General features: G+C 34.2%; 197 protein-coding genes, 4 tRNA genes, 3 rRNA genes and 1 pseudogene (1 of these 205 only partly in view). 95 read left to right on the top strand and 110 right to left on the bottom strand.

Going from position 1 to position 230,686, the window contains the following annotated elements:
• Nucleotides 1–38 carry the 5' portion of a RadC family protein gene (gene radC, locus BKM63_RS03410; protein ID WP_071635244.1) on the bottom strand. Its footprint begins 652 nt before the window's first position, so only the first 38 of its 690 coding nucleotides appear in the window; the start codon lies at nt 36–38; its stop codon lies beyond the left edge, outside the window.
• Between the two features lie 167 nt (nt 39–205).
• Between radC and BKM63_RS03415 the strand changes: the two genes are divergently transcribed.
• Complete coding sequence (locus tag BKM63_RS03415) at nt 206–820, top strand: DUF1287 domain-containing protein (RefSeq protein WP_242661089.1); 615 nt, start codon at nt 206–208, stop codon at nt 818–820.
• Between the two features lie 67 nt (nt 821–887).
• Here the strand turns inward: BKM63_RS03415 and BKM63_RS03420 are convergent, their stop codons facing one another.
• Nucleotides 888–2,243, bottom strand: coding sequence for a UDP-N-acetylmuramate--L-alanine ligase (locus BKM63_RS03420; RefSeq protein ID WP_071635246.1), 1,356 nt, complete (start codon nt 2,241–2,243; stop codon nt 888–890).
• Between the two features lie 216 nt (nt 2,244–2,459).
• Between BKM63_RS03420 and BKM63_RS03425 the strand changes: the two genes are divergently transcribed.
• Nucleotides 2,460–8,957 (top strand): carboxypeptidase-like regulatory domain-containing protein, encoded by a 6,498-nt coding sequence (locus tag BKM63_RS03425; protein WP_071635247.1) that lies wholly within the window; start codon nt 2,460–2,462, stop codon nt 8,955–8,957.
• 63 nt (nt 8,958–9,020) lie between these two features.
• Here the strand turns inward: BKM63_RS03425 and BKM63_RS03430 are convergent, their stop codons facing one another.
• Complete coding sequence (locus BKM63_RS03430; protein WP_071635248.1) at nt 9,021–11,165, bottom strand: S46 family peptidase; 2,145 nt, start codon at nt 11,163–11,165, stop codon at nt 9,021–9,023.
• A gap of 313 nt (nt 11,166–11,478) precedes the next feature.
• Here BKM63_RS03430 and BKM63_RS03435 point away from each other — a divergent pair, with 313 nt between their 5' ends.
• Complete coding sequence (locus tag BKM63_RS03435; protein WP_071635249.1) at nt 11,479–12,009, top strand: outer membrane beta-barrel protein; 531 nt, start codon at nt 11,479–11,481, stop codon at nt 12,007–12,009.
• A 111-nt stretch (nt 12,010–12,120) separates the two neighbouring features.
• Here BKM63_RS03435 and obgE read toward each other — a convergent pair whose 3' ends face one another.
• The 4 genes from obgE to hpt form a co-directional block, all read right to left on the bottom strand.
• Complete coding sequence (gene obgE, locus BKM63_RS03440; protein WP_071635250.1) at nt 12,121–13,122, bottom strand: GTPase ObgE; 1,002 nt, start codon at nt 13,120–13,122, stop codon at nt 12,121–12,123.
• A 103-nt stretch (nt 13,123–13,225) separates the two neighbouring features.
• A complete protein-coding gene (locus BKM63_RS03445; protein ID WP_071635251.1) occupies nt 13,226–14,500 on the bottom strand; it encodes a hemolysin family protein in 1,275 nt (424 codons plus the stop codon).
• 228 nt (nt 14,501–14,728) lie between these two features.
• Nucleotides 14,729–15,301 carry an adenylate kinase gene (locus BKM63_RS23815; protein WP_071635252.1) on the bottom strand — a complete coding sequence of 191 codons (573 nt, stop codon included), beginning with the start codon at nt 15,299–15,301 and terminating at the stop codon, nt 14,729–14,731.
• Between the two features lie 75 nt (nt 15,302–15,376).
• Nucleotides 15,377–15,907 (bottom strand): hypoxanthine phosphoribosyltransferase, encoded by a 531-nt coding sequence (gene hpt, locus BKM63_RS23820; RefSeq protein ID WP_071635253.1) that lies wholly within the window; start codon nt 15,905–15,907, stop codon nt 15,377–15,379.
• A 186-nt stretch (nt 15,908–16,093) separates the two neighbouring features.
• Between hpt and BKM63_RS03460 the strand changes: the two genes are divergently transcribed.
• From BKM63_RS03460 to BKM63_RS03490, 7 genes are all read left to right on the top strand, one after another.
• Nucleotides 16,094–17,365: a PQQ-dependent sugar dehydrogenase gene (locus BKM63_RS03460; protein WP_071635254.1), complete on the top strand. Its 1,272-nt coding sequence runs from the start codon at nt 16,094–16,096 to the stop codon at nt 17,363–17,365.
• Between the two features lie 352 nt (nt 17,366–17,717).
• A complete protein-coding gene (locus BKM63_RS03465) occupies nt 17,718–19,631 on the top strand; it encodes a TonB-dependent receptor domain-containing protein (protein ID WP_242661097.1) in 1,914 nt (637 codons plus the stop codon).
• Nucleotides 19,632–19,661: 30 nt separating this feature from the next.
• Nucleotides 19,662–20,213: a hypothetical protein gene (locus BKM63_RS03470; RefSeq protein ID WP_071635570.1), complete on the top strand. Its 552-nt coding sequence runs from the start codon at nt 19,662–19,664 to the stop codon at nt 20,211–20,213.
• Between the two features lie 200 nt (nt 20,214–20,413).
• Nucleotides 20,414–21,571, top strand: a complete 1,158-nt coding sequence (locus BKM63_RS03475; RefSeq protein ID WP_071635255.1) for a 5-(carboxyamino)imidazole ribonucleotide synthase — start codon at nt 20,414–20,416, stop codon at nt 21,569–21,571.
• 117 nt (nt 21,572–21,688) lie between these two features.
• Nucleotides 21,689–22,171: a 5-(carboxyamino)imidazole ribonucleotide mutase gene (gene purE / locus BKM63_RS03480; protein ID WP_057114953.1), complete on the top strand. Its 483-nt coding sequence runs from the start codon at nt 21,689–21,691 to the stop codon at nt 22,169–22,171.
• A 125-nt stretch (nt 22,172–22,296) separates the two neighbouring features.
• The gene (locus BKM63_RS03485) at nt 22,297–24,324 is read left to right on the top strand and encodes a M3 family metallopeptidase (RefSeq protein WP_071635256.1); all 2,028 of its coding nucleotides are present in this window, start codon (nt 22,297–22,299) and stop codon (nt 24,322–24,324) included.
• A 151-nt stretch (nt 24,325–24,475) separates the two neighbouring features.
• Entirely contained in the window at nt 24,476–25,135 is a 660-nt protein-coding gene (locus BKM63_RS03490) for a SanA/YdcF family protein (RefSeq protein WP_071635257.1), read from the top strand.
• An 83-nt stretch (nt 25,136–25,218) separates the two neighbouring features.
• Here the strand turns inward: BKM63_RS03490 and BKM63_RS03495 are convergent, their stop codons facing one another.
• The 5 genes from BKM63_RS03495 to BKM63_RS03515 all read right to left on the bottom strand — a co-directional run bounded on the left by BKM63_RS03495 (nt 25,219) and on the right by BKM63_RS03515 (nt 32,275).
• Nucleotides 25,219–26,481 carry a cation:proton antiporter gene (locus tag BKM63_RS03495; RefSeq protein WP_071635258.1) on the bottom strand — a complete coding sequence of 421 codons (1,263 nt, stop codon included), beginning with the start codon at nt 26,479–26,481 and terminating at the stop codon, nt 25,219–25,221.
• A 172-nt stretch (nt 26,482–26,653) separates the two neighbouring features.
• The gene (locus tag BKM63_RS03500; RefSeq protein ID WP_071635259.1) at nt 26,654–28,141 is read right to left on the bottom strand and encodes a hypothetical protein; all 1,488 of its coding nucleotides are present in this window, start codon (nt 28,139–28,141) and stop codon (nt 26,654–26,656) included.
• Nucleotides 28,142–28,282: 141 nt separating this feature from the next.
• The gene (locus tag BKM63_RS03505) at nt 28,283–28,696 is read right to left on the bottom strand and encodes a DUF1842 domain-containing protein (protein WP_071635260.1); all 414 of its coding nucleotides are present in this window, start codon (nt 28,694–28,696) and stop codon (nt 28,283–28,285) included.
• A 327-nt stretch (nt 28,697–29,023) separates the two neighbouring features.
• The gene (locus BKM63_RS03510; RefSeq protein ID WP_071635261.1) at nt 29,024–30,574 is read right to left on the bottom strand and encodes a hypothetical protein; all 1,551 of its coding nucleotides are present in this window, start codon (nt 30,572–30,574) and stop codon (nt 29,024–29,026) included.
• A gap of 141 nt (nt 30,575–30,715) precedes the next feature.
• Entirely contained in the window at nt 30,716–32,275 is a 1,560-nt protein-coding gene (locus tag BKM63_RS03515) for a hypothetical protein (protein WP_071635262.1), read from the bottom strand.
• Nucleotides 32,276–32,587: 312 nt separating this feature from the next.
• Between BKM63_RS03515 and BKM63_RS03520 the strand changes: the two genes are divergently transcribed.
• The 8 genes from BKM63_RS03520 to BKM63_RS03555 all read left to right on the top strand — a co-directional run bounded on the left by BKM63_RS03520 (nt 32,588) and on the right by BKM63_RS03555 (nt 37,312).
• On the top strand, nt 32,588–33,091 hold the full coding sequence (locus tag BKM63_RS03520; RefSeq protein ID WP_071635263.1) for a GbsR/MarR family transcriptional regulator: 504 nt from the start codon (nt 32,588–32,590) through the stop codon (nt 33,089–33,091).
• 56 nt (nt 33,092–33,147) lie between these two features.
• Complete coding sequence (locus tag BKM63_RS03525; RefSeq protein ID WP_071635264.1) at nt 33,148–33,495, top strand: hypothetical protein; 348 nt, start codon at nt 33,148–33,150, stop codon at nt 33,493–33,495.
• Complete coding sequence (locus BKM63_RS03530; protein WP_071635265.1) at nt 33,492–34,229, top strand: YqjF family protein; 738 nt, start codon at nt 33,492–33,494, stop codon at nt 34,227–34,229. The genes BKM63_RS03525 and BKM63_RS03530 overlap by 4 nt, the downstream gene beginning before the upstream one ends.
• A gap of 34 nt (nt 34,230–34,263) precedes the next feature.
• Nucleotides 34,264–34,611: a hypothetical protein gene (locus BKM63_RS03535; protein ID WP_071635266.1), complete on the top strand. Its 348-nt coding sequence runs from the start codon at nt 34,264–34,266 to the stop codon at nt 34,609–34,611.
• A gap of 19 nt (nt 34,612–34,630) precedes the next feature.
• Nucleotides 34,631–35,017 carry a hypothetical protein gene (locus BKM63_RS03540; protein WP_071635267.1) on the top strand — a complete coding sequence of 129 codons (387 nt, stop codon included), beginning with the start codon at nt 34,631–34,633 and terminating at the stop codon, nt 35,015–35,017.
• Between the two features lie 97 nt (nt 35,018–35,114).
• The gene (locus BKM63_RS03545; protein ID WP_071635571.1) at nt 35,115–36,026 is read left to right on the top strand and encodes a TIGR01777 family oxidoreductase; all 912 of its coding nucleotides are present in this window, start codon (nt 35,115–35,117) and stop codon (nt 36,024–36,026) included.
• Nucleotides 36,027–36,408: 382 nt separating this feature from the next.
• Complete coding sequence (locus tag BKM63_RS03550) at nt 36,409–36,867, top strand: SRPBCC family protein (RefSeq protein ID WP_071635268.1); 459 nt, start codon at nt 36,409–36,411, stop codon at nt 36,865–36,867.
• A 46-nt stretch (nt 36,868–36,913) separates the two neighbouring features.
• Nucleotides 36,914–37,312 carry a DUF1090 family protein gene (locus BKM63_RS03555; RefSeq protein WP_083572175.1) on the top strand — a complete coding sequence of 133 codons (399 nt, stop codon included), beginning with the start codon at nt 36,914–36,916 and terminating at the stop codon, nt 37,310–37,312.
• Between the two features lie 482 nt (nt 37,313–37,794).
• Here BKM63_RS03555 and BKM63_RS03560 read toward each other — a convergent pair whose 3' ends face one another.
• On the bottom strand, nt 37,795–38,601 hold the full coding sequence (locus BKM63_RS03560) for a hypothetical protein (RefSeq protein WP_071635269.1): 807 nt from the start codon (nt 38,599–38,601) through the stop codon (nt 37,795–37,797).
• Between the two features lie 211 nt (nt 38,602–38,812).
• Between BKM63_RS03560 and gcvP the strand changes: the two genes are divergently transcribed.
• The 6 genes from gcvP to BKM63_RS03590 all read left to right on the top strand — a co-directional run bounded on the left by gcvP (nt 38,813) and on the right by BKM63_RS03590 (nt 46,333).
• Entirely contained in the window at nt 38,813–41,662 is a 2,850-nt protein-coding gene (gene gcvP / locus BKM63_RS03565) for an aminomethyl-transferring glycine dehydrogenase (protein ID WP_071635270.1), read from the top strand.
• 354 nt (nt 41,663–42,016) lie between these two features.
• A complete protein-coding gene (locus BKM63_RS03570) occupies nt 42,017–43,075 on the top strand; it encodes a 3-oxoacyl-ACP synthase III family protein (RefSeq protein WP_071635573.1) in 1,059 nt (352 codons plus the stop codon).
• A 166-nt stretch (nt 43,076–43,241) separates the two neighbouring features.
• Complete coding sequence (locus tag BKM63_RS03575; RefSeq protein WP_071635271.1) at nt 43,242–43,769, top strand: methyltransferase; 528 nt, start codon at nt 43,242–43,244, stop codon at nt 43,767–43,769.
• A gap of 127 nt (nt 43,770–43,896) precedes the next feature.
• Nucleotides 43,897–44,745, top strand: coding sequence for a glycosyltransferase (locus tag BKM63_RS03580; RefSeq protein ID WP_071635272.1), 849 nt, complete (start codon nt 43,897–43,899; stop codon nt 44,743–44,745).
• Nucleotides 44,746–44,825: 80 nt separating this feature from the next.
• On the top strand, nt 44,826–45,572 hold the full coding sequence (locus tag BKM63_RS03585; RefSeq protein ID WP_053470782.1) for an MlaE family ABC transporter permease: 747 nt from the start codon (nt 44,826–44,828) through the stop codon (nt 45,570–45,572).
• Nucleotides 45,572–46,333, top strand: coding sequence for an ABC transporter ATP-binding protein (locus tag BKM63_RS03590; RefSeq protein ID WP_071635273.1), 762 nt, complete (start codon nt 45,572–45,574; stop codon nt 46,331–46,333). Before BKM63_RS03585 ends, BKM63_RS03590 begins: the two co-directional genes overlap by 1 nt.
• Nucleotides 46,334–46,426: 93 nt before the next feature.
• Here the strand turns inward: BKM63_RS03590 and BKM63_RS03595 are convergent, their stop codons facing one another.
• The 4 genes from BKM63_RS03595 to BKM63_RS03610 form a co-directional block, all read right to left on the bottom strand.
• Nucleotides 46,427–47,023 carry a SprT-like domain-containing protein gene (locus BKM63_RS03595; RefSeq protein WP_071635274.1) on the bottom strand — a complete coding sequence of 199 codons (597 nt, stop codon included), beginning with the start codon at nt 47,021–47,023 and terminating at the stop codon, nt 46,427–46,429.
• Between the two features lie 82 nt (nt 47,024–47,105).
• Nucleotides 47,106–47,783, bottom strand: coding sequence for an SDR family NAD(P)-dependent oxidoreductase (locus tag BKM63_RS03600; protein WP_071635275.1), 678 nt, complete (start codon nt 47,781–47,783; stop codon nt 47,106–47,108).
• Between the two features lie 35 nt (nt 47,784–47,818).
• Nucleotides 47,819–48,796, bottom strand: coding sequence for a M20/M25/M40 family metallo-hydrolase (locus BKM63_RS03605; protein ID WP_071635276.1), 978 nt, complete (start codon nt 48,794–48,796; stop codon nt 47,819–47,821).
• A 140-nt stretch (nt 48,797–48,936) separates the two neighbouring features.
• Nucleotides 48,937–50,079: an acyl-CoA dehydrogenase gene (locus BKM63_RS03610; RefSeq protein WP_071635277.1), complete on the bottom strand. Its 1,143-nt coding sequence runs from the start codon at nt 50,077–50,079 to the stop codon at nt 48,937–48,939.
• Between the two features lie 485 nt (nt 50,080–50,564).
• Here BKM63_RS03610 and BKM63_RS03615 point away from each other — a divergent pair, with 485 nt between their 5' ends.
• The 3 genes from BKM63_RS03615 (at nt 50,565) to BKM63_RS03625 (ending at nt 53,776) form a co-directional block, all read left to right on the top strand.
• On the top strand, nt 50,565–51,140 hold the full coding sequence (locus tag BKM63_RS03615) for a chalcone isomerase family protein (RefSeq protein ID WP_071635278.1): 576 nt from the start codon (nt 50,565–50,567) through the stop codon (nt 51,138–51,140).
• Nucleotides 51,141–51,282: 142 nt separating this feature from the next.
• A complete protein-coding gene (locus tag BKM63_RS03620; protein ID WP_071635279.1) occupies nt 51,283–52,509 on the top strand; it encodes a Glu/Leu/Phe/Val dehydrogenase dimerization domain-containing protein in 1,227 nt (408 codons plus the stop codon).
• Nucleotides 52,510–52,873: 364 nt separating this feature from the next.
• Complete coding sequence (locus BKM63_RS03625; protein ID WP_071635280.1) at nt 52,874–53,776, top strand: energy transducer TonB; 903 nt, start codon at nt 52,874–52,876, stop codon at nt 53,774–53,776.
• Nucleotides 53,777–54,036: 260 nt separating this feature from the next.
• Here BKM63_RS03625 and BKM63_RS03630 read toward each other — a convergent pair whose 3' ends face one another.
• Both BKM63_RS03630 and BKM63_RS03635 read right to left on the bottom strand, forming a co-directional pair.
• Nucleotides 54,037–54,432 (bottom strand): ExbD/TolR family protein, encoded by a 396-nt coding sequence (locus tag BKM63_RS03630; RefSeq protein ID WP_071635281.1) that lies wholly within the window; start codon nt 54,430–54,432, stop codon nt 54,037–54,039.
• Nucleotides 54,433–54,435: 3 nt separating this feature from the next.
• Complete coding sequence (locus tag BKM63_RS03635; RefSeq protein ID WP_071635282.1) at nt 54,436–55,128, bottom strand: MotA/TolQ/ExbB proton channel family protein; 693 nt, start codon at nt 55,126–55,128, stop codon at nt 54,436–54,438.
• A 131-nt stretch (nt 55,129–55,259) separates the two neighbouring features.
• Between BKM63_RS03635 and BKM63_RS03640 the strand changes: the two genes are divergently transcribed.
• The 6 genes from BKM63_RS03640 (at nt 55,260) to lepB (ending at nt 62,394) form a co-directional block, all read left to right on the top strand.
• Nucleotides 55,260–56,486 carry a bifunctional folylpolyglutamate synthase/dihydrofolate synthase gene (locus BKM63_RS03640; protein ID WP_071635283.1) on the top strand — a complete coding sequence of 409 codons (1,227 nt, stop codon included), beginning with the start codon at nt 55,260–55,262 and terminating at the stop codon, nt 56,484–56,486.
• A gap of 178 nt (nt 56,487–56,664) precedes the next feature.
• Nucleotides 56,665–56,742: transfer RNA gene (locus BKM63_RS03645), tRNA-Val, on the top strand.
• Between the two features lie 275 nt (nt 56,743–57,017).
• On the top strand, nt 57,018–58,046 hold the full coding sequence (locus tag BKM63_RS03650; RefSeq protein WP_071635284.1) for a serine hydrolase domain-containing protein: 1,029 nt from the start codon (nt 57,018–57,020) through the stop codon (nt 58,044–58,046).
• A 127-nt stretch (nt 58,047–58,173) separates the two neighbouring features.
• Nucleotides 58,174–59,376 (top strand): PQQ-binding-like beta-propeller repeat protein, encoded by a 1,203-nt coding sequence (locus BKM63_RS03655; RefSeq protein ID WP_071635574.1) that lies wholly within the window; start codon nt 58,174–58,176, stop codon nt 59,374–59,376.
• Between the two features lie 24 nt (nt 59,377–59,400).
• Nucleotides 59,401–60,618: a TlpA family protein disulfide reductase gene (locus BKM63_RS03660; protein ID WP_071635285.1), complete on the top strand. Its 1,218-nt coding sequence runs from the start codon at nt 59,401–59,403 to the stop codon at nt 60,616–60,618.
• Nucleotides 60,619–60,801: 183 nt separating this feature from the next.
• Nucleotides 60,802–62,394: a signal peptidase I gene (lepB, locus tag BKM63_RS03665; RefSeq protein WP_071635286.1), complete on the top strand. Its 1,593-nt coding sequence runs from the start codon at nt 60,802–60,804 to the stop codon at nt 62,392–62,394.
• Between the two features lie 116 nt (nt 62,395–62,510).
• Here the strand turns inward: lepB and BKM63_RS03670 are convergent, their stop codons facing one another.
• The 4 genes from BKM63_RS03670 to BKM63_RS03685 all read right to left on the bottom strand — a co-directional run bounded on the left by BKM63_RS03670 (nt 62,511) and on the right by BKM63_RS03685 (nt 67,116).
• Nucleotides 62,511–63,881 carry a hypothetical protein gene (locus BKM63_RS03670; RefSeq protein ID WP_071635287.1) on the bottom strand — a complete coding sequence of 457 codons (1,371 nt, stop codon included), beginning with the start codon at nt 63,879–63,881 and terminating at the stop codon, nt 62,511–62,513.
• Between the two features lie 15 nt (nt 63,882–63,896).
• The gene (locus BKM63_RS03675; protein ID WP_071635288.1) at nt 63,897–64,322 is read right to left on the bottom strand and encodes a hypothetical protein; all 426 of its coding nucleotides are present in this window, start codon (nt 64,320–64,322) and stop codon (nt 63,897–63,899) included.
• Nucleotides 64,323–64,430: 108 nt separating this feature from the next.
• On the bottom strand, nt 64,431–65,765 hold the full coding sequence (locus BKM63_RS03680) for a sensor histidine kinase (protein ID WP_071635289.1): 1,335 nt from the start codon (nt 65,763–65,765) through the stop codon (nt 64,431–64,433).
• Between the two features lies 1 nt (nt 65,766).
• Nucleotides 65,767–67,116: a sigma-54-dependent transcriptional regulator gene (locus BKM63_RS03685; RefSeq protein ID WP_071635290.1), complete on the bottom strand. Its 1,350-nt coding sequence runs from the start codon at nt 67,114–67,116 to the stop codon at nt 65,767–65,769.
• A 277-nt stretch (nt 67,117–67,393) separates the two neighbouring features.
• On the opposite strand from BKM63_RS03685, the gene BKM63_RS03690 reads away from it, so the two are divergent.
• From BKM63_RS03690 to BKM63_RS03700, 3 genes are read left to right on the top strand one after another with little or no spacing between them, the layout of a single operon-like run.
• Nucleotides 67,394–68,104, top strand: coding sequence for an ABC transporter ATP-binding protein (locus BKM63_RS03690; RefSeq protein ID WP_083572176.1), 711 nt, complete (start codon nt 67,394–67,396; stop codon nt 68,102–68,104).
• 3 nt (nt 68,105–68,107) lie between these two features.
• Entirely contained in the window at nt 68,108–70,531 is a 2,424-nt protein-coding gene (locus tag BKM63_RS03695) for an ABC transporter permease (RefSeq protein ID WP_071635292.1), read from the top strand.
• A gap of 43 nt (nt 70,532–70,574) precedes the next feature.
• Nucleotides 70,575–72,992 carry an ABC transporter permease gene (locus BKM63_RS03700; RefSeq protein WP_071635293.1) on the top strand — a complete coding sequence of 806 codons (2,418 nt, stop codon included), beginning with the start codon at nt 70,575–70,577 and terminating at the stop codon, nt 72,990–72,992.
• Between the two features lie 97 nt (nt 72,993–73,089).
• On the opposite strand, the gene BKM63_RS03705 is transcribed toward BKM63_RS03700, so the two are convergent.
• The 14 genes from BKM63_RS03705 to BKM63_RS03765 form a co-directional block, all read right to left on the bottom strand.
• Nucleotides 73,090–73,827, bottom strand: a complete 738-nt coding sequence (locus BKM63_RS03705; protein WP_071635294.1) for an SDR family oxidoreductase — start codon at nt 73,825–73,827, stop codon at nt 73,090–73,092.
• A 77-nt stretch (nt 73,828–73,904) separates the two neighbouring features.
• The gene (locus BKM63_RS03710) at nt 73,905–74,474 is read right to left on the bottom strand and encodes a Crp/Fnr family transcriptional regulator (protein ID WP_071635295.1); all 570 of its coding nucleotides are present in this window, start codon (nt 74,472–74,474) and stop codon (nt 73,905–73,907) included.
• Nucleotides 74,475–74,579: 105 nt separating this feature from the next.
• Nucleotides 74,580–75,920, bottom strand: coding sequence for a hypothetical protein (locus tag BKM63_RS03715; RefSeq protein WP_071635296.1), 1,341 nt, complete (start codon nt 75,918–75,920; stop codon nt 74,580–74,582).
• A 7-nt stretch (nt 75,921–75,927) separates the two neighbouring features.
• Nucleotides 75,928–76,431, bottom strand: a complete 504-nt coding sequence (locus tag BKM63_RS03720) for an endonuclease V (protein WP_071635297.1) — start codon at nt 76,429–76,431, stop codon at nt 75,928–75,930.
• Nucleotides 76,432–76,449: 18 nt separating this feature from the next.
• Nucleotides 76,450–77,013, bottom strand: coding sequence for a DUF4256 domain-containing protein (locus BKM63_RS03725; protein ID WP_071635298.1), 564 nt, complete (start codon nt 77,011–77,013; stop codon nt 76,450–76,452).
• Between the two features lie 62 nt (nt 77,014–77,075).
• Nucleotides 77,076–77,669 (bottom strand): YdeI/OmpD-associated family protein, encoded by a 594-nt coding sequence (locus BKM63_RS03730; RefSeq protein ID WP_071635299.1) that lies wholly within the window; start codon nt 77,667–77,669, stop codon nt 77,076–77,078.
• A gap of 472 nt (nt 77,670–78,141) precedes the next feature.
• Nucleotides 78,142–78,251, bottom strand: a 5S ribosomal RNA gene (rrf, locus tag BKM63_RS03735).
• A 160-nt stretch (nt 78,252–78,411) separates the two neighbouring features.
• A 23S ribosomal RNA gene (locus BKM63_RS03740) occupies nt 78,412–81,296 on the bottom strand.
• A 157-nt stretch (nt 81,297–81,453) separates the two neighbouring features.
• Nucleotides 81,454–81,527: transfer RNA gene (locus BKM63_RS03745), tRNA-Ala, on the bottom strand.
• Between the two features lie 107 nt (nt 81,528–81,634).
• Nucleotides 81,635–81,708, bottom strand: a tRNA-Ile gene (locus tag BKM63_RS03750).
• Between the two features lie 121 nt (nt 81,709–81,829).
• A 16S ribosomal RNA gene (locus BKM63_RS03755) occupies nt 81,830–83,343 on the bottom strand.
• The 16S, 23S and 5S rRNA genes sit together here with 2 tRNA genes alongside, the layout of an rRNA operon.
• A 385-nt stretch (nt 83,344–83,728) precedes the next feature.
• Nucleotides 83,729–83,896 (bottom strand): hypothetical protein, encoded by a 168-nt coding sequence (locus tag BKM63_RS23565; protein ID WP_165608744.1) that lies wholly within the window; start codon nt 83,894–83,896, stop codon nt 83,729–83,731.
• A gap of 308 nt (nt 83,897–84,204) precedes the next feature.
• Complete coding sequence (locus BKM63_RS03760; protein WP_071635300.1) at nt 84,205–85,440, bottom strand: ABC transporter permease; 1,236 nt, start codon at nt 85,438–85,440, stop codon at nt 84,205–84,207.
• Nucleotides 85,441–85,539: 99 nt separating this feature from the next.
• Nucleotides 85,540–86,034, bottom strand: a complete 495-nt coding sequence (locus tag BKM63_RS03765) for a YkgJ family cysteine cluster protein (RefSeq protein ID WP_071635301.1) — start codon at nt 86,032–86,034, stop codon at nt 85,540–85,542.
• Nucleotides 86,035–86,108: 74 nt separating this feature from the next.
• Between BKM63_RS03765 and BKM63_RS03770 the strand changes: the two genes are divergently transcribed.
• Nucleotides 86,109–86,816, top strand: a complete 708-nt coding sequence (locus BKM63_RS03770) for a class I SAM-dependent methyltransferase (RefSeq protein WP_071635302.1) — start codon at nt 86,109–86,111, stop codon at nt 86,814–86,816.
• Between the two features lie 21 nt (nt 86,817–86,837).
• A complete protein-coding gene (locus BKM63_RS03775) occupies nt 86,838–87,383 on the top strand; it encodes a YfiT family bacillithiol transferase (protein WP_071635303.1) in 546 nt (181 codons plus the stop codon).
• Between the two features lie 80 nt (nt 87,384–87,463).
• Here the strand turns inward: BKM63_RS03775 and BKM63_RS03780 are convergent, their stop codons facing one another.
• The 8 genes from BKM63_RS03780 to BKM63_RS03815 form a co-directional block, all read right to left on the bottom strand.
• Nucleotides 87,464–88,096: a 7-carboxy-7-deazaguanine synthase QueE gene (locus tag BKM63_RS03780; protein ID WP_071635304.1), complete on the bottom strand. Its 633-nt coding sequence runs from the start codon at nt 88,094–88,096 to the stop codon at nt 87,464–87,466.
• A 102-nt stretch (nt 88,097–88,198) separates the two neighbouring features.
• Entirely contained in the window at nt 88,199–89,866 is a 1,668-nt protein-coding gene (locus BKM63_RS03785) for a tetratricopeptide repeat protein (protein ID WP_071635305.1), read from the bottom strand.
• 17 nt (nt 89,867–89,883) lie between these two features.
• Nucleotides 89,884–90,807 (bottom strand): PstS family phosphate ABC transporter substrate-binding protein, encoded by a 924-nt coding sequence (locus BKM63_RS03790; RefSeq protein WP_071635306.1) that lies wholly within the window; start codon nt 90,805–90,807, stop codon nt 89,884–89,886.
• Between the two features lie 2 nt (nt 90,808–90,809).
• Nucleotides 90,810–91,040 (bottom strand): hypothetical protein, encoded by a 231-nt coding sequence (locus BKM63_RS23825; protein WP_071635307.1) that lies wholly within the window; start codon nt 91,038–91,040, stop codon nt 90,810–90,812.
• On the bottom strand, nt 91,040–91,840 hold the full coding sequence (locus BKM63_RS03800) for an energy transducer TonB (protein WP_071635308.1): 801 nt from the start codon (nt 91,838–91,840) through the stop codon (nt 91,040–91,042). The genes BKM63_RS23825 and BKM63_RS03800 overlap by 1 nt, the downstream gene beginning before the upstream one ends.
• 37 nt (nt 91,841–91,877) lie before the next feature.
• Nucleotides 91,878–92,435 carry an ExbD/TolR family protein gene (locus BKM63_RS03805; protein ID WP_071635309.1) on the bottom strand — a complete coding sequence of 186 codons (558 nt, stop codon included), beginning with the start codon at nt 92,433–92,435 and terminating at the stop codon, nt 91,878–91,880.
• A 19-nt stretch (nt 92,436–92,454) separates the two neighbouring features.
• Nucleotides 92,455–93,081, bottom strand: coding sequence for an ExbD/TolR family protein (locus BKM63_RS03810; RefSeq protein ID WP_071635310.1), 627 nt, complete (start codon nt 93,079–93,081; stop codon nt 92,455–92,457).
• Nucleotides 93,082–93,139: 58 nt separating this feature from the next.
• Nucleotides 93,140–93,964, bottom strand: a complete 825-nt coding sequence (locus BKM63_RS03815) for a MotA/TolQ/ExbB proton channel family protein (protein ID WP_071635311.1) — start codon at nt 93,962–93,964, stop codon at nt 93,140–93,142.
• A gap of 379 nt (nt 93,965–94,343) precedes the next feature.
• Here BKM63_RS03815 and BKM63_RS03820 point away from each other — a divergent pair, with 379 nt between their 5' ends.
• A complete protein-coding gene (locus BKM63_RS03820) occupies nt 94,344–95,861 on the top strand; it encodes a helicase HerA-like domain-containing protein (RefSeq protein WP_071635312.1) in 1,518 nt (505 codons plus the stop codon).
• Between the two features lie 166 nt (nt 95,862–96,027).
• On the opposite strand, the gene BKM63_RS03825 is transcribed toward BKM63_RS03820, so the two are convergent.
• A complete protein-coding gene (locus tag BKM63_RS03825; RefSeq protein WP_071635313.1) occupies nt 96,028–97,371 on the bottom strand; it encodes an FAD-dependent oxidoreductase in 1,344 nt (447 codons plus the stop codon).
• A gap of 364 nt (nt 97,372–97,735) precedes the next feature.
• Here BKM63_RS03825 and BKM63_RS03830 point away from each other — a divergent pair, with 364 nt between their 5' ends.
• The 5 genes from BKM63_RS03830 (at nt 97,736) to BKM63_RS03850 (ending at nt 102,893) form a co-directional block, all read left to right on the top strand.
• Nucleotides 97,736–98,530 (top strand): helix-turn-helix domain-containing protein, encoded by a 795-nt coding sequence (locus BKM63_RS03830; RefSeq protein WP_071635314.1) that lies wholly within the window; start codon nt 97,736–97,738, stop codon nt 98,528–98,530.
• Between the two features lie 71 nt (nt 98,531–98,601).
• The gene (locus tag BKM63_RS03835) at nt 98,602–100,110 is read left to right on the top strand and encodes a serine hydrolase (RefSeq protein WP_071635315.1); all 1,509 of its coding nucleotides are present in this window, start codon (nt 98,602–98,604) and stop codon (nt 100,108–100,110) included.
• Nucleotides 100,111–100,152: 42 nt separating this feature from the next.
• Nucleotides 100,153–100,620 carry a nuclear transport factor 2 family protein gene (locus BKM63_RS03840; protein WP_242661091.1) on the top strand — a complete coding sequence of 156 codons (468 nt, stop codon included), beginning with the start codon at nt 100,153–100,155 and terminating at the stop codon, nt 100,618–100,620.
• A gap of 213 nt (nt 100,621–100,833) precedes the next feature.
• Nucleotides 100,834–102,294: a serine hydrolase domain-containing protein gene (locus BKM63_RS03845; protein ID WP_071635317.1), complete on the top strand. Its 1,461-nt coding sequence runs from the start codon at nt 100,834–100,836 to the stop codon at nt 102,292–102,294.
• A 149-nt stretch (nt 102,295–102,443) separates the two neighbouring features.
• Nucleotides 102,444–102,893, top strand: a complete 450-nt coding sequence (locus BKM63_RS03850) for a hypothetical protein (protein WP_071635318.1) — start codon at nt 102,444–102,446, stop codon at nt 102,891–102,893.
• Nucleotides 102,894–103,067: 174 nt separating this feature from the next.
• Here the strand turns inward: BKM63_RS03850 and BKM63_RS03855 are convergent, their stop codons facing one another.
• On the bottom strand, nt 103,068–105,455 hold the full coding sequence (locus tag BKM63_RS03855; protein ID WP_071635319.1) for a penicillin acylase family protein: 2,388 nt from the start codon (nt 105,453–105,455) through the stop codon (nt 103,068–103,070).
• 117 nt (nt 105,456–105,572) lie between these two features.
• Between BKM63_RS03855 and BKM63_RS03860 the strand changes: the two genes are divergently transcribed.
• Together BKM63_RS03860 and BKM63_RS03865 are read left to right on the top strand one after the other, a co-directional pair.
• A complete protein-coding gene (locus BKM63_RS03860; RefSeq protein WP_071635320.1) occupies nt 105,573–107,129 on the top strand; it encodes a hypothetical protein in 1,557 nt (518 codons plus the stop codon).
• Between the two features lie 182 nt (nt 107,130–107,311).
• Nucleotides 107,312–109,123, top strand: a pseudogene (locus BKM63_RS03865) (hypothetical protein).
• Between the two features lie 61 nt (nt 109,124–109,184).
• Here BKM63_RS03865 and BKM63_RS03870 read toward each other — a convergent pair.
• The 19 genes from BKM63_RS03870 to BKM63_RS03960 form a co-directional block, all read right to left on the bottom strand.
• Nucleotides 109,185–109,622 carry a YMGG-like glycine zipper-containing protein gene (locus tag BKM63_RS03870; protein WP_071635321.1) on the bottom strand — a complete coding sequence of 146 codons (438 nt, stop codon included), beginning with the start codon at nt 109,620–109,622 and terminating at the stop codon, nt 109,185–109,187.
• A 263-nt stretch (nt 109,623–109,885) separates the two neighbouring features.
• A complete protein-coding gene (gene kynU, locus BKM63_RS03875) occupies nt 109,886–111,163 on the bottom strand; it encodes a kynureninase (protein ID WP_071635322.1) in 1,278 nt (425 codons plus the stop codon).
• A 286-nt stretch (nt 111,164–111,449) separates the two neighbouring features.
• Entirely contained in the window at nt 111,450–112,499 is a 1,050-nt protein-coding gene (gene queA / locus BKM63_RS03880) for a tRNA preQ1(34) S-adenosylmethionine ribosyltransferase-isomerase QueA (protein ID WP_071635323.1), read from the bottom strand.
• Nucleotides 112,500–112,801: 302 nt separating this feature from the next.
• Nucleotides 112,802–114,031, bottom strand: coding sequence for a 3-phosphoshikimate 1-carboxyvinyltransferase (gene aroA, locus BKM63_RS03885; protein ID WP_071635324.1), 1,230 nt, complete (start codon nt 114,029–114,031; stop codon nt 112,802–112,804).
• Nucleotides 114,032–114,129: 98 nt separating this feature from the next.
• Nucleotides 114,130–114,456, bottom strand: coding sequence for a nucleotide pyrophosphohydrolase (locus BKM63_RS03890; RefSeq protein WP_012022600.1), 327 nt, complete (start codon nt 114,454–114,456; stop codon nt 114,130–114,132).
• Nucleotides 114,425–116,446, bottom strand: a complete 2,022-nt coding sequence (locus tag BKM63_RS03895; protein ID WP_071635325.1) for a DUF3857 domain-containing protein — start codon at nt 116,444–116,446, stop codon at nt 114,425–114,427. The genes BKM63_RS03890 and BKM63_RS03895 overlap by 32 nt, the downstream gene beginning before the upstream one ends.
• Before the next feature lie 4 nt (nt 116,447–116,450).
• Nucleotides 116,451–118,460, bottom strand: coding sequence for a DUF3857 domain-containing protein (locus tag BKM63_RS03900; protein WP_071635326.1), 2,010 nt, complete (start codon nt 118,458–118,460; stop codon nt 116,451–116,453).
• A 22-nt stretch (nt 118,461–118,482) separates the two neighbouring features.
• Nucleotides 118,483–120,390 carry a DUF3857 domain-containing protein gene (locus BKM63_RS03905; protein ID WP_071635327.1) on the bottom strand — a complete coding sequence of 636 codons (1,908 nt, stop codon included), beginning with the start codon at nt 120,388–120,390 and terminating at the stop codon, nt 118,483–118,485.
• 65 nt (nt 120,391–120,455) lie between these two features.
• Nucleotides 120,456–120,908: a D-aminoacyl-tRNA deacylase gene (dtd, locus tag BKM63_RS03910; RefSeq protein WP_071635328.1), complete on the bottom strand. Its 453-nt coding sequence runs from the start codon at nt 120,906–120,908 to the stop codon at nt 120,456–120,458.
• Between the two features lie 152 nt (nt 120,909–121,060).
• Complete coding sequence (gene rsgA, locus BKM63_RS03915; protein WP_071635329.1) at nt 121,061–122,038, bottom strand: ribosome small subunit-dependent GTPase A; 978 nt, start codon at nt 122,036–122,038, stop codon at nt 121,061–121,063.
• Between the two features lie 321 nt (nt 122,039–122,359).
• Nucleotides 122,360–123,442, bottom strand: a complete 1,083-nt coding sequence (locus tag BKM63_RS03920) for a bifunctional 3-deoxy-7-phosphoheptulonate synthase/chorismate mutase type II (RefSeq protein WP_071635330.1) — start codon at nt 123,440–123,442, stop codon at nt 122,360–122,362.
• Nucleotides 123,443–123,454: 12 nt separating this feature from the next.
• The gene (locus tag BKM63_RS03925) at nt 123,455–124,312 is read right to left on the bottom strand and encodes a prephenate dehydrogenase (RefSeq protein ID WP_071635575.1); all 858 of its coding nucleotides are present in this window, start codon (nt 124,310–124,312) and stop codon (nt 123,455–123,457) included.
• Between the two features lie 165 nt (nt 124,313–124,477).
• Nucleotides 124,478–125,623 (bottom strand): pyridoxal phosphate-dependent aminotransferase, encoded by a 1,146-nt coding sequence (locus BKM63_RS03930; RefSeq protein ID WP_071635331.1) that lies wholly within the window; start codon nt 125,621–125,623, stop codon nt 124,478–124,480.
• An 84-nt stretch (nt 125,624–125,707) separates the two neighbouring features.
• The gene (locus BKM63_RS03935; protein ID WP_071635332.1) at nt 125,708–126,547 is read right to left on the bottom strand and encodes a prephenate dehydratase; all 840 of its coding nucleotides are present in this window, start codon (nt 126,545–126,547) and stop codon (nt 125,708–125,710) included.
• Nucleotides 126,548–127,081: 534 nt separating this feature from the next.
• The gene (locus tag BKM63_RS03940) at nt 127,082–128,248 is read right to left on the bottom strand and encodes a DUF1501 domain-containing protein (RefSeq protein ID WP_071635333.1); all 1,167 of its coding nucleotides are present in this window, start codon (nt 128,246–128,248) and stop codon (nt 127,082–127,084) included.
• 12 nt (nt 128,249–128,260) lie between these two features.
• Entirely contained in the window at nt 128,261–129,658 is a 1,398-nt protein-coding gene (locus BKM63_RS03945; RefSeq protein WP_071635334.1) for a DUF1800 domain-containing protein, read from the bottom strand.
• Between the two features lie 277 nt (nt 129,659–129,935).
• A complete protein-coding gene (locus tag BKM63_RS03950) occupies nt 129,936–132,326 on the bottom strand; it encodes a ribonucleoside-diphosphate reductase subunit alpha (protein ID WP_071635335.1) in 2,391 nt (796 codons plus the stop codon).
• Nucleotides 132,327–132,592: 266 nt separating this feature from the next.
• A complete protein-coding gene (locus tag BKM63_RS03955) occupies nt 132,593–133,570 on the bottom strand; it encodes a ribonucleotide-diphosphate reductase subunit beta (RefSeq protein WP_071635336.1) in 978 nt (325 codons plus the stop codon).
• Nucleotides 133,571–133,908: 338 nt separating this feature from the next.
• Nucleotides 133,909–134,478, bottom strand: coding sequence for a DUF3109 family protein (locus BKM63_RS03960; RefSeq protein ID WP_071635337.1), 570 nt, complete (start codon nt 134,476–134,478; stop codon nt 133,909–133,911).
• 355 nt (nt 134,479–134,833) lie between these two features.
• Here BKM63_RS03960 and BKM63_RS03965 point away from each other — a divergent pair, with 355 nt between their 5' ends.
• The 3 genes from BKM63_RS03965 to BKM63_RS03975 all read left to right on the top strand — a co-directional run bounded on the left by BKM63_RS03965 (nt 134,834) and on the right by BKM63_RS03975 (nt 136,325).
• Nucleotides 134,834–135,412: a MarC family protein gene (locus tag BKM63_RS03965; protein WP_071635338.1), complete on the top strand. Its 579-nt coding sequence runs from the start codon at nt 134,834–134,836 to the stop codon at nt 135,410–135,412.
• A 103-nt stretch (nt 135,413–135,515) separates the two neighbouring features.
• Nucleotides 135,516–135,716: a hypothetical protein gene (locus tag BKM63_RS03970; RefSeq protein WP_012022616.1), complete on the top strand. Its 201-nt coding sequence runs from the start codon at nt 135,516–135,518 to the stop codon at nt 135,714–135,716.
• Between the two features lie 3 nt (nt 135,717–135,719).
• On the top strand, nt 135,720–136,325 hold the full coding sequence (locus tag BKM63_RS03975) for an FAD-dependent oxidoreductase (RefSeq protein ID WP_071635339.1): 606 nt from the start codon (nt 135,720–135,722) through the stop codon (nt 136,323–136,325).
• Between the two features lie 108 nt (nt 136,326–136,433).
• On the opposite strand, the gene BKM63_RS03980 is transcribed toward BKM63_RS03975, so the two are convergent.
• The 5 genes from BKM63_RS03980 to BKM63_RS04000 all read right to left on the bottom strand — a co-directional run bounded on the left by BKM63_RS03980 (nt 136,434) and on the right by BKM63_RS04000 (nt 139,820).
• Nucleotides 136,434–136,751, bottom strand: coding sequence for a hypothetical protein (locus BKM63_RS03980; protein WP_071635340.1), 318 nt, complete (start codon nt 136,749–136,751; stop codon nt 136,434–136,436).
• A 76-nt stretch (nt 136,752–136,827) separates the two neighbouring features.
• Nucleotides 136,828–137,193 carry a nuclear transport factor 2 family protein gene (locus BKM63_RS03985; protein ID WP_071635341.1) on the bottom strand — a complete coding sequence of 122 codons (366 nt, stop codon included), beginning with the start codon at nt 137,191–137,193 and terminating at the stop codon, nt 136,828–136,830.
• Nucleotides 137,194–137,212: 19 nt separating this feature from the next.
• Nucleotides 137,213–138,790 carry a S41 family peptidase gene (locus BKM63_RS03990; protein WP_071635342.1) on the bottom strand — a complete coding sequence of 526 codons (1,578 nt, stop codon included), beginning with the start codon at nt 138,788–138,790 and terminating at the stop codon, nt 137,213–137,215.
• Nucleotides 138,787–139,221 (bottom strand): deoxycytidylate deaminase, encoded by a 435-nt coding sequence (locus tag BKM63_RS03995; protein ID WP_071635343.1) that lies wholly within the window; start codon nt 139,219–139,221, stop codon nt 138,787–138,789. Before BKM63_RS03995 ends, BKM63_RS03990 begins: the two co-directional genes overlap by 4 nt.
• Nucleotides 139,222–139,226: 5 nt before the next feature.
• On the bottom strand, nt 139,227–139,820 hold the full coding sequence (locus tag BKM63_RS04000; RefSeq protein WP_071635344.1) for a HupE/UreJ family protein: 594 nt from the start codon (nt 139,818–139,820) through the stop codon (nt 139,227–139,229).
• Between the two features lie 170 nt (nt 139,821–139,990).
• On the opposite strand from BKM63_RS04000, the gene BKM63_RS04005 reads away from it, so the two are divergent.
• Nucleotides 139,991–140,422 carry a TerB family tellurite resistance protein gene (locus BKM63_RS04005; RefSeq protein ID WP_071635345.1) on the top strand — a complete coding sequence of 144 codons (432 nt, stop codon included), beginning with the start codon at nt 139,991–139,993 and terminating at the stop codon, nt 140,420–140,422.
• Between the two features lie 123 nt (nt 140,423–140,545).
• Here the strand turns inward: BKM63_RS04005 and fbp are convergent, their stop codons facing one another.
• On the bottom strand, nt 140,546–141,553 hold the full coding sequence (gene fbp / locus BKM63_RS04010; protein WP_071635346.1) for a class 1 fructose-bisphosphatase: 1,008 nt from the start codon (nt 141,551–141,553) through the stop codon (nt 140,546–140,548).
• A 171-nt stretch (nt 141,554–141,724) separates the two neighbouring features.
• Between fbp and BKM63_RS04015 the strand changes: the two genes are divergently transcribed.
• Both BKM63_RS04015 and BKM63_RS04020 read left to right on the top strand, forming a co-directional pair.
• Complete coding sequence (locus BKM63_RS04015; RefSeq protein ID WP_071635347.1) at nt 141,725–142,219, top strand: GNAT family N-acetyltransferase; 495 nt, start codon at nt 141,725–141,727, stop codon at nt 142,217–142,219.
• Nucleotides 142,220–142,344: 125 nt separating this feature from the next.
• Nucleotides 142,345–143,604 carry an aspartate kinase gene (locus BKM63_RS04020; RefSeq protein WP_071635348.1) on the top strand — a complete coding sequence of 420 codons (1,260 nt, stop codon included), beginning with the start codon at nt 142,345–142,347 and terminating at the stop codon, nt 143,602–143,604.
• A gap of 80 nt (nt 143,605–143,684) precedes the next feature.
• Here BKM63_RS04020 and BKM63_RS04025 read toward each other — a convergent pair whose 3' ends face one another.
• From BKM63_RS04025 to BKM63_RS04035, 3 genes are all read right to left on the bottom strand, one after another.
• Nucleotides 143,685–145,859: a TonB-dependent receptor domain-containing protein gene (locus tag BKM63_RS04025; protein WP_071635349.1), complete on the bottom strand. Its 2,175-nt coding sequence runs from the start codon at nt 145,857–145,859 to the stop codon at nt 143,685–143,687.
• A 304-nt stretch (nt 145,860–146,163) separates the two neighbouring features.
• Nucleotides 146,164–147,207: a helix-turn-helix domain-containing protein gene (locus BKM63_RS04030; RefSeq protein WP_071635350.1), complete on the bottom strand. Its 1,044-nt coding sequence runs from the start codon at nt 147,205–147,207 to the stop codon at nt 146,164–146,166.
• Between the two features lie 2 nt (nt 147,208–147,209).
• The gene (locus BKM63_RS04035) at nt 147,210–148,271 is read right to left on the bottom strand and encodes a helix-turn-helix domain-containing protein (RefSeq protein WP_071635351.1); all 1,062 of its coding nucleotides are present in this window, start codon (nt 148,269–148,271) and stop codon (nt 147,210–147,212) included.
• A 130-nt stretch (nt 148,272–148,401) separates the two neighbouring features.
• On the opposite strand from BKM63_RS04035, the gene BKM63_RS04040 reads away from it, so the two are divergent.
• From BKM63_RS04040 to BKM63_RS04055, 4 genes are all read left to right on the top strand, one after another.
• Complete coding sequence (locus tag BKM63_RS04040) at nt 148,402–148,629, top strand: DUF5808 domain-containing protein (RefSeq protein WP_071635352.1); 228 nt, start codon at nt 148,402–148,404, stop codon at nt 148,627–148,629.
• Nucleotides 148,630–148,732: 103 nt separating this feature from the next.
• Nucleotides 148,733–152,164: a hypothetical protein gene (locus BKM63_RS04045; protein WP_071635353.1), complete on the top strand. Its 3,432-nt coding sequence runs from the start codon at nt 148,733–148,735 to the stop codon at nt 152,162–152,164.
• Nucleotides 152,165–152,227: 63 nt separating this feature from the next.
• Nucleotides 152,228–152,773: a hypothetical protein gene (locus tag BKM63_RS04050; RefSeq protein WP_071635354.1), complete on the top strand. Its 546-nt coding sequence runs from the start codon at nt 152,228–152,230 to the stop codon at nt 152,771–152,773.
• A gap of 190 nt (nt 152,774–152,963) precedes the next feature.
• Entirely contained in the window at nt 152,964–154,040 is a 1,077-nt protein-coding gene (locus BKM63_RS04055) for a glycosyltransferase (RefSeq protein ID WP_071635355.1), read from the top strand.
• Here BKM63_RS04055 and BKM63_RS04060 read toward each other — a convergent pair.
• From BKM63_RS04060 to BKM63_RS04070, 3 genes are all read right to left on the bottom strand, one after another.
• Entirely contained in the window at nt 154,037–155,332 is a 1,296-nt protein-coding gene (locus tag BKM63_RS04060; RefSeq protein WP_071635356.1) for a porin, read from the bottom strand. The genes BKM63_RS04055 and BKM63_RS04060 overlap by 4 nt on opposite strands.
• 166 nt (nt 155,333–155,498) lie before the next feature.
• Complete coding sequence (locus tag BKM63_RS04065; protein WP_071635357.1) at nt 155,499–156,581, bottom strand: sensor histidine kinase; 1,083 nt, start codon at nt 156,579–156,581, stop codon at nt 155,499–155,501.
• Between the two features lie 214 nt (nt 156,582–156,795).
• Complete coding sequence (locus BKM63_RS04070) at nt 156,796–157,479, bottom strand: response regulator transcription factor (RefSeq protein WP_008465097.1); 684 nt, start codon at nt 157,477–157,479, stop codon at nt 156,796–156,798.
• 233 nt (nt 157,480–157,712) lie between these two features.
• Here BKM63_RS04070 and BKM63_RS04075 point away from each other — a divergent pair, with 233 nt between their 5' ends.
• From BKM63_RS04075 to BKM63_RS04090, 4 genes are all read left to right on the top strand, one after another.
• Complete coding sequence (locus BKM63_RS04075; protein WP_071635358.1) at nt 157,713–160,526, top strand: TonB-dependent receptor; 2,814 nt, start codon at nt 157,713–157,715, stop codon at nt 160,524–160,526.
• A gap of 132 nt (nt 160,527–160,658) precedes the next feature.
• Complete coding sequence (locus BKM63_RS04080) at nt 160,659–161,876, top strand: hypothetical protein (RefSeq protein ID WP_071635359.1); 1,218 nt, start codon at nt 160,659–160,661, stop codon at nt 161,874–161,876.
• A 107-nt stretch (nt 161,877–161,983) separates the two neighbouring features.
• The gene (locus BKM63_RS04085) at nt 161,984–162,322 is read left to right on the top strand and encodes a T9SS type A sorting domain-containing protein (RefSeq protein WP_071635360.1); all 339 of its coding nucleotides are present in this window, start codon (nt 161,984–161,986) and stop codon (nt 162,320–162,322) included.
• Nucleotides 162,323–162,457: 135 nt separating this feature from the next.
• Nucleotides 162,458–163,438 carry an acyl transferase gene (locus BKM63_RS04090; RefSeq protein ID WP_071635361.1) on the top strand — a complete coding sequence of 327 codons (981 nt, stop codon included), beginning with the start codon at nt 162,458–162,460 and terminating at the stop codon, nt 163,436–163,438.
• Between the two features lie 375 nt (nt 163,439–163,813).
• Here BKM63_RS04090 and tyrS read toward each other — a convergent pair whose 3' ends face one another.
• A complete protein-coding gene (gene tyrS / locus BKM63_RS04100) occupies nt 163,814–165,109 on the bottom strand; it encodes a tyrosine--tRNA ligase (RefSeq protein ID WP_071635363.1) in 1,296 nt (431 codons plus the stop codon).
• Between the two features lie 153 nt (nt 165,110–165,262).
• Between tyrS and BKM63_RS04105 the strand changes: the two genes are divergently transcribed.
• Nucleotides 165,263–166,264 carry an NAD-dependent epimerase/dehydratase family protein gene (locus tag BKM63_RS04105; RefSeq protein WP_071635364.1) on the top strand — a complete coding sequence of 334 codons (1,002 nt, stop codon included), beginning with the start codon at nt 165,263–165,265 and terminating at the stop codon, nt 166,262–166,264.
• A 2-nt stretch (nt 166,265–166,266) separates the two neighbouring features.
• Here BKM63_RS04105 and BKM63_RS04110 read toward each other — a convergent pair whose 3' ends face one another.
• The 3 genes from BKM63_RS04110 to BKM63_RS04120 are packed head-to-tail and all read right to left on the bottom strand — an operon-like array spanning nt 166,267 to nt 168,831.
• Nucleotides 166,267–166,746, bottom strand: a complete 480-nt coding sequence (locus BKM63_RS04110; protein WP_071635365.1) for a DUF4296 domain-containing protein — start codon at nt 166,744–166,746, stop codon at nt 166,267–166,269.
• A 9-nt stretch (nt 166,747–166,755) separates the two neighbouring features.
• Complete coding sequence (locus tag BKM63_RS04115) at nt 166,756–168,096, bottom strand: dihydroorotase (protein ID WP_071635366.1); 1,341 nt, start codon at nt 168,094–168,096, stop codon at nt 166,756–166,758.
• Between the two features lie 9 nt (nt 168,097–168,105).
• Complete coding sequence (locus tag BKM63_RS04120; protein ID WP_071635367.1) at nt 168,106–168,831, bottom strand: polyprenol monophosphomannose synthase; 726 nt, start codon at nt 168,829–168,831, stop codon at nt 168,106–168,108.
• A gap of 106 nt (nt 168,832–168,937) precedes the next feature.
• On the opposite strand from BKM63_RS04120, the gene BKM63_RS04125 reads away from it, so the two are divergent.
• The 3 genes from BKM63_RS04125 to BKM63_RS04135 all read left to right on the top strand — a co-directional run bounded on the left by BKM63_RS04125 (nt 168,938) and on the right by BKM63_RS04135 (nt 171,094).
• A complete protein-coding gene (locus BKM63_RS04125; RefSeq protein WP_071635368.1) occupies nt 168,938–169,606 on the top strand; it encodes a DUF4271 domain-containing protein in 669 nt (222 codons plus the stop codon).
• A 14-nt stretch (nt 169,607–169,620) separates the two neighbouring features.
• Nucleotides 169,621–170,370 carry a uroporphyrinogen-III synthase gene (locus BKM63_RS04130; RefSeq protein WP_071635369.1) on the top strand — a complete coding sequence of 250 codons (750 nt, stop codon included), beginning with the start codon at nt 169,621–169,623 and terminating at the stop codon, nt 170,368–170,370.
• Between the two features lie 253 nt (nt 170,371–170,623).
• Complete coding sequence (locus BKM63_RS04135) at nt 170,624–171,094, top strand: Lrp/AsnC family transcriptional regulator (protein ID WP_035681816.1); 471 nt, start codon at nt 170,624–170,626, stop codon at nt 171,092–171,094.
• A 145-nt stretch (nt 171,095–171,239) separates the two neighbouring features.
• Here BKM63_RS04135 and BKM63_RS04140 read toward each other — a convergent pair whose 3' ends face one another.
• The 3 genes from BKM63_RS04140 to BKM63_RS04150 form a co-directional block, all read right to left on the bottom strand.
• Nucleotides 171,240–171,926 (bottom strand): zinc metallopeptidase, encoded by a 687-nt coding sequence (locus BKM63_RS04140; RefSeq protein WP_071635370.1) that lies wholly within the window; start codon nt 171,924–171,926, stop codon nt 171,240–171,242.
• A 100-nt stretch (nt 171,927–172,026) separates the two neighbouring features.
• Entirely contained in the window at nt 172,027–172,662 is a 636-nt protein-coding gene (locus BKM63_RS04145; protein WP_071635371.1) for a response regulator, read from the bottom strand.
• A complete protein-coding gene (locus tag BKM63_RS04150) occupies nt 172,655–174,667 on the bottom strand; it encodes a tetratricopeptide repeat-containing sensor histidine kinase (protein ID WP_071635372.1) in 2,013 nt (670 codons plus the stop codon). The genes BKM63_RS04145 and BKM63_RS04150 overlap by 8 nt, the downstream gene beginning before the upstream one ends.
• 167 nt (nt 174,668–174,834) lie before the next feature.
• On the opposite strand from BKM63_RS04150, the gene BKM63_RS04155 reads away from it, so the two are divergent.
• Entirely contained in the window at nt 174,835–175,236 is a 402-nt protein-coding gene (locus tag BKM63_RS04155) for a hypothetical protein (RefSeq protein ID WP_071635373.1), read from the top strand.
• A gap of 69 nt (nt 175,237–175,305) precedes the next feature.
• Here the strand turns inward: BKM63_RS04155 and BKM63_RS04160 are convergent, their stop codons facing one another.
• The 4 genes from BKM63_RS04160 to BKM63_RS04175 form a co-directional block, all read right to left on the bottom strand.
• Nucleotides 175,306–175,902, bottom strand: a complete 597-nt coding sequence (locus BKM63_RS04160) for a hypothetical protein (RefSeq protein ID WP_071635374.1) — start codon at nt 175,900–175,902, stop codon at nt 175,306–175,308.
• The gene (locus BKM63_RS04165) at nt 175,889–176,362 is read right to left on the bottom strand and encodes an RNA polymerase sigma factor (protein ID WP_071635375.1); all 474 of its coding nucleotides are present in this window, start codon (nt 176,360–176,362) and stop codon (nt 175,889–175,891) included. The genes BKM63_RS04160 and BKM63_RS04165 overlap by 14 nt, the downstream gene beginning before the upstream one ends.
• Before the next feature lies 1 nt (nt 176,363).
• A complete protein-coding gene (locus BKM63_RS04170; protein ID WP_071635376.1) occupies nt 176,364–177,212 on the bottom strand; it encodes an alpha/beta fold hydrolase in 849 nt (282 codons plus the stop codon).
• Nucleotides 177,213–177,647: 435 nt separating this feature from the next.
• On the bottom strand, nt 177,648–180,764 hold the full coding sequence (locus tag BKM63_RS04175) for a leucine--tRNA ligase (protein ID WP_071635377.1): 3,117 nt from the start codon (nt 180,762–180,764) through the stop codon (nt 177,648–177,650).
• 271 nt (nt 180,765–181,035) lie between these two features.
• Here BKM63_RS04175 and BKM63_RS04180 point away from each other — a divergent pair, with 271 nt between their 5' ends.
• The 7 genes from BKM63_RS04180 (at nt 181,036) to truB (ending at nt 187,306) form a co-directional block, all read left to right on the top strand.
• Nucleotides 181,036–181,383, top strand: coding sequence for a winged helix-turn-helix domain-containing protein (locus tag BKM63_RS04180; protein ID WP_071635378.1), 348 nt, complete (start codon nt 181,036–181,038; stop codon nt 181,381–181,383).
• A gap of 213 nt (nt 181,384–181,596) precedes the next feature.
• A complete protein-coding gene (locus BKM63_RS04185) occupies nt 181,597–183,597 on the top strand; it encodes a TonB-dependent receptor plug domain-containing protein (RefSeq protein WP_071635379.1) in 2,001 nt (666 codons plus the stop codon).
• A 12-nt stretch (nt 183,598–183,609) separates the two neighbouring features.
• Nucleotides 183,610–184,206, top strand: coding sequence for a molybdopterin-dependent oxidoreductase (locus tag BKM63_RS04190; RefSeq protein WP_071635380.1), 597 nt, complete (start codon nt 183,610–183,612; stop codon nt 184,204–184,206).
• Nucleotides 184,207–184,471: 265 nt separating this feature from the next.
• Nucleotides 184,472–185,347, top strand: coding sequence for a cell division protein FtsX (locus tag BKM63_RS04195; RefSeq protein ID WP_071635381.1), 876 nt, complete (start codon nt 184,472–184,474; stop codon nt 185,345–185,347).
• Nucleotides 185,348–185,460: 113 nt separating this feature from the next.
• Nucleotides 185,461–185,715, top strand: coding sequence for a DUF3098 domain-containing protein (locus BKM63_RS04200; protein ID WP_071635382.1), 255 nt, complete (start codon nt 185,461–185,463; stop codon nt 185,713–185,715).
• Nucleotides 185,716–185,816: 101 nt separating this feature from the next.
• On the top strand, nt 185,817–186,614 hold the full coding sequence (locus tag BKM63_RS04205) for an undecaprenyl-diphosphate phosphatase (protein ID WP_071635383.1): 798 nt from the start codon (nt 185,817–185,819) through the stop codon (nt 186,612–186,614).
• Complete coding sequence (truB, locus tag BKM63_RS04210; RefSeq protein WP_071635384.1) at nt 186,614–187,306, top strand: tRNA pseudouridine(55) synthase TruB; 693 nt, start codon at nt 186,614–186,616, stop codon at nt 187,304–187,306. The genes BKM63_RS04205 and truB overlap by 1 nt, the downstream gene beginning before the upstream one ends.
• Nucleotides 187,307–187,668: 362 nt before the next feature.
• On the opposite strand, the gene BKM63_RS04215 is transcribed toward truB, so the two are convergent.
• Complete coding sequence (locus BKM63_RS04215) at nt 187,669–188,286, bottom strand: thioredoxin family protein (protein WP_071635385.1); 618 nt, start codon at nt 188,284–188,286, stop codon at nt 187,669–187,671.
• Between the two features lie 189 nt (nt 188,287–188,475).
• Here BKM63_RS04215 and pyrH point away from each other — a divergent pair, with 189 nt between their 5' ends.
• The 3 genes from pyrH to BKM63_RS04230 all read left to right on the top strand — a co-directional run bounded on the left by pyrH (nt 188,476) and on the right by BKM63_RS04230 (nt 192,428).
• Nucleotides 188,476–189,183 (top strand): UMP kinase, encoded by a 708-nt coding sequence (gene pyrH, locus BKM63_RS04220; RefSeq protein ID WP_053472459.1) that lies wholly within the window; start codon nt 188,476–188,478, stop codon nt 189,181–189,183.
• A gap of 68 nt (nt 189,184–189,251) precedes the next feature.
• On the top strand, nt 189,252–189,815 hold the full coding sequence (frr, locus tag BKM63_RS04225) for a ribosome recycling factor (RefSeq protein ID WP_071635386.1): 564 nt from the start codon (nt 189,252–189,254) through the stop codon (nt 189,813–189,815).
• 117 nt (nt 189,816–189,932) lie between these two features.
• Complete coding sequence (locus BKM63_RS04230) at nt 189,933–192,428, top strand: DUF5686 family protein (RefSeq protein ID WP_071635387.1); 2,496 nt, start codon at nt 189,933–189,935, stop codon at nt 192,426–192,428.
• 209 nt (nt 192,429–192,637) lie between these two features.
• On the opposite strand, the gene BKM63_RS04235 is transcribed toward BKM63_RS04230, so the two are convergent.
• The 4 genes from BKM63_RS04235 to BKM63_RS04250 all read right to left on the bottom strand — a co-directional run bounded on the left by BKM63_RS04235 (nt 192,638) and on the right by BKM63_RS04250 (nt 196,931).
• The gene (locus tag BKM63_RS04235; protein WP_071635388.1) at nt 192,638–194,908 is read right to left on the bottom strand and encodes a cation:proton antiporter; all 2,271 of its coding nucleotides are present in this window, start codon (nt 194,906–194,908) and stop codon (nt 192,638–192,640) included.
• A 113-nt stretch (nt 194,909–195,021) separates the two neighbouring features.
• Nucleotides 195,022–195,741, bottom strand: coding sequence for a LytR/AlgR family response regulator transcription factor (locus tag BKM63_RS04240; protein WP_071635389.1), 720 nt, complete (start codon nt 195,739–195,741; stop codon nt 195,022–195,024).
• Nucleotides 195,704–196,465, bottom strand: coding sequence for a sensor histidine kinase (locus BKM63_RS04245; protein ID WP_071635390.1), 762 nt, complete (start codon nt 196,463–196,465; stop codon nt 195,704–195,706). The genes BKM63_RS04240 and BKM63_RS04245 overlap by 38 nt, the downstream gene beginning before the upstream one ends.
• 136 nt (nt 196,466–196,601) lie before the next feature.
• Nucleotides 196,602–196,931 carry a DMT family transporter gene (locus BKM63_RS04250; RefSeq protein ID WP_071635391.1) on the bottom strand — a complete coding sequence of 110 codons (330 nt, stop codon included), beginning with the start codon at nt 196,929–196,931 and terminating at the stop codon, nt 196,602–196,604.
• A 177-nt stretch (nt 196,932–197,108) separates the two neighbouring features.
• Here BKM63_RS04250 and BKM63_RS04255 point away from each other — a divergent pair, with 177 nt between their 5' ends.
• The 3 genes from BKM63_RS04255 (at nt 197,109) to rpoN (ending at nt 202,847) form a co-directional block, all read left to right on the top strand.
• Nucleotides 197,109–199,475 (top strand): efflux RND transporter permease subunit, encoded by a 2,367-nt coding sequence (locus tag BKM63_RS04255; RefSeq protein ID WP_071635392.1) that lies wholly within the window; start codon nt 197,109–197,111, stop codon nt 199,473–199,475.
• 313 nt (nt 199,476–199,788) lie between these two features.
• A complete protein-coding gene (gene asnS, locus BKM63_RS04260; RefSeq protein WP_071635393.1) occupies nt 199,789–201,234 on the top strand; it encodes an asparagine--tRNA ligase in 1,446 nt (481 codons plus the stop codon).
• 152 nt (nt 201,235–201,386) lie between these two features.
• A complete protein-coding gene (gene rpoN / locus BKM63_RS04265; RefSeq protein ID WP_071635394.1) occupies nt 201,387–202,847 on the top strand; it encodes an RNA polymerase factor sigma-54 in 1,461 nt (486 codons plus the stop codon).
• 266 nt (nt 202,848–203,113) lie between these two features.
• On the opposite strand, the gene BKM63_RS04270 is transcribed toward rpoN, so the two are convergent.
• Together BKM63_RS04270 and BKM63_RS04275 are read right to left on the bottom strand one after the other, a co-directional pair.
• On the bottom strand, nt 203,114–203,551 hold the full coding sequence (locus tag BKM63_RS04270) for a hypothetical protein (protein WP_071635395.1): 438 nt from the start codon (nt 203,549–203,551) through the stop codon (nt 203,114–203,116).
• Nucleotides 203,552–203,581: 30 nt separating this feature from the next.
• A complete protein-coding gene (locus BKM63_RS04275; protein WP_071635396.1) occupies nt 203,582–204,172 on the bottom strand; it encodes a thymidine kinase in 591 nt (196 codons plus the stop codon).
• 235 nt (nt 204,173–204,407) lie between these two features.
• Here BKM63_RS04275 and BKM63_RS04280 point away from each other — a divergent pair, with 235 nt between their 5' ends.
• The 8 genes from BKM63_RS04280 to BKM63_RS04315 all read left to right on the top strand — a co-directional run bounded on the left by BKM63_RS04280 (nt 204,408) and on the right by BKM63_RS04315 (nt 212,622).
• Nucleotides 204,408–205,439 (top strand): hypothetical protein, encoded by a 1,032-nt coding sequence (locus tag BKM63_RS04280; RefSeq protein ID WP_071635397.1) that lies wholly within the window; start codon nt 204,408–204,410, stop codon nt 205,437–205,439.
• A 112-nt stretch (nt 205,440–205,551) separates the two neighbouring features.
• Nucleotides 205,552–206,265, top strand: coding sequence for a 16S rRNA (cytidine(1402)-2'-O)-methyltransferase (gene rsmI / locus BKM63_RS04285; RefSeq protein ID WP_071635398.1), 714 nt, complete (start codon nt 205,552–205,554; stop codon nt 206,263–206,265).
• 194 nt (nt 206,266–206,459) lie between these two features.
• The gene (locus BKM63_RS04290; protein WP_071635399.1) at nt 206,460–206,804 is read left to right on the top strand and encodes a HopJ type III effector protein; all 345 of its coding nucleotides are present in this window, start codon (nt 206,460–206,462) and stop codon (nt 206,802–206,804) included.
• Between the two features lie 190 nt (nt 206,805–206,994).
• Complete coding sequence (recJ, locus tag BKM63_RS04295; RefSeq protein ID WP_071635400.1) at nt 206,995–208,707, top strand: single-stranded-DNA-specific exonuclease RecJ; 1,713 nt, start codon at nt 206,995–206,997, stop codon at nt 208,705–208,707.
• Nucleotides 208,697–209,977, top strand: coding sequence for an MFS transporter (locus BKM63_RS04300; protein WP_071635401.1), 1,281 nt, complete (start codon nt 208,697–208,699; stop codon nt 209,975–209,977). The genes recJ and BKM63_RS04300 overlap by 11 nt, the downstream gene beginning before the upstream one ends.
• On the top strand, nt 209,978–210,892 hold the full coding sequence (locus tag BKM63_RS04305) for an alpha/beta fold hydrolase (RefSeq protein WP_071635402.1): 915 nt from the start codon (nt 209,978–209,980) through the stop codon (nt 210,890–210,892).
• A gap of 78 nt (nt 210,893–210,970) precedes the next feature.
• Nucleotides 210,971–211,327 (top strand): hypothetical protein, encoded by a 357-nt coding sequence (locus tag BKM63_RS04310; protein ID WP_071635403.1) that lies wholly within the window; start codon nt 210,971–210,973, stop codon nt 211,325–211,327.
• An 83-nt stretch (nt 211,328–211,410) separates the two neighbouring features.
• Complete coding sequence (locus tag BKM63_RS04315) at nt 211,411–212,622, top strand: cytochrome c3 family protein (RefSeq protein ID WP_071635404.1); 1,212 nt, start codon at nt 211,411–211,413, stop codon at nt 212,620–212,622.
• Here the strand turns inward: BKM63_RS04315 and BKM63_RS04320 are convergent, their stop codons facing one another.
• From BKM63_RS04320 to BKM63_RS04330, 4 genes are all read right to left on the bottom strand, one after another.
• Nucleotides 212,623–213,366, bottom strand: coding sequence for a UDP-2,3-diacylglucosamine diphosphatase (locus BKM63_RS04320; protein WP_071635405.1), 744 nt, complete (start codon nt 213,364–213,366; stop codon nt 212,623–212,625).
• A 98-nt stretch (nt 213,367–213,464) separates the two neighbouring features.
• Nucleotides 213,465–213,917 (bottom strand): 6-pyruvoyl trahydropterin synthase family protein, encoded by a 453-nt coding sequence (locus BKM63_RS04325; protein WP_071635406.1) that lies wholly within the window; start codon nt 213,915–213,917, stop codon nt 213,465–213,467.
• Between the two features lie 32 nt (nt 213,918–213,949).
• Nucleotides 213,950–214,126, bottom strand: coding sequence for a hypothetical protein (locus BKM63_RS23570; RefSeq protein WP_165608747.1), 177 nt, complete (start codon nt 214,124–214,126; stop codon nt 213,950–213,952).
• A gap of 86 nt (nt 214,127–214,212) precedes the next feature.
• Nucleotides 214,213–214,977: an enoyl-CoA hydratase/isomerase family protein gene (locus BKM63_RS04330; RefSeq protein WP_071635407.1), complete on the bottom strand. Its 765-nt coding sequence runs from the start codon at nt 214,975–214,977 to the stop codon at nt 214,213–214,215.
• Nucleotides 214,978–215,165: 188 nt separating this feature from the next.
• On the opposite strand from BKM63_RS04330, the gene BKM63_RS04335 reads away from it, so the two are divergent.
• Together BKM63_RS04335 and BKM63_RS04340 are read left to right on the top strand one after the other, a co-directional pair.
• Nucleotides 215,166–215,239, top strand: a tRNA-Ala gene (locus BKM63_RS04335).
• A gap of 50 nt (nt 215,240–215,289) precedes the next feature.
• A complete protein-coding gene (locus tag BKM63_RS04340) occupies nt 215,290–215,403 on the top strand; it encodes a GIY-YIG nuclease family protein (protein ID WP_083572177.1) in 114 nt (37 codons plus the stop codon).
• A gap of 39 nt (nt 215,404–215,442) precedes the next feature.
• Here the strand turns inward: BKM63_RS04340 and BKM63_RS23575 are convergent, their stop codons facing one another.
• Nucleotides 215,443–215,619: a hypothetical protein gene (locus BKM63_RS23575; protein WP_165608748.1), complete on the bottom strand. Its 177-nt coding sequence runs from the start codon at nt 215,617–215,619 to the stop codon at nt 215,443–215,445.
• Nucleotides 215,620–215,818: 199 nt separating this feature from the next.
• Here BKM63_RS23575 and BKM63_RS04345 point away from each other — a divergent pair, with 199 nt between their 5' ends.
• Genes BKM63_RS04345 through BKM63_RS04365 form a run of 5 tightly spaced genes read left to right on the top strand, consistent with a single transcriptional unit; the run spans nt 215,819 to nt 219,519 of the window.
• Nucleotides 215,819–216,262, top strand: a complete 444-nt coding sequence (locus BKM63_RS04345) for a hypothetical protein (protein WP_071635408.1) — start codon at nt 215,819–215,821, stop codon at nt 216,260–216,262.
• Nucleotides 216,259–217,188 carry a hypothetical protein gene (locus tag BKM63_RS23755; protein ID WP_071635409.1) on the top strand — a complete coding sequence of 310 codons (930 nt, stop codon included), beginning with the start codon at nt 216,259–216,261 and terminating at the stop codon, nt 217,186–217,188. The genes BKM63_RS04345 and BKM63_RS23755 overlap by 4 nt, the downstream gene beginning before the upstream one ends.
• Before the next feature lie 58 nt (nt 217,189–217,246).
• A complete protein-coding gene (locus BKM63_RS04355; RefSeq protein WP_071635410.1) occupies nt 217,247–218,275 on the top strand; it encodes an oxidoreductase in 1,029 nt (342 codons plus the stop codon).
• Nucleotides 218,276–218,309: 34 nt separating this feature from the next.
• On the top strand, nt 218,310–218,894 hold the full coding sequence (locus BKM63_RS04360) for an SMI1/KNR4 family protein (protein ID WP_071635411.1): 585 nt from the start codon (nt 218,310–218,312) through the stop codon (nt 218,892–218,894).
• A gap of 55 nt (nt 218,895–218,949) precedes the next feature.
• Nucleotides 218,950–219,519 carry a hypothetical protein gene (locus tag BKM63_RS04365; RefSeq protein WP_071635412.1) on the top strand — a complete coding sequence of 190 codons (570 nt, stop codon included), beginning with the start codon at nt 218,950–218,952 and terminating at the stop codon, nt 219,517–219,519.
• 115 nt (nt 219,520–219,634) lie between these two features.
• Here BKM63_RS04365 and BKM63_RS04370 read toward each other — a convergent pair whose 3' ends face one another.
• Genes BKM63_RS04370 through BKM63_RS04380 form a run of 3 tightly spaced genes read right to left on the bottom strand, consistent with a single transcriptional unit; the run spans nt 219,635 to nt 222,469 of the window.
• On the bottom strand, nt 219,635–220,591 hold the full coding sequence (locus BKM63_RS04370; RefSeq protein WP_071635413.1) for a lipid A deacylase LpxR family protein: 957 nt from the start codon (nt 220,589–220,591) through the stop codon (nt 219,635–219,637).
• Complete coding sequence (gene mtgA / locus BKM63_RS04375) at nt 220,581–221,357, bottom strand: monofunctional biosynthetic peptidoglycan transglycosylase (protein ID WP_071635414.1); 777 nt, start codon at nt 221,355–221,357, stop codon at nt 220,581–220,583. Before mtgA ends, BKM63_RS04370 begins: the two co-directional genes overlap by 11 nt.
• Nucleotides 221,357–222,469, bottom strand: coding sequence for an NAD(P)/FAD-dependent oxidoreductase (locus BKM63_RS04380; RefSeq protein WP_071635415.1), 1,113 nt, complete (start codon nt 222,467–222,469; stop codon nt 221,357–221,359). Before BKM63_RS04380 ends, mtgA begins: the two co-directional genes overlap by 1 nt.
• 269 nt (nt 222,470–222,738) lie before the next feature.
• Between BKM63_RS04380 and BKM63_RS04385 the strand changes: the two genes are divergently transcribed.
• Both BKM63_RS04385 and BKM63_RS04390 read left to right on the top strand, forming a co-directional pair.
• On the top strand, nt 222,739–224,640 hold the full coding sequence (locus BKM63_RS04385) for a S9 family peptidase (protein WP_071635416.1): 1,902 nt from the start codon (nt 222,739–222,741) through the stop codon (nt 224,638–224,640).
• A 174-nt stretch (nt 224,641–224,814) separates the two neighbouring features.
• Nucleotides 224,815–227,256: an ATP-binding response regulator gene (locus tag BKM63_RS04390; protein WP_071635417.1), complete on the top strand. Its 2,442-nt coding sequence runs from the start codon at nt 224,815–224,817 to the stop codon at nt 227,254–227,256.
• Here the strand turns inward: BKM63_RS04390 and BKM63_RS04395 are convergent.
• From BKM63_RS04395 to BKM63_RS04420, 6 genes are all read right to left on the bottom strand, one after another.
• The gene (locus BKM63_RS04395) at nt 227,253–228,608 is read right to left on the bottom strand and encodes a sigma-54-dependent transcriptional regulator (RefSeq protein ID WP_071635418.1); all 1,356 of its coding nucleotides are present in this window, start codon (nt 228,606–228,608) and stop codon (nt 227,253–227,255) included. The two genes, BKM63_RS04390 and BKM63_RS04395, sit on opposite strands and share 4 nt — an antisense overlap.
• Nucleotides 228,609–228,737: 129 nt before the next feature.
• On the bottom strand, nt 228,738–229,034 hold the full coding sequence (locus BKM63_RS04400; RefSeq protein WP_071635419.1) for a hypothetical protein: 297 nt from the start codon (nt 229,032–229,034) through the stop codon (nt 228,738–228,740).
• Between the two features lie 16 nt (nt 229,035–229,050).
• Nucleotides 229,051–229,347 carry a PepSY-like domain-containing protein gene (locus BKM63_RS04405; protein WP_071635420.1) on the bottom strand — a complete coding sequence of 99 codons (297 nt, stop codon included), beginning with the start codon at nt 229,345–229,347 and terminating at the stop codon, nt 229,051–229,053.
• A gap of 18 nt (nt 229,348–229,365) precedes the next feature.
• A complete protein-coding gene (locus BKM63_RS04410; protein WP_071635421.1) occupies nt 229,366–229,656 on the bottom strand; it encodes a hypothetical protein in 291 nt (96 codons plus the stop codon).
• 30 nt (nt 229,657–229,686) lie between these two features.
• Entirely contained in the window at nt 229,687–229,983 is a 297-nt protein-coding gene (locus BKM63_RS04415) for a hypothetical protein (RefSeq protein WP_071635422.1), read from the bottom strand.
• 103 nt (nt 229,984–230,086) lie between these two features.
• A complete protein-coding gene (locus BKM63_RS04420; protein ID WP_071635423.1) occupies nt 230,087–230,383 on the bottom strand; it encodes a hypothetical protein in 297 nt (98 codons plus the stop codon).
• Between the last annotated feature and the right edge of the window lie 303 nt (nt 230,384–230,686).

Here is a 230,686-nt window from a genome sequence, read left to right on the forward strand (position 1 = left end):
TCGGACCAATTGGTTATGGGAAAATGTGTTGCTTCCATTTAAAAATAATTATTTAGAAGAAATATTTAATCGTTTTCTTCAGGGCGAATATATCAAAAAATAAGAAAAATCGCTCATAAAAAGAATTCTATTATTTTTATCCCTAAATTTAATCGCATATCTCTCTTAACTAGTTTAAATAATGAAACTAACCGTCATAGTCTTAATGCTATTTGTATTTTTTTCTTGTAACCAAAAGCCAACGGATTCATTTAAAACTGAATTTTTACAAGAAACGCCAGAAACATTTGAACAAAGATTATCAAATGCAGCTTTATCTATCATTGATCCATCAATAGATTATGATCCGGCATACTTTTCTATTGAATATCCAAACGGAGATGTTCCGGCAGACAAAGGAGTTTGCACCGATGTTGTAATACGTTCTTACCGAAAACTAGGAATTGATCTTCAAAAAGAAGTTCATGAAGACATGGTGGAAAATTTTTCAGATTATCCGAATTTAAAAAGATGGGGAATGACCAAAACCGATACCAATATAGATCATAGGAGAGTGCCAAATCTGGAAGTTTTTTTTGAAAAAAAAGGAATAAAACTCCCTATCAGTCAAAACTCAAAAGATTACAGAACAGGCGAAATTGTAACCTGGATCATTAACGGCAAAATGCCGCACATTGGAATTATAACAAATAAAAAATCAAAAGACGGAAAACGAAATTTAATCGTTCACAACGTTGGCGGCGGACAAGTTCTCGAAGATTGTTTATTTGAATATAAAATTGTTGGGCATTATAAGTATAAAAAAGAAGTCTTGAACTAGAAAATTCTAAATCCAAAAAAAAAGCCAGCTGTAAAACAGCCGGCAAATTATCTAATTTTCAAATTGACTAATTAATCAAACCTTTAACATCGTCAAAATTTAAACCTCCGTAATTTCCGGAACTCATTAGTAAAAGTGCCGAATTATCTAGATTTAAGTTGAATAAATATTCTTTAAATTCTGTTGGGTTTGTATATATAATTAAATCTTCTCTATTAAATGAAGTTGCAATCTGCTCGTATGTCACCTCTTCTAGCTGCTTAATTTTTACAGCATCCGGCGAATAAAACACAACTGCTACATCAGCATATTCTAACGCTCCTTCATATTCTTTCAAGAATTCAGCATTTAAACTGCTGTAAGTATGCAATTCTAAACAAGCAACCAAAGTTCGATTTGGATATTGCTCTTTTACGGCTTTTGTTGTTGCGGCCACTTTACTTGGCGAATGCGCAAAATCTTTATAAGCTACTTTTCCTTTTCCTTCTGCAATTTTTTCCAAACGTTTTGATGCTCCTTTAAAACTTGCAATTGCTTCATAAAAATCGGCTTCGTCAACGCCCATGTTTTGGCAGATCCATTTTGCTCCGGCTAGATTATTTAGATTGTGTGCACCAAAAACTTCAATTGGCATATCGCCTTCCGGTGTTTTCAGCAACGTTACACCATCAGCAACAGTATATTCCGGAGTATGGTAAGGTAATTTACGAATTGGATTTGTCGCAGCCTCAGAAACACGTTTTACTTCAGGATCATTTTCGTTATAAACCAAAATACCACCGTTTGTAATTTTCGAAATAAAAATTTCAAACTGTTCTACATAATTTTCATACGTTGGAAAAACATTAATATGATCCCAGGCAATTCCGGAAATTAAAGCAATATTTGGCTGGTATAAATGAAATTTCGGACGGCGGTCTATTGGTGAAGACAGATATTCATCACCTTCTAAAACCATAAAATCATTTTCTTCAGTTAAATGCACCATGGTATCAAACCCCTCAAGCTGTGCTCCTACCATATAATCAACCTCAATATTATGATAATGCATTACGTGCAAAATCATCGAAGTGATTGTTGTTTTTCCGTGCGAACCTCCAATTACAACTCGTGTTTTATTTTTAGACTGCTCATATAAAAACTCCGGGTACGAATAAATTTTCAAACCTAATTCCTGCGCTTTTAACAACTCCGGATTGTCTGCTTTTGCGTGCATTCCTAAAATAATGGCATCAATATCAGACGTGATTTTTTCAGGAAACCAACCCATTTCTGCAGGAAGAATTCCTTTTTTTTCTAATCTTGATTTTGATGGTTCAAAAATAGCATCGTCGCTTCCAGTTACCTGATATCCTTTATTGTGTAATGCCAATGCTAAATTGTGCATCGCGCTTCCGCCAATGGCGATGAAATGTGTTTTCATTTAAAATATTTAATCGTTAAACTGTTTAATTGGTTAATCGAAATAGCAAATAACTAATAAACTCAGTAATTATTCTTCAAAAATAAGGAAATATCGAATGCTTCATTTGGTTTTAAAAATAAATTATTAATTTGTACGAATATTATTTTTAAAAAATAATCGAGCCTCTTCCCAACCTTTTCCAAAATTTGATCCTCTATAGATTAAAACTTTCATATGAAAAATATAGTATTTGCATTCTTATTAATTTCTACACTAATCTTTGGTCAACAAAATGATAAAAAGTGGGATAATGTTATTGCTCTTGAAAACGAAGGCAAAATAAAATCTGCTAACGAAATCGTCTCTAAAATCTACAAAAAAGCTATAAGTCAAAAAGACGAAGTTCAAATGATAAAATGCTTTTTTTATCAGTCTAAGTATATGCAAATACTGGAAGAAAATGCACAAACCAAAATTCTAAACAATTTAAAAACAAACATTGAAAGAGTTTCAATTCCTTCACAATCACTTTTAAATTTAGTTTATGCGAAGTGCTTAAACGATTATTTAAACCGAAACATTTACAAAATCAGAAACAGGACCAATATGACTTCGTTAAGCGACGATTTTTTGACATGGTCAGAAAATAATTTTAATGATCAAATTAATACCGCATTAAAAAAATCAATTGAAAACGAAGCTGTTCTAAAAAATATTTCACTCACAAAATACGAAGCTACTTTTGATTTTTCTACTTTAGAAAAATTCAAGAAAGAAAACTTATATGATTATATTATAAAAGAAAATATAATTCTTTATTCAACAAAAATTCGTGATTGGGAAATTAATAAGGAAGACTTTATTTCTTTCAAAGAAGATCTTTTAGGAAGTTCAAATGCTTTTATAAAATTGAATTTTGACTTCGTAACGAATGAAAACCTACGTTTGGTACTTTCCTTATACCAAAAACAGGAAACAATTAATCCAGAAACAAAAAATCAATGGGAGCGCATTCAGTTTTGTAAAACGTATTTAATTAATGCTGATGATAAATATTTTTCACTACTAAATCAACTTCAAAAAAACACAACTGATGAATCATTGATTCAGAAAATTCAATTGGAAAAAGCTGTTTTTTTAGTACAAAATGCTTCAAAAGAAACTCATCCGGATTACAACATAAAAGCAGTTGCAAGTTTAGACAGTATCCTAAAAATCAACAACAGGTCGAACACCTACAAATTAGCCCTGCAAAAAAAGGAAAACATTCTATACAAAAGCATACAGGCTCAACTTCAAAAATACAGTTATAACGACGAAAACACAAGGGCCTATATTCGATATAAAAATGTAGAAAAATTAAAAATTTCATTTTATAAGATCAATCAAAAGCAATTAAAAGAATTCAAAAAGTTTGGTTATAAAAAAGACAGCTTAAGTAACGCTATTATTCTTAAAAAACAACCCATTAAAAGCGAAATTCATACGCTTCTGAACAAAAAAGATTTCTTTGAATATACTACAGAAGTGCTTTTACCTAAATTAAAAACCGGCACCTATCTGGCTTACTTTGAAAGCGACTCTGATGTACAAGATAAAAAAACTGTTGCGTTTGAAACTATTTCCATTTCAAACTTATCAGTTTTGGCATCTCAGACAAAATCAAAAGAAACATTCCAGGTTCTTGATCGAAAAAGCGGGAAACCGGTAGAAAATGCAAGCATAGAATCTCCTTCATTTTCTATTAAAACCGATAAAAACGGAATAGCAATTAATGAGCAAAAACACAACAACTATAACTACGAAAATTTAATCGTATCGACACAAAATGACACTCTTTCAATAGATAAAAACTACATAAGTTATAACACTGAATATCTTGCAAAGAGTAATAAAAGCGATGAGGATTCAGACGGAAAAGTAGAGTTTTATCTGGACCGTGCTATTTATCGTCCGGGGCAAACGGTTTATTACAAAGGAATTGCGTTTTGTAAAAAAGACAATAAAAAAGTTATCGTCTCTAATACTTCTTTCAAAATTATTGTGAAAGATGTCAATGACAAAAACGTTAAAGAATTTGACGTCACAACAAATAATTTTGGTTCGTTCTCCGGTGAATTTGAATTACCAAAAAATGGATTGACAGGCAGTTTCAGAATCAAAGCCGAAGAGCCAATTGATTATGAAAAAGATATCATCTACGACAAAGCAGAAAAAGATCATCCGTTTTGGGATCATGTAAATTTTCAAAACTCAGAACTGTCATTTAATGTCGAAGAATACAAACGTCCAAAATTTGAAGTCACTTTTGATCCTAAAAAAGAAAACTTTCAGGTCAATCAATCTATAAAAATAAAAGGAACAGCCAAAGCTTTTGCCGGAAGCAATATTTCTGACGGTAAGGTAATTTATACGGTAACCCGATACACTAGTTATTATAGAAATTATTATACACAGGATCAAAATGAAATTGTAGCATCTGGCGAAACCAAGACCGATGCTTCAGGAAAATTTATTGTTGATTTTGTCGCTCTTCCATCTAAAAACAGTAAAAAAGAGCAATTGCCTATTTTTAATTACCGCATAAGAGCGAGTGTAACCGATATTAATGGTGAAACGCATGAAACTGAAACTACCGTAAAAGTGGGGTATCATGATCTAGCCCTTACTGTGGCAGTTCCAGATGTGATAGAGACTAAAAACAAAAATCAAATTAAACTATCAAGTACAAATTTAAATGGAGAATTTCTCGCTGCAAAAGGTGAAATCAAAATATTCTTTATAAAACCGTTTTCGAGTAAATTAAAACAAAGAGTATTTCCTCAACCGGAAATTGAAGGTATATCAGATCAGGAATTTGAGAAATTATTTCCATATGAAAAAAACCAAAAAATAAAAGACAGCGTAAAAGAAACTCTAGTTTACACTAAAACTATCGATACCCAAAAAGACAAAAATGTAGTTTTAGACTTTATCTCCAATTATAAATCCGGAAATTATAAAGTTGTCTTTTCGGCAAAAGACAGTTTTGAAAATCCTATAGAGAGTATTGCTGAATTCCAGCTTATTCAAAGCAAAGATCAATTTGATCCAAGTTCATTATTGAAAGTAAATCAAGTAAATACAGATCCTAAAAAAGATGGTTTTGTACTAGTAAAACTTACATCTGTTGTCCCTGAACTTTATGTGATTACAACAGGAAATTATGAAGGCAAAATATTTCATCAGGAAACGTATCACCTTCAAAATAAAGAATTAACAATTAAAATTCCGCTTAAAAAAGAATTTGAAAAAGAATTAAAAATAAGTTTCGAAAGCGTATTTGAAAATGAAACTTTCAATAATGAAATTGAAGTACTTCTAAAAACTTCACTCCCAAAACTGGACTTTAGTGTGGAAAGTTTCAGAAATAAAATACAGCCTGGAAGCAGCGAAAACTGGTCCTTTAAACTCAATGCGGCTAATGCGAAAAAAGAGGCAGAAGTTTTAGCGTCTATGTATGATAGTTCACTAGATCAATTCGCAACAAAAAGCTGGAATATCCTAGGTTTTAATGATTATATCAACAACGAAAGCAACAGAAAATCCCGCTTAGGTTTTGATAAAACATATGTCTCTATAAATAATTTAAACACTCCATACAGGCAAATAGAACTCAATAACGAAACGACTAAATTAATGTGGTTTGGATTTAATTTTAATAACGACCAAAGAGCTTTTTACATTCAAAAAGAATATCAAAAACAACTGAACAAAAAGTTTAAAAAACCAAAAAATGCAAAAGTAATCTACGGATCTGTTACGGATAAATCAAACCAGCCCCTTCCGGGAGTCACAATTACAGTAAAAGGAACTCAAAGAAGTACATCATCAGATTATGATGGTTATTTCGAAATTGAAGCGGCAGGAACAGAAGAACTTGTATTTAGCTACATTGCCTGCAAAAGCCAGACTATCTTAATAAATAATCAAAAGAATATTAATGTTGTTTTAGAGGAAGACTCAAATGGTTTAGAAGAAGTTGTTGTAGTAGGATATGGCAAAACAACAAAAAGAAATATGACGGCTGCCGCCGTAAAATTAAAATCAGTTATTTCAGAAGAGGTTCAGGAAGATAATAATGTTTATAATTCCGCTGCTGTGCCACAAGCTCTGGCCGGAAGCGCCGCAGGAATTATAATTAGAGGAAATTCAACAATTAACGCAGGAATTACTCTATATGTTATAGATGGAGAAATTGCTTCTGAAAATGAGGCTAACAAAATAAATCCTTCAGACATTCTTTCAATAGATGTTTTAAAAGGTGAAAAAGCAACAGCCCTTTACGGAAGCAGAGCTGTAAACGGAGCCATAATCATTACAACCAAAAAATCCTTAGAAGCTTTAAACCAGGTAAAAGCAAGAAAAAATCTCTCTGAAACTGCTTTCTTTTTACCTAATCTAAGAACGGATGCAAAAGGAAAAGTAAGTTTCACTTTTACATCTCCTGAAGCTTTGACTGCCTGGAAACTTCGTTTATTGGCACATAACAAAGATGCTGTTTCCGGTTATTTGGAGAAAAGCGTGATCACACAAAAAGAAATGATGGTTCTTCCAAATTTCCCTCGATTCTTTAGAGAAAAAGACACGATTGTAATTAGTGCCAAAATTTCGAATGTTACGAATGAAACAAAAACAGGAATTGCCATTTTACAGCTTTTTGATGCAGTAACCATGCAGCCAATCGACGCCAAAATGCTGAATGCAAAAAACATCAAAAACTTTACGGTTGGAGCTTTTGGGAATACAACGACTAGCTGGACAATTTCTATTCCTGAAGGTTTACAGGGTGTTCAGTATAAAATTCTGGCAAAATCGGGTAATTTTTCAGACGGAGAAGAAAACATTCTGCCTGTTTTAACAAACAATATGCTCGTTACCGAAAGTATTCCAATTTGGGTTCGTGAGAACTCCACAAAAGAATACACGTTTGAGAATTTAAAAAACAACAATTCATCAACCTTAAAAAATCATCAATTTACATTTGAATATACTTCAAACCCAACCTGGATTGCAATTCAGTCTCTGCCGTATTTAATGGAATACGAACACGAATGTGCCGAACAGACTTTTGCGCGTTTTTATGCCAATGCTCTGGCTTCAGAAATTATTTCTGATAATCCAAAAATTGCAGCTGTTTTTGAAAACTGGAGAAAGCACGGAAAACCCATTTCTAAATTAGAAGAAAACGAAGAACTAAAATCAATCATTATTGCCGAAACGCCTTGGCTAAATGATTCTCAAAGCGAAGATGAGAAGAAAAAGAATCTGGCACTTTTATTCGATCTGGAAAAAATGAAAACTTCACAGGAAACTGCTTTTGAAAAATTAAAACAAAAACAAAAAGCATCAGGCGGTTTTTCATGGTTTGAGGGCGGTTACGAAAGCGAATACATTACCAGACATATTCTGGCAGGTTTAGGGCATTTGCAGAAATTGAGCAAAAACGAAACATCAAAAATTGATGCCATCGCTAAAACCGGAATTCCATATTTAGATGGTAAGTTTTTAGATTATCATAAAAGCAGAACCAAAAACTTAAAAACAACTGATAAATTAATCTGGATCAATCCGTATTCTGATTTGCATTATTTGTATACCAGAAGTTTTTATTTAGAGAAATATCCGCTTTCTGACACTTTAAAGAAGGCAACTAAGCTGTATTTAGAAACTGCCAAAAAAGACTGGCTGAATTATTCGGTCTATGAAAAAGGATTAGCAGCTTTAACTTTGAATCGTTTTGGCGAAAAAGAAACAGCGAAAAAGATAATTGAAAGCCTAAAAGAAACTTCATCAACCAATGAAGATTTAGGAATGTACTGGATTGCCAATAAATCTGGATGGTATTGGTATCAGGCGCCAATAGAAACTCAGGCTTTATTAATTGAGGCTTTCGCCGAAGTAAATAATGACACCAAATCTGTTGATGCCATGAAAGTGTGGTTATTAAAAAACAAACAAACCAAAAACTGGCCAACTACAAAATCCACAACCGAAGCTATTTATGCTTTATTAATGCAGGGAACAGACTGGCTTTCTGTAAAAGATAATACTGTTATAAAATTAGGAGATGAAAAAATCATAACTAAAAAACTGTCTGCAACTGAAAAAGAAGCAGAAACTGGTTATATAAAACTAAACTGGAAAGCCGAAGAAGTAAAAAAAGAAATGGCTTCGATAAGTATCCAGAACAAATCGAAAGTTCCTGGATTTGGAGGTGTTTACTGGCAGTATTTTGAAGATTTGGATAAAATCAAAAATAATTCAGGATCAGTTTTATCTGTTTCGAAGGAATTATATCTAAAGAAGAATACATTAAAAGGAAATGAATTAGAAAAGATCACTTCTAAAAATGCTCTAAAAATCGGAGATTTGGTTACGGTTCGATTAATCATTACTTCTAAAGAAGATACAGAATATATCTACTTAAAAGATATGCGTGCTTCTTGTTTTGAACCTGTAAATGTTCTTTCAGAATATCAGTATAAAGATCGTTTGGGTTATTACATGAGTACAAAAGATGCTGCAACGCATTTTTTCTTCGACCAGATCAACAAAGGAACTTATGTTTTAGAATATGACATAAGAGTAAATAACAGCGGAGAATTCTCAAACGGAATTACAACAATTCAAAGTATGTACGCGCCAGAATTTGCAAGTCATACCAAAGGAATTCGAGTGAAAATTAATTAAAAAACAAAAAACCCGACAAATTTTTAAAAAATCTGTCGGGTTTACTTTTATAAGAAATTGAGATTATTTCACAATCGTTAATTCATCTACAATGTTTTTAGCTCCAGCGTATTTATCAATAATCCAAAGTACATAACGAATATCAACGTTGATAGTTCTTTGTAATTTAGAATCAAAAATAACGTCACCAGCCATTGCTTCAATGTTTCCGTCAAAAGCAATTCCAATTAATTCTCCTTTTCCGTTAAGAACCGGTGAACCAGAATTTCCTCCTGTAATATCATTATCAGTTAAGAAGTTAACCGGCATATAACCTGCTTTATCAGCATATTGTCCAAAATCTTTTGCTTTGTTTAATTCCAACAAACGTTTTGGCAAGTCAAATTCCTGATCTCCTGCTTTATACTTTTTCACCATGCTTTCCATAGTAGTATAATTATTGATTTTAGCATCGTTACGAGGATCTGCAGGTAAAGCACGAACTTTTCCGTAAGTTAATCTTAAAGTAGAGTTTGCATCAGGATATTGAATCGCGTTTAATTTTGATTCTCTTAAACCTTCAACTAATTCACGGTAAGCAGTTGCAAAACCATCATCAGCTTTTGCCTGATCATCTGTTTTAGAACGGTATTTTGTCAATAAGTCGTTAGAAATAATATATAACGGATCGTGTACAATTGCTAAAGGTTTAGGATCAGCCATAAAAGCCAATACTTTTTCTTTAGTTGTAAAATAACTTACATCTGTCGCTTTTGCCACATCTGCAGTAAAGTCACCATTGTTTTCTGATTTCATTTTAGCTACTTGCGTTGCTAAACCATATTCAGATGCTTTAGAAGCGTATAAGTTTAACTGCGCAGTTAAAACATCTTTTTCTAATGGTGCATAAAACTCTCCATAAATGTTTTCGATCATGGCATTAATCTTAGGAAGCATTTCTGCTTTCTTAGCGTCATTTTCATTATAATAAGCAATAAGTGCGTTTCCTAAATTTGCAGGACCTGTTGCATAACTAGATGTACGTAAAAGCTGCGTTAAGTAATTATCATGACGTGCTTTTAAGTTTGTTTCTCTGTAATAGTCATTAATAGTTGGAATAACATTTTCATATTTTTCCTTATTAGCCGGTTTACTCGCCCATTCGTAGAACTTATCTTCCTGTTGTGTTTTAGTTTCTACAGTTCCTGCTTTTGTTAAAGCATCGATCATTCCCTGACGGTTTTTCCAGTAGTTTGCTGTCGAAGCATATTTAGAAGCATACTGTAAACGAACAGTTGCATCTTTATCCATATACTTTTTCATTACGTCCATTCCGGTTTTAGCACCTTCAACCCACGCAGGATATGCATATTTAATGTTTTGCTCAATTCCACCTGCAGGCATCCAGCGGTTTGTTCTTCCCGGATAACCTAAGATCATAGCAAAATCATTTTCTTTAACACCTTTAATACTTACAGGTAAGTAATGTTTTGGTTTCAAAGGCACATTATCTTTAGAATATAGATCAGGATTTCCGTCTTTATCAGCATATACTCTAAACATAGAGAAATCTCCAGTTTGACGAGGCCACTCCCAGTTGTCTGTATCACCTCCAAATTTACCAACGCTTTCTGGTGGTGTTCCTACTAAACGAACATCTGTATAATCTTGATAAACGAAATAGTAATATTCATTTCCTTGAAAGAAAGGACGAACAGAAACGGTATATTTTCCGCCTTCATTATTTTCTTTTTCAATCAAAGCAATTTCTTGCTGAATAACTTTGTTTCTTTCAGTTTCTGTCATTTTATCATTTACTTTTGATAAAATTCTTTTAGAAACATCATCCATACGCACAAAGAAACGCACGTATAAAGATTTTGGTTTCATTTCGGCACTTTTTTGTTTTGCCCAAAAACCATCTTTTAAATAGTTTTGCTCAGCTGTAGAAAGTTCAGCAATTGCATTATATCCACAGTGGTGATTTGTTAAAACCAATCCTTCTTTAGAAACGATTTCTGCTGTACATCCTCCGTTAAATTGTACAATTGCATCTTTCAGACTATGGTGATTAATACTGTAAATTTCTTCGGCTGTTAATTGCAAGCCCATTTTCTCCATATCTCTATGGTTCAATCTTTCGATAAACATCAAAAACCACATACCTTCATCTGCTCTTACAGGAAAAGCCATAAGACACATGGTCAAGAATAAAACTATTTTTTTCATGTTATTTTGTTTAAGTCCTTCGAATATAACTCATTTTCGCAAAAAAAATAAACTTTAAAGGCAAAAACAAAACATATTAAACAAATCCAAAGATGATTTTGCGAAATTCATAATTTGTATAAGTCAACTCTTAACGTTAATTAAGCGAATAAAAAGTCACAAAAGAATCAAAAGATTAAAATTATTAAAGATATAAAACTAAAAAAACACGTTATTTATAATAATAAACTTTCAAAACAAAATAAATATAATAAAACATTTCTTACATTAATAAATATTATAAATTTGCTGTCTATTCAAAAAAAATAAAAGAATGAAAAAACTACTATTAGCAGTTGTATTTTTAACAACAACAATTGTAAGTGCCCAAAAGGGTTCAGTTTTATTAGGCGGTAACGTAGGTTATTCTTACGAAAAAATTGGAGAATCTAAATTAGAAAACTTCGAATTCTCTCCAAAAGTAGGTTATCAATTTGCAGATAAATGGACAGCTGGAGTTGAAGGATCTATTATGAATGTAAAAACTACAGGACTCGACAAAACCGAAAAATACAAAATTGGAGGTTTCGTGCGTTACTCGGTGCCGCTTTCTGAGATATTCTCTGTTTTCGCAGATTTAGGAGCTGGTTACCAAAGCACTTCATTAAATGATGCAAAAGGAATGTATGCAAACTTAACTCCTGCATTATTTATCAACATGAAAAGAGGATTTGGTTTAAACTTTTCTATTGGAGGTATAAACTATGATAACCTGGATGGAAAAAATGATCCAAGACAAGAACGTTTAGGTTTTGACTTTGGTAAAACTTTTAACATTGGAGTTTCTAAAAACTTTGCATTATAATTTAAAGGATTGAAGTTAAAAAGTAATCCTATACTTTTTGTTTTTTCGCACAAAAAGTAAAAAACCCGACAATGGAAATTGTCGGGTTTTTAATTTATAAATAACTTAATATTATTCATTAAGCATTTTCCAAAGCTTATCCTTTAAATCTGTCAGACCTTGTTGTGCAACAGACGAAATAAACATATACGGCACATCTTTAAAAGAAACATCCAGTTCCGCTTTCAGTTCTGCTTTCAGCTCGTCATCCAGCATATCACATTTCGATATAACTAAAAGACGTTCTTTGTCCAGCATCTCCGGATTATATTTCGTTAATTCATTAACCAAAATATCATATTCTGCTTTAATATCCGGGGTATCAACCGGAACCAAAAACAATAAAGTTGAGTTACGCTCAATATGACGCAGGAAATAATGCCCCAAGCCTTTTCCCTCTGCTGCTCCTTCAATAATCCCGGGAATATCGGCAATTACAAAAGACTGAAAATCTCTGTAAGCTACAATTCCTAAGTTTGGTTTTAAGGTAGTAAACGGGTAATCTGCAATTTTTGGTTTTGCCGAAGTTAATACAGACAATAAAGTAGATTTTCCTGCATTAGGAAAACCAACTAAACCAACATCTGCCAGAACTTTCAGTTCCAGAATAACATCCATCTCTAAACCTGGCAAACCAGGCTGTGCATAACGTGGTGTTTGGTTTGTCGAACTTCTAAAATGCCAGTTTCCTAAACCTCCTTTTCCTCCTTTTGCAAGAATTCTTTTTTCGCCGTCTTCTGTAATTTCAAAAAGTGTTTCCCCGGTTTCTTTGTCTTTTACAACAGTTCCCAGAGGTACTTCAATAAATTTATCATCTCCATCTGCTCCCGTGCTTCGGTCTCCTCCACCATCTCCACCGTGTCCGGCTTTAATGTGACGCGCAAACTTTAAATGAAATAATGTCCAGAGTCCTTTATTTCCCACTAAATATACATGTCCTCCGCGACCGCCATCTCCTCCGTCGGGACCACCTTTTTCAATAAATTTCTCTCTATGTAAATGCGTAGATCCTTTTCCTCCTTTTCCGGACGAAACATATATCTTAACGTAATCTACAAAATTTCCTTCTGTCATTTTTTCTTGTTTATGTGTAGTTTCAAAGTTTCAGGTTTCAAGTTCAAGTTAAGTGCGTAAGCTAACCTGAAACCTGAAACTTTAAACTTGAAACAAATTCTCTCTACTCTTTAAGCGCTTTTACAAGTACTTTATCAATTTTTACACCGTCCATATCGACTACTTCTAACACAAATTTTTGCCAAACTAGTTTTTCTCCTTCTTTTGGAATATGAGAAAGCTCGGTCATAATCATACCGCTTACGGTGTTAACTTCGTAATCATTTGTTAATTCGTCCAGTTCAAAATACGTTAAAAAATCGTGCAGTGAATAGTGACCGTCAACCAGCCAAGATCCATCTTCACGCTCTATAAGCTGGAATTCATCTTTATAAAATTCAGATGCATCACCTACTAAAGCTTCCAGAATATCATTTAGGGTAATCATTCCCTGAAAAACTCCATACTCATCTGAAACTAATGCATAATGTACTCCTGTTTTTTTGAAATTCTCCAAAGCTTTGTAAGCTGTTGTTTGTTCCATTAAATAAGGTGCATCAGTCATTATAGACGACAAATCGAAGTTATCGTTTTCGATACTGGCAAATATATTTTTAAGCGTTACAACGCCTACAATATCATCATAATTATCATTATAAACCGGATATACAGCGTGTAAATCCTGAACAACTAGTTCTTTGATTTTAATTCTGTCAGCCGTTAACGGAAGCATATCTACTGATTTTCGGTGCGTCATAAGCGAGCTTACTTTACGGTCTCCAATATGAAAAACACGCTCTACAATATCTTGCTCAATTTCCTGAACCTCACCTACCTCTGTTCCTTCTTTTATTATTGCTTTAATTTCTTCCTCGGTCACTTTTCCATCAGCAGTTGGTTTTATCTGCAAAACATTCAATAGAAAATCTGTCGAAGATGTCAGCAGCCAAATGAACGGCGCCGTGATAATCGAAACTACTTTCATGGGCATGGCTACCATTTTTGCAATCGATTCCGGATAGTTTAATCCAATTCGTTTTGGAAGTAATTCACCTAAAACTAAAGAGAAAAATGTTAAAACAACCACTACAATTCCAACCGCAATAGAATGCGCGTAAGGTTTTAAAGCAGCAAATCCTGCCACGAACAATTCTACGTCCATTGTAATTTTATCACCACTGTAAATACCCGTCAAAATTCCAATTAAGGTGATTCCGATTTGTACAGTTGATAAAAATTTGTTTGGAGAATTGGCTAGATCGAGCGCTGTTTTGGCACTTTTATTTCCTTTTTTTGCTGCTGTTTCCAGTCTATTTTTTCGTGCAGAAATCAATGCAATTTCTGACATCGAGAAAACTCCATTTAATAGTATTAGAAAAAATATTATTAGTATTTCCAATGTTTAGTAGATTCGTTATTTGTTTGGTTCGTTATTATATATTTAATTTTTGCTGTTTTTTTAGCCCGCCTCAACACATCGTGAGAAGTACTCCTCTAAAAAAACTAATTTTTCTTACCAGAAAACACTTCACTCCCAAGATCTTGAGAGATACTCATTTTATGGACAGAAAAATAGTTCTTTAGCGTCCCGACAGCTATCGGGATGTAACGTACAGCTGGAAAGCTTCTACAAATTATCTATAACTGACGTTAAGCGCTCTGTAATTTCTTCGATAGTTCCAATACCGTTTACAGCATGAAACTTATTTTGCTCTTTATAATATCCAATTAATGGAGCTGTTTTTTCATTATATTCCTGATATCTTACGCGAATTTTTTCTTCATCCTGATCATCAGCTCTTCCGCTTGTTTTTCCTCTTTCAAGTAAACGTGCTACCAAAATTTCATCATCAGCCTCTAACGCAATTGTAGCTGTTACGCTGGACCCAATTGTTGGTAAAAATTTATCTAAAGCCTCTGCCTGTTCTAAAGTTCTTGGATATCCGTCGAACAAAAATCCTGCAGTATCAGGGTGTTTTTTTACTTCATCTATTAACATTGCTGTGGTCACCTCGCAAGGAACTAATTCGCCGTTGTCCATAAAAACTCTGGCTTTTTTACCTAGTTCAGTATCATTTTTTAAATTAAAACGGAAAATATCTCCTGTTGAAAGGTGTGTTAAATTGTATTTTTCTTTTAAAAATTCTGCCTGAGTTCCTTTTCCTGCTCCTGGCTTTCCAAATAAAACAATGTTAATCATAATACGTTTGAGTTGTGTGACTTCTTATTTTTTGAAGAAGTTTAAAATGAATATATAGTTGTGTTTTGTTTAATGTTATTCTGCTAATTTATATACTTCTGTCAGGTTTCGTCCCAGGCCGTTATAGTCTAATCCGTAGCCCACAATAAATTTATTCGGAATTCTGATTCCGATATAATCAATCTTAATGTCTTTTTTATATGCTTCTGGTTTAAAGAACAAAGTCGCCACTTTAAAGTGTTTTACATTTTGTGCTTTAAACAAGTGCTTTAATTCTTCAAGTGTATTTCCTGTATCAATAATATCTTCAATTATGATAACGGTTCTGCCAGACAAATCCTGATTAATTCCAATTAATTCTTTAACAGAATTTGTTGTCTCAGTCCCCTCATAAGATGCCATTTTCACAAAGGAAACCTCACATTGGCTTTTATACTTTTTCAGAAAATCGGCAACAACCATAAATGCGCCATTCAAAACTCCAATAAAAATTGGAGTATCATCTCCAAAATCATCTTGTACTTGTGCAGCTAATTTGGTTAAAGCAAAATCAATTTCCTTAGCCGAAATAAACGGAACAAATTGTTTATCGTGAAGTTGTATCATTATTTTTAATTTTAAAATAATGGACAAAGATACAGAATTACAACCAATCTGCCCACATGAAAATATATTCAGAATGTGACTTTTTTACGAATGTTAAATATCAGTTAATAATTACAAATGCTTTCTTACAGGTATTTTTTAATTCACTAAATTGTTGTTGAATAACCATTTAACTCCAAAATACCAATGAAAAATTTCTTACCACTATTTTCTATATCGTTATTATTATTAATGACGGCCTGCAACGGACAAGTTAAAAAAGAAGAAAAAGAAGCGCTGGCAAAACAACCCGGAAATGTTGTAAAAACTGCTATTGGCGATATTACACTGCCTCCTCCTTATGCAACAGAATCTAAAACCAACAACAGTAAAGTTATCGGGTGGCCAAAAGACAAAACACCAAAAGCGTCGGAAGGCTTTATCGTTACCAAATTTGCAGATGGTTTTGAAAATCCACGCTGGACTTATATAGCACCAAACCAAGATATTTTTGTCGTAGAAAGCGGCACACGCGCCAGCAAAAACCAAATTACGGTTTTGCGTGATAAAGACAAAGACGGAAAATTTGAAACCCGTGAAGTTTTTATTAAAAACTTAAACAAACCTTTTGGAATGCTGGAGCTAAAAGATTTTTTCTACATTGCAAACACAGATGGTTTATACCGTTATCCTTATAAAAACAATCCGCTTAAATTAGAAACCAAAGGCGAAAAAATTCTTGAACTTCCTGCTGGAGGTTACAACAATCACTGGACAAGAAATTTATTAGCCAGCCCTGATGGTTCTAAAATTTATGTTTCTGTAGGTTCAGGAAGTAATGTGGGAGAAAACGGAATGGATAAAGAAGTGCGCCGTGCTGCTATTTTAGAAATTAACCCTGATGGAACGGGAGAAAAAATATTTGCATCAGGTCTTAGAAATCCTGTTGGAATGGATTGGAACCCTGTAAATAAAGAACTTTGGACCGCAGTAAATGAACGCGACGAATTGGGCGACGATTTAGTACCGGATTATATTACAAGTGTTAAAAAAGATGGTTTCTACGGATGGCCATATTCATACTTTGGAAGTATTCCTGATCCAAGGCTTAAAGGCCAGCGTAAAGATCTGGTTGAAAAAGCAATTGTTCCGGATGTTCCGGTTGGGCCTCATACAGCATCGTTAGGATTAGCTTTTTATACTAAAGATACTTTCCCTGCTAAATACAAAAATGGTGCTTTTGTTGGACAGCATGGTTCCTGGAATCGTTCTAAAATTTCTGGTTATAAAGTCCTTTTCGTTCCTTTTAAAGACGGAAAACCTTCAGGAAAACCAGAAGATTTTTTAACCGGATTTATTTCTGATGAGAATAAAGCTGAAGTTTATGGGCGTCCGGTTGCCGTTACGGTTATGAACGATGGATCGCTTTTGGTCAATGATGACAGCGGCAATACGATTTGGAAAGTTTCAGTTAAATAAAATTTCCATCTTCTACTAGTATTAAACACATAGAAACATAGATTTATTTTTGTTAAAGATTGAAAAGAAAACTCGTTTTCGCACATTACTAATTTGTTTAGAAAAGTGCAACGCCTTTTTTGCCTCCCTTAATCTTATGTTGCTATGTGTTTTAAAAAATCTGCCTTTTAACCCGACCTATTTATGGCCTTAAATAAATGTTATCTTTTTCTTTTTGTGTGTTGTATTTTTCAAAACATTTCTGCACAAAAAAAAGAGAGCACCAGTATTGATTCTCTAAAAACTGAAAGAAGTTGTTATCAGCTCACTTCACATCAATAATAATTTATTAAACACACCAGCCTCTATTGGTATTCTTTCAAAAAAAGATTTACTTCAAAACAATACCACAGACATTACAACGGTAATCAATACAATTCCTGGTGTTTTTATGCAGTCTTCTAATTTTACAACAACCCGAATTTCGATTCGTGGTATTGGCGCGCGAACGACCTACGGCACCAATAAAATCAGAGCTTTTTATGGCAGTATTCCACTGACTTCCGGAAACAGTGAAACGGTTATTGATGATATCGATTTGGAAAACATCAATCAAATAGAAATTATAAAAGGACCTCTTTCGAGTATTTACGGTGCAGGTTTGGGCGGTGCTATTTTAATTTCACCCCAGCTTTCTAAAAATAACGGTCAAAGTGCAGGAATAAGTTCCGTTTTTGGTTCTTATGGCTTATTGAAAAACAGCTTGAATTATAGTTTAGATGAAAAAGAAGGAAGCTTAAACATAAGTTATCATAATTTAAAAACCGATGGCTGGAGAGAAAACAATGCCTACAAAAGAGAGGGAATTACGCTTGCGGGAGAATTATTCAGAAAGAAAAACAGTAAACTGACTTATATTTCAAATTATACTCATCTCGAGGCTTTTATCCCAAGCTCGATAAATAAAACTGCATTTGAAAACGATCCGAAATCCGGAGCACCAACCTGGGTGGCTTCAAAAGGATATAAAGAATACAAATCGACCTTGGGCGGATTAGCTTATGATTTTAAAATTAATGATAAGCTGAGTAATTCAACTTCGGTTTTTATCAATTACAAAGACAGCAACGAGCCCAGACCTTTTGATATTTTGCGTCAGTATACTTTTGCGGCTGGGGCCAGAACTCAATTCTCAGGAAACTTTAAAATTGGAAAAACAGAAAATAATTTTATCGCCGGAATCGAATATTTTACAGACACTTATAAAGGCAATACTTTTGAAAATCTGTATCAGCAAAATAATGGTTTGGGAAGTCTGCAAGGCGATCAGCTTACAGAAACGGGACAAAAGCGGCATTTCTATAATATCTTTTCGCAATGGAGAACTTTACTTTCGAAACAATTTGAAATTCAGGCTGGCTTAAATTACAACAAGACTAGATTTAACCTCAGCAATTATACAGAAAACACCAATCAGGAATACCGTTATGACGGCATTTTTTCGCCGCAATTGTCTTTATTATTTAAGCCAAATTCACAACAAACCATTTACTTTTCGGCAAGCCGTGGATTTTCACTGCCGGCAACAGAAGAAACCCTTACCAGTGAAGGCACAATAAATACAGATATAAAACCTGAAAATGGTTATAATTTTGAGCTTGGCGGCAAATTCTACTTCTTCAATAAAAATCTGTACACTGAAATTGCCATTTACCGAATGGAAATTAAAGATTTATTAGTCGCAAAAAGAGTTGGAGAAGATCAATATGTGGGTTTAAATGCAGGGAAAACATTTCATGAAGGAATCGAAATTACTTTAAATCACAATTGGCAGATAAATAATTCATTATCTCTTAACTCTTATCTGGCGGGATCATTGGGCAATTATGAATTTAAAGAATTTATTGATAACGGAAACGATTATTCCGGAAACAAACTAACCGGAGTAGCAGCCAATAAAATCAATGCGGGAATAATTTTTAATACAAATCTTGGAATTTATTTGAATGCCGATTATCAATTTGTGGATGAAATTCCGATGAACGATGCTAATACCGCTTTTTCTGACTCTTATAATATCATCAACTTAAAAGCAGGTTATCGATTTGAGATTCTGCCTCGTTTAACTTCACATTTTGCTGCAGGAGTAAACAATGTAACCAACGAAAAATATGCTTCTTTAATTCTGCCAAATGCTGTTGCTGGCGGTAATGCATTGCCACGTTATTATTACCCCGGACTTCCTACAAATTATTACGGGACTATTTCATTAAATTATTTATTTTAGATGCCTCAAATCAAATCAAAACCAAAAAAAATGTCTTCTGAACTACAGGAAAAACTGGATTATGTAAGTGCATATCGGGAAAATCGATTAAAATGTGCACAGGAGGTTCTTGAAAATCCCGGCTTGTTTGAAGAATTAGTTTCTATTTGTTTTTCACCCGAAGATAAAAACAATCATAAAGCCTGCTGGATTTTAGAATTCGTATCGTATGAAGAACTAATATGGCTCCAGCCGCATCTTGATTTTTTCTGTTCTAATCTAAAGGTTTTAAAAGACGAAAGTTCGCTTAGGCCAATTGCAAAAGTCGTACAGCTTTTAGTGAAATCGCATTATAAGAAAAACGAAAACAGTATTTCTTTATCCGAAGAAAATCTTCAGGATTGTATCGAAGCGAGTTTCGATTGGCTTATCAGCGATGTAAAAGTAGCGACAAAAGCTTATTCCATAAGAACTCTATATATTTTGGGAAACCACTACGACTGGATTCATCCCGAACTTCAGATTATTCTAAACAAAGATTACGGAGATCATTCAGCTGCATATAAAGCCGTAGCACGCGAAGTCTTAAAGAAAATTGAGTAATGTTTTTGTTGGCCGCTAATGACGCCAATTCCCACAAATTATTTTCTTTGAAATTCAACAAAGAAAAATCCTTCTAATCTTTTTAATCAATGGTAAAACTTAAAAAAATAATTCGAGAAAATTCGTGTAATTCGTGGCGGAAAAACTAAATTTTGGCTAAAAAAAGATTAAAAGGTATCTTTGCAAAAACACAACACAAAATGAATTATTTTTCTTCTGATTTTAAATTAGGAATATTAGGCGGCGGGCAACTGGGTAAAATGCTTTTGTCTGACACCAGAAAATTTGACATACAAACTTATGTTTTAGATCCAAGTGACGAAGCGCCAAGTAAAATTGCCTGCAATAAATTCTTTCAAGGTGATTTAATGGATTATGAAACGGTTTATAATTTTGGGAAACAAGTAGATGTACTAACTTTTGAAATCGAATTGGTAAACCTTGAAGCTTTAACACAATTAGAAAACGAAGGCTTAAAAGTATATCCATCTCCAAAAACTTTAAAAGGAATTCAGAATAAAGGAACTCAAAAAGATTTTTATACCCAAAGTAATATCCCAACTGCATCTTATTTACGGTTTGAAAGTCCGGCACATTTACAAAAATCTGTTGGAAATAACGAAATCACAATTCCGTTTGTGTGGAAATGCACCGAATTTGGTTATGACGGAAATGGCGTAAAAGTGATTCGCCAGATTTCTGATATGGATGATTTGCCAAATGTAGAATGTATTGCAGAAACAATGGTTCCGTTTAAAAATGAATTGGCGGTAATCGTGGTAAGAAATCCATCGGGAGAAATAAAAACATATCCGGTTGTAGAAATGGAATTTCACCCGGAAGCTAACCAGGTTGAGTATGTAATATGTCCTGCCAGAATTGATGAAAAAGTAGCAGAAAAAGCCAGAGCAATCGCTTTGAATGTTTCAGAAAAATTTAATCATGTTGGACTTTTGGCAGTTGAAATGTTCCAAACCCACGAAGACGAAATTTTGGTAAACGAAGTAGCGCCGCGTCCTCATAATTCTGGACATTATTCAATTGAAGCCAGTTATACTTCACAATTCGAAAATCATTTACGCGCTATTTTAGATCTTCCTTTAGGAAATACCGATAGTAAAGTTGCGGGAATTATGGTAAATTTAGTAGGTGCCGAAGGATTTTCAGGAGATGTAGTTTACGAAAACATCGAAACGATCTTAGGCTGGAATGGTGTGACACCGCATATTTATGGTAAAAAACAAACACGTCCTTTCAGAAAAATGGGCCACGTTACCATTGTAAATGAAAACATGCAGGAAGCAAGACGAATTGCGGAGGATGTTAAGAATACTATTAGAGTAATTAGTGCGCAGTAATTAGTAATTAGTCACAGTTTTCAGTCGCAGTTTACAGTTTACAAACTAATAATATTTTAAGTCTCGGTAATAACTTGAAACTTTAAACCTGAAACAAAACACAACAAAAATAAAAACATGAGCAAAGTAGCCATTATAATGGGAAGCATCTCAGACATGCCAGTAATGCAGGATGCAATCGACATATTAAAACAATTCAATGTAGAAGTTGAAGTAGATATCGTTTCGGCGCACAGAACGCCGGAGAAATTATTCGATTTCAGTAAAAATGCACATACCCGCGGTATTTCGGTAATTATTGCCGGAGCGGGCGGCGCGGCACATTTACCTGGAATGGTGGCTTCGATGTCGCCGCTTCCTGTAATTGGAGTTCCTGTAAAATCTAGTAATTCTATTGATGGATGGGATTCGGTTTTATCTATTCTTCAAATGCCGGGCGGTGTTCCTGTTGCAACAGTGGCGCTAAACGGTGCAAAAAATGCCGGGATTCTAGCCGCACAAATCATCGGAAGCCACGATAAAAAAGTTTTAGATACTATTATTTCTTATAAAGAAGAATTAAAAGCGGCAGTTAATAAAGCTGCTGAAGGATTAAAATAGTATTCAGTCTCCGTTTTCAGTCTCAGTGAGCACTGAAAATTGAGATTGTGACTGAAAACTAAAAAAACAACTCTTTAGTCCCATTTCATACTGAAAACTGGGACGGAGACTGAAAACGAAAAAACATGAGCGTATTAACACAATATTTCAACACCAAACATAACACTGCACCTTTTTCGCAGATTAAAATCGAAGATTATGTTCCTGCATTTAATGAAGGAATAGCTTTGGCTAAAGCCGAAATTGATGCAATCGTAAATAATCCGGAAGCGCCAACTTTTGAAAATACAATCGTGGCAATGGATTTTTCAGGAGATATTTTAGATCGTCTTTCTAGTATTTTCTTCAATTTGAACTCGGCTGAAACGAATGATGAAATGCAAAAAATTGCTCAGGAAGTTTCGCCTTTGTTATCTGAATTTGGAAATGACATTCGTCTAAATGCTGATTTGTTTGCAAAAGTAAAAGCCGTTTATGATCAAAAAGAGAGTTTGAACCTCAACCCGGAACAAACGACTTTATTAGACAAAAAATACAAAAGCTTTTCGAGAAATGGAGCCAATTTACCTGAAGATAAAAAAAATCAGTTAAGAGAAATTGACAAAGAATTATCTAAACTGAGTTTACAGTTTGGTGAAAACGTTTTGGCAGAAACCAATAACTTCGAATTGCATTTAACCGATCAAAAAGATTTGTTCGGTTTGCCGGAAGGAACAATCGAAGCCGCTAGATTATTAGCCAAAAATCAGGATAAAGAAGGCTGGATTTTTACTTTAGATCATCCAAGTTACGTTCCGTTTTTAACTTATGCTGACAATCGTGAACTGCGTAAAAAAATGGCAATTGCATTTGGTGCAAAAGCATTTCAAAACAATGAATTCGACAATCAGGAAAATGTTCTGAAAATTGCGAAGTTACGTTTTGAAAGAGCCAATTTATTAGGTTACAAAACCCACGCACATTTTGTTTTGGAAGAGAGAATGGCCGAAAGTCCGGAAAAAGTTTTCTCTTTCTTAAATGATTTATTGGCAAAAGCAAAACCGGCAGCTCAAAAAGAGTTTGCAGAATTAACTGCTTTCGCGAAAGAACTGGACGGAATTGAACAATTAGAAAAATGGGACGGCGCTTATTATTCTGAAAAATTAAAACAACAGCTTTTTAATTTAGATGATGAAAAGCTAAAACCTTATTTTCAATTAGAAAAAGTTTTAGACGGTGCCTTTACGGTTGCCAAAAAATTATACGGTTTAACTTTTACCGAAGTTTTTGACATAGATAAATATCACGAAGAAGTTACCACTTATGAAGTAAGAGATGCCGAAAACAATTTGGTTTCAATTTTCTATGCTGATTTTTTCCCAAGAAAAGGAAAAAGAAACGGTGCCTGGATGACTTCATTCAAATCACAATATGTAAAAGACGGCGTAAACGAAAGGCCACACATTTCGAACGTTTGCAACTTTACAAAACCAACAGAAACAAAACCTTCATTACTGACTTTTAATGAAGTAACAACTTTATTCCACGAGTTTGGGCACGGTTTACACGGAATGCTGGCTGATACAACTTATCCAAGTTTATCCGGGACTTCTGTTTACTGGGATTTCGTAGAATTGCCAAGTCAGATTATGGAAAACTGGTGTTACGAACCGGAAGCTTTGGCTTTGTTTGCGAACCATTACGAAACAGGAGAAATTATTCCAATTGAATATGTTCAGAAAATTAAGGAAAGTGCTAGTTTCCAAGAAGGTTTGGCAACATTGCGTCAATTAAGTTTCGGACTTTTAGACATGGCTTGGCACGGACAAGACCCAACCAATATTACAGACTTAAAAGCATTTGAAACAGAACAATTTGCCAACACGCAATTGTATCCTGATGTAAAAGAAAATGCCATGAGTACGGCTTTCTCTCATATTTTTCAAGGTGGTTATTCTTCTGGATATTACAGCTACAAATGGGCAGAGGTTTTAGATGCCGATGCTTTTGAATATTTTCAGGAAAAAGGAATCTTCAATGAAGAGGTGGCAAAAAAATTCAAAGACAATGTACTTTCTAAAGGAGGAACAGAACATCCGATGACTTTATACAAACGTTTTAGAGGTCAGGAACCTAAACCGGAAGCTTTGTTGAAAAGAGCGGGTCTTTTATAGACTTTCTTTGATTTTTAGACTTCTTAGATATTAGACTTCTTTGATAAATACAAAACCGAAGCATTTCTGCTTCGGTTTTTTTATTTGATTTTGTCTACCGTTAAAATTAGTTATCTTCGTCTTTTTAAATCTAATCTTACAAAAAATAACTTTGAAAAAATATTTTAAAATCGTCCTTTACCTTGCAATTATTGGATTGGCCGCAATTGTATCTGTAAATTATTACGTAAAATCTTCGACCAAAAAGAACATTTATTATTCGATTAAAAGATTCCCTAAAAATGATGTCGGAATTATTTTTGGTGCCGGAATTAACGGAAACCAGCCGAGTAAATATTTGAAAGATCGACTGGATGCAGGAATTATGCTTTGGAAGGCAAAACGCATCAATAAAATTTTACTTTCCGGAGATAACGGCCGTGATGAATATGATGAATTAACGGTAATGAAAAACTACTGTTTTAATCACGGAGTTGATACAACCAAAATTTTTATTGATTATGCCGGCTTCGATACTTATTCTACAATGTACCGCGCCAAACATATTTTTAAAATTAAGAAAGCTACTTTGATTTCGCAGGAATATCATTTGAACCGAGCGATTTATATCGGACAAAAACTCGGAATTAAATCGGTTGGATATTCGGCTAACAAAGGAGAATATCTCGGATATAAATATGTAACGTTTAGAGAATATCTTTCAAGATTTAAATCTTTTCTGGATGTTTTAAGAAATCGTGAACCTCGTTTTTTAGGTCAAGAAATTAATATTAACGGAGAATCAAATTATTCAAAAGAAGATAAACGATAATAAAAAAAGCCTGCAAAAATATTCTGCAGGCTTTTTTTATCAAATTCTAAAAGCATAGATCTTTATTTTATTTTCGATATTCTTTACTCTTTCTCCAGAACCTTTTTCGCTAGTTTTCCAACAGTTAGTCCTTGTACCACAATTGAAAATAACACTACAATATAAGTTACTTCCAAAAGTAGGTTTTTATATTCGCCTTCTGGCATAGAAAGGACCAGCGCAATCGAAACTCCTCCTCGAATTCCTCCCCAGACCAGCACCATCAAAGAGCCTTTATTATAAGCCGATTTGATACCGAAAAACTTGAAGATATCGAAAAATTTCCATGGTAAAACGATAGAGGCAATTCGGGAAAACAATACGATAAAAATAGCAACAAAACCTGTTATTAATTGTTTGTTCAAATCTGGCAGCAATAGCAATTCAAAGCCGATAAATAAAAATAAAACAGCGTTTAATATCTCATCTATAAGTTCCCAAAACTTTCCTAAATAATCTTTAGTCATTTCGCTCATTGCCACTTTTTTACCGTAATTACCAATAATTAATCCGGCAACCACCATAGCTAACGGACTTGAAACGTGTAAACTTTGAGCTATTAAAAATCCTCCCATTACAATAGAAAGCGTAATCAGAACAGAGACTTTATAATCGTCAATTTTTTTCATGACCTTTGATGCCGTAAATCCAAAAACAGCTCCTAACAAAAGTCCGCCGATTCCTTCTTTTATAAACAACCAGGTAATGGAACCAAAAGTGACATCAAATGTTGGATCGGTTGCCATTTTTAAAACAACAGCAAACATCACTACTGCTACTCCATCATTAAACAATGATTCACCAACAATTTTGGTTTCTATTCTTTTAGGCACTTTTGCCTCTTTTAAAACTCCAAGAACTACAATTGGATCTGTTGGAGAGATTAATGTTCCGAAAACCAAACAAAATACATAAGGGATTTTTATCCCCAAAAGTGGTGCAATATAATACAACAGCATCGAAATAATTAATGCCGATAGCACGACGCTTACTGTAGAATAAATCATAATGGGAACTTTTTGTTCTTTTAGATCAGACATGTTTACATGCAGTGCTCCCGCAAATAAAAGAAAGTTCAACATTGCACCCATTAAGATTTCATTAAAGTCAAATTCCTTTATTAAATCAAAAAAATGTCTTGTTGTAGCAGGAAAATAAGAATCTCCCAATAGACGAATTCCTACCGAAACCAACATGGCAATAATCATGATTCCGATGGTTCCCGGAAGTTTTAAAAATCTTAAATTTAGATAGGCGAAGAAAGAGGCCAATACAATTAGTATTGAAAATGTGTAGTATAATTCCATAAAAGTGATTTTTACAAAAATATCTTTCCATTATCTAATACAAAATTTCAAGACCTGAATTAACATAACTTTATAATTCTGAAAACTGATAAATAAAAAAGCCGAAGTGGTACTTCGGCTTTTCATTTGGAGCAAAATTAAACAAGACACTTTGGTTCTTTTCAAAAATGAATTATTTATTTTGTGGAACAAACAGCTCTTCAAACTGTTTTAGTTTTAGCGCTTTTGTTTCATCAATACGTTTTGTTTTCAGATTTGCATTTTTACTTGTTTCAACTTTAGGTTTTGTTGTATACAAGTAAGATTCGAATACATGGCTCAAATACAAAGGTGATTTTCCAATACCACGTGTGGTATCAAAATTTTGCGATTGATGACAGGTAAAACAGTTTACTAAATTTGCTGCGGCAATATCATGTACATCACTCTTAAATGTCTGCGTGTAAGTTTCCATTGTAATATTAGCCAGGTTTGAAGAACCTCTGGCTAATGAATCTGGCAGAACGCTTGAAATTTTATTTTTTACAATTATGTTCGCCTGTTGTGCCGGAGACAATCCATCAGTATCTAACCAAATAGATCCATTGTAGAAATAATTCTTAAAAACATCTTTTAATTTAGAGGCTACACATTTGTTGATGTTATCAATATTATCAAAATTTACCGGTTCAGACTGACTTGTGGCCATATACGCATTCGTACCTAAAACTTTTGGAACACCATACTCATAAAGAACAAATGCTTTATTTGGTGTTAATGGCTTTTTGGTCGTTTTATCCCATTTGATACCTTGAAGTCCGGAAGTTTTTCCGCTTTCATAAAACAGCATTTCAGCTGCCGAATTCACAGCATTGTTTTTCCAGTCGTATACCGGCGCCATGTCTTTATGTTCAAAAGTTGCCCAAATAAATTCAGGATGATTTTTTACGACGCCTACAACGTGCATCCCTAATAAGGCAACTGATTTAGCAGTATATTGTCCGTTTTTATTTTGAACTGCTGCTTTGGTAACAAAATAATCAGCCAATTTTGCTTTCGGAATTGCATCTGCACTAATCCAGGAAACTTTTAATTCAAGCGAACCAACAGGAAATGTTTCTAAGTTAGAATAAGGAAGTTTTCCTCCATTAATTTCAGAAGCTGCTATAATAGCCTTATCCATCAATGTTTTGTTTACATGTATAGAATAAAATACGGTATCGCCGGCGGTTTTTCCGGGAATAACTTTTGGATTAGAAACCAAAACACCTTCGGGACCTGCCTGATTGATTGAACTCAAAACCAATTTTAACCCCAATTGCGGACTCACCGGTGCCATTTCAGGAGTTACGACATTTAAAGAATCGAGAAATAAAGGATTTCCACTCGCCAATGGTTTTGTAAGCCATAAAAACTTTTGCCAGGACCATTGGTGAAAAATACAATTTGTTGTACTTGATGTATCAAACGGACTTCCATCTCCTTCAGCCGGAGCCGGAGTCTGCTCATGCGGAAACCAGCTTGTTTCGCAGTTGCATGGTTCTGCTGGAGCTTCAGTGGCAGCATAGCCGGAAGTAGTTCCAAACTTTTCCATTACTTTTTCTTTATTCAGAAAAAATAGGGAAACAGCTGTTATCAAAAAGACAACTAATACGATTATAATAATAGGTTTTCTTTTCATTTTTTTGGGTTTTTATTTTTTTTTGTAATAAAAAAGGCCGTCTAAAAAAGACGACCCTTTAATCAAAACTGTAACCAAATCAAGAACTTATTAAATTCCTAATTGTTTCATGCTTCGAGTTGTAAAAATTTGGGGCCTTTTTTACGCCAACTCGGCTTGTAATGCTGCTGCAGCTTTTACTGGTACATTTTCAATATTATGTTGATAATATGAAAATCCTCCCGTTCCGTTCCATGCACCATCGATTGCTAAGTGAGCATCAAAATTGGCCAAAAAAGCACCAATTGCCGGAGGAGGGAAAGAATGAACGTATTGTCCTTGCAAACTAACTACTTGTGTAAACTGTCCAAATCCTGTTGCATATATTTTACCCGTAACAGGAATAACAATATGGCTATCAGGACCACTTATTGCCTGAGTAATTACTACTGTACCTGAAACAGAATTTTGTGATGGTACAACAACTAAACTAAATGCTGCGATTGGAGCACCTGGTGTTCCAACATTTCCAATTGTGCCTTTTGCTAAATAAGCACCTGCTAATAAATCTGACATAACTTTTTCGATTTAGGTTTTCCTACTCGTATGGCTTTTCGGTACCGCCTCGTTTTTTCTAGTGGGTTCTGCTCCACTCATTTGGTTTGTTTTCTTTTTATTATTTAAAATATTTGAGTAAACATTTTAAAACAATAGTTTGGGTTTATTTCTATATCAAAACTATATCAGATAAGTAGACATAAATAAAAAGATGACATGAAGTGGAGATTTTTTGACACGAATCAAACAAACATTGACATAAGAAAATTCGCTACCGTACAAATACTTATCTAAAAAAAGACAGATAGATTGTAAATTGAAATGAACAGTGATATTCCAAAAAAACTAAGCAAATGGATAAACAACTTCAACAGCTGTTATTTGACTTGAAGACTCTGTAATATCAGAAGTTGGCGGTATAAATCCCGGAGGTTTAGGTTTAATTACTACCGTAACAGAATTACTATTTTCATTTTTTACTTGATACGAGTAAGACAACGCCTCAGCTGGATTTCCTATTGATTGTCCGAGAAAGTTAAATCTTGATGATTTATTATTTTCAAAGTACTTTTTTACTTTCCCGACATTGCAGTCTGTAAAAGTTATGTACAATTCCAGAAATTGACTAAATACCATAGAGTTTATAAATCCGAAATCACCGCCTTCGCTAAAATTAAAATTAGGCTCACTATTAAAAACATATCCCGTAATATTGGTTGGAGGCGGATATTTGTTTTTAACTGCCTGCTTTATTGGTTCCGAAAGCATCCAGCCTGTATTGGTCATAATGTCAAAAGGAACTGGGCTTACCATCATTTGCGGATTAACCACCGGATTATTAACTATAGCTTCCACTACATAAGAAGTTCCTGAAAATGTTTCCTTAAAAACACTGTTGATAGTTCCTCCTGCTAAAGTATTAGACAAAAATTTTAATGGCGAAATAGTAATTTCTTTTGAATTTATTATGTTTATTTTTAAGAGTTCTGAGGATAATCTATCCACATTATTATGATTGGTATAAGAAACAACCGGAATCCTGCTTAACTGATTTACAATATCATCGGCGTCAGAAGGTTCAAACAACAATCCCGGAATTAACTGATCTGTACCTGTTACAGAAATCGCCTTGTTTGTATTACTGGGATAAATGAGATTATAAATTATAATGGCCAAAGTATGAACGGCATTGGCAATTTCTGCGGTAACAGCTCCGGCTGCACCTGACAATTCATATATGCTCTTCATTAATTCCTTCATCTTAATAGAAACCCCTTCCTCGGGAATTTCACTATAAATAATATAAAAATCATTAATATGTGTGTATGGATATGAGGGTTCTTCTTTCAACTTTAAAATATACTCCAGATTAATCCATACTGTATTCAATGCATCTGTCACCTGAATCAGGGCAATATCTGTATTGGTTTCATTTAGTTTGCTGATTTTTTCCGGCTGGTATTCCGTTACATAAGCATTCCAAAGCGGAATAAGTTCTGATACTGTAGACGAAACATTCTTACTTATGCGTTCTTGTTCTGCATTGTCTTTTGGAGATAACTGATATCTTAATTTCAGATAAACACTTAAATAGCTGTTTATAAAGGAGTCTGATGTTAGACTAACTTGTCTAACTCCATATTGAGATCCTTCTCCGGATATTCTTTGGTTCAAAAAATTATTATATAAGCTGGCATTCAGCTGGCCTGCATTATTCATAAAATAAAAAGAAGCTTGTCCGCTGGATGTTCCTGTCAAAAATTGCAGTTTCTCGGAATTAGGCAGCTGCAGAATAATATTAGACATATATTCGGCATAGGTCTGATTTTCTACAGAATCATCAGAAATGCATTTAGTAAATATTCTAGTAGCGGCATTCGATATTAAATTTTCCATTAGTATTCATTTAAATTCTAAAATTGGATAAACTTATTTTACTGTATTTTTATTGAAGAATAAAATCACCGTTGAATAACAAGAGGGTTATCAATCATCTTATTATGATTAACAACCCTCTTTTATTATTTAAATCAATAATTAAGCGAAAGGATATACTGCTCCTACGGCAACTAATTGAGATAATGACTGAGTAATATTATCCGTTCCAGGAACATAACCCGGAGCCTCAGGTTTTACGGTAACTTTAATTGAAGTTGCCGTTTCTTCGCTAAAAGAATAGCTGTAGCTTGCAGACTGACTTGCGCCTCCTAAACGAATTCCTAAGAAATAAACTCCCATATCGGTATGCTCTTCAAAGTATTTTCTAACTTGTTTGCTGTCACATTTATCAAAGCTGATTCCTATTTCAAGAAATTGGCTAAAAATCAATGAATTAATATATCCAAAATCTTTACCTTCTTTAAAATCAAAATTTGGGTTGCTGTTAAATACATAACCTGTAATTCCGGTTGGCGCAGGATATCCATTTTTAATGGCATCTTTTACAGGAGAAGTTGACATCCAGCCTTGTCTTGTAGAAATATTGTAAAGCATTGGACTACTGCTCATAAGCGGACTAACTGTAGCATTATTTACTACAACCTCTACATTAAAATTTGAACCTGAATAATCTCTTTCAAAAATACTTGTTTTAGCGCCTCCGCTTACTCCAACTGAAAAGAATGATAAAATTGGAATTGATATGCCGCCGCTCACAGAAGCCTGAACATTTAATGTTGTTTCAGTAGATTTAGTAACTCTTTTTGAAATTTTAAATACGGAAGAAGGCGGATTAGTTCTAAGCTGATCCACTATAGCATTTGGTCTGGCTGGTTCAAACACCAATCCGGGAATGGCTTTATCTGACCCTGTAATTGACATTCCGCCATTTCCATCATCTCCTGTTGTTGGTTTTTGAATATTATCGATAATCCCTGCCAAAGTTTGTGTCGCATTTGCAATATCTGCAGTAATAGCTCCGGCTGCACCAGATTTATTAAACACATCAATCATATAATCTCTCATTTGCTTAGAAACAGAAACGGGTATTTTACTGTAGATTGTATTAAAATCGTTTAAGTGGGTATAAGGATAAGCAGAATCTTTCTCTAAAATTTCTTTGAAAGCCGGGTTAAGCCAAACTGTATTCAAAGTATTTGTCATTTGGATTAAAGCAATATCAGTATTAGTAGGATTAAGTTTTTTAACATCTTTTGGTTCAATTGCTTCGAACCAGGCATTCCAAACCGGAATAAGAGCTCTTACTGTTGAAGCAACATCTGCATTTACTCTTTGTTGTGTTGCTTTGTCATTTGGAGATAATTGATATCTTAATTTTGTAAAAACACTTAAATAACTGTTCGTAAATGCATCTTGTGTTAGTCCAACCTGATCAATACCATTTACAGTTCCTTCTCCTTCAATTCTTTGATTTAGTAAATTATTGTATAAAGTAGCATTAACAGCACTAGTTGCGTCATCCAGAAAATAAAACGATGCCTGTGCACTTGAAGTATTCGTTAGCAGTTTCAACTTACCCGGATTTGGAAGCTGTTTAATAATGTTTGACATATACTCTGCATAAACATCATACTCTGCCGGCGTGCCAATAGTTTTCACCGTTGCATTCTCTTTTAAAATTTCTTGTAAAGTTTCCATGATAAATTTGTATTTGGGTTCCTACTCATAAGGCTTTTCAGATTCCGCCTCGTTTTTTATAGTGGGATCTGCTCCACATAGCAATCAAGTCGAAAATAGATTGGGCTAGCTTTTTTTATTTTCCCTACCAAAATTACTTTAGAAGCATTTCTTGAATCAAAAAAATGTCACAGAATATAAAATATTAGTAATGAAACACTTAAAAACACATCATAAAACTATTCTTACGACAAAATCAGTAAAACAGAAAAGAAACAAAACAAACTTTCAATTATTTTTGAAAGTTTAAAAACTTTTGCTTACATTTGATCCATGGAATTCAAAGAAGCAAAAAATAAGTTTGTACAAACCTGGGGAGCATTAGGCTCTCAATGGGGAATTAATAAAACGATGGCACAGATCCACGCTTTATTAATGGTCTCGAACGAACCTGTTTCTATGGAAGATATTATGGATGAATTACAAATTTCGCGCGGCAATGCCAGCATGAACCTAAGAGCTTTAATGGATTGGGGAATTGTGTATAAAGAATACAAAACCGGAGAAAGAAGAGAGTTTTTTACTGCCGAAAAAGATTTAGACGAGCTGGCTGTTAAAATTTCAAGAGAGAGAAGCAAGAGAGAAATCAAACCTGCACTTAAAATTTTAAAAGAAGTTTCAACAATCGAGGCAAAAGATTCTGCTGAAGAAAAACACTTTGTGGATCAAACCTCTAAACTATATGATTTTGTTTTGAAAGCAGATAATATGTTAGATAAAATGACAGAATTCAACGAAAACTGGTTAGGACGTTTGGTTCTAAAAATCATGAAGTAAAAAAAATTTAACCCAAACTTTCATTTTTTTCTGAAAGTTTAAAACAATCAATAACTATGAAAGCTATAAATTATCTTAATTACTTTTTTGTTGGCTTACCGCTATTATTAGTTGTATTAGGAATATTAACAAAGGAAAGCAACGGAAATCTTATCGGAACCGGACTTTTATTTACAATACTAACGGGTTTGTTTCAATTAGTTTTCGGAATAAAAATGCTAATAGATGAACCTCAGGATAAAAATCTAAAATATTATTTCAGAGGTGTTGTTCTGTTTTTCTCATTATGGCTTATTAACGGTCTGATATTCAATATTGAGATTGTTTATTTTATAATATTCATACTCCCGATTATACTTGCAATATTCTTTTCTACAATAACTTATAAAAAAGCACACCCATGAATTTCTTAAAAGCAGAATGGAAAAATCTGGCACTTTTCAATTATGAAGTTGATGCTAAAATCTTAGAAAAATATGTTCCTGCCGGAACTGAAATAGATCTTTGGAACAACAAATGTTATGTAAGCTTAGTCGGCTTCATGTTCAAAAACACCAAAGTTTTAGGATTAAAAGTACCGTTTCATGTAGACTTTGAAGAAGTCAATTTAAGATTCTATGTAAAACGTTTTGAAAACGGCGAATGGAAGCGAGGTGTTGTTTTCATAAAAGAAATTGTCCCTAAAAAAGCCATCACTTTTATCGCCAATACTTTGTATCAGGAACATTATGAAACGCAGAAAATGAGACATGAAAACATTGAAAACGAAAACACAAACACTTTTATTTATCAATGGAAAAATGATAAGAAATGGAATACTATTCAGGTAGAAACTAAAAATATTCCACAAGAAATTAAAGTTGATTCTGAAGCTGAATTTATTACCGAACATTACTTCGGCTATACTAAAATTGATGCAAGCAAAACTTTCGAATATGAAGTTCAACACCCAAGATGGGAACAATTTGAAGTTTTAAATCATAGCATTGATGTTGATTTCAAAAAAACATACGGGAACGATTTTGAATTTCTTCAAATTACAAAACCAACATCCGTTTTCTTAGCAAAAGGTTCAAAGATCACGGTGAAGAAAAAAAGAAAACTGCAGACCGATATTGTTTTAGAAGAAATGTACTAAAGCTCAATTTGATTAACCAATAAACCAACCCATCATGAATCTAAATATCCTTGGGTATTTTATTTACCTCAGCATCACGATTTTCATCATCCTAAAAGTTGGAAAAATCTGCTACAAGAACGGTAACATTTACGTCGCAGAACTGATTCCAAATCATGCAGATCTTTGCCAGAAAATCAATCAGGTATTGCTTTTAGGATATTACCTCTTAAATATTGGGTATTGTGCCATGACCCTAATTTCCTGGCAGAAGATTATTTCTTCTGCACAATTAATTGAAACGATTGGAACAAAAACAGCTATCATAGTTTTTATCATTTCGGTTTTGCATTACCTCAACATCATAATTTTAACCAAATACATTCATAAATTAATTAAATAACAACTAAAATTCAAATATCATGGAAACTACAAAAATCTTAATTGGTTACGGAATTTATTTACCTGTCGCTTTATTTCTTACTTATTACGTTTCTAAAACGCTTTTTAAAAATGGAAAAATCTTTATGCTCGATATATTTAAAGGTCGTGAAGAAATTGCTCAGGCAACCAACAAACTTTTTGAAACCGGGTTTTATCTTTTAAATATTGGTTTTGCATTAATGATTTTAGAAATGCAGTTAAGCCACGACAGTTATCAGGAATTAATTGAAAATTTAAGTTATAAAATTGGCGGATTTTCTATCTATCTTGGCATTATGTTATTCTTTAATTTGTATTTCTTTTTTAGAGGAAAAAGAAAAGCTAAAGAAGCTCAGCAAGAAGAACGATTGGTTTTTAAAGCTTAATATTAATTACTAAAAAAGGTTTGCCACAAATTGCACAAGTATTTAAATGCAGGAATTCGTGCAATTCGTGGCAGAAACCAACCTAAAATTTATACGCATGAAAAAACTCGTAATCGCAGCCGGAACAGGATTTTTAGGACAGGTCTTAGTCAATCATTTCAAAAGTAAATTTGAAGAAATTGTAATTCTGACCAGAGGAAAATCTCAGATAATTGACGGAATTAAATATGTAAACTGGAATGCGAAAACTTTTTCTGGCTGGGAAAAAGAACTTGAAAATGCGAGTGTTCTAATAAATCTAGCCGGAAAATCGGTTGATTGCCGTTATACCCAAGAAAATAAAAAACAGATTTTACTATCTCGAATAGAAAGCACAAAAGTTTTAAATAAGGCCGTTTTAAATTGCAAAAACCCGCCGAAGCATTGGCTGAATTCATCAACTTCAACAATCTACAGATTTTCTTTAGACAAACAAATGGATGAAGTTGATGGCGAAATTGGAAATGACTTTTCTATAAACGTGGCTTTATCTTGGGAAAAAGCATTTTTTAAAACCGAAACTCCAAATACCTTAAAAACTGCCCTGCGAACTTCAATTGTTTTAGGAAAAGATGGCGGGGCTTTTATTCCGCTGAAGACTTTGGCAAAAATTGGTTTTGGCGGAAAACAGGGAAAAGGAAATCAGTTTATAAGCTGGATTCACGAGGAAGATTTTGCGAATGCGGTTGATTTTGTAATTGAAAAAGAAATAACAGGCATTATTAATGTTGTTTCTCCAGAACCAATAAGAAATACTGATTTTATGCTGGAACTGAGAAAAGCAGCCGGTTTCCCTTTCGGAATTCCGATAAACAAATTTTTTCTCGAAATTGGCTCTTTCTTTATTCGCACAGAAACGGAATTGGTTTTGAAAAGCAGAAATGTGATTCCGAAACGACTTTTAGAAAATGGGTTTCAATTTAAGTTTGGAGATATTCATGAAGCTTTTGAAAATTTATTAAAAAAATGAACTATACCTACATAATACGCCATTGGATTCTAACCTTATTATCCGGTCCTATAATTTTTATTTTAATAAGTCAACTATCCAATCCTAGCTATCGAAATGTTTTAAGCTTTTTCGAAATATATCCAATTATGATCATTATGGGTTTTATGTTTTCAACACCAACCTTCTCCTTTTAATTTTCATTTTTATGTTTATCGAAGAAAAAAGTATAAAAAAACCTTTACAAAAAAATATTTTTCATCTTGACAGTCATAATTGGAATTTGGACAACAACAACCATTCTTGGCGGAACTCTTTCGGATAATATTGCAATATCTTATACAATAGGTGCCTGTATATTCGGATTAATTTTGAAATCAAATTTTAATTTGCCTTGCCAATCATGACAACTATAAACTTAATTACCAAAATAAATGCACCCAAACAAATCGTTTTTGATGCCTCAAGAAATATCGATGTTCATCAACAATCTGCCAGTCCATCAAATGAAAAAGCCATTGCCGGCGTAACATCTGGCTTAATCAATTTAAATGAAACAGTAACGTGGCGCGGGAAACATTTTGGTTTTTATCTCACACATAAAAGCCGAATTACAGCTATGAATTTGCATGATTATTTTGTGGATGAAATGGAACGGGGCAAATTCAAGTCTTTTAAACACGAACATTTTTTTGAAGAAGAAAATGGAATTACAATCATGAAAGATAAATTGCAATATGGAACTCCGTTTGGCATTTTTGGAAGTTTATTTGATTTTTTATTCCTGAAAAAGCACTTAAATAATTTTCTTTTAGAGAGAAATAAGATCCTGAAAGAAGTCTCTGAAAAGCTTTTTTTTTAAAATAAATTTCTTACTTTTAAGAAAAGTATAATTTAAAACCAGACTTATGAAATTAAAAACTAAAGTTTTATCGATAGCATTTTTCGCTTTTTCTATTGTTGGATTTTCTCAAAGTAATTGTACAACTTTAAAAGGATGCGAAAGAAAATTATGCGAGCTAAATACAAAATTAGCCACTGCTAAAAAGGCTGGAAATCAAAACCAGATTAAAGGTATTGAAGATGCGATTGCGCAAACCAAGAAAAACTGCACAACCAAAACAGTAAATAAAGATCTTGACAAAAAAGTAAAAGAGAAACAGCAAAAAGTAAACGAAAGAACTGCGGATTTGAACGAAGCTATTAAAAACAATGAAAGCAAAGAAAAAATCGACAAGAAAAGAAAGAAACTTAATGAAGCAAAAGCTGATTTGAATAAAGCGCTTGCTGAACAAAAGACCAAATAGATTGTTATTTTTTGCTCTCGCAGATTTTGCAGATTCCGCAGATTTATGAATTCTAAATTCTGAAATTAATTTAAATAGCTTCCAGCTTTAGCTGGATGAAAATTGTGATGGAATTTTCTCGGCTTTAGCCAAACTTAATACTGTGGCTAAAGCCCTGATGTAAATCTTCTTTTTACCTCCAGCTAAAGCTGGAGGCAATTCAAAAAACAAATTCAATTAAAATTTATTTTTCAAACTCTGCAATTCGCGGTTTCAGCCGTGGGAAACGTTATGTAAAGAAAGCCTCCCAATGGTTGAAACCATTGGCTATGTTACTAATATTTTATATTCTCTCAAGATATTTTAAAAATGAATTTTCTTATTTTACGGTTTGCGTGAGGGATAGAGGCGGTATCCTTTTATGAAGCGGAGCGGAATAAAAGATATAGCCGAAAGCCCGACCCGAAGGGACACGCCCAAATTATTTAGAATCTTAAATACTTTTATAAAAACGCAATCATTAACCACCAAAATATAGGTACGCTTTCCACCCAAAAGGAAGTATAATATTTCGAGCGGTTTGTATTGGCGAAGAGAATAAACAACATCAAGGTCACAACCATAATAAGGTTGATAACAAGGTCATGAAGTGTAAAACTCAAAATTCCTAAAACCCAAAACGGAACCAGAAGAGAAAACCCTAAAATCTTAGTTCGCTTTACACCAATGGTCTGCGGAACGGTTTGTAAATGCGGATCATCGTTGGCCAAATCTAAAATTTCAAAAACCAAAATCAGTACAAATACCAAAACAAAACGCTGAATGCATTTTATAAAAAAGTTGGCTGTAAAAGGAACTTCGGCGTTTATATAAGGCAGAACTAAAGTCGCACCTACCCAGCAAAGTGCCACAATATAAATTTTTACTCCCGCCCAGTTTCTGGCATTTTTTCTGTTTGGGAAAAAAGGCAGTGTATAAAGCGCGGTTATCGCAAAAATGACAACAGAAACGATTTGTGTAATTCGCTTTAAATGAAAAAAATAATAACCAACTAAAAGCAGCGAAACAAAACTTAAAACAGCAATGATTTTTAACTGATTTCCGATTGGTTTTTTCTTTACGCGAACTAAGGCATCGTATTTTACAAAATTATATCCTACAATTGTTCCGAAAAAAACGAACAGTGCCATAGATTCATCATACTGAATATGAAAGAAATAAAACGTAATTCGAACCAAAGCATAACACGATAAAGCCACGTGAATACTGCTGTTTAAATAAAAATCGAAAATTTGTTTTAGAAGTTTCATGCCTCAAATCTAATCAATTGGTAACAAATCAACTCTTTAGTTAGAAATTTGATAAAAATTGAAGTTAAAAATACCCATTAAATTATTAATAATACTTAATTTTGCGCCACAAAAAAACAACACATTTACTATAAATTGTAATAAACCTTGTGAAATCGAATAAAAACACTCGGCAAATTACTTTTGATCTTTAAAAAATACACTGCTACAAATGAAAACAGATGCTTTTGCTTTAAGACACATTGGTCCAAGAGAAACAGATCTTCAACACATGCTACAAACCATTGGTGTTGAATCGATTGAACAACTTGTTTATGAAACCCTTCCGGACGATATTCGTTTAAAAGCGCCTTTGAATTTGGACCCTGCGATGACAGAGTACGAATTTGCAAATCATATTCAGGAATTAGGAAAGAAAAATAAAGTATTCAAATCGTATATTGGTTTGGGTTATCATCCAACTATTGTTCCGGCTCCAATTCAAAGAAATATCTTTGAAAATCCAGGATGGTATACTGCTTATACACCTTATCAGGCAGAAATTGCTCAAGGTCGTCTAGAAGCAATTTTAAATTTCCAAACTACTGTTATTGAATTAACAGGAATGGAAATTGCCAATGCCTCTTTATTAGATGAGGGAACTGCTGCTGCCGAAGCAATGGCTCTATTATTTGACGTTCGTACACGTGATCAAAAGAAAAACAATACAAACAAATTCTTCGTTTCTGAAGAAATTTTACCTCAAACTTTATCTGTACTTCAAACACGTTCAACTCCAATCGGAATTGAATTAGTTGTTGGAAACCACGAAAACTTTGATTTTTCAAATGAGTTTTTTGGAGCTATTTTACAATACCCTGGAAAATACGGTCAGGTAAACGATTACAGCGCTTTTGTTGCCAAAGCAAAAGAAAATGAAATTAAAGTTGCCTTTGCTGCTGATATTTTATCATTAGCTGCGTTAACTTCTCCGGGAGAAATGGGAGCTGCAGTAGTGGTTGGAACTACACAACGTTTTGGTGTACCAATGGGTTACGGCGGTCCTCACGCTGCTTATTTTGCAACTAAAGACGAATACAAACGTTCTATGCCGGGTCGTATTATCGGAGTTTCTGTTGATGTAAATGGAAACCGTGCTTTACGTATGGCTTTAGGAACTCGTGAGCAGCACATTAAACGTGAAAAAGCAACTTCAAATATTTGTACGGCTCAGGTTTTATTAGCAGTTATGGCCGGAATGTACGCGGTTTATCACGGACCAAAAGGCTTAAAATATATTGCAAACAAAGTTCATGCATCTGCAGTAACTACTGCTGAGGCTTTAAATAAATTAGGAGTTTTCCAAACCAACACAGCTTACTTTGATACTATTTTAGTAAAAGCAGACGCTCAAAAAGTAAAAGCAGTTGCGGAGAAAAACGAAGTAAACTTCTTCTATCCTGATGCTGACACGATTTCAATTTCATTTAACGAAACGACTTCAATTGCCGACATCAACCAAATTATTGTGATTTTTGCTGAGGCTTTAGGTAAAGAAACTATTACTGTTTCTGAATTAACTGCAGCAAGTCAATTACCGGCTTCATTAGAAAGAACATCTTCTTTCTTAACGCATGATGTTTTCAATAATCATCATTCAGAAAGTCAGTTAATGCGTTACATCAAAAAATTAGAGCGTAAAGATTTATCATTGAATCATTCGATGATTTCATTAGGTTCTTGTACGATGAAACTAAACGCAGCTTCTGAAATGTTACCTTTATCAATGCCAAACTGGAACAGCATTCACCCATTTGCACCAGTAGAACAAGCAGAAGGTTATATCACGATGCTTAAAAAATTAGAGGAGCAATTAAACGTTATTACCGGATTTGCCGGAACAACATTGCAACCTAACTCTGGAGCTCAGGGAGAATATGCTGGTTTAATGGCTATTCGTGCTTACCACTTATCAAGAAATGAAGGTCACCGTAATGTATGTTTGATTCCTTCATCTGCTCACGGAACCAATCCTGCTTCTGCAGCAATGGCCGGAATGAAAATCATTGTTACGAAAACTACTCCGGAAGGAAATATTGATGTTGAAGATTTAAGAGAAAAAGCAATTGAACACAAAGATGATTTATCGTGTTTAATGGTAACGTACCCTTCTACTCACGGAGTTTACGAATCTTCAATTATCGAAATCACAAAATTAATCCACGAAAACGGCGGATTAGTATATATGGATGGTGCTAATATGAATGCTCAGGTTGGTTTAACAAACCCGGCTACAATTGGTGCCGACGTTTGTCACTTAAACTTACACAAAACATTCGCTATTCCTCACGGTGGCGGCGGACCTGGAGTTGGCCCTATCTGTGTGAACGAAAAATTAGTTCCGTTCTTGCCAACAAACCCAATCTTAAAAGTAGGTGGTGAACAAGCTATTACAGCTATTTCATCGGCACCTTACGGATCAGCTTTAGTATGTTTAATTTCTTACGGTTACATCACAATGATGGGTGCCGAAGGATTAAAAAGCGCTACAGAACACGCAATCTTGAATGCGAACTATATGAAAGCTCGTTTTGAAGGACACTACCCAATTCTTTATACTGGAGAATGCGGAAGAGCGGCTCACGAAATGATTTTAGATTGTCGTGCATTTAAAGAAAACGGAATTGAAGTTGGTGATATCGCGAAACGTTTAATGGATTATGGTTTCCACGCTCCAACGGTTTCTTTCCCTGTAGCAGGAACTTTAATGATCGAGCCTACAGAATCTGAAGATTTAGCTGAGTTAGATCGTTTTTGTGATGCTCTTATTTCAATCAGAAAAGAGATTGAAGCCACAACAGCCGATGATAAAAACAACGTATTGAAAAATGCACCTCATACATTGGCAATGTTAACTACTGATTCTTGGGACTTCCCTTATACTAGAGAAAAAGCAGCTTACCCATTAGAGTATATTGCAGAAAATAAATTCTGGCCATCTGTTCGTCGTGTAGATGACGCATACGGTGACAGAAACTTAGTTTGCAGCTGTGCTCCTATCGAAGCTTACATGGAAAACTAAGAAATAAGTTTTTGTTATTATATTCAAACCCGACAAGTTCAAAAACCTGTCGGGTTTGTTTTTTGTTCCAGGTTTCAGGTTTCAAGTTTCACGTTCTACAGAAACCTGAAACTTGAAACCTGAAACTTGAAACCTGAAACCTGAAACCTCAAACCAGAAACAAAAAACTTTTTTCTCCTCCTCCATCTCAAACGTTTGAAATCTTACAAAAATTAAAAAATCATTAGAAAATAACCATTATATCTCCTCAAAATTTGATATTTCACAATTATATGCATGCATAGTATTTTTTATGATGATTATCATGATTTTATTTATACTTTAGCAATATATTTATCGGATAATAAAGGGAAAATGAAAATAAAAATCATTGGTATTGGGAGTTATATTCCTAATTTAGAAGTAAAAAACACAGACTTTGACAAACATATTTTTTTAAACGAAGATGGAACTCCATTTGCTTATCCGAATGAAGTTGTAATAAAAAAATTTAAAGGCATTACCGGAATAGAAAATCGCCGTTATGCAGAACCTCAATATACAGCATCAGACTTAGCTTTTTTTGCAGCTGAAAAAGCAATCGCAAACGCAGCAATTGACGCTGAAACTTTAGACTACATTATTTTTGCCCATAACTTTGGTGATGTAAAAACAGGAACGCATCAAACGGATATTCTGCCAAGTTTAGCAACTCGTGTTAAAAACAAACTAGGGATCAAAAATCCTAAGTGTGTAGCGTATGATATTCTTTTTGGGTGTCCGGGCTGGATCGAAGGTGTTCTTCAAGCCAATGCCTTTATTAAATCCGGAATGGCAAAGAGAGTAATGGTAATTGGTGCCGAAACTTTATCCAGAGTTGTTGACGATCATGATCGTGATTCTATGATTTATTCGGATGGAGCAGGAGTTTCGATCCTAGAAGCATCAACTGACGAGGCCGGATTATTAGCTTATGAAAGCGCTACTTTTGCCAACGATGAAGCAAACTATCTATACTTTGGAAAATCATACAATCCTGATTTAGATCCGGATATTAAATATATCAAAATGTATGGTCGTAAAATTTACGAATTTGCTTTAAGCAATGTACCATGCGCCATGAAAAGCTGTTTAGACAAAAGCGGAATCGGAATTGATGAAGTGAAAAAAATCCTTATTCATCAGGCAAACGAAAAAATGGACGAAGCAATTATCGAACGTTTTTACAAATTATATGATAAAACGGCTCCTAAAGATATTATGCCAATGAGTATTCACGATTTAGGAAACAGCAGTGTTGCAACAGTACCAACTTTGTTTGATTTAATCCTTCAGGGAAAAATTGAAAACCACGAAATCAATAAAGGCGATGTCGTAATTTTTGCTTCGGTTGGAGCAGGAATGAATATTAATGCTTTTGTTTACAGATACTAGTATTCAGTCACAGTTTACAGTCGCAGTGATCAGTTCGACAAACTGTAAACTGCGACTGTAAACTGAAAACTTAAAAAAGTCCGCATCTTACAATGCGGACTTTTTTAGTATATTTGCGACCTAATTAAAATCAAGAACGAGAGATTGTTTCGTTCCTCGCATTACTATGTACGAAAAAACGTTTCCGAATAAAAGATTCAAACTTACCTTAGAGTTTTTACAAAAGCATGTAAACACATCAGAGACCATTTTTGATTTTGGCGTACCCAATCCGTTTTCTAAAATAATGGAAGAAAATGGGTATACAGTAAAAAATACAAAAGGCGAAGATTTAGACAACGATCAAACTGCTTTACAAACAGAAGACTATACCGTTTTTACAGCATTTGAAATTTTCGAACATTTATTAAATCCATACACCATTCTACAAAACGTAAAATGCGATAAATTGTTAATTTCAATTCCGTTACGTTTATGGTTTTCTCCCGCATATCGCTCTAAAACAGATATGTGGGACAGACATTACCATGAATTTGAAGACTGGCAGTTAGACTGGCTTTTAGAAAAAACAGGATGGAAAATAACAGATCGCCTGCAATTTACACATCCGGTCAAAAAGTTTGGATTCAGACCCTTACTAAGATATTTCACGCCTAGATATTATATCGTGGCTGCTGAAAAAATAAAAGCCTAAGTCAAATTCCAAAAAATAAAATTCCAAATTCCAATTGAAGCATATTTAATTGGAATTTGGGATTTAAAAAAGTTGGGATTTATTCTCAAGAGTTGAAATTTGGAATTTAAAAAAATTGGAATTTAAAATGAAATATTACATCGTCATTCCCGCACACAACGAGCAAGATTTAATTGGCCTGACTTTACAATCTTTGGTTTCTCAGACTGTTTTGCCATCCAAAATTGTGGTTGTAAATGATAATTCGACTGATAAAACAGAAGAAGTTGTATTGGGATTTGCAAAGGAAAATCCATATATTTCTGTTGTAAACAAAACTTCAGATGCAATTCATTTACCGGGAAGTAAAGTAATTCAGGCTTTTCAAAAAGGTTTTGAAACTTTAGATTCTGATTATGATATAATTGTAAAGATCGACGGCGATTTAATTTTTCCTCCCAATTATTTTGAAACCATCATCAGCCATTTCAAATCAGATTCAAAAATTGGAATGGCCGGCGGATTTTGCTATATTGATAAAAACGGCGAATGGGTTTTAGAAAACCTAACTGACAAAGATCACATTCGCGGAGCATTAAAAGCATATAGAAAAGAAACATTTCAGCAAATTGGAGGCTTAAGACCTGCAATGGGCTGGGATACAGTAGACGAATTGCTTTGTAAATATTACGGATGGAAAATAGTTACAGATGAATCATTGCATGTAAAACATTTAAAACCAACTGGTGCAAATTATAATAAAACTGCACGCTATAAACAAGGAGAAGCTTTCTTTACGCTGGGATACGGTTTCTGGATTACAGCAATCGCATCGGCCAAACTGGCGATGATGAAAAAAAAGCCTTTCCTCTTCTTTGATTATATTAGAGGCTTCTGGAAAGCCAAAAAAGCCAAAACCCCTTTATTAGTTACCCCGGAACAAGCTAAATTTATTAGAAATTATCGTTTTCAAAAAATGAAACAAAAGCTTTTTTAGTTTTTTAAAACTTAAAAAACTGCAAAGTGAAACGGTAAACTGTAAACTAATCCTTAATTTAGCCAATATTTGTAAAACTTATGATGCTAATTCGTTATTTATCCCAAATAGGAAGATATTTTTTAATGCTTAAAGAAATTTTTAATAAACAGACCAAATGGCCTGTTATGAAAAATTTAATTTTCAAAGAAATCGATGATTTAATAATTGACTCTCTTGGAATTGTTTGTTTTATATCTTTTTTTATCGGAGGAGTTGTAGCCATTCAAACGGCATTAAACTTGACTAATCCTTTAATTCCAAAATATTTAATTGGTTTTGCTACACGTCAATCTGTAATTTTGGAGTTCGCTCCTACTTTTATTTCGGTAATTATGGCCGGAAAAATGGGATCTTATATTACTTCAAGTATCGGAACAATGCGCGTTACGGAGCAAATTGATGCTTTAGAAGTAATGGGGGTTAATTCATTAAACTATCTTGTTTTTCCAAAAATAGTAGCTTTATTGATGTATCCTTTCGTAATTGGAATTAGTATGTTCCTTGGTATTTTTGGCGGATGGCTTGCGTGTGCATACGGAGGATTTTCGACCAGCCAGGATTTTATTCAAGGTGCTCAGATGGAATTTATTCCTTTTCATATTACCTATGCCTTTATTAAAACTTTAATCTTTGCAATGTTATTAGCTACCATTCCATCTTTTCACGGATACTACATGAAAGGTGGTGCATTAGAAGTTGGTAAAGCAAGTACCGTATCGTTTGTATGGACATCTGTTTGTATTATTCTTTTTAATTACATATTAACTCAATTATTATTAGGATAATGATAGAAGTAAAAAACATAGAAAAATCATTTGGGGACAGTAAAGTTTTAAAAGGTGTTTCCACCGTTTTTGAAACAGGAAAAACCAACCTGATTATTGGACAGAGTGGATCCGGAAAAACTGTTTTATTAAAAACTTTATTAGGAATTCATACGCCGGATTCAGGAACTATTGAATTTGACGGAAGAGTTTACTCTGAATTAAATCCGGATGAAAAAAGAGAACTAAGAACTGAAATTGGAATGGTTTTTCAGGGAAGTGCCTTGTTTGATTCGATGACTGTTGAAGAAAATGTAGCTTTCCCATTAAAAATGTTCACAAACGATAACAAAGCTAAAATTCAGGAACGCGTTGATTTTGTTTTAGAAAGAGTAAATCTGATTGATGCTCATAAAAAACTGCCTTCGGAGATTTCCGGCGGTATGCAAAAACGTGTGGCGATTGCCCGCGCAATTGTAAACAATCCAAAATATTTGTTTTGTGATGAACCAAACTCTGGCTTAGACCCAAACACCTCAACTTTGATTGATAATCTGATTAAAGAAATCACTGAAGAATACAACATTACAACTGTAATTAATACGCACGATATGAACTCGGTAATGGAAATTGGCGAGAATATTGTTTTCTTAAAAAAAGGGGTAAAAGCGTGGCAGGGAACCAAAGAAGAAATTTTTAGAACAGATAACAAAGATATTGTCAAATTTGTGTACTCTTCAAACCTATTTAAAAAAGTAAGAGAAGCATATTTGAAAGGATAAAAATTCCAAATTCCAACTCTGGAGTAACGCAATAAAAAAAATCCAAATTCCAATTTTATTAAGATTGGAATTTGGATTTTTTTATTGAAGTTTTTAATCCATTAGTTCGACTTCCGCATTTGGATTAAAAAGATATGTTTTTCCAGAGCTTATTTCGATGCATTCAAAACGTTTGGTCCTCACGGCTAATTTCTTGAATATTTTTCCATTTTTGATCCTAAAAACACTTCCAAAAGGGATTTCGAATACGTAACTCTTATCATTGTCCGCATCAAATTGTTTTAATGCTAAAGACAAAGTGGTATCTGTATCACTGCTGGCCGAAGGATTCTTAAAATGTCTTGCCAGTAATGGTAATATTTGACTAGGGAATATTTCCGGCCTAATGAAAGGCACCATTAAACGTTGAAAGGTATATTTCCATTCGTTTCCATGCGGTTTTATATGGCGTCCAAATTTTTCAAATGCAACCAAATGTGCAATCTCATGAATCAGCGTAATCATAAACCTGTATTTATTCAAACTAGCATTGACCGTAATTTCATGTTTACCGCTTGGTCCTCTTCTATAATCTCCATGACGTGTTTGACGCTCATTTACAATTTTCAAATGAACCTGATTGGCCACAATCAAATCAAAAACAGGTTTTACTGCATGTTCCGGTATATATTTAGCTAAAGTATCGCTCAATGTGTGTTAAAAGTTATTTGTTACAAGTTAAAAGCCTTTTCGCAAAAACATTGGAATTTGAATTTTTAACTTTGGGATTTAACTATGGATTAGTTGAAGAAACTTCAAGTACTTTTCCGTTAAAATATTTATTTCCGTTAAGCGTAAAATCATAGATATAAGCAGCCATTCCTTCTGCAGAAATTGGAGCCTGATAACCCGGAAAAGCTTCATTGAGCATTTCAGTCTGAACAGAGCCTAAAGCTAAAACGTTAAAAGAAATTCCTTTTTCTTTATACTCTTCCGCTAATAATTCGGTTAAAGTAATTACAGCGCCTTTACTTGAGCTGTAAGCGGCTAAGCCGGCAAATTTCAAACTTCCTCTAACGCCGCCAATAGAACTAATCGTTACAACATGGCTTCCTTTTTGCAAATACGGTAGACAGATTCTGGTAAGATTTGCCACGGCAAAAACATTAACTTTATAAATGCTTTCAAAATCTGCCTGAGTAGTTTCGGCAAAAGGCTTCAATAATAGAGCCCCTGCATTATGAACCAGTGCATCTACTTTTTTCCATGATGAAGAAAGAAAATTTTCAACTTCAGGCAAAGCTGTTTCATCAGCTAAATCAACTGATAAACATGTTACATTTTTGTGCTCTAAAAGTGATTGTGGAATTTTTCTTGAAATCGCTAAAACCTGATTTCCGGCATTTGCAAACTGCAAAGCCAATTCATAACCTATACCTCTACTCGTTCCGGTAACAATAATATTTTTCATGAAGCAAAAATAAGCAAAACCAAAATAATGACCTGTTATTTATTCATTACAATTTCCTCTGTCGGCGTTGAAGCAATTTTAGTTACAGCAGGAAGAAATTCCTGAATAAACGAGGTCATATGCGGAATATCCATTACTTTAAACTCATCCGAAACATGATGATAAAAATCAAAATTTTCAAAATCGAAAGTACTTATAGACTGGCATGGTTTCTTAAAAGCTTCGTAAAAAGAATAATTATCAGACCTGTAAAACAATTCATACTCTGCTTCTTTAGGTAAAAAACCAATGGTCTTTTTTCCTGTATATTCATTTATTTTTTGAGCCATGTTCGATTTATCAAAACCTGTAATATAAGCCAGGTAGTCGCGTTTCATGGGAACACCAATCATTTCGATATTCAGCTGGGTGTATAAATTAAAATTCTTTGCTTTTAGTTTTTCAACCATACTTTTAGAGCCTAAAAGACCTTTTTCTTCTCCGGCAAAAAAGACGAAAAGAATACTTCTTTTATTTGATTTGGTTTTGCTGAAATATTTAGCCATTTGGGCAACAGCTGTAACGCCCGAAGCATCATCATTAGCCCCATTATTAATAACATCAGGCTGTTGTTTTTTTTCAATTCCGATATGATCGTAATGCGCACTTAAAACTACATATTCGTTTTTAAGTACAGGATCTGTTCCTTCCAAAACGCCCACAATATTATAAGCCGGAGATGTAAAATTTGTTAAAGTATCGCGATAAGTTGCAAAATAAGGTTTAACATGATTCTTTTTGAAAAAATCTTCCAAAAAAACAGCTGCTTTTTCAATTCCTTTTGTTCCGGTTTCACGTCCTTCTAATTCATCTGAAGAGAGATATTTTAAAAAATCTGAAACCTCAGATTCTTCTACTTTATAACTGATTTCAAGAGATTTTGAATCAGATTTTGATGCTTTTTCGCTTACTGCAGAGGTATTTGATTTGCAGGCAAGCAAAACAAACGGAATAAGAAAGTAAAGTTTTTTCATAAAATGATCTTAGTATTAATAAACTGGTAATTGGTTTGAAAGAATAAACTGCCGAAAAGTAACAAAAAAATATCAAAAAACCCTTTCGAAGCTAAAAAAGCTGAAAGGGTTCTTATGCTGTTCTCTAAGAGAATCTATATTTATCCCGCAATTACGGCTCTTGAAATTACAATTTTTTGAATTTCTGAAGTTCCCTCATAAATTTGAGTAATTTTTGCGTCGCGCATTAAACGTTCAACGTGATATTCTTTTACATAACCATTTCCACCGTGAATTTGAACTGCTTCAACCGCTGTATCCATTGCAACCTGCGACGCAAATAACTTTGCCATTGCACCGCTTACATCATAGTTTTTATGCTGGTCCTTATCCCAAGCTGCTTTCATACATAAATGACGCGCTGCTTCTATGTTAACTGCCATATCGGCCAATTTAAAAGCAATTGCCTGATGATTGCAGATTTCTGTTCCAAATGCCTTACGCTCTTTTGAATATTTTAAAGCCAGTTCATAAGCTCCAGAAGCAATTCCTAAAGCCTGAGAAGCAATACCAATTCTGCCTCCGGCAAGGGTTTTCATTGCAAATTTAAATCCAAAACCGTCTTCACCAATTCTGTTTTCTTTAGGAACTTTTACATCGCTGAACATTAAAGAGTGCGTATCAGAACCACGGATTCCCATTTTTTGTTCTTTTGGACCAATAGAAAAACCAGGCATATCTTTTGTCATAATCAATGCATTGATTCCTTTATGTTTTTTCTCAGGATGCGTTTGTGCAATTACTAAATAAACAGAAGCAGTGTTACCGTTAGTAATCCAGTTTTTAGTTCCATTTACCAAATAGTGATCTCCCATATCAATCGCAGTTGTTTTTTGCGAAGTCGCGTCACTTCCTGCCTCCGGTTCACTTAAACAAAATGCCCCGTGAATTTGGCCGGAAGCCAAGCCTGGTAAATATTTTTGTTTTTGTTCTTCAGTTCCAAATTCCTGTAACCCCCAGCAAACTAAAGAATTGTTTACAGACATTACCACAGAAGCCGAAGCATCAACTTTAGAAATTTCTTCCATTGCAATAACATAAGAAACAGCATCAAGTCCGCTTCCGCCGTATTTTGGATCAACCATCATTCCCATGAATCCCAGTTCGCCCATTTTTTTAACTTGCTCAGTCGGAAAAATTTGTTTTTCATCACGTTCAATAACTCCTGGCAATAATTCATTTTGAGCAAAATCTCTTGCGGCTTGCTGAATCATTAAATGTTCTTCGGTAAGATTAAAATCCATAGTTTTTTATTTTATTGTTTTTTTCTAAACCGAATTACAAATTCAGTTCATGTGGTTTTTATTTTTTGTTTTTTGAAATGCCGATTTAAATAAAAAAGGCTTTCAAAGATAATTTTTAAAAGCGGATTTTACAATGCATGCATATAAATTTAATAGATCAGCAACAATAACGATAACGTTTTCGTAATTATTTATAATTTACAATCAAGAAGCAATAATCCTGCAGCGATTTTTCTAAAATTCAGTATCTAAAAAAGAACAAAAAACACACATTTAAAATGAAATTTAAGGTTAATTCCTGTCTTTAAAATATTAAACAATTCATAAAACGGACAAATCTACGTAAAACTAGTACTACTAATTTGATTATTAAAGTGATAGAATAAAAAAAATAGCAAAAGCCTGAAAAAAAAACTTCTAATAAATGGTTATAAAATTGATAAATTAACATTATTTTTGCTCAAAAAATAAATAATTGATAGAACATGAAAAAGATTTTACTAGTATTTACACTCCTATTAGCTTTACAATTTTCTACACTTTTTGCACAAACACATTTAGAAGTAAACGGTGTTACAGTTCCTCGAAAAATAGAATTCCAGAACAAAACTTTACAGCTTAACGGTGCTGGAGGAAGATCAAAAATGTGGTTAGAAGTTTATGTGCAGGCTTTGTATTTATCTCAATTAAGTCAGGATCCGCAGTTCATTATTGACAGTGATACCGAAATGGCAATTCGAATTGAAATTACATCTTCGATGGTTTCATCAAATAAATTAACAAAAGCTATGAATGCAGGTTTTGAAAAATCGGCAGGAAGCAATCTCGAACAGCTGCGCCCAAGAATTGAACAATTTAAAACTTACCTGAGCGATGCCATTACAGAAAAAGATGTATTTGTTTTAGCCTATAATCCGTTGGATCAAACCATCAATGTATACAAGAATGAAGTTTTGAAGGGAAAAATCCAGGGATTTGATTTCAAAAAAGCCTTGTTTGGAATCTGGCTTTCTGATAAGCCAGTTGACGAAACTTTGAAAAAACACTTATTAGGGATATAATTCTTAATTTTTTAAATATTCAAAAAGCCGAAAACCAAATAGTTTTCGGCTTTTCTTTTTTGTTTAATAAATTTGATGCAAAATACATTATTCGCATTATTCTATTTTATACATTTACGCAAAATAAACATATCACAACAAAATGAAAGATTTATTACAGCAATTTGAAAATAAAGCACCTGAAATTGTTTTTAATTGGAAAGATTCTGAAACAGAAGCCGAAGGATGGACGGTAATTAATTCACTTCGAGGCGGAGCTGCCGGAGGTGGAACAAGAATGAGAAAAGGCCTTGATATGAATGAAGTTTTATCACTGGCCAAAACAATGGAAGTAAAATTCTCCGTTTCTGGTCCTGCAATTGGCGGCGCTAAATCTGGAATTAATTTTGACCCGAACGATCCGCGTAAAAAAGGTGTTTTACAACGCTGGTATAAAGCCGTTTCTCCTTTATTGAAAAGTTACTACGGAACCGGAGGAGATTTAAATGTTGATGAAATTCACGAAGTAATCCCAATGACAGAAGAGTGCGGTGTTTGGCATCCGCAGGAAGGCGTTTTCAACGGACATTTTAAACCAACTGAAGCTGATAAAATTAATAGAATAGGACAATTGCGTCAAGGTGTTATTAAGGTGATTGAAAACCCAAAATTTTCACCAGACGTAACCAGAAAATATACTGTTGCTGATATGATTACCGGTTTTGGCGTTGCCGAAGCTGTTCGTCATTTCTACGCAACTTACGGCGGAGACATAAAAGGCAAAAAAGCAATCGTACAGGGTTTTGGAAACGTAGGTTCAGCCGCTGCTTTTTATTTAGCCGAAATGGGAGCAAAAGTTATCGGAATTATTGATCGCGACGGCGGATTGATTAAAGAGGATGGTTTCTCTTTTGAAGAAATCAAAACGTTGTTTTTAAATAAAGACGGAAACAAATTAGTTGCCAATAATATGATTCCGTTTGAGGAAATCAATTCTAAAATATGGACGATCGGTGCAGAAATTTTCACACCATGTGCCGCTTCAAGACTGGTAACTCAAAATCAAATCGACAGCTTAATTGCAAACGGATTAGAGGTTATTTCCTGTGGTGCAAATGTACCTTTTGCAGATAAAGAAATTTTCTTCGGATCTATTATGGAAGAAGTAGATCGTAAAGTTAGTTTGATTCCGGATTTTATTTCAAACTGCGGAATGGCAAGAGTTTTTGCTTATTTCATGGAGAAAAAAGTTCAAATGACAGATGAAGCTATTTTTAATGATACTTCAGAAATTATTAAAAATGCGATTGTTAAAGCACATGCTTTAAATTCGTCTAAAACAAATATCAGCGCAACGGCATTCGAAATTGCATTGAAACAATTAGTATAATTTTCTTTTATACTTTATTACAAACGAGCTAAACTTTTTTGGCTCGTTTTTTGTTTCTCGCAGATCTAGCAGATTGAGCAGATTTTTACTTTGCGCAATAAAGTTTTTGTTCATTTTATGTCATTTCGACGAAGGAGAAATCTCCGTAAGAAGCTCGACAAAGATTGGATTTTCGCTGCGGACTTACTTGCGAAGATTTCTCCTTCGTCGAAATGACAAACAGGGCGATTTTAAATTATTACTTTGCGAAACCTTAGCTCCCGACAGTTATCGGGATTGCGGTTAAATTCTCCCTTTCATTCTAAACAATTTTTAGTACTTTTAAACGTTTTTATTTAATACAATTACAAAATTCAGAATTACAATGAGTTTCACTATTTCTTCAGATAAAAAGAAATCATTACTACTCACTACTGCGATATATGCGGTAATTATTTTATTGCTGTTTTTCATCCGTTTTTGGCCTCCTTATAATCCGGAAAACAATGCGGCATTAGCAGAAGGCGGTGGCGGCGGTGGTGTAACCGTAAATTTTGGCGACAGCGATTTGGGCTCAGGGGCTAATTATAAAAGCGAAGTTCTGGATGTAAAAAACAATGTAAAACAAGCACCTGCAAAAGCAACTCCAGAGGAAGAAGCTATTATTACTCAGGAAAATTCAACGGCAGATAATGATGTCGTGATTCCAACAAAGGAAAAACCTAAAAAACCTGTTCCGGTTGAAAAACCTGTACAAAAACCTGTTCCTGAAAAACCAAAAGTTTCAAACTCTACAAACGACGCACTGGCCAGTATCATGAAAGGATCTAACAAAGGCGGAGACGGCGATGATAAAGCAGCAGGAAACAAAGGAAAAGCTAACGGAAGTTTAGGTTCCAGCGGTTACTATGGATCCGGAGGATCTGGCGGAGGAACTGGAGGCGGTCATGGAACCGGAAATGGAATTGGTACAGGAAGCGGTTATGGAGCCGGAAGCGGCGGTGGTTCTGGAGGCGGATCAGGTTATTCTTTGGGAACCAGAAAAGCACTTTCTAAACCTGCACCAAAATATACTTGTAATGAAGAAGGGAAAGTTGTGGTTGAAATTACGGTTGACCAAAACGGGAAAACAATCAGCGCAACTCCAGGAATAAAAGGAACTACAAATACAGCAAGATGTTTGCTTGATCAGGCAAAATTAGCAGCAATGAATACCAAATGGGAATCTGACAGTGATGCTCCTGCAAAACAAGTCGGAAAAATTATTTATAATTTTAGTTTGGATTAAAAAACCACGGATTTCACGGATTTACACTAATCTGTTTTATAAAAAAGGCTTTCTGAGAAAATTTCAGAAAGCCTTTTTTATATCATTCATCTCATAATTCACTTCAACCGAAATGACAAGATTGTTTTTTTTTGCGTGAGGGATAGAAGCTGGCTGCCGAAGCAGCGCGGATAGCCCGACCCCAATAAAGAAAATGGGCGAATCAACGTTATGCTGATTGGCCCATTTTCTTTATTGGGGTCACGCCCTGATAATAATTTTTATTTCGGACTTGTAGCGATAACAAACTTCAAATTGTTCTTCACTCCTATCTGCAATACATCTACTAAATCCTGTACTTGCAAATTAAACGGAATTCTAACTACGACAGTCTGCGTTTTATCGGCACCAATTTTATTCATTAAAGTGGTTTCTAATTCTTCAAACGCAACAGGCTGTTTGTCGATATAGAATTGCTTGTCTTCTGTAACGGATAAACTTATTAATTGTTTATTCGTTTTTTCATTTGATTTGGCTTTTGGAAGCGTCATCTTAATAACATTAGGATTTGCAAGTGTTGAGATAATAAGAAAAAACAACAACAGGAAAAACATAATGTCACTTAAAGATGAAGTGGCTACTTCGGCGTGAAATCTTCTTTTTCTCTTAATTGACATACCTTATGATCTTTGAATTATGTTTACAAATTCTAATATCTGTTTCTGAATTTTTAAAGCAAAATCATCAATTTTTCCGTTCAATAAATGGTAGGCGCTATAAGCGATAATTCCCACGATAAGTCCGGAACCGGAACTGATCATTTTCTCGTATAAACCTCCTGAGATATTTCCGATACTGATATTTTCTGTAACCGAAATGCTGTAGAAAATCTTAATTACCCCCGAAATAGTTCCGATGAAACCAAGAGTTGGCGCAATACCGGCAATAAGTCCTAAGTGACCTAAACGTCTTTCCATTTCGCCAATTTCAATATCAGCGGCACGGTCCATGTTTGATTCGATTTCGGCAATTGGCCTTCCAATAACCAAAACACCTTCTTTTAAAATATTTCCAACAGCTGTATCATTTCTTTCTACAATCGTTCTTGCTAATTCAATGTTTCCTGCATGTAATTTATCCCCTACATCCTGCATTAATCTAGAGTCGATTCTTGAAGCTTTTTGGATATATAAATAACGCTCAAAAATTACATAAATCGTATAAAACAATAAAAGTGCGATTGGTATTAGGAAAAAACCTCCCTTTAAGATAAAGCCTAAAACAGAGATTTCGGTTTCTGGTGCAATTTTTTCGATCACCACGTTTGAGGCGTTTGCGATAGTATCAGCTTGTAATTGAATGTAGCTAAACATATTTTAATTCTGGTTTTTAATAATTAATTCTAAAAAATATTTCAATTTTGCAATAAAGATAATTTTCATTGTAATATTAAACTAAAAAAAACGAAAATTATTTCAATTACCAACTATTTTATCCAAATACAATGAACTATCAGGAAACAACAAACTGGATGTTTAATCAATTACCAATGTATCAGCTTCAGGGTGCTTCGGCATACAAAGAAGACCTGACAAACATCAAGTTACTGGCAGAGCATCTTGGTAATCCGGAGAAAAATTTACAAACCATTCACGTTGCGGGAACAAACGGAAAAGGCTCAACTTCGCATATGCTGGCTTCGGTTTTGCAGGAAGCAGGTTACAAAGTGGGCTTATACACTTCGCCGCACTTAAAAGATTTCAGGGAAAGAATTAAAATAAACGGCCAGGAAATCTCAGAAGACTTTGTTTGTGAGTTTGTCTCAAAACACAAAGATTTCTTTGAAGCCAATGATATGAGTTTCTTCGAAATGTCGGTTGGTTTGGCTTTTGATTATTTTGCAGCAGAGAAAACAGATATCGCCATTATTGAAGTTGGTTTGGGCGGGCGCTTAGACGCAACGAATATTATTACACCTTTGGTTTCGGTAATTACTAATATTGGTTTAGACCACACGCAGTTTTTAGGAAATACGCTTGAAGCTATTGCGGGCGAAAAAGCCGGAATTATTAAACCAAATGTTCCGGTTGTAATTGGTGAATATACTCTGGAAACGCAGCCGGTTTTTTTGGCTAAAGCCGAAGTAAACAAAGCGCCTATTTATTTTGCCTCTGATTTAATTTCAGAAGTTTTTCCATCAGACTTAATTGGCGATTATCAGTTTCATAATAAAAAGACGGTGCAGCAGACTATTAAAATCGTAAACGAAACAACTGATTTCAAAATTTCTGAAGAAAGTCTGAAATCAGGATTATTGAATACGGTTAAAAATACCGGTTTACAAGGAAGATGGCAGCAACTGGGAGAAAACCCAAAGATTGTCTGCGACACGGCGCACAACAAACACGGATTATCGGTTGTGATGAAGCAGCTTCAAAATGAAAAATTCGAAAAACTGCATATTGTTTTAGGTGTTGTAAACGATAAAGATTTAGATTCTATTCTGCCGCTTTTTCCAAAGGAAGCGCAATATTATTTCTGCAGTCCAAATTCTTCACGTGGTTTACCGACTGAAACATTACAAAACGCAGCAAAAAACTTCGATTTAATTGGAGAAAAATACGATTCGGTTGAAAGCGCTTTCGCAGAAGCCAAACAAAATGCTTCAAAAAGTGATTTTATCTATGTTGGCGGAAGTACTTTTGTTGTTGCCGAATTGCCTTTGAACTAACGAAATTTTAAATTGTCTGAAAAAGACTAAAAAAAATTATACTATAATAAATTCAATTACAAGGATATAGAAAAAACTTTAAAAAAACTTTAAATTTTTAGGCTATTTTGTTTGCAGAACTGAAAAAGTGACTTATATTTGCACTCGCAATCACAAACGATAGCAACCTAATAAAATAGGGCGATTAGCTCAGCTGGTTCAGAGCACCTCGTTTACACCGAGGGGGTCGGGGGTTCGAACCCCTCATCGCCCACCAAGAAACTCCTTAAGAAATTAAGGAGTTTTTTTATGCCTTTATTTTTTTCCATAACTTCTTGTATTAATCTAATAAACAATCAGGTTCAATAAACGCAAAGTTTTTGTCATTTCGACCGAAGGGAGAAATCACAAAAGCATCTCTAAAATGATTGGCGAATATATATGCGTCTCGAAGCTTAAGGATAGTTTGTTTTCTCTCTTTAATTCAAATGGCAAGATTGCGCAACTATCTTTATCTAGATTAATTTTTCTATATTTATTAAAATTTAGAGGATGAATACAATCATTAAAAAACTTAAAATCATAGTTTTTACTATTACATTAACAATATGCACAAATTCTTATAGCCAGAAAGATCAAATAAAAGTAAACCTCGATACTTTATTTCAAAAAGCACTTCAGTCAAAATCCTTTAACGGAAGTGTTTTAATTGCTAAAAAGGGTAAAATAGTCTACACAAAAGCTTTTGGAAAAGCTGATGCAAGTAACACCATACCATTAAATACAGATTATCGTTTTCATATCGGTTCAATTGCTAAAGAATTAAATGCGGTTGGAATCATGATGTTGAAAGAGCAGGGAAAATTAAACCTTGATGATCCTGTTTCTAAATTCCTGCCTGAACTTCCTTCTTGGGCCAATAAAATTAAAATTATCAATCTGCTTCAATATACAAGCGGACTGCCACAAATAAAGTGGAATGAAATCAATCAGGATTCAGATAATCTGGCACATCTGCAAAACACTTTGGCTCTTGATTTCGAACCAGGAACTAAGTATGATTACAATAATAACAATGTGTTTTTACAGCGACGCATTATTGAAAAAATCAGCAATATGAGTTTCAATTCATTTGTATTAACGAAAATATTGAAGCCTATCGGAATAAAAAATGCGGTTGTCGATCCTGATGAAAAAGAGCCGCTTTTTGCAAAATCTTTTAATGACAAAGGAAAGCAGGATGTTTTAAAATACAATATTTCGGGCTGGACGGCTTTCAACTTAAAGGATTTTTACAAATGGTCTGAAGCTATTAATTCCTTTAAAATTATTAATCAAGAATCGACACGTGAACTTTTCGAGCCTTTTTCTAAAGACAATCAAACCGGTCTTGGTGAAGGGACTATTGAAAACGGAAAAGTAACCAGCCATATACACGATGGAGCAGCTTTTAATTATCAGGCTTTATTAATAAGCAGCCCCAACTCTACTATTATTTTAATGACTAATAACAAGCAGAATAATTTAGAAGAAATTAGTAATTCGATAGAATCGATACTAAGTAATAAATCATTACAGTAGATATTCTTGCGGCCGTAAAACTTCTAATACCCATAATAATTTTTAACTATATTTGACGCTGATATTGATTTTGTTTGGCAGTTTTTTTGCTGATAAAAAAACAAATCATCAAACCCAAATCTTAAAAATGAAAACAAAACTAATAACTCTTTTATTTGTATTTGCTGTTATAAATACGTTTGGACAAGCACCAGCTGTATTAAAACCTACTAACACTAATAATAAAGCTTTACCGCCCAGCGAAATGGTGACTAATAAAGCGATAAGCGCACTTAAAAAAGTACCGTTAGACGAAGCATCAATTTTAATTTATGACTACGATGGTGCTCTTTTTTCATACGATTTAGAATCTGAACAAATTGGCTGGACTGTAAAAGCCACAGATTCTCATACTGAAATGTGTGCCAATAAAGTAACGATCTCTAATGGTGTTGTCTATGTTCCGTTTATAAATGGAGAAATTTATGCCGTAGACAACCAAAGCGGTGATGTGTTTTGGAAATCAAGATTAGGTACTATTAAAGATCAAATTGTTCTGAAAGATCAGGTTCCGGTTGTTAGTAATGGAAAGTTGTATATAACCGCTCAAAATCAAGACGGAAGCAGTAATCTTTATGCTCTTGACACAAAAGATGGCAGCCTGGCATGGACTTACAAGCTGGATACTCCAAATAATGATATTCCGGTACTTTTATTTAATAACAAAGTTTTTGCTCCAAGCGCATCTAACTTGTATAGTTTTGATGCTAATACAGGAAAAGTGCTTAACCAAAAAAACTTTGAGGAAGGCATGCACAGTAAACCTGTAACAGATGGTGAAAATGTATTTATAGCAAATGAAAAAAACGTACTTTTTGCCTTAACTCCTGATAAACTTGATGTTTTATGGCAGTTTAAATTAGATGAAAATCAATATAACATTAAGGAACGTATTTTCAGCAAAGACAAAAAATTATATTTTGCCGCACAAGGCGAAACCGTTTCTTCTATATATGCTGTAGATTCTAAAACAGGAACTCAGATTTGGAAAAGAAATTTTAATGATGATAATGTCGAATACATAACGGAGGACAGTGATAATATTTGGGGATATACTAAAAAAGGAAAACTTTTTCAGCTGGATATAGCAAATGGTGAAATTGCATTTGAAATAAAATTAACAACACAGCCTATTTCAAATATTGAATTTCCGGTTGATGATACTATATTCTATTATTGTGATGCGGGTTTAATTAAATTTGATTTAAACACCAAAGACGAAGACTTATACTATATGAGAACTTCTCTTAAAGACAATGTTTACAGCGCATATTTAAAAATAATCCGATAACGAAAAAGAACCAACCCCCCATAAATGAAAACAAAAATTACCACTATTTTAGTTGTCTTATTTTTTCTTAACAAGTTACACAGTCAATCGCAAATAAGTTTTGGAAGCACTGCTCCTGCTATTGACGTTAGTAATTCTTTATCCAAACAACCTTTAAATTTAGAAAACAAGTTTATAGTTCTTGATTTCTGGAATCCTGAATGTCTAAGCTGTTTAGATGATATGCCGCATTTAAATGAATTAGCGTCAAAATATAAATCAAACAAAAACTTAATATTCTTATCTGTAACCTACCGAAAGATTGATGACCTTAAAAATATTCTAAAAGTAATTCCTTTTGAAACTAACATCATAATAGACGAAACAGCTAAATCTTTTAAAGATTTTGGAAGAGTTCTAAAAGGAGATTACGGTGCTTCGATTGATTATGAAACTATATTAATCGACAACAAAGGAGTTATAAAATGGATTGGTTCTTTAAAAAATTTAGATGGACAGGCTATTGACAATCTTTTAAATAATAAATCAATATCAGCTGAAAAAAGCAGTGAAAATAGTTATACAGCAACCGACAATACTGATACTCCGGATACTAATCAGTTTTTAGGATATATCAATAGTAAATATGAGAAAGTAGATTATTTATTCACCTTAACAGGCGTTCAAAGAGCAGAAAAGTCTGTAAAGAAAATAATTTACAGACCTGATGATGGAATTTACGTTTCTGTAAATCAAAACTTAAAAAAACATATTTCAAATTTAACAGAGGTTAGTGAGCTTAAAATAATTACGCCTCAAAGCAGATTAGAGAATTTTAATATAATTTACAAAAACAGGTTAGATAAATTAAATACCACCGAAGAGTTAATTAAAAATGATGTAAAATTTAATTTACTTAGAACGCTAAACTTAAAGGAAACGTTGGAAAATAAAACTGCCGAAGTGTATGTTTTAAGTGTAGCAGATAAAAATAAATTAGAAAATGCTATTGATAATGGATTACCGAATAAGGTGAACGAAAATAAAAATTACTTTTTCTTCAACAATAGCAACACGAAATATCTTGCCGGCAAACTATCTGAAAAGTTTAATTTAATTATTGAAGATGAATCTAATTTAACTACCAATTTCAATTTTATTCTAAACAAAAATAATATTGAAGAAACGGCAAAGAATTTAGGCGCTTATGGTCTTCAATTAAAAAAACAAAACAAAGAAATTCAGTTTCATGTTTACAAATAACAATTTGACGCAAATCGTCAGGATTGCAAAAATCACTCAAAAACTCCTTAAGCAATTAAGGAGTTTTTTTTTATCTAAATGTAACAATTTAAGTAAATACTATATCAAAACACAAATTCTGCTATATCAATTATTATAATTTATAAAAAATCTTATAAAACTCCTAAACATGAATTTAACAGAATGGCTTTTTTTATTTTAATACTGCTTATTGTTCACGGAATTTCTACTTGGAAACTTTATAAAAAAGCCGGAAGAAAACCTTTTGAATCATTTATCCCGGTTTATAACTTAGTTATTTTAATGAAAATTATAAATCGTCCTCGCTGGTGGGTGATTTTGCTTTTTATTCCTATTATTAACCTTTTAATGATTCCTGTGGTTTGGATAGAAACTATAAGAAGTTTTGGAAAAAACTCCACACAGGACACCGTATTGGTTTTACTCACAGTAGGCTTCTATATTACTTTTTTAAATTACAGATCAGAAAACCTAACTTATATTGAAAACAGAGATTTACAGCCAAAAACAAAAACAGAAGATACCGTAAGTTCTCTTTTATTTGCGGTTATTATCGCGACATTGGTTCATACTTATGTTATACAGCCTTTTACGATTCCGTCTTCATCATTAGAAAAAACCCTGTTAATTGGAGATTTTTTATTTGTAAGCAAGCTTAATTATGGTGCAAGAACTCCTATGACTTCGATTGCTTTGCCTATGGTTCACGACTCTATTCCTCTTACCGGCGTAAAATCATATTTATTTAATGATGATATTAAGAAGAAAAATACCTCATGGTTAAACAAGCTTCAATTGCCTTACTTTAGATTTCCTGCCATAGAGAAAATTGAGAGAAATGAAATTGTAGTTTTTAATCAGCCCGCAGATACTTTGCGTGATATGGATAATTTTCATCCGGATCGAAACTATTACAAGCCAATTGACAAAAAAACAAATCTGGTAAAACGATGTGTCGGGATGCCGGGAGATACTCTCGAGATTCGCGATGGAGATATTTATATTGATGGTAAAATATCTAAATTGCCCGGAAGTGCAAAAGCGCAATATAATTTCCTTATAGATACGCAAGGCCAGGCTATCAGTCAGGATGCTCTTGTAAATACCTATGGCGCCAGAGAAGGCTTAAAGTATAACGATGGAAATTTTGCATTGACAGATAAAGGACAATACTTTTTGACTTTAACAGATGAAGAAGCTAAATTAATGACTTATAATCCAGTCGTAAAAAGCGTTACAAAACATTTAGCACCAAAAGGACAAAATGAAGATGTTTTTCCTCATGTTCCTTCTTTGGGATGGAATATCGATAATTATGGCCCAATTTATATTCCGAAAAAAGGGCAGACTATAAAACTGGATTTAAAAACACTTCCGTTTTATAAACGGATTATAGAGGAATACGAACATAATACTCTTAAAGTTCATGGTAATGAGATTGTAATAAACGGAAAAATAAGCCCTGCGTATACTTTTAAACAAGATTATTACTGGATGATGGGAGACAATCGTCAAAATTCTTTGGATGCTAGATTTTGGGGATATGTTCCTTTTGATCACGTTATAGGTAAACCTGTATTTATTTGGTTTAGCTGGAATAAAGACGGCAAAGGCATTAACAAGGTAAGATGGAATCGTGTTTTTTCTGTGGTTAACGGAAATAGCGAGCCTAAATCTTATTTAGTACATTTTCTAATATTTATTGCTCTTTGCTATGCAGCAGATAAAATAATCAAGAAAAAGAAGAAAGCATAAGTATATTTATAGGATTTAAAAGCTCCAAAATCGCACGACTTTGGAGCTCTTGTTTTGTTATTTATTATTCTCTCAATTTTTTCTCAAAACGAATATAAGAGAATATTCCTTCTACCCTATTTTATTGATTTAATAAGCGTTTCAAGTGTTTCTTTTTTTTGATTTATTACAATCAATTGGCTTTTGTCGTCCAAAAGAATTTTGTATGCAAAATCCTTGTCGGCTTTAAACTGCCATTTGTTTAATTCTTTAAATTTACTTTTCAGCAATTTTAATTTTTGAGGATTATTTTTAGAAATGATGACCATTTTTGTTAATGGTGTTTCTTTCATCTTTTCAATACTGCCGTCCGTAATCTCAGAATCATATTGCGTTCTGGAACGATAACGAAACATTCTGCCTATTGCAGTAAAATCATTTTCATTTTCTGAGAGTACATATCTATACGTCATGATATTATCGAGCTCATTTATCCAATTCGGAAAATTCTCTTCATAAAGCCTGATGTAATTATCAATAAAATTTTTATCAATTGGTTTCTTCTGCTCAATGTATTCTTTAACCAAAGGATAAATTTGCTTAGCCATAAGATTTATGTATTTTCTATTGTACCAATCGTAAGTATCTGTTTTACCATCTAATTGTTCATAAACATAACCATTTCCCAGATCTGTTGCCAAAACTTCATTCATTAACTGATAAGCATAATTACTGGAATTCGATTTGTTTTCCTTAAAATAAGTGTCAATTGCTGTTTTTACTTCCAGCGATTGTTCATCATAAATAATGTGATAAATTTCGTGCATCATAACACTAAACAAGTCCTTGTATGATTTTAGATCTGTTTGTATGGCGCTTATCGCATTATTGCAAAATGCCTGCGCTGTAAACCCTTTGGAATTAGGCAGCGGATAAAAAGCAATTTCAAAAGGAATTGCATTATCCCAGCTGGAATTGTAAAACAGTAATCCGGTATTAAAGAAGTTTTCTATATGATGTTCATTAGAATACTTTGTAATTTCTTCCAGTTGCTTTTCAAATTTTTCTTTGTTCGGATTATAAATCAGTTCGTTGTAAATTGGCGTAAATTCTGAAATACTTTCGGCTAAATCAATCAACGTTTTACTTGGAATAATACCCACAGAACGATTTTTGAAACTTATTAAATCAGTCGTCTCAATTAGATTTTTTTTCAAAACATCTTCCGTCTGCATTGTTTTTTTTGAGCCATAAGGAAACTCATCAAATCTGCAGCTGTAGTCCAAAACTAATTTATCAAATTTTGAGATTACGATTTTGTATTTATCTGTATTATATTTTGACTTTTCAAATTCGGTTTTAAAAACATTATCGGGATAATTTTCAGAGAGATGCTGCAAAAAAATAAAAACAGCTAATTGTTCAGAATACTTAATTTTAAAAGTTGTTTTTTGTGCAAATGCAAAAACTGTCAAAAATAAAAATGCGAGTAAAAATCTATTTTTCATTATGGCTTGTTAAATTTATAGTTCAATAGTTTTCAATTTCCTTCTGCTTTCGTATATATTTTCAACTTCGATAAAAAGAACAGCATTTATGAAAATAAAAGCAATAGCGTACCAAAAATTATAATAAAAACTTAACCAAGAAGAGGCTCCAAAAGAATGAGCTATTAAAACAAAAAGAGAAAAAATCTTCAGTTTTTTATTTGATAAATAATACCCTATTATTCCAATTAACACAAGCCAAAGTGCACAAATTACAAATAATCCAGAAGTGTGATTGGCCATCATAAAAGCGCCAATAGGATTTCCTTCGTTTGCTTTACTTAAATTGCCTTTCCAATATTCATTAGATTGATTGATAATGGTAATCGTTTCATCAAACAGGCAGGCCCAATAGGCTGGAATTAACAAAATCAATTTAGAATTCAGAAATTTTTCTTTCATTAAAATGGTAGTTTTTGGCTGTTTTTCTACTTTTTTTATCTAATAATAAAAAGTATTTATTTTGCTAATATATAAGAAATATCTATACTAAAATTTAATGCAAAAAACTTATCCCTCAACCAAACAAATCTCAAAAGTAGTTTTGCCCTCTTCTGTTTTAAATGAAATATAGCCGCCATGCGCTTCGATTATGTTTTTAGAAAGTGTTAAACCAATTCCGGCACCTTCATTTCGGGTGGTAAAAAATGGCAGGAAAATTTTGTTTTCAATTTCTTTTTCAACTCCGTTTCCGGTGTCGGTGATTTTAATATAAGTCCTGTTTTCTTTGGCTTCCGCCGAAATTAAAATCTGTTTCTGGCCGCTATTTTTTAAGGCATTAATCGAGTTCGTCAAAAGGTTAATAATAACCTGCTCCGTTTGCTGCGGATCGACATTTATAGAACTTTTCAAAGAAACAGCGTTTATAACTTCGATTTCATCTTTTTTAAACAACGGATTCATAATTTGAAGACAATTTTCAACTAAATTCTTTAGGGCTGTTTTTTCTTTTTTAGGAGACGGAAGCATCGCCAGTTTTCGATAACCTTCTACAAATTTCTGCAAATGATCACTTCGTCTTAACATAGTTTCAACGCTGTTTTTAATGTCTTCCAAATCTTCCGAAGAAAGCGAATCCTGCTCAACTAAATCCTGGAGATTCTGGCAGATAGAACGAATTGGCGTTATCGAGTTTAAAAGCTCATGAGAAATCACTTTCATCAAATTTACCCAGGCATCTTTTTCTTTCTTTTCGACCACATTTTGAATAGAATCCAGTAAAACGATAAAATAATCGCGTTCAAAAATCTCGGTTCTTGATGCCTGCAGAACAAAAGTCTGTTTGTTTTGTTCGTTTATACTTATTTCTACAGCTGTTTTTATTTCGTGAAAATCATCGGCTTCGATAATTTCGCAAAGCGATGGCAGTTGATTTTTAAGGTATTTCCATTTCGAGACTTTGGGCACATTAAAATGATTCGAAAAATAATCGTTCATTAAAAAAATATCCCAATTTATATCTTGTTTTTGCAAAATGATAATTCCGGTTTCGATGTTATTTAAAATAGAACGGTAAATAATATCTTTTGAAATCTGTTCGTTTTGTCTGTTCTTTAAAGTATCATACAATTGAAACAAATCATCATAACTTTTATTGACTTTGTGTTTTGTAAAATCTGATGTAAAATCATTCTGCAAAATCGAAGCAATGGTTTTATCGTAAAGCAAAACAAAATTCCGAACATAAAAATACATTTCGCGAATGAGCAGAAAAACAATAAAAAGGCCAAATACACCCGTAAAAATCAGTCCGACTCTAAAAAAATAAATCGAAATTTCTATCGCCGCAACAATGGCAAGTAATCGAAAAAAAAGCAGTTTATAAGTTTGAAGTGATTTAAACATACTAATTCATGTTGATATTATATTTCTCTAAACGACGATACAAAGAACCTCTGGACAAGCCCAGTTCTTCGGCTGTTTTACTGATATTGTTATTGTGCTTAAGAAGCGCTTTTTCGATAGCCGCTTTTTCTACGGACGAAAGCTGAATATCATCCGGGTTTTCATCATAAGGCGTTATGGTTTGCAAATCCAGATCTGAAACCGTGATTTTATTATTTTCGCAAAGAATAACGGCGCGTTCAATTTTATTTTCCATTTCGCGGATGTTTCCGTTCCAGGCGTGTTTTTCAATTTGTTCCAATACTTTTTTGTCAAATGTAATTTCGCTTCTTCCGTATTTTTCCATCATTTTTTCCAGAAGATATTCGGCAAGCGGAATTTTATCTTCGTTTCGTTCGCGCAATGGAGGCAGCACAATTTCCATTGTATTAATACGATAATACAAATCTTCCCTGAAATTTTTATCGGCAACTTCCAGTTTTAAATTCAAATTGGTTGCCGTAATAATTCGCACATTTAAAGGTCTTGCTTTTGTTTCGCCCAATCTTGTTACGGTTTTGGTTTGAATGACCTGCAATAATTTAGATTGCAGATGCAGCGGAACGTTTCCTATTTCATCTAAAAAAATAGTTCCGTTCTGCGCCATTTCAAAACGTCCTGGCGTATCCATTTTAGCATCGGTAAAAGCGCCTTTTGCATAGCCAAACAATTCACTTTCGAAAATATTCGAATTCAAAGAACCTAAATCAACGGCAATAAACGGATTGTTTTTTCTTTCGGACTGCTTGTAAATATGATGTGCCAAAACAAATTTTCCGGTTCCGTTTTCTCCCAAAATCAAAACATTGGCATCGGTTTTTGCTACTTTATCCGCCAGCGAATAGGCCTTTTTTATAATTTCAGAAGTTCCGGCAAAAAAATCATTTTCGACTTCAATTTCTTTGTCCTTTTTTTGTTCCTTACGAGATTTGTCTACAGCTTGTTTTACAGATTCTAAAAGTTTCTTGTTTTCCCACGGTTTCAGGATATAATCAAAAGCCCCTGATTTCAGTCCTTCAACGGCAGTTTCTACTTTTCCAAAAGCCGTCATTAAAATCACAACCGTTTTTGGCGAAAGCGTTTTTATTTCTTTCAGTAAATACAAACCTTCTCTTCCGTCTTCAAAACCTATACGGTAATTCATGTCGAGCAAAACGACATCAATCTTTTTTCCCGACAATAATTCGACAATATTTTTGGGATTATTTAGGGTGTAAATCTCTTCAAAATACTTTTTTAAGTAGACTTTCGACGCAAAAAGAATGTCTTCCTGATCGTCGATGATTAATATCGAGGCGTTTGTTTTTTTCATTTTTGTTCAGTTTTGGACGAAAGCTGTCCACTTTTGGACACTTTCAATTGTATTCAAAAAATAAAAATGTAAAAATAAGGCAGTTACATGTTTTAAATTTTTGGCACGAAAATCACATTATGACTATCAAATCATCAAATATGAGAATCATTATTGCTCGTAAAAGTAACAAAAATTGATATCTAACAACTATATTGTCAAATATCTTAATTTCGATGCGTTTCTATTACTTCGGCAATAAAATTTATTAAAAACATCAATCTAAAAACAAACAATTATGATCAACATTAACAAGCTTTCCAAAATTTTTAGAACCGAAGAAGTCGAAACTAAAGCTTTAAGCGAAATTTCATTAACCATAAACGAAGGCGATTTTGTATCGATCATGGGGCCGTCAGGAAGTGGAAAATCAACTTTATTAAATATCATTGGATTATTAGACAGTGCTTCCGGTGGAAGTTATAAATTATTAGGACAAGAAATGGTTGGCCTGAAAGAGAAATTAAAATCAAAAGCCAGAAAAGAAAACATCGGATTCATTTTTCAGAATTTTAATCTAATTGATGAGTTGTCGGTTTATGATAATATAGAATTACCGTTGATTTACAATAATGTTCCGCTATCGCAAAGAAAGAAAAAAGTAGACGATATTGCCTCTATATTAGGCATTTCTCATCGTTTAAAGCATTTTCCGCAACAGCTTTCAGGAGGACAGCAGCAACGTGTAGCCGTTGCAAGAGCTTTAATTAATGATCCAAAAATTATCCTTGCCGATGAGCCTACAGGAAATCTGGACAGTAAAAATGGTAATGAAGTAATGGAATTATTGACGGATCTTCATGCCAGCGGTTCTACAATTTTAATGGTTACGCACTCTGATTATGACGCTTCATTTTCGCAGAAAACAATTTTAATGAAAGACGGAATTATTCTTTCAGAAAAATTAAATCACAAAAATGTAGACGTTTTAGTAACTGCAAAAAATTAAATCATGCTAAAAAACTGGATCAATATATTTATATACCACATCAAAAATAACAAGCTTTTTACGGCCTTGAATGTTTTGGGTTTGAGTATTGGAATCGCAGGTTTAATTTTTGCGATTCTATATTGGAATGAGGAACATAGTTACGACCAATGGAATCCTAATAAAGAAAATATCTTTTTGGTTGCTAACCAAATGGACGCAACTACTTATTGGGGTTCAAGTTCGGCACCAATAGGAGCTGCCATAAAAGAGGTAAGTCCTGAAGTAGAATCTTATTGTTATTTAAGTGGTGATTACGACAATGATATCATTCGTTTTAATAACAAAAAAGTGCAGTCAGATAAAATAATTTTGGCGCAAAAAAACTTCTTTGAGTATTTCCCTTATCCATTTATAGAGGGAAGTTCAAAAACCGCCTTACCAGATGTAAACAGTATTTGTTTATCTAAGGATTTAGCCATTCAGATTTTTGGAAACGAAACCGCTTTGGGCAAACAAATTGTACTGAAAGGTAAAAACCTAATCGTAAGAGGTGTTTATAAACTCGATAAAAAATCAGCTTATAATCCGTCATGTGTGGTTAATTTTATGGATGAGCAATTAAATCAAAACATCCAATCCTGGGGGAATTTTCAATTTGTTCTGCTATTAAAACTGAAAAATCCGGATGGACAAAAATCAGTAACTCAAAATCTTCAAAAAATGTATTTTGAGAATATGACCGCTCGTTATGCAAAACTTCAAGGTATTACAGCGAAAGAATTTATTAAGAAATACGGAGAAGTAAAACCCTGTTTAGAGTCATTATCGTCTATACGTTTGCATACAAAAACTGGTGGTCTGGCAGAATCAAAAGGTAATTTTCAATTTCTGGTAATCATGGTTGGATTATCTGTTTTAATTCTAATCTTATCAATTGTAAATTATGTTAACTCGGCTACGGCAAATGCTGTAAAAAGAGCCAAAGAAGTTGGAGTTCGCAAAATTATCGGCGCTTCAAAATCAGCTATAATTAAACAGTATATTTTCGAAACCGCTGTAATTTCATTACTTTCTATTTTAATATCGCTTGTTATTGTAGAACTTTCCCTTCCTTTTTATAATGCTTTTTTAGAAAAAACACTTGTATTGCAAAGCAGTCAGTTCTACTTACAACTTGCGGTTATATTTATTGCAACCGTAATATTAGCAGGCATATTTCCCGCAGTGTATGTTTCTAATTTTGAATCGCTAAAAGTATTGAAAGGAAATTTTGGAAGAAGCAAAAACGGTGTTTGGCTTAGAAACGGCATGCTGATTTTTCAATTTGCTGTGGCATCTTTCTTCATTATTGGATCGTATATTGTATATGAGCAAATCGATCTTATGAATTCTAAAGATTTGGGCTTTAGCGGCAAACAGATTCTTAATATTTCATATCGAAATACTTACGGTGAAGGAATAACCCATAAAGATCGTTTTGAACGATACACTATTATTAAAAACCAATTACAACATATACAAGGGGTGCAGCAAGTTGCTGGAGGAGGATTTGTTTTTGGAAGCGGAGCAAAATCTGTAATTTCCTATCATTATAAAGATCAAAATATTGACGGCAGTAATATGCCAATCGATTTTGGACTGCTGGAAATGATGAAAATAAAAATTACAAAAGGACGTTTTTTGAATCCTAAATTTGCCCAGGATACCATTTCTTCAATGTTAATTAATGAAACAGCTCTAAAATTGTTAAATGAAAAAGATCCAATAGGAAAAAAAATAAACTGGAACGGACAAGATGCTATTATCGTTGGAATAGTAAAAGATTTTAATGTAGGAAACCCAGGAGAACCAATACCTCCGATGTCTTTTTTCCATTTTAAAACGGTACCTTGGTTTACATCAAATTTGAACAATTTTTATGTCACAGCCGATCCTAAAACCATGCAGCAGACTATTGCTGGCATCGAAAACCTTTGGACCAAAAAAGTAGATCCGGATTATCCTTTTATATATGATTTTGTAGATAAAGAATATAAAAGATCGTACAGCAGCTATGTAAAACAAAAAAATCTCTTCTCTTTATTGAATATTGTAGTCATTGTAATTGCACTTTTCGGACTCTTTGCTTTGGCTTCTTATTCTATCGAAAGACGCATGAAAGAAATTGCAATTCGAAAAACCCTGGGAGCCGAGACGAACATTTTGTTGAAAGAACTTTGCAAACAATATATCGTATTCAGTGTAGTTGGATTTCTGACAGCCTTATTTCCCGCCTATTTTTTATTAGACAAATGGCTGGAGAATTTTGCTTATAGAATCACGATTTCTATCTATCCATTTTTAATTGGGTTTACTGCTTTACTAACCTTAACCCTATTAGTGGTGCTTACCAGAGCTTATCAGGCAACAAAAGTTGATGTTTTGAAATACCTAAAATATGAATAGACATACAAAATTTGATGTCCGTAACTAACCAACCACAAAAACCATGATACTAAACTATATTAATACCTTTATTTACCAGTTAAAGCACAATAAACTTTTTTCATCATTAAATATTTTAGGGTTATCAGTAGGAATTGCAGGGCTTATTTTTGCCCTGCTTTACTGGAACGACGAGCAAAATTATAATGTCTGGAATCCTGAAAAAGAAAAAGTATATCAGGTTTTGGTTCAGCTAACTGATATGCCGGCGTGGTCAGATTGTGCCTTATTCCTGAAACCGACTTTAGACGAAGATCCTAATATTGAAACCATAATGTATGCTGATTCCTGGTATCAAAAGGATAAAATTATCTACAAAGGAAAAAAGGAATTTGTAGATAAAATCGTCAATGTCGAACAAAATTTCTTTTCTTTTTTTCCTTTCGAAATTATTCAGGGTGATGCAATTTCAGCTATAAAAGATGATTCCAGCGTTGCGATTTCTGATGTTACGGCTGAAAGGTTTTTTGGAAATGAAAACCCCATTGGAAAACAAATAAAATGTTTTAACCAAATGTTTTCTGTACGTGCCGTATATCATATTCCCGGAAATTCTTCAATTGCTCCAAATGTGATTATCAATAAAATGGAGGAACTGACAACTTCAGGAAAGACAAATCCGTTTATTTTAAAATTATTGCTAAAGGTAAAAGACCCGTCAAAAATTGATGTGACAAGACAAAAACTCGAAAGAATTTACAACCACGATTTTATTACAAGACTTTCCAAAGAAGCCGGTTTTACACCCAAAGAAATGGCTAAAAAAGTAGGTTATTTTAGAGTTATTCTTGAACCTTTATCAAAAGCCAGATTACATTCCATAGCAGATGGTTATCCTGAAGCGCGGGGAAATTATCAGTTTTTAATGATCATGATGGGTTTGTCGCTTTTGATTCTCATTTTGTCGATTGTTAATTACATCAATCTCGCCACTGCTAGTGCCGTAAAGCGGGCGAAAGAAGTTGGAGTTCGTAAAATATCCGGTGCCTCAAAAGGCGATATTGTTAGTCAGTTTCTTTTTGAAACGGTTTTAACGACGAGTTTTTCTATTTTACTGGCTTTAGTAATTGTAGAACTGACTTTGCCGTATTACAACAATTTTTTAAACAAAAACATTGTACTTTTGGCCAGTCAGTTTTACATACAATTGATATTGATTTTTATAATTACAATTTTGACAGCAGGATTATTTCCGGCCATTTATATATCCAATTTCAAAACTTTTAAAGTTTTGAAAGGAAATTTCGACAGAAGCAAGAACGGAATTTGGCTTCGTAACGGAATGCTTATTTTTCAGTTTGCCATTGCAGCATTTTTTATAATTGGTTCTCATATGGTGTATCAGCAAATTAAATATCTGCAAAATAAAGATCTAGGTTTTAAAGGCGATCAGGTTCTTACAATTCCATTAAATATTCCTTTGACAGAATATACATCCGAAAATGCAGAACAAACTATTTATGCTAAATACAATACTTTAAAACAAGAATTGAGCAAAATTAAAGGTGTTGAACAAATTTCAACCGGACTTATTTCTTTTGATGGATCTGATAATTCTATTTCTCCAGTGCTGTATAATGATGAACTTTTTAAAGAAAGAACTATCGCTTTAGACTTTGGTTTACTTGAAATGCTGAACATTAAAATGAAAGAAGGCAGAAATTTCGATAGAAAATTAGCTTCGGATACTGTTAATTCGGTTATAATAAATGAAAGTGCTTTAAATTTAATGAAGCTTAAAAATCCTATTGGGAAAGAACTTCTGATACGCGAGCGAAAATTAAAAATCATTGGTATTGTTAAAGATTTCAATTTACTGAGCCCTGAATTAAAAGTGCCTCCAATTGCCTTCTATCATATTAAAACCTTTAGCATGGCGCACAACATCAACAAGGTTTACATAAAAGTAAAATCTGACAATCTGGAAACTACGATTAAAAGTATTGAAAAATTATGGTTAAAAGTGGATACCGAATATCCTTTTAAATACGATTTTGTAGACAAAGAATATGCGAGAACTTATGAATCTTATACTAAGCAAAAAAACTTATTTTCGCTGCTTAACATTGTAGTAATTCTAATCGCTTTGTTTGGTTTATTTGCGCTGGCATCATTTTCAATACAAAGACGTATGAAAGAGATTGCAATTAGAAAAACACTGGGTGCCGAAACGAATACTTTGCTGAAAGAATTATCGAAACAATATATTTTATATTGTATAATTGGGTTTCTAATTGCTTTGTTTCCGGTTTATTATCTATTAACAAAATGGCTTGAAAACTTTGCACTTAGAATTGAGATAAGTTTCTATCCATTTATTCTTGGGTTTGCAATTTTATTGTTTCTAACTTTAATAATTGTATTATCAAGAGCCTATACAGCCACTAAAACAGACGTTTTAAAATATTTAAAGTATGAGTAAAAACTCTTATAAAAATTTTAAATGGAAATATTAATTCAGCTGTAAACCTAAAAAAGACTCCAATATGGAGTCTTTTTTAATTTATTCAATTGAAATTTTACCACGGACTTATTCCTGTTTCATCCTCAATATCATTACTATAAAATTGTCCCGTTGGCGCACTATCATCTGTCAATGTATGTTTAATAATAAATGATGCAGCACTTTCTATAGTTCCGGGTCCGCTATGATGATTAAAATCTGTTGCCGTGTAGCCCGGATCAATTGCATTTACTTTAAATGAAAGGTCTTTTAGTTCGTAAGCTAAATTAATTGTATAAGCATTTAAAGCTGCTTTTGAAGTCCCGTAAGCAGCCGATTTAAAATTGTAATATTTCCAAGTGGGATCACTATGCAGAGTTAAAGACCCAAGTCCGGATGTGATATTACTAATTCTTGGACTTTCAGATTTTTTAAGCAATTCTAAAAATGCCTGCGTAACACTTATAACGCCAAAGAAATTGGTATCAAATACATTTTGAATTGCTTCAATATTTGTATCCGAAGCGTTTTGAGGAAATTCCCCGCTGATTCCGGCATTATTAATCAGGATATCTAGTTTACCTTGCTCGTTTTCTACAATTGCTTTTGCTGCTAAAATAGAAGCTTGGTTGGTAACATCAATTTGAATGGCTTTGATGTTTTCATATCCATCTTCATTTAATTGTTTTACAACTTTATTTCCTTTTTCAAGATCACGCGTTCCTAAATAAACAAATACTCCTTTTTTTGAAAGCTGTTTTGTTATTTCTAATCCAATGCTTCTATTTGCTCCTGTAATTAATACTGATTTCATTTTCTAGTGTTTTAAATTAACAAGGCAAAGATCTTTGGTTTAAAAATGAAATCATTTGTCATTTGGCAAAAAGCAATTTATCGGATGTTTTTTCTAATTCTGCTCAAAGAAGATTGAGTTATTCCTAAATAAGATGCAACATAAGATAACGGAATTCGATTGATAACATTAGGGTAGATTTTCAGAAACATCAAATAACGTGTAGTCGCATCTTCTGAAACCAAAGGACTTCTTCTTTCTACTTTTTGTCTTAATGCTTTCGAAATAATTTTATGTACAATAGCATCCCAGCCAATAATGGTATCCAAAAGTTCTTTCCAGTCTTTTTTAGAAAAAACCAGTAGTTTACAATCCGTAATAGCCTGTACATAAGAATTAGAACAGATATCGTTATCAAAACTTTCGATATCAACAACCAAGTTATTTTCATCGATAAAATATTTGGTAATTTCTTCTCCTTTATTATTGTAATAACAAACCCGGATAATTCCGTCTAAAACAAAACCCACTTGCTGTGCTATCTTTCCCGCTTCCGAAAAATATTCATCTTTCGAAAGTTCCAATTCATTTGCTTTACTCGAAATTAAATCCAATTGCTGTTGATTTAAACTGCCAAACTGCAAAATATATTCTATAAATTCTTTCATAAATGCAAGTTAATCAAAGTTGTGTACACAGAATTTGTCATTTGGCAAAAACCATTCAACTTTATTTAGCAGATTTTATTTGCTGGTTAAAAATTCTTCCTTTTTTCAATCACCTCCGCCACAGCCGCCACACGAACTTCCGCAAGAGCTGCCACAGCTTGAGGAATTGCTCGAGGACGAGCTATCATGATTATTTACCTGCACCGTTAGGGGTACAAAGGAAATAGCCAAACTTCCATATAGAAAATATCTCCACTGCCAGTCATTTTCTGCATCAGTATTTCGTTTCTCATTGTTAAAAACGGAATGCACCGTATTTAGAAACAAATAGTTTGTCATTTTTTTTAAATAATGATACGAGATCGCTGCTAAAATCATCATTACAATTACCAAATTTGTAATCGCTTTTCCTCGAGAAATACCTGTAATAATTCTGCTCAATCCTATACTTAACAAAAGTCCAAAGACAATAAGCACCACTTTTATAATCGATAGAAATTGTTTAGAATTTATAATTGTTTCTCTAATTTTTTCAACTCCATTTTTTAATTGCAGAAAAACAGGTTTACTTTTAATTAATAGATTTAGCTGAAAGTAGGGTATCAGATTGTAATCCTTCATGATCCCGATGACACAATTTTCGTATACATTGTCTGTCAAACTTTCGTCTATTAATTTTAATTTATTACCTGCAACCTGTATTTTTTTGTTTTCAATCAGATTATTTACAATACCATGAATCACAAAATCTATTTTGTTCTTTTGAAAAAAGACCAGTTCAAATGGTGAAAGATTATCTATAATTAATTTTGATTTAATTCTTCTTATTAACAAATTACAGGCTGCTTTTACAAACTGCATCAACAAAATTGTTACAATTGCAAATAAGAAAATATAAGAATAAACAAAATCGGGATTTTTGATCTGAATTAAAACTGGTTTGAGAAGAAGTGAAATTGGAAAAACCAAAACTAACAGAGCTCCAAGAAATATAATTTTCAGCTTCGTTAAATCTAAATTAGAGCTGTCTAATTCAAGAGAATGAACAGGATTATTATACTTCCAGATTTCCTCTGGCTGTTTTCCAAAATTTAATTCGTATAATCCTTTCGTTACTTCTTTTGCTTTTTGAAACTTTTCAAATTCTGATTTATTATGTGTTGAAGGAATGTGCTCAACTCTCTTGGACAAAACGGTGCACAACTCTGAGTAAGAATTAGTAAATATCAAATGCTGATGCCACACAATATCTACAATTTCTGAAGGTGAAACCATTTCATTTGAAGTTGCCGCCAGATACATGAATTTTTTATATTCTAAGATTGCCTTTTTTGTAAAATAAATAGTCCAATTATTCTCTACAGCTAATCTTGTTGAAAATCCATATTCATCGTTAGGATTATCTAATTCAAATTTTTTAATTTCTTCCCAAAAAGATTTATTCATAAATTTTTTAAGATTCTTTCGTTAAACGATCCAGCTCTTTTAATAAAGCGGGCATTCTAAATTCACCCGCCATACTTGCTACTTTTTGGAAAGCTTCTTCCAAATCTATTCCAATAGAAGTTATAAATAATGGTTTTATACTGTCGCCTCTCAATAAAGCTTTTTTATTTTTTTCAATACTTGAAAAATTGGTTTTGGCAACACCGATAATGGAAATTTGTTTATTTAATTTTTCATATAAATATCCGCCTAAACCGTACTTTTTATCGTCATCTAAATATACAAATCCATCTACAATAATGGCTTCAATATTTTTTAGATCAATCAGATTTAACAAACTGATAATACAAGGAAGCTCTCTCTTGTAGAATTCTCCCGGAATATATTCTTCAATGTTCTCAATAATTTCAGTATGAATTTTAAAATTTTTGTTTTCGTTCCATTTCTCAAATTCAAGACAAACTGTTTTCGCTTTATTATCAAAATAATAAGTATCAAAGGCTAATATCATTCTATTTATTTATTTTTTTCAAATTCTCAAAGAACCTCTAAAACCTCTTGCTGCATAGTAAGAATCGGCACCGTTATGATATACAAAAACGGTATCATAACGAAAATCTGAAAAAATTGCACCGCCAAGTTTCCTAATATTGGAAGGAGTTAAAATCCAGCTTGAAGTTTTGGTATCAAATTTCCCATATTTTTGAAGTTCGCGATATTCCGTTTCATTCAAAATCTGGATTCCCATTTCAGAAGCCATATTTACAGCGCTGTTTTTAGGTTTATTTTCTTTCCTTTTTTCTAAAGCTTCGTGATCATAACAAATGCTTCTTCGTCCTTTAGGGCTTTCTGCTGCACAATCGTAAAAAATATACTCTTTTGTTTCTTCATCATACCCCACAACATCAGGTTCACCTTCAGTTCTTTCCATTTCGTCAAGTGACCAAAGTTTCTCAAGATTAGCTTTTAGTTTTAACTGAACTTTTTCCCATTCAATGTTTTTATGCCGATGCATATTATTTTCAAAACGTATTTCTAAAACACTCAATAATGATTCCTGCTGTTCTGATGATAGTTTATTCTTTTGACTCATCCTTTGTTATTTTATGTTTGCTGACATTATTTTAAAACTTATTGAAGATGTTTAAAATTTAACTAATCATTAAGCCCCTTGCCCTCCAAAATATTGGGAATATTTTTTTCTACTCGCACTTCTCTGGTCTTTGACTGTTTGGGCTGGGAAAAATGAAGTAAATAAGCCCTTTGCCTTCCCGGAGTTAAAGCATCAAAAGCTTTTTGGAGATTTGGCATTTCGTCTAATTTCTTTTGAAATTCCTCAGAAACAGCAAAATCAGAAGTTTTTTTCAGCTCCACTTTCACACCCGCTTTTTCAATTTCTACAGCTTGATAAATGTATGTTTTCAAAACAGTTCTTAAATCAATTATTTCCTGAAGATTAGTAAATCGTATCTGACGAGCCGCCTGAACATTCTCAGATTGCCGGATCAAAATGCTGTCTGTATCTTTTAACAATGCTCCTTTAAAAAATAAGTAAGCACAATATTCTTTAAAAGCATGAATTAAAACGATATTATTTTCTTTAAAAGTATAACAGGGAACTCCCCATTTAAGTTCTTCGCTTAACTGACATTCGAGAGCAATTTTTCGCATTAAAATTAATTCTTCGTGCCATTTAGTAGCTTTATCAAAAAAGAAATCAACTTTTGGATTCTCTACATTTGCTGACATATCATCCGTATTTTAATTAATATATCTAAACTGCTATAGGAAATAAACAAAATCTAATACTTAATATAATTTCCATCCTACTTCAAATGTAACAAATCTTACAAAAGTGAATACGAAATTTGAGTTCTTTTTAATACTACAATTTAATTAATGCGATTCCAACTTGGATTCTTTTATAATTCCTCTTGTAGAATATTGTATAAAATTAAGGATTTTATCTCGTTCTGAAGTTTGATCAAATAAACTAAACAATAGCTTTTGATGCATTAAATTTAAAAAGATGGCTTATTGTGCCGAATTCGGAGAATAATAGAAAATAAAGAAGAAAAAATACGTAAAAACAAATCTAGAGTCAAATTCATCAGAATGAATAAATCATCATCGTTTGTTTCAATCATTTCAGAGTACGATTTTTTTTGCAAAACATCTATAAAACAAAAAACCCTATTCGCTGGAATAGGGTTTTTCAAAAGAAAGGCGACGACATACTCTCCCACATAACTGCAGTACCATCTGCGCAGGCGGGCTTAACTACTCTGTTCGGGATGGGAAGAGGTGAGCCCCGCCGCAATAACCACCTTAAGAAGTTATAATTGCTTTGGGCAATCTGTTTTAATTAACAATTGATAATTGACAATTCATAATTAAAACCAATATCTTAACATACTGAGATAAAGAAAAGTATTTTTATTTAGTATTTCTAGAAAGTTTCTCCCCCCGACTTGCATCGGGGGAAAAGGGTGTACATAAGCTTACGGATTATTAGTACTACTCGACTATGACATTACTGCCTTTACATCTATAGCCTATCAACGTGGTCATCTTCCACGATCCTTAAAAGAAATCTCATCTTGTGGTGGGTTTCGCGCTTATATGCTTTCAGCGCTTATCCCTTCCAAACGTAGCTACTCTGCGGTGCCCCTGGCGGGACAACAGATACACTAGAGGTTTGTCCAATTCGGTCCTCTCGTACTAGAATCAGATCCACTCAAATTTCTAACGCCCACAGTAGATAGAGACCGAACTGTCTCACGACGTTCTGAACCCAGCTCGCGTGCCACTTTAATGGGCGAACAGCCCAACCCTTGGGACCTTCTCCAGCCCCAGGATGTGACGAGCCGACATCGAGGTGCCAAACCCCCCCGTCGATATGAGCTCTTGGGGGAGATCAGCCTGTTATCCCCGGCGTACCTTTTATCCTTTGAGCGATGGCCCTTCCATGCGGAACCACCGGATCACTATGCTCTACTTTCGTACCTGATCGACCTGTATGTCTCTCAGTCAAGCTCCCTTATGCCATTGCACTCTACGCACGGTTACCAAGCGTACTGAGGGAACCTTTAGAAGCCTCCGTTACTCTTTTGGAGGCGACCACCCCAGTCAAACTACCCACCAAGCAATGTCCCCCGCCTTTGCGGGGTTAGGCCTCAGATAAACAAAGGGTTGTATTTCAACAATGACTCCACAACGCCTGGCGACGCCGCTTCATAGTCTCCAACCTATCCTACACATCATTTATCCAAGGTCAATACTAAGCTATAGTAAAGGTGCACAGGGTCTTTTCGTCCCACTGCGGGTAAACGGCATCTTCACCGTTACTACAATTTCACCGAGCTCATGGCTGAGACAGTGTCCAGATCGTTACACCATTCGTGCAGGTCGGAACTTACCCGACAAGGAATTTCGCTACCTTAGGACCGTTATAGTTACGGCCGCCGTTTACTGGGGCTTCAATTCAATGCTTCTCCGAAGATAACATCTCCTCTTAACCTTCCAGCACCGGGCAGGTGTCAGGCCCTATACTTCATCTTACGATTTTGCAGAGCCCTGTGTTTTTGATAAACAGTCGCCTGGACCTCTTCACTGCGGCCCTGATTGCTCAGGGCGACCTTTCTCCCGAAGTTACAGGTCTATTTTGCCTAATTCCTTAGCCATGAATCTCTCGAGCACCTTAGGATTCTCTCCTCAACTACCTGTGTCGGTTTACGGTACTGGTACTAATTACCTGAAGTTTAGAGGTTTTTCTTGGAAGCCCTTAGGCGCACTATCTCTTTGTCCGAAGACTCCGAGTACTATCGTATTTCACCAGTCTCTGCGGATTTGCCTGCAGAGCCTATAGCTAGGTACTTTAACGAACTATTCCGTCAGTTCGCGGCGCTTTCATCACTCCGTCACCCCATCACAGTAATTAGTAGTACGGGAATATTAACCCGTTAGCCATCGACTGTCCCTTTCGGGTTCGCCTTAGGACCAGACTAACCCACAGCTGATTAGCATAGCTGTGGAAACCTTAGTTTTTCGGTGTGCGGGTTTCTCGCCCGCATTATCGTTACTTATGCCTACATTTTCTTTTCTAACCAGTCCAGCCCTCCTTACGAAAAACCTTCAACCCTGTTAGAATGCTCCCCTACCACTTAGAGTAATCTCTAAATCCATAGCTTCGGTAATATGCTTATGCCCGATTATTATCCATGCTCGTCCGCTCGACTAGTGAGCTGTTACGCACTCTTTAAATGAATGGCTGCTTCCAAGCCAACATCCTAGCTGTCTGGGCAGACAAACCTCGTTCTTTCAACTTAGCATATATTTGGGGACCTTAGCTGATGGTCTGGGTTCTTTCCCTCTCGGACTTGGACCTTAGCACCCAAGCCCTCACTGTTAGTGAACATTATACAGCATTCGGAGTTTGTCAGGAATTGGTAGGCGGTGAAGCCCCCGCATCCAATCAGTAGCTCTACCTCTATATAACTTTATAACTAACGCTGCACCTAAATGCATTTCGGGGAGTACGAGCTATTTCCGAGTTTGATTGGCCTTTCACCCCTACCCACAGGTCATCCGAAGACTTTTCAACGTCAACCGGTTCGGTCCTCCACTGTGTGTTACCACAGCTTCAACCTGCCCATGGGTAGATCACACGGTTTCGCGTCTAACACTACTGACTAAAGCGCCCTATTCAGACTCGCTTTCGCTGCGGATCCATGGCTTAACCACTTATCCTTGCCAGCAACGTTAACTCGTAGGCTCATTATGCAAAAGGCACGCCGTCACCCCACGAAAGGGCTCCGACCGCTTGTAAGCGTATGGTTTCAGGATCTATTTCACTCCGTTATTCACGGTTCTTTTCACCTTTCCCTCACGGTACTGGTTCACTATCGGTCTCTCAGGAGTATTTAGCCTTAGCGGATGGTCCCGCCAAATTCAGACAGGGTTTCACGTGCCCCGCCCTACTCAGGATACCACTATCTATTACATTTATTACCCATACGGGGCTATCACCCTCTTTGGCGTCACTTTCCAGTAACTTCCGGTTCTGCATGCATAAAATCTCGTGGTCCTACAACCCCAGCAATGCCGTAACATCACTGGTTTGGGCTAATCCGCGTTCGCTCGCCACTACTTACGGAATCACTTTTGTTTTCTTCTCCTCCGCCTACTTAGATGTTTCAGTTCAGCGGGTTTGCCCACCTATCGGTGTACTATGTCTTCAACATAGTGGGTTGCCCCATTCAGGTATCTGCGGATCAATCGGTGTGTGCCCGTCCCCGCAGCTTTTCGCAGCTTATCACGCCTTTCATCGCCTCTGAGAGCCTAGGCATCCCCCATACGCCCTTATTTTGCTTATTGTACCAATCATAAAATCAATTATGACCGTTTTTTTTTGTTCTTTACAATAAATTATAAAAAACGCTTTCTACTTTTTATTATTTTCTTATCTCAATATGTCAATGAACTTTATATGCTTCGCGCTTTACGCACTAGGCCTCAGGCTTACAGCCTTTTGTGGAGAATAACGGAGTCGAACCGTTGACCTCCTGCGTGCAAGGCAGGCGCTCTAGCCAGCTGAGCTAATCCCCCATTTTAAATCTTAGATTTTAGAATTCAGATTTTAGATTTCTAATTCTTCTCTAATTTCCTTTGGTGAATCCCAGCTTCCAGAATTTCCTTTTTCTTAAGTAATTTAGTAGTCCCGGGCAGACTCGAACTGCCGACCCCTACATTATCAGTGTAGTACTCTAACCAGCTGAGCTACGAGACTCTGTTTTACTTAAAAATTTATTATTTGAACTAACAGCAAGAGTAATATTATCCCTAAATCCTAAAACCAATAGAGCATCTTTTTCCCCGGCGTGTGTTTCCACTAACACTCAGGGCTCTAGAAAGGAGGTGTTCCAGCCGCACCTTCCGGTACGGCTACCTTGTTACGACTTAGCCCTAGTTACCAGTTTTACCCTAGGCAGCTCCTTGCGGTCACCGACTTCAGGCACCCCCAGCTTCCATGGCTTGACGGGCGGTGTGTACAAGGCCCGGGAACGTATTCACCGGATCATGGCTGATATCCGATTACTAGCGATTCCAGCTTCACGGAGTCGAGTTGCAGACTCCGATCCGAACTGTGACCGGCTTTATAGATTCGCTCCTGGTCACCCAGTGGCTGCTCTCTGTACCGGCCATTGTAGCACGTGTGTAGCCCAAGGCGTAAGGGCCGTGATGATTTGACGTCATCCCCACCTTCCTCACAGTTTGCACTGGCAGTCTTGTTAGAGTTCCCGACTTGACTCGCTGGCAACTAACAACAGGGGTTGCGCTCGTTATAGGACTTAACCTGACACCTCACGGCACGAGCTGACGACAACCATGCAGCACCTTGTAAATTGTCTTGCGAAAGTTCTGTTTCCAAAACGGTCAATCTACATTTAAGCCTTGGTAAGGTTCCTCGCGTATCATCGAATTAAACCACATGCTCCACCGCTTGTGCGGGCCCCCGTCAATTCCTTTGAGTTTCATTCTTGCGAACGTACTCCCCAGGTGGGATACTTATCACTTTCGCTTAGCCACTGAGATTGCTCCCAACAGCTAGTATCCATCGTTTACGGCGTGGACTACCAGGGTATCTAATCCTGTTCGCTCCCCACGCTTTCGTCCATCAGCGTCAATCAATTAGTAGTAACCTGCCTTCGCAATTGGTATTCCATGTAATCTCTAAGCATTTCACCGCTACACTACATATTCTAGTTACTTCCTAATAATTCAAGTTCAGCAGTATCAATGGCCGTTCCACCGTTGAGCGATGGGCTTTCACCACTGACTTACTAAACCGCCTACGGACCCTTTAAACCCAATGATTCCGGATAACGCTTGGATCCTCCGTATTACCGCGGCTGCTGGCACGGAGTTAGCCGATCCTTATTCTTACGATACCGTCAAATTCCTTCACGAAGGAGTGTTTCTTCTCGTACAAAAGCAGTTTACAATCCATAGGACCGTCATCCTGCACGCGGCATGGCTGGATCAGGCTTGCGCCCATTGTCCAATATTCCTCACTGCTGCCTCCCGTAGGAGTCTGGTCCGTGTCTCAGTACCAGTGTGGGGGATCTCCCTCTCAGGACCCCTACCCATCGTAGCCTTGGTAAGCCGTTACCTTACCAACTAGCTAATGGGACGCATGCTCATCTTTCACCGTTGTGACTTTAATTATATCTCGATGCCGAGGCATAATACTATGAGGTATTAATCCAAATTTCTCTGGGCTATCCCTCTGTGAAAGGCAGATTGCATACGCGTTACGCACCCGTGCGCCGGTCTCTATATCCGAAGACATATACCCCTCGACTTGCATGTGTTAAGCCTGCCGCTAGCGTTCATCCTGAGCCAGGATCAAACTCTTCATCGTATATTTTTATATTATATTGCGATGCTTTATTCTAGTGGTCTTTTTTCGAATCAAACGATTCTATTACTCTTTATTATTTGTTTTGAGATCTCTCTCAAAACGGCTGTCAATTCAATATGTCTACGAACGTGTTTCTTTTTGTTTTCACTTGTGTTTCAAAGCGGGTGCAAAACTAAAACTTTCTTTTTAAATGTGCAAGAAAAATTTAAAAAAATTTGAAACTTTTTTTTCGCCTCTATTTCTTCTATTTTCTTATCACTATATCAAGGAACTTTCCGTGTTTTGCGGGGTGCAAATGTAACATCCGTTTTCCATTCTCACAAGCTTTTTTTAATCTTTTTTTGAAAAAATTTCTTCATCCAAATCTTATAAGCTTGTCAGTATTTCAGGGAACGTCTGTCGCTGTTGCGGGTGCAAAAGTACCACCTTTATTTACATTTACAAGCCTTTTTTTTATATTTTTTCCATCTTTTTTAACCTTTTTTCTTAACCGTCTGATAACAGCAGTTTTACAATTTGTTCTTTTTTGAAACATTGTCAGTTTTTCCTGCATTTTACTGTTATTTATATATTTCAACCCTATATCACACACTCAATTTTGAAGAGTTTATACGTTTTATAAGCGTTAATCTATAAAGAGCTAAACCGAAAAGGGCAGTTTTATGCGGTTTTTATAAATCTTTCAGAGTTCCCAATATGCTTTTCATTGTTTTCTTCCATACATGATATCTATTTCCAGAGATTTCTTCTAAAAACAACTTTTTATAATTCAAGCTGCAGTTTCCTCTTCTATATATGTATAAAGAACAAACCCGACAGGTTTTGAAAGCCTGTCGGGTTTGTGAAATGATTTATTTATAATTAATCGAAGCGGATTGCTTTTACTGGAGAAATTTTGGTTATTATATATGAAGGAATCAACAACACCAAGAAACATACAGTTATAGTCAGCAAATTCAACAATGCTATATATCCCCAATTTAAATATACTGGCGCCTGATTAACATAGTAGTTTTCGGGGTTCAGTTGGATAATCCCGAATTGCTGTTGAATTAACAATAAAGCAATTCCAATTAAGTTACCCCAAAACAGTCCACGAATTATTAGATAAAACGCATTGTATAGAAAAACTTTACGAACCATCCAGTTATTTGCCCCAACTGCTTTCAAAATGCCTATCATTTGTGTACGTTCTAAAATAAGAACCAGCAATGCTACAACCATATTAATTGTAGCAACCAGGATCATGATCGCAAGTATAACAATTATATTAAAATCAAAAAGCTGCAGCCAGTCGAAAATATAGCTGTATTTCTCGGTAATGGTTTTCGTATCGAGGTTTGAAGAGATTTGTTCGTAAATCTCATTTCCGGTTTGTTTAATCGCCGTGAAGTCTTTCACAAAAACCTCAAAGGCACCAACCTGATCCGGTGTCCATTTATTGATTCGCTGAATATGGCGAATATCCCCTATTATATACGTAGCATCAAAATCCTGAAATCCCGAACTAAAAATTCCGGCAATTTTAAATCGACGGCTGTTCGGCAGTTTACCTTGTTCTTCTTTTATAAAAAAGGTATTAAAACTATCTCCTAATTTTAAATTTAGCCTATCTGCCAAAAATCGCGATATGATAACTTCTTCGTTTAATGCTTTTGAAAAATCAGGTAATTTTCCCTCTACTAAATATTCTTTTATATTATTCCAGTTATAATCTGCTCCTACCCCTTTAAAAACAATTCCTTCAAAAGCATTTTCTGTCCTAATAATTCCGGCTTTACTTGCGATAGCCTGAATATGGCTTACTTCTGGAATCGATTTGAAATTGGGATAAAAATCTTGTTTCTTTGAAATTGGGGTTAAAGTAATCTCAGAATTATTATTGTCATAATTCGAAATAATGATCTGACCATTAAACGCTGAAACTTTTTCGCGTATTTTTTGCTGCAAACCTATTCCTGTTGCTACAGAAACAATCATCATAATTATACCAATTGCAATTGCCGAAATAGCAATTTTTATTATTGGCGCCGATATGCTGCTTTTGTAATCTTTGGCAGTGATAAGTCTTTTTGCTATAAAGTATTCTAAATTCAATTTCGGATTTCTTATTATGATTTATATTCTATTCAGATTATTCAAAAATACATTTAAAAAATGAATGCATAATCTTAAAGTGATAATGCAATCAAATGATTAAAGCGGCAGCTTCTTTTTCATTTCTTCCACTATATTATAAGCAGCAGGACAAATGGCAACATTTTTCAAAGTCAAATCGGCAATTTGATGGAATTTCTTGCGATCTGTGTGCGGAAATTCTCTACAAGCTTTTGGGCGCACATCATAAATCAAACAATAATTTTCACTATCCAGAAAAGTGCAAGGAACACTTTTTAAAACATAATCGTTATCCTCATCAATACGCAGATACTGATCAATGAACTGCTGGGGTTTTTGTCTGAAAGATTTCGAAATTCTCTCAATATCTGCTAAAGTAAATAGCGGACCTGTCGTTTTACAGCAATTGGCACATTTTAAACAATCCGTTTTTTTAAATTCAGCATCATGCAGATCTTGCATAACATAATCCAAATTTTTTGGCTGTTTCTTTTTCAGCTTATCAAAATACTTTTTGTTTTCGATATGCTTATCTTTGGCTAACTTATTTAAGTTATTTAAAATTTGTTTCAAGTTTAAAATTTAAAGTTGAGCTGCAAAATTAAACAACTTTGAACTTGAAACCTTAAACTTTGAATTAAAATACGATGAAAGATCTTTTTGGGAAAGCGATGTTCGATTTCCAGACCAATAATTCGCCCGAAGATATTGTTACCGAAACTTCAATTTCTGAAGAAGACGAAATGAGCGTTGCTTATTTATTTCGTTCTTATAATGAAATGCCAAAAATCGAACAAAAGGCTTTACAACTCGCAGCAGGAAAAACTTTAGATGTAGGATGCGGAGCAGGAAGCCACAGTCTTTCATTACAAAATGATCGCAACTTAGATGTTACCGCCATCGATATTTCTGAAAAAGCAATTGAAACCTGTAAACTTCGCGGTCTAAAAAATGCTTTAGTAAAAAATATATTAGATTTTGAAGACGAAAAATTCGACACAATAATTTTACTGATGAATGGTACCGGCATCTTTGGAAAATTAGAAAACTGCAACACCTACTTATCAAAGTTAAAATCGCTTTTAAATCCGGGCGGCCAAATTTTAATTGACAGTTCGGACATCATTTATATGTTTGATGAAGATGAAGACGGAGGAAAATGGATTCCTTCTGAAACAGAATATTACGGAGAACTTACTTTTACTATATCATATAAAGGAGAAAAAGAAGAAACTTTTGACTGGTTATACCTCGATTATAATACGCTTCAAAATGCAGCAATTGCAAACGGATTAAAATGCGAGTTAGTTATGGAAGGCGAACATTATGATTATTTAGCAAGACTTTCTATTTAGCACAAAGCAAAAATTAAAATCATGGAAAAATTAGATCTAGAAAAGTTAAAATATCCAATAGGCAAGTTTATTACTCCTGCTGAATATTCGTTTGAATACATTTCAAACAAAATTGAAGAAATCGCTGCTTTTCCAGAAAAATTAAAAAGCGAAGCAATCAGTTTAAGCGACGAACAATTAGACACCCCATACCGCCCTGATGGATGGACGGTTCGACAGGTAATTCATCATTGCGCCGAAAGCCACATGAATTGTTACATAAGATTGAAATGGGCTTTAACTGAAAACAATCCAATTATAAAACCTTATGACGAAAAATTATGGTCAGAACTCCCGGATAGTTTAAAAATGCCAATTGCTCCAACATTAAGTTTATTAGATGGATTGCATTTCAGATTATCTTACATCATGAAAAATTTATCTGAAGCTGATTTAGAAAAATCGTTTATTCATCCGGAAAACAATTCAGAATATAGAATCAAACAAATAATCGGAATGTATGCCTGGCACGGAAATCATCATTTAGCACATATTTCTAATTTAAAAAAAAATAAGAACTGGAAATGAACGACTGTTTCTTTTTTACACAATGTATATTTATTACATAAAAAAAACTCTCCAAGATTTGGAGAGTTTTTTTTTATGATCTAAGGAATATTTAAATACTTATGTGTTTGAAGTGAAACCCTCCATTTTGGATTATTCATTACATAATCGACTATCAGGGGAGTCATTTCTTCTTTTTTACTCCATTCTGGCTGTAAAAATAAAATTGCATTGTCATTTACCAATTCCGCTTGTTCTTCTGCAAAAATAAAATCATGTTTATTATATATAATCACTTTTAATTCATGTGCATTATCATAAACATCTTTTGTTGGCAGTTTGTTCTTTTTTGGCGAAAGACAAATCCAATCCCAAGTTCCAGATAATGGATAAGCTCCAGAAGTCTCAATATGAACTTTTAAGTTTTTATCCTTTAATTGTTTTGTCAATAGAGTCATATCCCAAGTGAGCGGTTCCCCGCCAGTAACCACAACTGTATTGGCATAACTTGAAGCATTGTTCACAATCACATCAATATTAGTCGGCGGATGTAATTCTGCATTCCAGCTCTCTTTCACATCACACCAGTGACACCCAACATCACAGCCTCCAATTCTAATGAAGTAAGCAGCAGTTCCTGTATGAAAACCTTCTCCCTGAATGGTATAAAATTCTTCCATCAAAGGCAGCATCGCTCCTTTATTTACTTCTAATTGTATTTCTTTTGATAACATTATTCTAATTTAATGTGCAAAGATAGTCAATTAAATACGGAACAAAAAAACCCGATAGTTCGGTTTGAACTATCGGGTTATATAAATTAGTTTAAAACTATATTATTTTAAAGCTTTTACTGATTGTGATGCATAAGCGTTTGTTGGATCTAAAACTAAAGTTTTATTGAAATACTCAACCGCTTTTGCTTTATCAGTATTCGCATAACTAGCACCAATACTATTGTAAGCTTCAATTACTTTTTTAGTAGTAGCCGGTTTTGCCAATTCTTCAGCACCTTTAGCTGTAGTTCTTGTAAGATACTCTTCGTAGTTTTTGATAATTAAATCATCTTTCTCTAACAAGTTGTTGATTCTTCCTTTGTATAGGTAAGCTTCATCATACGTTGGAGAAGCAACTAAGATTCTATCAAAAGCTTCTTCTGCTTTAGCTAATTGAGCTGCATCAGCTGCACCGTTAGATTTATTAGCATTTGCATAGTAAACTGAAATACCGTAGTAAACATTATCATCTAAATAATTTTTAGATTCTTTGTTTAAAGCTCCAAATTCGAAAATAGTAGCTGCCTGTGCAAATTGCTTTTTACCAAATAAAGCTTTTCCAACTTCATTAAGTTCTTCTACTACTAATGGCTCTAATTCAACTGCTTTTTTAATATCAGCAACACCAGAATCAAATGAAGCCTGATCTACAGCACCTTCAGCATTTGTTCCTTTTTTGATTTTCGCAAGTCCTAAATACATATAATCACTTCCAATTACTTTATTGGTTGGAACTTTTACAAAATCCTCAATAGATTTAATAGCTACATCAACGTTTCCGTTTTCATAAGCCGCATAACCTAAATATCTGAAAATTCTAGGGTTTACTTTATCCTCAGCAATCATTTTGTTCGCAACAGTTTCTAAACTCTTATAATCTTTTACCAAGATTAAGAAATCTGCATGACGCATTTTAGAATCTAAAGAGTAATCTGTTAAACTTAAGTATTTCTCGTAGTTTGTAATTGCATTTTGCAAATTAACTTTAGCAGTAGAAGGTTTGTTTCTTCCCCACTTGTAGTAAGTCTCTGCTAACTCTCTGTAAACTGGGCCATAATTAGGGTTCAAAGCGATAACTTCGTTAAAAGATTTAATAGCTTCATCATAAGATTTTGCTCCTTTTAATAAAACTCCTAACTGCATTTTAGCTCTCAAAAGAGTTGGATCTGCTGTAAAAGCATCACGATACGATTTGTAAGCTTCGTTTTGATTGTTTGCACCATAATAAGCATCTCCAATTGCCAAAAGGGCAGTTGCGTTTTGAGGCTCAATTAACAATGCTTTTTTCAAACTGGCAATTGCGTTATTATAATCAGGATTTACTGAATTTGTATAAGCTTTACCAATGTAGATAAATTCATCTACATCTTTACGTTTCACGTCTTTTGTAGCTAAGGCAAAATTTGCCTGAGCAGCAGCAGCATTTTTATTATCAAGATCTAATTGTCCCAAACCAATGTAGTTCAGGTTTTTCTTATCTGATGCCTGTAATCCATTTGTGTAATAGATTTTAGCAGAATCAGCAATTGCCTGATTTAAATATACGTTTCCTAAAACAAAATTAGCTTCTCCATCAGAAGGCTTAGCTTTAATTATTGATTTAAGTAGTGATTTTGCTTTTTGAAATTGTTCAGCATCGATTGCTTTTTTAGCTTCTTTGATATCCTGCGCTTGTGCAACTGTGGCCGAAGCAACTAAGGCAAGACTGAAAATTTTAAATTTATTCATCTTTTAGTGTAATTAATTTATTCGTTATCTTTTAAAAGTTTATTTCTAATTTGAAGTTTTCTTCCTGGAGTTCTCACAGGCAGTAAACCCGATTTCAAAACTATGCGCTGTCCGATCTCTCCGGCAATGAATGAACCAAAGCCCATTCCTAAGCCATTATATCCCTGACAGTTTATAATAAACAAATCGCGTGCCAAAGGGTATTTTACTTCAGCAAGGTCATTTTGAGTTGGACTATAATACTTATCACTGTTTAGTCCTTTTACGCTTAAAATATTTATTTTTTTCACAATATCCACCATTTCCGTTGATGGTTGTGACAACCAATTTACTCCAACTACACCAATCATTCCATCATTTTCAGAAACAAATTTAATTACTTCGTCATTTGTTTTGAAAGAATAAACATTTTGTGTTGGAACGTTTTTTACTTTGGCCAGTTCTTTCATATATCGAACTGTACTGGAGTTTGGATTATCGAACACAAGTCCTTTAATCCCCGTATCAGGTTTGCCCTGCATAAAATCAATTACACTTTTCAACGCAATTAATGTGTCATTATTGCTCTTGCTCGAAATAAAAGCAATCGCATCTTTTGCAAAAGGGGTTACACGAGGTTTTATTTTACTTTTTTCAAACCTGCTCAATTCTTCTTTCGTTAAATCTCTGGTTGCAATAACAACTTTAGTTTTCTGATTTAATAAATCATTTATTAATTCTGCTTCCGATTTTGGATTAACTGTAATTTTAGCACTATAATAAGTTCCTTCAAAAACAGCCACCTGATCATCCACAATTGGTTTTACAGTTTCATCAACCGTAATATCCAGCGAACCTTTTAAAATTGTTTCTTTGTCGGATTTATTCTTGCTTGTTTGGTTACACATGGCAAACAAAAAAACAAAAACAATCAAACCTAAAAACTTACTATATTTTAGCATAATTATTCTGCATTTGAATTAATCAATCTTAAGAAACGTATTGCCGAATAAACGATTAGCAATCCGCCAAAAGCATATCTATATTTAGGTTCCATATCTAAAGGGAGCTTTTCCCAAAACATAATCATTAAACCAAGCACAAGATATATTAAAAAAAACAGTATTCCTAAAACAAGAAGAAATCGCTCTTTGAGCGATTTCTTCTGAAAATTATTAAGCATATTTCTTAACATTACTCTGCAGATTGAATCGTAATAGGAAGAGAGTATAATACCCTAACTTTTTTACCATTTTGCTCGCCAGGAGTCCATTTTGGACATTTTTTAAGAACACGAATTGCTTCTGCTCCTGTACCGTAACCGATATCTCTTAAAACTTTAATATCAGTTAACGACCCGTCTTTTTCAACTACAAACGTAACGTAAACTTTACCTTTAAGACCTTCTTCTTCTGGAGTTTTATAATTATTTCCTACGAATTTGTAGAATTTGTCCATCCCTCCAGGGAAATCAGGTTTTACTTCGATACCAGCTGTGTTATATACACTGTTATCTTCTTCTACAACCTGAGAAACAGGTCCTTTACCTACCGGCTCATCAACAGTTAAAACTGCATCTGGATCTCCTTTGATTGTTTCAGAACCTACTTTTTTATCTTTAAGTTCTTCAATTTTTGGAGGATCTTCGGTAACTTCATTTGCCTTAGCAACAACCGGTTTCACGAACTTCACCTGATCCACTTTTGGTGGCGGCGGTGGTGGTGGCGGTTGGTTTGGCTTAATTTCCTCTTTTTTCGGAGGTAATTTTACTGTCGCAATCTTAATATCTTTATTTACCTCTTCTTCAGTAGAATCTGGTAAAAAGCTTGCAATAAGAGGAGCTGCTACAGCAAAGCTAAAGATGATCGAACCTATGATAAGTGCTTTTACCGTAGTTTTTCCGTTCGATTTTCTTAACTCATATGCACCATATATCTTATTACGTCCTTCGAATACGATATCAAGCCACTGATTTTTTATAATATCTAATTTCATTTTTCTTGATTATTAGGATGTTAAAACAAGATAATTCTTATTTTTTATCGATCAAATTTGTTTCCTCAGGACTAAACTCAGGAACAATTGCATAAGTATCTACTCCTGTAATAGCCATCTCATCCAACATATCAACTAAATTACGATAAGTTGATTTCTTTGTTGGCTTAATAATTACGATGATTCCATTTTTAGGCTTTCCTAATGAGGCAGAATATTCTAAAACTGTTTTCTTTCTCTTAAGCAGCTCTCTTCGAATTCCATCTTTACCATATGCAATATCTTTAGGTCCAGCAATAGGAGTAGCAAGTAATCCCATATAATAAACGATCTTATTATCTGCACCTAGCATCACAGTCATCGTACGATTCTCATCTACTTTAGTTGGATTCTCAGGTTTATCTTCATCAGACTTATCTGGCAATGACAAATCCATCGATTGAGGTTTTGACAACGATGTGGTTAACATAAAGAATGTGATCAATAAGAATGCCAAATCCACCATTGCCGTTAAATCGACCTTAGAACTTTGCTTTTTACTTCTTACTTTGCCACCTTTTCCGCCACCACCGTCGCCGGTATTTAATTCAGCCATTTTAGTGTATCTTTTTTAATTAAAAGTCTTTTCCTCTCATACCAGTAACTAAGTTAAAGGAATTGATTTTCTGATCTTGTAAAATATCCATAATCTTTTTGATTTGTGGATATTGTTCTTTAGCATCTCCTTTAATTGCAATTTGCAATTCTTTATCATCAAGGTCAATTGCAGCTCTTCTTGAAACCAACAACCATTCTTTCAATTGATTATCTGTAGAATCGATTGGAATTCCACCTTGATCTGCTTTCACTCTGTCAGACGCTTTCATACCAATGATACTTTTCAATTCTGCTACCGGAACACCGAAGTCATCCATCAAAGCGAATTTAGTTTTATCATCTTCTGAAAAAGTCACACCGAATTTTGCACCCATACCCTCAAGAGTTCTTTTACGAATCTCTCTTCCTTTGATATCGAAAAACACTTTGCTTTTCCCGTCTTTTCCTTTACCAATTGTAATAATTGCCAAATCTGAATCTGGTAATTTACTTTGAACAGTAGAAGAAGGCATATCTACAGGAAGCGCCTCAGGCACCTTAGCAGTAGCAGTCAAGATAAAGAACGTAAGCAAAAGGAACGCAACATCACACATGGCAGTCATATCTGTCGATGTTGACTTCTTTTTCATTTTTATTTTAGCCATTATCTTTTTATTTTTATTTTGATATAATTAATTCTAATTATTATATATCAAAAATTAATTATTGTCTTAAACTTCCTCTGAATCTTCTGTAAGTATTCACGATAGTAGTACCAGCCTCATCGATAGAGTAAGTTAAATCGTCAATTTTAGCAGTAAAGAAGTTATAAGAAATAATTGCTAATACTGAAGTAGAGATACCTGTTGCAGTGTTGATAAGTGCCTCAGAGATACCTGTTGCAAGAGCAGCCTGGTCTGGAGTTCCAGCAGAAGCTAACGCACCAAACGCTTTAATCATACCTGATACAGTTCCTAATAATCCTCCTAAAGTTCCTAAAGATACTAAAGTAGAGATAATAGTCATATTTTTTTCTAACATTGGCATTTCTAATGAAGTTGCCTCTTCGATTTCTTTGTGGATTACTTCTGAAGCTTCTTCACTGTTGAAACCTTCTTTTTTAACATCTTGATATTTAATCAAAGCAGATTTAATTGCGTTTGCAACTGAACCTTGTTGTTTGTCACATGAAGCGATAGCAGCCTCGATGTTTCCTTCTTTAATACTTCCTTGTACATTTTTCATAAATGCATCTAAGTTAGCTTTTCCAGCAGCTTTACCGATAACAATGAATCTTTCAATTGAAAAAACAACAACCATTAAAAACATACCTAATAATGCAGGTACAATGAACCCTCCTTTATATACCATACCTAAGGTATTGATTGGGTGACCTGTCTCAGGATTTCCTCCTTCGAAGTTAGCAGGAGAACCCATAACGAATTTCCAAATTAACACCCCAACTACGATACACGCTACAATAATGATTCCTGTAATCATTCCCCCTCCGTTTGAAGTGCTTTCTTTTTTAACTTTAACGTTTGCCATTTTTTTTAATTTTAATAGTTTTAAATAATTTTTATTTTTTAGTTATATTTAACTTGTAGAGGAGCAAATTTATACGTTTAGTTTAAATAAAAAAACTTTTTTTAATTTAATTGAACGAAATTTAACGTCAATTTAAAAAATATCTCATTAAATTGCCGGCATCATTTTTATGATAAAACAAAAATAAAGGCGAATAATAAAAAATTTACAACGTTTTAGTAAATATTCAAACAATCCATTGAAATGTTCTTAAAAAGCTGCGAAATTATTTTTTATGTATTTTTCAATCAAAAAAGGCATTTTCCTACTAAAAAAAAGAAGTGAAAAATGTTAAAAAAACAAGCAAAACTCTTATAATCATCTAAATTACAAATAAAACATGAATAAAAAGGACAATTTCATTCAAGACATAAATAATGGATATTCATCTAAAGGCGATTCGATAATACTTGGTGGTGCTATTTTAGATGGAGAAGCAGTTGCTGAGGCTCATTTAAAAATTCCTTTAAAAACATTAAACCGCCACGGACTTATAGCCGGTGCTACCGGAACAGGAAAAACAAAAACAATTCAGGTTTTTTCTGAGCAGTTATCAAATGCAGGGATTCCAGTTTTAATGATGGATATCAAGGGTGACTTTAGCGGTATTGCAAAAGAAGGTAAGGAAGAGGGTTTTATTACAGAGCGCCATGCTAAAATTAATGTACCTTATAATGTAGCCGCATTTCCTGTTGAACTAATGTCATTGTCTAAACAAAACGGGGTTAGGCTGCGTGCCACAGTTTCAGAATTTGGTCCTGTTTTATTTTCAAGAATTTTAGATTTAAATGATACCCAGGCTGGCGTTGTAGCAGTTATCTTTAAGTATTGCGATGACAAGCAAATGCCTCTGCTTGATTTAAAAGACATTAAAAAAGTTATTAATTATATTACTGAAGAGGGCAAAGATGAAATTTCGGCCAGTTATGGTAAAATTTCGACTGCTACAACCGGAACAATTCTCAGAAAAATTATCGAACTGGAACAGCAAGGCGGTGATTTATTCTTTGGTGAATTATCTTTTGAAACCGATGATTTAATGCGAATTGATGAAAACGGAAAAGGTTATGTAAACATCATCCGCTTGACGGATATTCAGGATAAACCAAAATTGTTCTCGACTTTTATGCTAAGTCTTTTAGCCGAAATTTATCAAAAAATGCCCGAAAAAGGTGATGCCGAACAACCTGAATTAGTAATTTTTATTGACGAAGCGCATTTAATTTTTAATGAAGCGAGCAAAGCCTTATTGGAACAAATTGAAACGATTGTAAAATTAATTCGTTCTAAAGGTGTCGGTGTTTATTTTGTAACCCAAAATCCAATGGATGTTCCGAGCGGGGTTTTAGCGCAATTAGGATTAAAAATCCAGCATGCGTTAAGAGCTTTTACGGCAAATGACAGACAGGCAATCAAAAAAACAGCCGATAATTACCCTACTTCTCAATATTATAAAACAGATGAACTGCTGACTAGTTTGGGAATTGGAGAAGCACTTGTGACAGCATTAAACGAAAAAGGTGTTCCAACACCGCTCGTAGCTACAATGATGCGAGCACCGCAAAGCCGAATGGATATATTAACAGCATCTGAAATTGATGAAATTAATAATAAATCAAAATTAGTTAAGAAGTATAGCGAAGAAATTGACCGTGAAAGTGCTTTCGAAATTTTAACTAAAAAAATAGCCGATGCAAATGAAGCTGCTGCTCAACAACAAGAGCAGGCACCGGCAAAAACTTCAAAATCAGAACCAAGTACTACAGAAGTAGTTACAAAATCTGTTTTAAAAGTGGTAACAAGTGCTACCTTTATAAGAGGCGTTTTTGGAGTTTTAACCAAAATTTTTAAAAAGTAAAAATCTTATTTAAACCATATAAGTGATATAAGTTCATTTAATTTAGATACCGAATTATATGGAACATTAAATGTTAAACCCGACAGGTTTCAAAAACCTGTCGGGTTTTATTATTATTATACGCAAAGCATTATATTAACTTATATAACTCATATGGTTTAAAAAACTATGCTTTTTCCAACAGCTCCAGAATTCTGTTTTCAACTTCTGGTGAGTTCCAGATATTCTCGATATTATCTAGTTTTAGAACTTCTTCCATAATTCCGTTTTGGAAATCCCCAATTGCCAGAGCCTCGGCATAAGGACGGTCACTAAAAGTAACGCGGCTGTAAAGCGGAATCCATTTATCAGGATGTTTATCTGAAAACACTTTTTCTATTTTCTTTTGAAGTAAGAATTTTTCATCTGCCGTTTTGGTACTCATTTCCATGAAATTTCGGTATGAAAGTTCGGCAATGGCATCTGCATTTGGTTTACGTGAAATTTGATATTCAGAGAAGATTTTTTTCCAGTCATCTCCAAACTTCTCAATCATTTCGTTCAGAACCGTAATATCTTCAAAACCGGCATTCATTCCTTGTCCGTAAAACGGGACAATTGCATGACAGGCATCCCCTATCAAAGCAATTTTATCTTCGTATGTCCACGGAAAACATTTCATGGTAACCAAAGTACTGGTTGGATTTTTAAAGAAATCTTCTGCCAGTTTGGGAATCACCTCAATTGAATCGGGGAAATTTTTCTCAAAGAAATCCTCCACCATTTTACGATCTGTAAGCGATGCAAAAGAGTTTTCTCCCTCAAAAGGCATAAACAAAGTACAAGTAAAACTTCCATCAAGATTAGGAAGCGCAATTAACATATATTCGCCTCTTGGCCAGATGTGAAATGAATTTTTATCTAATTTATGTGTAGCATCCGTATTTGCCGGAATATTCAACTCTTTATATCCCATATTTAAAAATTCCTGCGAATAATTAAACATGCTCTGGCGCTGCATCCTGTGGCGGATTCTGGAAAAAGCTCCATCAGCACCAAAAACCATATCGTATTTTCTCTCTTCCCACTCGCCTCTTTCGCTTTCGCCAATATGCAAAGTGGCATCACTCAGCGTTACATCCCAGATTTTTTGCTCAAAATAAAATTCAGCTCCGGCATTTTCGGCCAAATCAATCATTTTTCTGTTTAGCGTTCCTCTGGAAATAGAATAAATTGATTCGCCTTCCTGACCGTAATTCTGAAAATTCAGTTTATCGACCAAATGAATGGCGCGTTTATCCATTGGAATTGCGATTTCCCGCACTGCATCGCCTACTCCAACTCCGTCAAGTGCTTTCCAGCCTCGGTTTGACATTGCCAGATTAATAGAACGGCCTGAGAAATTTATTTTTCGAATATCAGGGCTGCGATCATAAACATGAACCGTGTGACCTGCTTTTTTAAGATAAATTGCCAACAGCGATCCTACAAGTCCAGAACCTACAACGGCAATTTTTAGTGAAGTTTGCATCGGGGAAAATCTAATATATAAGATCGTAAAAATAAGTAATAATTGTACATAAGCTTTAAAATACAACAAATATTTAACCTTAAACACCAATATTTACTTGGGCATGACCTCTGATCCCGAAGCCTTGGGATGCGGGTCGGGCTATACATTATATTCCAGATTAGCAAAAACTACGGCTGAAAAGTCTTGTTTTTCTAAATCGGGATATATCTTTCTATCCTTCATGTAACAGCATAGTTTTAGAAAAATGGCTAAATACTAAACGAGATTATTTTGGGGAGTTTATTTAAATATATGGTAATAGAAAAAATCTTATTTTAGTCTGGATTTAAAGATTACAAATACCACATAAACAAATCCTCAAATGAACCTATATTCAGAACATTACGTAAGTCAAAAAGCTGAAAGGTTTGTCAATAAAATTTGGTGTCTCGATAACAGCATCGGCGAAAGCCTGATCGAAAACAAACTCGTTCTTCCAAACGGCTGTTTTAATCTTGCTATTGTTTCTGGAAATGCGATAGAAGTTCATACCAGCAAAAAGAAATACGAAATGAACGAAGGCATTTACTTTTGTTCGCAAATGACCAATAAAGTTTTGGTTAACATGCAGCCTAAAACTAAGGTAAGTATTATCCAGCTTCATGCCTGGACACTTTCGATGTTTCCGCAATATGATTTGAGCAATTTTACTGATTCTATTATTAAAATTAATCCGTCAGAATTGCCATTTGAAGTTCAAAGCAGCTTTGAGATTGAAACTTTATTAGATACAATTACTATTTATTTTGAAGAATTAGCGACTTTACATTCAGATAAAAATGTCATTGAAAAGATTTGTGAAATCATTAAAATTCAGGAAGAAGAAATTTCGGTTTCGCGAATTAGTACTGATTTAAAATCGTCGCAGCGATTACTTCAAATCAAGTTTAAAATCGCAACCGGATTAACGATTAAAAAATACATTCAGATTTTGAAATTCAGGAAATCGGTCGACCAAATGGTAAATTCTGATTTAGAGAAACTAAAACTGACTGATGTTGCACTTTACAATAAATACTTCGATCAGTCGCATTTCATAAAAAAGTTCAAAGATGTGACCAAAACAACTCCCAAAATGTTTGATCCAAAATCGTATTTTCTTTCTCAAAAAAGATAAGTTTTCGCATTTGTACAATTTTTGAAGTTTTGATTACTGTATTATTGCAGAATCAATCATCATCAATCAAAATGAAAATCAATCACACTTTTTTCCAATTAAAAGTTCTTTTAGTTGGACTGTTACTCTTTCAAATCCAATTTGGGTTTTCTCAGGAAGAAAAGAATTCGGTTTTATACAAAACCATTATGTCAAAAGACAGTCTTCTTTTTAATATTGGCTTTAATACCTGCGACGTAAAACAATTTGAAAATCTTTATACCGGGGATTTTGAGTTTTATCATGACAAAGACAGTATTTCGGATAAAGCCCGGTTTTTAAAAACCTTTAAAAGCGGCATTTGTTCTCCAACAAGAAAATACAATTATCGTCGTGAACTAATTGACGGAAGTACCGAGATTTATCCGCTATATAAAAATGGTGTTGTATATGGTGCGATACAAATGGGAGTACATCGTTTTTATGAAAGCACAGCCAATACTGCAGAGCAAGCGGGAAGTTTTGCCAAATTTACACATCTTTGGCTGCTAAAAAACAAAGATTGGAAACTAGCCAGATCACTTAGCTACAACCATCAAATGACGAGTTCTACTGCGGGCAAAGGGAATCTTTTTGACAACGATCAGGAAACCGAAAAATGGCTCAAAGAAAACAAAATTCCGGCTTTAGGAATTGGTATTATTAACGATGGAAAGTTAAAACAGATTAAAGTTTTTGGTGAACTTAAAAAAGGCATTACAGCACCCTACAATACGATTTGGAATGTTGCTTCACTAACAAAACCTGTAACTGCTATAACGGTTTTGAAATTAGTGAGTTCCGGAAAATGGGATTTAGACGAACCGCTATATAAATACTGGACCGATCCTGATATTGCAAAAGACCCGAATTTAAAATCACTGACAACAAGAATTGTTTTAAGTCACCAAACGGGTTTCCCCAATTGGAGGTCCATGAACGAATCCGGAAAACTCGATTTTAAGTTTAAACCCGGAACTAAATACCAATATTCTGGCGAAGGTTTCGAATATCTGCGAAAAGCATTGGAGAAAAAATTCCACAAAACTTTAGATCAACTAACTGCTGAATTGGTTTTCGAACCTTTAAAAATGAGTAATTCTCAACTCATCTGGAACGATAAAACAGATCTTACGAGATATGCCATAAATTACGATAACAAAGGAAATTCTTATGAACCTGCAAAAAACAAAACCGCAAATGCCGCCGATGACCTGCTGACGACTGTTGAAGATTACAGCAATTTTTTATGCAGTGTAATGAATGGCGACAGCTTAAGCAAAAAAGTATTTGATGATATGAATTCGCATCAGGTAACCACTAAAAAAGACAAATACTTTGGTTTGGGTTTTGAAATCTATGACTTAGGAAATGGCAATTTTGCTTTATCACACGGTGGTGCTGACAAAGGCGTACAGACCATTTTTATTTTACTGCCAAAAACAAAACAAGGTTTAGTCATTTTTACCAATGTTGACGATGGTTATAAAATTTACGAAAATATAGTGGTGCATTATCTGGGAGAGAATGGACGAAAAATAGTTGAGATTGAAACCAAATAATGAGACGTAATAAAACCTTATAAAAATATAGTCATGCCAAAAATGATCAATATACTAGTTCTCTTTATGCTATTTTTAAAAAGAGAAACAATCGCACAAACAAATTCGGAAGTTTTAAAAATGGATCTTTTAAAATCCGAAATCATCAAAATGGACAGTTTACTTTTTGATGTTGCATTCAATCAATGTGACGCCGCTCTCTTTAAAAAAATAATTTCAGAAGATATTGAATTTTACGACGACCGCTCCGGATTGAACATATCGCAAGCCAATGAAATCAAATCGCTGATTTCAAAATGCGAGAGACAAGAAAAATTAACCCGAAAATTAAATTCCTGTACAATTGATAAATTAGGCGATTTTGGAGCTGTACAATTAGGAGAACATACCTTTTATGTTAATGATGTTCCAAAAGGAACAGGAAAATTTGTTCATATCTGGGAAAGAAAAGGTAATGAATGGAAGTTAAAACGAATTGTTAGTTACGAGCATAGACCTTATAAAAAGTAGCTTAGTTTATGCTCGGATTCGTTTTATTTTGAAAAAAAATGATAAATGTTGAAACCAAATTCCAAATCAATCGTCTTACATTTTATCAAGAGAGATCAATTCGGGGTGAAAAAATCGTAATTTTGATTCAAAATACTGAATATCTAATTGTTAGCAGTTTCAATCATCAATCAAAACGAATCATTTATTAATCTTCAACCATTATCATTAATCATGAAAAAATCAATCAAACTAATTGCAGTAAGTGCATTGCTGTTTCTTTTTACAGCAAATATTTTTGCACAGGATAAAGCAAAACAAATCGAAGAGCTTTTGACCAAATACAATGAATACGGACAATTTAATGGTTCGGCCTTAGTATCCGAAAATGGAAAAGTAATCTTCAAGAAAGGTTTCGGTTCTGCCAATATGGAATGGGATATCCCAAATCAACCTGATACAAAATTCAGATTAGGTTCTATCAGTAAACAATTCACCGCACTTTTAATTGTAAAACTGGCTGAAGATGGAAAAATAAAACTCGATGTTCCCATTACTACATATCTGCCTGATTATCCTAAAGAAAATGGCAGCAAAATCACAATTCATAATTTATTAACGCATACATCTGGAATTCCGAATTATACCTCTGCACCAAACTTTTTTAAAGACAAAGCCCGAAATCCTTATACTCCGGAAGTTTTTGTAAAAACGTTTTCAAGTCTTCCTCTTGAATTTACACCGGGAGAAAAATTTAGTTACAGCAATTCCGGTTATTTTTTATTGGGTTATATTATTGAAAAAATTTCAGGCAAAACATACGAACAAAATTTGCAGGAAATTATTTTTACGCCTTTAAAAATGACCAATTCCGGTTACGATCACAGCAATATTATTTTAAAAAACAGAGCTGCAGGTTATGAAAAACAGGGCAAAGTAATTACTAATGCCGCTTATTTAGACATGAGTATTCCGTATGCCGCGGGATCTTTATATTCTACTGTCGAAGATTTATACTTATGGGATCAGGCACTTTACACCAATAAACTGCTTTCAGAAAAATCAATGGAATCTTTGTTTAAACCCTACATAAAAGCATGGGAAGGATTTTATGGATACGGATGGTCAACTTATGAAGTTCCAAATGGGGAAAAAAGTAAATTAAATGTCGTAGAACATGGAGGCGGTATTAATGGTTTTAATACTATTATTTCACGTATTCCTGCAGATAAAAACCTGATCGTTTTGCTTAACAATACTGGAGGAACTGTTTTAGGCGAAATGAATGCTGCTATTCGTGCTATTTTATACAATCAGCCGTTCACTCAGCCTAAGAAATCACTGGCTCTTGATTTATTAGATGTTTTCTCTGCTAAAGGTACTGCTGCCGGGCTTGATACTTACAAAAAGCTAAAAAACGATCCCACTTATGGCATCAAAGAAAATGACATGAACCAAGTTGGATATCAATTATTGCAAAGCGGCAAAAAGAAAGAAGCAATCGAAATTTTTAAAATTAATGCTGAAGCTTTTCCAAAATCCGGAAATGTTTACGACAGTTTAGGAGAAGCTTATTTAGCCGATGGTGATAAAAAACTGGCCATTGCAAACTATACCAAATCAGTTGAACTGGATCCGAAAAACGAAAGTGGTAAAAAGGTTTTAGAAGAAATTTCAAAAAACAAGACAAAATAAATTAAACAAACTTCTTAAAATTTAACTCCGATAAAATAGATTTGAAGTCTATTCTATCGGAGTTTTTTGTTACAATTTCTAACATTCAAATTTTATGATTTAGGATTAAAAATATTATTTTAGCCCTGCCCAAAATAACAATTTAACCTATGAAAAATTTTAAGAAACACGGCTTTGCGGCTGTATTTTTATGCTTGTTTATTTCCTCCACCTGTTTATCTCAAACAAATACCCCGCCTCCGGCAATGCCTTCACAGCAAAACCGTATTATAATTGACAAAATTGTCGAAGCCACACATTACAAAAATTATGTAATTGATTTTTGCTTGTCTAAAATAAACGAAGCTTCTGCAAAAGAAGGCTGGAACGAGCAAAAGGCAATGGAAATTACAGAAAGTATCAATTACAAAAATTTCAGAGATGCGATTTACAATAGTTTTGTTGTATTTGATGAAGTCGAACTGGAAACTTTGCTTAAAGCATACGAAAAAGATACAGCCTATCAAACTATAAATGTGATGACCAATAATAAAGTCCTTATCAATAATCTGAGCATTTTTGCTAGTGATATTGTGAAGGGAAAGTATGTTTCTAAGTAATTAAGCTTTTGAGAAAGTTGCAAAGGGACAAAGTAACAGAGTAGCAAAGGTTTTCTTTTTAGTTCCTAATATCTTTGTCAAAGTTTAAAACTTTGACAAAGATCAACCTGACACCTGAAACCTGAAACTTGAAACCTGAAACTTGAAACTTGAAACTTGAAACTTGAAACAAAATTATCTCTTCGGTTTCAAAACCAGTTTAGTTGATGTTTTTATAATCTCGTCTTTATTTAATTTCATTTTTCTGAATTTCCCGGCGTTGTACATTTCGGCCTGATCGCTGTAATGTTTGCTGAACGGGTTTCCGGATTGTCCGGTTGGAAGAATACTCCAGCTGTTTTCAATATCAGAAAAATCAACAATTCTTCTGGTCGACGGACCACCTTTTACATAATACTTTCCGTCATTGGTTAAACCGAAAAATAAATTATTAATTACTTCATTTGATCCCGGAGAAGCAAAAGGCCCCACGTTAAATAAACCGCGAAGCGCCGCCACTTTTCCCAGCGGATGTTCGTGTTCAACAGTATGAACTTCTCCCCATTTCCAATCGGCGACTGCATTTCCTAATTGTTTTTGAAGCGATGTAACAGTTTCGTGAAATGATTTCGCAACGATATCTTTTCTGGTTTCTTTTACATTTTTGGTTTTGATATTATCCCACCAAACTGAATTTTCATTTTTAATTTGATTAGCGATTACTTGTTTCCCAACAGAAATTCCTAAGAACAAATTAAAATTGTCCTCGCCCATTTCGTCTTCAAAAGTATTTTTTAAATAGAGATAAACCCATTTGTTATAAATAGTTGGCGCTACATCTTCTAAATTTGTGGTTCCTTTCCAGGATTTTAAAATAGTTACGGCTTCCTTTTCTTCTTTTGAAATAGAATTAAGGTCAATATTCGAAATTAGATTCTGAACTGTTTCCACCGCAACATCAGAAGTATTATCATAAATCATTTTACTGATCGCTTCTTTATCCCAATCTGATTTTGCATCCATTAAACCTGAGATTCTTTTGGCGCGGTCTTCCGGAAGATAATATCCCGGATACAAGTAACCATCAATCGCTTCCGGCTGATTATTCGCTGAATATACATAACCCCATTCTGGATTTTCAGCTGATGGATTTTTGGAAAAATCCAGATATTCGACAATATCATCTTTTCCGCTTGATCCGTCTAAGATTAAATGCGTATTTACCCCTTGATTGTGTTTGTACAATTTTCCGGTTGCCCACCAAGCTACATTTCCTTTGGCATCTCCGTACATTACATTGAGCCCCGGAGCGGCCACCAACTGAACCGATTTTTTAAAATCATCCTTACTTTTGGCATGCGAAAGTCCGTAAACCGCATCTAAAATCTGAATAGGCTGCTGCGTATAGATCCAGGACATTGCAATTGGATTTTTGCGGTCTAAACGCTCCAGTAAATCGTTCATAATAGGTCCATGTCGAGTTGACTTAATTGTCAAAACAACATCTGAAGTATCTTTTACTTTAATAGTCTTTTTTCTGATCTCATACTTTGCAAAACCATCTGGCGTTTGATATTCGCTCGAATTATCAGCTTTATTTTTTTCCTGATAAAAATCGATGTCATCATTTTCAAACATCGTTAACCCATAAGCATAATCCCGATTGTGCGCCAGTAACGGAAACGGAGTTCCGGCCAGATAACAGCCATACAATTCATGTTCAGGAGTTACCAAATGCGCTTCGTACCAAGTTGCCGGCTGCGAAAATCCAATATGCGGATCATTGGCAAAAATCACTTTTCCGCTTTTGGTTTTGTGCGGTCCCGCAACCCAGCTGTTACTCCCAATAAAAGGCGGAATCGGTGATTTGTCTAACAATGCCGTAATCGATTTTGAAACAGTTGTATAATCTTCAATGTTTTCTTTTGAACTTTTAATCTGTGTGGTATTAAACTCCCCTTCAATTCCTAAATCTTTTAAATAAGCTGATCCGTATTTATTGCGAATATCAGTTAATAAAGGATCCGTTTTTTGAGCCATTGCAAAACTAAAAGACATATATCCAAAGATATTGTAAACGTCTTTTACTGTGAATTTCTCTTTTTTCACACCAACAAGCGTAAATTCAATTGGCGTTGTTCCTTCTTCTAAATATTGATTAATCCCGTCTAAGTAAGCTAATGTTAATTGGTAACTCGGACTGTTTTTATCTAACTTGGCAATGGCCTTTGCAGAAGCTTCTTCAATACCAATTCCGGCAAAAAACTTATCATTTTTAAGCGCAACCGATCCGAATATTTCTGACAATCTCCCCGGCGCAATTCTGCGGAGCAATTCCATCTGCCATAATCTTTCCTGAGCGTGAACATAACCAAGCGCCGTCATGGCATCTTTCTCAGAATTGGCATAAATATGAGGAACTCCAAATTCATCAAAATAAACGGTGGTTTCTTTTTGGAGATTTTTCAATTGCAATTCACCTTCATATTTTGGCTTCAAATGAAAAATATAGGCACATAAACCTATTCCAATTACAACTATAAGCACTAATAAAACCAGCAGAAATTTTTTAAATCTTCTCATATTTTGCAAAAAGTATAACAACAAAGGTTTGTAAAATGATGTAATCAAAAAGAAGAATAATGTAACAATCCTTCTTTTTAAAAGCCTAAATTTATGTATTTAAAATCAATCCTATAAATGTCAGTATATAAAAAAATAGCAATCGGTGTAATTTCCCTTTTCTTACTTGTGATTTTTGCCAATATTGGTCTTAATTACTGGATCAAAAAACAGCTTCCGATTATTATTAATGACAAAAACACAACTCCTTACAACATTAATTACGAAAAAATTGAGGTAGCTCTTTTTTCTCGAAATATCTACGCCCAAACCTTATTAGTAAGTCCTAAAAACCAGCCGAAAGACAGTAAAAATGGTCTTTTTTCCAAAATTGAATCTATTACAATTAAACATTTCAATATTTGGGATCTGGCTTTTCGCGACATTATTCAGGCCGAAAGTATCATCATCAATAAACCACGCGTAATTTTATACAAAAAAGGCGAAAAACTTTTAAATAACAGTAAAAGCATTAAAAATGAAATCATCGAGCCTTTTCGTAAAATTGTTGCCGTTTCGAATATTTATCTAAACGACGGATCTGTCGATGTGGTTTCATTAGACAGTAACAAACCTATTCTGAGCGTTAAAAAAATCATACTAAAACTCGAAGGTATTTTAATAACCGACACCACATTAAACGAAAAAATTCCGCTTCGTTATGAGAAATATGCATTAGTTTGTGACAGTCTTTTTTATCGTGCCAGTCCGTTTTACCACATTAATATTGGCAAAATAAGCACCGAAAAAAACTTTCTGAAAATCAATAATTTCTCTTATCTCCCGCAATTCAGCCGAAAAGATTTTATTTCTAAATTAGACAAAGAAAAAGATATTTACACCTTAAAATTAGATTCGGCCAGCATTGAAAAAATGGATTGGGGATTTAAAAATGACCGTTTTTTCTTTAAGGCAAATTCGGTTGTAATGAATCATTTTGATGCAAATATTTATCGCGGTAAAATGCCAAAAGACGATTTAAGCAAAAAATATCTTTACAATCATTTATTGCGAAACATTAAATTTCCACTTCAAATTGACACGCTGCAGGTTCTAAAATCGAAATTGGTTTATGAAGAAGAAATTGATTTCTCTAAAGGGCCGGGAGTTTTAAATTTTGATAAATTCAATTTGCGCGCTACAAATCTCCGCAGTGGTTTTGGCTTGAAAAAAACCGATGACGTAAAAATTAAAGTAAAATGTATTTTCATGAAAACTTCACCTCTTGATGTTGATTGGAGTTTTAATGTTCTGGATAAAAAAGACAGTTTTCACATTCAGGGTGTCATTTCAAATTTTGATGTAAGAGCCATGGGGCAGTTCAGCAAACCATATATGAACGCTTCGTTTACGGGAGTTTTCAATAAATACCGATTTAATTTCTACGGAAATGATAATATTTCAAAAGGAAATGCATCTTTGGACTATGACGATTTAAAAGTAAAATTATTCAAAAAGAAACATCCTGAAAAAGAAGCCAAACTAAAATCGGCAATTGTTAATTTACTCGTTAAAGACGATTCAAAAGACAAACCCAAAACTGCCGACGTAGAACTGGAAAGGATTCAGGAAAAATCATTCTACAACTTTTTATGGCGAAGCATTGCAGAATCTTTGAAGAAGATTTTGATATAGCTTTTTTGCCACGAATTACATCAATTTTCACGAATTCATTTTTTAATCTGTTAGAGAAAAAATTAGTGTAATTAGTGGCGAACATTCCCAATTAAATGCGTTGCCAATTTGAAAACTGACAATTATCAGGTTTTAAAAAAAGTTTTTTGTTTTCATTTGTCTCTATTTTAATTTGAAAACAAATGACAAAAAAACCTTTACACACTTTTCATATTCCTGTAATGGGTCTTGCGTATACGATTGACAGCCCAATACGAGTGGCGCAATATGGGATTTCGTCTGTTGTTTCTATCGCCGATGATGATTTAATTGAAAAGATGCGTAATTTTTACAGCACTAAATTCAATATTCCTTACGAAGAAATCACTCAAAAATTTCACGATTATCGCGCAGAAAGAATTACTTCTTACCTAAATTTAGTTGACAAGATTGTAAAAGAAAAATTTGAAAATTTTAAGACTGAATTAGCAGAAAGCAAAACGGCTCTGGAAAATTTTATGTCGATGCTTCCTAATACTTCTGATATAAAAAAAGGATTTCAAAATTTACTGGATGACGGAATTGCCGTTAAAGAAAACATTCAGAATTATATCGAAACACATCTTTTTCCAGGAGATATTGATGTAAATATCATGACCAAACTAGATAAAGATAATTTTATTAAAAACGAACAGCTTCCAATTGAATTTAACGATGCACACGCTGCTTTAAGAGGTTTTGCAAACAGTAATTTAGAATCGTCTGTTGTACTTTCTGCCGGAATGAACCCAAGATTGTACAGCTATTTTGAAAATTTTAAAGATTTTTTTCCAAACGAAAACAACGAACTGAAAAAGAAAATTATCTTAAAAGTTAGTGATTTTCGATCAGCTATGATTCAGGGAAATTTCCTTGCTAAAAAAGGGCTTTGGGTTTCTGAATACCGAATTGAATCCGGATTAAACTGCGGCGGTCACGCTTTTGCTACGGATGGACTCTTATTGGGCACGATTTTAGAAGAATTTAAGCAGAAAAAAGAACAACTGGTACAATCTGCCCACGACTTAATGATTAAAGCTTTACAGCTCAAGAATCAAGTTTATCCAGATAAGCCTTTAGAATTAAAAATTACAGTTCAGGGCGGTGTTGGAACTGCAGAAGAACATGAATTTTTATTAGACAAATACAATGTAGATTCTGTTGGCTGGGGATCGCCGTTTTTATTGGTTCCCGAAGCTACTTCTGTAGATCAGGAAACGAGAAAATTATTGATGAATGCTAAAGAAGAAGATTTGTATTTAAGCCATATTTCGCCTTTGGGAGTTCCGTTTAATACTTTGCGCGGCACAACAAACGAAATATTAAAGCAAAAACGAATTCAGGAAAACAAAGCCGGAAGCTCCTGCCCAAAGAAATTTTTAGCTTTAAGCAAAGAATACGATCCTCATGGAATTTGTACGGCTTCAAAAAAATATCAGGATATTAAACTGGCAGAGCTTGAAAACGCAAAAGATACTTTATCTGCCGAAGCATTTGAAAAAAGTAAAATTAAGATAACCGAAAAATCTTGTTTGTGCGTAGGTTTGGCAAATGCTTCATATCTTGAAAATGATATTAAAATAAAAGGCCAGGCTCAAGGTGTTGTAATTTGCCCGGGACCCAATATGGCTTATTTTGACCACGAAGTTTCCTTGAAAGAAATGGTACAGCATATTTATCAGGGAAAAACTGTTTTGAGAACCAATGAGCGTCCTAATTTATTTGTGAAAGAATTAAAAATGTATGTTGATTAGTTCAGAAATGAAATCGAATCCATTTCAGGAGAAATAACCGCTAACCAGCTTAAAAAATGGAATTCTTTTAAAGCTAATATTTTAGACGGAATTGATTATTATCAAAATCTTTTATCCTCAAGTTTTTATTTTAAAACTGAAGAAGAAAAGATTAAAAATCAATTTGAGTTTTATAAATCCGAATTAAATGCGATTCAGATTCCGGTTATCCAATTAGTATAAAACAAACGCCGATTTAGAAAATCTAAATCGGCGCTCTTTATTATAGAGGTTAAAATAAAATCTATTCTTTTTTCTTTTTGCTGTCAATAACAGCTCCTGTTCCAGTTCCTAGCGCGGCTCCTGCTAAACCACCAATAATTGCACCTTCGCCTTTTTTCTTACTGACGATTGCTCCGGTTGCAGCTCCAACTCCGGCACCAATTACAGCACCTTTAGCAGTTGCACTCCATCCTTTTTTCTTAGTAGTTGTGGTTGTTGTGGCAGTATTTCCGTTTGCCTGCTGGTGTACTACAACAACTTTTTCTTTTTGAGATTCAACTTTTTGTTCTTCTTTTATCTTTGCCATTTCAGTCTTCATCGAATCTATAACACGCTGTTTGTTAATTTCAACTTTCATTGAATCAATACTGGCTTGTTTGGCTTTGTTTATATCCTCTTTACTTTGATTTTGACAAGAAGTTAAAAGTATTGCCGCTAATAATATATATAAGCCTTTCATGATTGTAGTTTTTAAAAATTATACACTACAAAATACGGAATATCTGCTATAATGATTATTACAGAATTTTTGAGAAAGTTTATAAAATTAAAAGAAATTAGTTTGCCGATTTCCCGCTGATTTGTTTTTTATTCTCGCAAAGACCCAAAGTCGCTAAGGTTTATTTCGTAATGCATTCATTTCGACCTACGAGAAATCCCAAACAGCTATTTATCACTTAAAAACTTTACAACTCTGCAACTCTGCCCTCTGCAACTTATTACTTATTTCCCTAAAATTCCTTTTTTCAGAATTTGTCCAAAGTCGTACATATCTTCGTAAGAGCAATATAACGGAACTGGAGCTAAACGAATTACATTCGGTTCGCGCCAGTCTGTAATTACTCCATTTTTCATTAAATAATCAAACAAGCTTCTGCCTTCTCCATGAAGAAAAACAGATAATTGCGAAGCTCTTTCTTTAGGATTTGAAGGCGTAATAATTTCAAAATTACCTTTTACTTCTTTATCAATTTCATGCAGAATAAATTCTAAGTAGGATGTAATATGATCTCTTTTTGCAATTAAAGCATCCATACCAACTTCAGCAAACATTTCTACCGAAGCCAAATATGGTGCTAAAGAAAGAACCGGAAGATTACTAATCTGCCATCCTCCTGCTCCATGAACCGGATCAAAGTTAGGTTCCATTTTAAAACGGCGTTCTTTGTTGTGTCCCCACCAGCCGGCAAAACGCGGCAAGTCGGGATCATTATGATGTTTCTCGTGAACAAAAATACCAGAAGCATTTCCTGGTCCCGAATTCATATATTTATAACTGCACCACGCGGCGAAATCTACATTCCAATCGTGAAGTTCTAGTTTAATATTTCCCGCGGCATGTGCCAAATCCCAGCCCACTTTTGCACCTGCTTTTTGCCCCGCAGCGGTAATTGTTTTGATATCAAAAACTTGTCCTGTATAATAATTAACCCCTCCAATTAAAACCAAAGCCAGTTCATCACCTACTTCTTCAATTTTTGCTAAAACATCTTCAAGACGGATATTATGCTCTCCTTCTCTGCGTTTGATTTCTACGATTGCATCTTCTGGTTTATATCCGTGAAAATGAACCTGACTCTGAAACATATACTGATCTGACGGAAATGCTTTTTCTTCGCAGATAATTTTATAACGCTTGCCTTTTGGCTGATAAAAAGAAACCATCAATAAATGAAGATTTACCGTCAAAGTATTCATAACTGTAACTTCTGACGGAAGTGCTCCCACAATTTTACTCAACGGTTCTGCAAATCTTTCCTGATAATCCCACCAGGGTTTTTGTGCATAAAAATGACCTTCAACAGCCAATTCCGCCCAGTCGTTCATTACTTCGTCTACATAAGCTTTGGTGTTTTTTGGCTGTAATCCTAAAGAATTTCCCGTAAAATAAATAACTCGTTTGTCATTCACTTTTGGAAAAATAAATTCGTTTTGATAATGATTTAATGCATCTTGAGCATCAAGTTGTTTCGCGAATTCGCGTGTATTTTGAAAAGTCATTGTGTTTATTTTGAATCGTAAAAATAACAAAAATTTCGATTATTGTTTTTTTTGTTTCATGTTTCATGTTTCATGTTGACATGCTTTGTGTGTTTAACCGCAAAGTTCGCAAAGCTTTGCGTTCTTTAGCACTTGGCAAATACAAACTGAGCAAAAAATCCTTACGAACTTTGCGGTTAAACTGCAGAACTAACTTGAAACCTGAAATTTGAAACAAAACCATTAAAAATAGAAAACCCGACAGGTTTTAAAAACTTGTCGGGTCTCTTTATATGATAAACTCTAATTATAGAATTAACATCGCATCTCCGTAAGAATAGAATTTATATCCTTCTTTGATTGCTTCGTCATATGCTTTTTTCATTAAATCGTGACCACAGAAAGCAGAAATCATCATTAGTAATGTTGATTTTGGTGTGTGGAAATTAGTAATCATACAATTTGCAATACTAAAATCGTGTGGAGGAAAAATAAATTTATTTGTCCACCCTTCGTAAGGATTTAGTGTATTTGCAGAAGAAACAGAACTTTCGATTGCACGCATAGAAGTTGTTCCAACAGCACAAATACGTTTTTTCTTTCCTTTTGCTTCGTTAACAATATCACAAGCTTGTTGATTGATGATCAATTCTTCAGAATCCATTTTGTGCTTAGATAAGTCTTCAACCTCAACTGGATTGAAAGTTCCTAAACCAACGTGAAGTGTAACCTCAGCAAAATTTACTCCTTTGATTTCTAATTTTTTCAAAAGGTGTTTCGAAAAGTGCAAACCAGCAGTTGGTGCTGCTACAGCTCCTTCTTCTTTTGCGTAAATTGTCTGGTATCTTTCAGCATCTTCAGCAGTAACTTCCCTGTTGATGTATTTAGGAATTGGCGTTTCTCCAAGTTCTGTCAATTTGTTTCTGAATTCTTCATAAGAACCGTCGTATAAGAAACGTAAAGTTCTACCACGAGATGTTGTATTGTCAATTACCTCAGCAACTAACGAGTCGTCGTCACCAAAATAAAGTTTATTACCGATACGGATTTTTCTAGCCGGATCTACTAAAACGTCCCAAAGACGCTGCTCAGAATTTAATTCTCTTAATAAAAAAACTTCAATTCTTGCTCCAGTTTTTTCTTTGTTTCCATACAAACGAGCAGGAAAAACTTTTGTATTGTTAAGAATTAAAACGTCTCCGTCATCAAAATAGTTGATAACATCTTTAAACATTTTATGTTCTATAGTTTGTTTTTGACGGTCAATTACCATTAAACGAGATTCATCTCTATTTTCTGCCGGGAATTCAGCTAAAAGTTCTTTCGGTAAATTGAAATTGAAGTGTGATAATTTCATATTTGAAGTTAGATTTTAAAATATCAATCTTAGACTTTTTTATCTAAAATTTTAAATCGCCTGCAAATATACGATTGTGAGATAGGCGTTGTCAAGTGTTTTGACGTTTATTTTCAAAAGTCGTTGATTTACTGAGGTTTTAGCAACCATTAAAAATGTTTTTTTTAACATATAAGTTATATAAGTTCCTATTAACTGGATTTTTTATTAAAAAACAAAAACCTCCAGTTTTTAGCTGGAGGTTTTCAATTATGCTCATTTTTATTTAAATGAACTTATATAACTTATATGGTTTAAACCCTTTACAATTCTGAAACCTGGAAGTTTAAAGCTTTTAAATCGTTCCAGAAATCCGGATACGATTTGGAAACTACTTCGGCATCATCAATAATAATTGGAACTTTTATGGCAAGAGGTGCAAAAGCCATTGCCATACGGTGATCGTTGTAGGTTGCAATGTGTACATCGTGATTAATATTTCCAGAACGCTCTAAAGTTAAGCTGTCATTGGTTACCGAAATATTAGCACCTAACTTTGTAAGCTCAATTCGCAATGCTTCCAGCCTGTCAGTTTCTTTGATTTTTAAAGTATGAAGACCTGTTAAGTGGCACCCAATTCCTAAACCTAAACAAGTTACTACAATTGTCTGTGCAATATCCGGTGTATTGTTTAATTCAAAATTTACATCTTCATATTTAAAACCAACTTGTTTTTCCAAAGTCATTTTATTGTTTTGGAAAGTAGTTTTCACACCCATTTTTTCATAAAGAGAAACTAATTCGGAATCTCCCTGCAGACTATTTTCTTTATAACTGCTTAAGGTAATTTTTGCTGCATCGGCCAAAGCCACAAGACTAAAGAAATACGAAGCAGAACTCCAATCTGATTCTACGATCATTTCTTTTGTTTCTACTTCATCTTTAGGATAGACTTTAATTACATTTCCTTCAAAACTGGTTTGAATATCTAAATCATTCAGCAAAGCTAAAGTCATTTTGATATACGGAATTGAAGTAATTTCTCCTTCCAGAGTAAGTTCTAAACCATTTTCTAATTTTGAAGCTACTAATAATAGAGCCGAAATATACTGACTGCTTACATTTGCTGCCAAAGTTACTTTTGAAGCAGTAACTTTTTTTCCTTTAATTCTTATTGGCGGATAACCTTCTTCTTTTTCATAAGAGATTTCAACCCCTAATTGAGCTAAAGCTTCTACTAAAATTTTAATTGGTCGTTCCTGCATTCTGCTTGAACCTGTCATGACAACTTCTCTGCCTTCGTTTACAGCGAAATAAGCCGTCAGGAAACGCATTGCAGTTCCGGCATGGTGAATGTCTACGATTTCGTCATTGCCAATTAAGGCTTTCTGCATTACTTCGCTGTCGTCAGAGTTTGAAGTATTAGCCAATGTAATATTTGGAAATAAAGCTTTAAGTAATAATAAACGGTTCGTTTCGCTTTTAGAACCTGTGATATTTAGTTGCGAATCATCAATTGTGAATTGCGGATTCGTGCTTAATTTTAAATTCATGATATTAGTTATGAGTTGCGAATTATGAGTAACATAATCCAGGCACGCAATTTACCACTCCTCGCCCGTAAATCAAAATTCGGGCTGAAATTTCACAATTATTTCAATTTATCGTTGTTTTTGTGACGATCTTTATCTCTAACCGATTTTAAGTCCATTTTTTTATCAAAAGCAGCCTGCAAATCGATTCCTGTTTGGTTGGCCAAGCATAAAACCACAAAAACAACATCGGCTAGTTCTTCGCCTAAATCTTTGTTTTTATCGCTTTCTTTTTCTGATTGTTCTCCGTAACGGCGCGCAATAATTCTGGCAACTTCTCCTACTTCTTCTGTAAGCTGTGCCATATTAGTTAACTCGTTAAAGTAACGAACTCCATGTTCTTTTATCCAGGTATCAACGTCTAGTTGTGCATTTTTCAAATCCATGATTATATTTTTTAAGTACAATTTTTTCATTTTGACTGGCAATTACCTTCTGAAAAAGATCTTTCAGCCCGCCATATTGATCTGTTGCAAAAATACTACTGTTAATCTCTTTTGTGCTGCTAATTTGAATTTTGTTTCCTTCGGCAAAAAAATTAATTGTGTAAAGTATGGCTTTATCTTCCGAGGAAATTTTTACTGGTGTAGGCAGAGATTCTATCGCAAAGCCTTCTGGAACTTCAATATTGATGTTGTATTTCTCTTGATTTTTATATCCAAAATAGACAGGCATTAACCTTTGTTCCTGATTAAATGGGTTTTTACTTTTTGTAAAAAACAACAAAGGATTTATAAAAATTTTTCCGCCAATAATATCGGATTGATTATTTGATGTAAAAGAAAAGGTTTCTACTAAAGGATCTTTTAAGTTTGATTTTTGATTCTCGGTACGATAATTTGAAATATTTAAATTGCCTAACTGTCCTTCCAGCTTCTCCAGATAATTGTCTTGGCTTTTTTCGCTATTTTCTACTCTAAATTGATACGCATCATAATCTGTTCTCATGATTCTAACCTGGCCGTTCATTTTTCCTTCGCGATCTATTTTAACCATGATATTAAAGTTCTCTTTAGATGGATTTAAAGGATCTAAATCAATTTCTATTGAGGTTCCGTCATTTTTTATCAATCTGCCTTTCCAATTCAGGACATTTAGAGGCAGAATATTGGGAGTTGTATATTTATGAGTTGCGTCGAGCAAAATTTGCTTACCGTCTATTTCGGCTGCTGCAATTACATAATTAAATCCCGTTCTGGTTGGGTAAACAGCTTGTCCGTTTTCGATTGTACTTACTAAAACCGGATTTGCTTCAACCCCAGCCAATCGTAGCATATTGATTAAAATAAAATTAATTTCGGCAACATTTCCTGCTTGTTCTGAATAGGCTTTTATAATACCTTTATCCGTATAATAACTTCTGCTTCCATTCCAGTTCATTTTGTTTTGTACATAGGCAAAAACAAGATTCAATCTTTCGCTTAAAGAAGTGACATTCCCTATTAAACGCTTAACATCTTCTACTAAAAAACTCTTTTCATTAAGCTGTTTTCCAAAGCTGTCATCTTTGTAAATGGTTTTCGCAACTCCTTCCCAAGTCAAAGCATAATCTTTTACAGGCTGTTCCGGCATTCTTACTCTTTCGAGTTCGTGAATGATTCTTCCTCTGTAATTTTCAATATTATTTACATAAGGTTCCTCGATTAACGCGGGAATATTTTTTCCGGAGTAAAAGGCTTCAATTTGTCGATATGTAAATGAGGTGCTTTTACCGTGTTCATTATCGAAAGTTGTACTGCCCGTAGAGAATTTAGATTCTGTTTCCAGTGGAATACCTCCAGTTAAGATGGGTTTATAAATGTAGAATTCCGGTATTTCAGCTTTATAATAGAAATAGTTTACCGGTATTTCGTATTGAATATCAAAGTCAGGAAATTTTACAAGATTTTCAGATCTCAATATGTATTTATATTCGATAATAGAACCCACTTTTACATTAGGTAATGTAATGGCTTTTTCTTTCCAGTATTCATTGATTTTCTGTTTGAATGCCCCTTGATTTTCAAGCTTAGTTTTTACAATTGCTCCTTTTTCGAGATTGTATGTAATGGCATCCTGAAACTGTAGTCTGTCTTCGTTTAGGTTTTCATATCCAATATAAAACTGAACTTTTTGATTGGCCCATTTGAGCCCTTCTTTTTTGTAAATTTTGATTTTGATTTCGCAGACATGATTGGCAGAAAAACCAACGTCTCTGTTATAGCTAAAAAAGGTTCTCCCTTTTCTAAACAAGACAACAGCGGGTGCGCTGCTGTCTTTAGGATGTACTTTCTCTTCAAGTTCTGCAATAGTTACTTTTCCTAATTCGTAATTTTGGGATTGAACTTTTGCGATAAAAAGAAAAAACAGTATGAATACAGAACTTAAAATTTTCATTTGATTAGATTCTTTTTAAAACTATTTTCTCTGTTTCTTTCGCTACCATTGCCTTATAGTATTCTTTTAGCATTTCGTACTTTTCAGTGCTGACAATTGCATCATTAATCTGATGCAAAATAGCCAATTGCAAAACATTGCCACTTGCCGCAATATTGTATTTAAAAGTTCCCAGATTTTCTTCCATTACTAATGCTGCAGGAGCCGGTAATGTTTCAACCGCATAACCATCAGGAATTTGAATAGTGATGTTAAATTTATCTACATACGGATAACTAAAGTCTACAGGATATTCGCGAACTTCCTGTTTAAATGGATTTTTGTCGTTTGTAAAAAACAACATCGGATTTACGTATATTTTTTCTCCAATTACTTCGCACAAGTTTCCAGTAAACGAATACGATTCCAGCGTTGGCATTAAAATTTCCTTTTCGTTTGTTCTGGCATATTCGCTGATTTCTATTTTATTATAGTCATTTTCAAGTTTTTCCAGATACTCTTCTTCTTTTAAACTGCTCATATTCCCTCTGGTAATCATGGCATTATAATCCGTACATTGTCTTCTTGTTTTTCCAGAAACTTTTCCTTGCGGATCAATGCTATAATTCATAAAAACATTATCATTAGATGGTTTACTTGGCATCAAATCTATTTCTTGCGACGTCCCATCTTTGCGTATTAATCTTCCTGACCAGTTTAGAGCTCTTATAGGCAAAATATTTGGAGTTGAAAATTTATCACTTGCGTCAATTAAAATATTTCCTTCCGGTGTTTCAACGGCTGCGATTACATAATTAAATGCATTTCTGTTTGGAAACAAGGCTATTCCGTTTGAACGTGTACTTACCAATACCGGATTTGCTGTCAAACCAGCATAACGAAGCATTGCAGTAAGCATTAAATTGATATCGGCGATGTTTCCTGTTTTTTCCTTGTATGCTTTTTTAACCCCACTATCGCAGCTATAACCTGTATAACCGTTCCATTTTACATTTGATTTTACGTGGTTTAAAATAAGCCATATTTTTTCTTCCGGTTTTGTAATTCCTTTAAGCAAATTGTTTATATCGTCTTCAAAATATCCCGTTTTATTTAATTCAGATCCAAAATCATCATATTCATAAATTGTTTTTACAACAGAATTCCAATCTGTAGAGTATTCTTTCATTTGAGAATTTGGAAATTTTGTCAATGATAATTCATACGAAACTGATGCTGTATAATTGTCTATATTATTTACAAAAGCTTCATCTTTCATTGCCGGTAAATCTGTGGCAATAAAAGTGGTTTTGTTCTCTATATAATCATGTTTTTCTGTTGAAAAAGCAGTAGGTGTAGAGCCATAGCCACTGCTTCTTTCTTTAATATTAAAAATTATCGATTTTGGATTTTTAACCGTGGTTACTTTAGGAAAAAGATACCCTTTTTGTCTTGAATTAAAAACATAATATTCTGGAATATACGTTGAGAATTCAGAATAATTTACAGGAATACTGGTCTGAAAATCCCATTCTCTAATAACTCTGTCACTCGAACATCTTATGGTGTATCTAAATTCAATTACAGATCCTTCTTTTACATTTGGCATTGTCATTTTCTTCTGCCCTCTGTATTTACTAATCACTTCATCAAAAATTCCGTCACTTTTCAACTTTGTTTTCTCAATTTTACCATTCACTAAATTATAAGTAACCGCATCTGCAAAAAATACTTTTTCCTTTAGATTATTAGTATTATAATACCACACTTCCTGATTAGCCCAGTCGTACCCTTCTTTTTTATAAATTTTGATTCTCGTTTCAACATCGGTCAAAACAACGAATCCGTCATTTTGATCGTATTCAATTCTCGATTCACCTTTTCTATACAAGATAGCCGCTGCTGCAGATGAGTCTTTGGGATGCACTTTTTGCTCCAGTTCTGCAATTGATACTTTTCCTAATTTAAATTCTTGCGCCGTCATTTCTGAAACAACGAAGAGTAATAATAAGCTGAAAAAATTGATTAATTTCATTGGTTTTGATTTCTGGTTTTGGTTAGTTTTTATTTAATATAATTTTGGCGTTATCATTTCTGTTGATTTGTTCAATAAAGAGGCGGTATTCATCGTATTCTTTGTTTGAATATTTCCCTTTATTAACAAACATAGAGCGTTTATAAAGCAGTTTGTTATTGTCTTTTTTAATGATTTCTGTTTTATATTCTCCAAATTTCCCTTTCAATTCAAAATTTTGAGGAAGAAATTCAATTGAAAATCCTGCTGGCAGATTAATCTCAATTTCATCAGTATCTAAATACCCTCGCTGAATTTGAAATGGATTTTTGCGATTTCTAATTCGTCTTACATTTTCTGAAGATTGATTGAAAGCATCTACCGTAAAAATCATTTTTGCTCCCGTAACTGCTCCATAATCTACAGCGCTTAATTGAACATCTTCGGCAAAACGAATATTTTCTTTATCATTAGCAAAAGTTATTTTACCCAGTTTTAGATTATTGATGTTGTCCCAGTATTTTTTGTAATAAGCTTCTTTTTCTGTTGGCAGAAACTTCTCAACTCTTTGTTTATTTCCATACTGCGAACCTTCTGAAACAATATTTATTTTACCTGAAAAAGATCCATTTTCATCTATAGAGTAAGATCCCTTACTGAATTGGGTATTACTCTTTGGCTCATAAATTTTTGTTCTGATTATTTCTCCTCCTTCCGGTTTAATTACAATAACTTTTCTATTATCTGTAAAGTTGGCCTGATAACCAAAAGGATCGTCCTGACTGGTACATTCTAAAAAAACATATTTATCTTTATCCGGAACGCATAGAATGGCATGATTACCTTCTATGGAAAAAAAATCTTCATCAATATCAACCAAATCGCGATCGCCATATAATTCTGTATAATAGGATGGTACACCTACAACGTCTAAAAGTGCCCTTGTATAATTAGAAAGCGCTTTACAATCTCCATATCCTAAACGATCAACATCTGTCGCCAGCATAGGTTTAAATCCTCCTATTCCTAATTGAATACTCACATATCTGGATTTCTCCTGTACATATCGATAAACAATTTTTGCTTTTTTAATAGGATCCGTTTCCTTGCCTGCTAATTCTTTAATTTTAGTTTTAGTTTCTTCAGGAAGTATCGTAGTTTCGGTTAAAATTTTATTTGAGAACCATTTCCCATATTCTTTCCAGTCTTTTGCATTTCCGTCAACACCTTCAAGATTAAAGTATTCCAGACTCATTGCTACTTTTGGATACAACTCTTTAAATGCCGGACTGTAATCTTCTGCTTTCTGTGCTACAATATTTGATGCGGTATAAGAAAGCTGGGTATCTGTATCCTGAGTCTTTTTGATATCAAAAACAGAAAGCAGACTTTCTTTTTTTCTAAACCCAAGATTATTCGGGAATTTGACATTTAAAATAGTTTTTTCAACACTTAAAAAATAGTTTTCTACAGGATACCATCGTGGAATAAAAGCAGTATTTGAAGTTTCTGTTTCGCAGTTATACACGATTGTGTAAGGATAGGATATTGGAGTATAATCTAAATAAATATATCTGCCATCAGAAGCGAGTGTAGCACCATCTGCGGCACTTATATCTTTAAAATCTTTTCGTCTAATTTTTTTTATTTCATTACCGAAAGCATCATAAACAACTGCCTCAATATTTTTTACAGACTTTCTTTTAGTGTAACTTTCAACAGCTCCAACTGTTTTGTTTCCTTTTTCATTCAAAACCGTTACTACTCTCTGTGTTTTGATATTCATGCTTCGCTGAGAAGTAATAACAATATCCGTTTGGTCTAAACGAACAACGGCATTTGCATTTTCTTTAAGACTATCGGCAATGGTAAGAATGGAATATTCGCTTTTTTGAGCAGAAGAGAAAAGGGAAAATAGGAGAAAAAATAACGTAAAAACCTGGCTTTTCATTAGTAAGTAATTTCGCCAAATATATATTATTTTTAGAAAACGTTAACATTTGTAGAAGAGTTTTTTTACTCCCTGTTTTTGCTGTCCATGACAATAGTAACCGGTCCGTCATTTAAGAGATTGACTTTCATATCGGCACCAAAAATTCCGGTTTGTACTTTTTTATTAAACTCTTTTTCTAAAGTTTTTACAAAGTTCTCGTACATAGGAATTGCAAACTCTGGTTTTGAAGCTTTTATGTAAGAAGGACGGTTTCCTTTCTTAGTAGAAGCATGGAGTGTAAATTGAGAAACGACAATAATATCACCGTCAACATCTTGAAGCGAGCAGTTCATGACATCATTTTCATCACCAAAAATTCTCATTTTAATAATTTTTCCAGAAAGCCAGTCAATATCTTCCTGAGTATCCGCATCTTCAATTCCAACTAAAATCAATAAGCCTTTTTGAATTTCGGCAGTGATTTTTTCATCTACTGTTACAGAAGCTTGAGAAACTCTTTGGATAACTACTTTCATTTTGTTGGCATGTGGTTTTAAGCCACAGATTAAAGGATTATTTGGATTTTATTTATGAATGTTAGCTGCATGGCAATGCAGCTCTACAAGTGCAAATTGGCGATTATCTTGGATTTGAAATTTAAAGAATGGGATTTATTATTTCTTATTTCTTACTTTCTCGTTTCATCGCTCGCGGCCCTATCTTCTCCATAAATATCGGTGCGATAATGTTCGTCATCGCCTTCCAGGATTTTAAGATAGCTATTGTAACGCGACCAGGCGATCTCGTCTTTTTCTAAAGCTGCTTTTATAGCGCAATGTGGTTCTTCTTTATGTAAACAATTGTTAAACTTACATTGATCTTTCAGTTTGAAAAACTCTGGAAAATACCCGCTTATTTCTGTAGGTTCCATATCTACAATTCCGAAACCTTTTATTCCCGGCGTATCAATAATTCGGGCATCAAAAGACAAATCATACATTTCAGCAAAAGTGGTAGTATGCTGCCCTTGTTTGCTTTGTTCTGAAATGACAGAGGTTTTTAAATGTAAACTTGGCTCCATGGCATTTACCAAAGTTGATTTCCCAACTCCGGAATGTCCAGAAAACATACTTACTTTTCCCACCATCATTTCTTTTAATTTGTCAACACCTTTATTTTCTGTTGAAGAAATGCGAAGACATTTATATCCAATTTCGGTATAAATATGCTGTAAATAAAGCTGATCGTCTAAAGTCTGCTCGTTAAGTGTATCGATTTTGTTGAAAATCAAAACTGCTTCAATTCCGTATGCTTCTGCGGTAACCAGAAAACGATCTATAAAACTCGTAGTCGTTGGCGGATTATCAATCGTAATCAATAAAAAAACCTGATCGATATTAGAAGCAATAATGTGAATCTGTTTAGATAAGTTAACCGATTTACGAACGATGTAGTTTTTTCTTTCGTGAATTTTATGAATTGTTCCGGTTAAGGTATCCGAAGTTTCCTCTAATTCATAATCGACAATATCGCCTACAGCAATAGGATTGGTACTTTTAATACCTTTCATCCTAAATTTCCCCTTCATACGGCATTCTATAAAATCACCTTTTTCAGATTTTACAGTATACCAGCTTCCTGTAGATTTATATACGAGTCCTGTCATTCAATTCAAATTGTTGATTTAGATTTCTGATTTTAGTCCCGAAGCCTCGGGATAGATTCAAACTTTAATGTTTCGCAAAGATAAATGAATAATTTAAACCATATAAGGCATTGATGAAATATAAACACATGGTTATAAAACGAATTTTAACCTCTAATCTCATTTCAATCCGATTTTAAACTAAAACAAAATCCCTGCCACTTTTCTCAAAGCGACGGGGATTTTAAAAAAAACAATCTAAGTTTAATGTTGTGATATAAGAAAAGTCAAAGTGTATAAAAACTTCAATTATCTTATATTACTTATATCGTTCAGCAAAAATTATGCGTTGAAAATTTTCTCCTGGTGACCAATACTTTCCTGGTGGATTGCTTTGAACATTCTCAAAACAAACTCTTCAGTAAGACCTTTTTTCTCACCTTCCAAAATCATTTTTCCTAAGATTTCGTTCCAACGGTTGTTTTGAAGAATTGCAACGTTTGCATCTTTTTTCACCTGACCAATTTCGTCAGCTACTTTCATACGTTTTCCTAACAACTCTAACAAGTTAGCATCAAGAACGTCGATGTTAGCTCTTAATTTTGTCATTTTTGAACTGTACTCATCTGTAGTATCATCCGTTTTTCTGATAGTCAAATCTTTAATGATTTGTTTCAAAGAATCTGGTGTAACTTGCTGTGCAGCATCAGACCAAGCGTTATCCGGATCGTAGTGCGTTTCGATAATCATACCATCGTAGTTCAAATCTAAAGCCTCTTGCGTTACTTCAAAAATCATTTTACGATCTCCTGTTATGTGAGATGGGTCGATGATTAATGGTAAATCAGGGAATTTATTTTGTAGTTCGATAGCGATCTGCCATTCTGGAATATTTCTGTATTTTGTTTTTTCGTAAGTAGAGAAACCTCTGTGAATAACTCCTAATTTCTCGATTCCAGCCATGTGTAAACGCTCAACACCACCTAACCATAAAGCTAAATCCGGGTTTACAGGGTTTTTAACCAAAACGATTTTATCAGTTCCTTTTAAAGTATCAGCAATTTCCTGAACTGCGAAAGGGTTTGCAGTTGTACGGGCACCAACCCATAAAACGTCGATATCGTGTTCTAAAGCTAGTTTACAGTGCGCTGCAGTTGCCACTTCAGTACCCATTAATAAACCAGTTTCAGCTTTTGCTTTTTGTAACCATTTTAAACCAATTTCTCCAACACCTTCAAATCCTCCCGGACGCGTTCTTGGTTTCCAGATTCCTGCTCTGAATACACTAACTTTTGAATCTTTTAATTCGTGAGCAATTTTCAATACTTGATCTTCCGTTTCTGCACTACAAGGTCCAGCTATCACAAGTGGGTGATTTAAATTGAAATCTTCTAACCACTTTCTCATTTCTTTCTTATTTTCCATTTTTATTATAGTTTACTTTTTAATTGTTAATCCGTTTAATATTTCCTTAATCTTATTTGTGCTTTCCATTTCTTCAAAAATGGCATTGTAATTTTCATCTTTTAACAAATCTCTAAACCGACTGAGATTTGAAATGTATTCTTCTAATGTTTCCAGAACGTGTTCTTTGTTCTGCTTAAAAATCGGCGTCCACATTGCGGGAGAGCTTTTTGCTAAACGAACCGTGCTTTCAAATCCACTTCCCGCCATATCAAAAATATCCTGTTCGTCTTTTTCCTTATTCATTACCGTTTTCCCCAGCATAAACGAACTAATGTGCGAGAGATGCGAAACGTAAGCGATGTGCTTGTCGTGTGAAATCGGGTCCATATATCGAATTCTCATTCCGATTTCGCTAAAAAGCTTCAAAGCCTTTTCCTGCAATTTAAAAGTGGTTTTTTCCACTTCGCAAATAATGTTTGTCTTTCCTTTAAACAAACCTCTTATCGCCGCCGAAGGTCCTGAAAACTCCGTTCCTGCTATTGGATGGGTAGCGATAAAATTTCTTCTTTTTGGATGACTTGCTACTGCTTCACAAATTGGTTTTTTAGTCGACCCAACTTCAAAAACAATTGTTTTATCTCCAACCGAATCCAGAACTTTAGGCAAAACCGTCAGCGCCACATCTACCGGAACCGAAACAATTACAAAGTCGGCCTCTGCTAAATCTTCAACGCTTCCTGCCTGGTCGATAACACCTAAATCAATTGCTTCCTGCAAATGCTTTTCGTTATTATCTATCCCAAAAATAGTTGCGTCAGGATGTTGGTCTTTGATGTCCAGCACCATCGAACCGCCTATTAATCCTATTCCTATTACGTATACTTTCATAATTCTTTTTATTTGAAGCATAGCTTCTAAAAATTTCAACTTTTAAAATTCCAAATTCCAATCTTTGTCGAGTTTCTTACGGAGATTTCTCCTTCGTCGAAATGACAAACTGTGGCAAAAAATCTGAAATCTATCCCGAGGCTTCGGGACTAAAATCTAAAATTTTTAAAATCGATCTATCGCTTCTTGTACTTTTTCTTCTTTCACACACAACGAGAATCTAATATAACCTTCACCATTGCTTCCGAAGATTGTTCCCGGCGTGATGAAAATATGTTTCTCGTATAATATTTTGTCAATGAACTTTTCTGATGATTCAATTCCCTCCGGAAGTTTGGCCCAGACAAAAAGGCCAACTCCTTCTTTATAAACTTTACAGCCTAATTTTTCTGCTAATTTTTCCGTTAATTCTCTACGGCGTCTGTAAATTTTGTTTTGGTCTTCGAACCAGGATTTATCACAGTTTAACGCTGCAACTGCCCCTTTCTGGATTCCGTAAAACATTCCGCTGTCCATGTTGCTTTTTACTTTTAGAACCGCATCGATAATTTCAGGATTTCCTAAAACCATTCCCACTCTCCAGCCGGCCATATTGAACGTTTTACTTAAAGAGTTCAATTCTAAAGCAACATCTTTTGCGCCTTCAACCTGCAATAAACTCATCGGGTTATCATTCAAAACAAAACTATACGGATTGTCGTTGATCAATAATATGTTGTGTTTTTTAGCAAAAGCAACCAATTTTTCAAATAACGCTAAACTTCCTCTTGCTCCAGTCGGCATGTGCGGATAACCCAGCCACATAATTTTTACTTTCTCCAGCTCTAATTTTTCTAAAGCTTCAAAATCCGGTTCCCAGCCATTTTCTTCTTTCAAATCATAATAAACCGGAACTGCCTGAACCAAATTGGTTACCGAAGTATATGTTGGATAACCCGGATTGGGAATCAACACGTGATCGCCTTCATTTAAAAAGGCTAGCGAAATGTGCATAATTCCTTCTTTCGAACCCATCAAAGGCAAAATTTCATTATTCGGATTTAATTCAACACCAAACTGATTCTGATAAAAATCTGCCATCCCTTTTCTCAATTCCGGTAATCCCTGATAGCTTTGATAACCATGCCCGTTTTCATCTTGAATTGCTGCAGCGACTGCTTCAATTACTGCTTTCGACGGACTCAAATCTGGACTTCCAATTCCCATATTGATGATTGATTTTCCTTCAGACTGCAGTTGACGAACTTCTCTCAATTTAGATGAGAAGTAGTATTCTTCAACTGTATCTAATCTTTTTGCTGTTGTAATCATTTTTTTTGTGCTTTAGGCTTTAAGCTGTAAGCTTTAGGCTCTTTTTAACTTTCTATTTTGACTTTATAACTTTAAGACTAATATTTAAGACTGACTCAAAGGTTTCGTGTTTTTATATTCTCCCAACACTTTAAAATATTCTGCCATTATATTTAATAACGTTTTGGCTTTTGCAAAATCTTCATATTTCTCGAATGTTACATCTACGAAAAATGAATATTTCCAAGGTGTTTCAATTTTTGGAAGTGACTGAATTTTTGTCAAATTCAGTTTGCAGTCGCTCATTACGTTTAAAACTGCTGCTAAGCTTCCTCTTTTGTGATCTAATTCAAATTTGATTGAAGCTCTGTTGATTTCGTTTTCCGGCAAAAATGAATTTTGCTTTTTGATAATCACAAAACGGGTCATATTGTTTTTGATCGTTTGAATTTCCGGCGCAATGATTTCTAGATCATACATTTCTGAAGCTACCTTACTTCCTATTGCTGCAATTCCGGTTAATTGTTTTTCCTGAATTCTTCTTGCTGTTTCGGCCGTATCTTTATCCTCAACCAATTTGATATTTGGATATTGCTTTAGGAAATCCATACATTGCAAAAGCGCCATCGGGTGCGAATGAACTTCTTTTATGTCCTCAATTTTCTGACCTTTTAAAGTCATTAAATTTTGGTGAATGCTCAAATAATGCTCTCCAATAATGTGTAAATTATTCTTGTCAATCAAAGCATAATTTGGAATAATTGGCCCTGCAATCGAATTTTCAATCGCCATAACTGCCTGATCTGATTTTCCAGAAAGAAGGCTGTCGACTAATTCTTCAAAAGACAAACACTCATCAATAGCCACATTTTCAGAGAAATACTCTTTCACAACCTGATGATGAAAAGAACCTTTTATACCTTGTATTGCAATTTTCGTTGTCATATATTCAAAAAAAAATCCTGATTTGCATCAGGATTGTATATTAGTTTTATTTGTCTTAAAATATTTTTCAAATAACCATAGCACAATCCTGACTTCTACTAAAGAAGAAATAAAAATTGTTGCTAAAATAAAAACGGTTTGCTGCCATTTTGTTTGTGTTATTTTGTAAATTCTCTGCGAATGTATAAATTATTTTTACCGCACCAAAAAAAATATTGCATTTTGTGAAACAAAAAAGGATTTCTTAACAAATTTAGCAGGTTTTGTATGATAATATAAAAATATCAGCTTAAAATGAGATATTTACAATTGGTTTTTTTGAGGTGGTATCCCGAAACTTCGGGACTGAGGTGCTAAGGTTCTAAGGTTTTCTTTATTTAAATAGTATTTCGAAGATGATTTACCAGCAAAATTCGGTTTGTTTGTCATTTCGACGAAGGAGAAATCTCCGCAAGTAACTCCGTAATCAAAAGCGCCAATCTTTGTAGAGTTTCTAACGGAGATTTCTCCTTCGTCGAAATGACAAGATTGCGATTATGTAAACAATCCCGAGACCGGTATATTCTTAATCCCTATTTTAGAATAATCAAAATTCATTTTTTCTTTTAACAAAGAGGCATAAACACTTCTAAAATCAATTTCGTGTTTTAAATCACCATTGTCTAAGCTTGCTAAATTTGGGTTATTCCCTAAAATAGTTCCTTTATTATTTCCTCCAATGATAAACATTGGCGCTGCGGTTCCGTGATCTGTCCCGCTTCCGTTGTCTTTTACTCGTCGCCCAAATTCTGAAAAAACTACAACTGTAACATTCTGCAACAACTGCGCTTGTTTTAAATCAGAATAAAAGCTGAATAAGGCGTCGTTTAAGTCTGTCAATTTTCGCTCGTGAATTGACAACTGATTATCATGGGTATCAAATCCGTTAAGCGAAGTGTAATATACTTTCGAATTTAAGTTTCCTTTTATCAATCTCGCAATCCATTCCAGGTTTTTACATAATTCGGTTTTAGGATAACTGATTTCAGCTTTCGATTTTGCCAACGCTTTCTGGATTTCATCTGAACCTTCGGTAACCGAATTAGCTATTTTTCGAACAAAATCCAAATGCGGATTTTTAGACAAAGTCACATTTTCCTCTTTTGATTTTACTTTAAAACGATCCGGATCTTTTACTGTGATAAAATTGGGTTCTGTACCTTTTAAAGCCAAATTATCAATCGAATCTAAATTGATTCCCGCCGTTGCCTGATGCCCGTTACATTGCAAATCCAAATATCTGCCCAGCCAGCCTTCGTTTATATATTTATTAGAATCGGCTGCCGTCTGCCAGATTTCCTGACTTCTAAAATGCGAACGCACCGGTTCCGGATATCCCACATTCTGAATCACGGTTAAATCACCATTTTGCTGCATTTGAGCAAAATCTTTTAGCGACGGATGAAAAGCCATTCCGTTATTTTTTCCCACAACTGCATCTTTATTCAATGCAATTTTTGTTCGCAATTCATAATACAACGGATCTTCAAAGGGAATAAAAGTATTCAAACCGTCGTTTCCTCCATTCAACTGGACAAAAACTATACATTGCTCGCCAATTACTAAATTTGGCTGTGAACCAAAAGCGTGTAAAAAATCAGGCAGCACAAGCATCCCGCCTGTAAATGTTCCTGTTAACGTTAGAAAATCTCTTCTATTCATGATTCTTATTTTCTAGATTAATTGATATTCGGGCAGTTTTGCGATATAATTGAAAACTCTGACTACAGCAAAATCAGCGTGAGGATCTTTTGGGTCGAAATCATATTTCAAAAGATTTTCCATGTCTTTTTGAGCCGAATTGCTGACAGAAAATAACAATCTGTCTGACAATTCAGAGATAATGGTTTTGTTATTTCCATTTGAATCAAAAACGACTTTTACCGCAGTTTTTTCATATTCTGATTTTTCTTTTTCGACTCCGTTTACCATGGTTTTCAAAACCTTTCTGTTGAGGCTTTTACCGCTGCATAATAAATCGGATGTATTGTTTCTTTGGAGGTAAATCTGAGAAGTCAGCCATGAATTGCCCCCGTCCCATCCTTTTACATTAACCTGATTATACAAATCCATTCCCTGTTGTTTTATAAATGCCATAATTGCAGCATCCTCAACATTTTCAATCTGCAATTCATTACAAAGCTGTAAAATGTAAACCAGCGGATTTTTAATTTTATTTCCCGAATTCTCTTTTTTAAATTCTTCTGTAAAAATCTTTGTCAGCAAAGGCTCGATTTCAAATTTTTGCTTCCGAAAATAATCTCCGTAATAAACCACCAGATCTTCGGGCGGATTATCATAAACAAACCATTTCAGGATTTTTCTGGTAATGAGATACGGAATATTTTTCTGTTCGAAAATAATATCGACTAAGTCATCTGCTTTCCAGTTTCCGGTTTTTCCGAAATAGGTTTTATCACTATTATCTTCAATATTTTTTCTGTAAACAGCACCATCATCTCCAATACTCAAACCGGCCAAAGCTCTGGCTCCGTTTTTAATATCATCTTCGCTATAATTCCCAATTCCGATAGTGAATAATTCCAATAACTCGCGGCTTAAGTTTTCGTTGATTTTACCCTTTTTATTATCGCCATTATCAAGATAGCGCACCATTGCATTCGATTTTAGAATCTGCTTCGTTAATTCTTTAAAATTTCCAAAAGCATTTTCACGTAAAATCATATTATGCTGGTAAATCCAGTAATTGATTTTTACTTTTTGAGAAGTGGAAACGAAATGATTGTGCAAAAAACAAACCATATTCTCGCGGAGTGGAAATTCGTCATTACGCATTTTGGCAATCCACCATTTTTTGAGTTCTGCGGTTGCTTGATTTTCTTTTTTCTGAATTTCCTTTTTAGTTTCAGGATCTGAGGTTTTAACTAATTCGCGAACTTGCTTAAGCTCTAAAGCAGTTTTAGGCTGATCTTGCAGAAACGCTGGAATTTCTGTGTCAAATTTTGAATCATAGGAATGTTTTAGAAATTTTTCTAATCCGAGCTTTTCAATTTTATCAGCTTGTTTTCCAGAAAAACCTAATCGAAGGGACCAAAGACTGCTTTTTTTCATAATTCAGAAATTATTATAATAAGACTTGACTTTTCTTTAAAGGTTTAATTAAAAGAGGCTAAGTCGCTAAGATTCTGAGGTGCTAAGTTTTAAAAGTCTTTGGTATTAATTAAAACGAGGATTTTTTGAGGATATTGTTTTATTTTGTGTTGGGCAATCATAATCAGCATAGCCAATAAACAAAATAAAAAAGCAGCTATCATTACAATAACTGCTTTCTATAAATTAAGAATAAAATCTTTCTCCTTTATTCTATTTTCTTTCTTCTAAAAAAGAATTAAGACCCACACATTTCACAATCCTCAGGATCTGCTGCTTGAGCTTTTAAAAGCATAGCTTTATAATCCTCAACGCTGATTGCTTCTGTTTCTGCAACTAATGTTGGTGTTTCTTCTTTTTTATCGTTGTTTAATGTGAATTTAATCGCATCTACAGCCGCTTTTGTTCTTAAGTAATACATTCCTGTTTTTAAACCTGACTGCCAAGCGTAGAAGTGCATTGACGTTAGTTTAGAATAGTTTGCATCCTGCATGAACAAGTTTAACGATTGTGATTGGTCAATAAAATATCCTCTTTGACGAGACATATCGATAATGTCTTTCATCGACATTTCCCAAACTGTTTTGTAAAGGTCTTTTAAGTCTTGCGGAATCACGTTGATGTTTTGAACAGATCCGTTATGACGCATAATTTCTTGTTTCAAATCTTCGTTCCACAAACCTAATTTTACTAAATCTTCCAGTAAGTGTTTGTTTACTACGATAAATTCTCCAGATAATACACGACGTGTGTAAATGTTTGATGTATACGGTTCAAAAGCTTCGTTGTTTCCAAGAATTTGAGAAGTCGATGCAGTTGGCATTGGCGCAACCAATAATGAGTTACGAACTCCGTGTTCAACCACTTCTTTTCTTAATGAAGCCCAGTCCCAACGGCCTGATAATTCTTCATCTTTCATTCCCCACATATTGTATTGGAATTCTCCTTTAGACATTGGAGAACCTTCAAATGTAGAATATGGCCCTTCTTCTTTTGCCATTTCCATAGAAGCGGTTACAGCTGCGAAGTATAAAGTTTCGAAAATCTCCTGGTTTAATTGTTTAGCTTCATCACTTGTAAAAGGCATACGCAACATAATAAAAGCATCGGCTAAACCTTGCACTCCTAATCCTACCGGACGGTGACGCATGTTAGAGTTTTCTGCTTCTTGTACCGGATAATAGTTTCTGTCGATTACTTTGTTCAGGTTACGAGTTACACGTTTTGTAACATTGTAAAGTGCTTCGTGATCGAATTTTCCGTTTTCAATAAACATTGGTAACGAAATAGAAGCCAGGTTACAAACTGCAATTTCATCTTTAGAAGTAAACTCCATAATCTCTGTACACAAGTTTGAAGAACGAATTGTTCCTAAATTCTTGTGGTTCGATTTACGGTTTGCTGCATCTTTGTACAACATATATGGCGTTCCAGTCTCGATTTGAGATTCAAGGATTTTCTCCCATAACTCACGAGCACGGATTGTTTTTCTTCCTTTCCCTCTAAATTCATAATCCGTATACATTGCTTCGAATTCATCTCCGTAAACATCATATAGCCCCGGACATTCGTTAGGACACATTAAAGTCCAAGTTGAATCTTCCTGAACACGTTTCATGAACAAATCTGATGTCCACATAGCAAAGAATAAATCTCTTGCACGCATTTCTTCTTTTCCTGTATTCTTCTTTAAATCAAGGAATTCGAAGATATCAGCATGCCAGGTTTCAATATAAATTGCGAAACTTCCTTTACGTTTTCCACCACCTTGATCTACGTAACGAGCCGTATCGTTGAATACTCTCAACATCGGAACAATTCCGTTTGAAGTTCCGTTTGTACCGCGAATGTAAGATCCGGTTGCACGAACGTTGTGAATAGAAAGTCCGATTCCTCCCGCTGATTGCGAGATTTTTGCTGTTTGCTTTAGTGTATCATAAATACCATCAATACTATCATCCTGCATGGCCAAAAGGAAACAAGAAGACATTTGTGGTTTTGGAGTTCCGGCATTAAACAACGTTGGCGTTGCGTGCGTAAAGAACTTTTTAGACATTAAATCGTAAGTTTCAATTACCGATTTTAAATCGTCTAAGTGAATACCAACAGAAACACGCATCAACATATGTTGTGGTCTTTCTACGATTTTCCCGTTTATTTTTAGAAGATAAGAACGCTCTAAGGTTTTGAAACCAAAGTAATCGTAATTAAAATCTCTTGTGTAGATGATATGAGAATCTAAAAAAGCAGCATTTTCCTGAATCACTTTAAATACGTCATCAGCAATTAATGGTGCATCCTGACCATTTCTTGGATTTACGTAGTGATACATATCTTTCATCGTTTCCGAGAAAGATTTTTTTGTATTGGAATGTAAATTTGAAATTGCCACACGAGCTGCCAATTGTGCATAATCCGGATGAGCAATAGTCATAGATGCTGCAGTTTCTGCTGCAAGATTATCTAACTCAGAAGTCGAAACTCCGTCATACAATCCTTCGATAACTCTCATAGCTACCTTTACCGGATCTACAAGCTCATTCAAGCCGTAGCACAATTTTTTGATTCTTTCTGTAATCTTATCAAACATTACGGGCTCTCTGTGGCCATCTCTTTTTACTACATACATAAGCTTACCTTTTTAGTTATTGGAAAAAATGAAAGTAACTAGAAAACGAATTCCAGTACTTAAACATTGCGTGTTTTTAAATTATTTTTCGAGAATTACAGAATTCTCAATAGTTGTCCTTTCCCAGTTTGTAAATCAAACCGAAAAGCCGTTAAAATTGCTATTAAATCTCCGATTTGGGTGATAGAGATTTAACCTAATAAATGTTCTGTAAATATCAATTTAAGCTTTAGATAAAATAGGCTTAAATTAATTTTGCTGTTGTTCTAAAAATCTGCGTCAAATGAAATTTTTTGAGCATCGCTGTCTGTGTTCATTACACCAGATTTTTGATACTCGGCAACACGTTTTTCAAAGAAATTAGTTTTTCCCTGAAGAGAAATCATGTCCATGAAATCGAATGGATTCGCTGATCCGTACACACGCTCGCAACCTAACTCGACCAAAAGCCTATCAGCAACGAACTCTAAATATTGTGTCATCAGAGCAGCGTTCATACCAATTAAACTTACCGGAAGAGACTCAGTTACAAACTGTCTTTCGATATCCAGAGCATCGACAATAATTTCTTTGATTCTGTCTTTTGGCACTTTGTTTACCAAATGGTGATTGTGCAGGTGAACTGCAAAATCACAATGCACGCCTTCGTCACGAGAAATCAACTCATTAGAGAAAGTTAAACCTGGCATTAAACCACGTTTTTTCAACCAATAAATTGAACAGAAAGCACCAGAGAAGAAAATCCCTTCAACAGCTGCAAAAGCAATCAGTCTTTCAGCAAATGAATCAGATTCGATCCATTTTAAAGCCCATTCTGCTTTTTTAGCAATTGCAGGAAAAACTTCCAAAGCATTAAACAATTCTGCTTTTTCGCCTTCGTCTTTTACGTAAGTATCAATTAATAGTGAATAAGTTTCACTATGAATATTCTCCATCATAATTTGAAAACCGTAGAAGAATTTTGCCTCAGCATATTGAACTTCGTTTACAAAGTTCTCAGCAAGGTTTTCATTCACGATTCCGTCAGAAGCTGCAAAGAATGCTAAAATGTGTTTAATGAAATATCTTTCGTCGTCATTAAGTTTGTTATTCCAATCTGTCAAGTCTTGGTGCAAATCGATTTCTTCAGCTGTCCAAAAACTAGCTTCCATTTTTTTATACCATTCCCAGATATCATGATGTTTGATAGGAAAAATAACGAAACGATTTTTATTTTCTTGTAAGATTGGTTCTACTTGAGACATGGCAATTTTTATTTAATTTTTATATCGAATTTTTTGCTAATTCAATAGACTACAAAGATTGTCAATTAACGCCAAAAATAAAAGTCAAACTTATTCACAATCTGGCGTAGTTTTTAACAACGTTAAATTTTTGAAACATTTTTCATACAATAATTAATTTACTGTAAATGAATTGCTTAAAAACAACAATCACACCTTAAAGCCCCGTAAAATATAGACTTTTTAATATAAAAAGCAAGAAATTTTAAATTGTTTTAAAAAGTTTTTTTTGAGTTAAACCTTTATTTTTTTGAGTTAAAATGTGCCCTTGCAAAAAGGTATTTAGCACACTTTAAATTTTAAGAATTTTTAAGCTCTTCGGCCACTTTTTCAAGTTCCAAATACCAGTCTGCTCCAAAACGTCTAATTAGTGCTTCTTTTACAAATTTGTAAACAGGAACTTCTAATTCTTTTCCTAAAGAACAGGCATCATCGCAAATATCCCATTTGTCGTAGTTTACCGCAGCAAATTCCGTAAAGTCTTTTACGCGGATTGGATACAAATGACAAGAAACCGGTTTTTTCCAGTCTACAATTCCTTCGTTATACGCTTGTTCGATTCCGCAAAGCGCAGTTTTTCCATCAAAAATAACATAAGCGCAATCTTTATTATCGATTAACGGTGTTTCAAGATCACCATCGGTTCCGGTTACCCAGGTTCCCTGTGCTTCGATAGCAGCAATTCCTTCTTTTCTTAAAAAAGGTTTCACTTTTGGATAAATTTCTTCTAAGATTTTAGTTTCAGCCTCATTTAAAGGCGCGCCCGCATCTCCATCAACACAACAAGCCCCTTTACAAGCAGACAAGTTGCACACAAATTCTTTTTCCAGAATATCTTCTGAAATAATAGTTTTCCCTAACTGAAACATGATATAAAATACTCTAATTTATAAAGTGCAAAGATAGTTAAAGAAAACAGATAAAATACTCTAAAATATTAACCGCAAAGTTCACAAGGGTTTACGCAAGGTTCGCAAAGATTATTTTTCAAATTATACTAGTAGCAATTAAAACTTTGCGAACCTTGCAAATTAACTTTGCGTGCTTTGCGGTAAAACTCTTCATACTTTTTACTATATGTAAAAGAAAAGCGCAATTGTTATAAATATCACTTTTTAAACCATTAAAACGTGTTTTTATAACAAAAATACAATCTATCGAAAAAACACCTAACTTTATTAACTACTTTTGCAGCAGTTTTTAAATCCTTAAAATCAAAGCAGTATGTTAGAAATAGACTTTAAAGAGATCGTTACAGTAAGTATGGTGCTTTTTGCAGTAATTGATATTGTAGGTTCAATTCCTATTATTGTCAATCTAAGAGCAAAAGTTGGACATATTGAATCTGAAAAAGCTTCTATTGTGGCAGGAGCGATTATGATTCTTTTTCTTTTTGTTGGAGAAGGTTTTCTGAACCTTATTGGTATCGATGTACACTCATTTGCCGTTGCAGGTTCTTTTGTTTTATTCTTTCTGGCATTAGAAATGATTTTAGGAATCAGGATTTATCGTGATGAAGAACCGGGATCTGCTTCTATCGTGCCACTGGCTTTTCCGTTAATTGCCGGAGCCGGAACTATGACTACCTTATTATCGCTTCGATCTCAATTTCATACGATCAATATTGTCATAGCAATCTTACTTAATATTATATTGGTTTATATCGTTTTAAAATCATCAAAAAAGATTGAAACTCTGCTTGGTGAAAACGGACTTGGCGTAGTGCGCAAGACATTTGGAGTAATACTTTTAGCAATTGCTGTTAAATTATTCGCTGCTAATGTTAAAGGTTTGTTTGTCTAACATTTATTTTTATACTTTTACCCCCATTTAAACTTATAAATGCAACTTTAAGACATTTTTTATTAAAGTCTGCTTTGATTTTTAGACAAACAAAACAACCAATATGAAAATCTTCACTTCAATCTTAGTGCTTTTAGCATTAGCTTTAATTGTTTTTAATATTACGCTATTAGACTTTTCAAATCCTTTTCAAGGTGATAGTATGGTAGCTTTTATTGGAATCGCAGCTTCGTTTTGCGCCGTATTGATTCTTTTGATTTTTAGAATTTCTAAAAGAATTGAAGAAAAAACAAACGGTCGATAATATATGTTTGACGTTTTAATTATCGGCGGAGGCGTATCAGGCATGTCTTGTGCCTTAGTTTTGGGATCTGCCAAAAATAAAGCTTTTGTTACCGACAAAAAAATCGGGATTTTTACACATCAAAAGAATTCTTCTCTACAGGAAGCAATTTTCTACAATGCTTATGGCATAACGCCAGGAAAACTAGGCTCTGAATTATTAACAGAAAGCACGCAGGATTTAGCAGTGACTTATCCGCATATTGAGCAAATTGCAAATGAGAAAGTAATTAAAGTTGAAGGTGCTTATCCTAATTTTACTGTTACTACAAACAAAAACTCATACCAAACAAAAAATATCGTCGTAGGAATTGGTTCTGCGAATACTTTTGACATTGAAGGTTTAATGCAATATATCGAACCTCATAAAAAAGCATTACCCGAAAAACAACGCATTCAGCTTAAAAACGAAGATCATAAAGTTACTGATGGCATTTATGTTATTGGAACTTTAGCCGGCTGGAGAAGTCAATTGGCAATCGCTGCAGGAAGCGGCGCTGCCGTTGCAACAGATATTCTTACTTTATGGAATAACGGCACACAAACACACTCTCACGACAGCATTCGATAAAACATCTTAAAAAATAAACCATATAAGTTATATAAGGTCATTTTAGCTTTGCGCATAATTAAATGAACTTATATAACTTATATGGTTTTAAAATTTTATGTTTTTATTTTATTTAACCGAAACGATTTCTGTCACTTTAATATGATTTTCCTCCTCTGTTTTCCATTTTTCTCCTTTTACAGAAACTACGTCACCAATTTTTAATTGTTTGTAGTTTTGTGGTCCGCCCACGTTTACAATACTAATTACTGCAAAATATACTTCTTTTTTATCTGTAGTAATTTTTGCTGTGTAACCGTCTTTTCCAGATTCTATAGATTCTACTTTACCTGAAACCGCATCATTTGTATCATTTTTCATAGTTGTACAAGAGATTACAAAAGCCATTAGAAGCACAAGAAAACTTATTTTTTTTAGATTTTTCATATTTGAGTTTTAATCACAAAGTAAGTCAAGGTTACGAAGCTTTGTTTTATGTTATTATTAAATTTCTTTTCAAAATTTATGCCAGCTGAGTACAGCTTCCAGCAATAACTTTTAAATTGTTTTCGAATTTTTTCCAGACTCTGATGTACTTAAAAACACCGTTTACCGGTGTTCCTGCATAAGCTCCTTTTAATGAAATTGTTACAGCCACAACCGCCGTATCGCCGATTATATTGATAATTTGATCCGAGGCTTCGAGAGAATCTATTTTCATAATCCCGGAACGATAAGTATTCAAATCAAACTCTTTGGTAATGGTTTGGCCGTCTGGCAGATTAAAAAGCAAATCATCATGAAGAATTTTTTCTAAAACATCTATATCAGCGTTTTTAACAGCAGTTAAAAGTTCGATTTCGGCAGTTACAATTACATCTTCTTTCATAAAATGCGGGTTTTTAAAATTATTTCTTCGGATTCAAAACTGTTTTTATCATCGCGTCCTCTTTTAAAATAACGTCATAATAATACATTTCGCCATACAGCTGACGCGCAAATTCTGCAGTAATATATCGGTTTACTAATGCTTTGGTTTTATCTAATTTAAGATCTAAACCAGTCATTAAAATGTAGTTTTTAAACTTCTTAAAATAAGCATCAGAACTTTTCATTTGAGTCAAAAACTCATTAAACTTAAGTCCTGCAAAAGCATCCCTGTTTTTATCTAATTCTTCAAAAACAAAATGCCCTACGATCCCGGTTTGAAGCAAATAAGCCACATTTTCATTTCCGTGTTCTGCTTCCATCGGAACAAAAACATCCGGAACGATACCACCGCCACCGTAAACAATTTTACCTTTTGGTGTTTTAAATTTCAGCGAATCAGCTACTTTTATGCTGTCTTTTGCATACAATTCGCCGGTTGCAATTCGCGATTCTGATTCTTTAAAATATTCGTCGTTTCCTTTTTTATATGGTTTTTGAATCGACCTTCCGGTTGGCGTATAATATCTCGCGACAGTAAGACGAACTGCAGATCCGTCGTTAAAATCCATTTCGCGCTGTACTAAACCTTTACCAAAAGAACGACGGCCCACAATAGTACCACGATCGTTATCCTGAATAGCTCCAGCTAAAATTTCGCTGGCCGAAGCACTGTTTTCATTAATTAAAACATATACTTTTCCGGTTTCAAAACTTCCGGCTTTTGTAGCAAATGTTTTTTCGGTTGTTCCGTTTTTGTTTTTGGTAAAAACAATCAGTTGTTTGTCTTTTAAAAATTCATCAGCAATCGCAATAGCTTCTTCCATATAACCGCCACCATTGTCGCGAAGATCTACTACAAGAGACTGGATTCCTTTTTGTTTTAACCGCGTTAAACCTGTTTTAAACTCATTAAAAGTAGTTTCGGCAAAACGATTTATTTTGATATAACCAATGTTATTTCCAATCAATAAAGAAGCATCGACACTTTTTATCGGAATAATATCTCTTTTGATTTTAAACTTCAATTTCTTTTGTTCCGATTTTCTAAAAACAGTCAACTCGATTTCAGAGCCTTTGATCCCTTTTAATTTAGAGAACAAACTGTCTGAAGGCAGTCTTCTGCCGTATAATTTAGTCTTTCCTGCAAATAAAATTCTATCGCCGGACTTTAATCCCGCTTTCGCTGATGGTCCGTTTTCGACTGGTTTGATAATGGCAACAGAATCTTTATACATATAAAAATTGATCCCAATTCCCACGAAATCACCTTTCATGCTTTCGGCAACTTCGGCTTGTTCGCTTGGCGGAATGTAAACAGAATGCGGATCTAATTTTGAGAGTATATTGTCGACTGTAAGATTTACAATCGAATCTGTATTGACGCTGTCAACATATTCAGTATTGATAAAATCAATTAATTTATTCAGCTTGGTTTTGGAGTAATTTTTAGCCAAAAGCTGATCATCTGCGGAAGCGTTTGTCAAACTTCCTATCACGGTTCCGAGAGCAAAAGCTGCTCCGATAACGATTGGCAGATATTTGGGATTAAATTTCATTCTTCTTCTAAAACAGGAATATGTTCAACTTCGATACCTGCTTTTATTAAAAATTGAATTCCGGAATCATCGCGATATCCATCTTTATACACCACTCTTTTAATTCCGGATTGATGTATTAACTTACTGCATTCTTTGCAGGGCGAAAGTGTAATATACAATGTCGCTCCTTCGCAGGACTGCGTTGATCTTGCTACTTTTAGGATTGCATTTGCCTCGGCGTGCAAAACATCCCAGCGTGTTAGTCCGTCTTCGTCTTCACAACAATTTTCAAATCCTGATGGTGTTCCGTTGTAACCGTCAGAAATAATCATTCTGTCTTTTACGATAATTGCGCCAACCTGTTTGCGCTTGCAATACGATAAAAGGCTCCATTCTTTTGCGATTCGCAAATAAGCTTTATCGTATTTATTTAATTTTTTTACTTCCATTTATTTTATCTGTTCCAAATTGGACTTTCAATAATCATCGGAATTACAACTCCAATAATAAAAGCTGACATTACCAATGCCCAATCGCGTTTTGAAAAACGAAATACTGTCTGTACAATATAAGAGATTACCAAAACCACAAAAACAACTACTAATTGTGCTGCTTCGATTCCTAAAGCAAATTCCCCTAAAGGCAATAATTTTGAACTTGGCGAACCTCCCAAAATGGTTTTAAAATAATTCGAAAATCCAAGTCCGTGTATGATTCCAAAGAACAAAGTCACAAAAAATATTAAATTTATTCCGTCGTTTTTAGTTGCTTTTCCTGCTGTAAAAAGATGAAATAAAGCCGTAATCAAGATCGTAATCGGAATTAAAAATTCGACGATATTCACTTTTATTGCAATTATTCCGAAAACAGAAAGTATTAAAGCCAGGGTATGACCGATTGTAAAAACCGAAACCAAAAGCAAAATACGTTTCCAGTCTTTAAAAGAATACGGAACAGTTAATGCAATTAAAAAAAGAACGTGATCGTAAGCGTTAATATCTAAAACATGCTTTAATCCTATTTGAAAATAAATCCAAAATTGTGACATACGGGTAATACTATTAAATGATTAGGGGTTGTAAACTTACGATTTATTTTGAAGAAAAAGTGATGTCGAATCTTAAAACAACAAGTAAAAATAAGTTAAATTTATGAGAAATTTAAAATTGTTAAATTAAAATAAGATTTATCTTTGTTCAATAAAAACCCTATTTAATTATGCCATTTTCAGAATTATTTGATAACGAATTCAAACAAAGAAACAGAGGTCACTTCTCTGCAATTGTGCGTGTAGCATTTGCTGACGGTAAAATAAGTCCAGAGGAGCAGGATTTCTTGGATAAAATTGCTTCAACTTTACAAATATCAGAAGACGAATATAAAGAAATCCTTGCAGATCCGTGGAAACACCCAATAAACCCTCCTTATTTATATACGCAGCGTTTAGAGCGTTTGTATGATTTGGCAAGAATGGTACACGTAGACCACCATTTGGGAGATCAGCAGGAAGTTATGTTAACCCGTATGGGATTAGCTTTGGGCTTTACTCCAGGAAACGTAAATTATATCGTAAGAAAGGCATTGTCTCTAGTTGACAAAAAAGTAGATTTGGATACGTTCCTTTTCGAAATGGAGAATATGAACAAGTAAGAAAGTATTCCGTTTACAATCACAGTATACAGTTACTAACGTAAATAAATAAACCCGACAGATTTAAAAATCTGTCGGGTTTCTATTTATAGTTCAATCTGCGCTGAAGACTGTGACTGTAAACTAAAGCGCTTCTGCCATAAACTCCTCAGCTTTTTCTACCATATTGTAGCTTCCGCAGAAAAAGGGAACTCTTTGATGCAGTTCTGTTGGCTGGATTTCCATAATTCTTCCAAAACCATCGGTTGCTTTTCCTCCGGCTTGTTCTGCAATAAACGCCATTGGATTGCATTCATACAACAAACGTAATTTTCCTTTTGGCGCTTTTGAACTTGTTGGATAAATATATACACCGCCCTTAATCATATTTCGATGAAAATCGGCTACTAAACTTCCGATATATCTTGATGTGTAAGGTCTGTCCTCTTCTTCTCTTTGACAATATTTGATGTAGTTTTTTACACCTTGCGGAAAATGAACATAATTCCCCTCGTTTACTGAATAGATATGTCCGTCCTTCGGAAATTTCATATTCGGGTGCGAAAGGTAAAAAGTCCCAATCGCAGGATTGAGTGTGAATCCATTTACTCCATGACCGGTTGTATAAACTAACATGGTTGAAGTTCCATAAATTACATAACCTGCTGCAACTTGATTGATTCCCGGTTGTAAAAAATCCTCGCTTGTTACCGGAGTTCCTATTGGCGTTATTCTTCTAAAAACAGAAAAAATAGTTCCCACAGAAACATTTACATCAATGTTTGAAGATCCGTCAAGCGGATCCATTAAGATCACGTACTTATTATTATGACTGTTGTCGCTCCCCTGAACAGTTATAAAATCGTCGTTTTCTTCAGAAGCAATACCACAGACAATCTCACGGTTTATTAACGTCTGGATAAATACTTCGTTTGCATAAACATCTAATTTTTGCTGGTCTTCTCCCTGGATATTCTGCTCGCCTGCGGCACCGATAATATCCACTAAACCTGCTTTGTTTACTTTATAGTTTACGACTTTGGCCGCTAAACGTATAGAGTTGATAATTCGGGAAAGCTCCCCCGACGAATACTGAAATGCTTTTTGGTTCTCAATAATAAACTCTCCCAGTGTTTTATTGCGTTCTTCCATTGCTATATCGTTATAGTTTTAATTTTAAGTCACAAATATCGCTTATTTTGTGAGAATGATTTAAAAATTATTTTGTTAGTTTGCTACTATTGTATATTTGCTAATTAATGGCAAAAAGTACCATATAAATAAATGCTTTTTTAGCTAATAAGTGATTAATAATAGGAATATATGAATATTAGAAAAGGAAATCCCGAAGATATGAAATCGGTTTTGGGGTTAATACAGGAGCTGGCAATATTCGAAAAAGAACCTGATGCAGTTGTAATTACTGAAGAAGATTTAGTACGCGACGGATTTGGAGAAAAACCTCTTTTTCAGGTTTTTGTAGCAGAGATTGACTCAAACGAAAGTAAAAACGGAAAGGAAATAGTAGGAATAGCATTGTACTATTACCGCTATTCGACCTGGAAAGGAAAAACAATACACCTTGAAGATTTAATTGTAAAAGAAAAAATGCGCGGCACCGGTTTAGGTTCTGCCCTTTATTCTGAAATTATGAAACAAGGAAAAAGAGATAATGTGCGAAGAGTAGAATGGAATGTTTTAGCGTGGAATACACCAGCCGTAAACTTTTATAAAAACTCAGGAGCCAAAATTCTAGACGACTGGCAGGTTGTTCAAATGGATGAAACAGGAATTAACGCGTTCTTAGAAAAATTATAAAAAAATATTTAGCCGCAAATTTCACGAATTACACTAATCTAAATTCGTCTATTTCGTGGCAGACAAAAATAAAATACCAGATTTCGTTCAATCTGAAATCTAAAATTAAAAATCTAAAATCAACAATGAGAGTATTTAAATTTGGTGGTGCGTCAGTAAAAGATGCAGATGGAATTAAAAACGTATACGACGTTTTACAAAAAGTGGGTTATGAAGATGTGATTTTGGTTGTTTCGGCAATGGGAAAAACCACAAATGCTCTTGAAGTTGTAATCAAGAATTATTTTGATAAATCGGCAGAGTTAAACTCCTCTCTGCAGGAAATAAAAGATTATCATCATCAAATCGTATTAGATTTATTTAAAGACGAAAACCACGCAGTATTTGCTGCAGTAAATGCTCAATTCTCCGAATTAGAATATTTCCTGGCACATAATAAATCTCCTAATTACAATTTCGTTTATGATCAGATTGTAAGTTTTGGAGAATTAATTTCGACTACTATTTTAAGTCATTTCATGAATTTCATGGGAATCCAGACGCAATGGCTTGATGTTCGTAATTTTATCAAAACAAATGCAAATTACAGAGATGCCGAAGTAGACTGGGAAACTACAGAACAAAACATCAGCAAAAATGTTCCAAGAAAAATCCTGAATATTACGCAAGGTTTCCTTGGTGCTGATGAAAATAATTTCACTACAACTTTAGGCCGTGAAGGTTCTGATTATACTGCCGGAATTTTTGCTTATTGCTTAAATGCCGAAAGTGTAACGATCTGGAAAGACGTTCCGGGAGTTATGAATGCTGACCCGCGTTATTTTGAAAATGCAAGTCTGCTTAACCAGATTTCATATCGTGAAGCAATCGAGTTGGCCTTTTACGGTGCAACGGTGATTCACCCAAAAACGTTGCAGCCATTACAGAAAAAAGAAATTCCGTTATACGTTAAATCATTTATTAACCCTTTATTAAAAGGAACATGCGTTTCTAAAGGCGTTGACCTGGAGCCGCAATATCCATGTTTTATCGTAAAAAGAGAGCAGCTTTTAATTTCGCTTTCATCAATTGATTTCTCTTTTATTATGGAAGAAAACATCAGCGAGATTTTTGGTTTATTCCACGAATTCAAAATTAAAGTAAACTTAATCCAAAACTCTGCGATTAGTTTTTCTGTTTGCGTTGAAGATAAATTTGGAAATTTCAATGAATTGAATGCTATTCTTTCGAAAAAATTCAAAGTAGATTACAGCCAGAATGTAACCTTATATACAATTCGTCACTTTACAGAACAAGCTGCACAAACAGTTGAAGAAAACAAAGCTGTTTTATTAAAACAAGTCAGCCGCGAAACCATGCAGATTGTGACTAAAGAACTTAACTAATACTTTATAAAAGGTAATTATTTCAATTCAAATTATATTTTTAGAAAGGCTTCCCTTATTTGGTGAAGCCTTTTTTAGTTTTACTTTGCTCTGTTATTCTCACTCTGCTCAATTTCTGATTTCTTAAAGGCTGTTTTCTTTGAGTTCCCAAAACTATAGGTCGCAATCAATTTAAAATAATTGGTTGTGTACGTTCTATGATAATAAATCTGGGTTTGTCCCACATTATAATCTCCAGAAACCATAAACTTATGAAAAATATCATTTGCTGTGAAATTTAGTTTTAGCGCCTCTTTAAAAAAGTTTCTTTCGATTCCTAATGTTACTGTTGATCGGCTGTTATCACTTCCCAATCCATAGCCTCTATCTCCCAAATACCAGGCAAGAAGCTGAATTTTAAAAAGATCAGGAATTGTAAATGTATTATTAGAATAAAAGTAAAACTGAGGTTTTACCGGACTAAAAACATACGAGTAATAATGGTCTATTGATTTCGTTAAGTTAACACTTACTGTGTTTGTCGAGTTCCACCATTTGACATTAAAAGACCTTGAAAGCGAACTAAAAAACACATGTCCGGCTTCAAGATTTATGGCCTTTAAAACATAACTGTCGGGTGTATCTCCTCTCAAAGCGGCCCCTGAAATAGGGTCAACTTTATAAGTATACCCCAATTTAAAATCAAACTTCTTGTACATGGCCCCTATTTCAAAAGCATGTGTTTTCTCCGGAAGTAAATTCGGATTTCCTTCGATCGTGGTAAACGGATCCTGATAAATAACATACGGATTTAAAGCTTGATATCTAGGTCTTGTAATTCGGGAGACATACGAGAAATGCGCTTTCCAGTCTTCGGAAATATCCATATTTAAAAATACATTCGGAAACAAATTCCCATAACTTTTATCGAATTTCTGAATTCCGTTTGCATTTGTATATAAGCTATAATTCGTTTTTTCTGCTCTTGCACCAATTGAAAAATTGATTTTTTCACCAAGCCTGCTCCCATAACTAAAATAAGCTGCAGCAATTTTTTCAGTGTATTTAAAATCACTCGAAAGCTCGTCATTCAATTCAAAATCCATAACATCGGCATCAGCCGTTAAGAAATCAGTTCCTGATTTTATAGTGGCATAACTGAATTTTGCCCCCATTTCGAGCTTGGTTTTTTCATTAACTTTCTCGGAATAATCGGCTTGTGCAGCGGCAATATTTATTGTGTTTCCCACATTTTTTTTCAAATACCTTTTGACATTTCCTGCCTCAACAAAACTATTTTCTTCAATAAAATCATGTATCGTTCCGTTGTAATTCGAATATTGAGTTCCTATAAACAAGGAAGAGCCCTTGTTATCAGTTATTATATTGTAATTCAAATTCACAAACTGATTCAGTAAAACATCATTTTTAGCAATATCTGTCGCATAAAAACTATTCCCAAAATTATTATCTATCGAATTTCGGCTTTCTACAGTTCCTCCCAAATCTTCGATATTACCACTGTAAGCCAATGAAACATAACTTTTTTCGGAAAAAGAATACTGAACTCCAAACCCGAAATTCGAATAATTATTAAATTCTCTCAGCCAGTCTGTTGTCAGGGTAGATTTCATGAATTCATTAGGATTTGGACGCGTTCTTGTGGTGTATAACAATTCACGCCCCTTGCCCAATTGCAGTCCGTAATTACTTATAAACGAGAATTTTCCTTTGGTATAATTAAAATCAACAAGGGTATTGGTGCTGGTTCCGGCAAATTTTGAAACAGTAATATGCTGGCTTGCAGATCCCATAATACCATGCTCCTTATTTTGTTTCGTAATGATATTGACAACTGCTTTTCCTTCGGCATCGTATTTTGAGGACGGATTTGAAATTACTTCGATTTTTGCAATCTGCGAAACCGGAATTGTGGCAAAACGTTCGTAGTTAATCAAAATTCCGTTTAGATAAATAATAGCTTCGCCTTTTCCGAGAACGCTTATCTGGCCTTCGGCAACAATCACATTCGGGACTCTGCTTAATAATTCATTTACAGAACTACTTGTCGAAAGCACCGTATTAGCCACATTAACATCTATTGTTCCGTTTGAAGAATACTTCACTAATGCCGTTTGTTTTTTAATAACAACTTCGTTTAACTCATTATTACGGCTGACTTTCTCCGAAACAGTTTTTATAGATTGTGCATTTACTCTTATCGAATAAAAAAACAGACAATAAATGAAAAAGAATAATGAAGCAGGGAATTTCATAAATTTTAGTAATTATGGATTTGACTTTTATGAGACAAAAGTCAATTGAAAATCACTAAAAAAGGTCTCCAAAATAGAAATCAGGAGTACGGATTTATAAATCAATACTTAATTTCACTAGCAGACTGAGTATTTAACGACATGGATTTTTTGTAAAGAGCCGCAAAGTTTTTCTGAATTGGCTCCAGGTTTAGCTGGAGTTTATATAGGCAAGGCTTTAGCCAAATACGAGATTTGGATGACTCTGGTAATCTTTTCCCGAAATTATTTAGCTACATTTTTTGAGGAAAGCCTAGCTAATGAGTTATAAAAACTGTAATTGATAATTTAAAGGTGTTGTCCCAGTGTGTTTTTTAAAAGCTGCGAAAAATGTCGATTTCGAGTTAAAACCAACATCATAACCCACGGATTCTAAAGTCAGTTTATTATTTGAAGCAATAATTTCACAGGCATTATTTATTCTGAATTCATTAATATAACTGGTAAAATTCTTGCCCAGATTGGTATTTAAAAACTGAGATAATTGATGACTGGACATGTTTACTTCTTTGGATAAATCTCTTAAACTCAAATTCGGGTCTTTGTATAATTCTTTTTCAGTCATAATTTTTTCCAGCTTTTGAGACAGAATCAAAACTTCTTCCTTATTCCGTTTTTTATTTTTTTGAATGTTGAGAACGAACAAATCGTCGGTTCTGTTTCTGTATAAAAGAATTAAAATAATCAGGTACAAAATAAAAGTAAACGCAAGCGCTCCCGTAATACAAGAAACAAACGAAACTCCTGCAAATCCTAAAAAATAACTTATAAATATGAAAATATTTCCAACGAGAATCATTCCGAACCATTTTTCAGACGGAGTTGAACTGCTGTAGTTATTAAATAGTTTTTGAAGGAATATTCGATTTTCAAAACCGGAAAAAGCCAGATATAAAAACCATTGGAAGAAAATACAACTAACAAAATAATCATTCCATAAAACCGGATAGTTTTGATAGGGAAACAGAAAACCAAAAATAAAAACAGCTAAAAACCACAATCCTAAATGCCATTTCCATTTTCCTGAAATCGTATTCTGAATTCCTGACTGAAGTGCATAATACAGAAACGGCCCGATGAACAAACAGGCCGAGAGACCAATTTGAAGATACGTTTTAGCCAGATGATTATTAAAGTATACAAAAACTGTAACGGTAATTCTGGTGCTTAGTGCCAATAATGCTGCGCCGAGAAAAAGATTGGCAAGGTATTTTTTCCTGGTAAAAAATAAAAAATACAAGCCCAGAATAAATCCGTTAAACGCCCCCAGAGCTCCAAAAAAGAATAGTATTTCCTTGCCAATACTCATATTTACGTTTGTAATGCCTGAAGCTGATAATTTAAAGGCGTTGTTCCTGTATGTTTTTTAAAAGCCGCAAAAAAGGTTGATTTCGAGTTAAAACCAACATCATACCCTACAGACTCTAAGGTTAACTTATCGTTTGAAGTTATAATTTTGCAGGCTTCGTTTATTCTAAATTCATTTACAAAACTGGTAAAATTCTTTCCCAGGTTATTATTTAAGAACTGCGACAATTGATGGCTCGAAATATTAATTTCCCGAGACAAGTCCTGCAAGTTTAAATTGGGATTCTTAAACAGGCTTTTTTCACTCATTATATTCTCCAGCTTTTCGGAGATAATAACAGCTTCCGCCGAATCGATTTTTTTAACTGCAGCTTTCGGGCCATTCAAAAGAAACAAATCATCGGTTTTCTTTCGATATAAAAGGATAGAGATTATCAGGTATAAAATAAAAGAGAAAACAACAGCACCACTTATATAAGTTGCAGCCGAAGCCCCCATAATGGCCAAAAAGTAAAAAAGAAACAATAAAAAATTGCCAAGAAAAAGGGTTCCGAACCACATTTCTGACGGGTTAGATTTTTCTCTTGTAGTAAAGATTTTCTTTAAAACTCTCCTAATTGCAAATCCAGAAAAAACGATATAAACAAACCATTGAAAATAAATCCCAATAATAAAGTACGCTCTCCACAACTCTGGATTGTATTCATACGGATATAATATGCCGGCTCCCACAATAAGTGTTCCCCAAAACAAGAGAATGATTTTCCATAATTTGGGCATTACATTTATTTCGTCCACTGCAGATCTTAAAAAATAATACAAACATGGACCAATAAAAAAGCAAGCCGTAAGCCCCAATTGCAAATACATTTTGGGCAGTTCAGGATGAAAATAGACGAAGACCGACTTTCCAATTCGGATGCTTAAAGCAAACAGAAGCGCGCCAAGGAAATAATTAGTCAGGAATTTTTTCTTGGTAAAAAAGAAAAAATAAACTCCCAGAATTACTCCGTTAAAAGATCCCAAAGCACTAAAAAAGAAGAGTAGTTCCTTGCTGGTATCCATAGTTTAAGTTTCGTTATGTTGTTAACAAAGCTAAAAAAAATTGATTTCCGCAAGACTATTTTTAAAATATTTAATTAATTTTATTTGAACAAAGAAAACAAAACTCAAAGATTATCAGCGCTTTATAAAAATGAAAGATTATAACGACCCCTCCGAGGAACAAAAAAACCAATGGCAAAATGATCCGGATAACTGGATTTGGGGAATGTTCTATTATAATCCGGATGACAAGAGACTTTTTGCCCCAAAAAGAATAAAAGAATTTGGATGGACTGCAAATTTCGCAAATCCACATTCGGTTTTTATAATGAGTTTGTTGATTTTAGTACTTATTGTTTTTGCAAAATTTGCTAAATAACTTTCGTTTTAACTGCGGCATATTATCTCAATAAACTAAATAATCCTTCGCAGCTTTTCTTGATTATAAATACTACTTTTGGATTTTGAGAGTTAAAGTGTTTATGTTGAAAAAATTACTGTTTTTTGCGCTGCTATTTTGGTATTCCGGTCTTATGGCGCAGGAAACAGAATCGCTGTACAAAACAAAAAAAGTGATTGCGGTAAAAGACACTATTCATCTCGAAAAATTCAGCCTCAACTCCAGCTTTTTTGAACTTTTAGACACAAAGAACCAACCTGTTGATTCTAGCTTTTACAAAATCGACTTTCAAAAAGGAACGCTTATTTTAAACAAAAAATTCACTTCGGTTTCAGATACTTTAATTGTCAATTATCTTAATTATCCTGATTTCTTAACGAAAGAATACGGACTCTACAAAGAAAGCCAGGTTGTAAGCAACGATGTCAATTCTGAAAAATTATATAAAATTGACAACAGCAATGCTAAAAAAGTTACGCCCTTTGACGGCCTAAATACTTCCGGAAGTATTACCCGAGGCGTTACTATCGGAAATAATCAAAACACGGTTTTAAACTCTAATTTAGATTTACAAATTACAGGAAAAATTTCAGATAAAGTCAGTTTGCGGGCGTCTTTGCAGGATAATAATATTCCGCTTCAGGATGGGGGTTATTCTCAAAAGCTAGATCAGTTTGATAATATTTTCATGGAACTTTTTACTGATGATTGGAACATCCGTGCAGGTGATGTTTTTCTGGAAAACCGAAAAACGCAGTTCCTGAGTTTCAACAAAAAGGTTCAGGGACTTTCAGCCAGTTTTGATTTTGATACAGAAGAAAGAAAAACCAATGTTTTTGCTTCGGTTTCATTTGTTAAAGGTCAATATGCCAAAAGTACGTTTACAGGTCAGGAAGGAAATCAGGGTCCGTATAAATTAAAAGGGCAAAACGGAGAATTGTATGTATTGGTTATTTCGGGTTCTGAACGGGTTTACGTAAATGGGGTTTTATTAAAACGCGGCGAAAACAACGATTATGTTATTGATTACAATGCGGGAGAAATTGTTTTTACATCGCTTTTTACCATTACTTCTGAAATGAGAATTAATGTCGAATATCAATATTCTGAAAGAAACTACAATCGCTTAGTAACATACGCCGGCGCAACAACAGAAAGCAAAAACTGGAGTTTTGGCGGTTATATCTATTCAGAAAATGACATGAAAAATCAGCCTTTGCAGCAAAATCTTTCTACAGAGCAAGTCCAAATTCTGGCTCAGGCCGGAGACGACACCAATTTGATGAAAGCCCCATCGGCATTTGAAGATACCTATTCTGAAAATAAAATCTTGTATAAAAAGACAATGATAAACTCGGTTGAAGTTTATGAATATTCCAACAATTCTTCCGATGTTTTATACAATGTAAAATTTAGTCTTGTTGGAAATAACCTGGGCAATTACATCATTCAAAACAATACTTCTGTCGAAAGAATTTACGAATATGTTTCTCCTATTGGCGGTGTTCCGCAAGGAAACTACGAACCTATTGTACAACTGGTTGCACCTATGAAAATTCAGGTGGCTACTTTTTTAGGAAAATATAATCCTAACGAAAAAACATTGGTTGATTTTGAAATTGCAATGAGCAATAACGATAAAAACTTATTTTCCGGGATTGATGATTCTGACAACGAAGGAATTGCTTTTAAGACCAACATTAAAAAGCGACTCTTTACCCGAGGCTGGACTTTAGATGGTTTTGCCAATTATCAATTTGTTCAAAAAGATTTTAGATCTGTCGAACGTTTATATAATATTGAGTTTAACCGGGACTGGAATTTAAACGGAATGCTTTTAGGAAACCAAAGTTTACTGGTTACAGGCGTTAATTTTGATTTATTTGCCAAAAAGGAAACTTCAAATATTGGTTTGTTTACCTATCAGTTCGAGAAATTAGATTTTACCGAAAGTTATTCGGGAGCACGTCATACCACAACGGCTTTGTTCAAATTTAAAAAATGGACAATCGAAAATCAAGGCAGTTTTTTAAATTCTGATGCAACGGCGTCAACTTCAAAATTTATTCGAAACCAAACCAGAACGAAATATCATTTTGGTAAAAACTGGATTGGAGGCAGTTTACAAATTGAAGATAATCAGGAAAAAGATAAAGCTGCAAATCAGTTTTCGACTTTAAGCCAACGATTCTCAGAATATGGTGTTTTCGTGGGGCGTGGAGACAGTACCAAAGTTTTTGTAGAACTCGGCTATTTACAACGTCGCAACGATAGTTTGCAAAATGGTCTTTTGCAGCACGTAAACAATTCACAGACGTACTTTTTAAAATCAAAACTGATTCAGAATAAAACAACGGATTTAGCAGTTTATGCCAGTTATCGAAATCTGGATTTTACCGATTCGAGCAGAAAAAATGAACCTTCGTTAAACTCCAGAATCTTATATAATGATAAGTTTTTTAATCAGTTTATGCAGATTGGGACGGCTTATGAAACCAGTTCAGGAACCATTGCACAACAGGAATTCACGTATGTCGAAGTGCCGACCGGACAGGGCGTTTATACCTGGAACGATTATAATGGAAACGGAATTCAGGAATTGGAAGAGTTTGAAATTGCCGCTTTTCCCGATCAGGCAAAATACATCAGGATCTTTTTACCCAACCAGATTTACATCAAAACCAATCAAAACAAGTTTTCGCAGTCGGTTATTTTAAATCCGCTGCAGTGGCAGAACGAAAAAGGTTTTAAAAAACTGCTATCCTATTTTTACAATCAGACGTCGTTTATTATGGATCGCAAAGTGCGAAGCAATGGCGATCGTTTAGAATTAAATCCGTTTTATTCTTCAGATGAAAATATTCTTGGTTTGAATTCAAGTTTCAGGAATAGTTTGTTTTACAATCGAGGCAGGCAAAAGCATTCCGTTACGTATTCTTATCTTGTTAATAATGGTAAAAACCTGCTTTCGGTTGGTTCACAAAATGTCAAAAACAATTCGCACCAATTGCAATACACCCATTTGTATCAAAAAAGCTGGCTGTTTAACTTCTTTACCAAAACCATCAAAACAAATTTAATTTCGGAAGATTTTGTCGAAAAGAACTACGCCTTAAAAGGTTATCAGCTGGCGCCAAAAATCAGTTATTTATTTTCTAAAAACACCAGTCTGGATTTCTTTTATGAATTTCAGAACAAAGAAAATCAAATAGGAAACCTGGAAACTTTAGTTCAAAACAGACTGGGGACTTCGTTTTCATTTGCCGGAGAAAAGAAAGTCACTGTAAATGGGGAGTTCTCTTTTTATGAAAATAAATTCAATGGAAACGAGTTTTCATCCGTTGGTTTTCAAATGCTCGAAGGACTTCAGGAAGGACAAAATTTAGTTTGGAAATTGCTTTTGCAGAAAAACATTACGCAGTTCTTAGATGTTAATCTAAATTATCAGGGGCGTAAAAGCGAAACTGGGGCAACAGTTCATACCGGAAACGTTCAGCTTCGTGCTTATTTTTAACACTTTACGAAAAACATATGAATTAATTGCTTAATTTTAATTGGAATTTAAACTATAACCACCATGAAAAAATTATTATTACTTTGTTTTATAGTAGTTTTATCTACTAATTTCTACGCACAGGAAACTACTGCAAAAGCTGCTAAGAGCAAAACCGAAGCCTCTGCTAAAAAAGCAAAATCTGATGCTGACAAAGCAAAGGCTGATGCTAAAAAAGAAGCAGCGAAAGCAAAAAAAGAAGCAGTAAAAGCAACAGATGCATCAACAGCTGCGAAAAAAGAATCGGCTACTGCTGCCAAAAAAACCGCTGACAAAGCAAAATCTGATGCTGACAAAGCAAAAGCCGATGCTAAAAAAGAAGCAGCAAAAGCAAAAAAAGCTTCTGACAAAGCAGCAAGCGCAACAGATGATGCGGCCAAAGCAGTAAAAAAAGATGCTGCCACTACAAAAAAAACAGCAACAAAAACGTTGAAAGAAACCAATGAAAAAGCTCCAAAAGTAGCTGATAAAGTTACTGGAGAATATAATGGTAAAAAAGTATACACGGGTCCAAAAGGCGGAAGATACTATATTAACAAAAATGGTAATAAAACGTATATTCAGGACTAAGACTCTAAGTTTCTTAACATTCAGGAAAGAAAAAACCGGACTTGTGTTCGGTTTTTTTTATATAAAAACCTCAGAACCTGAGTGTCTTAGCACCTCAGAAGCTTAGAAAAGAGTTAATAATTTAGTAATATGTGCGAAATAACATAAAAAACATATTTCTTTATCTTCGTTTTCAAAAAGCGTTAAAAATATGAGCATTGACTATTCTGCTAACAAAACTATTTTAGTTGCTCCGTTAAACTGGGGACTAGGCCATGCCACAAGATGTATTCCGATAATTAAGGCGCTTCAAGAAAATAATTTTATTCCAATTATTGCTTCTGATGGTGTTGCGCTGGCTTTATTGCGAAAAGAATTTCCATACATACAAACTCTCGAACTTCCTTCTTATCATATTGAATATGCTAAAAACGGCAAGAATTTTAAATGGAAGCTTATTAAAAATCTTCCTAAAATGATTACGGCCATTTTAGATGAAAAGAAAATGGTGAACAGCTGGATTAAAAAACATGGTATTGACGGTATAATTTCAGATAACAGACTGGGTGTTTTTAGTAAAAAAGTTCCCTCTGTTTTTATGACGCATCAATTGAATGTGATGACCGGAAACACAACCTGGTTTACAAGTAAATGTCATCAGCACTTTATAAAAAAATATACTGAATGCTGGGTTCCTGATTCTGATGAAAAAGTAAATCTTACAGGTGATTTAGGCCATCTTAAAACGAATGAACTTAATCTAAAATATATTGGCCCCTTGAGCAGAATGAAGAAAAAGGAAACGCCAAAAATATATGATTTAATGATTATTTTATCCGGGCCGGAACCACAGCGCACTTTTCTGGATGAAAAACTTCAAAAAGAAGCAGCCAAATTTAATGGCAAAGTTGTTTTTGTACAGGGAATTGTAGAGAAAACACAGGAAAAATGGCAGGCCGGAAATGTGACGTATTATAACTTCATGAACTCTAAACAACTGGAACAGACTTTTAACGAAAGTGAATTTGTCCTTTGTCGTTCTGGTTATACTACTGTAATGGATTTGGCAAAACTAGGTAAAAAAGCTTTTTTTATACCAACTCCCGGACAATATGAGCAGGAATACCTGGCGATAAAACTTCAGGAAGAAAATCTTGTACCGTATGCAATGCAAGACGACTTTACAATTGAAGATTTATCAAAAGTAAAGTCGTTTCAGGGTTTGTCGCAATTTAAAAATGATATAGACTGGGACTTATTATTTAGTGTTTTTGAAGATCACCTTTAGAAGTTAAACTGCGCTTGCAATCGCAATAAATTTCCTTGTTGTCTGTTTATTGGAAGCGCGCTGTCTTCAAAAGTTCTGTCTGCGATTACATATTCTGCCGTTAATTCAAATGCTTTAATTGGCTGCCATTCTACTCCAATTTCGTAATCTCTTACAACATAACTTCTGGCATCTTTTTCATATTTTTTCCCTCCGTCATAATATTGAAATTTCGCAAAAGGGTAAATATGCTGTTTTTTAATATCCCATTTATAGTTTAGCAAAACGTAACCACCGTTTAAATCTGTTTCATCAACTGTATTCGTTAAGGTATTATAACGAGGCCCTGTACCAATGTTATATTCTGTCTGGATTCCGAATGGTTTTGGATATAAAACAAAAGTTGCGCCTATTCTCTGGTCTTTTACATATTGTGGATCATTTACGGTAACTCCTGAAGAAATTTCTCCGGTAAAAGCCCATTTTCCAGTATATGCCTGAATTCCCGGTTCTATAATCTGATCACCAATTACAAATGGATAAGTGACTCTGGCCACGACATTTAAATCTCTGTTCCCGTCCAGTTTATTAGCAATCTGCCCGTTGTAAACTCCAAAAGCAAATACTCCAAAATCGCCTGAACCTTTGTATCCGTCTTTAACCAGCATATCAAAACGTTTTCTGATTTCGGCTGGTGCCCAATAAAAGAATATTCCTAAATCACGCTCGTTTAGTATGGCACTGTTCATTGCATCATTTCGGTCTAAAGCCAGACGCTGTGAACTTGACTGCATGTTTTCGAAACCATACGGTATTTTACTCTGCCCCACACGAACGCGGTATTCTTTCTTTTTATCAAATGAAAGATCGAAATACAAGTCACGAATTTGAACAAAATTCTGAATTCCGGTACTTGGAGAACTGGCAAAATCTGGTTGAAAATAGAAAAACACATTTGGATGAACCTGCCCTGAAAATACTAAACGTGCACGACGAATAAAAAGGCCGTTATTTGATTTTGCATCCGGAGCTGTAGAAGTTGTTCCCCAGGATTTATCACATTGTTCGCAGGAAACTTTGTCGTTTGTAGAGAACAAACCATTGTATCGGATTTGTGCGTATCCTCTTAAAGAGATTCTATCGTACCAGTGTTCTTCAACTCCTCCACCAGATTTAGTATCCGGAAGTTTTGCTTTGTTAATGGAATCTAAAATACGAATTACTTCATTTTTTACATCCTGTTTGTTTAAATCTTGTGCATTTGCAGCGCAAGTAAGCAGCATTAAAACGGCTAATATTTTTCTTTTTATCATTAGTTCTCTAATTCCCTTAATTTCAGGATGCAAAGATGACTCACCTATGTTAAGAAATCATTAACCAGATGTTACTATAATAAAAATTTAATGTTATGGACAAAATCCGTATGTTGATTTATTGTTAAACACCTTTGTTTTAAGGCGTTTCACGAAAATCTGCTTACTATTTTTTAACGTCAGCTTTTTGACTTTTAAATGCTTTTTCGAGCGTAAAAGAGAATTCTGAACCAATTCCGAACTCACTTTCTACATAAACTTTCTCTTTATGTGCTTCAATAATATGCTTTACAATTGCGAGACCTAAACCAGAACCTCCTTCAGAACGGGTTCCGCTTTTGTCAACTCGGTAAAAACGTTCAAAAAGTCGAGGAATGTTTTGTTTTTCAACTCCTTCTCCGTTATCACTTATACGAATTAGGACTTTTTTCTTGGTAAGATTGACAACTCCCACTTCAGTGAGACCGCCTTCTTTTCCGTATTTAATTGAGTTAACAATCAGGTTTTCTAAAACCTGTTGAATTCTGTCCTGATCACCTCGAATAATAACCGATTGCACATTTTTGCTTTCAAAGGCAAGTTTGATTTTCTTTTTATCGGCTTTCATTTCCAATAAATCAAAAACATTCTGAATCAGCTCAACGATATCAAAATCAGTCATATTTAAATCCAGATCACCTGATTCTAATTTGGTAATCATGTCTAAATCTTCGACTATATAAATAAGACGTTCTACGCCTTTTTCGGCACGTTTTAAATATTTTTTCCGAATGTGTTTATCATCCATCGCTCCATCAAGCAAAGTCGAAACATAACCCTGAACTGTAAATAATGGTGTTTTTAATTCGTGTGAAACATTCCCAAGAAATTCTCTGCGGTATTGTTCGCGAATTTCGAGCATTTCTATTTCCAGTTTTTTATCAGTGGCAAACTTTTTCACTTCCCGCGAAAGTGTTTCCATATCAGTAGTGATAGGCTGATTGATAAGATTTGTTGATTCCAGCAGCGAAACCTCATCGTAAATTTTCTTTACTCTTCTGTAAATAAAACGTTCTACCCTATATTGTAAAACCAAAAAAGAGAATACATAAATAGCAATAATGAAAACTATTCCAAATGCAATTTGATGCTGCAGCTGGTTTTTATAAAATAAAGACATTAATATGAGTACAAATCCTGTTGAAAAAAGACTTATATATAATGCTGATTTTATGGCAAATTTGTACGTTTTTTTAAAATTTATTTTCATTGAAATATTTAAAATAATAAAACCTTTAAGAGTTTATTTTGACCATATAAGTGATATAAGTTCATTTAAAAATAACTCTTTTTTAGTAACAAATAATAATTTTTAAAAGCCCATCCTTATCAAAGTTCGCACTTTGACAAAAATGAGCTTTTTATTGTAAAAGTAAACACTATAAATTATATGAACTTATATGGTGTAAACTTCTATAGAATGCTTAAACTTCAAATTTATAACCAACTCCTTTTATGGTTTTAAAAAGGTCTTCGCCTATTTTTTCTCGCAGTTTTCTAATATGAACATCAATTGTTCTTCCGCCAACTACAACTTCATTTCCCCAGACTTTATCAAGTATTTCGTCTCTCTTGAAAACTTTACCTGGTTTTGAAGCTAGTAAATAAAATAATTCGAATTCTTTTCTTGGCAGCGCAATTTCTACATTGCCTTTTATGATTTTATACTCTTCACGGTTAATCTCAATTCCGCCAACATTTAGAGTATCTGTAACGACTTCTTGTTCTTTTAACCTTCTTAACAAAGCCTTTACTTTAGACACTAATAATTTAGGTTTAATTGGCTTTGTAATGTAGTCATCAGCACCTGCGTCAAAACCAGCCACTTGCGAATAATCTTCGCTTCTTGCAGTTAGGAATGTTATGATAACATTATTTAACTCAGGAATTTTTCTGATATGCTCGCAAGCTTCCATTCCATCCATTTCTGCCATCATCACGTCCATGATAATTAATTCCGGCAATTCTTTCTGAGCCTTTGCTATAGCATCTTTTCCGTTAGAAGCTGTAACAATTTGGTAGCCTTCCTGAGCGAGGTTATAGCCAACGATTTCTAAGATATCCGGTTCGTCGTCAACTAATAAAATCTTAGTTTGTGTTTTTTTCATAAATAGCAAAAATTGAGATTTTTACATCAAATATTCTTAATTATTTATCCGATGTTTTTTATTTCACAGGGTAAATATACTAACAAAAGGATCGTTAAAAATTAGTGTTAACGGTAATTTAATCTGGTAACAATTTGATAATCTATAGAACACAAAAACATAACAAGTGCGTAACATGAACTTTACAGCGCGGTTATTTCTTTGCACAAAAATAAATTAAACACAACACACTAATGAAATTCAATTTAAGATTTCTATTTATTGCATTATTTATCTGTACGATTTCGATCGCGCAAAACAAAGGTACAATTTCTGGAGTTCTAACCGACAAAGAAATGAACAATGATCCGCTGCCTTTTGCAAATGTTTTAATTAAAGGTACAAACATTAACGTAAATACTGATGTTGATGGAAAATATTCCTTAAACGTAAATCCTGGAAATTATACTCTTATTTTTAGTTTTTTAGGATACGAATCTAAAGAAGCTCCAGTTTCTGTAAAAGCAGATGAAACTGTAGTAGTCAATCAAGTACTTTCTTCTGGAAGTTTTACATTAAAAGATGTAGTGGTAAAATCAACAGCAAGTAAAGAAAAAGAAACTGCTCTTTTACTAGAACAAAAAAATGCTGTTGTAATCAAACAAAGTATTGGTGCACAGGAAATGTCGAGAAAAGGTGTAAGCGATGTCGAAGAAGGTTTAACTAAAATAACAGGAATCACTAAAGTAGACGGAAGAGGGTTATTTGTAAGAGGTTTGGAGGATCGTTACAACAGTCTTTTACTAAACGACCTGGCTATCCCATCAAACAATCCATTTAAAAAAATCATTCCTTTAGATATTTTTCCAACTGATATTGTAAGTGTTTTAGAAACATATAAAACTTTCAATACTAATTTATACGGTGATTTTGCAGGAGCTACTTTTAATATCATAACAGCTGCAACTGGAAAAAGTCAAACGAAAATTAATTTTGGAGCTGGTTACACTATCAATAATAACCTGAAAAAATTCCTTATTTCCCAAGACGCAACTTCAACAGGTGATTTTTTTGGGTTTTCTGGCAACGAAAGAGATTTACCATCTGCATTGACTAAAACTCCTAGTAACCAAACTTTGACTGCAGATCAGGCTGCGAACGGATTTGGTTCAGGGTTTGACGTTAAAAGTGATGTAGCTCCTTTAAACACAAGTTTTGGAATTACACATTCAGAAAAATTCAACTTAGGTAAAAAACAAAATGTATTTCAATATTTGGTATCCGTTAACTATGATAATAAATATCAAATTAGAAGTGGAGCCGATAGAATTTTCAATACTGCACAAGGTAACTACGACAATGATTTAGTTACAACACAATATAAGTTTATCACAAACTCATCTGTATTAGCAGGTTTAACTTATAAAACAAGCAGATTTTCTCTTACATCAAACACTATCTATCTAAAATCAACTGAAAATTTAATACAGGATCAGGTAGGTTATACGAATTCTAATGCTGCCCAAACAAATGGTTTCATTAGAATGAATCAATTGCAAGAGTCTACTTTTTTCAATACGCAATTGTTTGGTAATTATAAAATAACAGAAGATGAAAGACACACTTTAAAATCTGGTATCTCGTACTCTACAACACAATATGAGCTTCCTGACAGAAAATCTTTCAAGGGTATCAAAATGGACGACAATACAACGTCAATATCTTATACTGGTAACAGTATAACAAGACAATACCTTGATTTTAAAGGTGACGAACATGTTTCTGGTTTATTAGAATACAACTGGAAATTTGGAAATGAAGATCTAAGCAAATCTAACAAGTTTACAGCAGGATACAGTGGTTATATGAACAAAATGGGATCTGAATTTAGATTCCTGGTATCACAAAATCTAGACTCAAACAGTGCTACTTTCCCAACTAATACTCCTGATGCTACTTTAAAAGACCAAATTTTAAACAACGGTTTCACTTACAGAGAAGGGACAAACTCAACTTACAAAGCAATGTTAGAAGAGTTTATTAACGCTGGATATGTAGATTTAGCTTTAAAATTTTCTGATAAATTTGAATTAAATGTAGGTGCAAGAGCTGAACAAACCCATAGAGAAACAAAATACAAGTCAACAGGAAGTTTTGAAGATCCATATCAAAAAATAACTACTGACAAAACAGATATTTTACCCTCTATAAACACAAAATATATTATCAATGACAAATCAAACTTAAGATTTGCGGCTTCAAAAACCATTACAAGACCTGTAATTATGGAATCTTATCCTCTTGAGTTCGTAAACCCAGACGGTACTATCGAAAGAGGAAATGAATTCTTGAGTAATAGTGCGAATTATAACTTTGATTTGAAATACGAATTATTTCCAACGAGTAAGGAATTAATTTCTGCGACAGTTTTTACTAAAATGATAGATAATCCTATTGAAAGATTATTTACAAACTCAGCAGGAAGCGGCGGGCAAATCATAACATACGGTAATTCTAACAAAGCTGTACTATATGGTGCTGAATTAGAATTCTTATTCCAATTTGAAAGAATTTCAAAATCATTATCTAATTTCTCATTTGGTGCAAATGCTTCATTAATGGATACAAAAGTAACTATTGAAAAAGTTTTTGAAAACGGAGTTAACAATCCTGAAACCATTGCAGTTGATGCTAACCCATCAAGAAAACTACAGGGAGCCTCTCCTTGGATCTTAAATGCTGATCTTAGATACGATTCTGAGTTTAGTGAAAAATGGAAAAGCTCTATGACTATGGTTTACAATATCTACAGCAAAAGAATCTATGCCGTAGGTACAAATGGATTAGATAATTATTATGAAATGCCGTATGGTAAACTTGACTTCATCTGGCAAAACAAAATTTCAGACAAATTTGATGTTAAGCTTTCTGTAGATAACTTATTAAACCCGGCTTATAAAATACAAATGGGCGACAAGAGCAGAATCGAAATAACAGAAAGTGATTTAACTGTAAGAGAGTACAAAAAGGGAGTTGGTTTCTCTATGAATGTATCTTACACATTTTAAGAAACACTTAACAATTACAAAACACAAGCTTAAATAACGAGTAATGATTTGATAACATTCTCTTAAATAGATTGCAAGAGACTCAGATTAAATTTGTTGAAGATTGAAATAAATAAAACAAACACAAAACTTATGAAAAAATTAGTATTCTGCTTAGCAGTTTTAGGAAGTATCTTTACAGGATGCTCATCAAGTGACGACAATAACGATACACCGGTAAAACAACCAGTAACAGGAGAAATCTCTGCGAATATTACAGCAAATAAAACTTACGCTTACGGTAACTATACATTAAAAGGAATGATTAAAGTTAGCAGTGGTGTAACGCTTACTTTCGAGCCTGGTTGTACAATTACTTGCGATAAATCTACAGGAGAAAACGGTCTTATTATATTAAATGGAGGAAAACTAATTGCTAACGGTACAGCAGACTCTCCAATCGTTTTTACTGAAAAATCAAAAGTAGGAGGTTCTTGGGCTGGTATCATTATGTACGGCGATGCTCCAATTGTAAATTCAGCAACTGCTGCTACTCCGCAAACAGCAGTATCAGAAGATGGTTTAAACTTAACTTACGGAGGTTCAAATGCAGCTCACAATGGAGGTTCATTGAAATATGTAAGAGTTGAATACGCTGGACAAGTAATTACAAGTAACAGTAAAGAAAATAACGGATTCTCATTCTACTCTGTTGGATCAGGAACTGTATTAGATCACTTAGTTGCATACAAAGGTAACGATGATGGTTTTGAATTTTACGGAGGAACAGCAAGCTTAACAAACGCTATCTCTTACGGTAATAGTGATGATTCTTTCGACTGGCAAGATGGATGGAGAGGTCAAGAAAACACAAACTGGTATGCATACCAAACAGGTGTTGCTAACTACGGTATTGAAGTTGAATCTAAAAGTGTTGACAATGCATTCTGGCCAAAAGTTACTAACATCACTCTTAGAAGAGCTGCTGGTACAACTACAGAAGCACAAAGCGAAATTCAATTAGATGCTATCCAATTCAAAAAAGAAGGAAATGGTGACTACAGCAACATCGTAATTGATGGTTATGTTAGCCAAACTACTCCAAGTGCTTACAATGGTGGTGTGATTCAAATACAAGACAAAGCTACTTATGATCACCAAGTTGCTGCAGGAAAAATTAAATTAAACAACGTGAAAATCACTAACTCTCCTATTACATTCATTTCAGGAGTACCTGCCTCATTCACAGTAACAGCTGCTAGTTTTGTTCCTGCATCTAACTGGACAACTAGTACTACTGCTACAGGAGCTGCTTTAACTGCTGGTGCATGGGCTACAGTTGATGGCGTAAACCTATTAGCTAAACTATAAGTTCTTCACATATAAAATGTTAAAAACATCCTAATTTTTTAGGATGTTTTTTTTTGGTGTTATTTTTGTAATCTTTTTTTTGTATATTTACTTATCAAATAAACGCGATGGCAAAAAACTACTTTTATATTACATTCTTATTGGCTTTTTTCTTTACTGTAAGTGTCGCGGCACAAGACAGTAAGCAATTACCAAAAACTCAAGACGCTGCGGGTATTGAGGGACTAAGCTTGTACCCTAACCCTGTCCTTAATGGTAAAGTATATATTTCATCTAAAAATGATTTAGAGAAAGAAGTTATCGTTTTTGATATCTTAGGAAAAAAAGTATTACAAGCACATTTAACCACAAAGGAATTAAACGTTTCAGACTTAATTCCAGGTGTATACATCATAAGAATAAGTGAGCAGAATGCCTCGGCCACCCGAAAACTCATCATTCGATAAATATTTAAAGCTCCTTTGGAGCTTTTTTTAGTTTACAGTCTTAATCACGGTTCTCAGTTTTTGAGGAACTCTGAAAACTGCGACTGAAAACTGCGACTGAAAACCGAAAAACAATATCTTTGCATAAAAAAAGTTTTGATTACAACAGCCGATATATTTACGATTTCAAGCCATAAACAATTTGAAAAAACAGCACTAAAAGTGTTTCGTTTTCAACATGAAAACAATAAAGTATATCGTGATTTCTGTGATTTTCTAAAAACAGATGTGCAGCAAGTAAAATCACTGAAACAAATTCCGTTTCTACCTATTCAGTTTTTCAAAAGCCATGAAGTGATATCTAACTCAGATCCTGCCCAGGTAACTTTTACCAGCAGCGGTACAACCGGAATGGTTACAAGCCGACATTTGGTTACCGATGTTTCGCTATATGAAGAAAGCTACAGAAAAGGATTCTCCCAATTTTACGGCAATATCGAAGATTACGTTGTTTTAGCCCTTTTGCCGTCTTATTTAGAACGCGATGGATCTTCGCTTATCTATATGGTCGAAGACCTAATAAAACTATCCAATCAGCCTGAGAGCGGGTTTTATCTGCATAATCATGATGACTTAATTAAAAAGCTGACTGAATTAGATGAATCAGGGCAGAATGTAATATTAATTGGTGTTACTTACGCCTTATTAGATCTAATCGAAAAACACAAATTCAACCTTCAAAATACTATTATTATGGAAACCGGAGGAATGAAAGGAAAACGCAAGGAAATGATTCGCGAAGAACTTCATGAAATACTCTGCGAAGGTTTTGGCGTAAATGCCATTCATTCAGAATATGGAATGACTGAACTTTTGGCGCAGGCTTATTCTTTAGGCGAAGGTGTTTTCGAATGTCCGTCCTGGATGCATATTTTAGTCCGCGATCCGGAAGATGCTTTAACTTATATACAAGACGGAAAAACCGGAGGCATAAACGTTATCGATTTGGCCAATATCAATTCTTGTTCTTTTATCGCTACACAGGATTTGGGCAAAAAAAATCCCAACAACTCTTTCGAGGTATTGGGACGTTTTGATAATTCTGATATTCGCGGTTGTAACCTGATGGTACTTTAGTGTTTAATCGTTGATTTGTTTACTTTTTAATTGAGCATTCCAATTGTAATCATAATTACGAAATACAAAACTGGCAATAAACTAGTGAAACTCCAAATCAGCTTTTTTTTCCAACTATAATTTTCTTTTAAAATCAAAATTGAATTTATTATTCCATAAACAAAAGAAGATAGAACAAAAATATAATTAGATATCCAGAAAAATGATATAAAACTCCAAAATCATTAAATCTATATCTGTATTTTCCAGACATATAACCGAAAAATAATCCGATTATAAAAATTCCACATATAATTAAAGCTGTTTTTTCTAACTTATTTAATCTCATATTTTTCATAAGATTAGAAACGATTAAACAATTAACCGATTAAACAGTTAAACCACTCTTATCACAAAATAGTTTTTCTTTCCGCTTTGTAACAACACAAATTGATTGTTGATTAAATCATTTGATGTCAATACAAAATCTTCTTTGATTTTTTCTCTGTTTACAGAAATAGAATTTGCCGTTAGAGCTCTTCTTGCTTCTCCGTTTGATTTAAAGAAACCCGTTTTTTCATTTAAAACAGTAATAATATCCAATCCGTTTTCAAGATCTGCTTTTGCGATTTCTGCTTGCGGAACTCCGTCAAAAACTTCTAAAAAAGTTGCTTCATCTAATTTCTTTAAATCTTCTGCAGTAGAATTTCCAAACAAAATATTCGAAGCCTGAATTGCTTTTTCTAATTCTTCTTTGCTATGAACAAAAATCGTAATTTCTTCCGCTAATTTCTTTTGCAAAATTCTTAAATGCGGTGCCGTTTGGTGCTCAGCAATTAAAGCATCAATGGTATCTTTATCTAAAAAAGTAAAGATTTTGATATATTTTTCTGCATCAACATCAGTTGAATTAACCCAAAACTGGTAAAATTTGTAAACCGAAGTTTTATCAGCATCCAGCCAAACATTTCCACCTTCAGATTTTCCAAATTTAGATCCGTCTGCTTTTGTAATTAAAGGCGTTGTTAAAGCAAAAGCTTTTGCCCCTTCTCCACCCATTCTGCGAACTAATTCTGTACCTGTGGTGATATTCCCCCATTGGTCAGAACCTCCCATTTGCAGAACGCAATTGTTATTCTTATATAAATGGTAAAAATCGTATCCCTGAATTAACTGATATGTAAATTCTGTGAAAGACATTCCTTCACCTTCTCCGCTAAATCTTTTTTTAACAGAATCCTTCGCCATCATATAATTTACCGTAATACGTTTTCCAACTTCACGGGCAAAATCAATAAACGAGAATTCTTTCATCCAATCATAGTTATTTACCATAATTGGGGCATTTGCATCTTTTGAATTAAAGTCTAAGAAACGAGACAGAACACTTTTAATTCCGGCAACGTTTTTGGCCAAAGTTTCTTCGTTCAACAAATTTCTTTCGTCAGATTTCCCGGAAGGATCACCAATCATTCCGGTCGCACCACCCACAAGGGCAATTGGCTGATGACCAAAATTCTTTAAATGAACCAATAAAATAATCTGAACCATACTGCCTATATGCAGCGAATCTGCCGTTGGATCAAAACCAATATATGCCGCCGTTACCTCTTTTAGCAATTGCTCTTCCGTTCCTGGCATGCTATCATGGTATAAACCGCGCCACTTTAATTCTTCAACTAGATTCTTCATTTTTAAAATATTTTGCGCAAATATAATCAATGGCAATGGCAATCACAAAAAGTTATGCCACTAAGGCGCTAAGGCACAAATATTATTTAAAAACCAGGAAACTTTGCCCCTTTGTGACTTTGCGGCAAAAACTAAAAAAGTTATCTTTACAAAATGGTATTAGTAACTGGCGGAACAGGCTTAGTGGGCTCACATTTATTACTTCATTTAATTGAAAATGGAGAAAACGTTCGGGCTATTTATCGAAACGAAACCAATATTCAAAAAACAAAGCTGGTTTTTGAATTATATAAAAAAGCTGACTTATTCAATAAAATAGAATGGCTTGAAGCCGATATTTTAGATGTTCCTTCTTTAGAAATTGCCTTTACAAATATTGACTATGTATATCACTGCGCTGCCTTAATTTCGTTTGATCCTAAAGACGAAGAAAAACTCCGAAAAACAAACATTGAAGGCACGGCCAATATGGTCAATTTTTCGATTGCAAAAAACGTAAAGAAATTTTGTTTTGTAAGTTCTATTGCTGCTCTTGGAGATTTAGCCGCACATGAAACTTACATTACCGAAGAAACCGACTGGAATCCGGAAAAGCCGCACAGCGATTATGCTATTTCTAAATATGGTGCCGAAATGGAAGTCTGGCGCGCACACCAGGAAGGTCTAGATGTTATTATTGTAAATCCGGGTGTAATTTTAGGCCCGATCCCGAAAACAAAAAGCAAACAGCGAGGCAGTGCCGAATTATATACAAAAGTCGCCAACGGGCTTTCTTTTTACACGCTTGGAAGCACTGGTTTTATCGCCATTGATGATGTTGTAAAAACAACGTATCAATTAATGAAAAGCGAAATCAAAAACGAACGTTTTACCTTAATTGCTGCCAATATTGTTTTTAAAGATATTCTCGGGACTATTGCAGAAGCTTTAAACGTAAAAAAACCAAGCATTCACGCAAAACCGCTTTTAATGAATTTCCTTTGGATTGCCGATGGGATTTTCTCTACTTTATTTTTCCAAAAAAGAAGCCTTACCAAAGCAACCGCAAAAGCTTCTTATTCTAAAAATCTATATTCAAATGAAAAAATAAAAACCGCTCTGGGAACGGTTTTTCTTGATGTGCATAAATATGTAAAAGACATTTCGAAATTATAAATCTAGTTTACTTTCGGTCTTATCTTATTTTTTCCTTTTATCGAATCAACGTTAACCGGTTTTAAAGCCTTTTTAATCGAATCCTTTACAACTTCTTTTGGTTTATTTTTTGCCGCTTTCGCCGCTTTTTTCTCTTCGATTGTAACAATAGAATCTGTTGCTCTTTGAACCTTTCCTAATCGTTTTGCCACTTCATCAAACATATCCTTGTAGTTCTCGTAATCTGCCGCATAATACATATTGTTTTGTGCAAACTGCAGACTGTCTATTTTATATTTTTTCAAAATAAACTTTGTCGGGTTGGTTTCTGTAGAATCGATCAGCTCCGGATGTTGATATTTCATAGCATCAAGAAGAGACAAATCATACATAATATCAATCATTTTATCTTTCTCAATAAGTTTCGCAGGCTGCTTTACGACCTCTTTTTTACAACTTACAGAAAGAAACAAAACCAATAGTATTACAAAATAATTCTTCATTTCAGCTTTTTATCTATCAAACAATAATCGTTTTCCGGCACGGATATCTTTTACTTTAAAGTTATTGTAAACCATTTCTCCGTTTACAAAAGTGTGTGTAATTCTCGACTTAAAAGTGGTATTTTCAAATGGAGACCAGCCGCATTTATATAAAATATTATCTGAATTCACTCTCCAAGGCAGACTTGGGTTTACAATTACCAAATCAGCATAATACCCTTCTCTGATAAAACCTCTGTTTTCTATTTTAAAGATTTTAGCCGGATTGTGGCACATTTTCTCTACAATTTTCTCTACAGTTATTTTCCCTTGATGATGCGCCTCAAACATAGCTACAACAGCATGCTGTACAAGCGGTCCTCCTGAAGGTGCTTTTAAATACGATTGTAGTTTCTCTTCTTTAGTATGCGGTGCGTGGTCTGTTGCAATCACATCAATACGTCCGTCATTTAAAGCTTTCCATAGTTCGGCACGATCTTCAGCCGTTTTTACAGCCGGATTCCATTTAATGAAATTCCCTTTTGTTTTGTAATCCTCATCGGTAAACCAAAGATGATGTACACAAACCTCAGCCGTTATTTTTTTATCTTCCAGCGGAATTTTATTGGTAAACAATTCCATTTCTTTTGCAGTCGAAAGATGGAAAATATGCAGTCTCGCTCCTGTTTTCTTTGCCAGCGCCACCGCTTTTGAAGACGAAAGATAACAAGCCTCTGCACTTCTGATTAAATTATGTGCCGTTACCGGAACATCTTCACCGTATTTTTCTTTGAATTCTGCCAGATTGTTTTGAATTGTAGTTTCATCTTCGCAATGAACCGCAATTAACATCGGAGTGCTTGAAAAGATTTTTTCTAAAGTCGCTTCGTTATCAACCAGCATATTTCCTGTTGAAGAACCTAGAAAAATCTTGATTCCGGCAACATTCTTTGGATTTGTTTTTAAAACTTCTTCCAGATTATCATTGGTCGCCCCCATCATAAACGAATAATTCGCAAATGATTTTTCGGCTGCAATTTGATATTTATCTTCTAATATTTCCTGAGTAACAGCATTTGGAACCGTATTTGGCTGTTCGATGAAAGAAGTGATTCCACCTGCAACTGCCGCTCTCGATTCAGACTCGATATCGCCTTTATGCGTTAATCCCGGCTCTCTAAAATGTACCTGATCGTCAATTGCTCCCGGCATTAAATAACTTCCTTCAGCATCGATCACAATACAATTAGATGTTTTTAGACTGATGCTGTCCGCGACTTCAACAATTAAGTCGTTTTCAATCAAAACATCTCCTTCAAAAATAGATCCTTCGTTTACAATTTTTGCGTTTTTTATTAAAATCCTATTCATGTGCTGTCTTTATAATGAATTGACTAATTTTTTTAATCGAAGAGAAATAACGCCCAGAATAGCTTCTTTTATAATGGCATTACTCATTTTTGAAACTCCTTTTGTTCTGTCTGTAAAAATAATTGGGACTTCTGTTATTTCAAATTTAGCACAATAAGTTCTGTACTTCATTTCGATTTGAAACGCATATCCAACAAATTTTATTTTATTAAGATTAATTTTCTCCAAAACTTCTCTTTTATAACATACAAAACCTGCCGTTGCATCGTGAATTTTCATTCCGGTAATAAACTTAACATAAACCGATGCAAAATAAGACATTAAAACCCGGCTTAGCGGCCAGTTTACCACATTTACACCTTTAACATAACGAGATCCAATTGCCAAATCGGCACCGCCAAAATGACAAGCGTCATAGAGTTTTTCAAGATCATTTGGATTATGCGAAAAATCGGCATCCATCTCAAATATAAAATCATATTTACGTTCCAATGCCCATTTAAAACCATGAACATAAGCTGTTCCTAAACCCGATTTTTTGGCTCTTTTTTCAAGAAATAACCGATTAGGAAATTCTTCCTGTAAAGCGGCTACTTTATCAGCTGTATGATCGGGCGAATTATCGTCGATTATTAAAAGATCAAAAGGCTTATGCTGCGAAAGTACAGCTCTCACTATACTTTCTATGTTTTCAATTTCGTTATAAGTAGGAATTATGACAATACTATCATTCATTTTTTCTCGGTAATTTCACCGCAAAAGTAAACTTTTTATAGCATTCGCTTCATAATAAATACATAATAAAAGTATTGATACAAAAAATTACTAATTTTGTGACGCTATGATTGAACACCTTCATCCTCGAATTATTGAAAACAAAGACTGGGCAACTGCTTTATTTGTCCTGACCTTTGCAGTTGTTGCTATAACTAAATCTGCTTACGAAACTCGTTTTACCGAATTCAGCAAGCTTATTTTCTCAGATAAATATGCCAAGATTTATCGTGATAACAGCCACATGAAAAGCAGCTTTACAGTTGGGTTATTTTTTGTGCAGGTTATTTCGTTTGCATTTTTCATTCAGCTTACGATGAATACTTTTGGACATGCCTCAAAAACTGATTGGGTTTTGTTTATTCAGATCGCCACTTTTTTACTTTATTTTATTCTGGCAAAGTATTTAATAGAAAAAATTGTAGCAACCTCATTCAACATTGATGACTTTGTAGAGCTTTTTAATTTGCAAAAAGTTACTTACAGAACTTATATAGGCGTTTTAATCCTTCCAATTAACGCTATTTTGTTTTATTATGACAATATTCCAACGATTGTACCGCTTGCCATTATTGGTATTTCACTGTGTATCAGCCTATACTCTTATTTTATTTCAATAAAAACGTATCAAAACGTAATTATCGGTAAGTTATTTTATTTTATTTTATATCTTTGCGCTCTTGAAATAGCCCCTTATTATTTTCTTTATTATTGGATAACAAAAGGGAGTGCTTAGAAAATGTTTATAATATGAAAGTGAAAACAATTTTGGTGTCACAGCCTGAACCTAAAGTGGAGAATTCTCCTTACTTTGAGCTCCAACAAAAACACAAAATAAAAATTGATTTCAGACCATTTATTCATGTGGAAGGGGTTAGCGCAAAAGAGATTCGATTGCAAAAAATCGATCTTAATCATTACACTGCGATCATTTTAACAAGTCGAAATGCTGTAGATCATTTTTTTAGAGTGGCTGATGAAATGCGTTACAAAGTTCCAGAAGGATTGAAATATTTTTGTCAATCTGAAGCGGTAGCATTTTACCTGCAAAAGTATGTGGTATACAGAAAACGTAAAATTTACGTTGGAGCAAAAGATTTTGCAGACTTATCACCTCTTATCAAAAAGTACAAAGACGAGAAGTTCTTACTGCCAGCATCTGACCAGCTAAATGCAGATGCCCCTATTACATTAAATAGTCTAAAAGTAGATTGGGCGCAAGCTATTTTTTACAGAACCGTAATGAGCGACTTATCTGATCTTGCTGATGTTTATTATGATGTTTTAGCGTTTTTTAGTCCAACCGGAATTAAATCTTTATTTAAAAACTTCCCGGATTTCCAACAAAACAACACCAGAATTGCTGTATTTGGAAGCACAACTCAAAAAGAAGCTTTAGATCATGGTTTAAGAATTGACATTCTTGCTCCAACACCTGAAACTCCTTCTATGACAATGGCTCTGGAAAAATATATTGCAGAAGCAAACAAAGGAAAATAAACCTGACCGATAAAAAATATTTAAATTCCAAATTCCAAATTAATCACTTGGAATTTGGAATTTTTTGTTTTTAATCACATTCGTTTCTTATGGCTGAAACCACGGCTATATTTTGAATCTGATGCAAAGCTTCAATATCAAATATTAGAAATTGGGATTTTTAAAATTGGAATTTCCATTTCAATAGCATTTTAACTACATTTGATTTCTATTCTAAACCCAAATCACAATAAATAGTTTCAAATTATAAGTTATGAAAATCAACTCCCTCTTAATTGAAATTGATGGTATCGACAAAGAAATTCTTCGTTATCTGATGGATGATGCCAGAAAACCAATATTACAAATCGCCAATAAAATAGGCATCTCCGGAGCTGCAATTCATCAGAGATTAAAAAAACTGGAACAATCCGGCGTTATCTCGGGATCTAAATTTACCGTTAACCCAAAAGTTCTGGGCTATAATACCATGGCCTTTGTGGGCGTTTATCTAGACAAAGCTTCCCGAAACTCAGAAGCAGTAAAGGACCTAAAGAAAATCCCTGAAGTTCTGGAATGTCATTACACCACCGGAAACTGGTCGGTACTGATTAAAATCATCTGTCGTGATAACGAACATTTAATGCAGCTTTTAAATACTAAAATCCAAGCAATTGAAGGAGTTTCAAGAACCGAAACTTTTATTTCACTGGATCAGCAGATTGACAGGCAGATACAGCTTTAGATAATTAGATAATGTATCTATTGATAATTATTTTTAAAACAAGGGATTCGACTACACTGCTCTGACAACAAACAGCAAGATAATTACAAAACAAAACCCGACAGGTAAAATCTGTCGGGTTTGCTTAAATTCTCTAATTCTCAAATTAATTCCTTCTGCTTCCGGAATAAATTGAGATATAGTATAACAACGTTGCGATAGAGCCTAAAGCAGCGACTACATAAGTTCTTGCAGCCCATTTTAAGGCATCTTTTGCTCCAGCCTGCTCTTCTTGTGTTAACATGTGTTTATTTTCAAGCCAGGCCAATGCCCTGTTGCTTGCATCATATTCTACCGGCAGTGTTATGATCGAAAATAATGTTGTTACAGCAAAAATTATAATTCCCACTAATAACAACTGCGGAAAAGTTCTGATCATAAGAATTCCGGCCAGTAAAATCCACTGCATGAAATTTGAGGCTACGCTTACGATAGGAACTAATTTAGAACGCATCGTTAACCATTCGTACCCAATAGCATGCTGCACCGCATGTCCGCATTCGTGAGCTGCAACTGCCGCTGCTGCCGCATTTCGATGATTATAAACTGCTTCACTTAAATTAACTGTTTTATCTGACGGATTGTAATGATCTGTTAACTGACCCGGAGTCGAGATAACACGCACATCAGTAATTCCGTTATCAGCCAGCATTTTTTGAGCGATTTCTGCACCGCTCATTCCGTTTCGTAATTGCAGCTTAGAATATAATTCGAATTTACTTTTTAGTTTTGAGCTCACCATCCAGCTAAATAACATTATAGCTCCGGCAAGTATTAAATATCCACTTCCCATATTTTTACTTTTTTTGATTGAAATTTAAAGTTACGAAACAAACCGCAATTTCTGAACCAAATTCAAAAAATGTCATTTTGGCATTTTTCAGGACAACTTTTCAATCTAAAAGGTTATTTTTCAATAGCAGCGTAATTAATTCTGCGACATTTTTGGTTTTGTACTTTTGAAGAATATTTCTTCTGTGCGTTTGTACCGTCAAAAAGCTTAAAAAAAGTTCATCTGCAATTTCCTGAGTTTGTTTTCCTTTTGAAAGCAAAACAGCAATATCTTTTTCTCTTCTGCTTAAACTCGGAATAGTATCTAAATCTTCGGATAAAGGCTGGCTCACAATTGTTTTAACCTCATCACTAAAAACAATTTCTCCTTCAATCGCTTTATTAATGCAGTTTTTAAATTCCTCAAACGAAGCACTTTTTAATATATATCCACTTCCTCCATTCTGAATAAATTTCATTACTAAACTTCGTTCCGACTGACTGCTCATTCCAATAACAATTACCTGCGGATATTTCTGTTTAATAGCTTTACACAAGTCAATACCGGTTACAACAGGCAGAAAAATATCCATTAAAACCATATCTACTTCATTGCTTCCTATATAATCTAAAAGCTTTACACCAGATTGCATTTTCTCTATAATTTCAATATTTTCCAAATCAGACAGAAGTCCTGAAATACCCGAAATCACAATTGGATGGTCATCGACCACGACCATTTTATACTTTTTACTCATTTCCCTGGTTTTCGTTTATTACATTTAATTCGATATAAGCAGATGTTCCCTGATTTATTTTGCTTTCAATTTCTAATTTCCCACTCAAAAATTCTACACGGTTTTTAATATTTTTTAACCCCATTCCGTTTTTGTTTTTTGGGTCCAAAATATCAAAACCAATTCCATTATCTTCCACCGTAATAAAAAATACATCTTTGTTTTGAGAGCAGGAAACCAAAACCTGAGAGGCTTTTGCATATTTTAAAGCATTATTCAGCAACTCCTGAATAATTCTGTAAATCATGATTTCATAGTTTTTTGGCAGCCTGGATTTTTTTATCAAATATTGAAATTCGACTTTGGTAGCCGTATTTGAGTTTGCAGCGCATAAATCTCTTAAAGCGTGTTCTAAACTTAATTCCAATAAACTTTCAGGCATTAGATTCTGCGATATATTCCTAAGTTCCTTAATTGAATTATCGAGCAGCGTATCAACTCCGTTTACAGTTTCGGGATTTTCTTTTTTGGCCAGGTTTAAATGAATTTTCACACCCGAAAGCATACTTCCCAGACCGTCGTGAAGATCTCTGGCAATTCTCTTTCGCTCCATTTCCTCACCCTGAATCAATGCTTTAGAAACCGAAAGTTTATGACGATCTTCAAAAGCAGATAATTCCTGCTTAAGGTTAATTTCTTTTTGAATACTTAATTTCTTTTGGTTTTTATTAAAAATCCACAAAAACAAAACAATCAAAAACAGTATAAACGACAAACCTGCAAGAAGCACCGAATTCAAACGATTATTGTACACCAATAAAGCGGCTTTGTCATTTTGCGACTGCAGCATCGTAATTTTTTTCTCGCTCTCTGCTTTTTTATATTTTGCTTCCAGTTCTACAATTTCACTTTTAAACTTCGTGTTATTTAAACTGTCGTTTACTGCATTGTATTTATGAGAATAGTAGTAAGCCTTATCGTATTCTTTTGTGGCATTATATACTTTGGCCAACTCGTTATAATAATTCTTCCTATCTACGACAAAAGGAGTATTTTTTAAAAGATAATCTAAATTGCTTTTGGCTTTGCTGTAATTTTTCAGCTTAAAAAGCACTTCATATTCGGCAAATTTTAAACGGTTTAAAGCAATTGCATTTTGATGTTTTTCAGCAGATACAATTCCTTTTTCATAACTTTCTAAAGCGTTTGTATTTTTATTTTGTTTAGCATAATACAGCCCTTCAGAATAAAAATAAGAGTCGTTTAAGTTCGACTCGGGGAAGTTTTTTAATGTTGAAAAAGCTTTATCGAGAACTTTTTTAGCATCATAAAAATGCTGTAACTCCACTAAGTTTTCGGCATTAATAATATATGTTTCCATTTTTGACTCGGCAACTGTCGGCGATTTCTTAATTGCCCTTTCAACATATTTCTGTGCTTCACTTAAATATTCACTTGCTTTTTCACGTTCGTTATTATTCATAAAAATAATGGCGACTGCTTTATACAAACCGCTTATAAGTTCATAATCACGGCTTTTTTTTGCAGCCGGAATAGCCTCATTAATCAGCAGTTTCATGTATGCCTTTTCATTATTCTTCCGTTGCTGCATAATACCATAATTCTGTAAAATTATCGCTCGAAGCCTAAATGCTTCGGTATTATAATATTTTTTCAGCTTGTCATTTGCCTTAAGAAGTGTTTTTTCGAAACCATCTACATCGCCTTTTTCTAAAAAACTATAAGAATTATAAAAGATTCCCGCATCTTTTAAAAACGGAAATTGGTCTTTAAGTCTATTTGCCTGCTCTAAATATTCTTTTGATTTTTTAGCATCCTGAACCATCAGGTACATTTTCGATAATTTAAAACTATACAAACATTTTATACTGTCTGACTTTGTGTTTTTCGTGATTTTGGCGATACTGTCTATATAAACCGAATCATCGTCTAGAGAAAGAATAACCTGTGAATATGAAATGGCAGATAAAAATAGAGAGAGTGTTAATAAGTAGATTTTCTTCATAAAAGTGGTATTTATTCAAATTTATTAATTAAAAATCGTTTAAAAAGGAATTTTCTCGCTTTTACCTGAAATCAGGTAATACAAAATGCATTTTATCAGGTATTGCCGTCTGTTTAATAAGGGTCTAATTTTGTTATAAACGAATATTAATTATTAAAGAATTTATTATGAAATCAATTATGAAAACTCTAGCTATTGTACTGACTCTTGCTTTTACAGCGGTATCTTGCAGCAGCGACAACGACGATAATAACTCAGGAAATGCTTCAAGAGACGTAAAATATGAAGTGTCAGGAAATTACACAGGAAATCTGGATGTAACTTACACTGAAGCTGGTGGTGGTGTACTTAATGAAGACATTACTTCTCTTCCTTGGACTAAAGAATTTACAGCAGGACCAAATACTAATGGAGTAACATTGTCTATTGGAGGTCATGGCGGAAGTAAAGATCAAACGGTAACAATAAAAATCTTCGTAGGAGGTAAAGAAGTTCGAAACCTGCCTGCAACTGCAAATAGTGAGGGAATTATTGTAGCTGTTCCACAACCTTATGTTTTTGGAATGTAAGTTTTAAAATTAAATTTTAGTTTTTGGTAAAAGTAAAGCTTCGTAACATCACGAGGCTTTACTTTTTTTTTATGATTCAAACTGATGGTTGATTTCTTCAAACTTCCCGATCAGGCTGTTTATTTTTGACTGCTGCTTTTTGATTTGTTTCGGGCGAAGATAAAACCAGTTAAAAATTATCCAAAACAAAGTTATTCCATACGTGAACGCTGCGCCTAAAAGCGTCATTCTACTCGCATATTCATACATATATAAGCAAATTCCAACTGTAAGCGCAAGAAAGTAAAAAGTCATCATTTTGGTCTGTAGAAATTGTTGTTTCTTTTTAATTACAATCAAATTTTGAAGATATTCCTGATTGGTCTGTGTTGTTTCGATGTTTTTATACTGACTCAATAATTTGTTATGAGCAAACAAATAAATCATCATTGCCAAAATCGTAAAAATAATTCCAAGTTTAGTCGAAACAAATTGCGGCTGATAATATATCCAGATAAAAACAATAAATGCGCTTGTTGCAAAAAGCAAAATATTGATTATCCACAAGTTTCTTAAACCAGCTTTTTTAAACTTAGTTAATCTCGCCAGCAAGTCCTGCATATCCGGTTGACTTACGGATTGTTTTTTCCATAAATCTTTAAAATCTATATTGTTATCGTTGTCCATTTTCTTTAAATTTTTGAGTCAGTTTTTCTTTTATCCTGTGAATTTTAACCCGTACATTTGCTTCAGAAAGTCCTACAATCTTGGCGATTTCAGCTTGTTTTATATCCTCTAATTCTAATGAAATAATGATACGTTCCGTTTCCGGCAGTTCTGCAATACATTTATACAAAAACTGAATTTGCGGCTCTATTGAAGTTTGTTTTTCTTCAGAAAGATGAACTGGCAATTCTGATTTTGGAAAACGCTGTTGTTTTTCAATCTGTCTTAGGCAGTTATTAGAAGCAATCCTGAAAATCCAGGTCCCAATAGCCGATTCATTTCTAAAAGTTTCCAGTTTCTGCCACACAATTATAAAAGTTTCCTGAGCCAAATCCTGCGCAGCATCATAATCATTCATGAAACCCATGCAAAGCCTGAAAATTCTATCCCAATATGTTTTATAGATCTCTTCGAATTCCATTTTAAGATTTTATAAAAGAGTTTAACTGCGCCATATACCATTCTGTATCATCATACATTATAAAATGTAATCCTTTAGCAGCATACTGAAAATTGGCTGTTTTCAGGTTTTTATACTGGCCTTCGATTGCAGGTTTTAAATTTATAAAATAGGATTCTAATAAAATTAAGGACGAACATTTTATTGTCGAGATTTTATCTCTCAAATCTACATTAAAGAAGTCACAATACATTTCTGCAAAAGTTTTTCGGTCTGATTTCACACTCCAGCTCACTACCGTTTCCAGCTTTGAAGCATCCTGCAAAAGTCTTGGCATGGTTTGTTTCTGCATATCATAAAACTGCGTTTCGGTCATTGCGGTCATTTGCGTAACCATTGGCGAGCAGTCAATATTTTCTTTTGATTTAAAAGAAGGATCACTCAAAGCGGCCAAACAAGGCAACGCATCAACCACCACAATTTTTCCAATCAATTCCGGATAATCAGCTGCGATGGCAAGCGTCAGTCCGCCACCCATACTATGACCCACCAGTATTGGTTTTTCTATTTTATTGTCTTTAATATAATTGGCAATTTCCGTTTTCCAGTTTTCAAATGAGGGATTTGGCTGTGGTTTCACCCCGGCAAATCCGGCCATTGTAAGTGTATAGCAAGTGAAATCTTTTTCGAAAGCCGTTCTGGTTTCGTTCCAGACTTCACCTGAAGAAGCAAATCCGGGAATGAATATAATAGCTTGTTTTCCTTTTCCGGTTTTAAGAACTTCGAAAGGATATGATTTTGTTTGTGCAAAAACATTTAAACATAATGCAGAGAATAAGAATGCGATAATTAAGATGATATACTTTTTCATTTTTAATAGTTTTAAGTTGTTACTTTAATCGGATCCATGCTTTTGATACGACAACTATTAAAATGTTACAAAAGTTTTTAAACTTTTAATGATAAAATTCCAAATTCCAATGTTGGTGCGGTTTTTAACCGCAAAGTACGCGAAGGCTTACGCAAAGAGCGCTAGGTTTTTTTGCTTACAAAGGCGTTAAGGCGCAAAGTTTTTTTGCCACGAATTGCACCAATTTCCACTAATTTTTATTTCGCAAAATGCATAGTTTGTCAACCTGAGCGAAATCGAAGACCACGCAAGAAGCTCCGTAAAGAAATCGCCAATCTTTGTAGAGTCACTATGTGGTCTTCGACTTCGTTCAGACTGACAAAAAGAGACAAAAAAAATCCCAAACCCCAATCGTAAAATTGGAATTTGGGATTTTTATATTAAAATTTTAAATAATTAACCCACAAGGTTGATAATTTTTCCAGGAACGATTATCACTTTATTTGGAGTTCTTCCGTCTAATTGTTTTTGTGTTCTTTCGTCTTTCATGACGATTTCTTCGATTTGTTCTTTGGTTAAATCCAAAGGCAATTCGATAGTGAAACGCATTTTTCCGTTGAAAGAAACCGGATATTCTTTGTTTGTTTCAATTAAATGTTTCTCATCAAAAGCTGGAAAAGCAACTTCAGAAATAGAAGTTGTATGTCCTAACTGCGACCATAATTCTTCTGCGATATGCGGTGCATAAGGTGAAACCAAAATGGCTAATGGTTCTAAAATCGCTCTTGAATGACAGTTTTGAGAAGACAATTCGTTTACACAAATCATAAATTGAGAAACCGAAGTATTGAAAGAGAAATTCTCAATATCATCAGCCACTTTTTTGATTGTTTTATGCAACGATTTTAAGTTGTCTTTTGTTGGTTCGTCATTGTTTACGATTAAACCGTTATCATCAAAATACAATCTCCATAATTTTTTCAAGAAACCAAAAACTCCAGAAATACCAGCCGTATTCCAAGGTTTTGCCTGTTCTAACGGACCTAAAAACATTTCATACAAACGCAATGTATCAGCGCCGTATTCAGCACAAATATCATCCGGAGTTACCACATTGTAATATGATTTCGACATTTTTTCGACTTCACGTCCTACAATGTATTTTCCATTTTCATCAAAAATAAATTCTGCTGTATTAAAATCTTCTCTCCAAGCTTTGAACTTTTCGATATTTAATTCATCTGATGAGTTTACGAAATTAACGTCAACTCGAATATCCTGAAAAGAGTCTTCATATAAAGTTATTCCATGCGTATTTGGGCTAGCTTTCTCAAACAACATATAGTTCAACTTATGAAACGGAGAAGATTGACTTTCCTCTATGCTAATTCTTTTTAAATCAACCCAAAAAGCTGTTGCCCCGTTAGTTTTTTCATATTCTTTCCATTTATCTGTACTTTTAGTTTCTTTGATTAATTTATGGAACTCTTGTACAAAGTCACGACTTACAAATAAGTTTTCTAAACCTGATCCAACATTATCAACACCGGACTCATCTCTAGTTCCCTGTGTATTTCTAGATCCTAATCTATAAACAAAAGCACTAGTCCCCAAAATCATTCCCTGATTAATCAGTTTTTTGAATGGTTCTTCAGTTGGAGCAAAACCTTTGTCTTTTAAGAATTTATTCCAGAAACGAGAATACAATAAGTGACCTGTTGCGTGTTCGCTTCCGCCAATGTATAAATCTACACTTTCCCAGTAAGCCAAAGCTTCTTTGCTTGCAAATTCGTTTTCATTGTGCGCATCCATGTAACGCATCCAGTACCATGAACTTCCAGCCCAACCCGGCATGGTGTTCAATTCAAGAGGAAAAATCGAAACATTATCAACCAAATCTGTAGTGACAACTTTATTTTGTTTTGTATCCCAAGCCCAAACTGCTGCGTTTCCTAATGGCGGCAATCCGTCTTCTGTTGGTAAATATTTTTCTACTTCCGGCAAAATAATTGGCAAATGCTGTGCATCAATCATTTTTGGCAGTCCGTTTACGTAATAAACCGGGAAAGGCTCTCCCCAATAACGCTGACGAGAGAAAACAGCGTCACGCAAGCGATAATTTGTTTTTCCTGTTCCCTGCCCTATTTCTTCTAATTTAGCAATTACCTTTTTAGTCGCGTCTTTATAATTTAATCCGTTTAAGAAATCAGAATTAGCGATTTCCACATTGTCTTTTGATCCGTAAGCCGCTTCAGAAATATCAACATTAGCGAAAATATTTTTGATTTCCTGCATTCCGTTTTGACCTTTAAAGAAATTAGCAAAAGCATAATCTCTTTCGTCTCCGCAAGGAACCGCCATTACAGCACCAGTTCCGTAACCTGCCAAAACATAATCACCAATCCAAACCGGAATTGGTTCTTTCGTAAAAGGATGTTCTGCATAAGCTCCGGTAAATACTCCAGAAATGGTTTTTACATCGGCCATACGCTCACGTTCAGAACGTTTTGCTGTTTTTTCGATATAAGCCTCAACTGCTTCTTTTTGTTCCGGAGTTGTAATTTTAGCCACCAAATCATGTTCTGGCGCCAAAGTCATAAAAGTCACTCCAAAAATAGTATCAGGTCTTGTTGTAAAAACTTCTATAACTTCGTTATGATCTTTTACATTAAAAGTCACCAAAGCCCCTACCGATTTCCCGATCCAGTTTCTTTGAGATTCTTTTATAGACTCGCTCCAGTCGATATCATTTAAACCTTGAAGCAAACGTTCGGCATAAGCAGAAATTCGCATGCTCCATTGTGTCATTTTTTTTCTTATAACAGGAAAACCTCCACGCTCTGAAACTCCGTTTACAATTTCATCATTTGCCAAAACAGTTCCTAAACCAGGACACCAGTTTACTTCGGTTTCCGCCAAATAGGTCATTCTGTACTGCAATAAGATTTTTTCTTTTTGATCTTCAGAATATGACTTCCATTCGTCAGAGGTAAAAATTGCCACATTGTCATCGCAGACTGCTTCAACCAATGCATTTCCGCTTTCTTCAAAAACAGTTACCAATTCTGAAATATCAAAAGCCTGTCCTTGTTTTCTGCAATACCAAGAATTGAACAATTGGATAAAAATCCACTGTGTATGTTTGTAATAATCAGGATTTGAAGTTCGTACTTCACGACTCCAATCGAACGAAAAACCAATTTTATCTAATTGCTTTCTGTATCCTGCAATTTGCTTTCCTTCTTTATCTACACCTCCGTCTATATTTACGCGCGTGGTATCTTCCGGACGCTGTCCTGTCTGAATCGCATATTGTTCTGCAGGTAATCCGAAACTGTCGTACCCCATCGGATGCAAAACATTGAAACCCTGATGTCTTTTGAAACGAGAATAAACATCTGAAGCAATATAACCCAGCGGATGTCCAACGTGTAATCCTGCTCCTGATGGATAAGGAAACATATCGAGAACATAATGTTTAGGTTTTTCAGAGTTGTTTTTTGCTGCAAAAGTTTGATTTTCTGCCCAATATTTTTGCCATTTGGCGTCAATTTCGTTTGGATTGTATTTCATTTCTAAGTGACTAAGGTTCTAAGTGACTAAGGTTCTAAGGCTTTTCACTAATTAATTAGCCGCAAATTTACATTTATTGTAGATTGTACCAAAGCTATTTCGCTGACAAACAAATAAAATAACAAAATACCTATTTTTAATTACGTAAAAATACTTATATTAGCTTTTTTAATACGTAGTTCAAATTCTTTTACTGCCTTTTTATTCCTATAAAACGAAAGAATAGATTTACAGAAAAAACAATTACTTTTACAAGTAAGTAAAAAATCAAATGAGTACCGATAAAAAATATTCGATTGAAGTCCGTCTTTGGATTGAAGAAGCAGAAGGTCCCTTTTTAGGAATTGGTAAAATCTGGCTTTTAGAAAACATTCAAAAAACAGGTTCTATTACAAATGCTGCAAAAGAGATGAAAATGGCGTATAGACAGGCCTGGCAACTGGTTGAAGAAATGAATCAGCGTGCCGAAAGTCCGCTGGTAGAAAAATTATTGGGAGGAAAAGGCGGTGGCGGGGCACGATTGACAGATGCCGGAGAAAAGGCAATCACTGTTTTTTATGAAGTAGAAAAACGTATTAAGGATTTCGCCCAGAAAGAAACACAAAATTTAAAATTTTAGCAAAAATAGAATTTCGATATTTTTTGTTCTAATTTATAAAGTATGATTTTAATCACATTTTATATTTTTAAAAAGCCGTTGTTTTGTAACGCAAAGCAGTGTTCTTTAAAAAACACACTGTGTTTTGAGTATTTTTAGAAAGCAAACTACCAAAAATCCTTTTTTTTAACCAGCAGTATTCATTTAAAAACATACTGAAAAACATCATCAAATATGAAAATAAAATTTCTCACATTTTTACTCTTTCCGTTAATTGGATTTTCACAACAAAACAATTCAAAGTATGCTGATTCTTTAAAAACATCCAATATTTTTATGCTTGGAGAAGTCATCATCACCAATCATAAAAACAAAGACACTTTAAACAGAGTTACCACAAAAGCGATGGAAGCCCAAAATAAAATGGATGTTTCTAAAGCTTTAAATATGCTTCCCGGAATAAACTTAACCGCTTCGGGACCCCGAAACGAATCGATGGTCTCTGTTCGTGGTTTTGACCTAAGACAAGTTCCGGTTTATATGGACGGAATACCGGTTTATGTTCCGTATGACGGCTATGTAGATTTGGCCAGATTTACCACCTTTGATTTGGCCGCAATTGATGTTTCAAAAGGATTTTCATCTATACTTTATGGGCCAAACTCACTCGGAGGTGCTATCAATCTTGTTTCCCGAAAACCTTCAAAAAAATTAGAATACGACGGATCTTTAGGAATGATTAATGAAAACGGATACAAAGGAAACATCAACATTGGTTCTAATTTAGGAAAATTCTATTTTCAGGGCGGGTTTTCTTATTTAGACCGAGATTCATTTAGAATGTCTTCTAATTTTATTCCAACCGCAAATGAAAATGGCGGACAAAGAGACAATTCGTATAGAACAGATCAAAAAATTAGTTTTAAAATTGGCTGGACTCCTACTGAAAAAAGCGAATATGCGATAGGTTACATTAATCAGCAGGGTGAAAAAGGAAATCCGGTTTATACAGGAAACGATCCTTTAAACTCTCTTTTGCTGAAACCACGTTTTTGGCAGTGGCCAAATTGGGATAAAGAAAGTATTTATTTTATTTCAAATTCTTCTTTCGATGACAAAAACAGCATTAAAACCAGATTGTATTTTGATCGTTTCAAAAATACGCTGGACAGTTATGACGACGCCGCTTATTCGACACAAACCAAAGCGTATGCTTTTGAAAGCATTTACAATGATTATACGTATGGCGGAAACCTGGAATACAACACAAAATTTATCCCAAAAAACGATTTAAAAATTGCTTTTCATTTTAAAGAAGATGTGCACCGCGAGAACAATCTTGGAGAACCTGTCCGTCATTTTATAGACAATACTGTTTTAGTAGGGATTGAAGATGTTTATAAAGTAAATTCAAAATTTACTGTAATTCCGGGTGTGAGTTACAACATCAGAAAAAACATTGAGGCCGAAGATTACAACAGTACCACAAAAGTAATTTCAGATTATCCTGCAGCTGATGCCAGCGACGCTTTTAATGCACAGATTGGTTTATTTTATCAACTAAATGAAACACAAAAATTGGGCGCAACTGTTTCTCAAAAAACAAGATTTGCCACAATTAAAGATCGTTATTCATACAGAATGGGAACTGCAATCCCAAATCCGGATTTAAAACCGGAAAAAGCAACCAACTATGAGCTGAATTATACAGCCAACTTATTCCATAAAATCACTTTTCAGACGGCACTTTTCTACAGTTCGCTTTCTGACGCTATTTTAAGCGTGAGCAATGTGGAACCTGGAAAATCTCAAATGCAGAATTTTGGCAAAGCCGAATATATGGGCATTGAAGCACAAGTAAATTATGCTGTTTTAGAGAATCTTTCGCTTAACTTGAATTATACTTACCTAGAAAGAAATAACCTCACCAACCCGAATATTCATTTTACGGATGTCCCAAATACTAAAGTCATGGGAACTTTAGAATATCAGCCCATTAAAATATTACGATTTATTGCTAATTCTGAATTTAATTCTTCTCGTTTCAGTACAAGTTATGGTGCCAGAGTTCCAGATTATACACTTTTAAATTTTTATGGTTCGGGTAAAATTTCTAAAAACTTCAGTATCGATGCAGGAGTCAATAATATATTCGACAAAAACTATTGCCTTGTAGAAGGTTACCCGGAAGAAGGGCGTAATTTTTTCGTAACACTTCGCTTTTTTAATAACTAAATCAAAAAATAAATGAAAACTCAAAATTACATTCTCGTTCTCTTAATTGCATTTTCATGCGCCATGTGTAATTCTTCTAAAAAAGAAAAAGAAGATAAAGCCGTAACCCAAAAGATTTCTAAAACAGATAATGACAAACATATTCCTCTTACACCGGAAGACAGTTTAAAAATGGTAAATCACACCATTGAAGTAAAAGGCGATGTTGAATTTCCGCTTCAGCTAAGTGTTGATTCTTTAAAAAAGATGAAAGTTGTTACCATCGATGATTTTAAAGTAGTCTGCCAAAGCGGCCAAGTTAAAAAAGACAATAAGATTTGTAAAGGCGTACTTTTAAAAGACATTCTGGAGAAAGCCAAAATAAAGCAAGATGGTCACAAAGACCGCAATTTTTATATCGTAGGAAGAGCTTCAGATGATTATAAAGCCACTTTTTCATGGGCAGAAATTTTTAATAATCCAACTGGAGAGAATACTTATGTTTTATTTGAAGAAAACGGAAAACCGGTTAAAAGCGGGGAAATGATTTTAATTTGTAAAAACGACATTAAAACCGGCCCGCGACACGTTTACTGGCTGAAAAGCATTGAAATCTACAAAGTGAAATAAGAGTTTTAGAGTTTAACCACAAAGTGCGCAAAGATTTTTTACTTAGCAGTTCTCAGACAAATCGCAAAGTGCGTAAAGCTTTACCAACACAAAGCTTTTCGCACTTTGCGTTATTATAAAACACACATTAAAAAATCTTTGCGCACTTTGCGGTTAAATCAACATTTTATTTAATAGCAAATTGTATATTTATAGTATAAAAGTTCGTTAATAACTTTAAATAAAGAAATTCTTTATTATTTTTACCACATAATTTTAGCATACTATGAGTTCTAACTTTGATAAATTTCAAAAACGCAGGTTAATTTCCTCTTATTTTTCGGTAGTATTAAGTGTTTTCTTGGTTTTATTCCTTTTGGGAGTACTGGGATTGTTCATTATTAATTCTAAAAAACTGGCAGATGATTTTAAAGAAAAAATCGCAATGACAGTTTTCTTTAAAAATGAAGCAAATGACAGCATTATCAAAGCATTTGATACAGAATTAAAAAGAGCTCCTTATGCTTTATCTTATGCTTATGTAACCAAAGAAAAAGCGGCAAAAGAGCATACTGATATCATTGGCGAGGATTTCCTAACGTTTTTGGGCGAAAACCCATTATTGAATTCATACGACATTCACTTAAAAGCTGATTATGTAGAGCGTGACAGCATCCTTAAAATAGAAAGTTCCTTACGTAAAAATACTATGATTGAAGATATTGTTTACGACAAACAATTGGTAAATCTGGTAAATGACAATATTAAAAAAGTAAGTATGTGGATTTTGATTATCAGCGGTTTCTTAACCATTATAGCTGTTTTATTAATCAATAGTTCACTTCGTTTATCTATCCACTCGAACCGTTTCATCATTAAGACCATGCAAATGGTGGGCGCTACAAAATCGTTTATTCGTAAACCTTTTGTAACCCGAAGCGTAAAATTAGGAATGCTTGGCGCTTTATTAGCCATTATTGCTTTAATTGGACTTTTATTCTATGTAGAAACCAATTTCCCTGGCTTAGGAATTTTAGAAGACAAAGCTTTAATTGGATTGGTGCTGCTGGCTGTATTTGGTTTAGGAGTTTTAATTACATGGGTAAGCACACATTTTGCGACACAGCGCTTCCTCAACTTAAGAACTGACGATCTTTATTAGTATTCAGCAGCAGTTTTAATTTTTCAGCAATAATAAATTCCTTGACTTGCTCAGGTTCACAAATAAAAAACAAAAATACCTTGGGTTTTACTTAAGGTGATAAAAAAGATACAATGAAAAACAACAATAATAAAGAAGAACTACAACAAAAACAGGAATTCCTTTTTGACACTGTCAATTACAAAATCTTATTGATTGGAATTGCAGTTATTGCATTAGGATTTATTTTAATGTCTGGCGGCGGAAGTCATGATCCAAATGTTTTTAATGAAGATGTTTTTAATTTTAGACGTATTCGTCTGGCTCCTACAACTGTTTTAATTGGTTTTGGAATCACGATTTATTCTATTTTCAAAAAATCTAAATAGACTTTCTTAGACTGCTTAGAGTACTTAGATCTTTAGATTACTAGATTAATCTCAAAAAATCTGATATCTAAAAAGTCTGATAATCTGATAATCTAAATTAAATGAATACATTACAAGCTATCGTTCTTGCCATTATTGAAGGAATTACAGAATTTTTACCTGTTTCTTCAACTGGACATATGATTATTGCCTCTTCTTTTTTTGGAATCGCACAAGAAGATTTCACTAAACTTTTTACCATTGTTATTCAGCTTGGCGCTATTCTTTCAGTAGTTGTTTTATATTTTAAGCGCTTTTTTCAAACACTTGACTTTTATTTCAAACTTTTAGTTGCATTTATTCCAGCGGTGGTTTTAGGATTATTGTTAAGCGATTTTATCGATGGCCTATTAGAAAACCCAATTACAGTTGCGGTTTCACTTTTAATAGGAGGTTTGATTTTATTAAAAGTAGACGAGTGGTTCAATAACCCAAATACCGCAGAAAGCTCACAAGAAATTACTTATCTACAGGCTTTCAAAATTGGGTTATTCCAATGTATTGCCATGATTCCGGGAGTTTCCAGAAGCGGTGCCAGTATCGTGGGCGGAATGTCTCAAAAATTATCCAGAACAACAGCTGCCGAATTTTCATTTTTTCTTGCAGTTCCTACTATGCTGGGAGCAACGGCAAAAAAATGCTACGATTACTATAAAGCCGGATTCGATTTATCTCACGATCAAATCAATATTTTAATTATTGGAAACATCGTTGCCTTTATTGTAGCTCTTTTGGCAATCAAAACCTTTATTGGATTTTTAACTAAAAACGGTTTCAAGGTTTTTGGTTATTATAGAATTATTGCAGGAATCATTTTATTATTGATTCACTTTTTCATTCACCCGCTTACCATCATATAATGACACCTGAAGAATATTTAAACGGACAAGTTTTACTGATAGACAAACCTTTAAAATGGAGTTCGTTTCAAGCTGTCAATAAATTAAAATACCTTTTGATTAATAAAGTCGGGCTTCCCAAAAAATTTAAAATTGGTCATGCCGGGACTTTAGATCCCTTAGCATCTGGCCTTTTATTAATCTGCACCGGAAAATTCACCAAAAGAATTTCTGAACTTCAGGGTCAGGCAAAAGAATATACGGGAACATTTTATATTGGTGCTACTACCCCATCGTATGATTTAGAAACCGAAATCGATCAGACTTTTCCAACTGAACATATCGACGAGGCTTTAATTCACGAAACGGTAAAACAATTTTTAGGCGAAATCGATCAAAAACCGCCTATCTTTTCAGCTATTAAAAAAGACGGTGTTCGCTTATACGAGCATGCGCGCGCCGGAGAAACGGTAGAAATTGCCAGCAGAAAAACGACCATTCACGAATTTGAAATTACAAGAATCGCTCTGCCGGAAATTGATTTTAGAGTGGTTTGCAGTAAAGGAACCTACATTCGTTCTCTCGCGTATGATTTTGGAAAAGCAATGCATTCAGGGTCGCATTTAACTGTTTTACGCCGAACAAAGATTGGTGACTATGATGTAAAAGATGCAATTGACATCACTTTGTTTGAAGAAAGCTTAACTTCTTAAAAAACAAGAAGCACATTACATATTATAGATTGTAATGTGCCTACTCCTAAAAATAATGTTACACCATACTTGTCTGCCAATTAATAGTGAGGAACATTTTTTCCTCCAAACAAGAATGTTGAAAAAAAATCATAAAACCTTTCGAATAACTTTTTCATAATAGTGCATTTTTTAATTGTTAATATTAAATAGACACCAATAAAAAGAGTAAATCAAAAAATAAATAATAGAAGTGGGATCTTAACAGCAAGATACAAAAATTCTGTTTTAAAAAATACATTTTAATAAAACATTATCATATTTGTTATCAACACATTAACCACATTCCTCTTCAGACTATTATTACAAAACAAACTATAGATTTATAGTCGGTTATATTTAATATTTTCCATAATCTCAACCAATTCCTGCTGAACAGACATTCCTTTATCTGCCAAATACCACAATTGTAAATCGGTTTTAATTTTTTCATCAATTGCTCCAACTTCTCGTTTGTGCTTTGCCATTAATTCAGCAGCTCCTTTTGGTCTTGGCCCCCAATCGGTTCTCACGATCCCGGCTTCTTTGCAAATTACAATAACTTTAGGGATTGCTTTTCCGCCATTTGTCAAATATTGATTCATTAATTCTTCATTTTCATCGCGAAGTACAATTCTCAAATCAATTTTTTTATCAGATTCGTGAGCCATTTTATTTAAAATAGGAAGAATCTGCGCTGCATCGCCACACCAGCCTTCAGAAATTACAAGCCAGATGTAGTGATTGTCTAAATGCTGCAGTTTTGAAATCACATCTTCAGAAATGGTTATTGTTTTTTCCAGCCTGTTCATTCTGGCTTCGTTCAGTTTAGAATAATTGGTCAGACTTTCAGACTGCTCATTCCCTGTTGATTTTCCTTCAGATAATAAATCGGTAACCAATTTTCGATATTCAACATAAGAATGACTATTGAATAATGCTTTTGCTACAGTACTTTTCATAGAGGTTTATTTTGCTTAGCATAAAATTAATGATTTTAAGAAGACGCCCGAATGACTTTTATCACATTCGAATGAAAAAATCATAAAAGTCTTTATAATATTAAATTCAGACTGCAATTAATTTTTTGTAAACATTATTTCTAAAAATAAGAATATGTCTATATTTGCACAAATTAACGCAACACAAACATGAAATATAAAAGAATTCTTCTAAAACTTAGCGGCGAGGCCTTAATGGGTGATTTACAATACGGAATTGACCCTAAAAGATTGGCCGAATATGCAGATGAAATTAAGCAGATTCACGCAAAAGGAGTAGAAATTGCTATCGTTATTGGAGGAGGAAATATTTTTAGAGGCGTTGCCGGTGCCAGCGCAGGAATGGACAGAGTGCAGGGAGATTATATGGGAATGCTTGCTACTGTTATTAATGGAATGGCTTTGCAGGGCGCACTTGAAGACAAAGGAATGAAAACGCGTTTGCAGACTGCTTTAAAAATGGAATCTATTGCAGAACCTTATATTAAAAGAAGAGCAGACCGCCACCTTGAAAAAGGAAGAATTGTAATTTTTGGAGCCGGAACCGGAAATCCATATTTTACAACAGATACCGCAGCTGTTTTAAGAGGAATCGAAATTAATGCTGATGTGATCTTAAAAGGAACCCGTGTTGATGGTGTTTACGATTCTGATCCTGAAAAAAATGCTTCGGCTGTAAAATTCGATTTTATCTCGTTTGATGATGTCCTTAAAAAAGGATTGAATGTAATGGATACAACTGCTTTTACTTTAAGCCAGGAAAATAAATTACCAATTGTTGTTTTTGATATGAACAAAATTGGAAACCTTTTGAAAATCTGCGAAGGAGAAAACATCGGAACTGTAGTAAATATATAGTCTCAGTAACAGTTTACAGTCACCTGTAAGACTTAGCTGAGAATGAAAACTGAAAACTTTAAAAAAAAATGACTGAAGAAATCGATTTTATATTAGAAAGTACTGAAGAATCTATGAACGGTTCGATTGCACACTTAGAAAAAGAATTTCTAAACATTCGTGCCGGAAAAGCTTCTCCAGCAATGCTTGGAGGCGTTTTTGTTGATTATTACGGATCAGCAACACCACTTTCTCAAGTGTCAAAAATCAGTGTTCCTGATGCAAGAACAATTACTTTACAGCCTTTTGAGAAAAACATGCTGAAAGAAATTGAAAAAGCGATCCTTGTAGCCAACATTGGTTTTAACCCAATGAATAACGGAGACGTTATCATTATCAGTGTACCGCCTTTAACAGAAGAACGTCGTCGTGATCTGGCTAAACAGGCAAAATCTGAGGCTGAAGATGCAAAAATTGGTATTCGTAATGTTCGTAAAGACGCAAATACTGATATTAAAAAATTAGAAAAAGAAGGAACTTCAGAAGATATTTGTAAATCTGCAGAAGAAGAAGTTCAAAACTTAACCAATGCTTTTATCAAAAAAATCGATGAATTGTTAGCTGCGAAAGAAGCTGAAATCATGAAGGTATAAGTATTTGGAAATGAATTTTAAAAATCCGTCTGGTAAAATTATCAGACGGATTTTTTTATTCTTATTTTTGCATACCAAAATCAAATACTTTTCGTTTTTGAATCTATATAATTCTCTATGAGGCTATTTTGTTTATTGACTTTATTTTTTACGCTTACTATTCAGGCGCAATTTCAAATAAGCGGAATTGTAACCGACTCAAACAACAAACCTCTTCCTTTTGCTACTATTACAACTTTAGACAACAGCAGCACCATAACAGATGTTGACGGAAAATTCACTTTTAAAGCCTTAACAAAAACAGGAAATTTTACAGTCTCTTATATTGGTTTTCAAAGTAAAATTATTGCTTTAGCCGAAAATAAAAAGTTTTATTCCGTTTCATTATCTCAAAAAACAGATGATTTAAAAGAAGTTATTGTTTCTAATGAAAATCCGGCTTTAACCATTATCAAAAAAGTTATTGCCAATAAAAACAATAACAATCCACAGAAGAGACTAAAAAGTTTTGACTACAAAACCTACAATAAACTAATTGTTACTGCCAATCCTGATTCTATAGACGGAAGAATCGATTCATCTGCAGTTTATAAAGATTTGAACAAAAAGAAAATCAATATAGACTCATCTGATTATAAATTCAAAGAAATTATAAGCAAGCAGCATTTGTTTCAGACTGAAAAAGTATCTCAGTATCAGTTTGGAAACAATAAACTGAAAGAAACAGTTCTGGGCACCAAAATCGCGGGTTTCAAAAATCCTATTTACGAAGTTATTGCTTTCAACCTGCAGTCGATCTCGATATACGACAACAAATACGAGCTTTTTGAAACCAAATACGAAAACCCAATTTCAAATACCGCTCCTGCCACTTATAATTATAAATTATTAGATACCGTAAACATAAAAGGACGCGAAACTTTCATGATTTACTTTAAAAACAAACACAAAAGAAAAACTTCAGGTTTAGAAGGTGTATTGTATATCGATTCCCAAAATTTTGCAATTGCCAAAGCTGTAATGCGCATAAAAGGTGTTTTGGATATTAGCGGTATTCATGAGTTTGATTATGTATCCGGTGAAAAAATATGGTTTCAAAGCAATACCACTTTTAAAATCGTAAAAGGGAAAAATGATGATGATATTAAGATTTTAGGCGGTACAATTCAGTTCGACGGCGATGTCGAAGACAATTTTGAACAGAGAAAAAAATCGGCTTCAGACTTTACTTATTTACTTTCTGAAAGCAACAACTTTGATATTCATTACAACCCGGATACACCCATAAAAAACCCATCACTTTATATTGAAATTAAGGATGATGCAAGCAAAAAACCGGAGGAATTCTGGAATAAGTACCGAAAAGAAATTCTGGATCAAAAAAGCCAGAAAACCTATCAATTACTAGACAGTCTTTCCGTAAGCCGAAGAATCGAAAAACGTTTGGGATTTGGCCGAAAAATCATCAATGGCTACATTCCTATCGGGCCGGTTGATTTAGATTTGAAGAAAATAATCAGTTATAACAATTATGAAGGTTTTCGCTTAGGTCTTGGAGGTGTTACCAATGATAAGTTTTCTAAAGATTTCAGAATTGAAGGATATACCGCATATGGCACTAAAGACGGGGTTGTTAAATATAATCTGGGAGCCGGAGTTTTATTAGACAGAAATACCAACACGTGGGTAAACGGTTCTTATACTGATGATGTGCGAGAGATTGCAAGTACACTTTTTGCGGTTGACAAACGCGTTTTTAAAATCTATGATCCCCGCCCTATTAACATTAGTACATTTTACCATTACAACAGCTGGAAAGCCAATGTACAAACCAAAATAATTCCGAAAACCGAAGCTGTTCTGGAATTGGCCAGAACATACGTTGAACCAAAATTTGATTATCTTTTTAATTACAACGGGCAATTGTATTCGAACTATATCATGACAACTGCAATGCTTTCGATTGTCTGGGCGCCTTTTAGCGATTTCATGCAGACTCCAACAGGAAGAACAGAATCTGATAAAAGATTTCCAAGATTTACTTTTCAATATACGCAATCGCTGCCAGATGTTTTAGATAATGATTTTAATTTCGGGAAAATAGATTTCAAAACCGAATATGAAAAGAAATACCTCAACGGTCAGAAAACAAGTCTGCTTTTGCAGGGAGGTTATGCTTTTGGCGATGTGCCGCTTACGCATTTGTATAACACAATGCCTAATAACCTTACCAAAGAAACCGTTATTCAGCGTATTACTTTTGCCGGAAGAAACAGTTTTGAAACCATGTTTTTTAATGAATTTTTCTCCAGTCAATATATATTTTTCCAGATTAAACATGGTTTTAACCGACTTAGAATCCTGAAAAAAGTTCGTCCAACAGTAGTTTTAGTAAGCAGAATGGCGTGGGGAAATATGGAAAAACCCGAACAACATGTTGGGCCGACCTATAAAACGCTGGACAAAGGTTTCTTCGAATCGGGAATTGAATTAAATAAAATCTACAAAGGTTTTGGTCTCGGCGGATTCTATCGTTATGGCCCAAATCAGTTATTCAAATTCGAGGATAATATTGCCGTTAAGATTTCTTATGTTCTGGATTTGGGGCTTTAAGAATTAAATTCCATTTTTTTATTCCGAGGCTTCGGGACCAAATTCCAATTTTCCTCGCAATGACTTTGTTTGCGCTTAGACCTTTGTAAAAGTTTGAAACTTTGACAAAGGTTCTACCAAAAAGTAAAACAAAAAAAATCCCAAACCCCAATCATAAAATTGGAATTTGGTCCCGAAGCCTCGGGATAAAAAATTGATATTTAAAAAAATTATGGTTTCAAAATCAAGACTGATGGTGTGTTATTCAGCCAAGGACTTTGGGATTCGATTAATTTTTTCCAGCTGTCTAAACTTATAATCATTAAGTTTTGACCGTCTAAGAACTCTTTTTTAATTGTTCTGTCATGCATAATCATAATATGATTTGGGGCAATCTGTTCGATAGATCGAATGGTTTCCTGAATATCACGGGTATTTTTTACATCACCGCTGGCATCCAGAACCGTAATCTGAGAACCATTATTGTTGATTAGTTTTTTGGCATAATCAATTAAAAAAGCATCTTCTTTACTAAAAATAGGTATAAAAACCTGATCTACTTCTTCCAGATCCTTATCGATAAAAATACCAACCGGCATTTTGGTTTTTGCAATAATATGACGTGTTCTTTCGTCAAAAGGGTTGTTTTCGAACAAACCTTCTTTCCCTGTAAACTTATCAATTAAACGATCCGGATTTACAATTCGGGTAGTGAATCCAAGAATTTTTCCCAGTAATGTCCCATCAAAAATTGATTGTCCTAAACCAACCAGTAACAAATCATATTCTCCCTGGTTTGCCGAGTCAATAATATCAGTATCAATATCATTCGATACTTTAAATAAACTCACCATATTTTGATTCAAACGCTGCGATTCTTCAATAACCGGAACCAGCATTTTACGTTCGTGATCCTTAATATCAAATGAATGTATTTCTGTACTTAGAGACAAATGCATTGCAGTTACAATCGAATTATCTCCTTGTTTCTTAACTAAGCTGTTTGCAATTCTCAAAAGCTTTTTACCTCTTTCAGGCGTTGCAAAAGAAAGCAGTATTTTATATTTGCTTTTGTTTCCAATTTCCTGCGGAATAGCGGTTATTTTATCTTTAAAAATAAATCCAATGAAATCTAAAGCCGGACCTGTCATAAAAGTTGTAACCAAAGCCATAATTACCATCATGGTAAAAATTTCTGTTGATAAAACACCCAGGTCATAACCAATGTTCAATACAACAAGCTCCATTAAACCTCTTGTATTCATTAGGGCTCCAATCGCAAGGCTGTCTTTCCAGTTCTGGCCTACAAATTTTGCTGCCAAAGCACTTCCAAAGAATTTCCCTGCAACGGCAACCGCAATAATTAATCCGGTAATTTTCCATAATTCAGGATCATTCAGTAAACCAATTTGTGTACGTAAACCTGTAAATACGAAGAATAACGGCAGTAATACAATTATAGCGACATCTTCAACTTTTTCAATAAATATATTTCTGAATTTATTGTTTTCCGGCATAATTGCTCCGGCTAAGAAAGCTCCAAACAAAGCATGGATCCCAATTAATTCAGCAGCATAAGCTGAAATTAAAAGTGTAATAAAGAAAATAGCAACAACAGGTTTGTTTAAACTTTCTCTTGTTGAATTTAAATCCCCAACACGTTTAAGGAAAGGACGAACGATTTTTAACATTACAATTACATACAGTATCGCTAAACCGATAACATACAATGCACTCGTAAACGAGCCTGCTTTTACAATTGCGATTACAACTGCCAAAATACACCAAGCCGTAATATCATCAGCCGCCGCACAAGTTATGGCAATAGTACCCAATTTGGTTTTCTGCATCCCGCGTTCCTGAACAATTCTGGCCAGAACCGGAAATGCCGTAATACTCATGGCAATACCCATGAACAATCCGAAAGAAGCAAATTCTACCCCTACTGGTGCAAAAGTATGATAAATGAAATAAGCCAATGTTAACCCTAAAGCAAACGGAATAACGATACTGGCGTGACTGATAACAACGGCATCATGTGCTTTGTTTTTTAGTACTTTTAAATCCAGTTCCATCCCAATAACGAACATGAAAAGTATTAAACCAATCTGACTTAAAAATTGTAAGTTTCCTAAAGATTCTTTTGGAAATAAAGCAGCGGAAAACTCCGGAAAATACATTCCCACCAAAGAGGGTCCTAAAACAATTCCGGCAATCATTTCTCCAATTACCGAGGGCTGTCCTATTTTTCTAAAAAACCATCCGAACAAACGTGCAACCAAAATAATAGTTACGATCTGCGCCAATAAAATTGCTAACGGATGCTGTAAGTTTTCAACCATCGAATGCAAAAAATCATTCCAATGATTACTTTCTATTTTTTTCTTAATGATATTGCGCCCCACTTCAAGTGCTGCACCTTTTGAAATCACCCAATATATCAGAGCGGTAAAACCTCCAATAATTGTTACGTAGAATAAAGAGTTTTTAATGTTATTCATAACTCGTTCTTTTAATTTATTGCCGCAAATATCAGAAGTGAGCTTTAAGTAGAAAAGCAATTTTCGAGCTAATTTTAAATGTATGTAACAAGTCGGAAAAACTTTGTAATAAGTTATAATTTCACTTTTTTCAAAAAATCAGAACGGTAGGTTTCGCTTAAAATTAAAGTTGTATTCTTGTGGTTTTCTTCTACGTGGTGCAGTACAATTTCATTATGATTAAAGAATTTAATTGCTTTTACGGCAATGATTTCTTTTTTGTTGATTCGGCAGAAATCAGGTTCAGGAAGTTCGTTTAAAAGCGTGTCGAATTTTACGTTTTTTAAATTCAGAAAACTCCCATCGGCAAGCAGAACCGTTTTATCACGGCTGTCACTTACTGCTGTTTTTATGTATTGAATTTGATTGAAATACAATAACGTTTTTCCTTTATCTGTATTTAACTGAATGAATTTTTTAGCGGTATCCGGTTTTTCAAAACGTTCCAGTGCTTTTGAAATTGCTTTTTGCAGGCGTTCCAGTTTTACCGGTTTGGTGATATAATCTACAGCATCGATATTAAAAGCATCGGCAGCATAATCTTTATATGCGGTACAGAAAATAACCATCTTATTGCTGAGCATTTCGGCCAAATGCAAACCGTCCATTCCAGGCATTTCGATATCTGAAATTAATAAATCAAATTCGAGATCCGGAATATCAGTCAAAAGTTTCTGCGGATTATTAAACGTTTTTACGATTTCTACTTCGGGAATTTGTTCGCAAAGCATTTTCAGGTACGTTAATCCCGGAAGCTCATCGTCCAGAAGCAAGCATTTCAGTTTTGTATTCAAGTAAATTTATTTTTAGATGGGCAATATAAACATCGTTTTCTATAAACTTGTCTAATTTGAAATTATTCTTGTAAATAATACGTAATCGATGTTCTAAAGTAGCGTGTCCAAAACCGCTTCGTTCCTTTTTCAGTACTTTTTTATCTGATATTTTATTCGAAACCGTCATAAAAAAAGCATTATCACGAAACTCAAAAACAACAGAGATAAAAGCATCTGCACTTTGCAGGTCGGCATGCTTAAAAGCATTTTCAATTAAATCAATCGAGATTAAAGGCGCAAGCAAAGGCTGATCGTACAATTTATCATCTTCGTTGATATTTGTTTTAATCTTAAGCTCAAAAAGCGGACTAATTTTGATTTTGTTGATTTCGATTAAATTCAGCGCAAAATTAATTTCTTCTTTTGCCGTCACGAATTTCTTTTTGCTTTCGTATAAAATATAGTCCAGCACATTTGCGAGTTTATCCAGCGCAAAATAAGTTTGATATGCGTGTGACTGAATCGAATTTAAAATATTCTTAAATAAATGCGGATTCAGTTTTGACTCCAGATTTTCTAACTGCAAGTCGTTTACTTTAACTTCGAGTGCATAAAAACTCTTTTCGGCATCGTCTTTTGCTTTTTTTGCCTGCATCAATTGATACACCATAAAGCAAATGATGACAATCAGCAGCAAAAGAATGGCTAAAAAAATTAAAGTTGTTGTATTGTTTTCCTGCATTGTTTAAGATTGTAAAGTTAAATGTTTTGTGCCTGCGGATTTTACGGATTAAACCGCCTATCGCAAACTTTCTTTTTATAATTTTTATAATCAGCCTAAATCTATTTTATCCGTAAAACCCGCGTCCCACTATTTTTTAATGACTGGAAACAAATTTTAATCCAATAATCGATGCGATTAATGTAGTCAGGAAAAATATCCTCCAGAAAGCTGCCGGTTCTTTAAAAATAAAAATCCCCACCAATACTGTTCCCACTGCTCCAATTCCTGTCCAAACAGCATAAGCGGTTCCAATTGGCAAAACCTGCGTTGCTTTATACAACAAAATCATACTGATCGAAAGACACACAAAAAAACCAACCATCCAATACGTTGATACAATTCCTGTTGTCTCTTTTGCTTTTCCCAGACAAGAGGCAAATCCTACTTCAAACAGTCCGGCAATAATCAATAAAATCCAATTCATTACTTTTCATTTAAATTAATTGCAAATATGAGAAAAGCTAACGATTAAACAGCTAAAAGAAAGAAATTTATCACAAACAGTAAACTGGAAAATTTGTGTTAACATTAAGTAAAATACAATCGATTGTTTATGATTTTGAGCACTTTTCATTACATTTGCATCCATTTTAAAGATTTTATGAAAAACGCAATTCAAGTTGGATTTTGGGAAAAATTAGCCCGAATCATACTTAAGAACAGAATCACAATTCTAGTTATCCTATCTATTTTAACAATTTTCCTTGCTTTGCAGTGGAGAAACCTTTCTATGACTTATACCGAAGCTAATTTACTTCCTAAAGATCATATTGCGAATAAAGAGTATCAAAAATTTCTGGATAAGTTTGGTGAAGAAGGAAATCTTATAGTTATTGGCTTTAAAGACCCTAAGTTTTTTACTCCAAAAAATTATGCTGCGTGGAATGAATTAATGACGGGTTTAAAAAAATCAAAAGAAGTTGATTTAGTTGTTTCTTTAAATGATTTGAAAAAACTGGAAAAAGATACGGTTAATGAAAAATTTGTTTTAAGTCCGTTTATCGACCAAAGTAAAACACTTGATCCGGCTTATTTAAAAAGTGTTCAATACGATTTATTTCATAATTTACCTTTTTACGAAGGACTTTTGTTTAATAAAGAAAGCGGCAGTGTTCGTTCTGCGATTTACATCAACAAAGCCTTGGTAAATACTGCAGAAAGAAAAACTTTTATCCTTGAAAATTTAGTTCCGAAAATCGATAAATTCGAGAAAACAACCGGAATCGACCTTAAAGTTTCGGGAATGCCCTACATCAGAACGATCAATGCCGACAATATGAAAGGCGAAATCGGGCTTTTTATCGGCGCGGCTTTATTTACCGTTTCATTGATTTTCTTTTTCTTTTTCCGTTCGTTCAGAGCTACTTTTATCTCCATTTGTATTTTAATTGTTGGCGTAATCTGGTCGTTTGGAACACTTGGATTATTTGGTTACAAAATCACAATTTTAACGGCTATTATTCCGCCATTAATCATCGTAATTGGTATTACAAACTGTATTTTCCTGATTAATAAATATCAGCAGGAAATTAAACTGCATAACAATCAGGCAAAAGCATTGCAGCGTGTTATTTCAAAAATCGGAGTGTCGACTTTAATGACGAATTTAACCACCGCGATTGGTTTTGCAACCTTCATGATTACCGGAAACGATCTGCTTTTTGAATTTGGTCTGGTAACTTCAATCAACGTTATTTCTGTTTATTTATTGACACTTTTTATTGTGCCGATTGTTTACAGTTTCATGGCATTGCCAAAAGAAAAACATTTATATCACTTAACAAAAACTTACATTTCGACTTTATTGAATGTGGTTGAAAATCTGGTAAAAACAAAACGCAAATATGTTTATATCATTTATGGTTTGCTTTTGGTTTTTAGTGTAATCGGAGTTTCTCAAATGAAAGTTTCGGGAAGTTTAATTGGTGAAATGCCAAAAAGCGCTTCTTTCTTTAAAGATATTTTATTTTACGAAAAGGAATTTAACGGAGTTATGCCGTTAGAAATCATGATTGACACCAAAAAGAAAAAAGGTGTTATGAAGGCGTCAACAATTCGTAAAATGGATGAACTGCAAAATACAATTTCTGAAATTCCGGAACTTGCAAAACCAGTTTCGATTGTAAATTTGGTTAAATATTCTAAACAGGCTTTCTACAATGGAAATCCGGAATATTATCAACTGCCAACTTCTCAGGAGCAGACTTTTATTTTGAGTTATGCCAAAAACGCAACTAAAAACAGCAAAGAGAATTTAATGAAAGCTTACGTTGATTCGACTGGACAATATGCCCGAATCACAACTTTCATGAAGGATATCGGAACGGATGAAATGGCCAAAGTAGAGAAAAAACTACATTCTAAAATTGATGAAATTTTCCCTAAAGATCGTTATGAAGTTACCGTTACCGGAAAAGCATTGGTTTTCCAAAAAGGAACTTCGTATTTGGTTGACAATTTAATTGAATCGTTAATCTTTGCGATTTTAACGATTGCAGTTCTAATTTTATATTTATTCCGTTCTTTCAAAATGGTGATGGCATCTGTTATTACAAATGTTTTACCACTTTGTATTACATCAGGATTAATGGGTTATTTTGGAATTCCGTTAAAACCGTCTACAATTTTAGTATTCAGTATCGCCTTCGGAATCTCGGTTGATAATGCAATTCAGTTTATGGCCAAGTATCGTCATGACTTGCTTCAAAGTAATGGAAAAGTAAAAAAATCGGTTTTCAGTGCTTTAAGAGAAACCGGAATCAGTACGTTCTACACATCTGTGGTTTTGATTTTAGGTTTTGCAACTTTTACTTTATCAAGCTTTAGCGGAACCATTGCACTTGGAGGTTTGATTTCTTGTACACTGGCTTTTGCGATGTTTGCGAACTTGGTTGTATTACCTTCGCTTGTTTTGACTTTCGAGAAGAAGAAAACTAAGAAAGAGGAATTGGAGAATTTGGAGAAGTAAGATTTTCTTTTGCCACGAATTTCACGAATTAAAATTAAAAACCTTTGTCAAAGTTCAAAACTTTGACAAAGGTTATGCAAAGTTTGTTATTTCTGCCAAAAACGAGATAATAAAAAGTTTCTCATGAAACCGACTGCCCTAGCCCTGATAGGAGCGGTATCCTTTTTCTTGCTCCTTTAGCAAGAAAAAGATATAGTGGATAGCAGGAAACAGCTTCAAAAATTAATTATTATCGTTTATATTTGCAATTCGATATAAAAAACACTGGTTTTATTTTAATGTAAAATCAGCAATCTATAAATCTAAAATTAAAATGAAACACACAAAGGTTAAAGACTTATTAAACAGTACTACGACGCTACAGGAAGTGAATGCAAAAGGATGGGTGAGAACTTTTAGAAATAATCAGTTCATCGCGCTTAATGACGGTTCTACCATTAATAATATACAATGTGTTGTTGATTTTGAAAATACACCGGAAGAAACCCTAAAAAGAATCACTACCGGAGCTGCAGTTTCTGTAATTGGAACTTTGGTTGAAAGTAAAGGTGCTGGTCAGAAATACGAGATTCAGGTAAACAAACTGGAAATTTTAGGAGATTCTGATGCGGAGAAATTCCCAATGCAGCCTAAAAAACACTCTTTGGAATTCTTGAGAGAAAATGCACATTTACGCGTACGTACTAATGCTTTTGGAGCGATTATGCGTGTGCGTTCTGTATTATCTTATGCTGTTCACAAGTATTTTCAGGATAAAGGTTTTGTGTATGTAAACACACCAATTATTACCGGAGCTGATGCTGAAGGTGCAGGAGAAATGTTTCAGGTAACATCGTTGCCATTGGATAATTTGCCAAAAACGGAAGAGGGAGAAATTGATTTCAAAAAAGATTTCTTCGGAAAACATACAAACTTAACGGTTTCAGGACAATTAGAAGGTGAAACTTTTGCAATGGCTTTGGGTCAGATCTATACGTTTGGACCAACTTTTAGAGCAGAAAACTCAAACACTTCTCGTCACTTGGCAGAATTCTGGATGATCGAGCCTGAAGTTGCTTTCAACGACCTTGACGACAACATGGATTTGGCTGAAGATTTTATCCAGTACGTAATTAAATATGCTTTAGACAATTGTGGAGATGATTTGAAATTCTTAGAAGGAAGACTTCTGGAAGAAGAAAAATCAAAACCACAGGCAGAAAGAAGCGAAATGGCTTTGCTAGAGAAATTAAACTTCGTTTTGGAGAACAACTTCAAACGTGTTTCTTATACAGAAGCAATTGATATTTTAAGAGATTCAACTCCAAATAAGAAAAAGAAATTCCAATATTTAATTAACGAATGGGGAGCTGATTTACAATCAGAACACGAACGTTACCTGGTTGAAAAACACTTTAAATGTCCGGTAATTTTATACGATTACCCAGCAAACATCAAAGCGTTTTACATGCGTTTGAATGACAACACAGAACCAGGAAGAGAAACTGTTCGCGCCATGGATATCCTTTTCCCAGGAATTGGAGAAATCGTTGGTGGTTCTGAAAGAGAAGAGCGTTACGATGTTTTAGTTCAGAAAATGGAAGCTTTAGGAATCGACAAAGAAGAATTATATTGGTATTTAGACACCAGAAGATTTGGTTCTGCAACTCACGCAGGTTTCGGTTTAGGATTTGAACGTTTGGTATTGTTTGTAACAGGAATGACAAACATTAGAGACGTAATTCCTTTTCCAAGAACTCCTGGAAGTGCAGAGTTTTAATAAATTTAGTTTAAAAAGTTTCAAGTTTCAGGTTTCAAGTTATTGGAACTTGAACTAAAATTATAAAATTTGTTTTCAAGTTTCAGGTTTTAGGTTTATCCGTTCAGTTGGAAAACCTGAAACTTGAAACTTGAAACTTTTAACAAAAACAAATGCTAAAGCAATTTTTAAATTTAAAATTATCCCAAAAATTATCTCCGCAGCAAATTCAGCTGATGAAGTTAATTCAATTGCCTACGCAAGCTTTTGAGCAACGTTTATTAGAAGAAATGAACGAAAATCCGGCTCTTGAAGCTGGAAAAGAAGATGAATACGAAGCAGATGAATTTGCAAATGAAGACTACGACGATTATGATGATGCAGAATCGGACAGAATCGAAGCAGACGATATTAATATAGACGAATATCTGAGCGACGATGATACCCCAGATTACAAAACTCAGGTTAACAATTACAGCGAAGACGAAGAACGCGAAACGCCTTTTGCTTCGCCGATAAGTTTTCATCAGGATTTGATCAATCAGCTGAATACTTTTATTTTGAATGATGAAGAACGCGAAATCGCTGAATTCCTTGTGGGAAGTATTGATGATATGGGTTACATCCGAAGAAGTGTTCCGGATATTGTAGACGATATGGCTTTTACTCAGGGAATTTATACTGACGAAGCAATGGTCGAAAAAATGATGACCGTGATTCACGAATTAGAACCTTCGGGAGTTGGAGCGCGTGATTTACAGGAATGTTTATTATTGCAGTTAAAGCATAAAACCCCAACAGAATACGTTGATTTGGCGATTGATATTATCGAAAACCAGTTTGATGCTTTCACAAAGAAACATTACGACAAACTATTACAGAAATACAGCGTTTCGAACGAACAGCTTAAAAAAGCCATTCACGAAATCGAAAGGTTAAACCCAAAACCGGGCGGTTCATTCACAGGAAATAATAAAGTCACCGAAAATGTCGTTCCGGATTTCGCCATAAGAATTGTCGACGGCGAACTGGAATTGACCTTAAACGGCCGAAATGCTCCTTCCCTGCACGTTTCTAAAGATTATCAGGAAATGATGCAGACGTATAAAGATTCACGCGATAAATCGGCTGCACAGAAAGATGCAGTTCAGTTTATTAAACAAAAACTGGATTCGGCTAAATGGTTTATTGACGCGATCAGACAACGCCAGGAAACGCTTTTTGTTACTATGAATGCCATTATGCATTATCAGGAAGAATATTTCCTAGACGGCGACGAAACCAAACTAAAACCAATGATCTTAAAAGACATTGCAGATATGGTTGGCTTGGATATTTCGACTATTTCGCGTGTTGCCAACAGCAAATATGTTGAAACACCATACGGAACAAAACTGATTAAAGAATTTTTCTCTGAGGCAATGAAAAATGATCAGGGAGAAGATGTTTCGACTTTAGAAATTAAAAAGATTCTTCAAAACACAATTGAGGAAGAAGATAAAAAGAAACCGCTTCCGGACGATCAATTGGCAGAAATCTTAAAAGAAAAAGGGTATCCAATTGCAAGAAGAACAATTGCAAAATACCGCGAACAATTAGATATTCCGGTTGCAAGAATGAGAAAAAAGATTTAAAATTTCTTTAACCATATAAGAAATATAAGTTCATCTAAAAATATCAAAGCCCAATAGATTTTAAATCTATTGGGCTTTGTTTTTCCCACATAATCATTGCACATCAAATCGGATTAAATCCCCCACAATATAGCTCGAGCCGAAGCTTCTTTTGTAGTTCCGAAAGAACTAATCATATTGTAGAGCTGGACTTCAGTCCAGTTTAATATATGCATATAAAAACAAACCCGACAGGCTTTTGAAGCCTGTCGGGTTTACCAACAGAATTATTTATACTGATCCGGTAATATTTTTACTTGAAACAAAAATACTTTCTTTTTGTCGCTGTAACTGTAAACTAATGTATAATCATTATCTCTAAAAACACGAAGCCCGGGGTTTCCTTTCGCAGTACTTAAAAGGCTTTTATGAATTTCCTCCTTAATTACATCAACCTCCGCAGTTTCTTTCACTACATTACTTAATGTTAAATTATATTGAACCAGTCTCTCCTCTGGTAAAGTAACACTGTCTAAACGAATACCTTCCTGAATAGGAACAGGACAGCTTTTATTGTATTTTTCGACTAATTCTGTGATTTCAGTATTTACTTCATCTGCTTTTTCAGAAAGAAAAAACTGAAAGAAAACAGCCAGTCCTATGGCAATTACAATTATAACTAATAATAAAATATTCTGTCTTTTTTTACTTTGTTTTTCTGTCATTGCTTTTAAAACTTAAATGTAATTTACAATCTATTTTTCCTGGTTTTTCTTCATTGCTTTAAAGTACGCTGCACGGCTAAGCGGCTCGTATTCTTCGGTTTCACCAAGCATCACCAATTTATCATTGTCTGTTTTTCTAAAACTGTAATTTGCCAGATTTCCGGTTCTGTTGCAGACAGCGTGTACTTTGGTAACATATTCTGCCGTTGCCATTAGTGCCGGCATGGGTCCAAAAGGGTTTCCTTTAAAATCCATATCAAGCCCTGCCACTACCACACGAATTCCCTGATTAGCAAGATCATTACAAACAGTAACAATTTCATCATCAAAAAACTGAGCTTCATCGATCCCAATAACATCGCAGCCTTGTGCCAAAATAGCAATATTAGCTGCTGCAGGGACCGGCGTTGAACGAATCTCATTGGCATCATGCGACACCACCATTTCGTCATGATAACGGGTATCTATAGAAGGTTTAAAAATTTCGACTCTTTGTTTGGCAAATTGAGCGCGTTTTAATCTGCGGATTAATTCCTCGGTTTTACCCGAAAACATTGATCCACAAATAACTTCAATCCAACCAAATTGTTCTTTGTGATTTACTGTATTTTCGAGAAACATTTTGTATTTTTCTGCCTTTAAAAATGAATAGTTTTTATTACTTTGTACTGGTAATAAATCGACGTAAAAATGTGCTGTTTTACATTTTTTCAAAAGTAGAAAATTTTTATCAAATCGGAGATTGGCTGACGCTTATTAACAGAAATAAAAAAATATCTATTAGATTTCCTTAAGAATAAAGACATTCAGACATCAAATACACTAAAATACCTTATTCACTATAATTTCAACAGTTATGAAAAAAAAATTGGAAGCCGATTTAATCAGCATTGCACATCGAATTTTAAAGCTTAAAAATAAATCCGATATCAATCAATTATATCTTGAAACACAGAAATTATATGAGAAACTAGCGATTTTAAAATTTGTTGATGAAAATTTCGACGAAGTAAAACCAACTATCAGCCACAGCGAAATAAGTTCTAAAATCGAAACGATCTTTGAAAAAGAAGAAACTAAGGCCGAAACCAAAATTGAAACTCCAGTTCCAGTTGAAGAAATTAAAGCTGAAGAAACTCCTGAACCAGTAATTATTGAAGAAGTAAAGGCAGAAATTCCGGAAGAAATCGTTGCTGAAGCAATTATCCCGGAAGAAACTCCGGAAGAAACTCCTGAACCTGTTGAAGAAACGGTCGAAGAACCAATTACAGAACCCGAAGTTGAAGCGATTGAGGAAACTGAAAAGACAGCTGAACCAAAAAATAATACGGAAGAATTTTCGTTTACAACTGTAAATGAGTTAAAACCAATTCCGGATTTTAAACCTGCTTTCGAATTAGATCTGGAAGAAGTAAAAAACGAAGTTACCGAAGAAATTAAAGAAGAGCCTAAAGCAGCAGCACCGAAGCCAGGACCAATTCCTATTGCATTTGAAGATTTCGGAATAAATTATGCCGATGCCCAATTTGTAAAAGTAGACAGTTTTGAAGCCGTTCCTCCCGCTTCAACTCCTGATTTAAAAGAGCAAAAAGTGATTGAAACAGCCGTTTTAGAAACTTCAAAAGAACCTAAATCAGTTTCTTTAAACGAGAAATTGGCAAAAGGTTTTCATATTGATTTAAACGACCGAATTGCTTTTACTAAAAACCTTTTCGGAAACAGCACCGAAGATTACAGCCGCGTCTTAAATCAGTTATTAACTTTTGATTCTTATGCAGAAGCAAAGGATTTCATTGAAAACATGGTAAAACCGGATTATAATAATTGGGAAGGAAAAGACGATTATGCAGAACGTTTTCTTGGAATTATTGAGAAGAAATTCGCCTAAAAAAATAAAACACAGATTTCACGAATTAACACGAATTTTTTCTTTGTGAAATTTTTAAAAGAACTTGTAATCTGCGTCAATTCGTAAAATTCGTGTTATAATATCAAAAAATATGTCAAAATTATATATCGTTCCAACGCCAATTGGCAATCTTGAAGACATGACTTTTAGAGCCATTCGGGTTTTAAAAGAAGTCGATTTAATTTTGGCTGAAGACACTAGAACAAGCGGTAAACTCCTGAAGCATTTTGAAATTGGCACGCACATGCACAGCCATCACATGCACAACGAGCACAAAACAACCGAGAATTTAATTGCCCGTTTGAAAGCCGGCGAAACCATCGCTTTGATTTCAGACGCAGGAACTCCGGCAATTTCAGATCCCGGCTTTTTATTGACTCGCGCTTGTGTCGAAAATAAAATTGAAGTAGAATGTTTGCCTGGTGCAACGGCTTTTGTTCCGGCACTTGTAAACAGCGGATTACCAAATGATAAATTTGTTTTCGAAGGTTTTCTGCCTGATAAAAAAGGACGTCAGACTCGATTTTTGGCTTTAGCCGAAGAAACCAGAACGATGATTTTGTACGTTTCTCCGCATAAACTTGTTAAGACTTTAGCCGAATTTATTCAGTATTTCGGAGAAGACAGACAAGTTTGCGTTTCAAGAGAATTATCAAAATTGCACGAAGAAAATGTACGCGGAACCGCTAAGGAAGTTCTGGCGCATTTTGAAAAAACAGCACCGCGCGGCGAAATCGTAGTGGTTGTTGCCGGAAAAACAATAACAAAAGAAGCTAAGAAAAGTAAATTTTCGAAGGACGAATAATAATAATTATTTATGCCACAGATTAAAAGGATTAACACAGATTAACATAAGGTTGCCACTCATTACACTAATTTCCACTAATTAAATTCGTGCTGATTCGTGATTCGAGCGATAGCGAACAGACGAAGTAAATTCGTGGCAAAAAAATCCTTTTAATCTTTTAATCTGTGGCGAAAAAAACAATACATAACAACATGAGCATACAAGCCTTTTTAGAAAAAGTAAAACAAACTCCAACACAAATCACATTTCCTGAAACTATTGCCGTAATCGAGGAAAACTACAATTTTACCCCAACAGCATTCCAAAACGGAACCCAACATAATGCTGCCGGAGAAAATTCAGGTTCTTGTAAATTATTTTCTTTCGCAAAACTGCAAAACTTAAGCAAAGATGAAACTTTGGCGTGTTTTGGAGCTTTCTATTTTGAAGAAGTTTTAGGAGATCCAAACGGAACCAATCATCAGAATATTAGAAATTTCATCAACTTAGGCTGGGACGGAATTAAGTTTGAAGGAAATGCTTTAGAAGTGAAATAACAGTTGTCAGGCTGAGCGAAGTCGAAGCCCTATTACATACAAAATATTTTTGCCACAGATTTCACAGATTAACACAGATTAAAAAATACTTTTAAATCATATAATCTGTGGCAAAAAAAAATTACAATCAGATTAAACGATTTTAGAAATCTACAATCTAAAATCAATAATCTAAAATCTAAAATCAACAATGCGTTGGACCTTAAAACCAAAACCTTCTGAAGAAAAAGTCAAACATTTGGCGCAAGCCTTAAATGTAGAAGATTTTGTAGCCACACTTTTAATTCAGCGCGGCATTGAAACTTTCGAAGATGCGAAGAATTTCTTTCGTCCGTCTTTAGAACATCTTCACGATCCATATTTGATGAAAGATATGGACAAAGCCGTTACCCGAATAGAACAGGCAATTGAAAATCACGAAAATATCTTAGTTTTTGGAGATTATGATGTCGACGGAACAACAGCCGTTTCATTGGTTTCGGCTTATTTAAAATCGCATTACCCAAATATTGCCACTTATATTCCGGATCGTTATGACGAAGGTTACGGAATTTCTTTTAAAGGAATTGACTTTGCCGATGACAATGGGTTTTCATTAATTATCGCACTGGATTGCGGCATTAAATCAATCGACCATATCGCTTACGCAAAAGCAAAAAACATCGACTTTATCATCTGCGATCACCACCGTCCCGGAGAATTTCTTCCGGATGCAGTTGCGATTTTAGATCCAAAACGAGAAGACTGCTCCTATCCTTATGACGAATTATGTGGCTGCGGTATTGGTTTTAAATTGATTCAGGCATTGGGTCAAAACCGAAATGAAACCATCCACGATTTGGTTCCGTATCTCGATTTAGTAGCTACGGCAATTGCAGCTGATATTGTCCCGATCACGGGAGAAAATCGGGTTCTGGCTTATTTTGGACTGCAAGTAATTAATAGCGATCCAAGACCCGGAATTAAAGCTTTGGTACATCAGGTAAAAAAGAAAGTTCTCGATATAACTGACGTTGTTTTTATTATTTCTCCCCGAATTAATGCGGCAGGAAGAATCAAGCACGGAAATCATGCGGTTGAATTACTGACTGAATTCGACTTTGAACAAGCACAGCAATTCGCTTCAGAAATTGAACAATACAATGCTGACCGAAAAGATTTAGACAAAAAAATTACCAAAGAAGCCTTTCAGCAGATTCTGGAAAATCAGGAACAAGAGCGTTTTTCTACCGTTGTTTTTCAGGAAGACTGGCATAAAGGCGTTATCGGTATTGTGGCTTCAAGATTAATTGAAACCTATTATCGACCAACGCTGGTTTTTACAAAAAGCGGTGACAAATACGCAGCTTCTGCCCGATCTGTAAAAGGATTTGATGTTTACAACGCATTAGATGCGTGTGCAGAACATTTAGAGCAATTTGGAGGGCATATGTACGCCGCCGGAATGACCTTAAAAGCCGAAAACTATCAGACTTTTAAAGAAGCTTTCGAAAAGCAGGTTTCAGCTACTATTTTACCGGAAATGCGAACTCCAGAAATTGAAATCGACGCCGAAATAAATTTCTCAGACATTACACCAAAACTCATCCGGATTTTAAAACAATTTGAACCGTTTGGCCCGCAGAATATGACTCCGGTTTTTATGACTTCGGATATAAAAGATACGGGTTACGCTAAAACTCTGGGAGCCGAAGAAGAACATTTAAGACTTTTTGTAAAACAAATCTCCCGAAGCATCGGGACCGATGGAATTGCCGCAATTGGCTTTGGACTCGGAAAAAAACTCCACATAGCACAAAATCAAAATCTGTTTCAACTCGCTTATTCAATTGCCGAAAACGAATGGAACGGAACTGTTTCAACACAGCTTATGCTGAAAGACATTAGAACAAATGACAACTAAATCAAACAAACCAGATCCGTATCAGGCACTGCGTTACAGAGAATTCAACGTTTTTTTAATATTGCGTTTTGCTATGGTTTTTGCCTGGTCGATGCAGTTTATTGTAATCGAATGGGAAGTTTACAGTTTAACAAAAAATCCTCTTTCGCTGGGGATTATAGGTTTAATGGAAGTAATTCCTGCTGTTGGAATGGCTTTATTTGCCGGGCATATTGTAGACCAAAGAGAAAAGAAAGGATTATTGGTAAAATGTATTTTAGGATTCTCGATAATCAGTTTCGGATTATTTTTATTGACTTGGCCAAAAGTTGTTGGCGGCTGGTCTTCAAATGTAATTCTGTATTCGATTTACGCTTTAGTATTTTTTGGCGGATTGGTTCGTGCTTTTATGGGACCAACTATCTTCTCGCTTCTATCCTTAATAATTCCTAAAAAAGCATACCCTAATGCGGCAACCTGGAGCAGTTCGGTTTGGCAGATTGGAGCGGTTATGGGACCGGCGCTTGCAGGATTTTCTATCAACTGGATTGGCGTTCACTGGTCGATGTGTCTCGTCTTCGGATTCTCGATTCTTTCCTTAATTGCCTTATCCCAAATTAGTACAAAACCAATCATAAATCCTAAAATTGGAGAATCAATAAAAGACAGTCTTACAGAAGGTTTGACTTTTGTATTTAAAAATAAAATCGTTTTGGGCGCATTATCACTTGATATGATTGCGGTACTTTTTGGAGGAGCTGTTGCTTTATTGCCTGTTTTTGCTCAAGACATCTTGAAAGTAGGTTCTGAAGGCTTCGGAATTTTAAGGGCTGCTCCTGCTGTGGGCGCTTTTATCACGATGATTGTTTCAGCTTATGTACCATTATATAAAAATGCAGGTAAGAAGCTTTTAATCGCCATATTTGTTTTTGGATTATCTATCATTTTATTTGGACTTTCTACTTATTTCTGGCTTTCTGTTTTTGCTTTATTTTTAAGCGGACTTGCCGATGGAATTTCGGTAGTAATCCGCCAGACTATTTTACAGCTTAAAACTCCTGATCATATGCGCGGGCGTGTTGGTGCTGTAAATTCTATTTTTGTTGGATCTTCTAATGAATTGGGAGCGTTTGAAAGCGGCGCAACTGCTAAATTAATGGGAGCTGTGACATCAGTTGTTTTTGGAGGAAGCGTTACACTTTTGACTGTTGTTGTTACTGCTTTAAAATCGCCGACATTTAGAAATCTAGATTTACATAGAGATATGGAAGATCATCAAAAATTGGAGTAAATGAAGTCCCTTATTCTTTCTCTGATTCTTGTATTTCCATTTTTAGCGAAAGGGCAAAATCTCTACATTAAAACCTACGGAAACGAAAAAAACAAACCTTTAATTTTTATTCACGGAGGTCCAAGCGGCAACGCAACTTTGTTTGAAGGAACAACAGCTCAAAATCTGGCCGCCCAGGGTTTTTATGTTATTGCTTATGACCGAAGAGGAGAAGGAAGATCAGCAGATCCTGATGCAAAGTTTACTTATGAAGAAGCTTTTCAGGATTTAAATTCTATTTACAAAAAATATGATTTAAAGAAAGCTATTTTACTTGGTCATAGTTTTGGAGGTTTGGTTGCGACACTTTATACCAATAAATATCCACAGAAGGTAAACGCATTGGTTTTAGCGGGTGCTTTGTTTGCCCAACAGGAAACTTACGACCATATCTTAAATTCGATAAAGAAAATACATAACGGTGATTCTAAAACACTAAATAAAATAGCTTATGTAGAGAAATTGGATAAAAATTCTGCAGAATATAGAAAACGTTGTTTTGATCTGGCAAGTGATGAAAATTATTTTAAAATGCCAAACCCAACTACAGCATCCAAAAAACTATATGCCGATTACGAAGCCGGTGAATTTTACAAAAACAACATCAGAAACAAAAATGCGCCTTTGCTTTTTTATCAAAATGAAAAACAAAATAACATTGATACCCGAACAATTTTAAAGAAAATAAAAACTGCCGGCGTACCTATTTTTGCAATTTATGGAAAAGAGGATCGTATTTTTTCATCGGAACAAATTACTTCAATTAAAAAACTGGCCGGCGAAAATCACTTTGCTTTTCTGGATAATTGCTCTCATTATTTATTTGTAGATCAGCAAGATGAATTTCTGAAACAAATAAAAAGATGGGTTAAATAATTTTTCAAATTTTTATGATTTTTTTATTTAGAATTAATATAAATAATATTTATATTTGTTGGAATAAAAGGATTTACGATGAGAGAAATAGAACAGATATATCATAATAATTTTGGAATTGCCTTTTACTGGAAACGAAATAACCAAACCATTCTTGATAAAGTACAATTGGTTTTTAAGGAAACAGGCTTTTATTTCAGCGTATCAGAGCTGAATCACTTTTGCAATTTAATCGAAGACAGTATCATCGAAAATACTTGTTGTGAAGCTTGTGAAATGAAATATTCCTGCCATAAATTTTTATTGAAAACCCCATGTAACTCAATAGATCTTGCCGTTTCCATGACCGAATTAAAATCGATTAAAGATTTGGTTGAAGGTTCTTTGTTCAAAATTGAGCTTGACGAATATGTTTACGGAGTAGGCTTAAATTAAGAATTATTATAAATAAATTAACATCATTTTTTCATTATTGAAATATATTTTGATTGTATTCAAAAAAAAGTATATTTACAACAATGAAAAAAACAGGCATTCTTATTACCCTTTTTGTTTTATCAGTTTTATTAACGAACTGCAGCAACAAATCTGACGAATATATTGATCCGCGCGGTACCGATTACGCTGGTTCCGAAAGCTGCATACAATGTCATCAGGTTCAATATAATATGGCTTTGCAGAGTTCTCACTTTAAAGCTACTGCTCCCGCAATTTCAGGAAATGTTTTAGGCGATTTTGATAAAGGAAATCACACCTTTATCTACGACAAAAACACTAAACTAGTCATGGAAAAACGCAATGACAGTCTTTATCAGGTTTTATATAAAAATGGTAAAGAAGTTGAGGCACATCGTTTTGAAATTGTTTTTGGCGCCAAACATGCGCAGACTTCTGTTTACTGGCGCGATAACAATACTTACGAACTACCTGTTTCTTACTACAACTCTATCAATAATTGGGCGACAAGTCCGGGATTTCCGGCAGATAAACCTTATTTTGACCGAATGGTGCTTAAAGATTGTTATTCTTGCCACGCTTCCAATGCAAGCAGCAGAAACGTCAATCAAAATTCAGCTGAGAAAAACTTCATGTCAATGGACGTTGAAGATATTATAGACAAAAAAACAATTGTTTACGGAATTGACTGCGAACGCTGTCACGGTCCGGCAAAGAAACATGTTGACTTTCATTTAAAAAATCCAAATGTAAAAACAGCAAACAGCATTACAAGCATTAAAACTTTAAACAGACAACAAAAGTTAGATGCCTGCGCTTTATGTCACGCCGGAAATGACGGAATGAAAATAAAATCCCGTTTTGATTTTAAACCGGGAAATAGTTTATCTGAATTTTACAGAGAAACACGAAGTATAAATGACACCGCTCAATTTGATGTGCATGGGAACCAATTTCGTTTAATGGCGCAAAGTAAATGCTTTGTAAACAGCGATAAAATGGATTGTATAACATGTCATAACCCGCATGAAAATGCTTCTAAGAATATGGCTTCTTATTCTAAAATCTGTATGAGCTGTCATCAGGGTTTAAAACACGATGAGAAAACCTTAAAAATAATGCCGGAAAAACTAATGGCAGATAATTGTGTAGAATGCCACATGCCGAAAAAATTATCGGGTGCAATTAAATTCCAGTTATCTAATAGCAAACAGCTTTCTAATTATATTTTAAGAACACACAGAATTGGGATTTATCCGCAAGATAAAAAGTAATTATTTTTCGAATTTCTTAAGTTCAAAAGTTTCACCATCAAAAACGCCATAAGTAAAATACCCAATCCAGTCACCCAGATTTACGTATTTAGCATCTTGTCCAACCTCTATAATCATAGGCAGGTGACGATGCCCAAAAACAAAGTAATTATAATGTTTGGTTTCCAGTTTGCGTTTGGCATATAACACCAGCCATTCGTTTTCTTCTCCCAAAAATTTGACATCTTCATCACCGGAAATCAGTTTATTTTTAACCGATAAATATTGAGCCAGGCTTACCCCAACATCTGGATGAAGCCAGCGGAAAAGCCATTTTGAAAACGGATTTGTGAATACCTTTTTCATTCTTTTATAACCTTTATCGCCAGGACCTTTTCCGTCGCCATGACCAATTAAAAAAGTTTTTCCGTTAAAAGTAAATTCCTTGTTATCGTGATAAACCGGAATACCTAATTCGGTTTCAAAATAATCATTCATCCAAAGATCATGATTTCCCACAAAAAAATAAATAGGAATGCCGCTGTCACGTATTTCGGCCAGTTTGCCTAAAATACGAACGAAACCTTTTGGTACAACGGTTTTATATTCAAACCAAAAATCAAATAAATCTCCCAGCAGAAAAATTGCTTCGGCATCTTCTTTTACCTCATCTAACCAGGCAACAAATTTCTTTTCGCGAGGCAGGCTCAATTCTGGAGTCGGCGCACCAAAATGCTGGTCTGAAGCAAAATATACTTTTTTCATGTAGATTATTAGATTGTTAGACTACTTAGATTTTAGACTTTTGTCTCTCTGAGTGAAGTCGAGGAGTTTTGGAATTTAGAATTTAAATAATTAGCATTTTACAAATTATCACTTGCATACCATTCTGCAAACGAAGATTCTGTTTCCTGAAGTTTAAGCGAAAAAAGAGAAATTCCGTGAGGAAGTCTTGCCACAATCCTTTCGGCAAAATCAACAACCATGTTTTCACTTGTAGGCTGATAATCTACCAAGATAACATGATGACCGCGATTTTTTAATTCATTTGCCAATTCAATATGCGGTGTTGTCTGATTGAAAACAGTTGCATGATCAAATTGATCGACGATCTCTTCTTTTACAATTTTCTTTAGATCCGAAAAGTCAATTACCATTCCGAACTTTACATTCGATCGGTCTGTAATTGGCGAACCAATAACTGTTACCGATAATTTATAACTATGTCCGTGAACGTTTTTGCATTTTCCGTCGTAACCGTACAGTGCATGGCCGGTTTCGAAACTAAATTGTTTTGTAATTCTGATATTACTCATCGATTTTTAATTTAAGGTTGCAAATTTACAAATTAATAACCGTTTTTGTCTCTTTTTTTGGCTCTGTTATACATCCAATACGCAATTCCTATTAAAACTATAAACGGAATGAAAGATCCAATCACAACTCCAATCTGATAACCGCTGTCTGGAGCGTTCTTAATTTTCTCTGCTACATCGACATTCTGAAATAATGAAATAATTTTCATGGTAATTTATTTATAAGCATTTAGCGATATACAAACTTGTCAAGTTTAAAACTTTGACAAAGCTGCTAAAAACAGAGTATCTATTTTTATTTTTTAAACTGCAGTAAAGCATTTCGGCTGAAATCAGACAAAACCAGTTTACCCGTAATGGATGCACGTTCTAAAAGAAGTGATTCCCAGTGTTCTGTTCCTTCCCAGATAATCTTTTTCATTTCTTTTAAAGCTTCCGGATTATAGGAACTCAATTTTTGCGCAAAATTTTCAACATCTTTATCCAGATTAACCGCCTCGCTTAAAACCGAATACAGTCCTTTTTGAAAACCCCAGCCTGCTGATTTCCATTCGTGAGGCGCCAATGTCATTTCGGTCATGGCTGTTTTACCTATTTTACGTGAAACAGCAGGTTCAATAACAAAAGGCCCGATTCCTATTGCAAGTTCAGATAATTTTATATCACTTTCCGGGGTTGCAAAAACATAATCGCAGGCCGAAATAATTCCTACTCCGCCACCGACAGCTTTTCCCTGTACGCGTCCAATAATTAGTTTATTGCAATTACGCATTGCATTTAACAAATGTGCAAAACCAGAGAAAAATTCAGTTCCTTGTTCTTCATTTTGAACTTGTAAAAGTTCATCAAACGAAGCCCCGGAACAAAAAGCTTTCGCTCCTTCGCTTTTTAATACAATTACCGAAACGTTTTTATTTTGACTTAATTCATTGATTTCAGCGGTTAAACGATCTAATAATTGACGTGGAAAAGAATTACTTGCCGGATGCCCAAACTGCACGGTTGCAATAGTATTTCGAAAAGAAGTTTCTAAAGTCCCCTTTGTATTTTCTAAGCTCATAAATATAGATTTAATTGTAAAGTTACGGTTTTGAAAAATATTTCTATCAGATCCCTTTTGAAATTTGTTTTTTGAAAATTAAATGACTTTATTTGCTATCACTTTGGGGGATTAGCTCATTTGGCTAGAACGTCCCGACTACAATCGGGAAGCTGACAAGTTTGATTCGAATTCTAAAGTTTAAATACGGGGGATTAGCTCATTTGGCTAGAGCGCTTGCCTGGCAGGCAAGAGGTGACCGGTTCGAATCCGGTATTCTCCACAAAAAAAATACCCAAACATCTGTTTGGGTATTTTTGTTTATACAAAGATATGTTTTACACTTATATTATATATTCTAAAGTCCTTAACAAATATTATATTGGTTCTTGCCAAAATATTGAGCAGCGTCTTGAAGATCATTTGAATGGCAGAAGTAAATTGTAGAAATACTTATAACTTACAAACCGTCTTTCAATTTTTCAATTATTTTTCATTCGCCGAATCCTCAACATCCACGTCATCCTTTTCAGTTTTTTTAAAATCATTATTAAGCAAATCGGTCAGTTTCTTTTTCTCTTTTTGATTTTTTCTGATCGTCAATACAACCAAAAGAATAACCAGTACAGCCACAACTCCTATTACAATCCAATTAATTTCCATAGTTTTAGTTTTAAATAAAAGTAAAGATTAAAACTATCCCCCATATTATCAAAAGGTTAAACATTACATTCAGGCACTAAAAGCTTAGCTTAATATAATTATAACTTTTGAAAGATCTCTCTTTAAAACTGTTTCTTATTTTTGTGTACCACAAAACATTCAGAAGAGAATATTTACAAAACTGTCCAAACCTTTTAAAATGAATCAAGTCTTAAAAACCAAAATATTCTCATTCTTAAAAAAACTCATCTCAATTGCGATCTTAATTTTTGCTTTTACTTTCTCAGAAATTTATTGGTCAATGGGAAGCCTTTCTGAAAGAGTTTCTAGTGGAAATCCAGACAGCAGTTTTTTTGATGACGCTTATTTATTGTCCTTGTTTACCACTTTTATCCTAACTATTATTTTTTTGTTTCTTACTTTAATAAAAAACATATATTTAAAAATCACAATTGAATTAATATTTCTAATTTCAGTTTGGTTTTTCTGGAATTACAGCATTTTTGTTGATCGTGAATCTTCATGGAGCACTTATCTTTTTAAGGAAGAAATAATTCACACACTTGCATTGTCATTTATTCCTATTTCCGTTTTATCAATTGTTGTGGTATTTGCTTTAAATTTTATCTCAAAAAAATTATGAGTACAAATAAAAAAATAATCTTGCGGGTGTATTTGATTCTCAGTTTTCTCTTTGTGCTAACCGGTTTCTTATATTATTTTAAACAAATAAGCTTACGCGGTTATTACAGCGATGTTTTTCTTTTCTGGCTCTGGCTTTTTATGAGTTTTGTGGTAATTGTAGTTTTCTGGAAAAAAATTACGGCTAAGCTTCTTTTAGCAGCTTTACTGTTGACTTTGGCATTTAGTATTATTCCCATGATGATTCCTTTTTATGCTTTACTACTCTCAACTACATCATTGGGATTAATAAAAGATAAAAACCTGAACGAAAAATATCGGGCGCAAATTGTGGGTTACGGAGTGATGACATCTCCGTGGCTTGAAGTAATTGAAAAGAATGGATTAATTGAAAAAAGGATTATAAAATGCACTGATTCGCAGCTTATGGATGAAAATCCGGATATCAAAATCAGAACTGCAAAAGATATTCTTTTTAATAAAGAAACTGACAGCACCATTACACTCACACTTTTTTATGGCGGGCCTAACAAAACCTTTACATTCAATAAAAAAACAGGAGATATTGCAGCGCAAACGCCTGATCTAAAAAACCTGGTCAAGAAATATGACGGAACATGGTTCAACGAAAGCGAAAAATCTTTTCTCACTTTCTATTTCGAACAAGGATCTGATTATGCTGTAGTAAACACCTGGACTGGAAGCATAGATAAAAAAGAAAATATTGATGCTTATAAAGCTTTTATAAAAGAACGTAAATTAATCCTGCCTGCAGAAAACAGCGATCACCACGCGCCGTACTGCGAAATAGATATAGAAAACAATTTACTTGTTTACAAATGCAATCAGGGACTTAATTTCTCTGACAATTCCCTTACTACAAAAAAACCAATAGCTATAACAAAATACAAACGCATAGCAGATTAATCCTAACACAAATTGTAAATTTTATATCTTGTACAATCTATTTAATCCCCCATTATTTATGAAAATAAAACTATACGCCGTGTCTACATTTCTTGTACTGTTACTTTTTTCTTGTAAAAAAGAAAACACCAAAACCGCCCAACCCAATTTGGTTGAAAAAACAGAAACTAAAACCGACACTTTACAAGAAGTCGAAGACGGTCCGAGAAAAGAAAGTATCAATTTATTTACCCTTACTCCAAAAGACAGCAGTGATGTTGCTTTTGTTTCTCTTTCTGACATTTATCCTGTAAGCGACGAAAAAGACACCCTTACTTTACCCAATATTGAAAAAATAGGAAAATACAATGCAGAGTATTTTTCTTTTGAGAAGAACTACAGAAAAAGATTTTTATCGAAAACCAATATAGCCGAAACTGATTCTGTTTTTGTCTATGATTATGCTAAAAACAAACTGGCTTCTTTTGCCGTAAAAAACCTAAAAACAGCCGCGATGCTAAACGGATATTCATCCGGAGAAGATTGGCCGTATCAAAATTACGATTTCATGATTGGTTTCGAAATCAGTAAAAAATATTTAAACGGATTTAGCGAATATTATAGAGATGCACTAGTATATGTTGGTAAAGAAAATCCATTTTCGAAAGAACGTTTAAAGCCAATTGCCTGGAAAAAAATTGCCGTAAAAGACTATCCTTCTAAAGCAATGAAAAATAAAGATCGTACTTTGTTAAAAGGCAAAACTACTGGTAATACCTACTCTTTTAAAACTGACAGCTATCAATATTTTTTACAGGATTATTTAGACAGCAATAAAACAATTTATGGCAGACGTCTTTTAGTTGTCGATTCTAAAACGAAAGACATTATACTTGAGAAACTGTACAGCCAAAGCGAAGGCACCTCGCCTGCTCCTTTAAATTATGAAGAAGGAGACGATGCGATTAACCAATGGACAGGAAAGCTCTTTAAAGACAAACCTGCAGTTGTTTTTGGTTTCGAATATCATTCATTTGGATGTCCGGAAATTTCAATTATAGATAAATCAAACGAAGAAATTTATCTGCAATGCGATAATCGTCATTAAGAAAATATTGACCAACAATAGTAATTCTAACAACATGGAACAAATAAAAACACGCATCGCCGAATGTGAACTGGAATATGATGAAATAAAGGAATCTTCTCCTGCTTCAGATGAAGAAATACAACAATTAGCTTCTTATTTTTCTCTGCCTTTGCCCGAAGAATTGATCCGCTTTTATAAAACTATCGGCGGCATAGAATCTGATGATATTTTCTGTATTTCGTCTGCTGAAAATCTAATCCGATACATCGAACAAAGAGCCGATTTTGCTCATAATTCGACAGGTATTATTGATACGATTATTGCTTATTGGGGAAATGACAGACCAGAATTACAAAAATATCAGCTGCTAACCCAGGAAGAAACCGCAAAAATTAATGCGTCCTTCCAATGCATCGGCTGGATGACGTCAGAAGAAGATGTTGAGGAAAGCAGCGAATATGTTATTTTTGATCAAAACGGAAACTTTACCAACGTTTACTGCCACCAAGATGATATTAAAGCGGCCACAGATCAATTATTGAAATTTTTAGAATCTGGACTTCCAAAAAGAACTCTTAAAAATGTACTTGACGAATTGTTTAAAAGAGCCGAAGGAACTTTAAGTCGTTGGGATTAAGTATTGAATTCTAAATCTCTGTAATCAAACCAATAACAAGCTAAAATCTTACATCATGTCTGAATTAAGTTCTTTATTCTGTAAAGTAAAAATTGCGAAACCGCAGCTGGAAAAGTTTTTAAGCAGTCCGCCTGAAGAACCTGACTTAAATAAAAACTGGATCGATTGGTGGGACAGCCGCAAAATGTATTCGAAAATGGAACTGACTCCAGAATTACTGCGCACTTATAGCGATAACACCAATCAGGAAGTTATTGACGGCTGGATCGATTATCCGCAAGCAATGGCTTTTTCAGATTATGATGAAACTACCGAAGAATGGAATTGGGGAATGATGTTTTTTAGCGAAAACTTTACGGAAATGCTGCCTATGTTTGCTTTTATTATAAGCTTGGAAAAATACGTTAGCGAAAGCGTCGAAAATATGGCAATCGTTTTTCCTTTCTTTTGGGGAGATGATGCTGTTCATGCTTATATTAATTTTGAAGATGGAGATGCCATATTAAGTCCGAAAGTTCAAACTTTAAAAGACGTAAATCCGGAGACTGTGGAAAAGACAAAAGATTACCTCAACAAAAAATGGGATCAAATTGCCAAAGAAATGGATTTGGATAATTTGGATTAATCTTTGAAATATGGTGCGAAGTCTACCAACTTCGCACTACTCCAATGTTCCTTTTTATGATTTAAATTCTTTGCAGAATTTCTTCCAAAGAGCCTTCGAGACTTAGCAGCAAAACCTATCGCAGTAAAAACCCCATTCTTATAGACCCATAGAAATATCCCGTATTCGTATTAATTCCCGGATCGTTTAATTCCCTGCCCCGGTAAAGAAAAGAATAGGAAATATTGAAATTGTTGTGACGGTATTTCAAACCGGCCTCGGCATTGAAACGAAGCGGTTCTAAATCGAAAGTTAATGGACTTGTATCGTTAAACATACTGCCTTCGATTGTGGCATCATAAAACTGATAATTAACACTTGGGGCCGCGTAGAAATAAAATTCCCTGATATTTGGCTGCGCATTTGCACTCACCGAAGCATCATGCATATTGGAATCGTAAATAGGCAATAATTTTTTAAAACCAATTCTGGCCATAAAACCTGTTGAAACGCCTGTAAAAATAGTTCCTAAATTCGCTTCAGACTGCCAATGAAGATCGATAAAATCATTGTGTTTCGATGGAAATAATTTCTTCGAATACATCACATGTGCCTGTACGGCAAAGGCATTATGAAGCTGGTTTTCCCAGCCGTATACTTTTTTATATCCAATAATTTTATGAAAGCCAACCTGTGTTTGTTCTCCAAAAGCATTTGGCCCCATAAAACCTACTTGAAAATCAGTTTTTAAAACTGATTCACTTTGATAGAAAAAGCTTCGGCCTGCTTCGGCAAAAAGATAAGCTGTAAAAGGGCGATCATTTTCATGAATTGCCTCTTTGTTAATAAATCTCGGATTGTAGATATATTGGCCAATTCTAAAATCGGTAATTTTTTTATTGATTTTCTCATTATCATTTTTAGATAAAAACCGATAAAAAATTTCCAAACCATTGGTATAATACATATCATTTTTTGATGATGTGTATAAATCATTATCGCTTATAAAACCTATTTCGGTAGTTTTTCCTTGTCCAAAAGTTAACGTTGCTGTCAAAATCAGAAAAGCAAAAAGTGCTTTTTTACTTCCCATCTCCTTTGTAATTGATTTTCCCAACGTAACGCATTTCGCGCACAATTCTTTCTTTTCTTCTGTTAATATAACTTGATGAACCTGTAGCTTTAAATTTTCTCGGATTTGGTAATATCGCCGCAATTCCCGCCGCCTGCATTGGCGTTAAGCTCGAAGCATCACGTCGGTACCAATGTTCTGTTGCGGCATAGGCTCCGTAAACACCATCGCCCATTTCGATACTGTTTAAGTACACTTCCATAATACGTTCTTTGCCCCAGATAATTTCAATTAAAACGGTAAAATAAGCTTCAAGGCCTTTACGGAAATAACTTTTTCCCTGCCATAAAAAGACATTTTTTGCCGTTTGCTGCGAGATTGTGCTTCCGCCGCGAATTCGTCGTCCTCGTTCGTTGCTTTTATATGCTTTTTGAAGCGCTTTAAAATCGAAACCATTATGCGTTAAAAAAGTTCCGTCTTCACTGGCGATAACGGCTTTTTGTAAATTCATTGAGATTTTTTCTATTGGTTCCCAGTCGTGGTCAAAGTAAACTTCTTTTCCGCCTAGTTTATTCTCGATAGCGCGAATAATCATTAAAGGTGTAAAAGGCACGGGAACATATTTAAAAAATATAACTGATCCTATCGATAATCCAAAAAACCACAACATCAATTTAATGAAAAACCATTTTACTTTTTCTCCAAAAGAACGACTGGATTTCTTTGGTGACGCTTTTGGTTTTGGTTTGTTTGCGGTTGTTTTTGGTGCTGGTTTTTTAACTGCCATTATATTAAATCTGCTAATTCGGTTCCTATTAAACTGCCAATTGCTACTCCCATTCCGCCTAAACGCACTCCACAAAACACGTTTTCAGACAGTTGAGAAACAACAGGACTTTTACTATTTCCAACTCCCATAATCCCGCTCCATCGGTGTGCGATCTGGAAATCCTGATTTGGTAAAATTACATTTTTCAGTAAATCTTCCAATCTATTTTGAATAATTTTCGTCTGTCCAAATTCAGTTGTTGTTTCGGTTTCAAAATCCAAGTTTCTTCCTCCGCCAAGAAGAATTCGGTTGTCGATATTTCTAAAATAATAATAACCGCGATCCAGATGAAAAGTACCTTTTATATCTAAGTCCGGAATGGGTTCTGTAATTAAAACCTGCGCTCTTGCAGGCTTTACAGCACCTTTGGTTAAAGTATTCGCAAAACCGTTTGTAGCAAAAAATAATTTACCTGATTTAAAACTAAAATTGGACAAAACCACTTCAACATGGTTTCCAGCATCGGCATAAGAAGTTACCGTCTGCTGATTTAAAATTAAAATATTGGCCGAAACTGCCTGCTTCAACAATTCCTGCATCATATATCCTGTATCAATCTGGGCTTCAAACGGATTAAAAATGAGATAATCCTGAATATTTCCAAATCCAAATCGGTCTGTTTCTTTGGCAAAAACATCGGCTTTAAAAAGTGGTTTTAGAATTTCGTTTATAAAAGACATTTTCGAAATGCATTCATTAAATCCAAATTCATCTTCTTTCAAAAATAATTCGTAACCACCGTGAGGTTTAAAATCAATTGCTTCATCTCCTAATCTTTTTCTTAGCAATTGCAATCCCTTCCAGCGCTTTTCGATTAAATTCACAACTTCTTCTTCTGAATGTGTTTTTAAATCCTCCATAATTTCAGAGAGACTTCCAAAACAGGCAAAACCGGCATTTTTTGTACTGGCTCCCTGTGGTAACATTCCTCTTTCAAGAACCAATATTTTTGCCGCCGGAAATCTTTCACGTAAGCGCAAAGCCGCATGGAGGCCAACGATTCCGCTGCCCACAATTGTGTAATCAATATTTGTAAACCAATTTTTTAGTTCCCAGTAACTTAATTCCATCCTCAGACTTTTTTATAAAAATAATATTTTTATTTAAATCCCAATTTTTAAAATTCCAAAGGTTTTAAAACGTTGTCAGGCTGAGCGTAGTCGAAATCTCTAACCGACATACCCTTCTCCCGAAGCCTCGGGACGCTCAGGGGTATTAACGCAGGTAAAAAGTGAAATTAGATTTTTTATCTAAGTTTTAACAAATTTGAAATTTGGAATTTAAAAGATTGGTATTTTATTGTTGTATTTTTAGCGCACAAAAAAATAGAATTTTTATTATGAAAAAAGTATTATTAACAACCTTAATAATGATGAGTTTAAACGCTATCGGGCAGAATGTTATGTCTCCGGAATTGTTATGGAAACTAGGAAGAGTAACACCCCTTGGAATTTCTAAAGATGCAAAAAATGTGGTTTTTAAGGTTTCGACGCCTTCTGTAGAAGAAAACAAATCGAATTCTAAATTCTACACCATTCCTGTAAACGGAGGAAATGCTGTTGAAATTAAAGATACAAAAGACATCCTGGCAGATAAAAATGTTTCTCCTGACGGGAAATATGTGGTGTACAATGAAGAAGTGAAAATCGATAAAGTTTTAGGTAAAGATTTCTACCCAAAATTAGACAAATCTGATGCTCAAATTTATGACGGTTTAGATTATCGTCATTGGGATACCTGGAATGAAGGGAAATTTAATCACGTTTTTTATAAAGAAAACAAAGACGGAGCAAAAGGAATTGACATTCTGAAAGGTGAAAATTTTGATTCTCCGCAAAAACCTTTTGGCGGTGACGAAGATTATATCTGGTCGCCAGACAGCAAAAGTATTTTTTATGTGTGCAAGAAAAAAGCAGGAACTGCTTACGCAATTTCTACAAACACAGATATTTATGAGTACAATTTAGAAACTCAAAAAACAACAAACAAAACCGAAGGAAATTTAGGTTACGATACGGCACCGCAGTTTTCTCCAACAGGAAATTTGTCATGGTTGCAAATGAAACGTGACGGTTACGAGTCTGACAAAAACGATATTATTGTTGAGTTTAAAGGAATTAAAACAAACCTGACTGCAAACTGGGACGGAACAGTAGATAATTTTATCTGGAGTAAAGACGGAAAAAATGTATTTTTCGTTGCTCCGGTTGATGGTACAAAACAACTTTTTACAGTTAATTTTCCAGGATTAACAAGAATTGCAATTACAGTTCGCCAATTAACTAATGGTGACTTTGATGTAAATGATTTAGTTGGTTTTTCTGGAGATGATATCATCGTTACAAGAACAGATATGAATCATGCCGGAGAAATTTTTTCTTATAATTTAAAGAAAAACTCCTGGAAACAATTATCAAATGTAAATACTGATACTTATAAATCTTTAGCATTAAGCAAAACCGAAAAACGTTACGTTACTACAACTGACGGTAAAAAAATGCTGGTTTGGGTAATTTTACCTCCAAACTTTGATGCTTCTAAAAAATATCCAACTTTATTATTTTGTCAGGGCGGACCTCAAAGTCCATTAACACAATCGTATTCTTTCCGTTGGAATTTTTCATTAATGGCCGCTAAAGGTTATGTTGTTGTGGCGCCAAACCGCCGCGGAATGCCTGGACATGGTGTTGAGTGGAACGAACAAATTAGTAAAGACTGGGGCGGACAAGTTATGGATGATTACCTTTCTGCAATTGATGATGTTTCCAAAGAAAACTACGTTGACAAAAACCGTTTAGGATGCGTTGGTGCAAGCTACGGTGGATACTCTGTATTTTATTTAGCTGGAATTCACAAAAACCGTTTTAAAACTTTCATCGCTCACGATGGTGTTTTCAACACAGTTAGTATGTTAGGAACTACCGAGGAAGTTTTCTTCAATAACTGGGATTTTGGCGGGCCTTACTGGGAAAAAGATAATGCTGTGGCTCAAAAAGCGTATACTACATTTAACCCGGCCACTTTAGTTCAAAACTGGAACAGACCAATTTTGATTTTCCAGGGCGGAAAAGATTTCCGTGTGCCAATTGGACAAGGTCAGGAAGCTTTCCAAGCTGCTCAATTAAGAGGAATCAAAAGTAGATTTGTGTATTTCCCGGATGAAAACCACTGGGTTTTAAAACCACAAAATGCTCAGGTTTGGCAGGGAGAATTTTTTAAATGGTTAAACGAAACGCTATAACATTCAAAGTCTCAAAAACGAACCGCAGATTTACACAATCTGCGGTTCGTTTATTTTTAAAACATTGGAATTATATAAATATTCGGTTTGTTTTTACTTTTCTTAAATAGAAATTTTAAATAAATTGCAGGGAATTCCCAATATTAAAAAACTTCCCAACCCCCGATAAATATTATGGAGAGCAAAAAAAGTTATACAGCACTCAAAGTTCTATTCAGTTATGTTGCATTACTTGCTTTGGTTGTTACTGTGGGATGGTTTTTATACTCTGAAAATGTCGTTTATAAAAAATTAGAAGATAAAATTGCTTTCGAAAAAACCAAGATTCTTAGGGTGAGTAAATTATTTTCGAATGTATATAAAACCGAAAGTTTAGCCCGAAAAACAATTCAAACCAATTCTGAAAGTGATTTTAAAAGCTACCTTGTTGAAACAGACTCTTTAAAATCCAGAATTGATACTCTAAAACAAATCGTTACTACTCAATATCAAAAAACACTTTTGGACAGCGTTACGTACCTGCTGTCTGAAAAAACTAAAAATATCAGGCAGTTAAAAACAATAAAAAATAAAGCCGAAGACGAAGTTTCGGTTAATACTGCTATTGATGAAATTACAAAAATGGAGTTTAAACTTCGAAAACTGGAACTTCAGGATTTCAATAAAAACCCCAATCAATTAGGAAGTTATCAGCGAAATGTGTTGCAAAAATATGTTGATTACCTCAATCAGAATATTCCGGATGACAGCACTAATACTTTGAGCAAAAAAGCCTCAGATTCTATTTTGGCCAATTCTAAAAAACTGCTCAGCAATGTAAAACTCAAAGCCGAAAAGAAAAAAGAATCACTGAATTTTGAGGAGAATAAATTGCTTAAAAATGAAATTGCCATTTCGGACCAGCTTCGAAAAGTGCTTCGAATTATCGAAAGAGAAATTATCATTAACTCCATAAAGAACAATTCCTTAAAAGAAAAATCACTTAAAAAAGTCAATGAAATCGTAACGGCTTCGGCCATTATTGGTCTGATATTGACGATCTTTTTTTCTATTCTTATTGTAAGTGATTACTCAAAATCGCAGTTGTATAAAAAACAGCTTGAAATTGCCAATTTCAAAACCAAGAACTTACTAAAAAGCCGCGAACAATTAATTTCGACAGTAAGTCATGATTTAAAAACACCTTTAAGTACAATTGTAGGTTATTCTGAGCTTTTGGGCAATTCAGACATCAATACCAAACAATCTTACTTCGTTAAAAACATTAAAAATTCATCCGAATACATTACGCAGCTGGTTCAGGATTTATTGGATTTTTCCCGAATTGAAGCCGGAAAAATCACGATTGAAAAAGTTCCGTTTTTTCTTCCTGAAGTTATAGAAGATACAGCAAAAAATATCCAGACAGTTTACAAACAAAAAAATATTGATTTGATTATTAATGTCGATGAAAAACTGAATACGAGAATTGTGGGCGATCCGTTTCGATTAAAACAGATTCTGACGAATATTATTGGAAACGCTTATAAATTTACTGAAGAAGGTCATATAAAAATCAGTTCGTATGCTACAGAAAACGAAAACTTTTTTATTATTCGAATCGAAGATACCGGAATTGGCATCGAAAAAGGAAATCAAAAATTAGTTTTTGAAGAGTTTGCGCAGGCCAACGAAAACATTGAGAAAAAATACGGAGGAACAGGCTTAGGGCTGGCTATTTGTCAAAAAATAATTTCGTTTTTAGGCGGAAGATTAACACTGGAAAGTACTTTCGGAAAAGGAAGCACATTTGAAATTAAAATCCCACTGGTTTTTGATCACAGCGAAATTACGGTTGAAGAAATAAAAAGAAATATCGCAAGAAACACAAAAAAGCAGACTTTTATTGTAATCGATGACGATATTAATCTGCTGAATTTAACTAGTGGCGTTTTGAGACAGGACAAGCATGAAGTACTCTCTTTCAGCAGCGCTGTAAAAGCCTTAGAAGCGATTCAGACCGCTAATTTTGATTTTGTGATTACGGATATCCAAATGCCGGAAATGGACGGTTTTATGTTCTTAGAAAAACTTCGTAATTCTAAAAACGGCATTTATCAAAATCAACCCGTAATTGCCTTAACCGGAAGAACAGATTTGGATTCCTCTATTTACACCAAAGCTGGTTTTACAACCGTGGTAAAAAAACCATATTCGCCTAAAATTCTATTGGAAACGATTCAGCACATTTTAGATAATGAAACACTGCCGGAAGTTGAAATACAGGATAAAGAAGAAACAACTTCAACACAACTTTATTCATTAGAAACCCTGAAAGAGTTTTTAGGCAATGATACCGATGCTTTAAAAGATGTACTGAAAGCTTTTATAATAAGCAGCAACGAGAATTTACATTTGCTCGAAAATGCCATCATAGACGAAAACATACCCGAAATTAATTCTATTGCACATAGAATAGCACCAATGTTCAGGCAAATTGAAGCACGTGATATCGGTACTATATTAAAAACACTGGAACAGAATAATCTCGAAATTTCGGATTTGAAAGATATTTTTGCTGCCCTAAAAGCGAAAACAACTAAACTTTTTATCGCTTTAGAACAAGAAATAGTTTAATCGATATTGTATTGCTTCAGTTTATTGTAAAGTGTTTTTCTGGTAATTTTCAGCAATTTTGCTGCTTCAGATTTATTATTCTGTGTTCTGTTTAGCGCATGAATAATGGCTTCTTTTTCATTTTCAGATAATGAAAAATTCCCGCTGAAACCTTGCTGCTGTTTCTGAACCTGAAAAAATTCAACCGGCAATACATCACTTTCTATGAAATCTCCCTGAGTTAAAAGCGTAGCACGTTTAACACAATTTTGCAACTCACGTAAATTTCCCGGCCAGTTGTAATTTTGAAAAATTGAAACCACTTCCGGCGAAAATCCAATAATATCTTTATTTAGCTGCTGATTGGCTTTCTCCAGAAAATAATCGGCAAAAACCATTAAATCTTCATCACGATCTTTTAATGATGGAGACTGAATAGAGAATTCGTTGATTCTATGGTATAAATCTTCCCTAAAATCGCCGTTTTTTACTGCTTCGCGTAAATCTTCATTGGTAGCCGTTATAATGCGGATATCGACGTTTATTTCTTTATTGCTTCCAACGGGTTTAATTTTTCTTTCCTGAAGTGCGCGCAGTAACTGAATTTGGTTTTCATACGAAAGATTTCCAATTTCATCCAGAAAAAGAGTTCCTCCGTTTGCAGCTTCAAAATATCCCATTTTATCGCTGATAGCCCCGGTGAAGGATCCTTTTAAATGTCCGAAAAATTCACTTGCTGCCAATTCTTTTGGAATAGCGCCGCAGTCAACCGCAATAAAATTATTGTTTTTTCTATGACTTTGCTGATGAATACTTTTGGCAATAATTTCTTTTCCGGTTCCGCTTTCTCCGATAATTAAAACCGACATATCAGTTGGGCTTACCAATTGTATATGATCTAAAAGTTTTTTAGAAGCTACAGAAATACCTTTTACAAATTCGTTTTCTGTTGAAGCTGCTTTTTTTGCAGGCTTTTTTTGTTTAACCGGAGTTTCGCTTTCCTCTTCTTCAACCTGATTTTGCAGTGCATTTGTAATTACAAGCAAAACTTCATCAGGATTAAATGGTTTCGAGATATAATCGGCTGCGCCATTTTTTATTGCTTTTACGGCCGTATTAACGTCGGAGTATCCCGTCATTAAAATAACCGGAATTTCGGGATGCGAATTTTTAAATTCAGACATAAGCAGAATACCGTCAGAATCAGGCAGACGAAGATCTGTCAAAATCAAATCGAAAGATTCATTTTTGATTGCTGATCTGGCTTCTGAAGCGGAAAAAGCGACGGATACTTCATATTTGTTTTTTATTAGAAATTTCTCTAATAATTTGCAAAACGAAATATCATCTTCTATTACTAATATCTTTGGCATTTGTTTTTAGGGACTTTTTTGCTAAAATAATACTATTAAAGTTATAATTTCTTAAAATTATGCGAAAAAAAAAGAGATTGCACGACGCAATCTCTTTTTCACCAAAAACATAAATCTAATTTCACCTAATTATATCTTCAACCAGTTGCCATTGACATCTGAATACACAGTAGCCTTTTGGTCACCAACTGATATTTCTAGTTTGTATTCTTTTTTATCATTAATATATGCTTTCACCAATTTTGCATTTGGGTAAGCAGTTTGCAGAGCAGTTTTTACAGCCGCCGGAACAGCATCTGTTGTAACTTCGGTATATTCTGATTGAACAGAAATAGATGTTTCTGCTTTATTGGGAGTTATTTCTGCTATGGCAGGTATTGACAAACTTCCTAAAATAATAGCAGCTGAGATGGCTAACTTTTTCATAATGCTCTGTGTTTACTTATTTTTTAATGATATTTCCTGAAGCATCTGCAAAGACAGTATATTTTTTGTCTCCGCTTGATATTTCAAGTTTATACTCGTTCTTGTCGTTTTTGTACGCTTTTTCAAGTTTTGTACCTGGAAACGATTTTTCTATTGTTGATTTTACAGCTGCTGGTACAGCATCTGCAGTAACTTCAGTGTATCCGTCCTGGATATTAACTGATGCAATTATTGGAGTTGATTCTGATGGTACAGCTGCCTGAATAGACAAACCTCCCAAAATAATTGCTGCTGACAAGATTAACTTTTTCATAATACTTAGTTTTTATAATTATTTTTTAAGGATGTTACCTGTGGCATCAGTATAAACAACTGATTTTTCTCCTCTAACTGTGACTTCAATTTTGTATTCTTTTTTTGAATTCACGAATGCTTTTTCAAGTTTTACACCTGGATAAGCTTCATCTAGAGATTTTTTAATCGCTGCCGGAACAGCATCAACTTCTTTATAATCATCTTGATATTTTACTGAAGTTACTGCTGAGTTGGTTAGAACAGCATTTTCTGCTTGCATTGACAGCCCTCCTAAAAGGATTGCTGCCGTTAATATTAGCTTTTTCATAATAATAGTTTTTTTTAAGGTTAGTTTAAATTATTTCTTAACCCAAGATCCGTCTGCATTAGCATAAAGAGAACCTACTTTGTCTCCAACTGTTACTTCTAATTTATATTGAGAAGCACTGTTTTTGTATGCTTTATTAAGAACTGCGTCTGGATATGCTTTTTTAAGTGCATCTGTTACTGCAGCAGGAACTTCTGTTACATTAATTTCTGCATAATCATCTTGAAATGATACTGTTTTTACGATTGTATTTGAAATTGGAGAAGTTGAAGCAAATGATGTTAAACCTCCCAAAACGATTGCGGCTGATAAAAATAAATTTTTCATGATAGTGATATTTTAATATAGTTAATTTAATTTTAGTATTCTTAATTTGAATTTTCATAAGAACCTAAGTAAGTTAGTTTGTTAGATTACCTTTAATCTTAGATTATTTTTTAATCCAGGTTCCGTCAGCGTTAGCAAAAAGATTTCCTACTTTGTCACCAACTGTAACGTCTAGTTTATACTCTGATTTTTCGTTTTTATAAGCTTTAGTAATTACTGCATCCGGATAAGCTTTTTTCAAAGACTCAACAATTGGCGCAGGTAATTCTTCTAATTTGATTTCAGTATATTCGTCTGAAACTGAAACAACTTTTACTATAGAGTTTGTAATTGGAGAAGTTGAAGCAAATGATGTTAAACCTCCTAAAACAATCGCGGCTGATAAGAATAAATTTTTCATAATGTATATAATTTAAATAGTTAATAGTTTGTTTTACACTTTAGATAAAGAAACTATTGTGCCGAAAACCAAACATTTCAAAGCAAAACCCTGCAAACACTTATAAATAAAGGGTTTCAACCTATTGTGCCAAAAAATCACACCCAGCCGAAAATGCGTAAAAGTGTATAAATCCGTAAAAGAGTGTGTAAAAAGTATACACAAATTGTGTTTACTGCTTTTATTTTGGTCTGTTCCCTGCTGCAGTTTTCAGTCCTAAGTTTATAAAGAATACTTAAATCTTATTTAATTGTAAAGCACAAA

This window comes from Flavobacterium johnsoniae (genome assembly GCF_001879205.1).
Lineage (GTDB): Bacteria > Bacteroidota > Bacteroidia > Flavobacteriales > Flavobacteriaceae > Flavobacterium > Flavobacterium johnsoniae_A.

What these genes read in the sequence shown, in the direction of transcription:
- BKM63_RS03415 (WP_242661089.1), top strand. Translation starts at nt 206, where the DNA reads ATGCTATTTGTATTTTTTTCTTGTAACCAAAAGCCAACGGATTCATTT.
- BKM63_RS03420 (WP_071635246.1), bottom strand. Translation starts at nt 2,243, where the DNA reads ATGAAAACACATTTCATCGCCATTGGCGGAAGCGCGATGCACAATTTA.
- BKM63_RS03425 (WP_071635247.1), top strand. Translation starts at nt 2,460, where the DNA reads ATGAAAAATATAGTATTTGCATTCTTATTAATTTCTACACTAATCTTT.
- BKM63_RS03430 (WP_071635248.1), bottom strand. Translation starts at nt 11,165, where the DNA reads ATGAAAAAAATAGTTTTATTCTTGACCATGTGTCTTATGGCTTTTCCT.
- BKM63_RS03435 (WP_071635249.1), top strand. Translation starts at nt 11,479, where the DNA reads ATGAAAAAACTACTATTAGCAGTTGTATTTTTAACAACAACAATTGTA.
- obgE (WP_071635250.1), bottom strand. Translation starts at nt 13,122, where the DNA reads ATGACAGAAGGAAATTTTGTAGATTACGTTAAGATATATGTTTCGTCC.
- BKM63_RS23815 (WP_071635252.1), bottom strand. Translation starts at nt 15,301, where the DNA reads ATGATTAACATTGTTTTATTTGGAAAGCCAGGAGCAGGAAAAGGAACT.
- hpt (WP_071635253.1), bottom strand. Translation starts at nt 15,907, where the DNA reads ATGATACAACTTCACGATAAACAATTTGTTCCGTTTATTTCGGCTAAG.
- BKM63_RS03460 (WP_071635254.1), top strand. Translation starts at nt 16,094, where the DNA reads ATGAAAAATTTCTTACCACTATTTTCTATATCGTTATTATTATTAATG.
- BKM63_RS03470 (WP_071635570.1), top strand. Translation starts at nt 19,662, where the DNA reads ATGTCTTCTGAACTACAGGAAAAACTGGATTATGTAAGTGCATATCGG.
- BKM63_RS03475 (WP_071635255.1), top strand. Translation starts at nt 20,414, where the DNA reads ATGAATTATTTTTCTTCTGATTTTAAATTAGGAATATTAGGCGGCGGG.
- purE (WP_057114953.1), top strand. Translation starts at nt 21,689, where the DNA reads ATGAGCAAAGTAGCCATTATAATGGGAAGCATCTCAGACATGCCAGTA.
- BKM63_RS03485 (WP_071635256.1), top strand. Translation starts at nt 22,297, where the DNA reads ATGAGCGTATTAACACAATATTTCAACACCAAACATAACACTGCACCT.
- BKM63_RS03495 (WP_071635258.1), bottom strand. Translation starts at nt 26,481, where the DNA reads ATGGAATTATACTACACATTTTCAATACTAATTGTATTGGCCTCTTTC.
- BKM63_RS03500 (WP_071635259.1), bottom strand. Translation starts at nt 28,141, where the DNA reads ATGAAAAGAAAACCTATTATTATAATCGTATTAGTTGTCTTTTTGATA.
- BKM63_RS03505 (WP_071635260.1), bottom strand. Translation starts at nt 28,696, where the DNA reads ATGTCAGATTTATTAGCAGGTGCTTATTTAGCAAAAGGCACAATTGGA.
- BKM63_RS03510 (WP_071635261.1), bottom strand. Translation starts at nt 30,574, where the DNA reads ATGGAAAATTTAATATCGAATGCCGCTACTAGAATATTTACTAAATGC.
- BKM63_RS03515 (WP_071635262.1), bottom strand. Translation starts at nt 32,275, where the DNA reads ATGGAAACTTTACAAGAAATTTTAAAAGAGAATGCAACGGTGAAAACT.
- BKM63_RS03520 (WP_071635263.1), top strand. Translation starts at nt 32,588, where the DNA reads ATGGAATTCAAAGAAGCAAAAAATAAGTTTGTACAAACCTGGGGAGCA.
- BKM63_RS03525 (WP_071635264.1), top strand. Translation starts at nt 33,148, where the DNA reads ATGAAAGCTATAAATTATCTTAATTACTTTTTTGTTGGCTTACCGCTA.
- BKM63_RS03530 (WP_071635265.1), top strand. Translation starts at nt 33,492, where the DNA reads ATGAATTTCTTAAAAGCAGAATGGAAAAATCTGGCACTTTTCAATTAT.
- BKM63_RS03535 (WP_071635266.1), top strand. Translation starts at nt 34,264, where the DNA reads ATGAATCTAAATATCCTTGGGTATTTTATTTACCTCAGCATCACGATT.
- BKM63_RS03540 (WP_071635267.1), top strand. Translation starts at nt 34,631, where the DNA reads ATGGAAACTACAAAAATCTTAATTGGTTACGGAATTTATTTACCTGTC.
- BKM63_RS03545 (WP_071635571.1), top strand. Translation starts at nt 35,115, where the DNA reads ATGAAAAAACTCGTAATCGCAGCCGGAACAGGATTTTTAGGACAGGTC.
- BKM63_RS03550 (WP_071635268.1), top strand. Translation starts at nt 36,409, where the DNA reads ATGACAACTATAAACTTAATTACCAAAATAAATGCACCCAAACAAATC.
- BKM63_RS03555 (WP_083572175.1), top strand. Translation starts at nt 36,914, where the DNA reads ATGAAATTAAAAACTAAAGTTTTATCGATAGCATTTTTCGCTTTTTCT.
- BKM63_RS03560 (WP_071635269.1), bottom strand. Translation starts at nt 38,601, where the DNA reads ATGAAACTTCTAAAACAAATTTTCGATTTTTATTTAAACAGCAGTATT.
- gcvP (WP_071635270.1), top strand. Translation starts at nt 38,813, where the DNA reads ATGAAAACAGATGCTTTTGCTTTAAGACACATTGGTCCAAGAGAAACA.
- BKM63_RS03570 (WP_071635573.1), top strand. Translation starts at nt 42,017, where the DNA reads ATGAAAATAAAAATCATTGGTATTGGGAGTTATATTCCTAATTTAGAA.
- BKM63_RS03575 (WP_071635271.1), top strand. Translation starts at nt 43,242, where the DNA reads ATGTACGAAAAAACGTTTCCGAATAAAAGATTCAAACTTACCTTAGAG.
- BKM63_RS03580 (WP_071635272.1), top strand. Translation starts at nt 43,897, where the DNA reads ATGAAATATTACATCGTCATTCCCGCACACAACGAGCAAGATTTAATT.
- BKM63_RS03585 (WP_053470782.1), top strand. Translation starts at nt 44,826, where the DNA reads ATGATGCTAATTCGTTATTTATCCCAAATAGGAAGATATTTTTTAATG.
- BKM63_RS03590 (WP_071635273.1), top strand. Translation starts at nt 45,572, where the DNA reads ATGATAGAAGTAAAAAACATAGAAAAATCATTTGGGGACAGTAAAGTT.
- BKM63_RS03600 (WP_071635275.1), bottom strand. Translation starts at nt 47,783, where the DNA reads ATGAAAAATATTATTGTTACCGGAACGAGTAGAGGTATAGGTTATGAA.
- BKM63_RS03605 (WP_071635276.1), bottom strand. Translation starts at nt 48,796, where the DNA reads ATGAAAAAACTTTACTTTCTTATTCCGTTTGTTTTGCTTGCCTGCAAA.
- BKM63_RS03610 (WP_071635277.1), bottom strand. Translation starts at nt 50,079, where the DNA reads ATGGATTTTAATCTTACCGAAGAACATTTAATGATTCAGCAAGCCGCA.
- BKM63_RS03615 (WP_071635278.1), top strand. Translation starts at nt 50,565, where the DNA reads ATGAAAAAGATTTTACTAGTATTTACACTCCTATTAGCTTTACAATTT.
- BKM63_RS03620 (WP_071635279.1), top strand. Translation starts at nt 51,283, where the DNA reads ATGAAAGATTTATTACAGCAATTTGAAAATAAAGCACCTGAAATTGTT.
- BKM63_RS03625 (WP_071635280.1), top strand. Translation starts at nt 52,874, where the DNA reads ATGAGTTTCACTATTTCTTCAGATAAAAAGAAATCATTACTACTCACT.
- BKM63_RS03630 (WP_071635281.1), bottom strand. Translation starts at nt 54,432, where the DNA reads ATGTCAATTAAGAGAAAAAGAAGATTTCACGCCGAAGTAGCCACTTCA.
- BKM63_RS03635 (WP_071635282.1), bottom strand. Translation starts at nt 55,128, where the DNA reads ATGTTTAGCTACATTCAATTACAAGCTGATACTATCGCAAACGCCTCA.
- BKM63_RS03640 (WP_071635283.1), top strand. Translation starts at nt 55,260, where the DNA reads ATGAACTATCAGGAAACAACAAACTGGATGTTTAATCAATTACCAATG.
- BKM63_RS03650 (WP_071635284.1), top strand. Translation starts at nt 57,018, where the DNA reads ATGAATACAATCATTAAAAAACTTAAAATCATAGTTTTTACTATTACA.
- BKM63_RS03655 (WP_071635574.1), top strand. Translation starts at nt 58,174, where the DNA reads ATGAAAACAAAACTAATAACTCTTTTATTTGTATTTGCTGTTATAAAT.
- BKM63_RS03660 (WP_071635285.1), top strand. Translation starts at nt 59,401, where the DNA reads ATGAAAACAAAAATTACCACTATTTTAGTTGTCTTATTTTTTCTTAAC.
- lepB (WP_071635286.1), top strand. Translation starts at nt 60,802, where the DNA reads ATGGCTTTTTTTATTTTAATACTGCTTATTGTTCACGGAATTTCTACT.
- BKM63_RS03670 (WP_071635287.1), bottom strand. Translation starts at nt 63,881, where the DNA reads ATGAAAAATAGATTTTTACTCGCATTTTTATTTTTGACAGTTTTTGCA.
- BKM63_RS03675 (WP_071635288.1), bottom strand. Translation starts at nt 64,322, where the DNA reads ATGAAAGAAAAATTTCTGAATTCTAAATTGATTTTGTTAATTCCAGCC.
- BKM63_RS03680 (WP_071635289.1), bottom strand. Translation starts at nt 65,765, where the DNA reads ATGTTTAAATCACTTCAAACTTATAAACTGCTTTTTTTTCGATTACTT.
- BKM63_RS03685 (WP_071635290.1), bottom strand. Translation starts at nt 67,116, where the DNA reads ATGAAAAAAACAAACGCCTCGATATTAATCATCGACGATCAGGAAGAC.
- BKM63_RS03690 (WP_083572176.1), top strand. Translation starts at nt 67,394, where the DNA reads ATGATCAACATTAACAAGCTTTCCAAAATTTTTAGAACCGAAGAAGTC.
- BKM63_RS03695 (WP_071635292.1), top strand. Translation starts at nt 68,108, where the DNA reads ATGCTAAAAAACTGGATCAATATATTTATATACCACATCAAAAATAAC.
- BKM63_RS03700 (WP_071635293.1), top strand. Translation starts at nt 70,575, where the DNA reads ATGATACTAAACTATATTAATACCTTTATTTACCAGTTAAAGCACAAT.
- BKM63_RS03705 (WP_071635294.1), bottom strand. Translation starts at nt 73,827, where the DNA reads ATGAAATCAGTATTAATTACAGGAGCAAATAGAAGCATTGGATTAGAA.
- BKM63_RS03710 (WP_071635295.1), bottom strand. Translation starts at nt 74,474, where the DNA reads ATGAAAGAATTTATAGAATATATTTTGCAGTTTGGCAGTTTAAATCAA.
- BKM63_RS03715 (WP_071635296.1), bottom strand. Translation starts at nt 75,920, where the DNA reads ATGAATAAATCTTTTTGGGAAGAAATTAAAAAATTTGAATTAGATAAT.
- BKM63_RS03720 (WP_071635297.1), bottom strand. Translation starts at nt 76,431, where the DNA reads ATGATATTAGCCTTTGATACTTATTATTTTGATAATAAAGCGAAAACA.
- BKM63_RS03725 (WP_071635298.1), bottom strand. Translation starts at nt 77,013, where the DNA reads ATGAGTCAAAAGAATAAACTATCATCAGAACAGCAGGAATCATTATTG.
- BKM63_RS03730 (WP_071635299.1), bottom strand. Translation starts at nt 77,669, where the DNA reads ATGTCAGCAAATGTAGAGAATCCAAAAGTTGATTTCTTTTTTGATAAA.
- BKM63_RS23565 (WP_165608744.1), bottom strand. Translation starts at nt 83,896, where the DNA reads ATGCAGGAAAAACTGACAATGTTTCAAAAAAGAACAAATTGTAAAACT.
- BKM63_RS03770 (WP_071635302.1), top strand. Translation starts at nt 86,109, where the DNA reads ATGAAAGATCTTTTTGGGAAAGCGATGTTCGATTTCCAGACCAATAAT.
- BKM63_RS03775 (WP_071635303.1), top strand. Translation starts at nt 86,838, where the DNA reads ATGGAAAAATTAGATCTAGAAAAGTTAAAATATCCAATAGGCAAGTTT.
- BKM63_RS03780 (WP_071635304.1), bottom strand. Translation starts at nt 88,096, where the DNA reads ATGTTATCAAAAGAAATACAATTAGAAGTAAATAAAGGAGCGATGCTG.
- BKM63_RS03785 (WP_071635305.1), bottom strand. Translation starts at nt 89,866, where the DNA reads ATGAATAAATTTAAAATTTTCAGTCTTGCCTTAGTTGCTTCGGCCACA.
- BKM63_RS03790 (WP_071635306.1), bottom strand. Translation starts at nt 90,807, where the DNA reads ATGCTAAAATATAGTAAGTTTTTAGGTTTGATTGTTTTTGTTTTTTTG.
- BKM63_RS23825 (WP_071635307.1), bottom strand. Translation starts at nt 91,040, where the DNA reads ATGTTAAGAAATATGCTTAATAATTTTCAGAAGAAATCGCTCAAAGAG.
- BKM63_RS03800 (WP_071635308.1), bottom strand. Translation starts at nt 91,840, where the DNA reads ATGAAATTAGATATTATAAAAAATCAGTGGCTTGATATCGTATTCGAA.
- BKM63_RS03805 (WP_071635309.1), bottom strand. Translation starts at nt 92,435, where the DNA reads ATGGCTGAATTAAATACCGGCGACGGTGGTGGCGGAAAAGGTGGCAAA.
- BKM63_RS03810 (WP_071635310.1), bottom strand. Translation starts at nt 93,081, where the DNA reads ATGGCTAAAATAAAAATGAAAAAGAAGTCAACATCGACAGATATGACT.
- BKM63_RS03815 (WP_071635311.1), bottom strand. Translation starts at nt 93,964, where the DNA reads ATGGCAAACGTTAAAGTTAAAAAAGAAAGCACTTCAAACGGAGGGGGA.
- BKM63_RS03820 (WP_071635312.1), top strand. Translation starts at nt 94,344, where the DNA reads ATGAATAAAAAGGACAATTTCATTCAAGACATAAATAATGGATATTCA.
- BKM63_RS03825 (WP_071635313.1), bottom strand. Translation starts at nt 97,371, where the DNA reads ATGCAAACTTCACTAAAAATTGCCGTTGTAGGTTCTGGACTTGTAGGA.
- BKM63_RS03830 (WP_071635314.1), top strand. Translation starts at nt 97,736, where the DNA reads ATGAACCTATATTCAGAACATTACGTAAGTCAAAAAGCTGAAAGGTTT.
- BKM63_RS03835 (WP_071635315.1), top strand. Translation starts at nt 98,602, where the DNA reads ATGAAAATCAATCACACTTTTTTCCAATTAAAAGTTCTTTTAGTTGGA.
- BKM63_RS03840 (WP_242661091.1), top strand. Translation starts at nt 100,153, where the DNA reads ATGATCAATATACTAGTTCTCTTTATGCTATTTTTAAAAAGAGAAACA.
- BKM63_RS03845 (WP_071635317.1), top strand. Translation starts at nt 100,834, where the DNA reads ATGAAAAAATCAATCAAACTAATTGCAGTAAGTGCATTGCTGTTTCTT.
- BKM63_RS03850 (WP_071635318.1), top strand. Translation starts at nt 102,444, where the DNA reads ATGAAAAATTTTAAGAAACACGGCTTTGCGGCTGTATTTTTATGCTTG.
- BKM63_RS03855 (WP_071635319.1), bottom strand. Translation starts at nt 105,455, where the DNA reads ATGAGAAGATTTAAAAAATTTCTGCTGGTTTTATTAGTGCTTATAGTT.
- BKM63_RS03860 (WP_071635320.1), top strand. Translation starts at nt 105,573, where the DNA reads ATGTCAGTATATAAAAAAATAGCAATCGGTGTAATTTCCCTTTTCTTA.
- BKM63_RS03870 (WP_071635321.1), bottom strand. Translation starts at nt 109,622, where the DNA reads ATGAAAGGCTTATATATATTATTAGCGGCAATACTTTTAACTTCTTGT.
- kynU (WP_071635322.1), bottom strand. Translation starts at nt 111,163, where the DNA reads ATGACTTTTCAAAATACACGCGAATTCGCGAAACAACTTGATGCTCAA.
- queA (WP_071635323.1), bottom strand. Translation starts at nt 112,499, where the DNA reads ATGAAATTATCACACTTCAATTTCAATTTACCGAAAGAACTTTTAGCT.
- aroA (WP_071635324.1), bottom strand. Translation starts at nt 114,031, where the DNA reads ATGAATTTAAAATTAAGCACGAATCCGCAATTCACAATTGATGATTCG.
- BKM63_RS03890 (WP_012022600.1), bottom strand. Translation starts at nt 114,456, where the DNA reads ATGGATTTGAAAAATGCACAACTAGACGTTGATACCTGGATAAAAGAA.
- BKM63_RS03895 (WP_071635325.1), bottom strand. Translation starts at nt 116,446, where the DNA reads ATGAAAATTTTAAGTTCTGTATTCATACTGTTTTTTCTTTTTATCGCA.
- BKM63_RS03900 (WP_071635326.1), bottom strand. Translation starts at nt 118,460, where the DNA reads ATGAAATTAATCAATTTTTTCAGCTTATTATTACTCTTCGTTGTTTCA.
- BKM63_RS03905 (WP_071635327.1), bottom strand. Translation starts at nt 120,390, where the DNA reads ATGAAAAGCCAGGTTTTTACGTTATTTTTTCTCCTATTTTCCCTTTTC.
- dtd (WP_071635328.1), bottom strand. Translation starts at nt 120,908, where the DNA reads ATGAAAGTAGTTATCCAAAGAGTTTCTCAAGCTTCTGTAACAGTAGAT.
- rsgA (WP_071635329.1), bottom strand. Translation starts at nt 122,038, where the DNA reads ATGACAGGACTCGTATATAAATCTACAGGAAGCTGGTATACTGTAAAA.
- BKM63_RS03920 (WP_071635330.1), bottom strand. Translation starts at nt 123,442, where the DNA reads ATGGAAAATAAGAAAGAAATGAGAAAGTGGTTAGAAGATTTCAATTTA.
- BKM63_RS03925 (WP_071635575.1), bottom strand. Translation starts at nt 124,312, where the DNA reads ATGAAAGTATACGTAATAGGAATAGGATTAATAGGCGGTTCGATGGTG.
- BKM63_RS03930 (WP_071635331.1), bottom strand. Translation starts at nt 125,623, where the DNA reads ATGATTACAACAGCAAAAAGATTAGATACAGTTGAAGAATACTACTTC.
- BKM63_RS03935 (WP_071635332.1), bottom strand. Translation starts at nt 126,547, where the DNA reads ATGACAACGAAAATTGCAATACAAGGTATAAAAGGTTCTTTTCATCAT.
- BKM63_RS03940 (WP_071635333.1), bottom strand. Translation starts at nt 128,248, where the DNA reads ATGAATAGAAGAGATTTTCTAACGTTAACAGGAACATTTACAGGCGGG.
- BKM63_RS03945 (WP_071635334.1), bottom strand. Translation starts at nt 129,658, where the DNA reads ATGAAAAAAAGCAGTCTTTGGTCCCTTCGATTAGGTTTTTCTGGAAAA.
- BKM63_RS03950 (WP_071635335.1), bottom strand. Translation starts at nt 132,326, where the DNA reads ATGTATGTAGTAAAAAGAGATGGCCACAGAGAGCCCGTAATGTTTGAT.
- BKM63_RS03955 (WP_071635336.1), bottom strand. Translation starts at nt 133,570, where the DNA reads ATGTCTCAAGTAGAACCAATCTTACAAGAAAATAAAAATCGTTTCGTT.
- BKM63_RS03960 (WP_071635337.1), bottom strand. Translation starts at nt 134,478, where the DNA reads ATGTTTCAGTTAGGGAAAACTATTATTTCAGAAGATATTCTGGAAAAA.
- BKM63_RS03965 (WP_071635338.1), top strand. Translation starts at nt 134,834, where the DNA reads ATGTTAGAAATAGACTTTAAAGAGATCGTTACAGTAAGTATGGTGCTT.
- BKM63_RS03970 (WP_012022616.1), top strand. Translation starts at nt 135,516, where the DNA reads ATGAAAATCTTCACTTCAATCTTAGTGCTTTTAGCATTAGCTTTAATT.
- BKM63_RS03975 (WP_071635339.1), top strand. Translation starts at nt 135,720, where the DNA reads ATGTTTGACGTTTTAATTATCGGCGGAGGCGTATCAGGCATGTCTTGT.
- BKM63_RS03980 (WP_071635340.1), bottom strand. Translation starts at nt 136,751, where the DNA reads ATGAAAAATCTAAAAAAAATAAGTTTTCTTGTGCTTCTAATGGCTTTT.
- BKM63_RS03985 (WP_071635341.1), bottom strand. Translation starts at nt 137,193, where the DNA reads ATGAAAGAAGATGTAATTGTAACTGCCGAAATCGAACTTTTAACTGCT.
- BKM63_RS03990 (WP_071635342.1), bottom strand. Translation starts at nt 138,790, where the DNA reads ATGAAATTTAATCCCAAATATCTGCCAATCGTTATCGGAGCAGCTTTT.
- BKM63_RS03995 (WP_071635343.1), bottom strand. Translation starts at nt 139,221, where the DNA reads ATGGAAGTAAAAAAATTAAATAAATACGATAAAGCTTATTTGCGAATC.
- BKM63_RS04000 (WP_071635344.1), bottom strand. Translation starts at nt 139,820, where the DNA reads ATGTCACAATTTTGGATTTATTTTCAAATAGGATTAAAGCATGTTTTA.
- BKM63_RS04005 (WP_071635345.1), top strand. Translation starts at nt 139,991, where the DNA reads ATGCCATTTTCAGAATTATTTGATAACGAATTCAAACAAAGAAACAGA.
- fbp (WP_071635346.1), bottom strand. Translation starts at nt 141,553, where the DNA reads ATGGAAGAACGCAATAAAACACTGGGAGAGTTTATTATTGAGAACCAA.
- BKM63_RS04015 (WP_071635347.1), top strand. Translation starts at nt 141,725, where the DNA reads ATGAATATTAGAAAAGGAAATCCCGAAGATATGAAATCGGTTTTGGGG.
- BKM63_RS04020 (WP_071635348.1), top strand. Translation starts at nt 142,345, where the DNA reads ATGAGAGTATTTAAATTTGGTGGTGCGTCAGTAAAAGATGCAGATGGA.
- BKM63_RS04025 (WP_071635349.1), bottom strand. Translation starts at nt 145,859, where the DNA reads ATGAAATTCCCTGCTTCATTATTCTTTTTCATTTATTGTCTGTTTTTT.
- BKM63_RS04030 (WP_071635350.1), bottom strand. Translation starts at nt 147,207, where the DNA reads ATGAGTATTGGCAAGGAAATACTATTCTTTTTTGGAGCTCTGGGGGCG.
- BKM63_RS04035 (WP_071635351.1), bottom strand. Translation starts at nt 148,271, where the DNA reads ATGGATACCAGCAAGGAACTACTCTTCTTTTTTAGTGCTTTGGGATCT.
- BKM63_RS04040 (WP_071635352.1), top strand. Translation starts at nt 148,402, where the DNA reads ATGAAAGATTATAACGACCCCTCCGAGGAACAAAAAAACCAATGGCAA.
- BKM63_RS04045 (WP_071635353.1), top strand. Translation starts at nt 148,733, where the DNA reads ATGTTGAAAAAATTACTGTTTTTTGCGCTGCTATTTTGGTATTCCGGT.
- BKM63_RS04050 (WP_071635354.1), top strand. Translation starts at nt 152,228, where the DNA reads ATGAAAAAATTATTATTACTTTGTTTTATAGTAGTTTTATCTACTAAT.
- BKM63_RS04055 (WP_071635355.1), top strand. Translation starts at nt 152,964, where the DNA reads ATGAGCATTGACTATTCTGCTAACAAAACTATTTTAGTTGCTCCGTTA.
- BKM63_RS04060 (WP_071635356.1), bottom strand. Translation starts at nt 155,332, where the DNA reads ATGATAAAAAGAAAAATATTAGCCGTTTTAATGCTGCTTACTTGCGCT.
- BKM63_RS04065 (WP_071635357.1), bottom strand. Translation starts at nt 156,581, where the DNA reads ATGAAAATAAATTTTAAAAAAACGTACAAATTTGCCATAAAATCAGCA.
- BKM63_RS04070 (WP_008465097.1), bottom strand. Translation starts at nt 157,479, where the DNA reads ATGAAAAAAACACAAACTAAGATTTTATTAGTTGACGACGAACCGGAT.
- BKM63_RS04075 (WP_071635358.1), top strand. Translation starts at nt 157,713, where the DNA reads ATGAAATTCAATTTAAGATTTCTATTTATTGCATTATTTATCTGTACG.
- BKM63_RS04080 (WP_071635359.1), top strand. Translation starts at nt 160,659, where the DNA reads ATGAAAAAATTAGTATTCTGCTTAGCAGTTTTAGGAAGTATCTTTACA.
- BKM63_RS04085 (WP_071635360.1), top strand. Translation starts at nt 161,984, where the DNA reads ATGGCAAAAAACTACTTTTATATTACATTCTTATTGGCTTTTTTCTTT.
- tyrS (WP_071635363.1), bottom strand. Translation starts at nt 165,109, where the DNA reads ATGAAGAATCTAGTTGAAGAATTAAAGTGGCGCGGTTTATACCATGAT.
- BKM63_RS04105 (WP_071635364.1), top strand. Translation starts at nt 165,263, where the DNA reads ATGGTATTAGTAACTGGCGGAACAGGCTTAGTGGGCTCACATTTATTA.
- BKM63_RS04110 (WP_071635365.1), bottom strand. Translation starts at nt 166,746, where the DNA reads ATGAAGAATTATTTTGTAATACTATTGGTTTTGTTTCTTTCTGTAAGT.
- BKM63_RS04115 (WP_071635366.1), bottom strand. Translation starts at nt 168,096, where the DNA reads ATGAATAGGATTTTAATAAAAAACGCAAAAATTGTAAACGAAGGATCT.
- BKM63_RS04120 (WP_071635367.1), bottom strand. Translation starts at nt 168,831, where the DNA reads ATGAATGATAGTATTGTCATAATTCCTACTTATAACGAAATTGAAAAC.
- BKM63_RS04125 (WP_071635368.1), top strand. Translation starts at nt 168,938, where the DNA reads ATGATTGAACACCTTCATCCTCGAATTATTGAAAACAAAGACTGGGCA.
- BKM63_RS04130 (WP_071635369.1), top strand. Translation starts at nt 169,621, where the DNA reads ATGAAAGTGAAAACAATTTTGGTGTCACAGCCTGAACCTAAAGTGGAG.
- BKM63_RS04135 (WP_035681816.1), top strand. Translation starts at nt 170,624, where the DNA reads ATGAAAATCAACTCCCTCTTAATTGAAATTGATGGTATCGACAAAGAA.
- BKM63_RS04140 (WP_071635370.1), bottom strand. Translation starts at nt 171,926, where the DNA reads ATGGGAAGTGGATATTTAATACTTGCCGGAGCTATAATGTTATTTAGC.
- BKM63_RS04145 (WP_071635371.1), bottom strand. Translation starts at nt 172,662, where the DNA reads ATGAGTAAAAAGTATAAAATGGTCGTGGTCGATGACCATCCAATTGTG.
- BKM63_RS04150 (WP_071635372.1), bottom strand. Translation starts at nt 174,667, where the DNA reads ATGAAGAAAATCTACTTATTAACACTCTCTCTATTTTTATCTGCCATT.
- BKM63_RS04155 (WP_071635373.1), top strand. Translation starts at nt 174,835, where the DNA reads ATGAAATCAATTATGAAAACTCTAGCTATTGTACTGACTCTTGCTTTT.
- BKM63_RS04160 (WP_071635374.1), bottom strand. Translation starts at nt 175,902, where the DNA reads ATGGACAACGATAACAATATAGATTTTAAAGATTTATGGAAAAAACAA.
- BKM63_RS04165 (WP_071635375.1), bottom strand. Translation starts at nt 176,362, where the DNA reads ATGGAATTCGAAGAGATCTATAAAACATATTGGGATAGAATTTTCAGG.
- BKM63_RS04170 (WP_071635376.1), bottom strand. Translation starts at nt 177,212, where the DNA reads ATGAAAAAGTATATCATCTTAATTATCGCATTCTTATTCTCTGCATTA.
- BKM63_RS04175 (WP_071635377.1), bottom strand. Translation starts at nt 180,764, where the DNA reads ATGAAATACAATCCAAACGAAATTGACGCCAAATGGCAAAAATATTGG.
- BKM63_RS04180 (WP_071635378.1), top strand. Translation starts at nt 181,036, where the DNA reads ATGAGTACCGATAAAAAATATTCGATTGAAGTCCGTCTTTGGATTGAA.
- BKM63_RS04185 (WP_071635379.1), top strand. Translation starts at nt 181,597, where the DNA reads ATGAAAATAAAATTTCTCACATTTTTACTCTTTCCGTTAATTGGATTT.
- BKM63_RS04190 (WP_071635380.1), top strand. Translation starts at nt 183,610, where the DNA reads ATGAAAACTCAAAATTACATTCTCGTTCTCTTAATTGCATTTTCATGC.
- BKM63_RS04195 (WP_071635381.1), top strand. Translation starts at nt 184,472, where the DNA reads ATGAGTTCTAACTTTGATAAATTTCAAAAACGCAGGTTAATTTCCTCT.
- BKM63_RS04200 (WP_071635382.1), top strand. Translation starts at nt 185,461, where the DNA reads ATGAAAAACAACAATAATAAAGAAGAACTACAACAAAAACAGGAATTC.
- BKM63_RS04205 (WP_071635383.1), top strand. Translation starts at nt 185,817, where the DNA reads ATGAATACATTACAAGCTATCGTTCTTGCCATTATTGAAGGAATTACA.
- truB (WP_071635384.1), top strand. Translation starts at nt 186,614, where the DNA reads ATGACACCTGAAGAATATTTAAACGGACAAGTTTTACTGATAGACAAA.
- BKM63_RS04215 (WP_071635385.1), bottom strand. Translation starts at nt 188,286, where the DNA reads ATGAAAAGTACTGTAGCAAAAGCATTATTCAATAGTCATTCTTATGTT.
- pyrH (WP_053472459.1), top strand. Translation starts at nt 188,476, where the DNA reads ATGAAATATAAAAGAATTCTTCTAAAACTTAGCGGCGAGGCCTTAATG.
- frr (WP_071635386.1), top strand. Translation starts at nt 189,252, where the DNA reads ATGACTGAAGAAATCGATTTTATATTAGAAAGTACTGAAGAATCTATG.
- BKM63_RS04230 (WP_071635387.1), top strand. Translation starts at nt 189,933, where the DNA reads ATGAGGCTATTTTGTTTATTGACTTTATTTTTTACGCTTACTATTCAG.
- BKM63_RS04235 (WP_071635388.1), bottom strand. Translation starts at nt 194,908, where the DNA reads ATGAATAACATTAAAAACTCTTTATTCTACGTAACAATTATTGGAGGT.
- BKM63_RS04245 (WP_071635390.1), bottom strand. Translation starts at nt 196,465, where the DNA reads ATGCAGGAAAACAATACAACAACTTTAATTTTTTTAGCCATTCTTTTG.
- BKM63_RS04250 (WP_071635391.1), bottom strand. Translation starts at nt 196,931, where the DNA reads ATGAATTGGATTTTATTGATTATTGCCGGACTGTTTGAAGTAGGATTT.
- BKM63_RS04255 (WP_071635392.1), top strand. Translation starts at nt 197,109, where the DNA reads ATGAAAAACGCAATTCAAGTTGGATTTTGGGAAAAATTAGCCCGAATC.
- asnS (WP_071635393.1), top strand. Translation starts at nt 199,789, where the DNA reads ATGAAACACACAAAGGTTAAAGACTTATTAAACAGTACTACGACGCTA.
- rpoN (WP_071635394.1), top strand. Translation starts at nt 201,387, where the DNA reads ATGCTAAAGCAATTTTTAAATTTAAAATTATCCCAAAAATTATCTCCG.
- BKM63_RS04270 (WP_071635395.1), bottom strand. Translation starts at nt 203,551, where the DNA reads ATGACAGAAAAACAAAGTAAAAAAAGACAGAATATTTTATTATTAGTT.
- BKM63_RS04275 (WP_071635396.1), bottom strand. Translation starts at nt 204,172, where the DNA reads ATGTTTCTCGAAAATACAGTAAATCACAAAGAACAATTTGGTTGGATT.
- BKM63_RS04280 (WP_071635397.1), top strand. Translation starts at nt 204,408, where the DNA reads ATGAAAAAAAAATTGGAAGCCGATTTAATCAGCATTGCACATCGAATT.
- rsmI (WP_071635398.1), top strand. Translation starts at nt 205,552, where the DNA reads ATGTCAAAATTATATATCGTTCCAACGCCAATTGGCAATCTTGAAGAC.
- BKM63_RS04290 (WP_071635399.1), top strand. Translation starts at nt 206,460, where the DNA reads ATGAGCATACAAGCCTTTTTAGAAAAAGTAAAACAAACTCCAACACAA.
- recJ (WP_071635400.1), top strand. Translation starts at nt 206,995, where the DNA reads ATGCGTTGGACCTTAAAACCAAAACCTTCTGAAGAAAAAGTCAAACAT.
- BKM63_RS04300 (WP_071635401.1), top strand. Translation starts at nt 208,697, where the DNA reads ATGACAACTAAATCAAACAAACCAGATCCGTATCAGGCACTGCGTTAC.
- BKM63_RS04305 (WP_071635402.1), top strand. Translation starts at nt 209,978, where the DNA reads ATGAAGTCCCTTATTCTTTCTCTGATTCTTGTATTTCCATTTTTAGCG.
- BKM63_RS04310 (WP_071635403.1), top strand. Translation starts at nt 210,971, where the DNA reads ATGAGAGAAATAGAACAGATATATCATAATAATTTTGGAATTGCCTTT.
- BKM63_RS04315 (WP_071635404.1), top strand. Translation starts at nt 211,411, where the DNA reads ATGAAAAAAACAGGCATTCTTATTACCCTTTTTGTTTTATCAGTTTTA.
- BKM63_RS04320 (WP_071635405.1), bottom strand. Translation starts at nt 213,366, where the DNA reads ATGAAAAAAGTATATTTTGCTTCAGACCAGCATTTTGGTGCGCCGACT.
- BKM63_RS04325 (WP_071635406.1), bottom strand. Translation starts at nt 213,917, where the DNA reads ATGAGTAATATCAGAATTACAAAACAATTTAGTTTCGAAACCGGCCAT.
- BKM63_RS23570 (WP_165608747.1), bottom strand. Translation starts at nt 214,126, where the DNA reads ATGAAAATTATTTCATTATTTCAGAATGTCGATGTAGCAGAGAAAATT.
- BKM63_RS04330 (WP_071635407.1), bottom strand. Translation starts at nt 214,977, where the DNA reads ATGAGCTTAGAAAATACAAAGGGGACTTTAGAAACTTCTTTTCGAAAT.
- BKM63_RS04340 (WP_083572177.1), top strand. Translation starts at nt 215,290, where the DNA reads ATGTTTTACACTTATATTATATATTCTAAAGTCCTTAACAAATATTAT.
- BKM63_RS23575 (WP_165608748.1), bottom strand. Translation starts at nt 215,619, where the DNA reads ATGGAAATTAATTGGATTGTAATAGGAGTTGTGGCTGTACTGGTTATT.
- BKM63_RS04345 (WP_071635408.1), top strand. Translation starts at nt 215,819, where the DNA reads ATGAATCAAGTCTTAAAAACCAAAATATTCTCATTCTTAAAAAAACTC.
- BKM63_RS23755 (WP_071635409.1), top strand. Translation starts at nt 216,259, where the DNA reads ATGAGTACAAATAAAAAAATAATCTTGCGGGTGTATTTGATTCTCAGT.
- BKM63_RS04355 (WP_071635410.1), top strand. Translation starts at nt 217,247, where the DNA reads ATGAAAATAAAACTATACGCCGTGTCTACATTTCTTGTACTGTTACTT.
- BKM63_RS04360 (WP_071635411.1), top strand. Translation starts at nt 218,310, where the DNA reads ATGGAACAAATAAAAACACGCATCGCCGAATGTGAACTGGAATATGAT.
- BKM63_RS04365 (WP_071635412.1), top strand. Translation starts at nt 218,950, where the DNA reads ATGTCTGAATTAAGTTCTTTATTCTGTAAAGTAAAAATTGCGAAACCG.
- BKM63_RS04370 (WP_071635413.1), bottom strand. Translation starts at nt 220,591, where the DNA reads ATGGGAAGTAAAAAAGCACTTTTTGCTTTTCTGATTTTGACAGCAACG.
- mtgA (WP_071635414.1), bottom strand. Translation starts at nt 221,357, where the DNA reads ATGGCAGTTAAAAAACCAGCACCAAAAACAACCGCAAACAAACCAAAA.
- BKM63_RS04380 (WP_071635415.1), bottom strand. Translation starts at nt 222,469, where the DNA reads ATGGAATTAAGTTACTGGGAACTAAAAAATTGGTTTACAAATATTGAT.
- BKM63_RS04385 (WP_071635416.1), top strand. Translation starts at nt 222,739, where the DNA reads ATGAAAAAAGTATTATTAACAACCTTAATAATGATGAGTTTAAACGCT.
- BKM63_RS04390 (WP_071635417.1), top strand. Translation starts at nt 224,815, where the DNA reads ATGGAGAGCAAAAAAAGTTATACAGCACTCAAAGTTCTATTCAGTTAT.
- BKM63_RS04395 (WP_071635418.1), bottom strand. Translation starts at nt 228,608, where the DNA reads ATGCCAAAGATATTAGTAATAGAAGATGATATTTCGTTTTGCAAATTA.
- BKM63_RS04400 (WP_071635419.1), bottom strand. Translation starts at nt 229,034, where the DNA reads ATGAAAAAGTTAGCCATCTCAGCTGCTATTATTTTAGGAAGTTTGTCA.
- BKM63_RS04405 (WP_071635420.1), bottom strand. Translation starts at nt 229,347, where the DNA reads ATGAAAAAGTTAATCTTGTCAGCAGCAATTATTTTGGGAGGTTTGTCT.
- BKM63_RS04410 (WP_071635421.1), bottom strand. Translation starts at nt 229,656, where the DNA reads ATGAAAAAGCTAATATTAACGGCAGCAATCCTTTTAGGAGGGCTGTCA.
- BKM63_RS04415 (WP_071635422.1), bottom strand. Translation starts at nt 229,983, where the DNA reads ATGAAAAATTTATTTTTATCAGCCGCAATCGTTTTGGGAGGTTTAACA.
- BKM63_RS04420 (WP_071635423.1), bottom strand. Translation starts at nt 230,383, where the DNA reads ATGAAAAATTTATTCTTATCAGCCGCGATTGTTTTAGGAGGTTTAACA.